Origin of the sequence: Vibrio sp. 1CM24A, from assembly GCF_023161725.1 — a bacterium.
Lineage (GTDB): Bacteria > Pseudomonadota > Gammaproteobacteria > Enterobacterales > Vibrionaceae > Vibrio > Vibrio coralliirubri.
Map to the genome: position 1 here is coordinate 1 of NZ_JALNTS010000008.1, position 230686 is coordinate 230686.

Below are 230686 nucleotides of genomic sequence, written 5' to 3' on the forward strand. Positions count from 1 at the left end.
TGATCAAACTCTTCAATTTAAAGTTTTGATTACCTAAATTAATAGGTGTGACTCAACGAATACTGACTTCAAAACTACTATGTAATTTTAAAGTTATTACCATTCCAACAGAATGGTAATGAATTGACTGTGCCGATTAACTACAAGTAGTTAAACGTATTGGTCACTCAGTTCATTGAAATCAAGTTTGTTACCGAAGTAACTGTCATTACCTAAGTAATAACGTTTTGATATTCATCAACGAGTGCCCACACAGATTGATAGGTTTAAATTGTTAAAGAGCTTTACTTGTTGAGCGTTCCTTTTAGTAAGGAGCCTCTCGAAGTGGACGGCCATTCTAGCGGATTGGATTCCAGTGTCAAACACTTTTTCCAGCTAATTTTTCAAAGCATCTTAAATGCTTATCACCGTCTTGTTACTCAGTTCAAACCGCTTGGTTATCCTTGGCAACGGAGGCACATTATAGAGAGAACAATCCTTTGCACAAGGCCAAAAACAAAAAAAAACCGCCACCGGCGACCGTTCGAACACTATTCACACAAAGCGTTCAAAATAGGTACGATTAAGCCTTAATTTCGGCCAATCGTACCTACAGTTCTTACTTCAACTATTGGTGAGCAATAATGCGGTCGTTGTTTACTAATAGCTGTACTTTCTTATCTGGATTAATTTTTCCTGCCAATATCGCTTTCGCTAACGGGTTCTCGACACTTTGTTGAATCGCTCTTTTCAAAGGTCTCGCGCCATATACTGGATCAAAACCAACTTGAGAAATTAACTTGAGTGCTTTATCCGAGACTTCAAGCTCATAACCATTGTCTTCCATGCGCTTCTTAAGGTGCTCAAGCTGAATAGCGGCTATCGACTGAATGTGCTCTTGACCCAATGGATGGAACACCACGCTTTCATCAACTCGGTTCAAAAACTCAGGACGGAAATGTTTACCTACCACTTCCATCACTTCATTCTTTATTCCTTGGTAGTCGAGCGTATTGAAGTTCTCTTGAATTCTCGAAGAGCCAAGGTTGGATGTCATGATCACTACCGTGTTTCTAAAATCGACTGTACGACCTTGTCCATCGGTTAAGCGTCCATCATCAAGCACCTGCAATAAGATATTGAAAACATCCGGATGCGCTTTCTCTACTTCATCGAGCAAAATCACTGAGTAAGGCTTGCGACGTACCGCTTCTGTTAAGTAGCCACCTTCTTCATATCCAACGTAACCCGGAGGAGCACCAACCAAACGAGCAACAGAGTGTTTCTCCATAAACTCAGACATGTCGATACGCACCATTGCATCGTCACTATCAAACATGAAGTTCGCGAGTGTTTTACACAACTCAGTTTTACCAACGCCAGTTGGGCCAAGGAATAAAAAAGAGCCAATCGGCTTGTTAGGATCAGATAAACCAGCACGGCTACGACGAATCGCGTTCGATACCACTTCGACTGCTTCCGCTTGGCCAATCACACGGTTATGCAGAACACCTTCCATTTTAAGAAGCTTCTCTTTCTCAGCTTCTAGCATTTTAGAAACAGGGATACCTGTTTGCTTCGATAGCACATCTGCAATTTCCGCATCGGTGACCTTATTACGCAACAGCGTCATTTCTTGCATTTCAGCTTGAGTCGCAAGATCTAACTGCTTCTCTAATTCTGGGATTCGACCGTATTGCAATTCAGACATTCGATTAAGATCACCAGCACGTCTCGCAAAATCCATATCCATACGAGCTTGTTCTAGCTCTGACTTGATGTGTTGCGTGCCAGAAAGCGCGGCTTTCTCTGCATTCCACACTTCTTCAAGCTCTGCGAAATCGCGTTCTTTGTCAGAAAGCTCTTCTTGTAATGTTCGAAGGCGTTTTTCACTGGCTTCATCATTTTCATTGGTAAGAGCTTGCTGCTCGATCTTCAATTGAATGATTTTACGCTCGAGCTTATCTAGCGACTCAGGTTTTGAGTCGATCTGCATACGGATACTCGAAGCCGCTTCATCAATCAGATCAATCGCCTTATCCGGCAATTGGCGATCAGAAACGTATCGATGGGATAAGGTTGCCGCCGCGACAATCGCAGGGTCGGTAATTTCTACATGATGGTGAAGTTCATAGCGCTCTTTCAAACCACGAAGAATAGCAACCGTGTCTTCCACAGTTGGCTCATCGACTATCACTTTTTGGAATCGACGCTCTAACGCAGGATCTTTCTCTATATGCTGGCGGTATTCATCGAGTGTGGTTGCACCTACACAGTGAAGTTCACCACGAGCCAACGCTGGTTTCAGCATATTACCCGCATCCATAGAGCCTTCACCTTTGCCCGCACCAACCATGGTGTGAATTTCATCGATGAAGAGAATGATGTTGCCCTCTTCTTTCGACAATTCGTTAAGAACTGATTTTAAACGTTCTTCAAATTCACCACGATATTTAGCGCCGGCAATCAAAGAGCCCATATCTAACGAAAGTACACGTCGGCCTCTCAAGCCTTCAGGTACTTCATTATTGATAATACGCTGTGCTAAACCTTCGACTATCGCTGTTTTACCGACACCTGGTTCACCGATAATGACGGGGTTGTTCTTAGTGCGGCGTTGAAGTACTTGGATCGTGCGACGGATTTCGTCGTCTCGGCCAATTACCGGATCCAGCTTGCCTTGCTCTGCTCTTTCGGTCAGATCAATGGTGAACTTCTCTAGTGCTTGGCGTCTGTCTTCCGCATTCGGGTCATCGACCTTCTGACCACCGCGAACTTGTTCAATAGCTTGAGATAATTTTTGCTCGGTGAGACCTAGTTCTTTAAGTAGGTTTCCTAAAGGACCTTTGTCTTCAATAGCAGCCAGTAGGAATACTTCTGAAGATATGTAACTGTCTTGACGCTTTTGCGCGACCTTATCACATAGGTTAAACAGCGTTCCCATCGCATTCGATAGCTGAACGTCACCACCGATACCACTTACTTTAGGCACTCGGTCTAATATTTCGCTCAATTTAGAACGCAATTGAACCACATCAATATTCAGCATGGTGAGCAATGGACGAATTGCACTACCATCTTGATTAAGCAAAGACACCATTAGATGCACAGGTTCTATATATTGGTGATCACGACCTAATGCGAGCGACTGAGCATCAGATATCGCAATTTGGAATTTACTAGTGAATCGATCGAGACGCATGCCAACCTTCCTACTCTTAGATATGTTTATCTTATGGTTAGAAGATGGATACGGTAACGCGGATTTTCAAGGGATAAGAATGAAGAATAGAGCTGATATAAAAATATAAACTAACTGGATAACTAGTTGCACTAGCTAAAGGTTACTCTAACCAAATAAAAGTAGCTTGGCGCCCAGTAATACCATCACGACGATAAGAATAGAACGCATCCGCATCAGCGAAGGTACATAGATTGGAGTCTGTAACAGAAGTGACACCAACTTTGTTCAGTCGTTGCGTTGCAAGCTGAGACATATTCGCTAGCCATTTGCCTGGTTCAGCTTTGGCTTCAAATGCGAGCTTAGCTTGAGGGTCAAAACTAACGAAAGCTTCCAACACATCATCGCCTACTTCAAAGGCTTGATTGCCTATTGCCGGACCAAGCCAAGCAATGATCTTATTCTCTGAATCTAGGTTTGAAAACTTTGCGACGGCATTTTCAAGAATGCCACCAGCAAGACCACGCCAACCAGCATGAACTGCAGCAACTTGAGTGCCTTTGGTATCAGTAAGAATTACAGGTAAGCAATCGGCTGTCATCGCAGAACAAACAACACCTTTAGCTGCGGTAAATGCACCGTCAGCATCAAGAATATCTGCCGTAGGTTGTAAAACCGTAACGACATCTGTTGAGTGAGTTTGATTTAGCCATACCGGATCTGCAGGCATATTAGCGTGTTGCTTGAGCCATGCTCTGTTGTTTTCAACAAGCGAAGCATCATCCCCAACATGCGTACCTAGGTTTAATCCTTGATACGCACCAGTAGAAAAGCCACCTACACGTGTCGACGCAAATGCCTTCACGTTATTGGGTGCATTCCAGTTAGGGATGATCAACGACATATTAAATGTCTTCTTCTTTATTTTCGCGAGCATCAACACGTAACGCTTCAGCCATCACAACCATGTCATTTGGCACAGGAGCGTGGAACTCAACTTCTTCACCTGTAATTGGGTGAACAAATTTAAGCATGACTGCGTGCAGTGCTTGGCGGTCAAAAGAACGAATCATTGTTGTTAGTTCTTCAGATGCACCTTTTGGAATACGAGCACGGCCACCGTATGCAACGTCACCTAGCAGCGGGTGCTGAAGGTATGACATGTGAACACGGATTTGGTGAGTACGACCTGTTTCTAGACGTAGACGAATACGAGTATGTTCGCGGAAGTGCTCAGCAACACGGTAGTGAGTTACCGCTGGCTTTCCTAATTCATTTACGTCCATCAAGGTACGCTTAGTTGCATGACGGCTAATGCCTTTCTCTACCACACCACCAGCGGTCATTTTGCCAATTGCAATTGCTTCATATTCACGAGTAATACGACGCTTAGCAAGAGCACGCACAAGACGAGTTTGAGCTGGAACCGTTTTAGCCACAACCATAAGGCCTGTTGTGTCTTTATCAAGACGGTGCACAATACCTGCACGAGGCACTTCTGCAATCTGTGGGTAATGGAAAAGCAATGCGTTTAGTATGGTTCCATCCGGTGTGCCTGCGCCTGGGTGTACAACCAGATCGCGAGGCTTATTGATAACCAATAAGTCATCATCTTCGTAGACAATGTCTAGAGGAATATCTTGTGCTTCCCAGCGCTCTTCATCTGCAAGTTCAGCTTGCAAGATGATCTCTTCACCGCCCAAAACCTTAACGCGCGGCTTAGTAATAACTTCGCCATCCACTTGGATTTTGCCGTCAAGAAGCCACTCTTTAATGCGAGAGCGAGAAAAATCGGTAAATAGTTCAGCGACAGCTTGGTCTAAACGTTGACCTAACTGGCTGCTTTTTACTGTGTCTGTTAATGTGATCTGCTGAGCCATATCGAACTTTTTTAAAAACCGTGAGACTAATACCCATTAGTATGGATAAAATAGAATAATTGCATCATTGTATCTGTTACTGGTTAGAAAGTAACGGAAGCTTACGAAATATTTAATTCAAGGAATCGACGCCTGACATGAAACACCTTACTTTATCGGGTCTATTAGCCGTATCACTCTTGGTTGGTTGTTCAAGTAGTGAAGAGATAGTGCCAGATGTACCACCATCGGTTCTCTACTCTGACGCGCAAGAATCACTGCAGAGCGGTAGCTGGCTTTCAGCAATTGAAAAGCTAGAAGCCCTAGACTCACGTTACCCATTCGGCGCCTATTCTGAGCAAGTACAGCTCGATCTGATTTACGCTTACTACAAAAATGATGACTTGGCACTTGGCCTTGCTACCATTTCACGTTTCCTACGTTTGAACCCAACTCATGAGAAACAAGACTGGGTTCTTTACATGCGCGGCTTAACGCACATGGCGCAAGACCGAAACTTCATGCACGATATTTTTAATATCGACCGTAGTGACCGAGATCCAGAACCAGTAAAACTCGCTTTTGCTGATTTCAAACGACTGTTAGAACGTTTCCCTGCAAGCCCATACGCTGAAGATGCACAAAAACGCATGTTCGCACTTAAGAACCGCCTAGCAGAGTATGACTTAGCAACTGCTGATTTCTACCTACGCCGCGAAGCTTGGATTGCCGCGATCAACAGAACGCAAGAGCTGCAAAAAACTTACCCAGACACCATTGCTGCGCGTAAGTCTTTAGATATCCAGCTAAAAGCTTATCAACAACTCGGCCTAGATGACGCTGTTTTAAGAACAGAAAAGTTGATTGAATTAAACCCACTACCTTAATCAACTTCCGACATCTCAACCTAAAAAGCGCGCTAATTTACTAGCGCGCTTTTTTTATCCGCATATCGCAAACTTGATGAATCGCATATTACACGGTATCTTCAGAAGATAACTTTTAACAAAACATCAACATGGAGTGTGGATGTGAGTAGGTTGTTATTATTTATCTGGATATCGCTATTTAGCCAATTATCCTACGCATTAGAACTGTCCCCATTAAGCAATAAGCCTTACATGGGCGACTTGGATGTGCTCAAAACAAAAGGAACGGTTAGAGTTTTAGTTTCTGCCGATCTTGGTTTCTATTACATCGAGGATGGTAAGCCAAAAGGCATCGTGGCAGAAATGCTCTACCACTTTGAGAAAAGCCTTCGTAAAAAACATCCCTATCTCAATGTTCAAATCATCCCCGTGCAACGAGATGATCTACTTCCGTCTTTAGAATCTGGCTATGGTGATGTCGCTGTCGCTAACCTAACGATCACCGACAAACGACTACGAACCATCGATTTTTCAGATCCGATGATTAAAGATGGTAAAGAACTCATTATCACAGGGAAAAAGGCCGAACCTATCACCGAAATCAAGCAATTGAGCGGCAAAGAGGTGTGGATCCGAGCAAGCTCGAGTTACTTCGAGAGTGTACAAAGAGTCAATAAAGAGCTTAACGAACTGGGTTTACCCCCACTGCATGTCCACTTCATTGAAGAATCACTGCAAGACTACGAGCTGATCGAGCTGGTTAACCAAGGTTATATACAGGGCACAATTCTGGACAGCCATAAAGCAAAGCTGTGGACTGACGTAATGGAAAACATACAAGTACATCATGATTTGCCGTTACGTGAAAATGGCCAAATAGCGTGGGCATTGAGAAAAAACAGCCCTCAGTTAAAAAAAGAGATAAACAAATACGTCAAGACTGCACGAACAGGTACCCTACTTGGAAATGTTATCTATCAGAAATACATCGACAACACTCGCTGGTTAGGTAGAGCACTCAACCCAAATAAAATAGACCGAGTGGCCAAGCTGTCAGATGTTTTTGAAAAGTATTCGAGCCAATACGAATTCGACCCTTTGATGATGTCTGCACAAGGATTCCAAGAGTCTGGACTGGATCAAAGCAGAGTTTCTCATCGTGGAGCTATTGGTGTGATGCAGGTGTTGCCAAGTACCGCCAAAGACAAAAACGTCAACATCAAAAACATACATAAGGTGGATAACAACATTCATGCAGGTGTGAAATACATGCGTTTCATTAAGGACAGGTATTTTGACGACCCTGCCATTACGCCAGATAACCAAATCTACTTCACTTTGGCTTCTTACAACGCTGGTCCTGCTAAGATCAGAAAGATGAGGCGCATTGCCAAGCAGAAAGGTTACAACCCAAATATCTGGTTTAAAAACGTAGAAATCATCACTCGCAAATACGTGAGCAAAGAACCGGTGACCTATGTCGCCAACATCAACCGTTACTTTGTAATCTATAAGCAGTTACAAGCTATCAATGCTATCCGAGAAAATGGGACAGCCAGACTACTAAAAACCAACGATTAGTTTGTCTTCAACCCTAAGAGCCAGGGGAGCTAAGGCACTAAGGCACTAAGGCACTAAGGCACTAAGGCAAATTAAAAACACAAAAGCCGCATAAGAAAACTTATGCGGCTTTTGCTTATCAAATTCAGAGAAAGCTTATATATCACGAGATCTACATCACAAAACACTATTGAGTAAATTTCAATCAAACACTTTCAATAAGCTGTAAGACGCCCCTAAAAACTGGTTTAATTTTTAGCGAAGCCTTGCCTCCAAGTTATCGTTTTTCATAGAGATAACAAGCATTTTTCGCCAAAAAGATACTAAGACTTGCGTGAGATCACATTTGATTTTAATGCTTATCCCACCCAATCAAAACAAGATCTAGATCACATTCTTTATTCCTAAAAGTCGTAATCTGAAGTTAACCCATGAGGGATACAACAGAGGAAAACTTCTATGAAAATGAACATCACTGGTAAAAACATCGACATTACCTCTGCAATCCGTGATCACATAGAAAGCAAATTTAAAAAGCTGGATAAATGGCAAGTAGACATCATTGGCTGCCAAGCGAGCTTTAGCGAAGAACCAAACAAGAAGAAAAAATTTGAAGCGGTTCTAACCGTACCAAAAGGCCAACTTGTTGCTTCATCAATCCATGACGACCTCTACGTAGCTATCAACGAAGTAGAACAAAAACTAGAGCGTCAACTCAACAAGCTACGCCATAAACCTGAAGCGCGCCGCGCTGAAAAGCCTGAAATCGAAGAGCTAGAAGCTGAAGTAGAATAAGGAAAGAGAACAGATTAAAAAATAGCGCCTCAGGGCGCTATTTTTTTGCTTGACGCTCGTAGCTCGCTTGCTTATTGTGTTTAAACATTCATAAAACAAACACTTTTTATGCACACTCAATCTTTGTTTATTTTTGACTTCTTTTTTCTTCCGTAAATCGGAGGCTAAGTCGTTTTAGAAAAACAAGTCAAAAACGAACAAGAAGCCTCCCACACTAGGGAGGCTTTTTTATAAGGACACATTTATGACTGACCGCTCAATTTCACTGGATGATATCCGCCTTCGTCTTAATGATTTAGACGACGAACTCCTGAAGTTACTTTCGGAGCGTCGCAAGCTAAGTATCGAAGTCGCTAAAAGCAAAGTAGAGACATCAAAACCAGTTCGTGATGCAGTACGAGAGCAACAACTATTAGTTAAGCTGATCAACAATGGCAAAGATAAATACGAACTTGATGCGCAGTACATTACCAAGCTGTTTCACACCATCATCGAAGATTCCGTTTTACTACAGCAGTCATATTTACAAAACCTAGCGAACCCGCAAAGCCGCAAACCATTGGCTCGCGTTGCATTCTTAGGTTCTAAGGGATCATACTCTCACCTTGCGAGTCGCGAATACTTCAGCCGTAAGAATATGGAGTTAATTGAGTTAAACTGTAATCACTTCAAAGAAGTAGCCTCTACGGTAGAATCTGGCCATGCCGACTACGGTGTACTACCTATTGAGAACACCAGCTCAGGTTCGATTAACGAAGTGTATGACCTACTTCAACACACAACGCTTTACATCGTTGGTGAGCTTTCTCAACCAATCGAACACTGCCTAGTAGCGAAAAGTGATATCCGATTAGAAGACATCAAAACGCTCTATTCCCATCCACAACCGCATCAGCAATGCAGTGAGTTCTTGAGCCGCCTTAAGGGCGTCAGCCTTGAGTCTTGCGCAAGCACCGCTGATGCAATGAAAAAGGTTAAAGAACTGGGTGGTAATGACGTAGCTGCTATTGGTAATGCATCGAGCGGCAAACTTTATGGGCTTCAGCCAATTCAGGGCAACATTGCTAACCAAACAGAGAACCACACTCGTTTCATCGTGGTGGCGCGTAAGCCTGTTGAAGTATCGACTCAAATACCAGCGAAAACGACGCTCATCATGTCGACATCTCAAGAGGCGGGTTCTTTGGTAGAAACACTACTGATCCTGCAACGCTTGGGCATCAACATGACCAAGCTGGAATCTCGTCCTATCATGGGTAACCCTTGGGAAGAGATGTTCTATGTCGATTTAGAGGCGCATCTGGATTCAGATAATATGCAGCAGGCGATAACGGAACTAACGGCTATTACTCGTCACCTGAAGGTGTTGGGTTGCTACCCTAGTGAGAACATCAAAGCGACTCAAGTTAAGTTGTCATAGCTAAAAGCGAGTACCAGCTTTTAGCTAACATAAGTATTTGGCCTACAGTAGGCCAAATACTTAAATCACCCTCTAGTCGAGCACCATTCGAGCTAAGAACACGTCCCCTAGCAAGCCTGAAACACAATTCACTTGTTTCGCACATTCGGCACGCTTACTCCCTCCACTGCTTGAGCCTTTCTAACAAAAACTCATTAGTGGCTTTTTTTATCAATAAAGACAAAACCTTACCCCCTTCACAGGAAATCATCGAACTACGTGTAATTAATAGCGAGTAAGCATTAAGTAACATAAACTTATGCGCTTAATTTATAAATAGTGTTGTTATTAACTATGAAGCTAAGTACTAAAATCTTACTACTGATAGCCCCTGTGATACTGATCAGTACCGCGGCTTCTAGCTATATTATTTATTCGACGCAAAAAAGCAGTTTCATCAAACGCGAAGACAACGCACTTCAGCTGAACATGGAAAAACTAGCCGGATACTTTCGCCAATCTCGTTCGTTCCTCAATAGCTACTCTTACACCTTGACCCAGAGTGATATGGTGAAGCGTTATTTTCTCACTGACCAAAATCTATCTCGCGATCTTGAACTGGTCAGTAACCTTCGAGAAGCTATACATTTTCTGCAAGATGACGATGAAAGCTATACAGGTTTAGCACTTCTTAATGGTGATCGAAAACTGCGTTACTACGCGGATAATAGCAACGACTCACGCACTCAGATTGACAGTAAGATATTGGAGTACGTTGACCAGCACTATCAAGACACCCTAACAACATCGAGTACCAACTATATTCAAAACTCCCAAGGCGAAGGGATGTTGGTTCACTATGACAAGGTAGATAGAAAAGCGATTTTCCCAACCGTTAACAATCAACCCGACGATGTGTTCTTTGTTGTTGTCTCTGTCTCTCTCGACAAGTTTAATGCACTGAGAAAACAAATAGAGTTCGACTACCAAACCAGTTTGTTCTTCACATCCATAGCGGTTTCTTTGGAAAATGATGTTACTCACTCAGTCAAGCTTGCACCAGAACTGTACGCCACGGTCGACCCGGCGCAATTCCTGTTGGAAAACAAGCTCGATTCGATTTGGAACAAGCTGAGTTTGTCATTTGCACTGTCTGCGTTTGTGACTGTCGCTCTGCTACTCATGCTTCTGTCTCGCACTGTGATTACTCCAATAACACGGCTCGATCGACAGCTACAGCAAGTCGAAAAAAAACAACGTAAGAACATTGAACGCTTAGGTACTCGTGACGAGCTTGGCCGCCTATCACAGCGTTTTTATGACATGTACCAAGAGCTAGACAACACCTACCAGCAAACCAAACTCTTGGCCGAAAATGATCAGTTAACCCAGATAGCCAATCGGCATCAGTTTCAAACCTTCGTTCAGCAATCGTTGCCAAAACCGAGTTCGAATACCGAAACCTGGGTTCTCTATTTTGACTTGGACAACTTCAAGTTTGTGAACGACAAATACGGACATCAAATCGGCGACTCGATTCTGGTCTCTTTTGCTCAGCGTATTTCAGATATTTGTCGTCACTATAAAGCGGAGTTCGACGCTCATTGTATGCCAGCCCGACTTTCTGGAGACGAGTTCGTTGTCTACATTAACGCTCCTAGTCACCGAGGAAATGTCGCGCATCGATTCTCGAACGATTTGCTCACTCCACTGCAAAAAGGCTTTGTCACCGAATCAGGCAGCTTTCCGATCACGGTCAGTATTGGTATTGCGACCTACCCTAATGATGGCAACTCAATCGAGAAGCTTCTGTCCAACGCGGATACCGCGATGTACCAAGCCAAGCGTGCCGGTAAAAACCAATTTGCTGACTATTCACGGGATTTAGACAAAGCCATTCAGCGCCAAGCAGACATTGAACGTGCGCTTAGAGGTAAGAATTTTGATGATGAATTTAGGCTCGTTTACATGCCCTACATGGATTCCACCGGGACTGATGTTATTGGCGTTGAGGTGTTATTGCGTTGGAATTCAAAGCAACTTGGTTTGGTTCCACCAGATGAGTTCATTCCAATAGCCGAACAAACCGGGCTATTTGAACATGTCGACCGCTGGGTAATACAGAATGCGTTTGCTTCATTCCATCGACTTCAGGCTCAATTTGATCACTCAATTCAATTGTCGATCAACCTATCTTCTGCTGGCATTGAAACCACTCATCTTGCGGGTTTCATTAAAGAACACGCGGAGTTAAATCGAATTCCACCAAGCCTAATCGATTTTGAAATCACTGAAACCTTTTACTCAAATTCAGAAGGTTTTCCATTGCTGAACGAACTGTCATGCATGGGCTATCGACTGGCGATTGATGATTTTGGTTCCGGTTATACCTCTATCACTCAACTGGTGCAGTATCCAACTCAGAAAATCAAATTGGATAAAGCGTTTTTGGATACCTTAATTGAGACCGATAACCAGAACATCGTAAAACCGGTTATCGGGTTGTGTCATGCTCAGGGGAAAAAGGTCACTGCCGAAGGGATTGAAACTCAAGGCATGCACCAGTGGTTACAGGATGCACAGTGCGATATGCTGCAAGGCTATTACTTTGGTAAACCCATGCCACTAGAAGAGTTGAGTGAATGGTACCGACAACATCAACTCAATCTAATCGACAACAAAAAGAATCCGACACATGAAATCTGTAATCATCGCATCGCTGAACCCAGCTAAAATAAACGCCGTTAAAAGCGCGTTCTTATCTGCTTTTCCTGATACTGAATTTGATTTCAAAGGCATCAGCGTCCCTAGTGGTGTCGCCGATCAACCGATGAGCAATGATGAAACCTATCAAGGTGCCGTGAATCGTGTTCACAATGCAACTCAAGCTCAGCCTGATGCAGACTTCTATGTTGGTCTAGAAGCGGGAATAGAAACCAACGTTACCTTTGCCTGGATGGTGATCGAAGCGAATGGTCAACGTGGAGAGTCTCGTTCAGCAAGCCTGATGCTGCCACCAGCCGTGCTTGAGAAACTAGAGCATGCAAACGAGTTAGGGGATGTGATGGATGAAGTGTTTGGTACCGACAATATCAAACAGAAAGGTGGCGCAATTGGCCTACTGACACATAATCAACTATCGCGCAGTTCTGTCTACCACCAGGCTTTAATTTTAGCTCTGATCCCATTTGTGAATCCTGAGCACTTTCCTATTTAGTTCTTCGTTAAACTTAGAAAGGTTCTGAGAACAATCTTCAGAAACAAAAAACGCTAACATTCAGTTAGCGTTTTTTATCGAATTCGTATTCTCACTATTTAGTGAATGCTTAATTCCATTATTACTTTAGCAATAGGTCGGCGATCACGGCTTTCTCTTGTTCAGATTTGGCCTTTAGCTCATTTGAGCCTCTGGTGATCGTCGCTACGCCTACGCCCAGCATTTGACTCACCTGACGTTGAGACATATCGCCTTTCATCAGCTCACAGAAGATATTAATTCGAGCAACCAGAGCATCTCGCTCGTCTGGTGTCATCATCATGGTCAACAACAGCTCGTGCTGATCTTTTTCGACAGCCGTCTTTACCAAGTCCATCAGTTGTTGCCAATTATCATATTCAGGTTGTGATGCCATATCTCTACACTTACTTTTAAATTCTGACTTTAAAGAGTCGCTTAACGATTGAAAGCGTTTAACACTTTATACCGAAACACTTGATGCGATCCAATGTAAAAAGGCAGTAAGTGGAAATGGTTCGCACTCACTGCCTTTATTCTTACTCAGTTTCGGGCAAAATGCCGAAGGCTTAGTATTTCGTTTTTGCCTCATGGGGCGCTAAAAACGTCCCTTTCTCACCCAAGATATCTCGATAGTAGGTCTCAAACATCAAGATATTCTGAACGTAACCGCGAGTCTCTTTGAATGGAATCATCTCAATAAAAGCGAAGGCATCAAGTTTTTCATCGCTACGTGAACGCCACTGTTTGACACGGCTAGGTCCAGCATTATAAGCCGCAAACGCAAAGATACGGTTGTCATCATATTGAGCGAGTAAACCATCTAAGTAGTGACTGCCAATCTCAATGTTTTTGCCAACATCATAAAGGTCATCGCTGCCCTGATACCTAATCTTATGTTTGTTCGCCGTGTATTGCGCCGTCTTTGGCATAATTTGCATGATGCCTCGCGCGCCAACAGGAGAGCGAGCTTCTGAGTCCATCGCACTCTCTTGTCTTGCTAAAGACATCAAGGTGATCGGGTCGAGATCGTGCTTTTCAGCGTAGAAGTTAAACCACCACTTATGAGCAACAGGGAAGCGCAGCGCAATGTTATCCCACATCTTCGCAGAGATACTCGCTGTTACGGTAAAGTGATTCCATCGCTGTGTCGCAGCATGAGCGGCAAGCATCGCTTTTTGCTCTTTATCTGCATTAGTTAATAACCAACGCCACTCACTCTTCGCTGCCGCAATTTTATCTCGGTCAATTAGCTCACCAATACGCACCAAAGAGGTGCCGAATGGCTTCACTGTTTCAGCATTGTATTTAAGTGTCGATGTTGGGTATTCGACAGGCTTACCTAACTGCTTAGCCGCAGCCACACTGTAAAAATTACGCTGACCCAAGATATCTGATAATCGCTTATTGCCTTTGTCAGTATCGCCGGTCGCGATTTCAGCTCGGCCTTGCCAATATTGCCAACGAAGCGAAGCTTGATGTTTATCATCTAAGCGTGCAATCCACTCTTTCAAGCCAGTCCAATCGGCATGCTGAATCGCTAAACGAGCACGTCGCTCAAGCAGAACTTGCTTTGATGAGCTCGCGAGCATTTTGTCTCGCCACGCCATTAGCTCTTCAGAATCAGTATTGATCAAACGGAACGTGAGGTAATCCGCTAACTCTTGAGATTTTTCTTTCGATAACTTTTGAGCTTTCACAACATCATCAAAAATCTCTTGAGCGCTGCTTGCTGACTTCCTTGCCAGTTTCTCAAAACCAAACTCGGTTTGAGCTTGATAAAATTCATTCGCAGGGTGCTTCTTAGCAAACGCGAGTACATTTTCAGGCTTGTTATAAAGCGCCTTCATCTGCTTTGCTTGAGCAATTGACTCATCATGATCCAATTGCTTAATCAGATAGCTCATTAACTTACCGTTACGGCCCTCGAACGCTAGCAGCATTCTATCCAGAATCAGCTCATCAGCTCTTAGCCCAGCTTGATCCCAGCTTTTAAATAAAGGGTCACAAGCGTCATCAACACCACTACCACTCAACCAAAGTTGTTTAGCTCCTTTAAAGGCAAGCTCTTGGTTACCTTGCTCGTAATGCGCTCGGTAATAGATACATTGGTATTTTTCACCGACAGGCTCTTTGGTTTGAAACTCAAGGATCGTCTTCCACTGTTTTTGAGAAGCCAATGAGTCCAAATAAGGTGCGCGCATTCGATTGGAGAAAGGCAATGCCTTGTTCTCTTCAATGAAAGCATCGACCTCAGCAGGAGTACGCTCTCCTAAACCTAATAAGAAGGCACGATAATCGGTGTAAGGTGTTAAAGGGTATGTTTGAATTTTGTTACGTAACGCGAAGTAAGCTTTTAGGTCACGGTTATCTAAAACCTCTTGCGCTCTATCATAAACGTCACGCTGCATTTCAAGCTCGGAGGCATTGCTAGCCATAGCGACCGGAGCCAGTGAAACCGAAGACAAAATTGCCGATGCAGCCACAGCAATTTTCGTATTACCAATGCGGAAAAACATTCGCTCTTTCCTTAGTGCGTGTATGAATACGTGAAGTCTATTTACGCCCGACATCACATCAAATGTAAAGGATTTGAGTGTAAATATTATTAATATTTAACACTTCGCCTCAGAAGCCCATTAAATATAGTTTTAATGACCAATGTGACAATAATAGGTAAGGATTGGTTCAAGAGTGGCTTTTCTGTCCTAGGAGTAACATCTTTGAGGATATTGGTATAAAATAGCAGACAATTTTGAACAATAATTAGGATCGATCGGCAATGGCTGAATACGTATATACCATGTCTCGGGTGAGCAAAACTGTTCCACCTAAGCGTCAAATTCTTAAAGACATTTCTCTTAGCTTTTTTCCTGGCGCTAAAATCGGTGTTTTGGGTCTAAATGGTTCAGGTAAATCTACCCTACTACGTATCATGGCTGGTATTGATACTGATATTGATGGTGAAGCACGTGCACAACAAGGTCTTAAAGTAGGTTACCTACCGCAAGAACCAGTACTAGACGAATCAAAAACTGTTCGTGAAATCGTAGAAGAAGCGGTTTCTGACGTTGCTGACGCACTTAAGCGTATCGATGCAGTTTACGCAGCTTACGCAGAACCAGACGCAGATTTCGATGCACTGGCAAAAGAGCAAGGCGAACTAGAAGCACTGATTCAAGCAAAAGACGGTCACAACCTAGAAACAGCTCTAGAGCGTGCTGCTGACGCACTTCGTCTTCCTGAGTGGGATGCGAAAATTGAATTCCTATCAGGTGGTGAGCGTCGTCGTGTTGCTATCTGTCGTCTACTTCTTGAAAAGCCAGACATGCTGCTTCTTGATGAACCAACCAACCACTTGGATGCAGAATCAGTAGCATGGCTTGAGCACTTCCTAGTCGATTACAGCGGTACTGTTGTGGCGATTACCCACGACCGTTACTTCCTAGACAACGCAGCTGGCTGGATTCTAGAACTTGACCGTGGTGAAGGTATCCCATGGGAAGGTAACTACACGTCTTGGCTAGAGCAAAAAGACGAGCGTCTTAAGCAAGAAAAAGCGGGCGAAAGCGCACGTCAAAAGACAATCGAAAAAGAACTTGAATGGGTTCGTCAAAACCCTAAAGGCCGTCAAGCTAAGTCTAAAGCTCGTATGGCTCGTTTTGAAGAACTGACGACTGGCCAATACCAGAAGCGTAACGAAACTAACGAACTGTTCATCCCACCAGGTGAGCGTCTAGGTGACAAAGTTCTTGAAGTGAACAACCTGACTAAATCGTTTGGTGATCGCGTTCTTATCGACGACCTATCGTTCAGCATGCCTAAGGGTGCTATCGTCGGTATCGTTGGTGCCAACGGTGCAGGTAAATCAACACTATTCAAGATGTTAAGCGGCGCAGAACAGCCAGATTCAGGTACAGTTGAACTAGGCGAAACCGTTAAACTTGCTTCTGTTGATCAGTTCCGTGACAGCATGGACGACACTAAGACAGTATTCCAAGAGATCTCTGAAGGCGCTGATATCATTAAGATCAACAACTTCGAAATCCCTGCGCGTGCTTACTGTTCTCGTTTCAACTTTAAAGGCAACGACCAACAGAAGATCATCGGTGAGCTTTCTGGTGGTGAACGTAACCGTGTCCACTTAGCGAAACTGCTAAAAGCGGGCGGTAACGTACTGCTACTCGATGAGCCTACCAACGACCTTGACGTTGAAACGCTACGTGCTCTTGAAGAAGCACTGCTTGAATTCCCTGGCTGTGCAATGGTTATCTCGCATGACCGTTGGTTCCTTGACCGTATTGCGACCCATATCTTAGACTACCGTGATGAAGGTCAAGTTAACTTCTACGAAGGTAACTATACTGAGTACACTGAGTGGCTTAAGCAGACTCTAGGCGCACAAGCGGCAGAACCGCACCGTATCAAGTACAAGCGTATAGCTAAGTAAATAAGCTTGTATTTTGAACAAAGGCCGCGATAATAGCGGCCTTTAATATATCTGGCTTACGTGTAATGCATCGATATTGAGAGATTACTTATGGTTGAAAGACGTCAATTTTCACGAGTTATTTATCAAGTCCCGACTGAGATCTCACAAGGACACGTAAATGTATCAGGCTCAGTGCAAGACTTATCACTCCATGGTTTACTCATTCAATGCAATGAATCAAAACAACTTAGCCATGATGTCCCTGTTCAAGTGAGCTTTAAACTCGAAAACAGTGATATCAATATTCAGTTAGAAGCAACGATAGTCTCTACCATCAATACCTCAATGCGTTTACGCATAGAGCATTTAGATATTGATAGTATCAGCCACCTTAAGCGTCTTGTAGAGCTTAATGTTGGCGACGATGAACTGCTTTATAGAGAGATTGAACACCTTACCGATTTAGGTAGTGAGTGACATCTCCATTACCCTTTTTCTATTAGAAGCATTTAGTTAATACAGAACCATGTCTAAAAAACTATCCATTACTATTCCCTCTAGTCAGGGGGAACAGACGTTTTACTTCGGCCGTAAGGCTGTGCTCATTTGCACTACTGCCATTTTTTCAGTACCGCTATTAATTGGCGGAGCGGCGTACATGCACTTCGAGAGTAAACAAGAACTCGCGCTACAAGCGGGTGATGCCCAACAGTTGATTGAAACGCTGATTGTTGAAAAAGAACAAACTGAGTTTCTTTATGCTGAGCAAGTTGAAACCAACCATTCGCTATCGCAAACACTGACCGAGAAAGAAGGCACGATTCAGCTGCTTGGTAAGCGTGTATTCGATGTTGAATCAGTACTGGGTCTTGCTGATGAAGAACTGCTTACCGATGATATTTCTTTGGAAGATCGCATTGATGCGGCTGCAGTCGATTCAGCAGTAAGAGCCACGATGTTCCGTTTGATTCCAAACGACAGCCCAATGGCTTATCAACGTATCTCTTCTTCTTATGGTAGCCGCACTAACCCTATTTCAGGGAAACGCCATGTACATACTGGTATCGATTTAACGTGTAAGCGTGGTGAAGATATTGTCGCGCCCGCAGATGGAGTCATTGAAACGGTACGCCCAAGTAAAAAAGGCTTCGGCAACTTTATTACTATGCGTCACTCGTTTGGTTTCATGAGTTCTTATGCGCACCTACAGAAGTTCAAGGTACGTAGCGGTCAGTTTGTGAGTAAAGGCGATGTCATCGCGAGCTGTGGTAATTCAGGTAACTCAACCGGCCCACACTTGCATTATGAAGTACGCTTCCTTGGTCGTTCACTGAACCCTCAATACTTAATGGATTGGACACCGGAAAACTTCAACTACGTGTTCGAGAAAGAGAAAAAGGTTAAGTGGGGCCCACTGGTTCAACTGATTGATAATGTGGTTCGCTTGCAGATCAACCTGACTAACGTGCCTTACATTAGCTCGACCATCGACACCGTATCGAGTGAAGAGAGCAAAAAACCTATCACGACTAACTAGTTGTTAATGGCTAACTAGTTGTTATTAGATAAGACCTGTTGGTTTAGCCTATGATGATCTAATTGCTTTTAGCCTACTGTAGGCCAAATGCTTTCATAGCGTTCAGCACAAACAAAAAGAGCGACCAGATGGTCGCTCTTTTTTATGATTTCAAATCAGTATTAACCACGATGAATCGAGTCATGTGCTTGTTTTAGAAGACTTTGGCTCTCTTGCAAGAATTGTTGTGAGTAGTCACCAAACCAATCACTCACTTGGTTGAAGCTCTCAACAAACTTAGCCTTATCTTTGCCATCTAGGATTTCTAACGCTTCTCCGAAACAACTATGGAAGCGTCGAATCATCTCAATATTCTCATCTGAAGAAAGAATGATATCACCGTACAAGTTCGGGTCTTGAGCAAACAGACGACCAACCATCGCAATCTCAAGTCGGTAGATTGGCGAGCTTAGCTTCAGAAGTTGATCAATGTTCGGGTTCTCTTTACTCAGGTGTAAGCCGTAAGCAAAAGAGGTAAAGTGACGAAGTGCTTGAATCAAGGTCATGCCGTGATCGTGTTCAGCTGCATCCATCTGGCAAAGGCTCGCGCCCCAAATACCAAATTGATTCAGTAGCCATTGGTAGCTTTCAGCACCACGGCCATCACTGTAAACAATCACCTGCTTAGCAAGACTAGGAACATCAGGGCCAAACATTGGGTGCAATCCAACCACTGGGCCTTGGTGCATGTTCATCATTGCTTGCAGAGGTTTAGATTTAATTGACGTCAAATCACATAGAATACAATCGCTTGGTAGATTACCTAGTTTCGCAATCACACCTTCTGTTAGGTGAATTGGAACCGTAACAACCACAAGGCCAGCATTATCTAAGATTTCGTCGGCCTTATCCCAATCTTGGCTGCCGAGGATCTTCACTTCGTAGCCAGACAGTTTGAACATACGACCAAACAAGCCACCAAGTTGACCATTACCACCAACGATAACCACTGAACGTAACTCTGGGTTAAGACACTTAAAGCCAGAATCTTTCTCACTGGCATAAGACTCACGCATAGTACGACGCAAAATATCTTCGATTAACTGTGGTGGAACCCCTATTTTCTCGGCTTCTTGACGACGAGATGCCAGCATCGCAGCTTCACGTTCTGGTACATAAATAGGTAAACCATGTTCACTTTTTACTTCGCCTACTTTCTCTATTAGAGCAAGGCGTTGAGCCAGTAAATCCAACATTTGTTTATCGACAGCATCGATTTGGTCGCGTAATTCGTTCAGTTCAACGGCCATTTTATTCCTTACTAATCTATAAGCCCGTGCCAATCTATCAGCCCACAATCACGTAGGTTCGCTAGCAACAGATCTTAAAATGCCCCATTAGATGAGGCACTTAAATTTAAAACTCTGACTAACCTTTCAAGCGGTTCTCTAAGAACGGGACTAATTCCGTATGTGCATGTTTCAATAGTGCCTCAGTTGAATCCCAATTGATACACGCGTCGGTAATAGAAACGCCGTATTTCATCTCATTGAGAGGTATATCCGAAGATTGATTTCCTTCGTTAATATGGCTTTCAATCATCAGGCCGATGATCGATTTGTTGCCTTCACGAATTTGGTGAATCACATCTTCTGCAACTAAAGGTTGGCGACGGAAATCTTTACGAGAGTTCGCGTGGCTACAGTCGACCATTAGCGCTGCCTCTAAGCCAGATTTACCCAGCTCTTGCTCACATTCGTGTACCGATACTGAATCGTAGTTCGTCTGCTTACCGCCACGTAAAATCACGTGACCATTTGGGTTACCTTGCGTAGTTAGCAGTGCAACTTGACCTTCGCGGCTGATACCCATGAAACGGTGGCTAGAAGAAGCCGCCTGCATTGCATTGATTGCAGTGCCTAGGTTGCCATCGGTACCGTTTTTAAAACCGATTGGCATTGAAAGACCACTTGCCATCTCACGGTGAGTTTGAGATTCAGTCGTACGTGCGCCAATCGCCGCCCAGCTGAAGGTATCTGCTAGGTATTGCGGGCTGATTGGATCTAGTGCTTCAGTCGCTAGTGGGATTTCCATCTCAGCGAGTTCAACAAGTAGCTCACGGCCAACATGCAGACCATGCTCAATATCGAAAGTGCCGTCTAGATGCGGGTCATTGATCAAGCCTTTCCAACCGACAGTGGTACGAGGCTTCTCAAAGTAAACACGCATAACAATATACAGTTGATCGCTAAGTTGCTCAGATAAGGCTTTTAGGCGTTTCGCGTACTCTTTCGCAGCTTCAATGTCATGGATAGAACATGGGCCACATACAACAAGCATGCGATGATCTTTCTTATGAATAATGTTTGCGATAGTTTGACGAGACTCTTGAATGAAACGACGAGCATTATCACTCAAAGGCAGTTTTGCTTTTAACTCCTCAGGAGTAATCAGTACCTGTTCGTCGATGATATTGACATTGCTTAATTCACTTTTCTGCATAACTCAACCTGTATATTTATTTTTACACCCAACATTTCCATTTGGGCTAACAATCTTTAAAAACACAATAACAGCTAAAAAAACGATTGCAAGTGTAAACAATAAAAAACATTCAATGTAAATTAATATTTACATGCCAACTTTAACTCACTCTAAGAGATAAATAGGTTTAAACCATGGATCGCACATACAAAAAAGGCGATATTTATCATATCGCCTTATCTAAAATTATAATGTGTTTATTTATCACTCACTGCCTAGCATTCGCTTAATCGTCTCTGAGGTCTCTTTCCACCTAGCATCCGAGTGAAGTGTTGACAAATCAAAGCTGTGTTTTTTAAGCAATGAGTTGGCTAAAGACACCTCTTGAATCGCTAAGTGATCCAGAGCTTCAATTTGCGCATCTCGTTTATTACACATCAACACCATGTCACAACCTGCATTCAAAGCCGCTTTCGCTCTGTCGGCTGGTCCGCCCATTATGGCAGCGCCTTCCATTGTTAAATCGTCAGAGAATACCAAGCCTTTAAACCCAAGCTGCTGCTTCAATACTTTCTGCAGCCAATACTGTGAACCGCTCGCAGGTTGATCATCATAGTGAGAGAAAACTACGTGAGCTGGCATCATGGCATCCAATATTCCAGCTTCAATTTGCGCCTTGAAGATTGCCATGTCGGTTTCAAAGATGTCGTCTCTAGGGTCATATGGCGTCTCTAAGTGTGAGTCAGCAATCACGCCACCATGTCCAGGGAAGTGTTTGCCTGTTGTCGCCATGCCAACCGACTTCATGCCCTTAATAAAAGCGCTGCTATGGCGAACGATGGTATCAATATCTTCACCAAACGCTCGGCTACCAATCGCTTTACAGTCATGGCCTTTGTCTAATACTGGCGCAAAGCTCAGATCGATATCATGGGCAATCAATTCTGCCGCCATCAACCAACCCGCTTGTTCTGCTAACTGTTCGCCATTATTCTTAGTCGCGAACTCTTGAGCAGCAGGAATAATTGAAAAGCCATCTCGGAAGCGCTGAACTCGGCCACCTTCTTGGTCAACACCAATCAAAATAGGACGTTTCGCTACCTTACGAATTTCTTTGTTTAACGCCGATAACTGTTTGCTATCGTGGTAGTTTCGAGCAAATAAGATGAGACCACCAACAGTTGGGTGCTCCAAAATTTCTCTGTCTTCAGCTGTCAGCTCGTAGCCTGCAACATCAACCCACAACGGTCCCATATTTATCCCTTATTAAACCTAATTTCATAAACTTCCCGAGATTATTCTCTTTAAATTTGCTTTACAATGTTTTTAAACCAATCTGTGGAAGACTTTAAGAATGCAGTGCAAGAGCTTAGAAATGGATTATAAAGAACTGTATATCGGTGTGATGTCAGGGACGAGTATGGACGGCGTTGATACGGCCTTAGTGTCGATTGAAGATACGCATATCACATTGCTTGCTCATGATGAGTTTCCAATGCCCGATGACCTCAAAGCACGTCTGCTTGAAGTTTGTATTGGTCAGAAAACCGATTTGATTGCCATTGGAGAACTCGACCACCAGCTTGGCCATCTGTTTGCTGATGCGGTTTTGCAACTTCTCGAAAAGTCAGGTACACCTGCATCTTCTGTGACTGCGATTGGTAATCATGGTCAAACGGTATTCCACCAGCCAAGCGGCGAATCTCCATTTACCATGCAGTTGGGTGATGCCAACATCATTGCCGCTAAAACACAGATTCAAACGGTTGCCGATTTCAGACGTAAAGACATGGCATTAGGCGGACAAGGTGCGCCACTCGTACCCGCTTTTCACCATACGATTTTTCACCCGCAAGACAGCTCAGTTGTAGTGTTGAATATTGGTGGTATCTCGAATATTTCAGTGCTGCGCCCTAATCAGCCAACGCTTGGTTATGATACAGGTCCGGGCAATATGTTGATGGACGCTTGGGTTGATAAACACACGGGTGAGAAGTTTGACCGTGATGCGCAATTTGCGCTTAAAGGTCAACTCAATCAAGCTTTACTCGAACAGTTGTTAAATGAATCTTATCTATCTCAAATGCCGCCGAAAAGTACTGGCAGAGAACTATTCAACCTACCTTGGCTAGAGCAACAATTAACAGAATTTAAAGATCTTGCAGTAGAAGATGTTCAGCGCACGCTTTGTGAATACACCGCATTGACGATAGTCAATGAAGTGGAGACTTATCGCTTGGGTAACCAGCCTGCACTGTATGTGTGTGGCGGTGGTACACAAAATCCATTGTTGATGAAGAGACTGTCTGTACTGCTTCCAAGTTGGGATGTTGATTCAACCACCAGTAAAGGCGTGGATGCCGATTACATGGAAGCGATGGCTTTTGCGTGGCTTGCTCAACGTCATATTCATCAACTGCCAAGCAATTTACCAGAAGTGACTGGCGCAAGCAGAGCTGCCTCTCTAGGCGTTCTCTATCGTGCTGACTAAACAACTTTAGAACCATCATTTTAGAATCACCATTTAAGGATCATTATGAGTAACGACGCTCTCATATCAGCGCTCTCGCACCTCGTTTCGGAGGGGAGAAACCCTGACACTATGGATATTGATCTGCTCACCTCTCTCGAAGTGGTTGAAAAGATTAACCAACAAGACAAGCAAGTCCCACTGGCGATTGAAGCTGAACTGCCACAGATCGCGAAAGCGGTAGATAAAATTGCTCATGCATTTCAAAACGGTGGTCGACTGATTTATATGGGCGCAGGCACCAGTGGTCGATTAGGTGTGTTAGACGCCTCAGAATGCCCACCGACTTTCGGCGTCTCAGACAAGATGGTTATCGGCCTAATTGCTGGCGGACCAGAGGCGATTTTAAAAGCCAAAGAAGGTGCAGAAGACTCGCTGACTCTCGGTATTGAAGATCTGAAAGCGATTCAGTTTTCAGAAAATGATGTCGTGGTGGGCATTGCTGCGAGCGGTCGTACACCTTACGTGATTGGTGCACTCAACTATGCCAATCAGCTTGGCGCAGTAACGGTTGCATTGTCTTGTAACCCTGACTCTCCAATTGCTGAAGTCGCTCAAATCGCAATTAGCCCGGTGGTTGGCCCAGAAGCATTAACAGGTTCAACACGACTCAAATCAGGTACGGCGCAAAAGTTGGTGCTTAATATGCTGACCACAGCCAGCATGATTCGTATCGGTAAGAGCTACCAAAATCTGATGGTCGACGTAAAAGCGACCAATGAAAAGTTGGTTGCCCGCGCTGCTCGTATCGTTATCCAAGCAACGGAGTGCGACAAAGCACTGGCAGTGTCGACACTTAAAACGACTGATTACGATGTGAAGTTATCTATTTTGATGATTCTAACAGGGCTAGATTTAGAGTTAGCCAAGGCACAACTTGATAAGCAAAATGGCTTCTTGAGAAAAGCAGTCGAGAATAATCAGTAATCTTAATTTGGCTTGTAGCTTCTCATTTAGACAGCTACTTCAACGACATACAAAAAGACCAGCACACACGCGGTACTGGTCTTTTTTTAGTTTTAATTTTTTATGGCTAGCTTGGGCTTAATAGTCGTTTGAGAACTCGTCCCAGCCGCGTTGCCATTCCATACGGAAACGTTGAGCGTCTTCCGTACCAGAACACACGCCTTCATACACCTGACCAGACAAACCAATCTGATAAGCATGGTTCGGATTACAATATTCAGTCACACCTTGGTGATAACCTTCTGTGTAACTCGCTTGATCGACTGCGCCAAGCTCAGTCATCTCTGAATACGAACGCTGAGTGTGACCTTTAATACCATCACGATAGCCAATCTCTTGCCAATTGCCTTCAGCTGCTAAATCTTGAACATTGGCGCTGCATCCTGCAAGGCTAAATGCCACGGCGAATAGTGCGATTATTTTTTTCATTTCAGTCCTTTATATTTACCTAGCCACTTCCTGACGAAGCGTTGCCTTTGTGGTGATTCTCCGCTGAACACTGGCTGATGTCCACTTATGTCTGTTATCTGCCACTGATATCTATTGGTTACCACTTAAAGCAGATAAGTCACCACTTATTAGAAACAAGACACTTCTCAACACGAATAACCAACCGCTCTACAAACGTAGCAAACCACTCAATCAGTTATAACACCACTTAATTGACTATTCGACCACTCACTCTCATAGCGGAAGTTTCTTCTCATACTCTTCTTTAATATACACCCTGACTTAATTAATACATTCAGGGATAACAAATTATGATGTGGTTTCTTACCTGTGTTGCAGCACTCATTGGTGGCTACTTTATTTACGGTGCCTTTATCGAGAAGATTTTCGGTATCAATGAAAAGCGTCAAACACCTGCTCACACCAAACAAGATGGCGTGGACTACGTTCCAATGTCGACTCCAAAGGTTTACCTAGTTCAGCTGCTTAACATTGCAGGTGTAGGTCCAATCTTCGGCCCTATCATGGGTGCCCTTTACGGCCCAGCAGCGATGCTTTGGATCGTGCTAGGTTGTATCTTCGCAGGTGCAGTACACGACTACTTCTCAGGTATGTTATCTATCCGTAATGGTGGTGCTTCAGTTCCAACTATCACTGGACGTTACCTAGGCAATGGCGCAAAACACTTTATGAACATCTTTGCCATTGTTCTACTGCTTCTAGTTGGTGTTGTATTCGTATCTGCTCCTGCAGGCATGATCACTAACCTTGTGAACGACCAAACTGATTTCGCGATGTCTGCAACAACCATGGTTGTTATCATCTTTGCTTACTACATCATCGCAACGATTGTCCCTGTCGATAAAATCATTGGTCGCTTCTACCCACTGTTCGGTGCACTGCTTATCTTCATGTCTGTCGGCCTAATCACTGCGATTGGTCTATCTGACGAGCACCAAATCATGGGTGGCTTCGAGATGAAAGACATGTTCACCAACATGAACCCGAATGACCTACCACTTTGGCCTGCTCTATTCATCACTATCGCTTGTGGTGCAATCTCTGGCTTCCACGCAACTCAGTCTCCACTGATGGCGCGTTGTATGGAAAACGAGAAAAACGGTCGCTTCGTATTCTACGGTGCAATGATTGGTGAAGGCATCATCGCTCTAATCTGGTGTGCACTTGCTCTGTCATTCTTCGGTTCAGTTGAGTCTCTATCTGACGCAATTGCAAACGGCGGTCCTGGTAACGTGGTATACAGCGCTTCATTTGGTCTACTGGGTGTATTCGGCGGTATCCTTGCTTTCCTTGGCGTGGTTATCCTACCAATCACTTCTGGTGACACAGCATTCCGTTCAAGCCGTCTTATCCTTGCTGAATACTTCAACATGGAACAGAAAACACTGCGTAACCGCCTGCTGATGGCTCTACCACTGTTCGTTATCGGTGGCATCTTGACTCAAGTTGATTTCGGTATCATCTGGCGCTACTTCGGTTTTGCTAACCAATCAACAGCAGTAATGATGCTATGGACAGCTTCGGCTTACCTACTTCGTCACAACAAACTGCACTGGGTAACTACGGTTCCAGCTATCTTCATGACGTCTGTATGTATCACATTCATCCTGAACAACAGCCAACTAGGCTTTGGTCTACCAATGCAGCTTTCAACCATCATCGGTGTGGTGAGTGCGCTTGGTGTTGCGGCTTACGTTATCAAAATTTCAAAAGGCAAAGGCGATATCGACCTTGCTGATGAAGAAGAAGAGAAAGAAGCAAAAGGCGTAACCAAAACTGCCTAGTTCTTTTAGACTCTTGATAAAAGAGACACGTCTTCATAGAGAGACAAAAGAGCAGCCAAACACACTTCGCTTGCTCCCGTAATCACCCAGTGATTCGTGGATATTAAGACTAAAGCCCGTCCTCAGTGATGGGCTTTACTGTATCTCAGCATTGAGAAGCAATCGTCGCTCGATATAACCAACGAAAACACAAGCAAAGCTACCGTTACCACGCAATGAGCTTTACACTTAACAAGCGTCTCAATAGGTGAAAATATGGAACTCATTCTCTCTCTGCTGCAACAAACCTGTGTCTACTTGGTGATTGCTTACATGCTAAGTAAAACGCCATTGATTCTCCCTTTGTTGAGCATCTCTTCACGCTTAAGTCATAAGGTCAGCTGTTATGTTCTGTTTTCTCTGTTCTGTATTATGGGCACCTATTTTGGACTGCAGATCAATGACGCGATAGCCAACACGCGCGCGATGGGGGCGGTCATGGGTGGTCTGTTTGGTGGCCCTGTCGTTGGCTTTGCCGTCGGCTTTACTGGTGGTATTCACCGTTACTCATTAGGCGGCTTTACGGACTTGGCTTGTGCTATTTCCACCACAGCAGAAGGCTTAATTGGCGGCCTGTTACACGTTTACTTAGTTAGAAAGAACAAAGCCAGCCAACTGTTTAATCCGTTAGTGGTTTTCTCGGTGACCCTGTTTGCAGAGATCATTCAAATGCTGATTCTACTGGCGGTCGCAAAACCATTTGAGCAATCCTACGCTCTGGTTTCCGATATTGCGGCGCCAATGATCATCGCTAACTCAGTCGGAGCAGCGCTGTTCATGAGCATCATCCAAGACAGGAAAACCATCTTCGAAAAGTACTCGGCTACCTTCTCACGCCGCGCATTAACCATCGCCGAGCGTTCGGTGGGTATTTTGCATGGCGGGTTCAATTCGGATAACGCGCAAAAAATTGTGCGAATCGTTTACGAAGAGACCAACGTTGGGGCGGTAGCGATTACCGACCGAGAAAAAATTCTTGCGTTCGTCGGCATTGGCGATGAACACCATATTCCAAATACCCCGATTTCATCGCAAAGCACGCTCACTTCGATGGAACAGAACGACATCATCTACCTTGATGGCAAAGAGAACCCATACCAATGCTCCTTGTCGCAGGATTGTAAATTGGGCTCGGCTCTGATTATTCCACTCCGCGCGGGTAACGAAGTGGTCGGTACCATCAAATTGTATGAGCCAAAACTGAAACTATTCTCGACCATCAACATGTCGATGGGTGAGGGTATCGCTCAGCTATTGTCGAGCCAGATCCTATTTAGCAACTATCAGCAGCAGCAAACGCTACTGACACAAGCAGAAATCAAACTGCTGCACGCTCAAGTGAACCCACACTTCTTGTTCAATGCGCTTAATACTATCAGCGCAGTAACACGTCGTGACCCAGATAAAGCTCGAGAGTTGATTCAGCACCTATCTCACTTCTTTAGAAGCAACCTAAAGCAGAACATCAACACCGTGAAGCTCAAAGACGAACTGGCACACGTCAACGCTTACCTGACCATAGAGAAAGCACGCTTTACCGATCGACTAGAAGTGGAATGGGATATCGACCCGCAGTTATATGAATCTCAATTGCCGAGCTTTACCCTGCAACCGCTGGTAGAAAACGCCATCAAGCATGGGATTTCAAACATGTTGGAGGGCGGTAAAGTGAAGATCTCTAGCGAGGCTTTCGAGGGTGGATTCAAGTTAACCGTTGAAGACAATGCAGGTAATTATCAGAAGCCATCTCAAGATCATGTAGGATTAGGGATGGAAATTGTTGACAAACGACTCACTAATTTCTTTGGACAAGATTCAGCACTAAAAATAGAATCTCAACCACAGCAATTTACTCGAATGAGCTTTATCATACCTATACTCAAATAATGGTATTTTCGGGGACGGATCGCTCCGAGTTGAAACATTTAGAAGCAGACATTTAAAAGATAAGCGTGAACCAAGCAGGGATAGAACCAAGATGAAGATTGTAGGATGTTAAAGGCATTAGTTGTCGATGATGAGCTTTTTGCTCGCGAAGAGCTGATTGAGCTGCTGACCGAAACCGGAGAAGTGGAAATCATTGGCCAAGCAAGTAACGCGATCGAAGGACTGAAACAGATCAACCTACTCAAGCCTGATGTCGTGTATTTGGATATCCAAATGCCGCAGGTTACCGGGATTGAACTGTTAAGCATGCTTGACCCTGACACCATGCCTTACGTGGTATTCGTCACCGCCTACGACCAATATGCGATTCAAGCCTTTGAAGATAACGCTTTTGATTACCTACTTAAGCCAGTCGAGCCTTGTCGATTAAACAAGAGCGTTTGTCGCCTGAACAAGGTCATCAAACAAAATCAGAAAGCACCCGAACAGAACATCTCAGCGATTGCTCCCTGTCACTTAGAGCAGATCCCGTGTATCGGTCATAACCGCATTGTGATCATGGCAAGCCAAACGGTCGAGTGCGCATATTCCGATATCAGTGGTGTGCATGTTCGTAGCTCATCGCAAACCGCGACCTCACAGTTAACGCTAAAGATCTTGGAAGAAAAAACCGATTTGATCCGCTGTCATCGACAGTATTTGATCAACATAAAATCGATCCAAGAGATCAAACTGCTAGAGAATGGATTAGCGGAGATCATTACCCTGACTGGCTTTGAAGTGCCTGTTAGCCGTCGCTATCTAAAGACTTTAAAAGAGCAACTCGGTCTCCAGTAACGCGTTAGAAGTTCGACGCCTAGTTCCAAAGCACGATCAAAAAAGCCAACGTATCAACGTTGGCTTCCTGCTGTTTACAAATCAATAGTGTTTACAAATCGATAGTGTTTACGAATCGCTAGTATCACGCATCGATGGTGTCACTAATCAATAGAGATTAGTCGACTTGCTTAATCTGCAGCTCTTTCGGCACTTCGAAGAACATATTCTCTTCACGACCTTGAATCTCTTCAACGTCAGTCGCACCCAGCTCACGGATACGATCTAAGATTTGGTTTACCAACTCTTCAGGAGCAGAAGCACCTGCCGTTACACCGATTTTCTTTTTCCCTTCAACCCACTCGGTTTGAATGTCTTCAGGGCAATCCGTTAGGTAGCCTGGCGTACCTAACTTCTCAGCCAGCTCTTTTAGGCGAGTTGAGTTAGATGAGTTCTTAGAACCGACAACAATTACCACATCAACGTCATTCGCCATCTCACGCACTGCGTCTTGACGGTTTTGAGTCGCGTAACAGATGTCGTCTTTACGTGGGCCTTGAATCTCAGGGAACACTCGACGCAGCTCTTCAATCACGTCTGCAGTTTCATCAACTGACAACGTGGTTTGGCTCACGTAGTGCAGGTTAGTTGGATCATTCACCACGAGGTTCTGTACATCCTCTGGTCTTTCAACCAAGTACATACCACCAGTTTGGCTCGCGTACTGACCCATAGTGCCTTCCACTTCAGGATGGCCGGCGTGACCAATCAGTACTACTTCCATATGTTTGCGGCTCGCACGAGCAACCTCCATATGAACTTTAGTCACCAAAGGACACGTTGCATCAAATACAGTCAGTTCGCGCTCTTTTGCTTCTTTACGAACCGCTTGAGAAACACCGTGAGCTGAGAAGATCACGATGTTATCGTCTGGCACTTCACTCAGCTCTTCGACAAAAATAGCACCACGCTGCTTGAGCCCCTCAACGACAAAGCGGTTGTGTACCACTTCATGGCGAACATAGATCGGTGGCTGATACATTTCGAGTGCGCGCTCTACGATGCTGATCGCACGATCGACACCGGCACAAAAGCCACGAGGGTTAGCTAACATTATTTTCATTTCATTGCTCATCATTTACCGCGGTACTAAGGTTGTTTCTATAGAGTTCGCCGTCAGCGAGGTTCGCATTCTACAGTGAAGCGTCTAGACAGTGAAGCTCTGGGTTGTGTGTCACAGCTGTAAGGCAGTGCTATTCTAACGTTAAGAGAGTTATTCTACCGTTAAGATGTTGACGTCAAAGGTAACGTCTTGACCAGCGAGTGGGTGATTAAAATCAACCGTCACTGAATCACCTGCGATTTCAGTAATAATACCTGGAATTTCCATACCGTCAGGACCTGAGAATGCCATGATAGTGCCCACTTCAACTTCAGAGTCGCCAACAAACTTAGCTCGATCCATATAGTGAATATGATCTGGGTTTGGCATACCAAACGCGTCTTGCGCCTTCAGTTCGATAGACTTTTCAGTGCCAGCTTCAAGTCCAAGTAAGCACGCTTCAAAGTTCTCACTTAGGCTGCCATCGCCCATGACGAACTTCGCTGGCTTGCCCATATTTTCCGTACTATCGGCAACTGAACCATCCTTCATTTTAATCGTAAAATGTAGAGTTACTGCTGAATCATTTTTAATTGCTGCCACGTTACTTTCCTTAGATTTCTTTATTATTTGAGAACGCAATTTGCTTCGCTCTCATATCATATCAATCACAGTAAGTAAGTACTCAGACATAGTTCAGGGAAAAGGCTTGAGAACAAGGCAGAGTTTTTCGATAAGTAGTTATTCTACAATCAAAAATTCTAACGAAGTTATCGAGGCTTTTAGCCAACTAGGGAGAGTAGTTATTTACTACGATTGATATTAATTGCAGCATAAAAAAAAGCGCCGTCGGAATCAACCGACAGCGCTTAGGGCTATTCTATTCTGTGAGTCATAGACTGACTTTGAGGCAAGCTATTTGCTTTCGTCTTTCTTACGGAAACCATCTAAGATGATCATCGCAGCACCGATACAGATTCCCATATCCGCTAAGTTAAATGCAGGCCAGTGGTAAGTGCCCCAGTAGAAGTCTAAGTAATCGACAACAAAGCCGTGTACGACTCGGTCAAACACATTACCTACTGCACCACCAATGATGATCGCATAAGCAATGTTATTCCACTTCTCTGCTGCTGGCAGTTTGCTCATCCAGTACGTCAGCATACCTGTTACCGCAAATGCGATACCCGTAAACAACCAACGCTGCCAACCGCTCTGATCGCTCAGAAAGCTAAATGCCGCACCGTAGTTATGAACATACAAAAAGTTAAAGAATGGCAGCACCTCAATACGATTTGCCCAGCCGTAACCCATATTGTCCATGACAAAGAGTTTAATGCCGATATCAGCTAAGAAGACCAATAGAGCCAGCCATAACCAACGTACACCAGATTGTTTTAACGAAACTTCACTCATTTCTATTCCTAGTATCTACTCAGTCAAATCATCTCATTATCCACTCTCAAGAATGAACACGAGAAGTCAGCTTGGTTAAACACATTTCCCATAATTAAAAATAACCCCAGTTGATACTGGGGCTATGATTTTTACAAAAAGTTCAGTCTTTCTCTGAGTCGTTAGGCGAACTTACGCACTTCGCCTTCACCGTCGATGTTCGACACACAACGACCACAAACTTTCTCGTGACCTTCGATAGTGCCTACATCTGGAGTGTGGTGCCAGCAACGGTCACACTTCTCAGCTTCAGTAGCCGCAACTTCAACGAATAGACCAGCAACGTCTGTCGCTTGCGCTGCATCAGACTTCTCGCTCAGTGGCTTAACAACAGCTGCAGAAGTGATAAGTACGAAACGTAGCTCATCTTCTAGCTTGTTGATTTTAGCCGCTAGTGCATCATCAGCGTATAGAGTAACTTCAGCTTGCAGTGCGCCACCGATCGTTTTCTCTTTACGAGCATCTTCAAGAAGCTTGTTCACTGCGCCACGAACAGACTGGATTTCAGTCCAGAATTCGTTGCTTAGCTCTTCGCCTTCAGCAAGACCAAATAGACCTTCGAACCATTCACCTGTGAATACGAACGTGTCGCGCTCACCTGGCATTTCATTCCAGATTTCATCTGCAGTGAACGACATGATAGGCGCCATCCAACGAACTAGAGCTTCTACGATGTAGTAAAGCGCCGTTTGACAGCTACGTTGAGCATGGCTGCCCTGCTTCGCCGTGTACTGACGGTCTTTGATTACGTCTAGGTAGAAAGAACCCATTTCGATAGAACAGAACTGCATTAGACGTTGAGTCACACCGTGAGTGTTGTACTCGCCGTATGCTTTAACAATCTCTTCTTGTGCAGCTTGAGCACGGCCAACAGCCCAGCGATCAAGTGCAACCATCTCTTCAGCAGGTACGAGGTCAGTTTCAGGGTTGAAACCGTTCAAGTTCGCTAGGAAGAAACGAGCTGTGTTACGAATACGACGGTAAGCATCCGCTGAACGCTTCAGGATTTCATCAGAAACCGCAACTTCACCTGTGTAGTCTGTAGAAGCAACCCATAGACGCAGGATATCTGCACCTAGCTTGTTGGTTACGTCTTTAGGAGCAACAACGTTACCGATAGATTTAGACATCTTACGGCCGTTACCATCAACCACGAAACCGTGAGTTAGTACTTGCTTGTACGGTGCTTCGTCTTTCATCGCGATAGATGAAATTAGAGAAGACTGGAACCAGCCACGGTGTTGGTCTGAACCTTCAAGGTAAAGATCAGCACTGTGAGTGCGCTCTTCGTTCGGGAAGTTGTACTCTTCACGAGAATCAACAACAGAGAAGTGCGTAACACCTGAGTCGAACCATACGTCTAGCGTATCCATTACTTTTTCGTACTTATCAGCGTCTTCTGCGCCCATAAGTTCAGCAGCGTCTACATCCCACCAAGCTTGAATGCCTTTCTCTTCAACTAGCTTCGCTACTTTTTCAATAAGCGCTGGGCTTTCTGGGTGAAGTTCTGCTGTTTCTTTATGAACGAACAGAGCAATTGGCACACCCCAAGTACGTTGACGAGAGATACACCACTCAGGGCGACCTTCAACCATACCTTCGATACGGCTTTGACCCCATTCAGGCAACCACTCAACACTCTTGATTGACTCTAGTGCTTTAGCTCGTAGGCCAGCTTGATCCATAGAGATGAACCATTGTGGTGTTGCGCGGAAGATGATTGGAGTTTTGTGTCTCCAACAATGTGGGTAGCTGTGCTCGTAAGCGTGGTGATGCAGAAGTGCACCTTTCTCTTTTAAAACTTCTAAAACAGAGTCGTTCGCTTTGAATACGTGCTGACCAGCAAATAGCTCAGTATCTGGCAGGTAAACGCCGTTTGAACCAACTGGGTTAGCGATTTCTAGGTTGTACTTCTTACCAACCACGAAATCTTCTTGACCGTGGCCAGGCGCAGTGTGAACCACACCAGTACCTGAATCCGTTGTAACGTGGTCACCAAGAACAGCAGGAACAGTAAAGTCGTAGAACGGGTGGTTGAACTGAGAAAGCTCAAGATCAGCACCAGTAGCAAAACCAAGGTTATGGAAGTGCTCGATACCTGCACGGTCCATTACGTCTTTTGCTAGTTCAGAAGCAACAACGATACGTTGAGCAGGCTGGTCGCCATTCGCTTCAACTTGGATAAGCACGTATTCAAGATCATCACGTAGACATACTGCGCGGTTAGCTGGCAGAGTCCATGGTGTTGTTGTCCAGATAACGATAGAGATTTCGCCCTGACCCGCGTGGCCTTCAGCTAGAGTAAATTTCTCTAGAAGCGCCGCTTCGTCAGCTGCTGTAAATTTCACATCGATAGATGGAGAAACTTTATCTTTGTATTCAACTTCAGCTTCAGCCAGAGCAGAACCACAGTCAGTACACCAGTGAACAGGCTTGAAACCTTTAAGAAGGTGACCTTTATCTGCGATTTTGCCAAGAGAACGAATGATGTTCGCTTCAGTGCCGAAATCCATAGTGCGGTAAGGTTTGTCCCACTCGCCCATGATGCCAAGACGTTTGAAGCTCTCTTTCTGACCTTCAACTTGACCCGCAGCGTACTTACGACACTCTTCGCGGAATTCAGCAGCCGAAATCTTCTGACCAGGCTTACCTTTCTTCTTCTCAACCATTAGCTCGATTGGAAGACCGTGACAGTCCCAACCAGGGATGTACGGTGCATCAAAACCAGAAAGGGTCTTAGATTTGATAATAATGTCTTTAAGAATCTTATTCAGCGCGTGGCCAATGTGAATGTCGCCGTTCGCGTATGGAGGGCCATCATGCAGTACGAAAGATTTTTTACCTTTCTTTGCCTTACGGATTTCGCCGTAAAGATCTTCTTTGTACCAACGCTTCAGCATTTCTGGCTCACGATTTGCCAGATTGCCGCGCATTGGGAACCCTGTTTCTGGTAAGTTCAGGGTATCTTTATAATCACTCATCGATTCTTAATTCCGTTATATTGGGCGAAGTTAGACATTATGTTAATCGGTGGAATCATCCGATTAATTCTTTAGCTGAAGCAGCCACACCCTTGCGGCTTCAGCATCCAATTCTATTTGATTCTTTAGTGCGTCGAACGATTCAAATTTTATCTCGTCGCGCAGTTTGTGCAAAAGTCGTACTTCTAACTGTTTACCATATAAATTGGCTTTAAAGTCAAAAAAATGCACTTCTAATTGCTGCCTTACCCCATTAACTGTTGGTCGTTGTCCAATATTAGCAACGCCACCGACAGGAACACCGTCGATATCCAAAGCTTCAACAACATACACTCCCGATACAGGAGAAACACAACGCTTTAATGGAATATTAGCGGTAGGGAAACCGATAGTTCTCCCTAGTTTTCGACCATGGGACACTCGACCACTAATACTGTAATCACGTCCTAACATGGTAGCACTTGCAGCCAAGTCATCGACCGCTAATGCATTTCGTATCTCAGTACTGCTTACTCGTAATTGGTTTAAGCAATAGCTTTGGGTGCTTACCACCTCAAAACCGTACTTCTCGCCCGCCTCTTTGAGCATAGCGAAATTGCCAGTGCGACCTTTACCAAAGCAAAAATCGTCACCAACCACCAAGAACTTCACACCAAGCTTATCAACCAAAAGATCCTTAATGAACGCTTCCGCGGATAAACTTGCAAAATACTGATTAAAATTAACACACAATAGGCGACTGATATCTAGCTTGCTCAGTTGCACGTATTTATCTCGTAAGCGAGTTAAACGTGCTGGCGCTTTATCTCGGGCAAACAGCTCCATAGGCTGCGGCTCAAACGTCATAACAACAGAAGGTAGCCCTAATGCTGCAGCTTGTTTAGAAACCTGACTCAGAACCTCTTGATGTCCTAAATGAACACCATCGAAGTTACCTATGGTTAATACACAGCCATGATGCTGCGCTTTAATATTGTGTATACCTCGGATCAGTTCCATTATGATCAGCTAAAACCTATTATTTGCATCATTTATTGTGTGAAACCGACGGATTATATACTAATCAGTATTAATCTGTCGCTGCTTTTAAATGTTTTACTCGGATACCTAAAATCAGTACCGAAACAATATAAACAAAGCCACCAAGTCCAATCAAGCCTGTTAATGTCAGCGCTCTCTGGCTGAAGCTCCATTCAAGCCAATGTTGCATATTATCCAGCTGCCATAAAATAGCCGCTACCATCACCACACCTGAGATAATCAATTTGGCACTAAACAACAAGGTTGTCTTAGTTAATTGATACACACCCGCAAGGTGTAATCCACGATATAACAATGCCATATTCACAAAAGCAGACAGTGCCGTCGCAATCGCTAAACCCACATAACCATAGAAATAAGCAAAGATCGCGTTAAACACCATATTAGTCACCATAGCGATAATGCCGTACTTAACCGGTGTTTTGGTATCTTGGCGAGAGTAGTAACCCGGAGCTAAAACTTTAATCAACATGAAGTTAAGCAAGCCTGATGCGTAAGCTACCAATGACATCGATGCCTGCTGTACATCGTGTGGAGAGAACTCACCACGCATAAAAAGCACCATCAGCATTGGTTTAGCTAAAACGATTAGACCTAACATCGCAGGAATACCAAGCAGCAAAACCATGCGCACGCCCCAATCCATGGTATGCGCGAACCCTTCCCCTTGAGCATCTACGTGTTTACGAGATAAAGCAGGAAGAATCACAGTCGCAATCGCGATACCGAATAAACCGAGAGGAAATTCAAGCAGTCGGTCTGAGTAGTACAACCAACTGATAGAACCTGTTGCGAGGAAGCTGGCAATAAAGGTATCAAACAATAAGTTGATTTGACTGACCGATACCCCGAACAAAGCAGGGATCATTAATGTGCGGATCTTAACCACACCCGGATCTCTCCAGCCCCACTTCGGCTTAACCAACACACCCGCTTTGATCAAGAAAGGCATTTGGAAAAGGAATTGGACTAAGCCACCAAGAAACACACCAATGGCTAAACCAATTTCTGGTTGTTCTAAATTAGGAGAGATAAACCACGCAGCGCCTATGATCATCACGTTCAAGAACACAGGGGTAAAAGAAGAGACCGCAAATTTACCTAATGTATTAAGAATGGCACCAGATAAAGCAACGAAGGTAATAAACCATAAATAAGGAAAGGTAATCTTGAGCATAAAGCTCGCCAACTCAAACTTTGGCGCTGATGGACCATCATTTAGCCAGTCGATAAACCAACCCGCACCAAACATCGCGGTGATCACGCCAGAGCCCAATACCCCGATAACGGTGACAATAGAAACTAAAACCCCGAGCGTACCCGACACCTTAGCAATTAAATCTCGTGTCTTATCTTTATCACCTGCGGCGTGATATTCCGTTAATACAGGAACAAACGCTTGAGAAAACGCACCTTCTGCAAAAAGTCGACGTAAGAAATTAGGAATTTTATTAGCGAAGAAAAATACATCGGCACTCGCTCCTGCCCCCATCAAATTTGCTACTACTACATCACGTACTAGCCCCAATACACGGGAAACAAAAGTCATTGCGCTGACAATCAGGCCTGACTTTAATAGTCGTTTACTCACAGAAACCTCTGACACTGGTTGATTACTTTCAAGCGAGGATAAATACTATCCTGTCCTAAGAAGCATATTTATTAGCATTGGTCTAAAAATGCTGTTAGAATCCCCGCCATCTTAACCGCGATGACCTTTCCATACCAAAGTTTGTTTGGCTACGATTGGTTTTTGCACAAATCATTTGACAATTAAGCGCTAATGAGGGATAGTCCTCGCCCTTAAATTGTCACCGAACTAAGTTTTTGGGAGTTAGACCCTTGGCAAACAGTAAATCTGCTAAGAAGCGCGCTATCCAAGCTGAGAAACGTCGCCAGCACAATGCTAGCCGTCGTTCTATGATGCGCACTTACATGAAAAAGACTATCGCAGCTATCGCAGCTGGTGATAAAGAAGCTGCAACTGCTGCTCTTGTAGAAGTTACACCACTTCTTGACCGTATGGCGACTAAAGGCCTTATTCATAAGAATAAAGCTGCACGTCATAAGTCTCGTTTCGCTGCTGCAATCAAAGCTCTTTAATAGAAATTTGATTACAACGCAAAACGAAAAAAACCGGCCTAGGCCGGTTTTTTTATATCTAAATTTTGAGTAACGCTTTTATTTTACGTGCTAACAGCCGCTTTTCTGACCGATAAACAATTTAAGCAGATAGATAAAACAAACAATCAGAAAAATAAATAGAGAAGCAAATTGGTACGTAGATAGGTAGATAGGTAGATAGGTAGATAGGTAAACACTAACGTTCAATGTGAAATACTAACACTTCCTTGTGTCATTCTATCGCTGATAAGAAATCCCCCTCCCACCAGCAATAAGCTACTTGCAGTAAATACCATGCAGTAGGTTAATCATCGCTTTTACTTCTTCACTACTCAATGTGTAATACACAGTTTGAGCTTCTTTGCGAGTTTCGACCAAACCATCTCTTCTCAACCAAGCAAGATGCTGAGATAAAGCAGACTGACTCAGTTCCAACTTGCCACACAGCTCCCCAACCGACAGTTCAGTACCATGTAATAGGCACAAAATCTGTAAGCGACGCTCGTTAGCCATGGCTTTGAGTAGAATCACAGCTTGTGCTGAGTTCTTCTCCATCTCTTTTAAGTTCATAGTTTGGCTCCCTACAACCTTTACGCCAACTACGGGCTATCAGTATTTCCGGCATATGGTGGAGCTATGATAATCGATATCAATTCATTAACAAACTAACTCATTCGAACAATTTGCTAAAATCTGCGTCACATACGTTTTTTACTGCTGGATGTTGGATCATCCTCTCAGCAAATATGACGTAGTACTCCTCTTTTAACTCTTCAATACCGCCTAATAGTTGCAGTGATGTGTCGTCTTCCACTTCAGACATGTAAAGCGTCGGTGCCAAGAATATTGCGTCATGATGATAACGAGCAAAAGCCTTCATCAATGCGGCATCATCAAACTCACCTAAAATATCTGGCTTAAGTCCTTGTCTATCAAACCATTGCAGCACTTTACGCCCCATTGAGGTTCGGCTACCAGGGATCAAAAGCTTTCTTTGCTCCAATACAGCAGGGAAATTAACCCCTTCAACCTGACCTGAACTAAAAAAGCTCATTCCACTCTCACCCAACTTTTTACTGAACAGGCCCGGGCTTTGACTAGAGTCCACCGGACAGTCAGACAAAATCATATCGAGCTTATGTTGAGATAGTTGCTCAAGTAGCATTTCATGGGTCGATTCAAAACAGCGTAAATGAATGCTGTTATCTGGAGGAATGGTCGACATCAGTATCTTACTGACGAGTCTTTTAGAGAGCGCATCCGCGACGCCAACATCAAACAGAATATTGGAGTGCTGGCTGTAATTCACGATATCCAGCATCTCGTAACTCAGACCAAACATACGATCGGCATATTTAAAGACCAGCTGCCCAAGCTCTGTAGGCTCCACACTTCGGCCATTACGCTTGGTCAACTTGCCATCCATGCGCTCTTCCAAGGCTTTTATCTGCCCCGTTACCGTTTGTGGTGTTAGAAATAGGGCTTCTGCAGCTTTAGTAACAGAGCCTTGCTTGCAAACCATCCAGAAGTAATACAGATGGTTGTAGTTGAGATGCGACATAGATGTGCCGTAATAAAAGAGTAGATACCCTTTTATATCAAATATGACACCGCCACTCAACAAACTCGGAAAAACCTAAACAAACATAGATTTACCACTTATTTTTTCGAAGTGTCTGATTTCATAATGTAATATTTCAGCGATTATTTACAATTTTTCTCTAACTTTTAAGATCTATATCACCTATAGGATTTCCATTAAAAACCGAATAAAAACAAAAACTTAAAAAAACCACATTAGCTCTAGGAATATTTAAAGAGTAAATCATCACAAAAAAGTCCGACCTAAACCAAAATGTAATATTACTGAAATATTTCCCCTCTAACATCACGCTCAGATTAAACAAACAGACCAAACACAGACTTAAACGGTCCAATGGAGAAAACATTATGAACCAAGCTACTACTGCAGCAGCGCCTATCTCGAGCACTACTCGTTGGCTACGCTGGGCTAACTTGGCATTCATGCTTTACCTACTATTACTTTCAGTTTCAATGGTTGGTACAGGCTTCAAATGGGCAACAGGCGAGCAAGCAAAGGTTCTTTTCGAATTTGCTTCACACCCAGTTGCAGGCTTAATGATTGGTTTAGTAGCAACAGCGCTTATTCAATCATCAAGTACAGTTACTTCAATTATCGTTGGCCTTGTGGCAGGTGGTTTACCTGTTGAGCTAGCTATTCCTATGATCATGGGTGCTAACATTGGTACTACGGTAACCAATACGCTAGTTAGCCTTGGTCACGTTCGTTGTAAAGAAGAGTTCAAACGTGCATTCGCAAGTGCGACAATCCACGACTTCTTTAACCTATTAGCCGTTGCTATCTTCCTACCACTAGAGATGGCGTTTGGTATTCTAGAGAAGATTTCTCACTGGTTGGTATCTCCGATGCTAGCAACAGGTGATATGAGCATGGGTGGTCTTAACTTCATCAAGCCAATCACTAAACCAGTAGTAAGTGCGATTAAAGAGCCTCTATCAACATTTGGCGACACTGTTGGCGGCATCATGCTTATCGCTCTAGGTATCGCAACTATCTTCGTAGCTATCACTGTAATGGGTAAGCTGATGAAGAGCCTAATGGTTGGTCGTGCTCGTGAGATTCTAAAGAACGCAATCGGTCGTGGTCCAATCCACGGTATCGCTTCTGGCTCTATCGTGACTATCCTTGTTCAGTCTTCTTCTACGACAACAAGCTTGATGGTTCCACTAGTAGGTTCAGGTGTTCTTAAAGTACGTGACGTTTACCCATTCACTCTAGGTGCAAACATTGGTACATGTATTACAGCTCTACTTGCAGCGACAGCAGTATCTGGTGAGTTCGCAGTATTTGCACTACAAATTGCTCTAGTACACTTGGTGTTCAACATCATGGCAACGGTATTCATCTTCGGTATTCCGTTCCTACGTGAACTACCTGTTAAAGCCGCTGACTTGATTTCAGACATGGCTGTGAAGAACAAAGCTGTAGTGGCTGGTTACCTTGTTGCGGTATTCCTTGTACTGCCTGGTAGCGTGTTAGCTCTTACCGCTTAATAGCAAAATAAACATCGCTTATAGCAAAGCCCGCAACCTCCTAGGTTGCGGGCTTTTTCTTTTTAAGAGCAGATACGGAATTCGGGTAAACGAGTAACGAAGAGCTAAAAGCAGATACGGGATTCGGGTAGCGAGTAACGAAAAGCGACGGCCTCTCATTATCTGCGTTTGATATTCAGTATCTCACTGACTCAAATCTAAACACGCTCTTCGTATCCCGCATCTCGTTTACTCGCATCTAGCTACCCTACTTACCTTGCTCATTACGCAGGTACATAATCGCAACCATGCCAAAGCCGATAAATTGCCATAGATACTGCCCATCGCTTGCGCCAGTGATGGTTTGAGTGAAAGCCATACAAGCCGTCACAAACAGAGAAGCAAAGGCGGCATAGAGTAACCACGGACGCTCTTTGCCCGCCATGAACTCACCTGCAAGTACTGAACGAAGAACCAATAAAAACGGCACACATTGCAAAGCAATCAGAATAGGGAACATAAAATCGAACGTTGGGCTCAGCAGAGCATGACCGATTTGGCTCTTGTCCCAAGTGCCAACAATGTAGCCTTTCCAGCCAGTCCAAGTGTCTCCCGCATAAGCAGTATCGGGTGTAACGAAGCCAAGTAGCACGCCCATCACTTTATCGATAAAGCCATTTTTGAACCAAAAGACGAATAAGAAGATCTGAATTGGAATGATCTGAAAAGCAAACTTCTTCAACATGTGTGTACCCCAAATAATGAATGATTTGGTGACCAGTATGTGGAAGTCGATGTTTTTACGCTTGATGCAAGGCAATCGAGCCTGAGTCCAAACAATAATCAAACATGTTGAGAAGCCTGTTGGCACAAGGACACCTTGCGAAAGTACCGTTGCCATCAGCGCTCACAAAACACCCTCGCTTGAAAACGTATTTGGTGGTTTAGGAAAGGTTTATTTTTTATAAAGATTCAACAAGATCAAACAGTTGACCGTCATGCTCTTTTTGCAGTTCGATATAGCGTTGATAGTTGTATTGCGAACCTTTTGGGTTATCCGACAGCTTGTCAGCCACACTGAGCAGATAAAAACTGATAGGGCTCGGTGTACTTTCGGCCGCATAAAAAAGGTAAGGGAAAGCTTGATTGGCATGTTGGTTGATTAACAGTGCAAGACCCAAGGTAAGGTTAGCGATGTCACAACGTGGGTTCATCTCGAAGGCTTGCTTTGCCAATTGCAGTGCATGTTCGCGATCTTCTTGCTCATGAGTTTGTAAATAAGCCAAAGATTCCGAATACGACAGTAACGCATTGACCAGATAATTATCTCGCCCTTGTTGTTGAATCGAATCCAACTGAAGTGCTATTTCCTCAAATGGCTGACCACCTTTACCTTGGTAGAACAACGATATCCCCTCAGAGATAACACTCCAATCATCGTAGTTATCAATAGAAGTCACTCGATGACTTGCCACGCCGTATTCTGAGCTCGTTGGAGCAATAATAGCTTTGATCTCGAGAATCACATCCCCAATGGCATCGAAGAAATTACCTTGGCTAAAGGTCTTTTCCACTTTCTGACTTTGATTCGGTTGGCGGTTGTTTTGTACAAGCACGCTCAACACATAGTCACCATCCTTTTGCTTAAGCCAACCTTTGAGCTCGACACCATTGTTGGCCAGTGATTGCTTGCCCTGCTTCGATAGCTGAGAAAAGTGGTAACCCGATAAGTTTTTTGCCGAGTTCAGCCCGTAGAAAAGATAGTTATAAACGCTTTCTGACATCTCATAATCGTTCGCAGAATCGAGTGTTATGTCATGGATATAAACAGGAATCACATCACTTTGATGAGCAGAAGTAACAGCTGTGTCATTGGTTGGAACATCAGGCTGCCATGCCCTGGTTGCTATTAAGCCAACCGAGAATACTGCGGTTGTAATCAAGGCGATAGTTTTCTTTTTCGACTTAACAACAAAAGGTTTAGATTTAGGTTCAGATTTAGGTTGAGAGACGTCCTCAACGGAAATTGGTTCGACGCTCGGCTTGGTCACCTCAACATCGAACAAATAGCCTTGCTTAGGAATGGTCTGAATAATCCGATACGGACGTGATTTATCCTGAAGCTGACTGCGCAACAAGCTGATGACCTGTCTGACCAAGTTGTCAGACACTTGAGTTCTTTGCCATACATCCGCGGCTATCTGCTGAGTACTAACCACTTGCCCGCGATTTTCGATGAAATAGCTGAGCAACTTTGCTTGCAATGGCTCTAAATGAATCGCTTCGCTATCCACCAGCAACTGATTTTTCTCAGGGTAGAAAGCAATCGGAAAATCGTGTTGCAATACAAAGCAATGCGAGCGAGTCATAGTAGTTCTGTAGTTAGAAAAGACCACTCAAGATTATTGGTTTTACAAATAGTAAGCAAGCCAAGCATAACAAATAAAAAAGGCTGCACAGAGGCAGCCTTTCAATCAAACAAAGCGAGTGAGATTAAACCGAGAATGGGTACTTAATCGCTTCGTGGCATTCGTAACCTTCAACCCAGAAGTCATCCATCGTTACCCACGTTTCCAAATCTTCTAGAGACTTAATCTCAGGATTGATGTGGAATGTTGGGCCAGCTAACGGCTCACGCTTTAACTGGATATCACGCATGGGTGCGAGTTGATCTTCGTAAATATGAGCATTCACAAGCTTATGGTAAGCCACGCCAGCTTTCTTACCCGTAATTTGCGCCATGATAGCTAGGAATACATACACTTGAACCATGTTGAAGTTCAGGCCTAGTGGTACATCGCAAGAGCGCTGAGTGCTGTTTAGGTACAGCGTATCACCAAGTAGAGAGAAGTGATGGCTGTACATACACGGACGCAAACAACCCATGTGGAACTCACCTGGGTTATAGAAGTTTAAGATCTCGCCGCGGTCATCAATACCGTTTGTTAGATCATCAACAATCTTCTTCAGTTGATCTATATGACCGCCGTCAGGTTTTGCCCATGCACGTCCTTGAACGCCATAAACACGGCCCATGTCATCTTCACCCTTGCGGTAAGGATTATTCAGCCATGCTTCGTTCAGGTTCGAGTTCGCATCCCAAGTTTTAGTCCCTAGCTTACGAAAATCTTCAGCATTGTCGTAACCACGGATATAGCCAAGCAGCTCAGCAACTGCGGCTTTCCAAAAGCTCTTACGCGTTGTTACCAGTGGGAATTGGTTATTACCAACATCATATTCAAGGTCAGCATTGATCACGGTTAGGCAGCGCTTGCCCGTGCGTTCATTTTCAATCCAAGTACCGTCATCAACGATACGCTGACAGAGATCTAAATACTGTTTCACACCAATTCCTTACTTCGTTTGTTGTGGTAATTCGTCTTTGTAGTGACCACGCTTGTATGCCCACACCATCATCAGCACACCAATGATAACCATTGGCAGTGACAAAATTTGTCCCATAGAGATAAATCCACCGAACAAACCTAGGTGAGCATCAGGTTCACGTACGTATTCTACTAAGAAGCGGAATGTACCATATCCTGCTAGGAATAACCCTGATACAGAACCAAGAGGACGCGGCTTTTTGATAAACCAGTTCAAGATGAAGAACAGCACAATACCTTCAAGCGCCATCTCGTAAAGTTGAGATGGGTGACGAGGAAGTGGACCACCGTTAGGGAACACAATCGCCCATGGCACATCAGTCACACGGCCCCAAAGCTCGCTGTTCATGAAGTTGCCTAAACGTCCCATACCTAAACCAAATGGCACCAATGGTGCAATCATGTCTGCCACACCAAAGAAGGTTCGACCGTTCTTTTTGGCATACCAAAACATGGCAGTAATAACACCAAGCAAGCCACCGTGGAAAGACATACCGCCAGTCCATACCTTAAATAGGTACAGTGGGTCTGCTAGGAAAAGGTCAAAGTTATAGAAAAGTACATAGCCAATACGACCACCCAGCACCACACCTAGAAAGCCAGCAAACAGTAAGTCTGATACTTGCTCTCGAGTCCAACCGCTACCCGGTTGATCAGCTCGGCGATTTGCTAACCAAAGAGCAAACATAAAACCGACAAGGTACATTAGGCCGTACCAACGAACTGAGATTGGTCCTAATTCAATAAGAACAGGATCGATATTTGGGAATTCGATAAAACCCTGAGACATACTTGGCTCTCTATCTAAATTGATTAACGGTTAGCTCAATGGCTAACAGAAAAGACACTACAGCAGCATTGTGGCTGCTATAAACATTAAAAATACCGCAAAAAATTTCTTCAGCACAGGGGTTGGCAATTGAGTGGCCAGTTTCGCCCCCACTCGGGTGGTCAAAACTGAGGTACAAGATATCGCGATCAAAGCCGGCAGATAAACATAACCCAAGCTATACGCAGGAAGATCATCGACAGAAGAACCATGCCAAATGAAACCTAGCATTCCCGAAATCGCGATAACACAACCGCATATCGAAGATGAGCCGACGGCTTTACGCATTTCCACACCGTGATGGTTAAGGAAAGGTACCGATAAAGACCCACCGCCAATGCCCGCTAAGCTTGATACCAAACCAATCCCGCCACCACACAGCACGGTTTTAGCTGAACCCGGCATCGATTTTTGGCTCTTAGAGCGAATCGACAACAGCATTTGCAACGCCAATACCAAGACAATCACACCAAAGACTTTTGGTAGGTATTGAGCTGGAATCACATCGGCCACGAAAGAGCCGAGGAAACCACCTATCACAACACCTGGCATCAACCACTTAACGACAAACATCTCTACGTTACCCAACTTTAGATGGTTAATCGCAGACGATCCCGACGTAACTATGATGGTTGATAGCGAAGTAGCCAATGCCATTTGCATCGCAAACTCTTGGGGGATACCCGCTTTAGGAAGCAAAAACAGTAAGGCAGGAACCACCAGCAAACCACCACCAATGCCTAGCAAGCCAGCTAAAACACCAACAATAGCACCAAGGCCTGCTAACAAGCCTATCAGTTCATATGACACGTTAAATCCTATTTTTTACCTGCTCGAATGAAGCCTGTAAATTCACGCTCTTCGAAATAGTTCAGCATCATACTATAGATGTCACTACCATACGGTTTTGAAAGTGCCTTATTTGCCAAATCCTGTAATTCAGCCAAATTTGATTGACGAATCAAATATTTGGTTCTTGCGACATTCGAGGTATTCATACTTAACGTCTCATACCCCAATCCAATCAATAGCAGCGCGCCCATCGGGTCACCGGCTAACTCGCCACAAATACACACAGGTAATTGATATTGCTTACAAGTATCATGAATTTGTTTTAATGCCATGATCACCGCAGGGTGCATTGATTCATAGACATCGGATACTCGTGAATTGTTCCGATCAACCGCTAATAAATATTGGGTTAAGTCGTTGGTACCCACTGAAACGAAGTCGACCTTATGCGCAATCAGCGGCAGTATGTACAGCATGGATGGCACTTCAATCATGATACCAACGCGAGGCATACGCACTCGGTTATCAAGCTCATGCACTTCATCATACGCTTGTTCAATCAGCTGTAGCGCGTCATCCAATTCCTGAGCACCTGAGATCATCGGCAGCAAAATACTCAAGTTATGGCTTTCACAACTCGCACGTAGCATGGCTCGTAACTGAATAATAAAGATGTCAGGATGATCGAGCGTAAAACGAATACCACGCCAACCAAGGAATGGATTGTCCTCTTCGATAGGAAAATACGGTAAGGCCTTATCACCACCGATATCGAGTGTACGCATCACCACTTGTTTCTCTGGGTAGCTTGCCAGCACAGAACGATACTGCTTGAATTGTTCATCCTCTGACGGGAATCTTTGCTGCAACAAGAAAGAGATTTCAGTTCGATACAGCCCTACTCCATCAACGCCTTGATTGATAGCGATATTGGTGTCGGCACTCAAGCCCGCATTAAGCAGAATCTCGACTTGCTTGTCGTCTTGAGTTTTTGCCGGAAGGTACAGCTCGCGATTGACCATAGATGAGAGCTCACTCTCTTCTAGAATCAGCCCTCGATACTCTTTGAGCAGGCTTTTAGTCGGCTCAATAAAGATCTCACCGCTATACCCATCAACAATCGCTCGCTTACCATTAGCTTGAGCTAAGTTAAGATTTACCCCCATGACTGAAGGTATGCCAAGCGCTCGAGATAAAATCGCTGCGTGCGAGTTCGCCGCCCCTTCCAAAGAAATAACCGCCAAGAGCTTTTCTTTTGGAATAGACGCTAATACCGAAGCGGTTAACTCACGAACCACTAGGATAATCGGCTTATCTAACGTGCGAAGTTCATGTTCAGAGTTGTGGAGGAAATAGAGCAGCCTTTGTCCGAGCTCTCGGATGTCTTGTGCTCTCTCACGAAGATACACATCGGACATACGAGCAAAGCGATTCGAATAGCTTTCAACAACCTGTCTTAATGCCCAATCGGCTTTATCGCCTTTCTGAATTTGGCTTTTTAGATCCTTACGCAACATAGGATCGTTGAGTAAGTGAGTAAACAGGTCAAAGATCGCCAGCGCGTCTTTATTGATTTCGCTATCTAAGCGCTTTCGCATGCGCTTAAAGTCATTGAGGGCATTTTCAACCGCTACCGCCAACAACTCATGCTCTCTTTCAACATTGAGCGTCGAAGCAGGATAAACATCAGTGAGTTCAGGCTGAGTGTTGTCCCACCATAAATCACCAATCGCCACGCCCGATGAAGCGGCAATACCTTTAGTCGCAGGTAGCTTCTGTTGCTCTAACAGCCAATGGCCTTGAGTTTGGGCGTGCGCCACAATAACGGCAAGTTGTGCAGAGAGCGTGACAAGGAAGGATTCTTCCATCTCACTAAATAAACGCGGGGTCTTCTGTTGAATGACCAATACACCGAGCACTTGCTTGCGGTGGATAATCGGAGTACCGAGAAAAGAGTGATAGACGTTTTCTCCAAGCTCTGGAAAAAACTTATAAGCAGGGTGAGCAGACGCTTGTGCAAGGTTGATAGGTTCAGCACTTCTTTTAACAAGGCCAACCAGACCTTCGTCAAAACCAATGTGAATGCTATTGCCTTTGAAGATCAGGCCTTGAGTTGCCATCAACTCAAGGCGCTGCATATCATTATTTGCCAAATACACGGTGCAACATTCCGTCTGCATCGCACTGCATGTCTCTTTAACCAAAATATCAAGAGCCGTCGACACATCTTCAACTCTTGATACGTGTTCAACTATTTCCCTTAGTTGACTGAGCATGCTTAACCTCTACGCAATTTGCGCTTTCCTTTTATTTTTCGCTCTTTAAACGGCATTGCTAAAGATGCGAACTCTTTCATCGCTCGACGGTAAACATCTCGCTTGAAAGAAACAACTTGTCGAACTGGGTACCAATAACTCACCCAACGCCAACCATCAAACTCAGGTGTACTTCCACGCTGCATATTGATATGCGACTCATCGCAATCTAAGCGCAAAAGGAACCACTTCTGTTTTTGTCCAATACAGACAGGTTTAGAATCCCACCGAACCAGTCGTTTGGGTAGCTTGTAGCGTAACCAATGACGACTTGTCGCGACGATCTTTACATCCTTTTTAGTAAGGCCAACCTCTTCATACAACTCGCGGTACATTGCCTGTTCCGGAGTCTCACCTTCATCTATTCCCCCTTGAGGGAATTGCCATGAATGTTGCCCGTATCGTTTAGCCCAGAAGACCTGACCATGGTTGTTACAGATTACAATACCAACATTTAATCGGTAACCATCGCCATCTATCACTGGCCAACCTCTATCTAAATTTTTAATTACTCTGATTTTTCCACATATCCCCAATCGGAGCAAACTTAGTGACGTGATAAGCGCTATATTTATGAATAATAACTAGGAATATGGATAAGTTTTGCTCAAATTCTAGTTACCCACACAATAGTGAGACATAGACCACATTTATTCACCTTTTCTGTGAATAACTATGTGAAGAATTACCCGCAATCGTTTTTTTTAATCCATAGATTCATCAACACCAAAAATAGCAAATCAACAAATCCCGATTTATTTGCATATAAATCAATAGATTAAAATAATATTTTGGTTTTAAAAAACATTAGAAATGTAAAAGATCTTTCAGAAATCCGACATGGTTAAAGATCAACCACTCAGATGTTTATCCACACTACCAAGTAAAGGATTCATTTTGAACCCCATTTGGCAAGCATTTTATCCACCATAAACCCCTGTTTATTTATCCACTAAATTAATATTTCAATTAATTACCTTTATGTCCTGTGGATAACCCTGAGTTTGATCCCTTTTATCGCAAGGAGATCATTTCTTAACCAGTCGTCATTTGGTGATAACTTCTGATAAAATCGTTTTTTTGATCATGCCTTTTATTATGAAACCAGAACCACAAACACAACAAGAGCTGTTAGAGCGCGCGTATGCCATCGCCGGAATGACCTTTAAAGAGCTCGCCGACGAAGCCGAGATGGTGATGCCAAACGACCTTAAGCGTGATAAAGGCTGGGTTGGGCAGCTATTGGAATGGCACTTGGGTGCGCCTGCAGGCAGTAAGCCAGAACAAGATTTTGCCAAGCTCGGGATAGAACTAAAAAGCATTCCGATTGGTTACTCTGGCAAGCCACTCGAAACCACCTTTGTGTGTGTTGCGCCTTTGATGGGCGTGCAAGGTATAACTTGGGAAACCAGCCACGTTCGAAACAAGCTGTCTAAGGTGTTGTGGATCCCTGTCGAGGGAGAAAGAGAGATCCCGCTAGCAGAGAGGCATGTAGGATCCCCATTATTATGGACACCTAGCCAAGCTGAAGACGAACTCTTGAAAAGAGATTGGGAAGAGCTGATGGAGTTGATCGTGTTAGGCAATGTTGAACAGATAACAGCAAGACACGGTGAAGCACTGCATTTACGCCCGAAGGCTGCCAACAGCCGTGTGTTAACGGAAGCTTACGGTGCAAGTGGAAAACCTATCAAAACCAAACCACGCGGTTTCTATCTACGAACTCAATTCACCCATAAATTACTGACAACACATTACGCATAGATCGTTTAAACGAGCCTCGATAGCCAAAACTATCAGTGCGTTACAAAACAGTCTGTAATTAGAATCAATATCTCGCTACAAATACTCTCTTAATGAGGTTTAAGCGCCAGTTCAATATCACAGTAGCTTTGGCTTGGCTCATTACCAAACTCATCATAGGCGTTGTGTAAGCGAAGATACGCCTTTTCAAAGCCGAGCCGGAGTAACTCCTCTTTCACTTGATCCAAGGATCCAAAGTGAAGCGGCTCGCCGTCTTGCTTTACGGGTTCTAGCTTGTGTTTGTACTCCACCGCCAGTAGATATTCTGAGATATCAGAACAGCCAATAACGTACACTTTGGGTGTTTGATAAGAGTCTTTGTGCTCTCCATGTAACCACATGTCTAATTGATGCTTTTGCATAGCCGGCCTCCCTCGCTCTATAAAGCTTAGTAGAACTCTTTTCCTTTACTAGATAACGACTTAAAAAAGCACAGATCTCGGCTTAAAAAAGCAAAAAAGAGAAGCAAGCGCTTCTCTTTTTTGGCCAGTTCTAGTTCAAAAGTTTGCACTTTCGACGCCATAACTATCACTGTTAATTATCTTAGGGGTTGAAAGGTGCTATCAACCCCGCAGATTACGTCGGTATTCGCGCACTTAAGACACGACGAAGGTGACGTACTCGACGTTCAATCGTGACGACTTCTGGTTCAGAAAAACCAATCGGTCGACCGTCAGCTTCAAGACCAATATCTCTTAATAAGTGAGTATTGTTCCATGGCAGATCATATGAACTACGACGAACTTTTCGTTGCCATTCACGCTCTTCACGACGAAGATCGGCACGGATAAGGACTGTTGCTAATTTTAAATATACTGAGTGACGCATAATAACTCTCCAGTTGTTGAATCAACTGAGGAAAAATAGCGTGTTAGATAGTATGAGGGCTTCTCACTTAGCTGCTATTTTTCCGCAGCCAAATAAGGGTACGGATCTATTAGTTAGGTTTATCTTGGGTGTTTCGATCGGCCATGGCTGATGTGTGTGACATATCAGTCACCATGTCAGTACACGGATCAAACGACGCGCAAATATGCTGTATAAAATCGAAATGTTTCATTTGCGCCTCCAAGCTAACTAAAAAATCCAAAAAGAAATGGGGTGGTAAAAGCAGACAAGTCTTTGTTAAATCGTTGCTTTCACGGTTAAAGTCTAACCAAGTGAGTATATTATTCAACCGATAATTGGTTAACATTTTTAAAACAATGCATTCGCCTGAAATATCAGTTGCATATTCATTTACATATAACATATTCACTATGATTATATAAAATCACAGCATATCTCTCTTAGGGTCGAACTAGAAAACAACGGACTATCCTTCAGAAACAAAAAAGCCACGTAGATACGCGGCCTTTAATTGACAGTGACTGAATAAAGTCATGTAGAAAAGAGTCTAAACAACCCCTTCAGAGATTAGGCTGTGTTTATTCAGCAAGCGGTACATCGTCGCTCGTGATACACCGAGCTCCTTAGCTGCCAACGAAACCTGACCACCGTAAGATTCCAAAACAATTAACAACGCATCGCGCTCTGAGCGCTCTCGAATACTCTTCAAGCTTCGGCGTTCATCATTCTGTTTCGGTAAATCCAGTTGGTGATCCTCAATGATCACAGCATCAGACATCAACACGACACGCTTAATCTGATTCATCAGTTCACGCACGTTTCCAGGCCAATGGTAGCGATTCATCGAACGGATAGCATCGTCTGAGAAGCTCTTCGCTTGGGCATTAAACTCTTTCGAGTACTCACGCAGAAAATGATTAGCCAGTACTGAAATATCACTCACACGTTCTTTTAAGCTCGGAACATGAATACGCAGAACATTGATGTAGTGATAAAGCTCTTCATTGAAGTCGCCCTCGATCAACGCCTTCTCGATATCAGAGGAGTTCGCGGCCAGAATTCGTACATCGACAGATTTAGGTCCATTCGCGGTTTCAATCTTACCTTCTTGTAGAAAGCGCAACAGATTCAGTTGTTGATTGCGGGGCATCGCTAAAACATCATTAAGCAAGATGGTTCCGCCATCAGCTTCTTCCAACATACAAGGCGCGGTCGCTGGCTGTGCTGAGATACCAAACACCTCGGCCTCTATTCTCATTTCAGACAAGGCACGACAGTTAACCGTTAAAAATGGTTTCTGTGCTCGCGACGAGTTTTGGTGAATAGAGCGTGCAATCGTCTCTTTACCAGCCCCGCTCTCGCCATAAATCAAGATACTGACATCCGTCGGCCCAATACGCTTCACTTGGTCTCTCAAGCGCTTCACGGCCACAGAATCGCCTAGCAGTCCCATGTTGTTATTGATGCCGTAGTTTGGCCATACCTTCTGCTCAAGCTTAAGCATACCCAGTTGGTGACCAATGGTACTCAGCAACTGAGCATCTGGGATTGGCGCCGTGAAAAAGTCGATACAGAAGTTAACGATAAACTGGCAGATCGTATCAGAGCTTAATTGAGATTCACGGATAAAGGCGAGCCATCTCACCTGCTTGTTATTGCTCACAAGGTTAGCAATACCGTTGAGACTGAACTCATCATGACTAAGATCGACAATACCAATACATGGGCCAATATCAGCAATCAAGGCATCGGCTTTTCGTAAATCTGCACACTGGGTACACTGCCAACCCACTTGTTCTAACACTGATAACCAGGGTTCGTACGCACCACCAACGACGATAAGAGAACCTGGTAAGGAATCCATCTTAAATTGAGTTCCCATCCTTCTTCCTTATTCTATTTTTATTTAAATCAGACTAATACGAGTCACCGCTTCATCGTTCGACAAAATGCCGCGAGATCGTATTCAGCGCAGAGACGTATAGTAGTGAGACTATCTTAGATTTTATGTCTCAATAGTAAGACTATGTCAGAAATAACGATTTTTCGAATCAAGAGTGCGGTACAGACTAGGTTTTAAAGCCCAAAAACAGAAAAAGCCACCCGAAGGTGGCTTTTTAATTACATAGGCTGTTACGCCCTATAAGCGAGAATTACGCTTGTGGACGCATAGCCGGGAACAAGATCACGTCACGGATTGTGTGCGTGTTTGTAAATAGCATTGCTAGACGGTCGATACCGATACCTTGACCCGCTGTTGGCGGTAGGCCGTGCTCTAGTGCAGTAATGTAGTCTGCATCGTAGTACATCGCTTCGTCATCACCCGCGTCTTTCGCGTTAACTTGCGCTTTGAAACGCTCGTCTTGGTCTTGTGCATCGTTAAGCTCAGAGAAACCATTCGCTACTTCACGGCCACCGATGAAGAACTCAAAACGGTCTGTGAAGAATGGGTTGTCATCGCTACGACGTGCTAGAGGAGAAATGTCCGCTGGGTAGCCAGTGATGAACGTTGGTTGAATTAGCTGAGGCTCAGCCGTTTCACCAAAGATCTCTTCTAGAAGCTGACCACATGTCCAGAACGTTTCTACGTCTACGTGTACAGATTTTGCGATAGCAACCATCTTCTCACGGTCTTGTAGGTCTGCTTCTGTTAGCGCTTGAATCTCAGCGTGCTCAGGGTTGTAGTGTTTGATTGCATCGAACATGCTCATGCGAGCGTAAGTGCCACCGAACTCAACCGTTTCGTCACCGTAAGGCATAGAAGTAGAACCAAGAACGTCCATTGCTGCCGTGCTTAGCATCTCTTCTGTCAGATCCATAAGGTCTTTGTAGTCAGAGTACGCTTGGTAGAATTCCATCATTGTGAATTCTGGGTTGTGACGTGGAGATAGACCTTCGTTACGGAAGTTACGGTTGATCTCGAATACACGGTCAAAACCACCAACCACTAGACGCTTAAGGTAAAGCTCTGGTGCAACACGTAGGTACATGTCGATGTCTAGTGCATTGTGGTGAGTGATGAATGGGCGTGCAGTTGCACCACCCGGGATCACGTGCATCATTGGCGTTTCAACTTCTAGGTAGCCTTTCGCGCTCATGAAGTTACGGATTGAAGATACAAGCTTAGAACGCACGATGAATGCATTGCGAGAATCTTCGTTCACGATTAGGTCAACGTAACGCTGACGGTAACGCATCTCTTGGTCAGTTAGACCGTGGAACTTCTCTGGTAGAGGGCGAAGTGCTTTAGTCAGCAATTCAAACTCTTCCATGTTCACGTAAAGGTCACCTTTACCCGATTTGTGAAGCGCACCTTTAACACCGATGATGTCACCGATATCTAGGCCTTGGTACTTCTCTTTCAGTACTTTTTGTACGTCTTTCGCTGCGTATGCTTGGATACGACCAGAAGTTTCTTGAATCGCAAGGAATGGACCACGCTTCGCCATAACACGACCAGCGATCGCAACGATGTGGTTAAGCTCTTCTAGCTCTTCCTTAGTCTTCTCACCGAATTCCGCTTGAAGATCGCCAGCTAGGTGCTCACGACGGAAGTCATTTGGGTGACCGTTAGCTTTGCAGTTTTGGCGGATGTGATCCAGCTTGCTGCGGCGCTCAGCGATTAGTTTGTTCTCTTCAGGTGAAGAAGCTTCTTGTGCGTTTTCGTTTTGAACAGCATCAGTCATTAGAGATGTACCCTGCTTTTAAAATTTGGACCGCTATATTTTTGCAAATATAGGCATTTTTACCAATATTATTGGTAAAGCTTAATAGTTGATAAAGCTTACAGACCTGATTTCAGGCTAGCTTCAATAAACTTGTCTAAGTCACCGTCAAGAACCGCTTGAGTATTACGGTTTTCGATGCCGGTGCGTAAATCTTTGATACGAGAATCATCCAGTACGTAAGAGCGGATTTGACTGCCCCAACCAATGTCTGATTTCGTCTCTTCGCTCGCTTGTTTTTCAGCATTTTGTTTTTGAATCTCAAGTTCAAAAAGCTTAGCACGTAGCTGCTTCATCGCTTGATCTTTGTTCTTATGCTGCGAACGGTCATTCTGACACTGAACCACGGTGTTGGTCGGAACGTGAGTAATACGTACCGCCGATTCCGTGGTGTTTACGTGCTGACCACCAGCGCCAGAGGCACGGTATACGTCAATACGTAAGTCAGAAGGATTAATGTCGATCGTAATGTTGTCATCAATCTCAGGATAGATAAACGCAGATGCAAATGAAGTATGACGACGACCACTTGAATCAAATGGTGACTTACGAACTAGACGGTGAACACCAGTCTCTGTGCGTAACCAACCATAAGCATACTCACCAGAAATACGTACCGTTGCGCCTTTAAGGCCAGCAACATCACCATCCGACACTTCGATAACTTCAGTCTTGAAGCCTTTCGAATCTGCCCAACGTAAGTACATGCGCAACATCATTGAAGTCCAGTCTTGAGCTTCTGTACCGCCCGAACCTGACTGTAAATCGATGTAGCAATCTGATGCATCGTGATCACCAGAGAACATACGACGGAATTCCAGTTTCTCTAGCTTAGCTTCAAGCTCGGCCAGTTCTGGTTCAATTTCATCGAACGTTTCTTGATCTTCTTCTTCAACCGCAAGCTCTAATAGGCCATCAACATCCTCAACACCTTGGTCAAGTTGGTCGATGGTTTCTACTACCGCTTCCAATGCAGAACGTTCTTTACCTAACGCTTGAGCACGCTCAGGTTCGTTCCATACATCCGGTTGTTCTAATTCTGCGTTTACTTCTTCTAGACGCTCTTTCTTAGCGTCATAGTCAAAGATACCCCCTCAGGATATTTGTGCGCTCAGACACATCCTGCAGACGGTTTTTTATAGGATTGATTTCAAACATTTTAGCTCATCATTTATGAGTAGAATTTAACCGAAGAATTGTACTCAAAAGTGTGACGGAGATACAGAATTTTTTAGAGTGGTGAACCAAGATTCAACAACTTAATGGGATATAAAATTGACAGGCAGAAAAAACACGTAAAATTTGTAAGGGCAGGAAGGAAAACAAGCCCTGTTTTTGAACAGAGCTTGTTGAATTTGGTGCTATACGATGAGCATTAATGAGCCCAAAATAACTATTTGGCTTCGATATGATCAATCATCAACTGCAACGATTGGTTACCGCGAAATTCGTTGATATCGAGCTTAAACGCAAGATGAACGGTTTTCACCGAGGCATCAGGCCAGCGACGTAGGTCGACGTTAAAGGCAATACCGTCAATCATCACATTGGTAGGGTGACCTTTGTAGAGCGGCTCGAGCATCAGCTTAAGGTGTTTTTCACCCACCAGCTTTTGGTGCAGCACTTTAAACTCACCATCGAAAATTGGCTCAGGGAAAGCTTGTCCCCACGGGCCACCTGAACGCAGTGTTTCAGCGGTGTGCATCGAAAACTCTTCAGGTAACAGCTCACCATCAGACAAAATAATGCCCTTCAGTGCTGTTTCTCCAAGTTCATTCTTCACGACATCATTGAACAGCTTACTGAAGCGTTCAAAGTCCTTTTCCATGATGGTTAAGCCAGCCGCCATTGCGTGGCCACCAAACTTAAGAATCAAGCCTGGGTTTTGAGTGTCGATTCGGTCCAAAGCATCACGCATGTGCAAACCTGGAATTGAGCGACATGAACCTTTGATACTGCCTTCGCCGCCATCTGCAAACGCAATCACTGGGCGATGGTATTTGTCTTTGATACGCGAAGCCAAAATACCAATCACACCTTGGTGCCAATCACGTTGGAACAGGGCTAAGCCAGAAGGTAGGTCGTCTTTACCAAATTCAAGGCGCTCACAAAAAGCCATCGCTTCTTGCTTCATGCCCTCTTCGATCTCTTTACGTGTTTGGTTCAAACCATCCAGTTCACTCGCCATTCGACGCGCCGCATGGATGTTGTTACTCATTAGCAGCTCAACACCAAAAGACATGTCATCCAATCGGCCGGCTGCATTGATACGAGGGCCAAGAGCAAAGCCAAAATCAGACGCCACCAAACGTTTAGCGTCTCGCTTAGCAATTTCGATCAAGGCTTGAATACCCGGGCGAGCTTTACCAGCACGAATGCGTTGCAAACCTTGATGCACTAAAATTCGGTTGTTTTCATCGAGTGGAACCACGTCGGCAACCGTACCCAGCGCCACAAGGTCAATCAGTTCCATCAACTTAGGTTCTGTCATGCCGCGTTCTGCAAACCAATTCAGTTTACGCATGTGAACACACAGTGCCATCATCAGATAGAAAGCCACACCTACACCCGCTAAGGCTTTAGAAGGAAAAGCACAACTCTCAAGGTTTGGGTTAACCATCGCATCGACCATTGGCAGTTCATTGCCCGGCAAGTGATGATCGGTAACCAGAACCTCTAGCCCCTTCTCTTTAGCAAAGCGAACACCTTCAATTGAAGAGACACCGTTGTCGACCGTCATGATCACTTCAGCACCAAGCTCGATTGCCTGTTCGACAACCTCCGGGCTCAAGCCATAGCCATCTTCAAAACGGTTTGGTACTAGATAATCGACGTTAGAGCTGCCGAGCATACGTAACGCTAAAACAGACAACGCCGAGCTAGTCGCGCCATCGGCATCAAAATCACCAACAATGATGATGCGTTTTTGCTGTTGAATCGCTTTGAACAACAGCTCAACCGCAGCATCAATGCCGCCCAGTTTTTGATAAGAGTGCAAGCCTTTTGCTGCTGTCTCTAGTTGGTCGGCACTGTCGATTCCGCGACTCACATAAATGCGCTTTAACAAGTCAGGTAAGTGAGCAGGTAAGACTGAAATGTCGACCTCAGGACGGCGTTGGATCTCTATCATATAAAAATGGGCCCGATATCAATCAGGCCACTCCTTAAATCAAAAACATGGGGGATAAATTGGCAATACAGAAAACGAGATTATTGCTCTAAACGTTGAAGAAGTTGTGCTGGCGGTAAGTAACCACTCACCAACTCACCACTTGCTAGCACGATAGCCGGCGTGCCATTGATGCCAAGCTCACGACCCAGTTGGTACTGTTTAGCAATGATCTGCTTTTGCTCTGCTAGGTCTTTACCAGACGCTGGCATTTGACGGTTTACTTTAGCGTCATGCATCGCTGTTTTGGGATCATCTGAAGCCCAGATTGCTGCCATTTGATCGGCAACTTGCCCTGTCGCACCTTGGCGTGGGTAAGCCATGTAACGAACGGTGATACCCAGATCGTTGTAACCCTGCATTTGGCTGTGCAGACGAACACAGTAGCCACACGTAATGTCAGTAAATACCGTCACAACATACTTTTCGTTATCGGCTTTGTATTCAATAACCGTATCCGACATCGCCGCGACTTTTTCAGCATTCAGCGGAGCTTGACGCTCAGCCAAAACATCACTGAACTTACCGTTTTCATCCAAAGAGTAAAGTGTACCGGCTAGAAAGTGATCGCCCTCTGGAGAAGAAAAGATAATGCCGCTGTTGGTTTGAACTTCTAACAGACCATCGATATCCGAAGGGACAATCTTATCGACCTTAATACCGATTTTTTCAAAACGCTTAGTTAACGCAGCTGTATCAATAGCTTGAGCTGGAGCAGCTTCTACGGCTGTTGATGTTGTTTCTACTTTCGCTTCTGATGCATTACATGCAGTAATCATAAGAGGAAGCGCTAGTAGAGGAAGACGGCGTAATACGCTCATTAAGTTCACCTTAAAAATAAATGGATTTAAGCACGTGGGTGATGCTGCGCGTGAATTTGCTTCAGCCTTTCAGTCGCCACGTGAGTATAAATTTGGGTTGTCGATAAGTCACTATGCCCAAGCAACATCTGTACGACCCTGAGATCTGCGCCATAGTTCAGTAAATGCGTCGCAAAAGCGTGTCTCAATACGTGTGGTGACAACAATTCTGTGTCGATCCCAGCGACGACCGAGTAGTGCTTAATACGATACCAGAACGTCTGACGGGTCATTTGCTTGGCGCGTTTACTCGGAAAAACCACATCAGAACTGTTTTCGCCAAGTAGATGTGGACGACCTTGTTCAATAAAAGTCTCTATCCAATCCACCGCATTTTCGCCCATTGGTACTAAGCGCTCTTTGCCACCCTTACCAATAACACGCACCACGCCCTGTCTTAGGCTGATATTTTCCATCGTCAAGCTAACCAGTTCTGTCACACGCAAACCGGTTGCATAGAGTAACTCAAGCATCGCCTTATCGCGAAGCTCAATCGGATCGTTCGGATCTGGCGCATCAAGCAAAGCATCAACCTGCTCTTCGCTCAAATCTTTCGGCAAGCGTTGCGGCAATTTCGGGCTGATCAACAAAGCACTTGGATCATCACCTCTGATTTTCTCGCGGTGTAAGTATTGGAACAAGCGACGAATTGCCGACAACATACGAGCACGAGAAGTCTGCTTAAAATCGGCGTCGGCTAACCAGCCTTGATAATCCTGTAAACCCGAAAGGCTAATGAAGTCGAGGCGGTAATTGTTCTTTTCCATCCACGCTAATAACTTGGACAAATCGGTGCGGTACGAGACAAGCGTATTCTCCGATAATCCTCGCTCCATCCACATAGCATCTAAAAACTGCTCAACGAGACCGTGGTCTGCGCTCTGCCCTTGAGGCGACTGCATAGTGTTACTCACAATATTGGAAACTGTTTTGAGAGTATGCCAGAGCAAATATGAATGCCATAAAAATTACGACTTGAGCGGATAATCGCTGCAATCGAAGTCGATTTATGGTTAGAATTCGCCATCTGAAATTAAAATCGAACGTTTGCTATGAAAATTGGATTATTTTACGGCTCAACCACCTGCTACACAGAAATGGCAGCAGAGAAAATTCGCGGCATTATTGGTGAAGACCTAGTTGATATCCATAACGTGAAAGAAACCCCTCTTTCATTGATGGCGGACTACGACCTTTTATTGCTGGGCATCTCGACTTGGGACTTCGGTGAAATCCAAGAAGATTGGAATGAACTGTGGGAAGATATCGCAACCACGCCAATGAAAGGCAAGGTTGTGGCTCTGTTTGGTTTAGGTGACCAAGAAGGCTACGGTGAATGGTTCCTAGATGCGATGGGTCTATTGCATGATGAACTGAAAACCGCGGGTGCAGAGTTTGTTGGCTTCTGGCCAAACGATGATAGCTACGAGTTCGAAGCGTCTAAAGCGTTAACGGAAGACAAATCTCAATTCGTTGGTTTGGCGCTTGATGAAGATTCACAATACGAGCTTAGCGACGACCGTATCGCAAGCTGGGTTGAACAAGTACTGGTTGAGTACAGCGAAAAGCTATAACCAAACAGAAATGCCCCCGGTTAAGCAGCTAACCAAGTAACTAGCTGAATATAAAAAGACCACCGAATACAAAAAGGCCTCATTACTGCGAAGTAATGAGGCCTTTTCTATTTCATCTCGAAGGACAATCTAATCTCAACGGAAGATTAAACAGTCTCTTCAGCCATCTCTTGTTCTGTTGACTTGCCAACAAAGAACATACAGATGATTGCAGCCGTTGTTGGAAGCAACCAACCCATACCGATCTCAAACAGTGGCAGCATCTTAAGTGCAGACACGTCTACACCCGCTACTTTAGCGCCATCAATAAGAGCAAACAGCAGTGACACTAATACCACTACGCGGTAAGCCGCTTTTGGATTAGGGAAACGGCTACGCAAGAATGTCAGAGCAACCAACGCGATAGCGACTGGGTACAGTGCAAACAGTACTGGAACAGACAAAGAAATCAGTTGAGAAAGACCAACGTTCGCAACGGTTGCACAAGCTACACCATTGATGATTACCCAAGTCTTGTAAGACAGAGGCGTTAGCGAACTGAAGTAATCAGAACACGCTGACACAAGGCCAATCGCCGTAGTTAGACACGCTAATAGTACGATCACAGAAAGCACTAGCTGACCAGAAGGACCAAACAACGATTGAACGTATAGGCTTAAGATAGCGCCACCATTGTCTGCGCCGGCTGCGACTGTTGCACTGGTTGCGCCTAGGAAGAATAGAGAGATGTAAACAAACGCTAGACCCGCTGCGGCAATACAACCCGCGCTAATTAGGTACTTAGTCGTCGCTGCACGGTCAGTTATGCCCTTGCTACGAATCGCATCAACAATCAGCATACCAAACATCAAAGAAGCAAAAGTATCCATGGTGTTGTAGCCTTCAAGGAAACCTTTGGTCAGTGGTTGAGTGATGTACTCACCGTGAGCCGCAAGAATATCGCCTTGAGGGTTAACGAATACAGCAATCGCCAGTACAACCAAACCAACGAACAGTGCAGGTGTTAGTACCTTACCAATGACGTCAATAAGCTTACCTTGCGACCATGAGAAGAACATCGCTACTACAAAAAATGCAATTGAAAAGAGAGTTAGGTGAGCTTGAGAGGCATCGATGAAGAACGGTTTCACCGCCATCTCATAGGCAACAAGGCCAGTACGCGGTGCAGCAAATGCAGGACCGATAATGATAAAGATCAGCACAGCCATGATGGTTGCAGCTTTCTTAGGAAGATCTTTAGTTAAGTGACCCCAAGAGCCACCAGCCACTGCGACCGCGACGATAGTGATTAACGGCAGACCAACGGCAGTCAGCAGAAAACCAGACATCGCTGGAAGGAAGTGATCACCGGCTAATTGGCCAGCTAGAGGTGGGAAGATGATGTTACCTGCACCCAAGAAAAACGCAAAAAGCATAAAGCCCAATGCCATTATATCTGTTAGTTTTAGACTCTGTTTCACAGATAATCCTTAATTATATTTATGAGTTTATGTTGTGCTTACATGAATGTTACAGCTCAAAGCTGCCAATCAATCTATAAAATAGTCGCGCATAATGACGAAACAACTGGCTAGCTGCAAGTCACCACACAAAAACACCATATAAATTTGCATATGAGAACAAAAAGCAGTGGATTCCACTAGCTATAGAAAAATAGCCACAATTATAAACTAACCATAATTCACAACAATAGTTTCTCAAGCAGAACATTGATTCATACAAGCGGTTAACATTAGAGCTAATCACTTAAAATATCTCGATACTCAGAACATTAATGAAAGACAAAACAGTGCAAACTAAAAGCTTCAATTTTAAGCAATTCTCAATTTACGGCGGACAAAGCGGTATGCCAGTCAGTACCGATGGCGTATTACTTGGCGCATGGGTAAGCCTGCCACAAAGATCATGTGTACTCGATATTGGAACCGGAACAGGTCTGCTGGCCTTAATGGCTGCGCAGCGTTTTGAGGATGCTTCAATCTCTGCGATAGATATTGATCAACACGCCATTGATGCTGCCACAGTCAATATTGAGCAGTCGCCTTGGCAAGATCGTATCTCTCTTCATCACGGCAGCGTGTTAACGACCGACTTTCCACAAAAGTTTGATGCGGTCATCTGTAACCCGCCCTACTTCAACTCTGGAGAACAGGCGCAGCAAAGCCAAAGAGCCACCGCCAGGCACACCGACAGCTTGGATCATTTAGCGCTTGCCCAGCGTTGTTTCGAGATAACCACTGAAACCGCGACTGCCAGTTTCATCCTACCGACGCCTGAGGGGGAAGGTTTTATCAAGCTTGCCGAGCAATGTGGTTGGTATCTAGCAAAACGTCTTGATGTGAAAACAACAGATAAAAAGCCGGCTAGCCGAATTCTATTTGAGTTATCTAAAGATCCTGCTTGCGAGCAAGATTTGCAGCGCGAATCGCTTACAATTCACCATCAAGGTGGTTATAGCGAAGCATTTATTGCGCTCACTAAAGATTTTTATCTCAAGATGTAGCAAATACCATGTGATCCTAATCACTAATGCTTCTATAATGTCCGACTACTCTTTTTTATCGTCTGCTTTTTGAGGCAGAAACATTTATTGCTTGTGGAGAAACAACAGTGATCAGAACCTTTGCAGAACTCGATCTAAACCAAGAGCTGCTTAAAGCAATTGACGAAATGGGCTACGAACGTCCAACACAGATACAAGCTGAAGCAATCCCACAAGCGTTAGATGGAAGAGACGTTTTGGCTTCTGCGCCAACAGGTACTGGTAAAACAGCATCATTTGTATTGCCAGCACTGCAATACCTACTGGATTTCCCACGTAAGAAATCTGGCCCTGCACGTATGCTTATCCTGACGCCAACGCGTGAGCTAGCAATGCAGATCACCGAACAAGCACGTGAGCTTGCTAAATACACCAGCCTAAATATCTTCACGATCACGGGCGGTGTGATGTACCAAGAGCACGCAGATATCTTAAGTACAACTCAAGATATCGTAGTAGCAACACCTGGCCGTTTGATGGAATACATCGAAGGCGAGCGTTTTGACTGTCGTGCGATTGAATGGCTGGTTCTAGATGAAGCCGACCGCATGCTAGACATGGGCTTTGGTCCTGTTGTTGACCGTCTGTCTGCAGAGTGTCGCTGGCGTAAACAAACTTTACTGTTCTCAGCAACGCTAGAAGGTAAAGGCATTGAAGGCTTCACTGAAGATCTACTTAAAAACCCAGCGGAGATCGATGCGAAATCATCACTTCGTGAGCGTAAGAAGATCACTCAGTGGTACCACCGTGCAGACACAGCAGAGCACAAGCTGAACATCCTAAAGCACGTCATCACAGAGCAAGCTGAGCGCAGCATCGTGTTCTTGAAGACGCGCGATCGTCTCGGTGATCTACGAGCTCAACTTGAAAGCGCGCAAATCCCATGTGCGTGGATCCAAGGTGAAATGCCTCAAGATCGTCGTAACAACGCAATTGCTCGTTTCCGTGACGGCTCTGTAAACGTACTGCTAGCGACTGATGTTGCTGCTCGTGGTATCGACCTTCCAGACGTAAGCCACGTAATCAACTACGACATGCCGCGTACGGCTGACGTATACCTACACCGCATCGGCCGTACTGCTCGTGCTGGTAAAAAAGGTAACGCGGTTTCTATCATTGAAGCGCACGATCAACTGATGATTGAGCGTGTGGCTCGTTACACAGACGAACCAATCAAAGAACGCTTCATCGAAGGCATGCGCCCTACGCATAAGAAAGCGGCCGTGACTAAGAAGAAGAAGCCAAAGAAAGAAGATAAGAAAGCGGTAGAGAAACAAAAAATCGCGAAGAAGAAAAAAATCGCGAAGAAAAAGAAAGCAGCAAAGAAGAAGTAATCTACCAGCTTTAACGATTCAATAAAAAAGCCCCATGCAGTTCGCTGCATGGGGCTTTCTCTATTTGGCCGGTTATCAGGCTAAAACCGAGAGTAACTCATTAGCCAAGGGCTACTAGTTTTGCTCTTCACGCTTGAAGACAAGCTCTTTCGCGTTCGACTCTTCTTCAACGAAGTAGTAACCCGCCGTATCAAACTGGGTCAGCGCCTCAACCGAGTCGATCTTGTTCTCGATAATGTAGCGAGCCATCATGCCACGTGCTTTCTTCGCGTAGAAACTGATCACCTTGTACTGACCGTTCTTACAGTCTTTGAATACAGGGGTAATCACTTGGCCATCCAAGTTCTTCGGCTTCACGGCTTTAAAATATTCGTTAGACGCTAGGTTGATCAACACATTGTCGCCTTGAGCATTTAACGCTTCATTCAACTTGTCTGTGATGATGTTGCCCCAGAACTGGTACAAGTTAGTACCACGAGCATTGGCTAAGCGTGTACCCATCTCTAGGCGGTATGGCTGCATCAAATCTAACGGCTTAAGCAAGCCATATAACCCAGAAAGCATGCGCAGGTGGTTTTGTGCGTAATCAAAATCTTCATCCGATAGCGTTTCAGCGTCTAGGCCAGTGTATACATCGCCCTTAAAGGCTAGGATTGCTTGGCGTGCGTTGTCTTGGGTAAAGGTCTCGCTCCACTGCTCAAAGCGCGCTACGTTCAACCCTGCGATTTTATCGCTGACTTTCATCAGTGCAGAAATATCTACTGGCGTCAGCTTGCGGCACTCTTCAATCAGCTCAGCGGAGTGTTCAACAAACTCAGGCTGACTAAAGCGTTCCGTCGCTAATGGTGATTCGTAATCAAGTGTTTTGGCTGGAGAAACGACAACTAACATAACTTTACCCTAATCGGTTATCTAACTGGATGCTGCTAGAGTATAGAAAAAACATCAACTTGTCTTTATGACTCTTCCTATTACTTCGATAGGGAGAATGAGCTTCGATAGACAGAATGAGACAAATGACAGGCAAAGAAAAAGGCTAAGGTCGAAACCTTAGCCTTTCTAATCACTTTAGGATGAGCCGTTTATCGCTCCAACAAGATTACTTCTTGTTGTTATCCCAAATACCGTCTTCCAGCTGAGACTTAAGCTCTGGGAAGTCATTCGAATCGAATGTTGGTACTTTACCCGCGTCTAGTTGGCGGTTGTAGTCTTTCGCTAGCTTAATCACGATACCTGATAGCAGGATAATCGCCACCAAGTTAACAATCGCCATTAGACCCATTGATACGTCAGCCAGTGCCCATACCGTTGGCAATGTCGCTAGAGAGCCGAACATAACCATACCCAGAACAACAATACGGAACAGCACTAGGCCTTTCTTGTTGTTGTGCTCAAGGAAGATAAGGTTCGTTTCAGCGTACGAGTAGTTTGCAATGATTGAAGTGAAAGCGAAGAAGAAAATCGCTACCGCTACAAAGATGCCGCCCCATTCGCCAACTTGTGCTGTTAGTGCACGTTGCGTTAGTTCGATACCCGTAACTTCACCGTGTGGTACATACTCACCAGACATCAGGATGATTGCTACTGTTGCTGAACAGATAACAATGGTATCCATGAACACGCCTAGCATTTGCACGTAACCTTGTGATGCTGGGTGTGGTGGGTAAGGCGTAGCAGAAGCTGCTGCGTTTGGCGCAGAACCCATACCCGCTTCGTTCGAGAACAAACCACGTTTGATGCCGTTAATCATCGCTTGTGCGATTGCGTAACCTAGGCCACCCGCCGCTGCTTCTTGCAGACCGAATGCACTCTTGAAGATAAGAGCCAATACTTCAGGCACTTTCTCGATGTTCGCGAACATCACGTACATAGCGATCGCTAGGTAAGCCAATGCCATGATTGGAACGATGATTTCTGCAGTACGTGCAATCTTACGGATACCACCGAAGATAACGAATGCAGAGATAATTACGATACCAACACCAACGTAGCTACGCTCAAGGTCAAATGCAGTGTTCATTGCGCTTGCAATCGCGTTTGCTTGAACCGCGTTGAATACAAGACCGAATGCAATGATTAGGAAGATAGAGAATAGAACCCCCATCCAACGCATGCCTAGGCCTTTCTCCATGTAGTATGCAGGGCCGCCGCGGTAGTTACCGTCGTTATCACGCGTTTTGTATAGCTGTGCCAGTGTACTTTCAGCAAACGATGTTGCCATACCTAGCATGGCGATTAGCCACATCCAGAAGATAGCACCAGGGCCACCTGCGGTTAGAGCTACAGCAACACCTGCCATGTTACCCGTACCTACACGAGCAGCGAGACTAGTACAAAGAGCTTGGAAAGAAGAGATACCAGCACTGTCTGCTTTACGGCTGTTTCTAAGAACAGAGAACATGTGGCCGAAATGGCGGAATTGAATGAAGCCTAGTCGTACAGTGAAGTAGATACCCACACCAACCAGTAAGTAAACTAAGATAGATCCCCAAAGGAGATCGTTCATCAAATTGATTAAGTCTGTCACGTGAACCTCGTAATTGAGTTTAAGCACCGATCATGCTTCCTAGCCTTCCTCTAAATCGCCTATGCCAGTGTCAATGTTGTGTCGGCATTCGTTTTATATTTATTTGCTGCGATCTAGATTGTAAATGTCGCTTCATGCATCCATTTTACGTATCAGTGTATTTTTTGACGGGCGGATAATGCAGCGAGACGACTTAAAAATCAATATGCAAATGCACTCATATTGAAATGACATTTCACTAATAACACACCTTTTGTTAACACAACTTTCAACAATACAGCCCAATAAAAGTCACATTATCGGGACATAATATCAACAACAGCCACGGCTCCGCCCTAACGAGAACATCATCCTATAAAAATGACGTCAGCCTAGGTTTTACAAGGTATAGTGAAGATCTTCGTTTTTTTCTAGGCCAATGAGATCCCTATACCGCATAGCACCATGTGCACTTCAATGCATTGTAGGCAAAACACTATTCCATTCGCACAATGAATTAACATTCAATAACCCCTAATTTAATCGTTTACTTAGGTTTGTTTGCTTGTTTTTTATACATAAAAAGTCCCTTAATGTGTGAGCATGCATAAAAAAACAGAACAAAAACTTCATGGATTTGAAACAAATGAGAAACAAATCAAGGTTATGGTGAACCTAAATATGATATTTAATGGTTCGTAAGAACTAGTCCCACGGAAGGAGATATGGCTTATGGATAGCTTTCAATTCGATGAAGTATCAGAACTAGAAATGCCTCGTGCAACTCAAAAAACACGCTCGAAACCACTGAAGCGTAAGTGGCGTGAAATCGAGGCCATCAACGATCGCAGGCAGCTTGAGAAAGAGCTAAGAGAGATGAATCTCGGTCTCGATTTTAGCCTTGACGATATAAAGCTTTAATCAGCACGATAAGAAATCAGATAGCAAAAGGCACCTATAAAGGTGCCTTTTTTATTGTTTAGACTATCGCATCCGTTCAAAGCGCCGCACTAAGAACCAATCAACTAATATAGAGGGAGTCTCAAACAGTCACCTTTTAATATAGAAGGCACTTCGAAATAGGAGTGACTCCCCCTTAATATTAACTAAACGCACTCTTGCTCATTTTGTCGAACGCGAGCTGCGAGCTGGCGATATTGGTCAGCAATCGTGTCCCCAAAAACAGGGTCGTCTTCTGGTTGAAGCCATTGTGACTCAACCTCTTGCCAATCCTTAACCGTGAACGCCTCAACAATCATTGGTAACACATGCTTCTCTTCATATTCCATGTGCTTTCTCTGAGCCTTAACAAACGCTTCAAGCTGCTCTATAAAGACTTGCTGAGGAACCACCGCATCTTGAAGGATCATATCGACCACGCCTAAAAAGTCCGCCGTTTTCTCAGAAAGCAATTGGTGCTCTAACTCCAAGTCTTCAATCGCTTGCTCACTGCCATATTGCTTAAGGTAGTAGCGATAAATGACGTCTTCTTTAGGGTGATGCACTTTGTCTGAATGGTTCATCAAGTAATCAACCACCTCAGCAACCAAGCTATAGTTTATTTCTCGCTCTTGTTTTAGAAGCTCTAACTTATTGTTGAGTATCGCGAGCAAACGAGCCATATAGCCATGCTCTCGTCTTATCCTTTCAATCATCATAGTATTGCACTCCATTACACCTACTGTTTATAAGTGTATACGAAGATACTGATTTATGATTTGACCCTGCTCAGAAAACCACCAACCTACACTTCTGTTGGTAAACACCAGTCAATAGGTTGTTGATCCATAGAAGAAAGTAACTTGTTGGTTGTTGAGAAATGCTGACAACCGAAGAAGCCACGACGTGCCGATAATGGCGATGGGTGAGGTGCAACCAACACATGATGTTTGCCTTCATCAATCGCTTGGCCTTTCTTCTGGGCGTGTGCGCCCCACAACAAAAAGATGATTGGTTCAGAACGCTGATTGAGCTCAGCAATCATGGCATCAGTAAAAGTTTCCCAACCACATTTAGCATGTGAGTGTGCTTTTGCCTCTTCTACTGTAAGAACGGTGTTCAACATCAACACCCCTTGCGATGCCCAAGAATCGAGATAACCATGACTAGGAGTCTCAAAGCCCTCTATATCTTGTGCAAGCTCCTTGTACATATTACGTAGAGAAGGTGGGATTTTTACGCCAGGAAGGACTGAGAATGCTAAACCATGAGCTTGGTTAGCACCGTGATAAGGATCTTGCCCTAAGATAACTACTCGCACGGATTCGAAAGGCGTCATATCAAAGGCACTGAACACCTGATCTTGTGGCGGGTAGACGGTTTTCCCGTTATTACGTTGCTGCTCAACAAACGCGAGGACACTCTGAAAGTACTCCTTGTCACGTTCATCATTAATAATGGATTCCCAAGTTTTTGGTGCGCTCATCGTTTTACTTCCCAATCATCAAGGTTTCTAGCGGCTTTCGCCAGACAAAAAAATAGCTGTATCGGCTAACTCTCCTAAATAAGGATCTAGTTATACCTCATACAGCTATCAATAAACATGATGTGTAGGGTTCACTTGTTGATGAATCATAATAATCAGTTCAAGTTGTGTTTATCTCGATTAACCACTTTTCTGTTGTGTACGATGGTGGCCATGGTTATGCACGTGACGGTTTGGTGTTGGTAAACGACTTGCGACAGCAACAGTTGAAGTTTGGGTGATTGAATACATAAAGGCACCTCCTCTAAGACATCGTGAACTACATATTCACTTTAATGTTATGAAAGAAAGGTGCCAATTTTTAGAAATAGACGGAAATAAATTTTCCCTTCTATTATTACGCTTCTTCGCTGACTACCGTTGCTGAGCGATGAAACATTCTAAGTTTTTGAATTTCCTCTTTCCAAATCGTCGAATCAATCGTTTCCAAGATAAGAGGGATACCATTAAAGCGAGAATCAGAAGCAATATACTCAAAACAATCCCAGCCAATTTCACCTTTTCCTAAAGAATGGTGTCGATCAACTCGACTCGCGAACTCAGCTTTTGAATCATTGATGTGCATTGCTCTTAGGTAGTGCATACCCACAATGCGGTCGAACTCAGCAAAAGTATGCTCACACGCCTCTTTTGTACGTAAGTCATAGCCAGCAGTAAACGTATGGCAGGTGTCTAAGCACACGCCAACACGTGACTTATCTTCTACCTGCTCGATAATCTCAGCTAGATGTTCAAACTTCCAACCAAGGTTAGTGCCCTGCCCTGACGTATTCTCGATCACCGCGATTACGTCAGGTACAGCTTGATGAGCTAGGTTGATCGACTCGGCGATCTTAGCCAAACATTCGCTTTCTGAGATTTTCTTCAAGTGGCTCCCAGGATGAAAATTCAAAAGCGTTAACCCAAGTTGATTACAACGCTCCATCTCATCAATAAAAGCCGCGCGTGATTTCTCTAGCTTCTCTTCCTCTGGTGCTCCTAGGTTAATAAGGTAGGAGTCATGAGGAAGAATGTGCTCAGCACCGAAGCCCAACATTTTGCAATTGGCTTTGAAGGCACTAATGGTTTTCGCTTCTAGCGGTTTTGCCGCCCACTGTCTCTGATTCTTGGTAAACAGTGCAAACGCATTGGCACCTATTTCACGTGCACGCATAGGCGCCTGATCAACACCACCAGCAGCCGACACATGAGCGCCAATAAACTTCATATTTGTTTCCGGTTTTGAGGATGAATTATTGTTTGTCATTAAATCACTTTACACTTTCATAATGCTTAATAAATAAAGGGTTGTATCGGTTGCTGTTCAATAAAAACACAACAAATGTAGTAAACTTACAACAAATACAACTGTTAAATATTTTTTATACTTTAAAATATTTTGTAATTACTTTGTTTTCAAAGGTTTTATTGATTTACCTCAAGATAATCACCTTTGTGAAAATATGGTTTTTGGTTGTTTTTTGACTTAAATCAATGTTAACCTTACTAATATTAGGTATATATTACTCAGCTCAATAAAAAATCGAAAGTTAACACCATAATCAAACCACATTCAGTGGACTAGGAGATAGTTATGATCCAAGGTATTCAAATTACTAAAGCAGCAAACGATGACCTACTAAACTCAATCTGGCTACTAGATAGCGAGAAGAATGAAGCTCGTTGTGTTGTTGCTACTGCAGGTTTCGAAGCTGACCAAGTTATCTCAGCTGCAGACCTAGGCGAGTACGAAAGCCGTGAAGTTGCAATCGAAGCAGCACCACGCATCGAAGGTGGCCAACACCTAAACGTTAACGTTCTTAAGCGTGAAACGCTAGAAGACGCAGTTGCTCACCCAGAGAACTACCCACAGCTAACTATCCGTGTATCGGGTTACGCTGTACGTTTCAACTCTCTAACAACTGAACAGCAACGTGACGTTATCGCACGTACGTTCACTGAGTCTCTATAATTTTTAGAGCTTAAATTAGAATACAAAAACGGCGCTCATTGAGCGCCGTTTTTATTTGTTCGAAAAACAAATGGACGTTACGGTTGAACTCGACGAAGCACTGCTTTTAGCGCTTCAAAATCGTTATCAAGATCTTCAGACAACAACTCCATTGCCGCGTGTTTTGCTAGCGGGCCAGGCAGTTCGATATCAGAACCTAGGATGTCATCAACCACTTCTTTGAATTTCGCTGGGTGTGCTGTACACAGGAACAAGCCAGTTTCATTCTCTTGCAATTGCTCTTCCAATAGACGGTAAGCAATCGCACCATGTGGTTCACATAGGTAACCTTGTGCTTTTAGGTCGCGAACTGACTCAGCGCTCTGCTCGTCAGATACTTTACCTTTGCCTAGTGTATCTAAGCCCCAACCTTTCAGTTGGCAAAGCTCTTCAATACGAGGCCAGTTATTTGGTTGGCTTACGTCCATCGCGTTCGACGTTGTCGCAATGGTCGGTTTTGGATCCCATTGACCTGTTTCTAGGTAGCGAGGAACCGTGTCATTTTCATTGGTTGCTGCGATGAAACGCTTAACAGGTAAACCTAGTGCTTTAGCCAATAGACCCGCCGTTAGGTTACCAAAGTTACCACTTGGTACAGAAATAACTAGGTTTTCACGTTGCTCTTTAGTCAGCTGAGAAGCCGCTTCAAAGTAATAACAGATCTGAGCCATTAAACGGCTGATGTTGATAGAGTTTGCCGAGTTAAGACCAATCTCTTTACGCAGTTCAGCATCATCAAATGATTCTTTAACCAGAGCCTGACACGCATCAAAGTCACCATCGATAGCGACAGTGTGAATGTTCTTACCCAGCGTACAGAAAAGCTTCTCTTGCAATGGGCTGATCTTGCCTTTCGGGTAAAGAATCACAACATTGATGTCTTCCATGCCGTAGAAAGCATGTGCAACCGCCGCACCAGTATCACCTGATGTTGCTGTTAAGATCGTGATTTGACCACCATCTGAAACGGCTGCTAAAGACTGAGCCATAAAGCGGCCACCGAAATCTTTAAACGCCAGTGTAGGGCCGTGGAAAAGCTCAAGCGCGTAAACGCCGTCTTTTACTTGGTTGATTGGTGCAGGGAATTGGAACGCTGCATCCACCATTTGGTCGATCTGTTCTTTTGGTAATTCATCGCGAATCAATGCTGACAGAATTTTTGAGCTACGAGGGACAAAGTCCTCTGCTAGCAGCGCATCGATATCATCAAACTTTGGTAGCTCAGATGGAAAAAATAGACCTTGATTACGACCTAAACCTTGACGAACGGCTTGGCCAAAAGAGACTTGCTCGTCATTTTCTTTGATGTTGTACAGCTTCATAACTCACTTCCTGTAACGATCGAACCTTGCTTATCTAGACGACAAACGTGAACGAATCCTTCTTCATTTTGTACGTAATTTTGTTCTAACCAGCGTGCAACACGCTCGGCGACATCTTGTTCTTTGCAAATGCTAAATAGAGTTGGACCGCTACCGGAGATCCCAGTAGCCAGTGCTCCAGCTGAAGTGGCGTATTTACGCGCATCAGCAAACCCTGGAAGCAGTTTCTCACGATATGGTTCAGCAATCACGTCTTTGATCATCTTCGCTGCTAGCTCTGGCTGACCAGAGTGGCACGCGTGGATAAAACCCGCTAGATGACGGCCATGGGCAATCACATCCTGACGACGATATTGAGAAGGAAGAATTTCGCGAGCTTCAGCCGTTGAAACCTTAATACCCGGATACGCCATTACCCAATACCAGTCATCAAAACACGGTACTTCTTGGCTAATGATACCTAACTCTTCAAGCATTAACTGCACACCACCAAGGTAACATGGAGCAACGTTATCATAATGGATACCGCCTGAAATCTTACCTTCCATTTCGCCCATTAGAGCAAGCAGTTCAGTCTCATTCAGTGGCTGGCCATGAAAACGATTTAGCGCATCCAGTGCCGCGACAATTGAACATGCACTTGAACCTAGACCAGAACCAATAGGCATGTTCTTTTCGAGTGTCATTTCTAAAGGCTTTAGCGCAACGCCTTTTTTATCAAGCTCTCTAGAGAACACCACCCAGCAGTCGTAGACGATGTTTTCTTTGGCTTCAGTCGGCAGCTTAGAAACAAAGCTGCCTGCTGTTTTTAGCGAGAATGATTCATCGCCTGCTTTAACCATTACTCGGTCACCCAGCAGTGTGCCATCCACTGGAGACACAGCGGCCCCCAGCACATCAAACCCTACACTGACATTACCGATTGATGCAGGAGCATAAACGACAACATCCATATCACTTGAACTCATTCCTAAACTCCTAATTTCCAACCAAGAGTACGCATCACATCAGAGAATACGCCAGCTGCTGTTACTTCAGTACCCGCGCCGTAGCCACGTAGTACTAGAGGGATTGGTTGGTAGTAACGGCTGTAGAATGCTAATGCGTTCTCGCCATCTTTAATCTTGAACATTGGGTCGTCGCCATCAACAGCAGCGATACGAACCTTACACTTACCTTCAGCGATTTCGCCAACATAACGAAGTACTTTGCCTTCTTCTGCTGCGATAGCCGATTGCTCTTGGAAGTAAGCATCCGCTTCTGGCAGACGAGCCATAAACTCTTCAACCGTGCCTGAGTCATCAAAACCTGGTGGCAGAGCTTGGTCAACTTCAACGTCTTCAAGTTCAAGCGCCATGCCTGCTTCACGAGCAAGAATAAGCAGCTTACGCGCCACATCCATACCAGATAAATCGTCACGAGGATCCGGTTCAGTAAAGCCGTTATCTTTAGCAATATTGGTTGCTTGGCTTAGTGTCATACCTTCATCAAGTTTACCGAAGATGTAAGACAGTGAACCTGAAAGAATGCCGTTGAACTTCTCAAGTTCATCACCTGCAGAGATAAGGTTCTGAAGGTTTTCGATTACTGGTAGACCTGCACCTACGGTTGTTTCGTACATCAGCTTACGACGTGAGTTACGTGCAACTTCACGAAGCTGATGGTAGTAAGCCATGCTTGCTGTGTTTGCTTTCTTGTTTGGTGTTACCACGTGGAAACCAGCCGCTAGGAAATCAGCGTACTGCGCCGCAATACCTTCGCTAGACGTACAATCAACCAAGACAGGGTTGATGATGTGGTTACGTTGAACAAGAGCGGCTAAGCGAGCTAGGCTGAATTCTTCAGTCGCACTCGACATACGGTCACGCCACTGCTCTAACGGTAGACCATCGCTGTCTAGCAACAAACCTTTACTGTTTGCTAAACCACATACGCGAATCACGATGCCTTTTTCAGCCAATTTACCTTGCTGACGTTGGATCTGATCAACAAGTTCGCCACCAACGCCGCCAACACCCACAACGAATACGTCAAGGAAGTGCTTAGAGTTGAATAGGTTCTCGTGACACGCTTTGATTGCTTCAGAGATTTTATCTTCAGGGATAACAGCTGAGATAGCACGCTCAGATGACCCTTGAGCAATCGCAACGATGTTAACGTTCACTTCAGCTAAAGAGGAGAAGAACTGAGATGCTACGCCACGTGAAGTGCGCATACCGTCACCCACCAGCGTTACAATCGCAACATCATCCATGAACTCAACTGGCTCTAACAGACCATCTTTAAGTTCAAGTTCAAACGCGTCTGACAACACTTGTTTCGCTTTCACTTTGTCAGCCGATTCAATACAGAAGCTGATGCTGTACTCAGAAGACGATTGAGTAATAAGGACAATAGAAACGCCAGCCGAAGACATCGCGCCGAATACGCGACTTGCCATGCCAACCATGCCTTTCATACCAGGGCCTGATACGTTAACCATTGTTAGGTCACTTAGCGTAGTAATACCTTTGATTGCTAGGTTATCTTCGCCAGTGTCTTGACCGATCAAAGTACCCGCACCCTGTGGGTTAAAGCTGTTTTTGATCAGACAAGGAATATGGAATTGCGCGATAGGCGCGATAGTCTTCGGGTGTAGAACCGAAGCACCGAAGTAAGAAAGCTCCATCGCTTCTTGGTAGCTTAATGACTTAAGAAGACGAGCATCATCAACCAAGCGCGGGTCACAGTTGTAAACGCCGTCTACATCAGTCCAGATTTCACAGCAATCAGCACGTAGACATGCCGCTAGAACTGCCGCTGAGTAGTCAGAGCCATTACGGCCAAGTGTTACTAACTCGCCTTTATCATTACCAGCAGTGAAACCCGGCATGATGTTTACGTGACCTTTAGGAAGTGGCGATTGACGGAAGTTCTGAGTTGAAACATCCACATCGACCATAGCTTCAAGGTGATCACCTTTAGCGTATAAGTATTGAACTGGGTCAATCAGGCTTGCTGGTTGGCCTTTCGCTTCAAGTACTGCTTTCATCAACTGGATTGAGATTCGCTCACCTTTACTGATGATGCGAGCATTAACATGATTCGGGCACATGCCCAGTAGGTTAATGCCGTTTACGAACTGTTTTAGCTGAGCAAGAGAAGTATCCACCTGCTCTTGGAACGCAGAACCGTCAATAGAAGGAACAACGGCTTGAATATCTGCAAACAGTGCAGCGAATGAGGATTCGATCTCTGTAATCTGTGCGTCTGCTTCACCATTTTTAAGTGCAGCTTCGATAACAGCGACCAACTTATTGGTTGTTTTTCCTGGAGCCGATAGTACAACGGCTAGCTCTTCTTGCTGGGCATTATTAGCAATGATATCAGCCGCTCGTAAAAAACGATCTGCATCAGCTAATGATGAACCTCCAAACTTTAAAACGCGCATCCCTTTCTCCATAAGTCATAAAAATGGTACAAAAAAAGGCCTGTATCTTGTTGGATACAGGCCTTTTTTTTAAAATCCGTTACTTAGCAGCCTGCCCCAACAATGTTAATGTCGGTAATAATAATGGTTGTGGTCATTACTAGGTGGCTTACGTGCTGCATATCAAATTCTCTGCTTGTGCTTTACTCTACGTGTATCAATTTTTACCACTGGACGTCAATGAAAAGTTGCGTTTTTTTTACATTCGCACCGTTTTTCAGAGCAAACCGTCATTTAAGGGATAAAACACCCTGTATAAACCTTCACTTAAGATACTGGATTTACTCATTGAACAAGCAAGAGTGATCAATTGCATATATAGTCATAACAAAATGCTATATCGATTGTGCAGCGAACGCACAAGTTCTGTGCTTTAATTGAACGATAACGTTCGAAGAACAATAATAATGACATCAGGAGTGGGAAATGAAGAGATTACTTATTCTTTTGGCTTTTGCTATGCCTGTTGTTTGTTCAGCGAATAGTTTGCCTCTACTTCCTTCTCAAATAGATCGTTCTTCTCATAAATTTTTTATCTCCACACAAAACGCGTCAAGTGAAAGCTTCGATACTTGGAAAATAGACAGTGGCTATTCTTATAGCTTGTTTTCAGATGTGGATCTTTACGTGGGTACACGTATCAATAGTGCGGCACTGAAACAGGAAAGTGGATTCTTAAGTGGTGTCAGTTATCAGTTTTCAGAAAGAGTCTCTTTCAACAGTTCTTTACACACCTATAAAGATGAAACCGAAGACAATGAGAAATCGGTAGCCGCAGAGGTTTCCAGCCGAGTGCAACTGACTGATAATCTAGATTTGCATGCCACCCTTGACTATGAAGAGTGGCAGCAAGGTGTTGAAGTGGGATTAGGGTTTCGCTTTTAATCTCTTTCGCTTGTTCTTTATTTACTGATTAGTCCGAATTGAGCCCCAAGCTTTCAGCACATCACAAACCATTCCCCAATCTAATCTAACAACGGAATTAAATTTGAGTTAGTTACGACTCAATTAACAACTCAGATGAAATTAATACGCCATTCCAATCGGCATAAATATAGTCACCAGGCTGAATCAGTTGATTATGTATAGAGAGCGTAACATTCACTTGTCCGACGCCGCGTTTCTCGGTCTTGAATGGCGATGCACCCAGCGCCTGAACACCAAGGTCCATTTGCGACATCATGCCAACATCACGCACCGCACCGTTTACAATCACGCCTTCCCAACCGTTTTCTATCGCGAGAATAGCGAGTTGATCGCCAAGCAGCGCCTTCTGGCATGAGCCATTTCCGTCAACGACAAGCACTTTGCCGCAGCCGTCGGTCTCTAAAACCTCGCGAACCTTGGAATTATCGTGATAACAACGAACTGTTACAATTTTTCCAAAGAACGCACCACGTTGGCCGAAGTTCTGCAATGGCATGTTCAGTAGGGTGACTTCGCTTTCAAACTCATCACACAAGTCGGGTGTTATATCGTGCATATATCCTCCGTGAGTAAGGCGTTACCGGTTATGTCAGGCTAGCCTCTATGCTTTTATATGTTATTAAAATTAATCCTTTGTTTTCATTGTTCTATGCTCAATTTATTACTCAATAAAAGTTGATTGAGCATATTTATCTACTAGACTCTTAAGACAGCTTTCAGCTTCCTTGGTTCATAATCCGGTCTTTAGCAGGCAAGATGTGCGAAGCATCTCGAATAATCATTCTTGTTTTGGTGCTAAATAGTCACCATAACATTGGTTAAGTTGTAGCCATACTATTAAAGTTTGTTGCGATACGGCAATTGATGTAAATCAACAAAGTGAATGGAATTAACATTCTCGCGTTGTTAGCATGCTGTTAACATTATAGAATCCACTCCAATCACTAAAAGAATGATTGAAAGGCGTACTGGATCTACGTTATTGGGCAATACTTCAAGGAAGGCAGATAGCTGGAAGTAAGTGTTTTTTTGAAAACTTTAAGTTATCATCAAAAATACATTACCTGTATGTTATGTTTTTGCCTAGAATTTATTCTATTAGCACAGTTTCGTCACAAATTTAGGTACCGCCAAATGCAAACCCCGCAGATTCTTATCGTTGAAGATGAGCAAGTAACTCGTAACACTCTAAAGAGTATTTTTGAAGCAGAGGGATATGCTGTTTTTGAGGCTAGCGACGGTGAAGAGATGCACCAAGTGCTATCTGACAACCAAGTTAACCTTGTAATTATGGACATCAACCTTCCAGGTAAGAATGGCCTACTACTTGCGCGTGAACTACGTGAGCAAGCAAACGTAGCGCTTATGTTCTTAACTGGTCGTGATAATGAAGTTGATAAGATCCTTGGCCTAGAGATCGGCGCTGATGACTACATCACTAAGCCTTTCAACCCTCGTGAATTGACTATCCGTGCACGCAACCTTCTGAACCGTTCAATGAGCACAAGCTCTGTTCAAGAAGAGAAGCGTAGCGTTGAGAAGTACGAGTTCAACGGTTGGGTACTAGATATCAACAGTCGTTCTCTGGTTAGCCCAGATGGCGAAGGCTACAAGCTACCTCGTTCAGAGTTCCGTGCTCTACTTCACTTCTGTGAGAACCCAGGTAAGATCCAAACACGTGCTGACCTTCTTAAGAAGATGACTGGCCGTGAGCTTAAGCCACACGATCGTACTGTAGACGTAACAATCCGTCGTATTCGTAAGCACTTTGAATCTGTTTCTGGTACGCCAGAAATCATTGCAACGATTCACGGTGAAGGCTACCGCTTTTGTGGTGACCTAGAAGACTAATTCGATTCGCGCTTCTTACCGTTAAGCACTGCTCACCAGTAAGTGTTATTAACAATAGAAGCGTCATCAATAGTTATTAAAAAGGGAGAATGCCAACGCATTCTCCCTTTTTTATTGTTCTTAATTGGATAAGGTTTTAGTAAACCGTATCCACCTTAACGTCTTTCTCTACTAGCCACTTCACGGTTTCGCCATCTTTAAGTTCCACCGCCACATCAACAGGCTTGTCACTGTCGATCTCTAGCTGCCATACAAACGCGACTTCCCATTGAGTTTCACTGTGTGTTCTTAAATCAAGATCGTCAGCCGTTACCAACAAGGTGTCTGCACCCTGTTTAACCGTAACACTTTCAACCGCAAGCGTTGCTGGCAGTTGTGAGTCTGACTCTAGGTAGATAGCACCATGCAGGGTCTTATCTTGAGTCTCGCCAATCGTTGGCATCTTGTTGTGCCAAAGGTTGCTTTTCATGGTAACTGTTGCTGCAGATACTTCGACTTGATTATCTTGCTGCCATTCTACTTGTGGCGCAGAACAACCCGCTAATGCCACTACACATGCGGCGAATGCTAATTTTTTCATTATTCTTCTACCTTTGATTTAACCAACTCTTTAAGACTTCAATGTCATTCTGGTATTCGTTATTTATCTCATCAACCCAATCTGAAATGTTCTCCCACCACGCAGGCATATCTGGAGATTGAGCTTTCTGGGCAACTTGTTGGATGCGTTTCAGGCCAATAGAACCTGCTGCACCTTTAATCTTATGTGCTTCAGAAACGATATTGGCTTTATCTTTCGCGACCATGTTGGAGTTCAATATTTCCATATACTCCGGCATCATATCTTCGAACATCGCGATGCTATCCAAAACCGGTTTCGGTCCAACAATATCAACATAAGACTCTAGCATATCAATATCAAGCAAAGTGGTATCAATTGCTGAAAGAACAGGCTTACTCGCATCGACTTTATCAATGCTCTCAACCTTATCCGTGCCCGCTACCTTCTCAATAACCTCTGGTGCATCTTCAATAAGTTCGCTTATGACATCTTGGATAGCTCGAACCGACAAAGGTTTACTGATCGCTTCGTCCATGCCTTTCTGGAAGTACTCTTGCTTGTTGTTTAGCACGTTCGCAGTTAATGCCACCAAAGGCGGTAGCTGGCTGTATTTCTCGCGGTAGTATTGAGCAATATCGAAACCCGTCATATCTGGCAGTTGGATATCCAACAACACCAAATCATAGTCTTCAGGATTGAAAGCAATTTGCGCCTCTTTACCCGTCATCACGACTGTCACTTCATGGCCAAGGCTTTCAAGTAGAGAGCGAGCCACTGTGATATTGAGTTCAATATCTTCGACCATAAAGATCTTAAGGTTCGACTGCTTTCTTGGTGTTTTGATCAGAGCCTGAGTATCGTGATTCACTGGAACTCGAATCGAAACTGTAAAGGTACTACCAAAACCCTCTTCACTGGTGACTTCAATGTGGCCATCCATCATATTGATTAGCTGTTGAGAGACCGCAAGACCAATACCTGTGCCGACAGCGTGCAAGTTGTCCGTGCCCGATTTCACCTGATAGTACATCGCGAAGATCTTCTCGATTTCACTTTCAGGGATACCAATACCAGTATCTTCCACTTCCATCGTAATGTTGGCAAAGTCACCATCAATGTCGGCGCTGACTGTCATCACCACTCCACCATCTTTGGTGAACTTCATTGCGTTACTCACAAGGTTCCACAGTACCTGCCTCAAACGAGTACCATCCACCTCAACAGCAGCAGGAAGATCAGACAATCTTTCTAGATCGAACCTTAACCCTTTCTGCTCGGCCATCAATGCTGAGATACTTTCGATCTCGACAACGAAATCTTCAAAGTTGATAGGCGTTGGGAATAGCTCAAGCTTACGACGGTCGAACTTATCCATGTCGATAATATCGTTAAAGATATTACCCAGTGTCACCGCGCTCACCTTGATGGTTTGCATCTGTTTACGCTGCTCGGTGGTCAGTTGGCTATCAAGCAGCATGCGGCTCAAGCCAATGATACCGTTGAGCGGCGTTCTTAACTCGTGGCTAATGGTAGAGATAAAGGTGGTCTTATCACGGCTGGCTTTTTCTAGTGACTCTTGATGCTCTTTGCGCTCAGTGATATCGCGGCCAAAACCAACCAAGCCCAAGTGACGGCCATCTTTGCTGTAGAAAGGGACTTTACGCAGTTCGAAGTAACTCTTACGTCCGTCAGGGTATTCAAGCCATTGGTCATAAGTTAGAGCTTGGTTGTCAGCAAATACTTTCTTATCGGTTTCAACAACTTGCTGAGCGACCTCTTTGCTGTAGACATCCCAAGGCGTTAAACCAACTAGCTCTTTTTCTGTTTTGCCAGTGAGCTCTTCAACCGCACGGTTACAACCAGAGAACACACCATCTTCATTACGGTAGTAAATAAGGTCAGGCGAGGCATCGATAAACGAGCGTAACAGTGCGGTACGTTCTGCGAGTTCAAGCTGAGTACGCTCGCGCTGGAACACCTCGTTTTCGAGATCTTGCATTGCTTCTGCGCGCGCTTCTTCCGCTTTTTCACGCTCTTCAATTTCTTGATTAAGCTTCTCGATATTGAGCTGCATTTTATTGTTGAGTTCTTGGTCTCGCTCACGCATGTCGCCAAGCTTAGAGACCAATTTCGCCAATCTTTGACGAGACTCTTCCAGCTGGTCCACGACCACTGACAGGAAATAAACCGCCCAAGGCGTGATCACTAAACCGAAGAAAACTGAACGGACAATGTCGATGTCATCAACATTGCCTTTGAGTGCGAGGGTGATACCAACTTGCACAACAACAGCGAGGGCAACAAGCGCTAGGGCGAGTAAGATAGAAAAGCGGACAATCCCCAGTTTTACGAGTAGATCCACGTAATACTGGGCAAGATTTTTCATGGGTTTCATTTAGCGCTCCATGCGATAAGACTAGCAACATTCTACCCTGTTTGAAGATAGGAGGTAAGCTAGCTACATCACACGCAGCAAGTGTTCAGCGGTAATTTCGAAGGTTAATTAACCAATACAAATACTAACTAAGCAAAAATAACCGGGGATAATCAAATTGCCAATTTTATAGCGTTAGCGAATTGAGTATGGATGCACCATTGAACGGTTGCGACCGTCTGATTTCGCTTGATACAGCGCACTGTCAGCCAAGGCAACAGCCGATTCCATTTCATCATCAGGTGTAGGAATGTAAGAGATAATACCAATACTCACCGTGATGAATTCAGACACTGTCGACTTCTCATGCGCAAGTTCCAATTTTAGGACTTCGTCATGAATACGCTGCGCCACCAGCTGAGCACCTTCGGTCGTTGTATTTGGCAGAATAAAGCCGAACTCTTCACCACCATAACGAGCCACACAATCAGATGAACGATTCAACACCTGCTTAAATGCCTGCGAAACCTGAATCAAAGCATCATCACCTTGTTGGTGTCCGTAAAAATCGTTGTAGCCTTTAAAGAAGTCGATATCACACAGCATGATCGTCAGCGGCAACTTCTCACGCACATGATAATGCCACAGTGTAGAGAGCTGTTCGTCGAAACGACGTCGGTTAGAAACCTGGGTCAGGCTATCCATAAAGCTGAGACGTTCAAGCTCAAGGTTGGCTTCTTCAAGTTTCTGTTCTGCAAGGTAACGCTCGGTGATATCACGCGCCATGATCAACACACCATTAGTACTGGATGCTGGATCTCTAAACGGTGATTTCACGACATCGTACCAAGTGTATTCGCCATCACTGGAAACGACCTTATCGATATAGCGTAACGATTTACCATGATGAAGCACTTGATGGTCGGTGTCTGAGATACGCATATACATACTATTCGGCACGACATCTTGCAGGCGCTTACCCACGAGGTCACTGACCTCAGAGATACCAAGCGCCGCCACAAACGGCTTATTACACGCTTGATAAACCATGTTTTCGTTGAAGATACCAATCGAGTCTGGGCTCGCTTCCAAGATGTTTTGTAAGATGGTGTCACGCTGCGCAAGTGCCACTTCGGTATCTTTACGCTTCTCCATTTCGCCACGCAGTTTCTGTTGCATGTCATGCCAATCGGTCACATCATGACTAATAGAGAGCGTGCCGATGGTTTCTCCATCTTGGGAAAGCAGCACACTTTGATAGGTTTCAAGCAAACACCCTTTGCCGTCCTGATCGGTTGTCCACGAACGTTCACTAACACGGCCTTTCAATGCGCCACCAGAAACACTCAAGGTGCCCTCTTCTGGGCGACCGTGCCAAAACTTTTTAAACGAACGATTGCTCGCGACCAACTCACCCTTTTGATCTTTCACGTAGATCAGCTCAGACAAAGAATCCAACGCGGTACGAGCAACATTCAGTTCTCGAACTTCTTGGGACAGTTCTTCGTTGGTGTTTTTATAAGGTGAGGCGTGAATCATCCAAGTCTGTTTATTTCTAAAATGGATCTTACGACCGACCAAGTTGATCTTGAACGACTCAAATTCAGAAAGCGCCCACAGGGAGACCTGCTCGAAGGCTCGAGAGTTAATGTGATTGGTTAAGTAGTGACGAAAGCTGTTCTCGCTTTCCACAGTAGGAAAGCGAAAATTAACACCGATTTGGCGGATACCGAGCAACTGCATGGCTTGGCGATTGGCATAAAGTATTTCGCCACTTCGAACATCAACAAAGTAGAGTGGCGACGGGGTAGCAAGTAGAAGCGTTTCGATATGCGACTGATAACGAGAATAGAGATGCCAGCAGATGAGAGCAATCAGCAATACAACAACGATATAAATACCGTAGCCATACGCCCTGTCCCACAACCAAGTCATTACCAGTTCCATTTACTCTCAATCTATACCATAAAATCTGTGAGGGAAATGTTACCACTATTTGTTGGTTTTATCTGCTGTTACCTACAGTCACCGATTTCTATTAATTGGCTGCGTTTAAAACAGGCAACGTGTACTCGAATACAGAGCCAGTTTTGATGCCTTGAGCACCGGTTTTATCGAGCGAACGGCCTATTTCAGTCATCGCTAACCAGCGGTTCTCACACCATAAAGGAGAAAGCAACGTTGGGCGTCTCGCCGCTGAAGAAACACGGTGATAAACCACGTCCGCAGGCGTGCGTTGAATGATCTCACTCGCGATATCAATGTACTCTTCAAGGCTTGGGGCTTCTAGCTTTCCTGCCTTCCACGCCTTGGCCATGGTACTGCCCTCTACTATATGAAGGCCGTGCAGCTTAATACCATCGGTGCCAACGGCTAATACCTTGTCTAAGGTTTCAAGGGTATCCGCTTTGGTTTCTTTTGGTAGGCCAACAATCAGGTGAGTACACACCTTGATACCTAAAGCGCGTGCGCGTTGGGTGATCGTTTCATACACTGCAAAATCGTGGCCGCGGTTAATTCGCTTGAGGGTTTTATCATTGGCGGTTTGCAGGCCGAGCTCGAGCCAAATCTCATAGCCTTGTTTAACGTAGCCCGCTAACAGATCCAACACCGCTTCAGGCACACAGTCTGGTCGCGTGCCAACACAAAGACCAACGATCTCTGCACCGGGTGCTTTTAGCGCCTCTTCATACATATTCTTAAGCACTTGTACCTCAGCATAAGTGCTGGTGTACGCCTGAAAGTAAGCCAGATACTTCTTGGCACGAGCAATCTCACCCGCACGATCTTTTAGCTGGTCAGCAATACTTTGAATTTGAGTTTGTTCATCAGCAAAGGAAGCCACGTTACAAAACGTGCAACCTCCACGGCCAATTGTCCCGTCTCGGTTTGGGCAGCTGAAACCACCATGAAGCGTCAGCTTGTGAACCTTCTCGCCGTAACGGCGTTGAAGGTCTTGGCCGATAGTATTGACCAACTCGTGTAATTGCATATTTTCAAAGCACTCAAGTAAATAAGAATGAATATCAGTCTTTTTTTGAAAAAAAATTACATCCCTGCAAAATTCGACCAATTAGTTTACTCAAGGCTTTTTGCGAGCAACCTAACAAATATCAATAAACATGCAAAAAATCGGCTCTATTTGCCTAATGTTGCACATTTGTTAGGCATTAAATTCAAAATAAAACGAAAAAAATGGTCTACATGGGTCAACTTTCATTGCAATTCGCCTAGACAAAATTGTAGGATACTTACACATATTGGCTATTTTTGAGTATTTACTTACAACGAAAACTTGCTAATAAGTCGGTGATATCTAACTCCCACCTATATAAACCACTAGTTTGTGGTTAAAAATAAACAGATATCACTAAGGATTGTTTTTCTCGCAATACTTTTCCTGCGAGATACGGAAAGGATTCAAACCGCCAGCATAGGCAGGTTTAGACCCATAAATATAAAAGGACAAGGCTGACTTTATACAAATAAGTTGCGCCTAGATTTAACTGGAAGGATGTATCTATGGTAGATCAAGAGCAGAACTCACAGGGTCTGTATACTCCTGAATTGGAGCATGACGCTTGTGGTATCGGTTTTGTTGCGCATCTAAAGAATCGCAAATCTCATGATGTAGTAACTCAAGCACTCGATATGCTTGCACGTATGGAACACCGTGGCGGCCAAGGCTGCGATCCGTGTTCTGGTGATGGTGCAGGTATCCTGCTACAGAAGCCGCACGAATTCTTACTAGAAGAAGCCGTAAAGCTTGGAATTAAGCTGCCATCTTTTGAAAAATATGGTGTTGGTGTTGTACTTTTCCCTAAAGATGAACACAAACGTGCACAGTGTCGTGACATTCTAGAACGCAATGCACAACGCCTTGAGTTAGAAGTTATCGGTTACCGTGAACTTCCAACTGACAATTCAATGATTGGTGCTGACCCACTAAGCACTGAGCCTCAATTTGAACACGTATTTATTTCTGGCGGCCCTGGTATCACACCAGAAGAGCTTGAGCGTAAACTGTATGTTCTACGTAACTACACGGTTCGTGTATGCCTAGAAAGCGTTTCAAATATCGGTGATGACTTCTACATCAACTCTATGTCTTACAAGACATTGGTGTACAAAGGTCAGCTAACAACTGAACAAGTTCCTCAGTACTTCCTAGACCTGCAAAACCCAACCATGGTGACGGCTCTAGCACTGGTACACTCTCGCTTCTCTACCAATACATTCCCACGTTGGCGTCTAGCTCAGCCTTTCCGTTACATCGCGCATAATGGCGAAATCAATACGGTTCGCGGCAACCTGAACTGGATGAAAGCACGTGAAGCAATCCTAGAATCGGATCTGTTTACACAAGCTGAAATCGACATGCTGCTTCCTATCTGTCAGGAAGGTAGTTCGGATTCATCAAACTTCGATATGGCACTTGAGCTACTTGTTCTTTCAGGTCGTACTCTGCCACACGCGTTGATGATGATGATCCCGGAAGCATGGCAAGAAAACAAAAACATGGATCCAACTCGTCGTGCGTTCTACCAGTACCACGCGAACGTAATGGAACCATGGGATGGCCCAGCATCTGTATGTTTCACCGATGGTGTTCAAGTAGGTGCAACACTAGACCGTAACGGTCTGCGTCCTTCTCGCTACACAGTAACTAAAGACGACTTCCTAGTAATGGCGTCTGAGTCTGGTGTTGTTGAGATTGCACCTGAAAACGTTGAGTACCGTGGTCGTCTACAACCAGGTCGTATCTTCGTTGCTGACCTTGAGCAAGGCCGCATCATTTCTGATGAAGAAGTGAAAGACAGCATTGCTAAAGCACAACCTTACGAAAAGTGGGTTGAAGAGAACCTTCTGAGCTTGAAAAAGCTACCAGATGCGAGCAACGAATTTAGCCAACCTTCTCCAGAGAAACTACTACACAAACAACAATCGTTTGGCGTGAGCTCTGAAGAAGTAAACGAAATCATTCTACCTCTTGCGAAAACAGGCTACGAGCCACTTTCTGCAATGGGTGCTGACTGGCCGCTAGCGATTCTTTCTCACCAATCGCAGCACCTTTCAAACTACTTCAAACAGTTGTTTGCACAAGTAACCAACCCGCCGATCGACCCGATTCGTGAGCGCATGGTTATGTCTCTGAACACTTACCTAGGTAAGGATCAGAACCTACTTGCTGAAACACCTGAGCACTGTCAAAAAGTAGAGCTTGAGTCTCCAGTACTGTCTAACTCTGAGTTAGAAAAACTGCGTGCAATCGATAACGAGCACCTTCAAGCGAAGACGCTGGACATCGTATTCCAAGCAAATGGCGACCAAGGTAAGTTAGAGCGCGCACTTAAGCGTATCTGCCAATACGCAGAAGACGCAGTGATTGATGGTTACTCTATCATCCTACTGACAGACCGTGCGGTTAACTCTAACCACGCTGCTATTCCAGCAATGCTGGCGGTTGGCGCGGTTCACCACCACTTAATCCGTAAAGGTTTACGTGCTAAGTGTGACATCGTGGTTGAAACGGGTGACGCGCGTGAAACGCACCACTTCGCAACCTTAATCGGTTACGGTGCAAACGCAGTTAACCCATACCTAGTTATCGAAACGATTGTTGAACTGCAACGTACTAAGAAGCTAGATCCAAACGTTCACCCACGTGAGTTATTCGATAACTACCGTAAAGGTGTTAACGGCGGTCTACTGAAGATCTTCTCGAAGATGGGGATCTCTACGCTGCAGTCTTACCACGGTGCACAAATCTTTGAAGCACTTGGTGTTAGCAAATCAGTGGTTGAAAAATACTTCACAGGTACTGTTTCTCGTATCCAAGGTCTAACGATCGACGATATCGCGCGAGAAGTACTGGTTCGTCACCGTGTTGGTTACCCAGCTCGTGAAATCCCAGCTCAGATCCTTGATGTTGGTGGTGTTTACCAGTGGAAACAACGTGGCGAGAAGCACCTATTCAACCCTGAAACGATTTCTCTACTTCAAGAATCGACGCGTAACAAAGATTACGGTCAGTTCAAGAAGTACGCAAAAGCAGTTGATGACCAAGGCGACAACGCAGCAACGCTACGTAGCCAACTGGACTTTATCAAGAACCCTGCAGGCTCTATTCCTCTAGCAGAAGTAGAACCAATCGAGAACATCCTTAAGCGTTTCGCAACCGGCGCAATGAGCTTTGGTTCAATCTCGCATGAGGCTCACTCAACACTGGCTGTTGCGATGAACCGCATTGGTGCGAAATCAAACTCAGGTGAAGGTGGTGAAGATCCAGCACGTTTCGAACGCAAAGAAAACGGCGACTGGGAACGTTCAGCAATCAAACAGGTGGCTTCTGGTCGCTTTGGTGTAACGTCTTACTACCTATCTAACGCTGATGAGCTGCAAATCAAGATGGCTCAAGGTGCGAAACCGGGCGAAGGTGGTCAACTACCTGGTGATAAGGTTGATGACTGGATCGGCGCAACGCGTCACTCGACTCCGGGCGTAGGTCTTATCTCTCCACCGCCACACCACGATATCTACTCAATCGAAGATTTGGCTCAGCTGATCTACGATCTGAAAAACGCGAACCGTAATGGCCGTGTCAACGTGAAGCTAGTATCAGAAGCTGGCGTAGGTACGATTGCATCGGGTGTAGCGAAAGCAAAAGCTGACGTGGTACTTATCGCAGGTTTTGATGGTGGTACGGGTGCATCTCCGATGTCTTCTATCCGTCACACGGGTCTGCCTTGGGAACTAGGTCTAGCGGAAACGCACCAAACACTACTGAAAAACGGCCTACGTAACCGTATCGTTGTTCAGTCTGATGGTCAGATGAAAACACCACGTGACCTTGCAGTCGCAACGTTACTTGGCGCTGAAGAATGGGGCGTAGCAACAGCAGCATTGGTTGTTGAAGGCTGTATCATGATGCGTAAGTGTCACAAGAATACATGTCCTGTTGGTATCGCAACACAGAACAAGACTCTGCGTGAACGTTTCGACGGCCGCGTAGAAGACGTAGTCACTTTCTTCCAATACATGGCTGAAGGTCTGCGTGAAGTAATGGCTGAACTTGGCTTCCGCTCTATCGATGAGATGGTTGGTCAATCGCACAAACTTAAAGTTCGTGATGACATCGGTCACTGGAAGTACAAGAACCTAGATCTAACACCTGTACTGCACATCGAGCAGGCACGTGAAGAAGATGGTATCTACAACCAGACACAACAAAACCACAACCTAGAAGACGTTCTAGACCGCAAGTTGATTCAAGCTGCGATTCCAGCTCTTGAGAAAGGCGAAGCCGTGAATGCGAGCTTCCCTATCATCAACACGGACCGCTCTGCAGGTACCATGCTGTCGAACGAAATCTCGAAGGTTTACAAAGACCAAGGTTTACCACAACCAATGAACGTTAAGTTCCACGGTAGTGCTGGCCAATCTTTCGGTGCGTTCCTTGCGAAAGGCGTTAAGTTCGAAGTAGAAGGCGACGCGAACGATTACTGGGGTAAAGGTTTGTCTGGCGGTACGTTGGTACTGTACCCAGATGCGAAATCGACTATCGTTGCTGAAGACAACATCGTAGTAGGTAACGTATGTTTCTACGGTGCGACTTCAGGTGAATCTTTCATTCGCGGTATGGCTGGCGAACGTTTCTGTGTTCGTAACTCTGGCGCGAAGGTTGTTGTTGAAGGCGTTGGTGACCACGGTTGTGAATACATGACTGGCGGTGTCGCGATTATCCTTGGCTCAACAGGTCGTAACTTTGCTGCTGGTATGAGTGGCGGTGTGGCTTATGTATGGGATAAAGCGGGTGACTTCGAAACCAAACTTAACTCTGAACTTGTAGACCTAGATCCAATTGAACAAGAAGATAAAGTTCTTCTACTAGATATGCTAACTAAGCATGTTGAATTCACAGGAAGTGAAGTTGCTCAGTCTTTCCTAGACAACTTTGAAGCAAGTGTTGCATCGCTAGTTAAAGTAATGCCACGCGACTACAAAGCGGTTCTTGAAAAGCGTAAAGCTGAAGCACAACAGGCACAAACGGAAGAAGTGGAGGCAGTATAATGGGTAAGCCTACTGGATTTTTAGAACACGGTCGTGAGCTTCCAAAGAAGCTCGACCCGTCAGTTCGAATTGAAGACAACAAAGAGTTCGTACTTAACGAAGAGTTTGGTGAAAAGATCAATACTCAAGCCTCTCGTTGTATGGACTGTGGCGTACCTTTCTGTCACAACGGCTGTCCGATTGGTAACATCATCCCAGAATTCAATGATGCGGTTTACCGTGACAGCTGGGAAGAGGCTTGGAACATTCTAAGCTCTACCAACAACTTCCCTGAATTTACAGGTCGTGTTTGTCCTGCTCCTTGTGAAAGTGCCTGTGTTCTTGGTATCAACCAAGACCCAATCACTATCTGTAATATCGAGAAAACGATTGTAGAAACTGCGTACCGTGAAGGGTACGCAAAACCTAAAACACCACGCTCTCGCACAGGTAAAACTGTCGCAGTTATCGGTTCAGGTCCTGCTGGCCTAGCCGCAGCGGAGCAGCTAAACAGCGCTGGTCACTCGGTAACGGTATTTGAACGTGACGAGAAAGTCGGTGGTCTACTTCGCTTCGGTATCCCAGACTTCAAACTGGGTATGGACGTGATTGATCGTAAGATCAACCTAATGGCTGAAGCGGGCGTTGAGTTTAAAGTTAACCAACACATCGGTGTTGATGTTAATGCTCAACAGTTACGCCAAGAATTTGATGTGGTATTGCTAACAGGTGGTTCTACGGTTCCACGTGATTTACCAATCCCAGGTCGTGAGCTGAAAGGCGTTCACTTTGCCATGGAATTCCTTGGTCAAAACAACCGCCGTGCTAACGACTTAGACCTTAAAACAGAAGAGCTTCACGCTAAAGATAAACACATTGTGGTTATCGGTGGTGGTGATACGGGTTCTGACTGTGTGGGCACATCAAACCGTCATAAAGCAGCAAGCATTACTCAGGTTGAGATCATGCCGATCCCACCAGAGAAGCGCCCTGCAAACATGCCTTGGCCTCAATACCCAATGATCATGAAAACCACTACTTCTCACGAAGAAGGTTGTGAGCGTCACTGGAACATCTTAACCAAAGAGTTCATCGGTAACGAGCAAGGTCAAGTGACGGGTCTACGTATTGCTGACATCGTTTGGCAAGATGCGAAACCAGGTGAGCGTCCAGGCTTTGATGAAGTAGCGAACTCTGAACGTGTTATTCCTTGTGACATGGCATTCCTAGCAATGGGCTTCTTACACCCGGAGCCAACTGGCGTGCTTGCTCAACTAGACATTAAACTGGACGAGCGCGGTAACGTCGCTTCTGAAGGTTTTGCAACGAACCAGAAAGGCGTTTTCGCTGCTGGTGATATGCGTACTGGTCAATCTCTAGTTGTACGTTGTATTAATGAAGGTCGTGAATGTGCAATTGCCATTGATGACTTCTTAATGGGTAACTCAAACTTAGAAGCGAAAGCTGATTCACTCATGCTTTCCGCATAATATTTCTCGTGCTAACGTCGATGACGTTAGCCTAGAGGAAAAGCAACACCCTTCCTAACTTTTATATTTGGCTAGCACTCGATGCTAGCCTTTTTTCTATCTGGCATTTGTCATTTTAAAAATCATCCTGTTGTATATGTTAAATCTCGTTAACACCCACCTTATATATCCCATTGATATCCATCGACTATTTTAGATTATTAAGTGGTTAATCGCGTTTATGCATGATAATTAACCATGAACTTGACCTTAAACACAATTAGCTATACGTTGTAAAGCTGGTGAAAATAAAACCAATCGGTTTTGTTAACACAACCAATAACGTTTTAACTGGCTAAAGCAAACTATCAGTTTATAAAAAACAACAAGTATATGAATAGTTAGTCATTTACTGTCTGGATGACAGAGAAGCAAAAGGGAGAATTGCAATGGCTCTATATGATCCTAGTCTTGAAAAAGACAACTGTGGATTTGGTTTAATAGCGCAAATGGAAGGCCAACCTAGTCATAAGTTGGTAAGAACTGCTATTTCAGCCCTAGATCGCATGACACACCGTGGTGGTATCGCTGCGGATGGTAAAACCGGGGATGGCTGTGGCTTATTACTACAGAAGCCAGACTCTTATCTTAGAATTATTGCAGAAGAGAATAACTTCAAGCTCGGTAAGCAATACGCTGTCGGCATGATTTTCTTCAGCCAAGATCCAATCAAAGCGCAATCCGCGCAAGACATCGTCAATAAAGAGCTCGCTCAAGAGACCTTAACGGTTGCAGGTTGGCGCGTAGTGCCGACCAACACCGACGTATTAGGCCCGATTGCCAAAGATTCGGTTCCCAATATTCAGCAAGTCTTTATCTCAGCTCCCGCTGGCTGGCGTGAACGGGATATTGAACGACGCCTTTATATCGCTCGTCGTAGAATTGAAAAACAGATCACCGAAGACAAAGATTTCTATATTTGTAGCCTTTCGACACAAGTCATGGTTTACAAAGGTCTATGTATGCCGGCCGATCTTCCGCGATTTTACCTCGATCTTGCTGACTTACGCATGGAATCTGCGATATGTCTGTTCCACCAGCGTTTCTCAACCAATACTCAGCCACGTTGGCCACTGGCTCAACCATTCCGATATTTAGCGCACAATGGTGAGATCAATACTATTGAAGGTAACCGTCAGTGGGCTAAGGCTCGTGCCTATAAATTCTCTTCGCCGTTGCTGCCAGATTTACAAACCGCAGCACCCTTTGTGAATGAAACAGGTTCAGACTCTTCAAGCCTAGATAACATGCTCGACCTGTTCCTTGCCGGTGGTATGGATGTGTTCCGAGCGATGCGTATGCTTGTTCCGCCTGCTTGGCAAAATCACCCAGACATGGACCCAGATCTGCGTGCCTTTTACGACTTCAATTCCAAGCACATGGAACCGTGGGATGGTCCTGCTGGTATCGTACTTTCAGATGGTCGTTACGCTGCGTGTAACCTAGATAGAAATGGCCTGCGTCCTGCGCGTTATGTGATTACCAAAGACAACTTAATCACGCTAGCATCTGAGGTCGGTATCTGGAATTACGCACCGGATGAAGTTGCAGAAAAAGGTCGTGTCGGCCCTGGTGAATTGCTCGTCATAGATACGCGCCGCGGTAAATTGTGGCAATCTAACGAGATCGACAATGACCTTAAAGGTCGCCACCCTTATAAAGAGTGGATGGAAAAGAACGTTCACAAACTCACACCGTTTTCCGATCTGCCCGATGAGCAAGTCGGTAAGCGCAGCTTTGATGATGACACGCTCAAGACCTACCAAAAACAGTTTGCGATGAGCAACGAAGAATCAGACCAAGTACTACGTGTGCTCGGTGATATGGGACAAGAAGCGGTTGGATCGATGGGTGATGATACGCCAATGGCCGTACTCTCTTCTAAAGAGCGTCTCATCACTGATTATTTCCGTCAGAAATTTGCACAGGTCACCAACCCGCCGATCGACCCATTGCGTGAAAAACACGTGATGTCTTTAGCGACCAGTATCGGTAAAGAGATGAATGTGTTCTGCGAAACAGATGGTCACGCCTATCGTGTGACATTTAATTCGCCCGTTCTTCTCTACTCTGACATGCAGCAACTTCTGCAGTTAAATCAAAAACACTATGGTCACACGATTCTAAGCCTACACTACGATCCGGCTCAGCAAGATCTCGAACAAGCCATCAATGACTTGTGTGATCGTGCGGTTCAAGAAGTGCGTGATGGTACTGTGCTAATTGTGCTTTCAGACAAAGGTTTAGAAAAAGGGAAACTGCCAGTTCCAGCAGCGATGGCTGTCGGTGCAGTGCAAACCAGACTTGCTGACAACAACCTACGATGTGATGCCAACATAGTGGTTGAAACCGCAACTGCGCGCGACCCACACCAATTTGCTGTGCTGCTTGGCTTCGGTGCAACCGCGGTTTACCCATACCTCGCTTATGAAGCGTTAGGTAAAATGTTGGATGATGGCTCTTTAGATAAAGACTATCGTGCCGCAATGCAAAATTACCAAAACGGCATCAACAAAGGTCTGTACAAGATCATGTCGAAGATGGGTATTTCAACCATTGCCTCTTATCGCTGTTCACAGCTTTTCGAAGCCGTTGGCCTTCATTCCGATGTTGTTGAGCTCTGTTTCCGCGGAGTTACCACTCGAATCCAAGGCGCAAGCTTTAGCGATTTCCAGCAAGATATCTATAATTTATCTCGTAAAGCCTGGACTAAGCGTAAGCCAATCGAGCACGGTGGTTTACTCAAATACGTACACGGCGGCGAATATCACGCCTATAACCCTGATGTGGTTGGCACTCTGCAAACTGCAGTAAAAACAGGTGAGACATCGGATTATCTCTCTTTTGCTAAGCAAGTAAATGCTCGTCCAGCCGCGATGTTACGCGACTTAATGAGCCTCAAAAAAGCCGATAAGCCTCTACCACTAGAGAAAGTCGAGCCTAACAGCGATCTGTTTAAACGCTTTGACTCGGCAGCGATGTCGATTGGTGCTCTAAGCCCAGAGGCGCATGAAGCACTGGCTATGGCGATGAACCGTTTGGGTGGTTACTCAAACTCTGGTGAAGGTGGTGAAGATCCACGACGCTTTGGTACCGATCGTAACTCACGCATCAAACAGATAGCGTCTGGTCGATTTGGCGTAACTCCACATTACTTGACCAATGCAGATGTTCTGCAAATCAAGGTCGCGCAAGGTGCGAAGCCCGGAGAAGGTGGTCAACTGCCAGGTCATAAGGTGACGGCAGAAATCGCTAAGCTGAGATACTCAGTTCAAGGCGTCACTCTGATCTCCCCTCCTCCGCACCACGATATCTACTCAATCGAAGATTTGGCTCAGCTGATTTTCGACCTTAAGCAAGTGAATCCTAACGCCTTGGTTTCAGTGAAGTTAGTATCTGAACCGGGTGTCGGTACTATCGCGACAGGTGTAGCAAAAGCTTATGCCGATCTGATTACCATTTCTGGCTACGATGGTGGTACCGCGGCAAGCCCACTAACTTCGGTGAAATACGCAGGTTGCCCTTGGGAACTAGGCTTAGCCGAAACTCAACAAGCACTGGTTGCTAACGGCCTTCGTCATAAGATCCGTCTACAAGTCGACGGTGGTCTGAAAACCGGTCTTGATGTGATTAAAGGGGCGATTTTAGGTGCTGAAAGCTTTGGCTTTGGTACCGCACCAATGGTCGCAATGGGTTGTAAGTTCCTACGCATTTGTCACCTCAACAACTGTGCAACGGGTGTGGCGACTCAAGATGAAACGCTGCGCCGCGAATACTTCAAAGGTCTGCCGGATATGGTGGTGAACTACTTTACTGGCCTAGCCGATGAAGTTCGCCAATACCTTGCAGAGCTTGGTGTAGAAAAACTTACAGACCTGATTGGTCGTACTGATTTGCTTGAAGCCGTTCAAGGCCTCACTGCGAAACAGAGCAAACTCGATCTATCTTCAATACTCGAAGCTCCAGTTTCTCCAGAGGGTCACCCACTATTTTGGACCGAGCCAAACGCACCATTTGATAAGGCGCAACTCAACCAACAGATCCTTGATGATGCACTCGATGCAATTGAGAAACGTCAATCCACCAGCCTTTACTACAACGTGATCAACACAGACCGCTCGATTGGCGCTCGTATCTCTGGTGAAATTGCTAAGCGATACGGCAACCAAGGGATGGCAGGTTCACCAATCAAGTTATATCTCGACGGTACCGCAGGTCAGTCTTTTGCGGTTTGGAACGCAGGCGGCGTTGAGCTTTACCTAACGGGTGATGCCAATGACTATGTAGGCAAAGGCATGGCTGGCGGCAAGGTGGTTATCAAGCCTCACCAAGGCACCGCCTTTACTTGTAACGAAGCGACCATCATAGGCAACACTTGTCTGTATGGCGCAACCGGAGGCAAGCTATTTGCTGCCGGTACTGCAGGCGAACGATTTGGTGTACGTAACTCAGGTACGGTTGCGGTGATTGAGGGTGCGGGTGACAACGCCTGTGAATACATGACGGGCGGTATTGTTGCCATTCTTGGCGCAACCGGAGTGAACTTCGGTGCCGGTATGACGGGTGGTTTTGCTTATGTGATGGATAAGAACGAGGACTTCCAAGGCCGAGTGAACAACGAATCGGTCGAAGCTCTTTCTCTGTCTGATCTATTTATCCACCAAGAACATCTACGCGGCCTGATTGCAGAGCACTTAGAAGAGACTGGCTCAGTACACGCAGAAGCTATTCTGGCGAACTTTGATGAATGGATTCCGAAGTTCTACCTAGTGAAGCCAAAGACGGCGGATCTTAACACCTTGCTCGGTCACCAAAGCCGTAGCTCTGCTGAACTTCGTGTTCAAGCGCAATAATTGGAAGGAGCCAATAATGAGCCAGAATGTATACCAATTTATTGATGTGAATCGCGTAGACCCAGCGAAGAAACCAATCAAGATACGTAAGATTGAGTTTGTAGAGATCTACGAACCTTTCACTAAACAGCAAGCCAAGGCGCAAGCTGATCGCTGTTTAGACTGTGGTAACCCTTACTGTGAATGGAAGTGTCCAGTCCACAACTACATCCCTCAGTGGCTCAAGCTTGCCAATGAAGGGCGCATTATCGAAGCGGCTGAACTGTCTCACCAGACCAACAGCTTGCCTGAGGTTTGCGGACGAGTTTGTCCTCAAGACCGTTTGTGTGAAGGCTCTTGTACCCTCAACGACGATTTCGGCGCAGTAACCATCGGCAACATTGAAAAATACATCAATGACAAAGCGTTCGAGATGGGTTGGAAACCAGACATGTCGCATGTCGAGTGGACCGACAAAAAGGTCGCAATCATTGGCGCAGGCCCTGCCGGTCTTGCTGCTGCTGACATCTTAGTTCGAAACGGTGTGAAGGCCGTAGTATTTGATCGCTACCCGGAGATCGGTGGCCTGCTCACATTTGGTATCCCATCGTTCAAACTAGAGAAAGGCATCATGGAAAACCGTCGCCGTATCTTTAGCGGTATGGGGGTCGAATTTAAGATGAATACCGAAGTCGGTAAAGACGTTCAACTACAACAACTGGTCGATGACTATGATGCTGTTTTCTTGGGTGTCGGCACCTATAAAAACATGCGTGCTGGGTTAGATAACGAAGACGCACCGGGCGTTTATGATGCACTGCCATTCCTTGTTTCCAATACCTACAAGGTCATGGAACTGGATAACCCAACACCATTCATCGACATGAAAGGCAAAAAAGTGGTTGTGCTCGGTGGTGGTGATACCGCGATGGACTGTGTCCGAACCTCGATTCGCCAACATGCAGCTAATGTTGTCTGTGCTTACCGCCGAGATGAAGCCAATATGCCGGGCTCTCGCCGTGAGGTGAAGAATGCGCGTGAAGAGGGTGTGAAGTTCAAGTTCAACCTCCAACCTATTGGCTTAGAGCTTAACAACGCTGGTCATGTGGTTGGCGTTAAATTCGTGAAAACCGCTTTGGGTGAACCTGATGAAGCAGGTCGCCGTCGTCCGGAACCTGTAGAAGGTAGTGAGCATGTTCTTGAAGCAGATGCCGTTATCATGGCATTTGGTTTCCAACCTCATGCGATGGAATGGCTAGAACCTTTCGGTGTGGAGCTCGATCAGTGGGGTCGCATCAAGGCTCCTAACAAACAAGAGTTTCAATACCAAACCACCAACAGCAAGATCTTTGCAGGTGGTGATGCGGTTCGAGGATCTGACTTAGTGGTGACCGCTATCGATGAAGGCCGTAAAGCCGCAGAAGGGATATTGGATTACCTAGAAGTGTGATTAATCTAAGGTTTCCTTTATTACTCAGTTCGTTACTATAAAAAAAGGATCCAATGATGGATCCTTTTTTGAATTAGATACGTTTATCACAAGCATAACGAAAATACGTAAAACAATCGCAAACAAGCCAACACCTATAACTACAATTAAAATTAAAACAACGCCATAGGAAACACTATGAAAAAAGCCGCTCTCCTTTCTCTATCTCTTTTGACTTTAACCGCTTGCAGCCAAGGAATCACGGACATGAAAGACAGAACTTCATCACCTTGTGGAGACAAACCAAACTGCGTATCAACTCAAGATGACCGTGAGCAGCACGCATTGGCCGCGTTTGAGTTGTCAGGTTCAGCGAACTTGGATGCGATTGAGCAGGTTGCGCTAACCTTACCAGGGTCGAAAACCGCGAGTAAAACAGAAGATTATCTGCGTGTTGAATGTACCTCTCGCGTCATGCGCTTTGTCGATGACTTAGAGCTTAAGATCACGGATGGCAAACTGATCGTGCGTTCAGAGTCTCGTACTGGCCATTCTGATTTTGGCGTAAACCGAAAACGAGCTGAACAACTTCGTGCTAGCTTGAAAAGCGAAGGCCTAATCAAATAGATAAAAGAATACGCAGATAAATCGCTGCTATTCGGATGAGAAGTGCCTCAGGGCAGTCGCTCGACACTTCTTATCCATGCTACAATTTCGCTCTACTGTTTAAATATTATTTATTAAGAGACTACACATGAAAATCGGCATCATTGGCGCAATGGAGCAAGAAGTTGCGATCCTAAAAGCAGCAATTTCAGACATTACTGAAGTTAATAAAGGCGGTTGTACCTTTTTCTCTGGTCAGCTAAATGGTGTTGACGTTGTTTTGCTTCAATCTGGCATTGGTAAAGTAGCAGCGGCTGTTGGTACTTCAATCCTACTAAGCGAATACCAACCAGATGTCGTTCTTAACACGGGCTCTGCTGGCGGTTTTGATTCAACACTGAACCTTGGCGATGTGGTTATCTCAACTGAAGTTCGTCACCACGATGCAGACGTTACAGCTTTCGGTTACGAAATCGGCCAAATGGCAGGCCAACCTGCAGCGTTCAAAGCTGACGACAAACTGATGGCTGTTGCTGAACAAGCTCTAGCACAAATGGAAGATAAGCATGCCGTTCGCGGTCTTATCTGTACTGGCGACGCATTTGTTTGCACAGCTGAACGCCAAGAGTTCATCCGCAAACACTTCCCATCTGTTGTTGCTGTAGAGATGGAAGCGTCGGCTATCGCTCAAGCTTGTCACCAATTCCAAGTACCATTCGTGGTTGTTCGTGCAATCTCTGATGTTGCAGACAAAGAATCACCAATGAGCTTCGAAGAGTTCCTGCCACTAGCAGCACAAAGCTCTTCTGAAATGGTTATCAAGATGGTTGCTCTACTAAAGTAAGCGACTAGACATGCAAACACTGTTTGATCAGGTATTTGCAAATGGCGTGCTCCTTGTGATGTGGGGAGCACTGCTTTTTCATTTGGTTTTACCTATCCCCCATGCCGCACACCCCACAACCTTATGGCATAAGTTTGCTGAGCTTTTAGCAAGCAAGGTTAATAACAACCACAACTATTCCCAAAGTTTAATCTCAGGCACATTAGCCTGGGGGTTAATGGTACTGCCAACTCTGGTTATTCTATTAGCACTGCAACCATTGGTTTGGCAATCTCAACTGTTTGAATTGGCACTGTTATTACTCGCGATTGATTGGCGCAATAATGAAAAGCTGGCTAACCAACTGATCAAAGCACTTGGCCGAGAAGATAAAGCGGCCGCTCGTCAGTTATTGGCTCCTATTGTTAATCGTCAAACTGAATCACTGTCATCACTTGGCCTAGGTAAAGCCGCTGCTGAAACCATCATCATGGGTTACGCTCGTAATGTGGTTTGTGTGTTGTTTTGGTACGCCATTGGTGGTGGAATAGCCGCTTTAATGTATCGCCTGATTGTTGAGTTAGCGCGTGCGTGGTCACCAAGTCGTAAACGATTTTCTCCATTCGGCTCAACGGCAATCAAGATTGTCGCTATCCTAGAATTCATACCCATGCGCTTATTTGCTTTGATGATCGTATGTGGTGATAAAGCAACGCACACATTTAAAATGATGATAGTTCAGAGTCGTTCTTGGCCATTACCCGGCCCAGCATGGTTAGTTACCGCTGTTGGCAACAAGCTTGAGCTATCATTGGGCGGACCTGCAATTTACGACAATACCAAAGCCATTCGTGCAAAATTAGGCGGCAGAATCGCTCCATCAGCCCTGCATTTGTCTCAGGTTCAAAAGCTGGTTTTTGGCCGCATCGCTATCTGGATATTCTTACAAAGCCTAGTCTTACTCATTATTCACCAAGGGATTTAGAGTGAAACCTTCAGCACTTGTTACAAGCCTTACTATTTTGTCTTCCAGCTTATGGCTGCCTTTATCATTTGCAGAAGAAGCACCACTGACTCCAGAAAAAGTACAGCCGGCTCAACGCGTGGTCAGCCTTGCTCCTCATGCCACTGAACTCGCGTACAGCGCTGGTTTAGGTAATAACCTTGTAGCCGTAAGTGAACGAAGTGATTACCCACCACAAGCCGACAAGCTCGAAAAAGTAGCAAACTATCAAGGCATCAAGGTTGAAAAGATCATCGCACTTCAGCCTGATTTGATTCTTGCGTGGCCAGCCGGAAACCCGCCCAGAGAGCTCGCGAAACTAGAGCAATTTGGTTTTAATATTTACTACTCCAAAACCAAAAGCCTAGACAGTATCGCAACTAATATTGAACAACTCAGCCAATACGCTAGCGATCCAAGTATTGGCAAAAATAACGCTCAGCAATACAGAGAGCAGCTCAACGCGTTGAGACTAAAATACAAAGATGCCGAGCCAGTAAACTACTTCTACCAACTCAGTGAAAAGCCGATCATCACTGTTGCTCAAGGACACTGGCCAAGTGAGGTGTTTGAGTTTTGTGGTGGACACAATATTTTTGAAGACAGCGCCTCCCCTTATCCGCAAGTTGGTATTGAACAAGTTGTATTAAGAAAACCGCAAGTGATCTTCACTTCTCAGCACGCGATTGAGAATGGAACCATGTGGCAAACATGGGAAGATGAAATCCCAGCAGTCGCTCAAAATCAGATTTGGTCGCTCAATTCAGACTGGATTAATCGCCCGACAACAAGAACTTTGAAAGCGATCCAACAAGTGTGCGATTTCTTCGATAGAGCTAGGCAAAATCACTAACTATTTGCTGCGTTTTTTCGTACAATTCGCCACCGACCTGTCCCTACAATTTTAACTATAAGAGCACCAGTATCATGGACTCCATGCTGCTTTATATTATCGATTTATTTGGCACTGCCATCTTTGCCGTCTCAGGCGTATTTGTCGCTGGCCGTCTTAAGATGGATCCCTTTGGCGTCGCCGTTCTAGGTAGTGTTACCGCAATTGGTGGCGGTACAATTCGAGACATGGCATTGGGTGCAACTCCCGTGTTTTGGATCACCGATACCACCTACCTTTGGGTTATCATCATCACCTGTTTGCTGACCATGATTATTGTAAGACGCCCGAAACGTCTTGCTTGGTGGATATTGCCGGTATGTGATGCGATTGGCCTAGCGGTGTTTGTTGGCATTGGTGTAGAAAAAGCGCTTATCTATCAAGATTCAGCATTAGTGGCCATCATCATGGGTGTCATCACCGGTTGCGGTGGCGGTATTATCCGTGACGTACTTGCTCGTGAAGTGCCCATGATCTTAAGAAGTGAAGTCTACGCGACCGCTTGTATTATTGGTGGCGCTTTCCATACCATGGCGATCAGCATGGGGCACGACTCAGAAACTGCATTTCTGGCCGGCATATTCTCAACGCTATTGATCAGGCTTGGCGCTATTCGTTGGCATTTATCATTGCCGACCTTCGCCATCAAATAAGCTATCGTTACAAAGTGAAAGGCTCCGCAAAGGGGCCTTTTTTAATCCGGTTTCAAATCACTGATACCCTCTATTTCCACTCTTCAAAGATCCCTTCTTTTCCTAACATTCAATTTAGTAAGGTCGTTAGCCAACACCTTAGTAATGTTTTTTGTTTACTTATCTAATTCGCAGGCTATATTAATAAACTAATAGCTTTATAAATAAATGTATTTACTAACATTGGCAAAAGGGAGTTCAAGATGAGTATTGGTAAAGTGGGCATTGTTTTCTTCTCTAAGAATGGAGCAACTAAGCAAGTTGCTGAAACAATTGCTGAAGGCATTAACACTCAACAACCTAACTCAGTGCTCCTTGTCGAAGTGCTATCTTCTGAAGTGGTCGAAGGAAGGTATGACAATGATGATAAGCTCAAGTCATTAGACAGCTGTGACGCCATTATCTTTGGCTCCCCGACTTATATGGGTTCACCAGCCGCGCAGTTTAAGAGCTTTATGGATGCAAGCAGTGATACCTATTGTAAGAAAGCATGGCGAAATAAACTCGCAGCAGGCTTTACCACTGGCGGCAGCCTTAACGGTGAGCAGCAGCAAACCTTGTTGAGCTTTTTCACTCTGGCTTGTCAGCATGGCATGATTTGGGCCGGGCTTGATATCTCAAAGCACATTGATGACTTAGGTCTGAATCGCACAGGATCAAGCATTGGTTTGGTCGCCAGTGAAGGTGAGACTGCGGAAAGCACCAACAATCACATCAACAGTAACGATCTTCAGACTGCTTTCTATTTTGGTCAGCGCATCGCAAACCTAGTAAAAGCCTAATTAATTAACTAACGGGCAAGCTTCAAAACTCCTAGCTTGTTTGATATCTATGAGCCCAAGACTAGGGCGTGTTGACCTTTCGTGGTTAAATTTTGTTCGAGATAAAAGCGTTTTAATCGCGGCGAGGGGGAAGTAGCCTAGTCACTCTAAGTAAATCTCCCTAAACAAAGAGTAAAACGCTTTTAGCCGACCCCTTCGGGCAGCGTTTGCTGGTCATTTCTACTACGTTATCGGCTTCTCATGTAGGCTAGCTACACATCAAAGCCTCTGCCTTGTATAAATACCCAGCAACTCGCTGCAAAAACCAGCTCGAAAGATCAACACGCCCTAGAGAATGAATGTTGTTTGAGGTAAGTTGAAACAATCATTCCCAACTTTCATGAATATAACCAATGCTACTCGAAGGAATCGAAACTCTACTGGTATTGAGTAAAGCAAAGACCATGAGCCGCACAGGCAGTTTGCTTTATATCAGCCAATCAGCGGTCAGCAAACGAATTGCGAATTTAGAAAAGAAGCTAGGTAAAAAGCTCATTGAACCGAGTGGCCGACAGATAAAACTCACGCCAGATGCGATAGCATTAATCGAGAGTATCGGCCCTACATTCAACGAACTTCGCGGGCTTATTTATGAACAGCAAGAGTTGGAAGATACCACTCTTATCACCCTAGATAGCTCTAAGTCTCTGATAGCTGGTTATTTAGGTGAGATGATGGGCCAATTTATCCAGCAAGATAAATACATCACCATAACCACCAACCACACACCGAGAATCATAGAGCGAGTGCAATCTGGCAAGGCGACTTTGGGGTTGTGTGCTGGCTTACTGCCACCGCATCATGGGTTGATGACCTTCCATCTGTTTGATGAACCGTTTTACATAGTGAGCAAGTCGCCGCTAACGGAGCTTCCTCCAATGGTCATCACTAACGACATGACCAATCCTGCCAATTCTTATCAACTTTCTGTATTAGAGAAGTTTGGTATCAAACCCTTGATGGAGATGGATGCCTACACCGCAGCAGCTCAACTTGCATTGGGCGGGACTGGGCCAGCGTTAATACCGCTCTCTATCGTAAAAACACTCAATATTGAGCCTCAATATCTGTATAGTTTCACCGAATTAGCAGGCTTGATTCGGCCGATTCATATCTGTGTCAGACCAAATAGTTACCAGTCTCCACGAGTTAAAACACTGATAGAATCCATTGTTGATGCTGTTCCCAAAGCAGTTTAGACGCCATTAGCATCGACATCACGATCACAAGGGGGCGAATCCATTTCTGCCCTTTTGTCACCACCACTTTAGCGCCAAGCTGAGCGCCCATAAATCCACCGACCGCCATCACTAATCCCAACTCCCAAATAGGCAAACCAGCCAAAATAAAGAAGATTAAAGCTGCGATATTCGAAGTGAAATTAAGAACCTTAGTACGTGCCGTTGCATCGACTAACGAGAAGTGACCAATCGCAACAAAGCAGACGGTAAAGATAGAACCTGTTCCCGGGCCGAAAAAGCCATCATAAAAACCCACGCCGCCGCCAATACACAGAGCAAACATCGCCTCAGAGATCTTCTGTTTTCCTTCAGATATTCTAGTTTGCGGTGCCAACAGAAAATAGAGAGAGATAGCGATAAGCAGCAGTGGGATAACACTGGTCAGTAGGCTCGCATCAATGTGCTGAACTAACTCGGCACCAATAGCAGAGCCGATAAAGGTACAAAAGATAGCAAGGCGCATCTCTTTGATACTGACAATACCGTTGCGCACGAAATACCAACTCGCAGAGAAGCTGCCAAATGAGCTTTGGAGTTTGTTGGTTGCCAATGCTTGCGTTGGTGGAACTCCAGCCGCTAGCAATGCAGGTAGAGTCAGTAACCCACCGCCGCCAGCCATTGCATCAATAAAGCCTGCTGCCGTTGCAACAACAAACAAGATAGCTAATATTTCTAGAGTGATTTCCATATACCCAACGCCTTAAAGTCCTGTGTAGCGACAAGTTACCACTCACGGCAGACGAGCAATAACGAAACACAAGATTCTAACCTATTCCAAATATTCATCATTAAGTTACCGCGGAATAACAGACATAAAAAAGCCCACTCCGAAGAGTGGGCTTTGAGCATTTATATCCGCTTATCAGCGATACACTTTAGGCGATTAAGCTTGAGAAGCTTTAACCTGAGCGTGTAGCTCTTGAACTGAAGTTACTGACGTTTTCGCGTCTGCAGTGTGCGCCATACAAGTCGCGAATGCAGCGTTTAGCGTAGTCGTGTAGTTAACTTTCTCAGCAAGTGCACCACGACGAAGAACTTTAGAATCTTCAATCGCTTGACGGCCAGCTGCAGTGTTCACGATGTACGTGTACTCGTTGTTCTTGATACGGTCAAGAATGTGAGGACGACCTTCGTGTACCTTGTTTACTAGACGTGGGTTGATGCCCGCTTCGCCAAGGATAACCGCAGTACCGTGAGTTGCGTCTAGCTGGTAACCAAGCTTAGATAGTTTAGATGCTAGGTCAACAACACGCTCTTTGTCGCCTTCGCGAACAGAAAGAAGTGCACGACCGCCTTCTGGGTAGATGTTGCCACAACCCAATTCAGCTTTAGAGTATGCTTCAGCAAACGTTGGACCAACACCCATAACTTCACCAGTAGAGCGCATTTCTGGGCCTAACAGTGGGTCAACACCAGGGAACTTGTTGAATGGAAGTACAACTTCTTTCACTGAGTAGTAAGGTGGGATGATTTCTTTCGTAAAGCCTTGAGACTCTAGAGATTGACCCGCCATTACACGAGCGGCAATCTTAGCGATTGGCGCACCAGTTGCTTTAGATACGAATGGAACCGTACGTGCTGCGCGAGGGTTAACCTCGATTAGGTACACTTCATTGTTCTTAACAGCAAACTGCGTGTTCATCAGACCACGAACACCCAACTCAAACGCCAGCTTTTCAACTTGCTCGCGCATTACGTCTTGGATTTCTTGGCTTAGCGTGTATGCAGGAAGAGAACATGCTGAGTCACCTGAGTGAACACCTGCTTGCTCGATGTGCTCCATGATACCGCCGATTACAACGCGCTCACCGTCACAAATCGCATCAACGTCTACTTCAACAGCGTCATCTAGGAAGCTATCAAGTAGTACTGGAGATTCGTTTGATACGCTAACTGCTTCGTTGAAGTAGCGACGTAGGTCTTGCTCGTCGTATACGATTTCCATCGCACGACCACCAAGTACGTAAGAAGGACGTACAACCAGTGGGAAGCCGATTTCGCGAGATTTCTCTACCGCTTGCTCCATTGTTGTTACTGTCGCGTTTTCTGGCTGAAGTAGGCCTAGACGGTCTACAGCAACTTGGAAACGCTCACGGTCTTCTGCACGGTCGATCGCGTCAGGGCTAGTACCGATGATTGGTACGCCAGCAGCTTCAAGAGCACGTGCCAGTTTAAGTGGCGTTTGACCACCGTACTGAACGATAACGCCTTTTGGCTTCTCAACGCGAGCGATTGCTAGTACATCTTCTAGAGTTACTGGTTCGAAGTACAGACGGTCAGACGTATCGTAGTCTGTAGAAACTGTCTCAGGGTTACAGTTAACCATGATAGTTTCGTAGCCATCTTCACGTAGCGCTAGTGATGCGTGTACACAACAGTAGTCAAATTCAATACCTTGGCCGATACGGTTTGGACCGCCGCCTAGAATCATGATTTTTTCTTTGTCTGTTGGGTTTGCTTCACACTCGTCATCGTAAGATGAGTACATGTAAGCCGTATCTGAAGAGAACTCAGCTGCACACGTATCTACACGCTTGTATACCGGGTGGATATCGTATTGGTCACGTAGACGACGGATTTCGCTTTCCGCTACACCTAGAATCTTAGATAGGCGCGCATCAGCAAAACCTTTACGCTTAAGCTTGTTTAGCTCGTCTTTGTTCAGACCAGCAAAGCCTTTCGCTTTAAGTTCTTGCTCTAGTTTAACGATGTCTTCGATTTGAACTAGGAACCAACGGTCGATTTGCGTTAGGTTGAATACACCGTCTACCGACATACCAGCACGGAATGCGTCAGCGATGTACCAAATACGCTCTGCGCCAGCTTCTTTAAGTTCGTGACGGATAGTCGTTAGAGCATCTGGTGCATCTAAGTCTACCATTTCGTCAAAACCAGTCGCGCCAACTTCTAGGCCGCGAAGTGCTTTTTGTAGAGATTCTTGTTGGTTACGGCCGATAGCCATAACTTCACCAACAGACTTCATTTGCGTCGTTAGACGGTCGTTAGCACCTGCAAATTTCTCGAAGTTAAAACGAGGAATCTTAGTTACTACGTAGTCGATTGTTGGTTCGAATGATGCTGGAGTTGCGCCGCCAGTGATGTCATTCATCAGCTCGTCTAGCGTGAAGCCAACAGCCAGTTTCGCTGCAATCTTAGCGATTGGGAAGCCTGTTGCTTTAGATGCTAGAGCTGAAGAGCGAGATACACGTGGGTTCATCTCGATGATAACCATACGGCCATCTTTCGGGTTGATACCAAACTGTACGTTTGAACCACCTGTTTCAACACCAATCTCACGCAGTACTGCTAGAGATGCGTTACGCATTAGTTGGTATTCTTTGTCTGTCAGCGTTTGAGCTGGAGCCACGGTGATTGAGTCACCTGTGTGAATACCCATTGGGTCGAAGTTTTCAATCGCACATACGATGATGCAGTTGTCGTTTTTGTCACGAACCACTTCCATCTCGTACTCTTTCCAACCGATAAGTGATTCATCGATAAGAAGTTCGTTTGTTGGAGATAAGTCCAAACCACGACGACAGATTTCTTCAAATTCTTCTTTGTTGTAAGCGATACCGCCACCCGTACCACCCATCGTGAACGATGGACGAATGATACAAGGGAAGCCAACCATGTCTAAAACTTTGTAAGCTTCTTCCATCGTTTTCGCTGTATCAGCAGTTGGACACTCAAGGCCAATTGCTTTCATTGCTTTATCGAAGCGTGAACGGTCTTCTGCTTTATCGATAGCGTCAGCCGTTGCACCAATCATTTCAACACCGAACTCTTCAAGAACGCCGTGCTTTTCTAGGTCTAGAGCACAGTTCAATGCAGTTTGGCCACCCATAGTAGGTAGAACTGCATCAGGCTTCTCTTTAGCGATGATGTTACGCACAACTTCCCATTGGATAGGCTCGATGTAAGTTGCATCTGCCATATCTGGGTCAGTCATGATTGTCGCTGGGTTCGAGTTTACAAGAATAACTCGGTAACCTTCTTCGCGAAGCGCTTTACAAGCTTGAGCACCAGAGTAATCGAACTCACATGCTTGGCCGATAACGATCGGGCCAGCACCTAGAATAAGAATACTTTTAATGTCAGTACGTTTTGGCATTGTCTACTACTCCGAATTACGCTGTGTGCTGTTTGATTAGTTCAATAAAGTGGTCGAATAACGGCGCTGCGTCTTCTGGACCTGGGCTTGCTTCAGGGTGACCTTGGAAGCTGAATGCTGGTTTGTCTGTACGATGAATACCTTGTAGAGAACCATCAAAAAGTGATTTGTGCGTTGCACGTAGTGTCTCTGGAAGGGTTTCTTCGTCAGCAGCAAAGCCGTGGTTTTGCGAAGTAATCATCACAACATCACGATCTAAATCTTTAACCGGGTGGTTTGCACCGTGGTGACCAAACTTCATCTTCACTGTCTTAGCGCCTGACGCAAGAGCAAGAATCTGGTGACCTAGACAGATACCGAAGATTGGTAAGCCTTTTTCTAGAAACACTTTTGTCGCTTCAATTGCGTAAGTACATGGTTCTGGGTCACCAGGGCCATTTGAAAGGAAAACACCGTCTGGGTTCAGAGCAAGTACTTCTTCAGCTGAAGTCTCAGCAGGAACAACCGTTAGGCGGCAGCCGCGGTCAACAAGCATTCGTAGGATGTTTCGTTTTGCACCGAAGTCATAAGCAACAACGTGGTATGGCAATTCTGAGTCTGCTTTCGCTTCAGGAAGTCCACCCGTAAGCGTCCACGAACCTTGTTTCCATTGATACGCTTCTTTTGTTGTAACTTCTTTCGCAAGGTCCATACCTTTCAGGCCAGGGAATTCTTTTGCTTTAGCTAGAGCCAAAGCTTCGTCTAGGTTGTTACCCGCTACGATACAACCGTTCTGTGCGCCTTTTTCACGAAGAATACGCGTCAGCTTACGAGTATCGATATCAGCGATACCAACAACGTTTTGCGACTTAAGGTAATCAGAAAGGGATTGTTCATTACGGAAGTTAGAAGCGATTAGAGGGAGATCGCGAATCACAAGGCCTTGAGCGTGGATTGAAGAAGATTCTTCGTCTTCGGAATTGGTTCCGGTATTGCCAATGTGAGGGTAAGTAAGGGTAACGATTTGTTGAGAATAGGAAGGATCAGTGAGGATTTCTTGGTACCCCGTCATCGAGGTATTAAAAACGACTTCACCAACTGCAGAACCTACAGCGCCAATGGCTTCACCGTGAAATACTGTCCCATCTTCTAGGACGAGTAGTGCTGACTTCTTCAAGACAACCTCCAGAAATAAAAATGCATTAAAATTGATTTAATTTGCAAATCTACCTTCCTGCAACACCAAAAACTGCGTGTTTATGGAAATTAGACAAATTGGCGGTATTTTAGTGATCTGCGTGATACGTGTCAACATTTAACTCAAAAGAAATTAAACATTTGTAAGGACTAATTCAATTTACCCCCTCAAAGCTCCAAAAGTTCAAGTTTCATACGCATTTAGCTCGAATATTACGATTTTCTAATTTTCACCCCTCATTTTAGCCAATCATAGAGTGACAAAAATATCAGCAACAAAACGCAATCGATAAATACCAAGAGAAAACATGATAATTTAGAGAACTAAAGCAAAAAGCACACTAAACCCCACATAAACAGCATAGAAATAGAGTCAAAAAGGCGATAATAAGAAAGTAGAAGGAAGATCGTAGAAGTGAGATTACTAAGGAAAAGGCACCAAATAAAGAAAGCGCCGGCAATTGCCAGCGCATAAATATCTATTTACAGGTCATTCAAACCAAGCACATCCGTCATGGTATAAAAGCCTGCTGGTTTATCATTTAACCAAACCGCGGCCTTGATTGCGCCATTAGCAAAGGTCATTCTATCAGTGGCTTTATGAGTAATTTCCACTCGTTCACCGATATCAGCAAACATAGCGGTGTGCTCACCAATAATGTCACCGGCACGAATCGTCGCGAAACCAATCTCATCTTTAGTACGCTCACCAGTAATACCTTCGCGTGACCATACAGCTACATCGTTCAGCTCGTTGCCCATCGCACCCGCAATAGCTTCGCCCATACCAATCGCAGTGCCTGACGGTGCATCGACTTTATGACGGTGATGAGCCTCAACGATCTCGACATCACAATAGTCACCCATCACTTTAGCGGCCTTCTCTAGCAACTTAAAGACCAGGTTCACACCAACGCTGTAGTTAGGTGCCATTACGATCGCCATCTCTTTTGAAGCATCATCAATCGCCTGCTTCTCTTCTTCAGAGAAACCCGTCGTACCGATAATCAGTTTTTTACCGTGACGTTTACAAAGTTCAATATTCGCTAATGTGCTAACAGGGGCAGTAAAATCGACAATCACATCAAACTCTTCGATGGCTTTAGACAAATCATCGACTAAAGCAACATCAAAACGACCTTCACCGCATAACTCGCCGACATCTACGCCGACTAAAGATGACTCTGGACGCTCTGAACCAGCTCCAACACTTGCTTCTGAATTATGATGAGCGGCTTTCACCAAGTTGCGACCCATGCGGCCCGCTGCTCCTGCAATTGCAATTCTTACCACTGCGAATATCTCCATTGTTTTGGTTACCGTTGCCACTTATCTCTTGCAGCAACGTTCAATCGACTAATCTCTTTAAACTAACAACAATCTCAAACTCAGGCTAGCAATTACGAAAACTCTTTTATTACTCGCTCTAAAATTGGCACATTTGCCTCTGGGAAGGCGTATTGATTCAATGATTCTAGGCTTACCCATTCACCTTGTTGACCTTCTTTGCCATAAGGTTGTTCCTCAAAGTCAGTCACAAGGATGAAGTCGAACTTAAGCGACTTATCGGTGTAATCAAACTCAAGGTGCTCAAACAGAGACTGTTCTGTCACCTTGATGCCAATCTCCTCATCAAGCTCACGAGTCATCGCTTGTTCAATGGTTTCGCCCACTTCAACCTTGCCACCAGGGAACTCCCAAAAACCGCCCTTGTGTTTGTCGTCCGGACGTTTAGTGATAAATACCTGTGACTTATCTTGGCTAAAGATAATGCCAGCTACAATATGGATTCTTTTCATGTGTTGGTGTTCCTTCTATGTCCCTAGCGTCATTCCCTACAATGAGGAACGAATTAGATAGGGAATCTGCTCTTTTGTTAGTTCGAAAGATCCCCGACTCGCTCGTCCCTCACTCTCGAGGATGACGCTATCGAAACCTTATTATTTTCACATACAAAAAGAGCCGCCTAAGCGACTCTTTTTATCAATAAGTTTGTGTGAAGCTAAGCTGTGACGTGGTGAGTGCAAGGAGGAGGCACAGAGCTTACGTTAGTAAGTGAGTACCTCCGACACTGCAATCATCCGTTACAGCAACGATTCACCAGACTTAGTCTATTTTACCGTGACACTGTTTGTACTTCTTGCCGCTTCCACATGGACATGGTTCATTACGACCCACTTTACGCTCATCACGCACTACCGTTTGTGGAGATGCCGCTTCAGCTTCATCGTCAGCTAGCTGGTTTTCAGCCGTTGCATGTTGTGCTTGTGCACGACGCGCCGCTTCTTCAGCTTGAGCTTGACGTTGAGCTTCCATCTTTTCAACTTCTTCTTGTTGCTGAACGCGAACTTTAGAAAGGATGGTAACAACATCTGTTTTTAGTACATCTAGTAGGCCTTCAAACAGTTCAAACGACTCGCGCTTGTACTCTTGTTTCGGGTTCTTCTGAGCGTAACCACGTAAGTGGATACCTTGACGAAGGTGATCCATCGCAGCCAAGTGCTCTTTCCAAAGACCGTCTAGCGTTTGTAGCATCACAGATTTCTCGAAGTTACGCAGTACTTGAGCACCAACCACTTCTTCTTTCTGTTTGTACGAATCAACCGCCATACCAAGAATACGCTCACGCAATGCTTCTTCATAAAGCTTGTCGTCTTCGTCTAACCAACCTTGAATATCAAAGTCTAGATCGAAGTCATTCTTCAGACGATCTTGTAGACCCGCGATATCCCACATGTCTTCAAGAGACTGAGGTGCGATGTATTCATCAATCACTGATGCCAATACATCTTCACGGTTGTGTTCGATCATCTCGCTGATGTCATCTGAGCTCATCAGTTCATCACGAAGCTCATAAACCACTTTACGTTGGTCATTGGCTACATCATCGTACTCAAGAAGCTGCTTACGAATATCGAAGTTACGACCTTCAACTTTACGTTGTGCTTTTTCAATTGAGCGAGAAAGCATCTTAGATTCGATCGCTTCGCCTTCGTCCATACCACTTTGGATAAGACCAGCCATACGATCCGATGTGAAGATACGTAGCAGAGAATCTTCCATTGATAGGTAGAAACGAGAAGAACCCGCATCACCTTGACGACCAGAACGACCACGTAGCTGGTTATCGATACGGCGAGATTCATGACGCTCAGTACCAATGATGTGCAGACCACCTGACTCAAGCACTTTATCGTGGATTACTCTCCAGTCAGCTTTGATCTTCTCGATCTGCTCTTTGGTTGGATTATCTAGCTTCTCAACTTGTGCTTGCCAGCTACCACCTAATACGATATCGGTACCACGACCAGCCATGTTAGTTGCGATCGTTACCGCGCTCGGCATACCAGCTTGTGCAACGATCTCTGCTTCCATTTCGTGGAATTTAGCATTTAGAACGCTGTGCTTAATTTTTGCTTTTTTCAGTGCGTTAGACAGTAGCTCAGACTTCTCGATAGAAACCGTACCAACCAATGATGGTTGACCAGCTGCTACACGGTCTTTGATGTCTTCAATGATCGCATTGAACTTATCTTCTTCTGTACGATAAACCACATCTGGCATATCGTTACGAACCATAGGCTTGTTGGTTGGGATAACCACTGTTTCTAGGCCGTAGATAGACTGGAATTCGAAAGCTTCTGTATCGGCTGTACCTGTCATACCTGACAGTTTTTCGTATAGACGGAAGAAGTTCTGGAATGTAATCGATGCTAGCGTCTGGTTTTCATTCTGAATCTTCACACCTTCTTTAGCTTCAACAGCTTGGTGTAAACCTTCAGACCAACGACGACCTGGCATAGTACGACCAGTATGTTCATCAACGATAACCACTTCGCCTTCTTCAGTAACGATGTAGTCGACGTCTTTCTCAAACAGTACGTGTGCACGCAGCGCTGCATTAACATGGTGCAATAGGCTGATGTTTGTCGGAGAGTAAAGCGTATCACCCTCTTCCATCAGGCCGTTTTTGACCATTAGCTCTTCTACAAATTCTTGACCGTTTTCAGTCAGGTGAACTTGTTTCGATTTCTCGTCCATGGTGTAGTGACCTTCACCACGGTACTCTTCAGAATCTTCTTTATCTTGGCGCTCAAGGTTAGGGATCAACGTGTTAATACGCGTGTAAAGATCTGAACTATCTTCAGCTGGGCCAGAGATAATAAGTGGAGTACGAGCTTCATCGATTAAGATTGAGTCAACCTCATCGACAACAGCAAAGAAGCGCTCACGTTGAACACGATCTTCAGCACGGAAAGCCATGTTGTCACGTAGGTAATCGAAGCCAAACTCGTTGTTTGTTCCGTATAGGATATCCGCTTGGTACGCTTCTTTCTTCTCTGGTGGAGCCATGTTTGGCACGTTCACGCCAACAGTCATACCAAGGAATTCAAATAATGGTCGGTTTGTTTCCGCATCACGCTTCGCTAGGTAGTCGTTCACCGTTACTACGTGAACACCTTTGCTAGGTAGGGCGTTAAGATAAGCTGGTAGGGTTGCTGTAAGAGTCTTACCTTCACCAGTACGCATTTCTGCAATTTGGCCAGCATTTAGAACCATGCCACCAATCATTTGCACGTCAAAGTGACGCATGCCGTAAACACGCTTAGACGCTTCACGTACCGTAGCAAATGCTTCAGGTAGAAGTTGGTCTAGCGATTCACCTTTATCTAAGCGCTCACGAAACTCAACCGTTTTTGCTTTTAGTTCTTCGTCTGAAAGTGCTTCAAACGTTGGTTCGAAGTTATTAATTTCTTTTACAATTTTTCTAAGGCGGCGCAGTGTTCTGTCATTGCGACTGCCAATTACCTTTGTCAGCAGCTTAGTAATCATGTGCTTGGAATCTCTTCGTTCTCAGATCGTCCGCGATCTATTTTAAATGCCGTCAGTGTCTCTACTAGCTATGAACTAGTCTTCAGTTACTAACCAAGGATACTGAGATAAATCTAGTATCTTTGATATTGTACTTGAGAGTAGAGTTTTCAAGGCTTGAGTTAAAATTAATGCCCTTTAGTGTAAGTAATTTTCACACCAACGACCATTTATAACCCCATTTGTTTGATGTGCTTGGAACTTTTCTTTCTAATTGCTGATGGATTAGCCAGACTGCAGCTCATTGGGAGACAACTTTCGGATGTTGACGACACTGTATCTGGAAAATAGATACAAAAAAACCAGGTCAATGACCTGGTTTTCGAAATCTTATATTGTTGTAAACAACAATTACGCTAGAACTATTCCTGGCTCAGCAAATGCAACAGGAGAGCCTACCTCTTCCTCGAATGTTGCCCATTCCCAAGCTTCTGCGTCAGCAAGTACTGCACGTAGTAGTTGGTTGTTTAGGCCGTGACCTGATTTGTATGCACGGAACTCACCAATAATAGCGTGTCCACACATGTACAAGTCACCAATCGCATCTAGTACTTTATGAGTTACGAACTCATTGTCAAAACGTAGACCTTCTTCATTAAGAATTCGGTACTCGTCAAGTACGATAGCATTATCAAAGCTACCACCAAGTACTAGGTTTTGAGATTGTAGATACTCAATGTCGCGCATGAAGCCGAAAGTACGAGCGCGAGAAATTTCTTTCACAAAACCTTGTGAAGAGAAATCAAACAACAAACGTTGCTCATCAGATTCAATTGCTGGGTGGTTAAAGTCGATCTCAAAGTCCATACGGAAGCCGTTAAATGGAACAAATTCTGCCCACTTATCGCCATCTTCAAAACGGATAGGCTTTTTGATACGAATAAAACGCTTCGCTGCATTCAGTGTTTCTACACCCGCTTGCTGTAGCAAGTATACGAATGGGCTTGCGCTACCATCCATAATTGGGATCTCAGGAGCATCTACTTCAACAATAATGTTGTCGATGCCCATACCCGCTAAAGCTGCGTTAAGGTGTTCCACTGTAGAGATACGTACGCCTTCGTCATTAACAAGAGCTGTACATAGCATAGTGTCACGAACTGACGCTGGATCAGCTGGGAAATCTACAGGTGGATTTACATCTGTACGACGATAAACAATACCTGTATTTGCAGCTGCCGGGCGAAGAGTAAGTGTGACTTTACGACCAGAGTGGAGACCCACACCAGTTGTTTTCACAATTTCTTTCAGAGTACGTTGTCTGATCATCTGCTTGCCTCGTTATCAGTGCTACAAATCACGGTCAGTATTTACCGACCGCGAATTTTACCATTAATTCGACGATAGTCAAATTTTGGGTATTTGTTAATCAGCCTGACGTCGTAAGAATGCTGGAATATCTAAGTATCCACTCTCTTTCTCAGCCTTAGGTGCTGCACTTTGGCTAGCGCCTGTACCTGAAGAAACAGGTGACGTTGTTGGCTGCGGCTTAACTTGAGGTTTAACCTCAGTTTTTTCTTGCAATGGTTGTGCCACTTTCTCTTCCACTTTTGGTGCAGTTTGAGCCGCTACCTGTGGTTGAGGAGTTGGTGCAACCTTAGCTTTACCACCAGCAACTAATGTAATGTCTGGTTTTTTCTCTGTGCCGATACCTGTTGCTACAACAGTTACACGGATTTCATCCGTCATATCAGGGTCTAGAGAAGTACCAATCACAACTGTTGCGTTATCAGATGCGAATGCCTTAACTGTATTACCTACTGTTTCGAATTCATCTAGACGCATATCTAGGCCTGCTGTGATGTTCACAAGAACGCCACGCGCGCCAGCTAGGTCGATGTCTTCTAGTAGTGGGCTAGAAATTGCCGTTTCAGCAGCTTCTTCAGCACGGTCTTCACCTTTTGCGATACCGCTACCCATCATTGCATGACCCATCTCAGACATTACGGTGCGAACATCCGCGAAATCGACGTTAATCATACCAGGGCGAGTAATTAGCTCAGCGATACCTTGTACAGCGTTTTTAAGTACATCATTAGCACTTGCGAAAGCTTCTAGCAGAGTTACGCCGCGGCCAAGTACTTTAAGTAGCTTCTCATTTGGAATCGTAATTAAAGAATCCACATGTTTAGAAAGCTCTTCAATACCTTGCTCAGCAAACGCTAAACGCTTTTTGCCTTCAAAGCTAAATGGCTTAGTTACAACAGCAACCGTTAGCACACCCAACTCTTTCGCAACTTCAGCAATAACTGGAGCAGCACCTGTACCAGTACCACCGCCCATACCAGCTGCGATAAATACCATATCGGCGCCAGTTAGAACTTCTTTAATTCTTTCTCGATCTTCGAGAGCTGCATCACGGCCTACTTGTGGGTTTGCACCAGCGCCCAAACCTTTAGTGATATCACCACCAATTTGGATCACGCTGCTCACGCTCGTTTTACGAAGTGCTTGTGCATCAGTGTTAACACTGATGAATTCTACGCCTTCGATTGATTCACGTACCATGTGCTCAACAGCGTTACCGCCACCGCCACCAACTCCAACGACTTTAATTACTGCATCGTCAGACATTTCCATCATCGGTTCAAACATGTGTTATCTCCGTTTTTTCCTGCAACTCAGGTTAAAACTCTTTTTGTATCCAATTACGCAATTTGCCAAATAAACCAGACATAGAAGGTGCTGAACGCTTAGGTTCGCTGTAATCACCTTCATCACTGATCTGACAATCTCTTGCGTAATGAAGTAAACCAACCGCCGTAGAATGATACGGCTCTTTAACATAGTCAGTTAAGCCACTAACTTCTAACGGCTTACCAACTCGAACTTGATTGCGGAAAACACGTTCCGCACACTCTACCAATCCGTCAATTTGTGCCGCTCCACCAGTGAGAACGACGCCAGCTGCAAGGTGGTGTTTAATACCTTCATCTCGTAGCTGTAATTGAACCGTATCAATAGTTTGGTTAACGAGACCCATAAGTTCAGTGTAACGTGGTTCAATCACTTCCGACAAAGTTTGTCGTTGCAAACTTCTCGATGGGCGACCACCAACACTTGGGACGTTAACAGAATCATCCTTGCTTACGAGTTCACTCAGAGCGCAACCATGGTTTACTTTTATCTCTTCAGCATCGCTCACTGGCGTGCCGAAAGCGAAGGCAATATCACTGGTTACTGCATTTCCTGCGTAGGAAAAGACTTCTGTGTGTCGAAGTGCACCGCCAGTCCAAATGGAAATATCCATTGTACCCGCACCGATATCGACCACACACACTCCAAGCTCTCTCTCGTCTTCAGTAATTACCGCATTGCTTGAGGCAAGTCCTGAAAACACGATTTGTTCTACTGTGAGACCACATCGTTCAACAGCTTTAATAATGTTTCTCGCCATGTCGCTATGGCAAGAAATTAGGTGAACACTGACTTCCATTCGAACACCAGATAAGCCAAGTGGGTTCTTAATCCCTTCTTGATAATCAATGGTAAATTCTTGTGGGATCACGTGCAGAATTCTCTGCTCATCACCTATTTTAATTGATTTCGCGGTATGGATCGCTCGATCCATATCGTCTTGAGACACCTCTTCATCGGAGATAGTGCCCATGCCTTTTTCAATTCGGCTTGCGATATGTTTACCCGATAGCGAGATAAATACATTGCTGATTTGGCATTCCGCCATCAACTCTGCTTGATCAATAGCTCGCTGAACCGACTTAACTACCGACTCTAGGTCGTTTACACCACCTTTATCCATACCTCTGGATGGGCTTTGCCCAGAACCAATGATATTGATTTGACCATCAGGCAATATTTCACCAACCAGAGCTGATATGGTCGCAGTGCCTATATCAAGACCAACGATTATGTTGTCATCTGCGGTCTTAGTCATCTGTGCTCTCTTCTAACTCTTGCTCTGGAAACCAGCCTACAGCGGCTCCCGTATCATACCTGAGGTCGATGTAGCTCACTTGATTCGCTTTACTACCAAGTTCGTTGTAAAGCGAAATGAAGCGTTCAACACGCTCATCTAAAGAATCTTTACCTAGTTCTAAACGGATACCGTTATCTAGGATTATTTGCCAAGCGCGACGCTCATTGAGAACGAGAGAGGTAACGGTTAACCCTAGACTGTTAATCAAAGGGGTTATCTGTCGCCACTTTTCTATCACTTCTTGGCTGGTGCCGTCTGGGCCGTAAAGCTTAACTCTATCACCCTTCAACAGGCCGATATCACCATTAAACACCTGACCATCGTCATTCAGCAGCATGTTACCGTTCCAGATTGCTGCTGCATGGTACTCAGTCAAAAATACTTTTATTGTGTCTGGCCACTGCTTACGAATGGAGACCACTGAAACCCAAGGTAACGCTTCTAAACTGTCTTGCAACACACCTATGTCTTGCGACATGAAGGTTCCAATATGCTCTAGCTCGCTAAAGGCATGTTGAACATCACCAGCGGTTACGTAAGTTAAGTCGCCTTGAAGTACTATTTTGGAGAGAGGCAATCGCTGATCGTCCCACATCCAAGTCAGTGTGGTATAGAAAAGAAACCCAATGAATAGCAATACCATGACAAAAAAAGACCCGCCTAAGGCGTGTTTCTTGAGCGACGGTAAACTGAATAGGTGGCGGTTTTCGCTAAAAGTACTTTCTACCAAAGCCCGCATTCCCTGTCGTTGGTTCGCAATTCTATTCCCTATCTTCGTAATAGAGGTAAAAGCACTTACTTTAACCTATGAATTATACTGAGCAAAATCAAACTATCAAACGTTGATAATAAGATTTTTGGTCAATTTTAGGTCAATCGCAAGAAGTGAGCGATTGACCACAGTCTGTAGACAGTATTCTGTTACGCGTTCTGCATTTTATTAATGTCTAACTGTAACGATTCCAACTGCTTCGCTACTCGACCAACATCGCCTGCACCCTGCGTTAAAACAAGGTCACCGCCTTGAATTACGTTAGCTAAAGCCGATGGCAGTGCGTTGATATCGGCAACAAAGATTGGATCTATCTTACCACGCCCACGAATAGTTCGACTTAATGAACGTCCGTCCGCCCCTGCAATAGGTTTCTCACCTGCAGAATAAACATCTAACAAAATTAAGACATCAACCTGTTCAAGAACGTTCGCAAAATCATCATACAGATCGCGAGTACGGCTATAACGGTGCGGTTGGAAGATCATAACAAGACGTTTATCAGTCCAGCCACTACGAGCAGCTTGAATCGTCACATCAACTTCGGTTGGGTGATGACCGTAATCATCGACCAACATTGCCACGCCTTTACCTGTTTCGTACTCACCTAGGTGATCGAAACGACGACCCGTGCCTTCGGTTCCCGCCATCGCTTTTAGAATCGCTTCATCGCTGATGTCATCTTCTGTTGCAACAGCAATCGCCGCGGATGCATTCAATGCATTGTGACGACCCGGAATGTTTAACGTGATATCAAGGTTAGCTTTACCTTCACGTACCACCGTGAATTTGCCTTGCTGGCCTTCTTGTACGTAGTTCTCAATACGAATATCCGCATCTTCAGAGAAACCGTAAGTAATCACTTGGCGACTTACCTGAGGGATAAGCTCACGTACTACTGGATCATCAACACACATCACAGCCTGACCGTAGAATGGTAGGTTGTGTAAAAAATCAATAAACGTCTGCTTTAGCGTTTCAAAATCGCCGCCGTAGGTATCCATATGATCCGCTTCAATGTTAGTTACGATACTAACCATTGGTTGCAGATGTAAGAATGACGCATCACTCTCATCGGCTTCAGCGATAAGAATACGGCTTGAACCTAAACGTGCGTTAGTGCCTGCACTTTTCACCAAACCACCGTTTACGAAGGTTGGATCTAGACCTGCTTCAGAATAAATCTGTGTCACTAGCGCAGTCGTGGTTGTCTTACCGTGCGTACCTGCCACAGCAATACCGTGACGAAAACGCATTAGCTCAGCCAGCATTTCTGCACGACGAACGATCGGTGTGCGCGCTTCACGAGCTGCAATAATTTCTGGGTTTTCTTCGTTGATAGCGGTTGAAACCACCACCACACTTGCGTCGGCAACGTTACTTGCTTGGTGGCCGATATAAACGGTCGCACCCTTGCTAACTAAACGATCAGTCACTGGATTTTGAGCAATATCAGAACCCGTGATCTGGTAGCCTTCATTTAGCAAGACTTCAGCAATCCCGCTCATTCCGGCACCACCAATACCAATGAAGTGGATAGATTTAACACGGCGCATCTCTGGCACCATTGCACGGATTTGCGCTAAGTCTTGGGTATGTTCAATCGTCATCAATTCAATCTCATTATTTTGCTAAAGCTTTAATCGCTTCAGCGACGGTCACATCAGCATCAAGCTTGGCGGCTTGACGAGCTTTTGTAGCCATCATTTTTAATTCATTTCTATCAAGCTGCGCGATAGTGTTCGCTAGCTTATCAGCCGTTAGTTGAGGCTGTTCAATCATTAACGCTGCACCACATTCAACTAAATGATCGGCATTCAACGCTTGCTGTCTGTCTTTGTGCATAAACGGAACGAAGATAGAACCGACACCTGCCGCAGACACTTCTGATACGGTTAATGCACCTGAGCGACACACTAATAGATCTGCCCACTCATAAGCTTGCGCCACATCATCAATAAATTCAGTCACTTGAACATTATCAACAGAATGTGATTTGTATTGCTCAATAACTTGCTGTTGATTATTCTTACCCGCTTGGTGCATCACAGTGAAGCCTTCACCAAGCTGCGCCATCGTTACTGGCATGGTATCGTTCAGGATTTTGGCGCCCTGACTACCGCCCATAACCAAGATGCGGATGTCACCATCACGCTCAGCCATGCGTTGCTCGGGTTCAGCTAAGGCAACCACATCTTCGCGTACAGGGTTACCCACCACTTGTGCGGTAGGAAACGCACCAGGGAAAGCCTGGAAAACCTTTTTAGCAATCTTAGACAGCCATTGGTTGGTTAAACCTGCCACTGCATTTTGTTCATGCAGAACCACTGGAATGCCAGACAACCATGCCGCGATACCACCCGGGCCACTCACGTAACCACCCATGCCAAGCACCACATCAGGTTGCCATGCTTTAATGTGTTGTCTTGCTTGAAGTATGGCATTAATAATCTGGAACGGCGCTTTAATTAACTTGCTAATGCCTTGACCACGCAGGCCTTTCACCTTGATGAAGTCGATCTCAATACCATGCTTTGGTACCAAATCCGCTTCCATTCTGTCTGCCGTTCCTAACCAGCGAATTTCCCAGCCTTGTTGCTGAAGCTTTTTAGCTACCGCTAACCCTGGAAAAACGTGACCGCCAGTACCACCAGCCATCACTAAAAGTTTTTTGTTTTGTTTCATCACGTTATATTCTTATTCTACTAATTCGTTTTGATTATCGGCTTGTTCTTTTTGTTGCATTCGGCATTCGTGATCGATACGCAGCAGCATAGAAACCGCCACTGACATCACGATAAGACTTGAACCACCATAACTGATCAGCGGCAAGGTTAGACCTTTGGTTGGGACGATGCCTGAAGCTGCACCCACGTTAACAAGCGTCTGAAATGCAAACCAAATACCGATGCCAAATGCCAGGTAACCACTGAATACTTGGTCATTTTCAAAGGCCTTTTTGCCAATAAAAATGGCTTTAAAAACCAAGCTAAAGATGAGTATCAACACCAAGGTCACGCCAACAAAACCCAATTCTTCTGCCAACACAGCAAATACAAAATCGGTGTGTGCTTCGGGTAGGTATTCGAGTTTCTGAATTGAGTTACCTAGCCCTTGCCCCATCCAATCACCACGGCCAAACGCCATCAATGACTGAGTTAACTGGTAACCACTGCCGAACGGGTCGTTCCAAGGTTCCCAGAATGAGGTAACACGTCGAACACGATAAGGTTCTATAACAATCAAACCGACGACCGCGGCAATACCTGCCACCATCAAGGCGATAAACTGTGAAAGCTTGGCACCGGCAATGAATAGCATGCCGAACAGAGTCACTAGCATTACGACCACAGTACCTAAATCGGGCTGGCCCAGTAGCAACACGGCAAAGGCGCCGAACACCATGATCGGTTTACCAAAACCACCGAAGAAGGTTTTTCTCACTTCGTCTTGTTTACGAACCAAGTAGCCCGCCATAAAGATAAACAGCGATAACTTGGCGACTTCTGCAGGTTGTAAGTTAAATAGCCCTAATGGGATCCAACGCGATGCGCCGTTAACCGACTTACCGACGGCTAATACCACAATCAGCAAGAAGAAGGACAAGCCCAGTAGATACATACTGTATTGAAACCAGCGCTGCATCGGGATTTGCAATATGACGCTGGAGACACCTAACGCCAACACAAGGAAGATGGCATGACGGAACATAAAGTGAAACGGCTGATCGGTTAAACGAGCACTGATAGGAAACGAAGCCGACGTTACCATCACTAAGCCCGTCAGCATCAGTCCAAGAGCAATCCATACCAGTTGACGATCGTAAAGCGCCTCTGGTGTGGCACGGTTAAGCCATTGCCAAATAGATTGATTGATCTCTTTCACTCTTTGCACTGAATGTTAGTCCTTCAACACGTTAGGCATACTCATGAGCAAGTTCAGTGAACGCATCACCTCTTGCCATGAAGTTATTAAATTGATCGAAGCTGGCACACGCCGGAGACAACATCACCATATCACCGGCAACTAACTGCTTCGAGATACTCTCGATAATGTCACCCATAGTTTCAAACGTCTTAGACGATAGGTGTAACGGCATAAATTGCGCGGCATCTTCACCAAAACAACACAGTTGAACGCGCTCTAGTTGCGACAACACGGGCTTAAGCTCGCTAAAGTCGGCACCTTTACCAACCCCACCAACCAGAAGATACAAAGTACCTTGGCACTCTAAGCCCGACAGAGCCGCTAATGTACTGGCTACGTTGGTCGCTTTTGAGTCGTTAACCCATTTTATTTCGCGTTTGTCAGCCACTACTTGGCAGCGATGCGTCAAACCATTGTAGGCTTTCAAAGCTTCAAGGCTTTTGCTGTAACCGATGCCAACTTGTTTAAGCAGTGCAAGCGAGACTAACGCATTTGCTACATTGTGACGTCCAACCAATGTTAAATCTTGAGTCGCAAGTACAGGTTTACCGTTATCCATTAGCCATTCAATGCCGTCAACTGTCGCGACACCAAACTCCTGGTCGTCGAGCCCGAATGTTACTAATGACATGTTGTGGTCTGGATACGTCTCTTTGTCGTCGCGGTTTACAATCGCATATTGAGCATTGTTAAAGATTCTTAGTTTGGCATCGCGATAATCGGCCATGCCTTGGTAGCGATCCATATGGTCTTCTGACAGATTCAGAAATGCTGCTGCTGCTAAGTTTAGGCTTGATGTTGTTTCTAACTGAAAACTTGAAAGCTCAAGAACATATAAATCGGCATCAAGCTCTAGAAGGTCTAAGGCAGGGATACCGATGTTGCCACCGACACCGACATTCAAACCCGCCGCCTTTGCAAGTACGCCAGTAAGATCGGTCACGGTGCTCTTGCCGTTAGAACCCGTGATAGCCACAACGGGTTTGTCTACCGCCCAGCCAAACAGTTCAATATCGCCAACAACCGGAGTTCCCGCTTGAATAACATCTTGTATTTCAGGGGTTGCTAAGGCGATACCTGGGTTAGCAACCACTAAATCAGCCTCAGCCAACCATTGGCTATTCCAACTTCCAGAATGTAGCTCTACCGACTCAGGTAAAGATTCCTTTCCTGGCGGCAGCTCTCGCGTATCAATCACCTTCACATGCGTATGAGGTTGATATTTTACGAGATGTTTAACGACAGAGAGCCCGGTAATACCGAGCCCCACAACCACTACATTTTGAATATTTTGCCAACGTTCCATTTAAACAAGATGCTCTTAATAGTTTTAAAGAGCCCCTACTCAGAGGCTCACACAGGATTAACGAACTTTCAGTGTCGCTAGGCCAACCAGTACTAATACCATTGAGATGATCCAAAAACGCACGATAACACGCGGCTCTGGCCAACCTTTCAGTTCATAGTGGTGGTGAATCGGTGCCATGCGGAAAATACGCTGACCACGCAATTTGTAAGAGCCCACCTGCAGAATCACTGACAGAGTCTCCATTACAAACACACCGCCCATGATAACCAGTACCAACTCTTGGCGAACTAACACAGCAATCACACCCAATGCACCGCCCAGTGCTAGCGAACCAACATCGCCCATGAATACTTGAGCTGGGTAGGTGTTGAACCATAGGAAACCAAGTCCGGCACCGACGATAGCAGTACATACAACCACAAGCTCAGAAGTGTACGGGATGTATGGAATGTGTAGATATGCCGCGAAGTTAACGTTACCTGTCGCCCAAGCAATCACAGCAAAACCAGCAGCAACCATCACTGTTGGCATAATCGCCAAGCCATCTAGGCCGTCTGTTAGGTTCACCGCGTTACTGGTACCCACAATAACAAAATAAGTCAGTACGATGTACAATAAACCTAATTGTGGCATTACATCTTTAAAGAAAGGCACCACCAGTTGGGTTGCAGCGGTATCGTGTCCGTGAGCATACAGAGCAAACGCCACAACCAATGCAATAGCCGATTGCCAGAAGTACTTCCAACGAGCAATCAAGCCATCTGTGTTTTTACGAACCACTTTACGGTAGTCATCAACAAAGCCAACCGCACCGTAACCGCCAAGGACAACCAATACAGCCCAAACGTAAGGATTAGAAAGATCAGCCCACATTAATACCGTAATAATAATGGCAGCTAGGATCATCACGCCGCCCATGGTTGGTGTACCACGTTTGCTAAAGTGAGATTCAGGGCCGTCGTTACGAACAACTTGGCCAATTTGTAGCATTTGCAGACGCTCAATTAAACGAGGTCCCATCCACAGCGACAGACATAAAGCCGTCAAAATACTCGCGATTGCACGAAACGATAGGTATTCGAACAAACGGAAAAAAGAAAGGTGTGGCTGTAGTAGCTCTGCAAGCCAAATTATCATGAAAAGTTCTCCTTTAAAGCAGCGGCTATTTTACTCATTCCTGCACTATTCGCGCCTTTTACCAACAAGGTATGTGACGCGTTTTCTGGCAAGCATAAGTGCTGCTCTATGTGCGCGATCATCGCTTGATGCGTTGCAAAGTGGGTACCATTACAGACCTCACTAATCACCTTGGTATCATCACCGTAAGTGAGTACATGCTCAAAAGCGAATGGGGCAGCATATTCACCGACTTGACGGTGAAGTGCAAGGCTTTCGTCGCCTAATTCAGCCATATTGCCTAAAATCAACCAACGCTGACCTTTGAAGCTCGACAGCAGTTTGGCTGCCGCCTTCATCGCCGGTACGCTGGCGTTGTAACTGTCATCTATCAGTTTGATATTCTGACTTAATTGTTGAACCTCAACTCGCCCTTTGACAGAGATAAGATTCGCTAAACCATTTTTTACTTCTTCAAGCGTGGCACCAAACTGAATGCTCAACGCTGCCGCCGCCAACGCATTTGCTACGTTATGCTGACCAATAATGCCAAGCTCAACCGGCATAGCGCCTTGCGGTGTTTGCATCTCAAAGCACGCTTCGCCCTGCTCATTAATGCGAATATGCTTAGCAAAGTAATCTGCCGTGCTGTCGCTTTCTGAAAATGTCAGCACCGTTTTATCTGCGAGTACTTCATTCCAGAAGTCACCACCGTTGCTTTCTAGATTAACAATAGCAGTATCTCCAGCAGCAAGCCCCTGAAAGATTTCACCTTTCGCTTGTTTAACACCATCAATTGAGCCAAAGCCCTCTAGATGCGCGGCAGCTACGTTATTCACCAACGCCACCTGCGGTTTCACAAGCTGCGTGGTATAGGCGATTTCACCAATGTGGTTCGCGCCCAGCTCTATCACGGCATAGTCGTCATTGGGCTCACTGCGCAGTAAGGTTAGTGGTACACCAATATCATTATTGAAGTTACCCGCCGTAAACAGCACCTTGCCACGTTGCTGCAGAATGCTCGCCACCATCTCTTTGACGGTCGTTTTGCCACAGCTTCCTGTAATCGCCATGGTTGGCACGTCACATTGTTTGTGGATCCAAGCACTTAGCTGACCTAAAGCAAGTTTAGTGTCTTCAACAACAACTTGAGTAATATTTAGGTCAAGTTTTCGTTCGACTAACAACGCACTCGCATTTGCCTCAACCGCTTGATGACAAAAGTCATGCGCATCGAAACGTTCTCCGACAATAGCAACAAACAATGCGCCTTCTTCAACGGTGCGAGTGTCGGTAGAAACGGCATTAATTACGGCATTGTTTGAGTTACCAGCCTCAATCAACTCACCGCCGATCGCTGAACAAATCTGTTCGAGTGATACATCAATCATTATGAAATACCTAAAAGTTGAAGCGCAGACTCTCGATCTGAGTAATGGATCGTTTCGTCTTTTAATACTTGGTAATCCTCATGGCCTTTACCAGCCAAAAGAATAATGTCATTGCTGTCTGCCTGTTCAAGCGCGAACTTAACCGCTTGGTAGCGATCGTGTTCCACAAATGCAGATTCAGGTTTATTTAAGCCTGCCAGCATGTCTTTGACAATCAAGGCAGGATCTTCGCTACGAGGGTTGTCATCTGAAATAATCATTTTATCGGCGAACTGCTCTGCGGTCGCTGCCATCATAGGGCGCTTACCCGTGTCACGGTCACCGCCGCAGCCAAAGATAGCCCACAATTTTCCAGAACAATGGACTCGCAGTGCTGCTAATGCTTTTTCTAAAGCGTCTGGCGTATGCGCGTAATCGACAACCACTTTTGCTTTGTTCGGCACTTGGAACAGTTCCATACGACCAATCACAGGCTGCAACTGAGGCGCAGTGTCGACCAAGATTTGCTTATCGATACCTAATGACAGCAAGGTCGCAAAGGCAACCAGTACGTTTGATGCGTTGAACTGACCAATCAATGGAACCGAAAGATCGCCTTGCCCCCAACTACCATCGAAAGAGAGCTTAATCCCAGTTTCTGCATAGGCAACATCAGATGCCCATACCGACTGTTGGTAGCCCGTTAATGGAAGTAATGAAACAGCAATCGCATTCGATAAATCTGTCATCCAAGCTTTGCCCACTTCATCATCAACATTTATCACAGCGTGCTTGCATTGGTGTTCGGTAAACAGACTCTTCTTAGCCAAAGCGTACTCTTCCATCGTGCCATGGTAATCAAGATGATCACGGCTCAAATTAGTGAATACACCGACTTCGAAGTCCAAGGCTTTAACGCGACCTTGCACCAAACCATGAGAAGATATTTCCATCGCTGTGTAAGCCGCGTTTTCTTCCGCTAACTCACTCAGTGTGCGTTGTATTTCAATCGCACTGCCTGTGGTATTCGCCGCGGTTTTTAGACTGTCTAAAAAGCCATTACCCGTGGTGCCCATTACCGCAGAGCGTTGACCAACAAGATCAAGCCATTGAACTATCAATTGGGTGATGGTGGTTTTGCCATTGGTGCCGGTAACACCAATCAGCTTAGTAGCCTGAGACGAGTAAACACGACCGGCCAACTCAGATAACACCAAGTTAAGGTCTTTAATGTAAACAACCGGAACAGCATCCAACCACTCAATCAGACCATGGGCCTTTTCAGCATCAGCTTGTGCGATAACGGCATTGGCTCCCTGTGCGACCGCTTTGTCGATGAAACGACGGCCATCAACAGCATGCCCAACTACAGCAACAAAAATATCGCCGTCTTTGATGGCACGACTATCCAACTCCAACTGTTCAACGGCAATCGCATCCAGCTCAGGTGAACTAAAGTCACCCCAAGGAGAAAGTAAAGATGACAGCGTGAGGCTATTACTCATATTGAATCCTGATTGGCTCTATTCTTGAAACTTGTTTTCATCAGCAGGGACATTCAGTATTTGCAGTGCACCCTTCATGATTTCAGAAAAAACGGGGGCAGCAACTGAACCGCCATAGTAAAGGTCACCTTGAGGCTCATTGACCACAACAACCAGCGCGACTCTTGGGTCACTAACCGGGGCAAAACCTGCAGTAATCGCAATGTATTCGTCGCTGTATCCGCCAGCTTCAGCCTTACGAGATGTACCCGTTTTTGCTGCAACTCGGTAACCAGGAACGGCCGCTCTTGTTGCTGTGCCGCCTTTTTGAGTCACCCCTTCGAGCATATTCAAAACCAGTTCAGCGTTCTCGCGCTTGATGATCTGCTTAGAAAAGTCTTGGTCGTTACTCTTAATAATATGAATCGGTTCATACATGCCTTTGTTGGCTAGCGTCGCATACGCATGGGCCAACTGCATCGGTGTAACAGACAAACCGTAACCGAATGATAGTGTTGCAATTTCAAACTTAGACCAGCGACGACGATTCGGGAAAATACCGCTCGTTTCACCGATTAAGTTCAGCCCTGACATTTCGCCCAGACCAACAGAACTGTACATCCCAAGCAGAGCTTCTAAAGGCATGTTAAGTGCCAGCTTCGCCACACCGATGTTACTCGACTTCTTAAGGATCAGCGCTAAATCAGCCTTACCGACTTTAGAAGAGTCTCGCACACGACTGCCACCGATCTGCATGATGCCGTTGCCAGTATCAATAACGATATCTGGATCAGCCGTACCGTTCTCTAGCGCCGCCAAAACCACAAAAGGTTTCACGGTAGAACCGGGCTCCATCGCATCGGTAAGTACGCGGTTACGCATCTTAAAACTTTGTAAGTCAGCACGATTGTTCGGGTTATAAGAAGGGGCATTAACCATCGCCAACACAGCGCCGGTTTTTACATCCAACAAAATAGCAGAGCCAGAAGTTGCCTTATGATCAGCCACCGCCTGTTTAATCGCTCGGTAGGCGATCGCTTGTAATCGTTGATCGATCGTTAGCTCGAGTGGTTTGCCTTCTTCACGCTCTTCTAAAGCAATGTTTTCAACAACGCGTCCGTAGCGGTCTTTACGAATCGTTCGCTTACCCGCCTCGCCTGTGAGCCATTTATCATAGCTGCGCTCAACGCCTTCTAGGCCATGTCCATCAATGCCGGTAACACCGATAAGGTGCGCACTGACTTCGCCTGCAGGATAGTAACGTCGAGATTCCGCTTTCAGACCAACACCCACCAGCTTAAGCTCACGGATATACTTAGCCATTGCAGGGCTAACTTGTCTTTGCAGGTAAATAAATCGGCGGGATTTGTTGCTAGAGATCTTGTCGATCATCGATTGTCGCTCTAAGCCAAGTACATCGGCTAACGCGTACCAACGATCAATTTGGGCCATGCCGTTTTTATCGAAAATCGTTTTAGGATCGGCCCATACCGCTTCAACTGGAACACTCACAGCAAGCGGCTCGCCATTGCGGTCTGAAATAATACCGCGAGCAGAAGGAATGGCCTTAACACGTACTGAGCGAAGGTCGCCCTGACGAATTAAGTTATCTGGTTCAATGATTTGGATGTAAGCCACACGACCAACCAGTGCAGCAAAGGCAAGAAACACGAAAGCAATAACGACGTTGAAACGCCATTTAATAAGAATTGGATCCGAATCCTTTTCGCTCGTCACACGCTCTTTCGTTGATTTCTTAACGGTTTTTGCGGGTGCTTTTTCCTTTTTACCGGTCATTTCAGTGTGATCACAACTTCTTTTTCAGAGTCTGGACGTTTCATGTCTAGCTCTCTTTTTGCCGATGCTTGAACGCGACTATGTTCAGCCAGAGCCGTCTCTTCAAGCATTAAATTTCGCCACTCATCATCAAGCTGTTCTCGCTCCACCAACGCCGTGTCTTTTTGCGTGATCGCCTGACGTGACATATGTGTCGTGAGAACGACCCCCATCGCACTCGCAAAGATACAGATCAGAAGCATCAATGGGACCTTGCCCACTGAGATCAAATCAAAAAATATTATCTTGGCTAAGTTAGGTTTGGAGGTCTTCATTGACTATAGCTTTTCTGCGATTCGTAATACTGAGCTACGTGAACGAGTATTCTCATCCACTTCGCCTTTCGATGGTTTGATCGCTTTACCAACCGGCTTAAGATCAGCACTGCCTAGCGCTTTGATCTGCTCTTCTGTCAGTGGCAGGCCATGTGGTACTTGCGGGCCTTGGCTCTCTTTACGAATAAAGCGCTTCACCATGCGGTCTTCAAGTGAATGGAAGCTGATAACAGACAAACGGCCTTCAGGAGCAAGAATGCTTGCTGCGCCTTTCAGGGCTGTATCGATCTCTTCAAGTTCACTGTTGATGTAGATACGGAATGCTTGGAAGGCACGTGTTGCTGGGTGCTTTTTCTCTTTGAAGCTTTTTGGAGCCACATCCGAGATAAGCTTAGCCAACTGACCAGTACGCGTTAGTGGTTCGTTCTCTTCATTCTCTTGATAAGCAATGATGCCTTTCGCGATACGACGAGCGTGTTTGTCTTCACCGAACTCACGAATAACCCATGTGATGTCATCAAGATCGGCTTCAACTAACCACTGAGAGACAGGAATACCAGTTGTTGGGTCCATACGCATATCAAGCGGGCCGTCTTTCATGAAGCTAAAGCCACGCTCAGCATCATCTAGCTGTGGTGAAGAAACACCTAGATCCAGTAAAACGCCATCCACTTGACCGACTAAGTCATAACGCTCTGCATATTCAGCCATACCTGAGAACGGGCCGTGAATAATCGTAAAACGAGGATCATCAATCTTTTGAGCTTCTGCAATCGCTTGTGGATCGCGGTCAATACTAAAGAGTCGTCCATTCTCGCCCAGTTTAGACAGGATTGTACGGCTGTGACCACCACGGCCAAAAGTACCATCGATGTAGGTACCGTCAGGTTTGATCGCAAGTCCGTCAATAGATTCGTTAAGCAATACTGAAATATGTTTGAATGCTTCTGTCATAGTCTTCTCAGTGAGTGGATTGAGCCATTAGTTCGGCAATAATTTGTTCTATTAACGTTTTAGTGTACTGATTTCACGCCGTATCTCCACCATATTGTGTATAGGCTTTGGGAATTTTTGACCCAAGCTCATATCAGGGTGAAGGATTCTAAGGAAATCTAAATAATTTACGTCAATATAAAGCAAAAAACCCATCACTACCGTTAAGTAATGATGGGTTCTTTATATAGGTGGAGTTGACACATACGCCGGGTTCTGTTCCGCTTGCGCGGCGGTAACCATTCGTCTAGGCCTGCAATCGCTCACAGGCTCAAGCAATCTACCCGCCCCCATACGCGAGCAACGCAATGTGAGGGCCTATTTGATCTTGCTCCGGGTGGAGTTTACCTTGCTACGAACTGTTGCCAGTCGCACGGTGCGCTCTTACCGCACCCTTTCAGCCTTACCTGTGCCCCTTCCGAAGAAATGAGGCCATCGGCGGTCTTCTCTCTGCTGCACTTGTCGTGGGCTCGCGCCCCCCAGACGTTATCTGGCACCCTGCTCTATGGAGCCCGGACGTTCCTCCCCTCTACCAGTCTCCCGAAGGACTTCAACGTCAGTTTCCCGAAGGACCTCAACGTCAGTCTCCCGAAGGACATCAGCAAAGCAGCGATTACCCGTTCAACTCCGAGGGCGGATTGTATAGAGATTAGGGTGCAGTGTCTAGCGAGATCACAAATATGGTGCAAACCTCTAAGCAACTGCGTGATTTTTACACAATTAAGACAAAAAAAGAGGAATGACGGCAATACCATCATTCCTCACAAGCTTTTCAATACAGGTTAGCTACTCTATAAAGAGGTTTCTAGTTGTCTAGGTGCTCTAGGCCCCATTTGTATAAAGCGTTCTTTTTCAGATTGTAGATTTCTGCTGTCATCGCCGCCGCTTTTTTAAGAGGCAGCTCTTTGGTTAGAATGCCTAGTGTGCGAGTCGCTTCGTCTGGCAGTTCTGTGCTCGCTTCTTCACGGTGGCCGTGAATCAGTAACACCATCTCACCGCGTTTACGGTTCGCGTCTTCTTCAATCCACTCAATAAGTTCACCAAGTGGCAGCCCTTGGATGGTTTCGAAGGTTTTGGTTAGCTCACGCGCCAATACAACCTCACGGTCAGGGCCAAGAATCTCGAGCATATCTTGTAGAGAATCTGAAATACGGTGTGGTGATTCATAGAAGATGCATGTGCGCTCTGCCTTTGCGATCTCTAAGAACTTGTCTTTACGACCTTTGCTCTTTGGTGGCAAGAAGCCTTCAAAACTGAAACGATCTGACGGTAAACCAGAAGCACTCAACGCGGTAATCACAGCACAAGCACCAGGAAGTGGCACAACTCTCACACCCGCTTGACGACATTGTGAGACAAGATGGTAACCTGGGTCACTAATTAAAGGAGTACCCGCATCAGAGACTAATGCGATAGACTGACCTTCTAATAACCTTTCGACTAGAACTTGTGCTTTAGTTTGTTCATTATGATCATGTAAAGCGAACGTTCTGGTTGATATATTGAAGTGAGCAAGCAGCTTACCCGTGTGGCGTGTGTCTTCGGCTGCAATAACATCGACACTTGATAAAATTTCAATTGCTCTTTGAGTGATATCTCCCAAATTTCCGATTGGGGTTGGCACAATGTAGAGAGTTGGGCTCTCTGTGAGCAAGGTTTTGTTATCTGTCATTTGTTTACCATCACTTCAACGATTAATATAGATACAAATTTATACGGAATTTAAAGAACTCATGGCAACGATGAACCATAAGAGACTCAGTGTACCACGCTTACTAACTCCAATTGCATTAGCAATTACATTGGCGGCTTGTTCTTCAGGTCCTCAAGCACCAACGAGCGTTGATATTACACTAGATCCAGCGCAATCAACTGAAAGTTACATGATGCAGGCGGATAGTAGCAAAGGAAGTCTACAAAACGACTGGTTAATCATGGCACTTAAGGCTTCTGTGCAAGCTGGAAAAACCGATCAAGCAACTCTGCTTATCAAACGCTTAGCAAAACAAGAGTTGAGCGAGACGCAACAAGCGGAATGGCAATTAGCACGCGCTCAACTGTTGGTGAATAACTCGCAGCCTGAACAAGCTTATAGCCAACTGAACTTCCAGCCTTGGTGGAAACTTCCGAACGAGCAGTGGAAAGATTATCACGAGATACGCGCGAACATTTCTGAAATGCAAAGCGAGTATTTTGAAGCAAGCCGTGAGTTAGTTCTTTATTCAGAATATCTAGACGCTGACGACGAGCTCCAACAACAAGCTGCTGACCGTATTTGGCAAAACCTAAATAGCTACTCTCAATATGAGATTCTAGAGCTTAAGACGTCGCCTACAGAAGACGTTCTTGCAGGTTGGTTACAGCTGGCGATTTACATGAAGACGCTGAACTCAAACCTTCCAAACCTGCAGGAAACCCTGTCTGATTGGCTAGCAGAGAATCCTCAACACCCAGCAGCGACATACACACCTCAGGCGATCACTGACATCTTAGCGCTAGAGATCAGCAAGCCAACCAGCACTGCACTATTACTGCCTCTAACCGGTAAGTACGGCAAGCAAGCACAACTTGTGCGTGACGGTTTCATCTTTGCGATGATGAATGACAAAGAGCGTGAAGAAGATGCAACGCTGACGGTAATGGATACCAACGTGCAAAGTGCAGCTGAGATTAAAGCGACACTGGAAGAGAACAACGTTGATTTCATCGTTGGCCCGCTGATCAAGAGCAACATCACTAAGCTTCAGCAAGCGCAGAAAAACCACGAAAACTCGATTCCAGCTTTAGCTCTGAACATTCCAACGCAACTAGAACCTGATACTAACATTTGTTATCTCGCTCTATCGCCAGAACAAGAAGTTGCTCAGGCAGCGAAACACCTATTTGCTCAAGGCTACAAGTATCCGCTTATCCTTGCGCCAAGAGGACGTTTAGGTGAGCGTGTTGAGCAAGCGTTTAAAGAAGAGTGGAAAAAATACAGCAGCAACGATGTGGCTATCAGCTTGTTCTCTGACAAACGCCAACTGCAACGTAATGTGAATCAGGTATTTGGCTTGCAAGAGAGCCAACAACGTATCGCTCAAATGGATGGGTTACTGAACCTAGACCTAGAAACAGAGCCACGCAGCCGTCGTGATATCGATTCTGTCTACATTGTGGCTAAGAACTCAGAGCTAACGCTAATCAAACCCTTCATTGAAGTTGCAATTAACCCAGATGCGAGCCAACCCGCTCTGTTCTCAAATTCACGCAGCAACAGCGGTGATAAGCAGTATGAAGACCTAACCGGCGTGTTCTACAGCGACATCCCACTATTGGTTGAGAACAAAAACGAGCTTAATAAAGAGCTCAACGACCTATGGCCTGCACACTCAAACGGCCAAAAGCGTCTGCAAGCACTGGGAATGGATGCATACTACCTAATGGATGCACTGCCACAGATGAAAGCCGTACAGGGTTACAGCATTCCAGGTGAAACGGGTGTGCTAACCATCGATAACAACTGTGTGGTTCAACGTGAAATAAGCTGGGCAGAGCATGGGGCTTTTTAGCCGAAAGTTCCTATCCAAACCAAGCATCACCCACAAACAAGTGGGTGATAAATACGAGACCGTGGCAAAATCTTATCTGATTAACCACGGTTTATCGTTAATAGAACAAAACTTCATAGCAAAATGTGGCGAGATTGATCTTATAATGCGCCATAACAATACGGTTGTGTTTGCTGAGGTAAAATACCGCAAGCAAACCCGCTACGGACATGCCGCCGAAATGGTGACTGCCAAGAAGTCACAGAAACTGCTCAAAACAGCCAATGTTTGGCTTATGCAGCAAGGCTTGTCGGTGCACTCTACAGATTTCAGGTTTGATATTGTTGCCATTGAAGGGCCGAATAACACTATCGACTGGATTCAAAACGCGATTACCCAAGGATAAACATGCTAGACAGCATTAAAGAAAGTTTCACAGAAAGTATTCAAATCCAAATTGCTGCTGCAGAAGCTCTGCCTGACGCAATCACGCATGCCGCTCAAGCCATGGTTGCGACCTTGCTTAACGGAAACAAAATTCTTTGTTGTGGTAATGGTGGTTCGGCGTCGAATGCTCAGCAATTTGTATCGTGCCTACTGAACCGATTTGAAACAGAGCGCCCTAGCCTTCCAGCAATGGCACTCACAGCAGACAACACCACGCTAACGGCTGTGGCTAACGACTACCACTATGAAGAGATCTTCTCTAAGCAGGTGCGTGCGTTTGGCCAAACTGGTGATATCCTGTTGGCGATCTCGACTAGCGGTAACAGCAAGAACATCATCAAGGCAATGGAAGCGGCGGTAACTCGCGACATGACCATCATCGCCTTTACCGGTAAAGATGGTGGTGAGATGGCAGGTTTGCTTGGTGAACACGATGTAGAGATTCGTATCCCTTCACACCGTACAGCGCGCATTCATGAAGTACACATGGTGACACTACACTGCCTATGTGACCTAATCGATCAAGTACTCTTCCCTGCTCACGAAGAGTGATATACGGAGCATCACAATGAAATCATTAACCTCTATGAGGCTGTTTAAGCTGATTAGTGTTTCGCTACTTACACTGTCTCTGTCTGGTTGTGCTGGCATTTTCATTGCTGGTGCTGCAACCACTGCAAACCTAGTCACAGATACACGAACCACCAAAGAGATTTGGAACGACAACAACATCGAATTTGAAGTTGCAGCGATTACCAATAAACAACCATTCCGTGGCAACGTGCGTGTCACCGCAAGCTCATACCGAGGTTCGGTGGTACTGATGGGGCAAGCGACAACAGATTCAGAACGTCGCGCTTTTGAAAACCAAGCCAAAGAAGTGGCTGGCGTTGAGAGCATCCACAATCAAGTTCGAGTGAAAGAGCCATTGTCTGTGAGTGCGATCAGTAAAGACAGCTGGATTACCACTAAGGTGAAATCAGCTCTACTTGCGAATGCTGAGCTTAACGGCATCAAAGTAAAAGTGATTACTGAGGATTCAGAAGTATTCCTGCTTGGACTCGTGACTCGAGAGCATGCCGATATCGCGACAGAAGTTGCACGTAATATCTCTGGCGTAAAACAGGTCATTCGAGCGTTTGAATATGGTGAAGAAGAGACGGCTGTTAACTAGCCTAAAGCCAGTCAATTGAATGCTATAAAGCAGAAAAGAAAAAGCAGCGACGAGTCGCTGCTTTTTTATTTGGTTCGTTATTTAACTAACGTTATTTGATAACACGAAGGCTTGGGCGACCTTTCGCTGGACGAGGTGGCTCAGGATCTGAGTCAGGCTCTTCTGCATCTACGTCTGCCGTTGCTACGCTCAAAGATGGGCCTTTTTCTGGTTCTTCAAAAGGACTTTCTTCAATCCCTTCTTCAAACGCTTCCATGTAAGCCTCTTCAGGTTCAAACATGGTACCAGCACCATTTTCACGAGCATAAATCGCTTGTACTGCGTAAAGCGGAACGATCACAGAGTGTGGACGACCACTAAAGCGAGCACTAAACGTCACAGCTTCGTTACCCAGTTCAAGTTGTCCAACCGCACGAGGCGCGATGTTCAGAATGATCTGACCATCTTGAACAAACTCTTCTGGAACTCGCACACCCGGTAATGTTGCTTCAACAACAAGGTGCGGAGTTAGTTCGTTATCAACCAGCCACTCATAAAATGCACGAAGCATGTATGGTCGGCGTGGAGTCATATTAGAAATATCCATAAACGCTTAGCGAACGAGTCGCATCTCACGCTCAGCTTCAGTTAGAGAAGCTAGGAATGAATCACGTTCGAATACGCGGTTCATGTAAATCTTAAGCTCTTTAGAACCAGGACCAATTAGTTCGATACCAAGCTCAGGTAAACGCCATAGTAGCGGAGCTAGGTAGCAGTCAATTAGGCTAAACTCTTCGCTCATGAAGTATTCATACTCAGCGAAGATAGGAGCAAGAGTCAGTAGGTCGTTGCGCAGTTTAACGCGAGCTGCTTCAGATTCTTCAGCGTTGCCTTTAACGATCTTCTCTGCAACTGAATACCAGTTACGCTCAATGCGGTACATCATTAGACGGCTGTTACCACGAGCAACCGGGTATACAGGCATCAACGGTGGATGAGGGAAACGCTCATCTAGGTATTCCATGATGATCTTTGAGTCATATAGAGCAAGCTCACGATCAACAAGAGTAGGTACTGATTTGTACGGGTTCAGTTCAACAAGCTCTGCTGGTAGATTTTTTTCATCAACCAACTCAACTTCAACACTTACGCCTTTTTCAGCAAGAACGATGCGCACCTGATGGCTATACATATCAGAAGCACTTGAGAAAAGAGTCATTACAGAACGTTTATTGGCAGCTACAGCCATGGAGCCCTCCAGTACACTTTAAATAAAAACAATGGAGGCCTAAAGCCTCCATTGAACATTAACATAATTTGGGAATTAGCACGGTATTATAGCACAATTAGTGCACATCACGCCAATACTCTTTCTTCAGCAAAATCACGATGATAGTGAAGATTACTAAGAAGGCCATTACCCACCAACCCATAGCGTGACGCTCAAGTTGAACTGGGTCGCCCGAGTAAACCAAAAAGTTAACAAGGTCACGAACTGCTTCGTCGTATTCACCAGCACTTAATTCGCCAGAGCCATCAGTCTCAGTGCCAACAACCACCGTCACTTCCTCGCCATCTACCATATGAGTATCGTAGATTGGTGTTGGGATACCTTGCAGTTCTTCAAGAACGTGCGGCATACCAACGCTTGGGAAAACAATGTTGTTCACGCCAAATGGACGAGACGGATCTTCATAGAAAGTACGAAGGTAAGTGTACAGCCAGTCTGCGCCACGAACACGAGCAACCAATGTTAGGTCTGGTGGCGGAGCACCAAACCAACTTGCCGCTTGATCAGAAGGCATAGCATTAACCATCAGGTCACCAATTTTCGCTTCAGGGTCGAAAATCAGATTTTCCTTCATAAGATCAACTGGGATCTCTAAATCATTCGCAACACGTTCATAGCGCTGGTACTGCGTTGAGTGACAAGCAAAACAGTAGTTCATGAACATCTTAGCGCCATTTTGCAATGAAGCTTTGTCTGTTAAATCATTGTTCGCTTTGTCTAATGGTACGTTTGCACCCGCTGCCATCGCCAGTGACGGCAACATAGCAAATAAAATTACAATCCACTTTTTCATTTGAATGTCACCCTTTCTGGTAATGGTTTCGTCGCTTCATTTTTACTGTAGAACCACAGTAGAACGAAGAACATGAAGTAACCTAAGCTAAAGATTTGAGCCAGTAGTGTGTATGTTGGCGTTGCTGGAAGCGCACCAAGTACACCAAGCGCAATAAAGCTTATTGTGAATTGGATGATGTTAATCAAATGAAGTTTGCTACGGTAACGGTAAGAACGCACTTTACAACGGTCGAACCATGGTAGTAGGAATAGCACAACAATAGATGCGCCCATTGCTACAACACCTAGCAACTTATCAGGAACAGCACGCAGAATTGCGTAAAACGGCGTGAAGTACCATACCGGAGCGATGTGCTCTGGTGTTTTCAGTGGGTTAGCAGCTTCAAAGTTTGGCGGCTCAAGGAAGAACCCACCCATCTCTGGGTTAAAGAACAGCACATAACAGAAGAAGAATAGGAAACCGGCCACACCAACCATATCTTTCACGGTCCCGTATGGGTGGAAAGGAATAGAGTCAATGATGTCGTATTTCTTAGTGTAATCCTTGTGGAATGGGAACTGCGTTTTGTAGTCGTCGCCCATTGTGCCTTTAGGAAGTTTCGTCTCGATACCGTCTGGGTTGTTCGAACCCACTTCGTGCAGTGCTAGTACGTGAAGTACGATAAGCAGCAGAAGTACGATTGGTAGAGCGATAACGTGCAGTGCGAAGAAACGGTTCAGCGTTGCACCAGAGATGATGTAGTCACCACGGATCCAAAGCGTTAGGTCATCACCGATAACAGGGATCGCACCAAACAGAGAAATGATTACCTGAGCACCCCAGTAAGACATTTGACCCCATGGTAGTAGATAACCCATGAAAGCCTCAGCCATAAGCACTAAGAAGATCAACATACCGAAGATCCAAAGTAGCTCACGAGGTTTTTGGTAAGAACCGTAAATTAGGCCACGGAACATATGCAGGTAGATAACAACGAAGAATGCCGAAGCACCTGTTGAGTGCATGTAACGTAGTAGCCAACCGTATTCCACATCACGCATGATGTATTCAACAGAAGCAAATGCACCCTCACCTGACGGTACGTAGTTCATTGTTAGCCAAATACCCGTAAGGATTTGGTTAACCAGTACCAACATTGCCAAAGAACCGAAAAGGTACCAAAAGTTAAAGTTCTTAGGCATTGGGTATTCAGATAAATGCTTTTTATAAGCATTCATCGCGGGTAGACGTTTCTCTACCCAATCAAGCAATCCTTGCATTACGCGTCTCCCTCGTCCACACCGATCATGATCTTAGTGTCACTCAAATACATATGCTTTGGTACAACAAGATTCAATGGAGCTGGTACGCCTTGGAATACTCGACCTGCCATATCAAACTTTGAACCATGACAAGGACAGAAGAAACCAGACTTAACACCCTGAACTTGTTCTGCAAAAGAATCCGGCAGGTAAGTTGGAGAACAACCTAAGTGCGTACAGAAACCAACAGCAACGAAGAATTCCGGCTTAATTGAACGGAACTCGTTCTGTGCGTATTCTGGTTGTTGTTCAGCTTCAGATTGAGGGTCACGAAGTTGACCACCGATCGATTTTAGGTTTTCTAGTACCGACTCAGCACGGCGTACAACCCATACAGGTTTACCTTGCCACTCGACACGAACCATTTGTCCCGGTTCTAACTTACTGACTTCCACTTCCACCGGCGCGCCCGCAGCTTTCGCCTTGGCACTCGGATTCCATGATTTAATAAAAGGCACGGCTACAGCAGCTGCTCCTAAACCACCAACAACGGCTGTTGTTGCGGTTAAGAAACGCCTGCGACCGTTATTTAAAGGCGCGTTGCTCATCCAAACATTCTCCCATTTGCTCCTTGTGGATTGAAATAATTCCGATTAAAGAGCATGGCTAACAAAATATGTATTTAGTTCTATTTATTGACGGCAAATGATAAATAAAACCCTACTTTTTGACAAGATAAAGCTACCTTTTTGTAACAATCATGAGGCAAAGCGCACATTGGGTTACAAAAGCTTTCTAAATATAAGAATTTGGAAATAAAACGAGGGAGGGAAAGCGTTTAGAGGGGGTATAAAAACAAAAAGCCCGGCATATAGCCGAGCTTTGAACCACAATTCCAGTCGTAAAACTGGGAGCGTGTACTTTTTCGTAAAGAAAAATTAACGCTTAGAGAATTGAGGTTTACGACGTGCTTTACGTAGACCAACTTTCTTACGTTCAACGCAACGAGCGTCACGAGTAACGTAGCCAGCTGCACGTAGAGCAGGACGTAGAGTTTCATCGTACTCCATAAGAGCGCGAGTGATACCGTGGCGGATTGCGCCAGCTTGACCAGAAATACCACCACCAGAAACAGTGATGTAAAGGTCAAGTTTCTCAGTTAGTTCAACTAGCTCAAGAGGTTGCTTAACAACCATACGAGAAGTTGGACGACCGAAGTAAACATCAAGGCTACGCTTGTTGATTACGATCTCACCAGAGCCTGGTTTGATGAAAACACGAGCTGCTGAGCTTTTGCGACGACCAGTGCCGTAGTATTGATTCTCTGCCATTTTCATAATCCCCTTAGATGTCTAGTACTTGTGGCTGTTGAGCAACATGGTTGTGCTCAGTACCAGCGTACACTTTAAGCTTACGGTACATCGCGCGGCCTAGAGGACCACGTGGAAGCATACCTTTAACTGCTAGTTCTAGAACCATTTCTGGTTTCTTAGCAATTAGCTTTTCAAAAGTGATAGTTTTAAGACCACCTGGGAACTCAGAGTGACGGTAGTAAACCTTACCCTTAGCTTTGTTACCAGTTACAGCAACTTTCTCAGCGTTAACAACGATGATGTAATCACCAGTGTCTACGTGAGGAGTGTATTCTGCTTTGTGCTTGCCGCGTAGGCGAGAAGCGATTTCACTTGCTAGACGGCCAAGAGTTTTGCCTTCAGCGTCTACAACATACCAGTCGCGTTTTACAGTTTCTGGTTTAGCAACGAAAGTTTTCATGCTAATAATTACCTATTTAAAAAATTTACACTTAAGGAATACTCGCGTATTCCCACTGTCTAAGAGTTACCATTCATCACCCCTTCGAGTGTTGGAAAACTCTTGGCATAACGTGATTTTACTCATCGCTAGAGGCCCGCAGTAACGGTAGGTCGCAGGATTATAGAGAAGAGCGAAGAAAAAATCACCTCTTTTTGAACAAAATCACGATTTTTTTAATTCTATTTCTTATTCGAGATAATCAAAGCTAACTTAAGTGTTCTTTTGCCAAATATTCATGACTCTGCATTTCAATTAAACGCGACTGACAACGTTTAAATTCAAACTCTAGCTGACCATGGGTGTATAGCTCTTCTAGCTCCACTTCCGCTGAAATAATCAGTTTCACATTGCGCTCGTAGAACTCATCAACTAATGCAATGAAGCGCCTCGCAGCGTCATCTGAAGTCGCGCCCATTTGCAACACATCCGCCAATAGAACCGTGTGATAAACCCGAGACAACTCAATATAGTCGTTCTGGCTACGAGCCGACTGACAAAGCTGAGCAAAAGTACCATGCAGTACGCCATCACTCGCTTCGACTACATCTAATTGACGGTGATTAACCTCTATCTGCTTAAGCTTCTCTTTATCTTCGCCAACCAGCTGAGCGTAATACTTTTCGAGATTGATATTCGCTTGGCTATCTAGCGGGTAATGGTAAATCTCAGCCTGTTCTAAGGTGCGTAGACGATAATCAATGCCACTATCGACATTAAGGATATAACAGTTGTCTTGAATGAGCTTAATGGCCGGTAAGAAACGCGCTCGCTGTAACCCGTTGCGATACAGATCCGCAGGTGGGATATTAGAGGTCGCAACCAAGATAACGTTTCGAGCAAATAACTCTTGGAACAAGGTTCCTAGGATCATCGCATCGGTGATGTCTGAAACAAAGAATTCGTCGAAACAGATAATGTCCGCTTCTTCCTTCAACTTGTCTGCGACTAAAGGCAATGGATCACTCACATTACCTAGCGCCTTTAGCTCATCATGAACTCGATACATAAAGCGGTGAAAGTGAACACGCATTTTTTTAGTGGTCGGTAAGGCATCGTAGAACGTATCCATTAAGTACGTTTTTCCTCGCCCTACGCCCCCCCAAAAATAGAGACCTTTCGGTGGCTGTGGCAGTTCTGGCTTTTTGCCCAGTAATTTCTGGAAGCGAGTCAGTTGAGGAATGGGCGTATTCATGTAATCTTGAAATTGATGAAAGAGTTCATCTAAAGATTTAACGGCTTGCTCTTGTGCTGGATCTCTTTGAAATCCATGTTCTTTTATATCTTGTTCGTATTTTTTAATGGGATTCATGACGACATTTCCACAATGAAAGCAATATCAGACAACAACTAAAAATGAGCCCAAACAGTACGAGGAATAACGTGATGTGGTGAATAATGCAGCATCAAACTGCTAACTAGCGCACACGCATTTCTCTTTATACTGCGGCTTTCTCATAGTACCATGGAGCCGTATCACGTGTAACTAAGCAGTAACAAACATGTTAAAAAACAATAATAAGGAGCTGTTATGCCTTGGATGTATGCCGTTGCCGGTTTACTAGTCGGAGTTATTTTAGGGGTCGCTATCTCTCGTCTCATGACACCTGAATACAAAAAACAAAAGAACGTACAGAAAGAATTAGATAGCGCAAAGTTTGCCCTTGAGCAGCAGCGACAAGAGCTGGCTGATCACTTTGCGAAATCCGCAGAAATGTTGGACACCTTAGGTAAAGACTACACAAAACTGTACCAACACATGGAAAAAACAAGCTCAGAGCTGATTCCTAACCTGCCAGAGCAAGATAACCCGTTTGTGAAAACAGCCGCTGCCCATTCGGACAAACCACAAGAGAAGTCTTCAGCAAAAGAGGCGACACTTGAGGAACAACCGAAAGATTACGCTAATGGCGCAACCGGTTTATTTACAGAGCAGAAGAAAGAAATCATGGATGCTCCCGATGTTGTAACAGCAAAAGCATCGTAAACATTTAACACTTCTGTGAACTTTACAAAGGTTTTTGAGTCATAACTTTCACTCAGGTCATTTGAAACTTCTCATACTTATTAAACGTATAAGAGGGTTAAGACCTTAACTAGAGAGGAGTTTATGATGAAAAAACCTTTGCTTGCTTTATCAGTACTGACTTTAAGCTTAAGTTCAATCATCACCCCCATTCAAGCAACAGCCGCACTGCCATTAAGTGTGGGTAATGAACAATTACCGAGCCTTGCTCCTATGCTTGAACAAGTGACCCCCGCTGTGGTTAGTATTGCCGTAGAAGGCAAACAGGTACAACGTCAGCAAATCCCTGAACAATTTCAATTCTTTTTTGGTCCCGAACAAACACGAGAGCGTCCATTCCGCGGATTAGGCTCTGGAGTCATCATTGACGCCAAGAAAGGTCATATCGTGACCAATTACCATGTCATTAATGGCGCGGACGATATAAAAGTAAAACTGCATGATGGTCGAGAGTACGATGCTGAGCTTATCGGCGGCGACCAGATGTCTGATATCGCACTGCTAAAATTAGAAGAAGCCAAGAACCTTACCCAGATAAAAGTCGCAGACTCAGACAAACTAAGAGTTGGTGATTTTAGTGTCGCGATCGGTAACCCATTCGGACTTGGGCAAACCGTAACATCCGGTATTGTTTCTGCGCTCGGTCGTAGCGGCCTGAATCTAGAAAACTTTGAAAACTTCATTCAAACCGATGCAGCAATCAACAGCGGCAACTCTGGTGGCGCGCTAGTGAACCTCAACGGTGAGCTAATTGGTATCAACACCGCCATTCTTGGCCCTAACGGAGGTAATGTCGGTATCGGCTTTGCAATCCCTTCTAATATGATGACAAACCTGACAGAACAAATTCTCGATTTCGGTGAAGTAAAACGCGGCATGCTTGGCGTTCAAGGCGGAGAAGTGACCTCCGAATTGGCAGAAGCACTCGGTTATGAATCAAGTAAGGGCGCCTTTGTTAGCCAAATCGTCCCTGACAGCGCAGCAGATAAAGCAGGACTGAAAGCGGGCGATATCATTGTCTCTATTAATGGCAAACGCATTGATACCTTCAGCGAGTTAAGAGCTAAGGTCGCAACACTCGGCGCTGGTAAGCAGATTGAGCTAGGTGTGGTTCGTGACGGTAAGAGCAAAACCTTTGATGTGACGCTTGGTGAATCCACCAATAATAAAACACAGGCTGAGAAGCTCCATGAAGGACTGGCCGGTGCTGAGTTAACCAACACAACAGAGAGTGACTCGGCAACGGGCGTCAAGGTATCGAATGTTGCTCAAGGCTCACCAGCCGAAGCCTATCAACTTCTGAAAGATGACATCATCATCGGAGTAAACCGTCAAACGGTTAAGAACCTTGCTGAGTTTAGAGAGATTCTTGAAAAACAACCTGGTGTACTGGCGCTTAATATCCAGCGAGGCGACCGAACTATCTATCTTGTAATTCGATAGTCTTACGTCAGCGCAATTACAGGGAGGCTCAGTAAGTTTGCTTTAAACTTACTCAGTCTCCCTTTTCTTTAGATCAATCAAAATGCTATGCTTCACTTGTAATCAAGTCAGTCATCCATTGATGGAGGCTTCACACCTTACTTGTTGAAGAGGGAAACATGCTGTCCTTTCTATTTCGTTCTATTTCCCTTGGACTCGTTTCAGCGGCGCTTATTCTTCTCGCATTCCCGAGCTTAAGACCAGCGATTGTTGCTGACGTCACTAGCCCTAAAGTCGATAATATTGGCTCTCTTCAGATTTCATTTAATCAAGCAGTTCGCCGTGCGGCACCTGCAGTGGTTAACATTTATAGCCGTAAATACGCTGAAAGCGATCGCAACAAACTGCTCACTCAAGGTTTGGGCTCTGGGGTGATTGTTAGCGAAAAAGGCTACATCATTACCAACTTCCATGTAGTGGCTCAAGCAGACCAAATAGTTGTGGCACTTCAAGATGGCCGAGTTGCCGCTGCACAATTGGTTGGCTCAGACAAGCGCACCGATATCGCGATACTTAGAGTCAGCGGTGACAACCTACCAGTGATCCCACTCAATCCTAATTACAAAGCCAACGTCGGTGATGTAGTACTGGCTATCGGTAACCCATACAACCTAGGTCAAACAACAACCTTCGGTATCATCTCTGCAACCGGCCGCTCTTCGATCAGTGCTGATGGCCATCAAGCCTTTATCCAGACCGATGCGGCAATCAATGAAGGTAACTCAGGTGGCGCGCTGGTGAACTCACAAGGTGAGCTAGTCGGTATCAATACCGCTTCTTTCCAACAAGCTACCGACATGGAAACCTATGGGATCTCATTTGCTATCCCCTATCCGCTTGCTAATAAAATCATGGAAAAAATCATCGCCGATGGTCGTGTGATTCGTGGCTATATTGGTATCGATGGACAAGACATCAACTCAGTCACCTCACGCATGTTGGGTACTAAGAATATCGGCGGGATCGTTGTGTTGGGGATAGACCCTAATGGTCCGGCTGCCGATGCGGGTTTTGAAGCTCAAGACATTATTGTCAGTATCAACGATAACCAAGTAAATGGTCGCCAGAGTGTAATGGATATCGTTACCGACCTGCGACCGGGTACAGTTATCGATGTGGGTATATTGCGCCAAGGTGAAAGCAAAACCTTAAAGGTGACCATCGCCGAAGATACTCGCCTGTAGAGCAAACTCTGTAAGCAGTGATTCAAGCTGCTAATACACAAGTACAAAAAACCCAGCTCATAGGCTGGGTTTTCTTTTATCTAAAGATTGTTTCAAGTATCTCTACGATTCACTTTGCTCTTCGATATCGATGCGAGTCACTCGCTGTAGTCCTCTAGGCAGTAGACCACCACGACGACCACGTTCACCACGGAAGTTTTCAAGATCCGCAGGTTTCAAACCAAGCTTACGTTTACCGGCGTAGATAGTCAGCGTCGCATTCTCTGGGATAGCCATAAGATGCGAGACAAACTCTTCACGCTCTTTTGCTTTCGCAGAAGGAATGTTGATGATCTTGTTACCCTTACCTTTACTCAACTGAGGTAGGTCTTTAATCGGGAACAACAACATGCGGCCTTGATTAGTAATCGCCAGAATCTGGTTACTGTCCAAGTCAGCAATCGGGCTTGGCAACATCACTTCAGAAGCTTGTGGCAAGTTAACTAACGCTTTACCACTCTTGTTCTTAGACAATAAATCACTGCCTTTACAAACAAAACCGTACCCAGCATCAGAACCCACTAACCATAGCTGCTCATTCTCTCCCATCACCACTTGGCGAATCGAAGTGCCAGGGCTGACGTTCAGGCGGCCTGTAATAGGCTCACCTTGGCTTCGAGCCGACGGTAATGAATGAGACTCAAGGGAGTAACTTCGACCATCACTGCCCAGGAATACCGCTTGTTGGTTACTCTTACCCTTAGCGCTCGCCAAGAATTTATCACCAGATTTGTAGTTCAAGCCTTCAGCATCAACCTCATGCCCTTTAGCATGACGAATCCAACCTTTCTCAGACAACACAACCGTGATTGGTTCGCTTGGTACTAAGTCGCGCTCTGTTAGCGCTTTCGCTTCAGCACGCTCAATCAGAGGCGAACGACGATCATCGCCATATTTATCCGCATCTGCTTGGATTTCTTTCTTGATCAGCGTATTCAAGCGACGCTCTGAACCGAGTAGCTTTTCAAGCTTTTCACGTTCAGCTTCAAGCTCTTCTTGCTCAGCTCGAATCTTAAACTCTTCTAACTTAGCTAAGTTACGAAGTTTAATATCAAGAATCGCATTGGCTTGAATTTCAGAAATGTTGAAACGGCTCATTAGCACAGGACATGGTTCGTCTTCTGTACGAATGATCTCAATCACTTCATCGATATTAAGATAAGCGGCAAGCAAACCTTCTAAGATGTGCAAACGTGCTAGTACTTTATCTAAACGGTACTGCAAACGACGGCGAACCGTTGTGCGACGGAACTCAATCCACTCTTTCAGGATTTGAACTAAGCCTTTCACTTGAGGACGGTTATCTAAACCAATCATGTTCAAGTTAACGCGGAAGTTTTTCTCTAGATCTGTAGACGCGAACAAGTGACTCATCAATTGGTCACAGTCGATACGATTTGAACGAGGAACGACAACAATACGCGTTGGGTTCTCGTGATCCGATTCATCACGCAAGTCGTCAACCATTGGCAGCTTCTTAGCGCGCATCTGGTTGGCGATTTGTTCTAGTAACTTCGCACCTGACACTTGATGAGGTAAAGCCGTGATAACAATATCAGAGCCTTCCTTGTGCCAAACCGCGCGCATCTTGATGCTGCCACGTCCAGTACGGTAGATCTTTTCGATGTCCGATTTCGGAGAGATAATCTCAGCTTCTGTCGGGTAATCTGGACCTTGAATGAAACCCATCACATCTGAAAGCTCAGACTTAGGCGTATCAATTAGGTGAATGGCTGCATTAGCGACTTCACGCACGTTGTGTGGTGGAATATCGGTCGCCATACCTACCGCGATACCAGTGATACCGTTAAGCAGGATATGAGGCAGACGGGCAGGCAACATTTGAGGCTCTTTCATGGTGCCATCAAAGTTTGGTTGCCAATCAACAGTACCTTGACCTAGTTCACCTAGAAGAACCTCAGCAAACTTAGATAATTTCGCTTCGGTATAACGCATCGCAGCGAACGATTTCGGGTCATCCGGAGCACCCCAGTTACCTTGACCATCGACCAATGGGTAGCGGTAAGAGAAAGGCTGCGCCATCAATACCATCGCTTCGTAACAAGCAGAGTCACCGTGTGGGTGATACTTACCTAATACGTCACCAACGGTACGTGCTGATTTTTTGTATTTCGATGCAGCCGACAAGCCTAGCTCAGACATCGCGTAGATAATACGACGCTGTACTGGCTTCAAGCCATCACCGATATACGGCAATGCACGATCCATAATCACGTACATTGAGTAATTTAAGTAGGCATCTTCGGTGAACTTGCGCATTGGCAGCTGTTCAACGCCATCATATGTAATTTCGTTAGACATCCATTATACCTCGGCCATATCACCGTTAGTCTGTAGCCATGTACGGCGATCATCTGCACGTTTCTTACCAAGCAGCATGTCCATCATCTCGTTGGTCGCTTCGCTGTCATCAATCGTTAACTGAACAAGGCGACGAGTGTTTGGATCCATGGTGGTTTCACGCAACTGAAGTGGGTTCATTTCACCCAGACCTTTGAATCGTTGCACGTTGATCTTGGCTTTCTTCTGCGATAATCGCTCAAGCACACCGTCTTTCTCTGCGTCATCAAGTGCGTAGAACACTTCTTTACCGCAATCGATACGATACAGAGGAGGCATTGCCACATAGATATGACCCGCTTCAACCAATGCATGGAAATGGCGGGTAAACAATGCACAAAGCAGTGTCGCGATATGAAGACCATCCGAGTCCGCATCGGCAAGGATACAGATCTTACCGTAACGCAGGCCTGATAAATCATCGTTGTCCGGGTCGATACCCAGAGCCACCGAAATGTCGTGCACTTCTTGCGAGGCCAATACTTGGTCTGCTGACACTTCCCATGTATTTAGGATCTTACCGCGAAGTGGCATCACCGCTTGGAACTCACGGTCACGAGCTTGTTTAGCAGAACCACCCGCCGAGTCCCCTTCCACGAAGAAGATTTCGGTACGGCTTAAATCTTGAACTGAACAGTCAGTTAGCTTACCCGGCAGTGCTGGGCCTGAAGCGATTTTCTTACGCACTACCTTTTTGCTTGCGCGCATACGGCGATGGGCATTCGCAATACAAGCTTCTGCTAGCTGTTCTGCCAGTTGTGGCTTTTCGTTCAACCACAGGCTAAACGCATCTTTTACCACACCAGACACAAACGCAGCAGTTTGACGGGAAGACAAGCGCTCTTTTGTTTGACCAGCAAACTGCGGATCTTGCATCTTCACCGAGAGTACGTACGAACAGCGATCGAAGATATCGTCGCCCGTTAACTTAACGCCACGCGGCAGCAAATTACGGAATTCACAGAACTCACGCATTGCATCAAGAAGACCTTGGCGAAGACCGTTTACGTGTGTACCACCTTGTTTAGTCGGTACTAAGTTCACGTAACTTTCGGTGATCATGTCGCCGCCTTCTGGCTGCCAGATGATCGCCCAGTTTGCCATTTCTGTTTCAGCAACGAATTCGCCAACATACGGTTCTTCAGGCAGCAAGGTGTAACCTTTCACGCCTTCGGCAAGATAGTCTTTTAGGCCATCTTCATAGAACCATTTATGCTCTTCACCACCGACTTTGTCGATAAAGGTAATTTCTAAACCTGGGCAAAGCACTGCTTTTGCACGTAGGTTGTTAATCAGACGAAGTGTCGAAAATTTAGGGCTATCGAAGTACTTAGGATCAGGCCAGAAATGTACTGATGTACCGCTGTTACGATGACCACAAGTGCCCGTTACAGTAAGCTCTGTTACTGCATGACCGCCTTCAAGTGCGATCTCGTGAACCTGACCTTCTCGGCGTACGGTCACTTCAACACGTTTTGACAGCGCGTTTACAACCGAGATACCTACACCGTGCAGACCACCAGAGAACTTGTAGTTGTTGTTTGAGAATTTACCGCCAGAGTGGAGCTTAGTTAAAATCAGCTCAACACCTGAGATCCCTTTTTCAGGGTGAATATCGACAGGCATACCACGGCCGTCATCGGTAACTTCTAACGATTGGTCTGCATGAAGTACCACTTTGATCTTCTTAGCGTGTCCCGCTAGTGCTTCATCGACCGAGTTATCAATGACTTCTTGGGCAAGGTGGTTAGGTCTTTCTGTCTCGGTATACATTCCCGGGCGGTGTCGCACAGGATCGAGACCTTCAAGTACCTCGAGGTCTTTTGCATTATATTGTTCAGTCATAATACGGAGTTTACTCAAAAAGTTTGCGTCAGTTCGCTAGCTCCAGTTTCACTAAAGCAGAATCATTACTATGAACCGTCATAGTAGAGCGAACGAGCGAAGTATTGGGGAATATAGTCTGGAAGCTGAGTAATGATGTCAAGCTAGTTCAAAAACTAAGACATCAAACTATGATATTTCACCATTGATAGATGAAATAACAGGCAAACAAGAGAAAATCACTTGGTTGGTGGAACAGATTAAAGATTTAGAAAGGTGATGATTTGTTGTGGGTAGCGTTCAAAATCAACAAAGCTATGATCCCCGCCCTCTTCTACTGTCTGTGTTGCACCTTGGTACTTCTCTACCGCTTGTCGGTAATCCAGAACTTCGTCTTCCGTTTGCTGAAGTAACCAGAAGTCGCTCGGCTTAGCGATAGCCGAAACCTCTAACGCCTTCAGTTCATCAATATGCTTTGTTTCCAGTACATATCGTTCATCTGTGTATGGGTTTACTTGTTCACCTAAATAGTCAGCAAGAAGTTCATACGGCTTCACTGCTGGGTTTACAACCACCGCCTTAAAACCATAGTGACTATTCAGCCATGTTGAAAGATAGCCACCCAGCGAGCTACCGACCAACGCTATTTGATATTGCTCTTTGTATTGCTTCACCAGCTGCTGCAAATGAAGTGCCGCTTGCTGAGGGAAACTCGGCAGTTGAGGAGTTACAACTTTAATATCAGCGCGATGCTCCGCACAGTAATCTGCCATCACATTCGCTTTATGAGAACGTGATGAGCTGTTAAACCCATGAATATAGAGAAGCAGTGATGGCTTAGCGGTTTGCTGATTAGAGCCTGTCATCAATAACCACCTTCATTAGTAACCAGCAGCCTTAAAATCAGGCAAGAACTGCCCATGAGGCAGACGACGAACTTGCGTGCTCACTGTTCCGTCTTGATGTAATTCAATCTCTCTCCAACCCGGAGACAAAGTATCGACCGCGAAGTCATCTGAGTTAGGTTTGAATTGCACACAAGTCGATGGGGTTGCCATGACTTGTACACCATGATGATCTCGGTTCATGTCTTGATGAACATGACCACAAAGTACCGCTTTAACATTGGTGTGCTGTTGAACCACATCCCAAAATTGATCGGCGTCTTTTAGGTTATGTTGATCCAACCATGCGCTGCCAACCAACAATGGATGGTGGTGCAATAGAACCAAGGTATTACGTTCAGGGAACTCCGTCAGCTTCTGTTCTAACAGGTCAAGCTGTTGATCGCTGAGGCGACCATGAGGCACACCAACCACCTGCGAGTCTAGCATCACCATCTGCCAGTTATCGCCTAGCAAGACATGCTCAACACACTGTATTTGTGGTGATGGTAAAACACTGCCCATATTAGGCTTAAAGTCATGGTTCCCTGGCAGCCAATAGCATGGCTTTTCCAAAGGTTGAATCCCTGACTCAAATTTCTGGTACGACTCAGCACTGTGATCTTGAGAGATATCACCGGTTGCTAAAATCGCTTGATAGTCAAAACCCTGACTAACAATGCCATCGACTACAGCACGAAAGCTATCTTGAGTGTTGATGCTTAATAAGCTGCCATTGCTCGGCGCAAATAAATGCGTGTCCGTTAGCTGCACCAGCTTAATAGTGCTCTCATCAAATTTTGAAGTGTGTGATAATTCCAAAATAACAAATCCAGATACGTTACTGTTTAGACTTTAAAAGTGTTGATAAATCGGCTCAATTAAAAGGCAATTGGGGTTCGGCTGATACCAGTTTTTAAACAAAACGTTAACCATTCCCCAAGAAATTTATTCAATTGAAATTTCTCGTCCTTTTGCAGAAGCTTAGTGTTGGGATAGTCATATTTCGCTTTGACTCGCGAAAAATCCCCGCTAGCGCACACTTCTGCAACTCGAGCGTCGTGATATAGCCTGACAGACATTTTTGGCAAAGGAAACACTGGCATCGCGTCACTCTGACATATATCTATTAATGTGGTGTATTTTGTGACCTCATTCACTGTCAATTGATACACCATATTAACGGCTTGGTAACAGCGAACGTCACCAACCTCATGCCCAACAGGTAACAAAGCGTTCAGTTTGGCATAGTTAGTCTCGTAAACTCGCATCAATTCAGCAAGATCAACATGATACGGTTTTTTGACCGCGATATTTGGCATGACGTTAATCTATCCACTCTGACTGTAATTCTTGGTAGTTCAATTGTAGCCACTGTAGCGCAATGATCGTGGCTCCATTTTCAAATACACCATCTTTTACCAACTGATAAGCTGCTTCGCGACTCATCACTTGTACACGAATGTCTTCACCTTCGTAGTCCAATCCGTGTACCCCTTTGGCTGTCGTTGCATCAACACAGCCAACAAAGACGTCGAGCTTTTCAGAGCAACCACCAGATGAAGGGTAATACGAAGTAATAGGCAACACAGACCCGACTTCGACTCCGGCTTCTTCCATCGCCTCACGACGAGCGACATCTTGTGGTGATTCATCGGTATCAATGATCCCAGCAACAATTTCGTATTGCCATGGGTTCTCATGCTCTAGGGCACCGACACGGATCTGTTCAACGATCACCACTTCATCTCGCACAGGGTCATAAGGTAGCAAAGCGGCAGCGTGTCCACGCTCAAACATCTCACGCTCTATTGGTTGGCTCCAGCCGCCCTCAAACAGTCTATGTTTAAATGTGTACTTAACCATTTTGAAAAAACCACGAAACAGCGTCTCTTTTGAGACTATTTCCACATCTTGCGGAGTAAACTCATGTCGTTGATTGTCATACTGTTGCATTTGGTACCTCACTAAGTGATCTTTATAGTTTACTCATTGTCCGAGTTAACTACCAAGGATAAGGTTCAACTTTTTATATAAAATTTATAATTAAAGTTAAGTTTTAAAAAATAAATATTGCACAAGTGGACAGTTAACTGTAAAAAAGTGCAAAGTTTCGAGTAAATTACCACCAAACTGGGTTAAACTCTTCTAAAGAAAATTCCATAAAAGGCAGGAATAGGAAAATGAAAAAACTGCTTCCACTATTTATCAGTGCAGCAATTGGCAGCCTGAGTTCGTCAGCTTTTGCTGATACGCTAGCTGAAGTTTACGACCAAGCAAAACAGAACGATCCACAACTTCTTCGTTCAGCAGCGCAGCGCGATGCCGCTTTTGAAGCAGTAACGTCAAGCCGTAGCTCTTTGTTACCGCAAATTAATCTAACAGCTAACTACGATATTAATCGTGGTGACCGAAGCGATATGAGCAATGATAACAACCAATGGGGTGTTGGCATTGGTTTCAGTCAGGAGCTTTACCAGCGTTCTTCTTGGATCACTCTAGACACGGCAGAGAAAACTGCTCGTCAATCTGATTCAGCTTACGCGGCAGAACAACAAGCCTTGATCCTTCGTGTTGCGACAGCATACTTCGAAGTGCTTCGAGCTCAAGATAACCTAGAGTTTGTTCGTGCAGAGAAAGCAGCGGTTGCTCGTCAACTAGAGCAAACTAAACAGCGTTTTGAAGTAGGTCTTTCAGCAATCACCGATGTGCACGATGCGCAAGCTCAGTACGATGGCGTTTTGGCTGATGAAGTTCTTGCAGAGAACGACCTAACGAATAGCTACGAAGGTCTTCGTGAGATTACAGGTCAGGAACACTCTAACCTAAGCATCCTAGATACTGATCGTTTCTCAGCAAGCAAATCTTCTGAGTCTGCAGTTGCACTTGTTGAACAAGCAGAACAAAAGAACCTTAGCTTATTGGCTGCACGTATCTCTCAAGATGTAGCGAAAGATAATATCTCTCTAGCAAGCTCTGGTCACCTACCAAGCTTAACGTTAGATGGTAGCTACGGTCTTGCAGAACAGACTGACAGCTCTAACAGCTTAAATGACTACGACTCTGACAACCTAAACATCGGTTTGAACTTAGTTGTACCTTTATACACGGGTGGTAGCACAACTTCTTTGACTAAACAGGCTGAATACAACTACGTTGCAGCAAGTGAAGACCTAGAAGCGACTTACCGTAGCGTTGTAAAAGACGTACGTGCATTCAACAACAACATCAGTGCTTCGATCGGTGCTCTACGCGCTTACGAACAGTCTGTAGTGTCTGCTCAGTCTGCTTTAGAAGCAACAGAAGCTGGTTTTGATGTAGGTACTCGTACTATCGTTGACGTACTAGATTCGACTCGTCGTCTATACGATGCGAACAAAAATCTTTCAGATGCTCGTTACAACTACATCCTAAGTGTACTTCAGCTTCGTCAAGCGGTTGGTACGCTAAGCGAACAAGACATTGTTGATGTAAACGCAGGTCTAAAAGTAGCAAGTAAGTAACTCTTAATTACTCAAGTTACCGTTACAAAAATGCCGCTCATTGAGCGGCATTTTTATTATCTATTGAAAGCTAATTCTCAACCTAACTCAAAGTTAAGCCTTGAGACTAGAAAACGAGAAGGCTAACAGTTAGCCTCGACCACCTTTAATCGCTTTAATGATTTCAGTGGTAGAGCAACCATCTTCAAAGTTAAGTACTTTCACTTCACCACCAGCTGCAATCACTTCCGCACCACCAGCGATCTCTTCAGGTTTGTAATCACCACCTTTCACAAGAATGCTTGGCAGTACCTCAGAGATTAAACGTTGAGGGGTATCTTCAGAGAATGGTACAACCCAATCAACTGCACCTAAGCCAGCCAATACCGCCATACGACGATCAGTTGGGTTCACAGGGCGACCTGGGCCTTTCAAGCGTTTCACTGATTCGTCCGTATTCACCGCAACGATCAAACGGTCACCCAGCTCAGCCGCGTGATTCATGTAAGAAACATGACCAGCATGCAGAATATCAAAGCAGCCATTGGTCATCACCACTTTCTCGCCTTTCGCACGAGCACGTTTCACCGCTTCAACCAGTGCCGCTTCAGAGATAACGCCGTAGTCTGTGTCTTGGCTACCGTGAATCGCTTCCGCTAACTCAATCGTAGATAGAGTAGATGTACCAAGCTTACCCACTACCACACCTGCAGCAGCGTTCGCCAGTGCACACGCCTCGTCCAGTGGCTTGCCAGCAGCAACGGAAGCCGCCAGTACCGAGATAACCGTATCGCCCGCACCCGTCACGTCATACACTTCTTTCGCTTGAGTCGGCAAATGGAATGGAGCCTGACCTTTACGAAGCAGCGTCATACCATGTTCACTGCGAGTCACCAGCAATGCTTCAAAGTCGTATTTTTCGATCAAGGCAATGCCCTTCTCGATAAGGTCTTCTTCTGATTTAACTTTACCTGCAACTAGCTCGAACTCCGCCATATTTGGCGTAAGCAAAGTCGCACCACGGTAGCGCTCTAAATCCGCGCCTTTTGGATCGATGAATACTGGAACATTCGCTGCGCGTGCTTTTTGAATGAAGCTCTGTACATGCTCTAATGCACCCTTCGCATAATCTGACAAGATAACCGAACGGACATTTGGCAGTGCTTGCTCCATGCGAGACAGAATAAGCTCTGGATTAGTGTTTTCAAATTTGTCTTCAAAATCAAGACGAATCAACTGCTGACCACGGCTCATCACTCGTAGTTTTGTGATGGTTGGATAGTCTTCTAACTCAACGAAATCACACTTAACCTTTAGTGCGCCCAAAGTGTTTTTTAACACCTCGGCGGGTTCATCTTTACCAGTTAAACCAACAACATGAGCATGACCACCAAGAGAGGCAATGTTCATTGCAACGTTGGCAGCACCACCTGGACGCTCTTCGTTATTTTCTACTTTTACAACGGGTACAGGTGCTTCTGGTGAAATACGGCCAGTTGGACCATACCAGTAACGATCAAGCATGACGTCACCGACAATAAGAACACCTGATTGGCTGTAGTCAGGTAGAATTGGTTTCATTGTTGAGCTCCAAAAATCGAATCTGGCTAGAGTCTAGCACACTGATTACAGTGGCTAAACCTTAGAAAAATGAGTAAAGCCTACCTCGATAGGCACTGTGATAGCTAAGCAAAAGACAAGCTACGCTTCCATCCACTGCTTCCATGCTCGTACCACGTGTTCTCTTTCCATTTCAAACTTATTAATTGCCACATCCGCATCAAGATTGAGTAGATTGCGGTGGTGGATTTCATCTCTTAACGTTGTATAAGCATGGGTTAATGCCATGCCTTGTTGCTCGTCCATAATCCCTTGTGACAGCAGGCTTTCAAAGATTCGTACATTATCACACCAACGAGTAAGCTTTGGCTTCTCATTGCTGTACCGAAGGACTAAATATTGCGCCAAAAATTCGATATCGGTAATACCACCCGCATCTTGTTTGAGCATGAATCGATCGGTTTTTTTGCCGCCTAAATGGCCGCGCATCTTTTCACGCATATCTACAACTGACTTTTTGAGTGTCGCCTCATCACGCGCCAAGCACAGAACCTCATGACGCGTTTTGTTAAATGCCGCAGCCAATAAGTCATCGCCATAAATCATGCGAGCGCGAGTCAAAGCTTGATGCTCCCACGTCCACGCATCATTGTGCTGATACTCATCAAAGGCATCAGTTGGACTAACCAACAAACCAGATGCACCAGAAGGGCGTAGACGAGTGTCGACTTCGTACAGAATGCCAGAAGCGGTTCTGGTCGAGAAAATATGAATAATACGCTGTGCCAACCTCAGATAAAATTGGCGTCCATCGATCTCTTTCTTACCATCAGTATAGATGTGTACCGGGCAGTCCTGCATAAACACAATGTCTAAGTCTGAGTTGTAGCCAAGCTCCCAACCACCGACCTTACCGTAACCAACAACCGCAAAACCGCGACCTTCGCGATCTTTAACATGAGTCGGCTCACCAAACTTGGCCGATACTTGTAACCAAGCTTGATTGACCCCCGCCTCAACAATCGCTTCGGCTAAGTAGGTCAAGTGATCACTGACCTTCATGACAGGTAGAGCACCCGCTATATCCGCGGCTGCAATTCTCAGGATACAGGTCTGCTTAAACTGGCGCAGGCCTTCCATCTGTTGCTCCATATCATCTTCAGGGATACGGGCTAGGTAATCACGCAGCTCTGTTTTATACGACTCCAAAGGCACTGGGTTGTAGAGTTGCTGAGGGTCGATAAGTTCATCTAACAGAATTGGGTAACGACCCAATTGCTCGGAGATCATCGGGCTAGCGGTACATAGGCGTACAAGCTGAGTCAACGCGGCAGGGTGCTCATCTAGTAGTTCAAGGTAAGTGGTACGGGTAACGATTTTATGCAGTAGATGCAGTACTCGAGACAAACCAAACTCGGCATCCTTAGCAGTGTACAGTGCTTGAAACACTTTCGGCATCAATCGATTGAGGACTTCACGACCGCGTGGGCCAAGGGTCTTCTTAGCCAAATCGGCTTTAAATTGAATAATCGTTTTCGCGGCTTCCGGTGGGTTAGCAATCGCAATATCATGCTCCAGAACATGTTCAATCACATCTGGCTTATGGGCCATATCCCACAGTTCACTAAAGTGACTCGCGATCGGGTTGGCGTCATCTTCATCAACCCCAATCAGATCTTCGAACACGGTATGTACATTGGCCATATGAGCACGAGTTGCCTCAATCAAACTATCCCAATCAGTGAATTGCATTGCGACAGCGAGTTGCAACTGTTCGAATTCACCGTCAGGTAAGGTTTGAGTTTGCTTGTCGGCCATTGCTTGCAACAGGTTCTCAAGGCGACGCAAAAACAGATAAGCCTCACGTAAGTGCCCTACCTCTTCTGCCTCTAACAGATGAAGTGATTCAATCGCGCTTAAGGTTTCCAGTAACCCTCGACCACGAAGGCTCGGTTCACGGCCACCACGAATCAATTGGAATACTTGTGCAATGAATTCCACTTCGCGAATCCCACCAGACCCCAGCTTGATGTTGTTTGATAATCCACGACGACGTACTTCGCTGCTTATCATCGACTTCATACGACGCAAAGATTGAATCGCACTGAAATCGATATAACGACGGAATACAAATGGGCGCAGCATCTGGCGGAGCTCTTGGTATTCAGGGTACATTTCGCTGCCCATCACTCGCGCTTTCACCATCGCGTAGCGTTCCCAATCGCGACCTTGCTCTTGGTAGTAATCTTCCAGTGCCGCATAGCTCATCACAAGTGGACCACTCTCACCGAATGGACGTAAACGCATGTCGACTCGATAGCAGAATCCATCGAAGGTTTGCTGATCAAGCGCCTTAATAATACGTTGCCCTAGACGGGTAAAGAACTGCGCATTGGCAATGCTGCGTCTTGCACCTTGGGTTTCGCCATTCTCTGGGTAGGTGAAGATCAGGTCGATGTCAGAAGAGAAGTTAAGCTCTCCGCCCCCTAGTTTGCCCATACCAATGATCAGCATCGGTTGTGCTTCACCTTGCTCATTACAAGGTGTGCCCCACTCTTTACAACAAATATCGTACTGCCATTGATAGGTCTCGAAAATCATTGCCTCAGCCAACATCGATAGATGATTTAGGCTCTGCTCTAGTTCCCACGAACCCATGAAATCACGCCAAGCAATGTAGGTCATTTCTCGATTGCGGAATTGACGCAGCACGCACTGACCGCTCATTTCATCGGTGCAACCAGAAAGTAATTCAGCCAGTCGTTCTCGGTACTCTTCAGCGCGTTCTTCGCATGCCAACATATCAGGTAAGTCACCACATAAAACCGTATCACGCTGCAGGCAATCACCAATAAAACAGCTTAAACCGAGTACACGTTTAAGATCTTCAGTCAGTGGCTCAGACCAAGTATTGATAGCTTCACTTTGATGCTCTAATAATTGCTCAAAAGCAGACTGGGAGTGAGTGATGAGTTGAGAAGGCAATGGCATGTTTCTTCCTTGTATAAGCTGCGCGCCGAACAATCGGTTTATCGATTCAGTTCTTCAATAACGAGTTTTCATAACTAAAGATAAGTTATACCAAAGTTACGCCAATAAAAAACGCCCACATTAGCAATGTGGGCGTTTTATCGATTAACTTATCTGGTTGAGCTTACAACTGAGAAACAGTCTCTAGGAATAAGCCTTTGACGGATGAAGACTAGGTGCTGAGGACTAAACCTTAAATTGCTTAATCTTACCGTCGAGTTCTTGCGCGTTGCTTTCCATAAGCTGAGAGGTCTCTAGCAGCTCACTAACAACAACCACTGAAGCTTCAACAAGCTCGCGTACATTGGTCAGGTTGACGCTCATCTCTTCAGCAACACTGCTCTGTTGGCCTGCAGCTGTCGCGATCTGGAAGTTCATATCATTGATTTGATTGACTTGGCTTACGATGCCGTCAAGCTCAGAACCAGCATTGGTTACCAGATCAACGCCTTCAGCCGCTTCTACAACACTCTTCTCCATCAGCTCTACCGCAGAGTTAGCGCTGCTTTGTAGATGACTGATCATGTCTTGAATCTCTACCGTCGCTTGCTGAGTACGCTGCGCAAGGTTACGAACCTCGTCGGCAACAACCGCAAAACCACGCCCCGCTTCACCGGCACGTGCCGCTTCAATCGCAGCGTTCAATGCTAATAGGTTTGTCTGTTCTGAAATGCCTTGGATAGTACCAACCACACTGCCAATTGAGTCAACGCGTTCTTCTACTTGGTTTACCGCGGCTGCAGATGCTGCGATATCTGAAGATAGCTCACTCATCTTAGACACTGACCCTTGAACGAACTTCTGACCAGTAAGAGCTTGGCCTGATGCCTGTTCAGTCAATGACGAAGCGCTTTGCGCATGCTCAGCGACAGTTTGCACCGTCGACGTCATCTCACTCATTGCTGTTGCCAGCTGATCGATCTCGTTGAACTCTTCTTGCGCTGACTCTTTGGTTTCAGACATGCTGATGGTCATCACTTCCGTCAGAGCAAACAGCTCATCAGAAGAGGCCACCTGAGTTTTGATCATGTCGTTCAGTTGAACGCGAGTTTTTTCAAGTTCGCGTGCCACATCGCCGTATTCATCTTTACAGTCCATTTGAATCGGCACTGATAAGTTCTTATCTGCCATGGTTTTAATGGCGTCATTAAGGTATTGAGTCTGGCGCAGCATAACGCGCGCCGCTGCTAACAGAAGAACCACAAACACAATGATCATCAAGGCTGTTTGCCAAGCCACTTGAACTAGGTAAGTCTCGTAATGCTGTTGTGCGACTTGCGCATTGTTCGTTACAGCAAGCAATGAATCGTAAAACGTACTTGCGTCCCATAGCTGCTTCGAAATGATCAAGATAGTGCTGAATATCATCAACATGACCATTTTTGGAACGAGACGAACGTCAGAGATTACCCTTTCCCACGGCTTGAATGACAGTTTAGTCATTGTCAGTTCTCCATTAATTCTTATATATTGATGGCTTCTATATCCGCGAGGTGGCTATGTCAGTCAAAGTTCGCGATTTATTTTGAGCCTCGTATGAATGTTGAATAATACCAAAGACGCCACCAAGCCGATGAGCTTATTGTCACTGATTCTCTCTTTCTTAGCGTTATTTGTGATCTCAGGCTTATTGTTCGTACCGATCGATAAAGAATCGAAACAAGTCCTTATCGGCCTCGATTTTATAATCTGTAGTGTTTTTCTTTTTCAGCTCACAATTGATCTATTCAGATCACAAAACAAAAAAGAATTTCTAAAAGTACACTGGATCGATTTCTTAGCAAGCATCCCAATGATCGAGCCTCTTCGTTTCGCTCGCATTTTTCAGATCCTGCGTGTGATTCTTGTGCTTCGCTCGGGTAAACGCGTTTTCAGAGAGCTATTCCGCAATCGCAAAGAAACCACCCTCGCCTCAATTATATTGTTGCTGGTCATTCTCCTGACCATAGGAGCGGGAACAATACTGCTGTTAGAACACAAAGATCCCACTGCTAACATCACCACTGGGCAAGATGCTTTATGGTGGGCATTTGTGACCATCAGTACGGTGGGATATGGCGATCATTATCCAGTCACGAGTTCCGGAAAATTAGTCGCCTCTCTGGTGATCATTTGCGGAGTGGGTGTATTTGGTATGATTTCAGGCTTGATTACTTCTTTGATCACCTCTCCAACTCATCATGAGAATCAACGAGCGGAAAACAAAGAGAAGCACCTTGAGAAGATCATCGAGCAACAACAGAAGATCTTAGAACGACTCGAAAAGCTTGAGCAACAAACAAAAAAATAGGGCCGGAGCCCTATTTTCAAATTCATACTTATATTGATATAGATATTGAATCTAGTCTTGCCAGTATGGCTCAACCTCAACACTGATTTGGCGTGTCTGTTCCATCGCATGCAGAATGGACACTTCTTGACGAGCCAGCCAACGCTCTAGCTGAACCTTCTCATCGCCTTCCAACTTCTCAGTCAAAGGCTCTAATGTTTTAAGTGCCAGCAAGTCATCAATGCCTTGCACCATATCGGCCCAAGGTAAACGGAAACTGTTTCGCTCAGCGTCATCATACAAACTCGCGAAACCAACACCAGAATATAGGTTTCGCATCAAACGGTATTGCTGCTCAATATACGCTTGGCTAGTCATCACTCGCTCTGGTGGGAAAGCTTCCATCAAGTCTGCCCATGTGCGATCGAGTTGCTGCACGGAAAACCATTCAATACCACGACCCATTTGCTCACGCGCTTTCTCATCTAAGAAAGGCTGCCAGCCACGAGACAAGATCCAACGGCTCAAATCTAACAATAAACCGGTGTAACGAGCAGAGCTCAGCAAGGTAAGCAGATCTTCACGATCTGGCAGTTGCTCTTGCATCTCTTTAAGCTCAGCGACTAAGAACTTACGCGCATCGAGTTTACGTAGTACATGGCCTTTATCTTCCAGCAAGTCTTCGAAGTGATCATAGCTTTTCAGCCAGTCGAGCTCTTGCTCAAGCCACTTCAACTCTTGACGTAAAATAGCACTCGCGCGTCTTGGGACAATGCCACCATAGATAGTGAAGGTTTGACGAATAAAACTCAGCGAGTGGCTGATCTCATGTAGCGCTTCAATCGATTGGCGCTCAGTGAAAATCTGCTCGTGATAGTGCCAATGAGCGAGAGCATGCTCTAAAGATTGAATGAAACACGATTCAACGGTATCACTTTTGTCAGTATCAACTAAGGTCAAAGGAGTGGCTTCATCTCCTTGATAACCTTGAGCAAGGCGGTAACCCTTAGCTGCTTTGCTTAGGTTACCCAAACGCATGCCACCTTGTTCGCAGAATTGGCGAGACAATGTAAATAGCGCATCCGTCTGACCGGATTTAAGTTCCAATTCAACTTCGCAAATCGGTTCTTGCAGGTCGCCTGATTCAACAAAGCCTTGATCGAATGCGACCTCGACTTGGCTACCATCAGGCATACCAATCAACCACTGCTCACGCGTGAAGTTAGTAGAGAACAGAGGAGTCAGCTCAGCTTGCAGCGTTTCGATGTCTTTACCTGCTGGCCAGATATCCTCTGGGTGCAAGGCTAGCTTAGGTTCGTTGCTGTCGTGCTCTGCATTGTATTCAGGCCTTTGGTGCAGGCCAGCAACCACACGACCAGCAGTCTTTACGGTTTGTACAAATACGTCATCAAAGCGTCGAATGCGTAAGCCTGTATCGTGCTTACGTAGCCAGTTGTCAGCGGTGTCAAAGTAGATGTTACCTAGCTCACGACAACTGTGCTGAAGTACTTTAGTTTCAGCAATTTTATTGCGTAAAGTCTCTGAAAATTCAGGAGAAACAAAAAACTTCAGTTCTATCTCGGTTTCCATAGTTATACCTTTCTGTGAAGATAGGGACAGGATATTGCCAATTTGAAAAGTCGGCAAGTCAGAAATATCGCCCTTATGATGATCTAAAACAGTTTTAATGAGAGATTGATTAGGTTAACATGCGCGACTTTGTAGCCATCGCTTAACATTTCACCATGAATATGGTGTATGTTGTTTTAAGGTTATTATTTATTAGGTTGGATGACCATGCCAGTAAATACAATTATGGGGTTATTTGCAAAGTCCCCAATTAAACCTTTGCAGCGTCACGTAGTATGCGTGAACGAATGTTGTTCTCACCTAGTTAATTTCTTTGAAGTTTCTTCAAAAGGTGACTGGGAAAAAGCATCAGAAATTCGAGCTCAAATTTCTCACCTTGAGAAAGAAGCTGACGTACTAAAACGTGAAATTCGCCTTAAACTTCCTCGTGGTTTGTTTATGCCAGTTGATCGCACCGATATGTTGGAGCTATTAACGCAACAAGACAAACTCGCAAACCTAGCGAAAGACATTGCTGGCCGTGTATATGGTCGTCAACTTGTCATTCCTGCTCCAATGCAAGAAAACTTCATCGCTTACGTTAAACGTTGTCTAGATGCAGCGAACCAAGCACAAAACGTAATCAATGAATTAGACGAATTACTTGAAACTGGCTTTAAAGGCCGTGAAGTAACACTCGTTGCCGAAATGATTCATCAATTAGATGTAATTGAAGATGACACGGATGCGATGCAGATCGAACTACGCCAACAACTAATGGCAATTGAAGGCGATCTGAATCCAGTTGATATCATGTTCTTATACAAAATTCTTGAATGGGTTGGTGGTATTGCAGATCAAGCACAGCGTGTAGGCGCTCGTCTTGAAGTAATGCTTTCTCGATCTTAAATCATACGTTAACCATATAACGAAGAGCATTTTTTGAACAAACCACTTATGCGCTGAGTATTTCTCTCGCTGAGCGGTTTTTTGCGTCTAAATTTGTTCCGCTTGTTATCAAACAACTAGGTATTACGATGGATATCCTTGCTAACTACGGCACTGTCCTGATTATTGTTGCAGCAGCTTTCGGTTTCTTGATGGCTATTGGTATTGGTGCAAATGACGTTGCGAACGCAATGGGCACCTCAGTAGGCTCTAAAGCTCTAACCGTTAAACAAGCGATCATTATCGCAATGATCTTTGAATTCGCAGGTGCTTACCTTGCGGGCGGCGAAGTAACAGACACGATCCGTAAAGGTGTTATCGAAACGTCTCTATTCGCTCATCAACCTGATGTACTTGTGTACGGCATGATGTCAGCACTTCTTGCTGCTGGTACATGGCTACTTCTCGCTTCTTACATGGGCTGGCCTGTTTCTACGACTCACTCAATCATCGGTGCAATCATCGGTTTTGCGTGTATTTCTGTAGGTACTGAAGCTGTAGACTGGAACAGTGTTCAAGGTATTGTGGGCAGTTGGATTATCACACCCGTTATTTCCGGCTTCTTCGCTTACGTGATATTTGTAAGTGCTCAACGACTGATTTTTGATACAGAGAACCCGCTATTCAACGCGAAACGCTTTGTACCGGTATACATGTTCATCACAACGATGGTGATTGCACTTGTAACCATCAAGAAAGGTCTTAAGCACGTTGGTCTTCACCTAAGCAACACTGAAGCATGGGTTTGGGCTGCTGCCGTTTCTGCGCTTGTTATGGTCGGCGGTTACCTATACATCCAGAAGAAATTTGCTAATCGTGAAGAAGACCACGGCTTTGCCGGTGTTGAAGGCATCTTCTCTGTACTAATGGTTATCACAGCTTGTGCGATGGCATTTGCACACGGTTCAAACGACGTTGCGAACGCGATTGGTCCACTGTCTGCTGTTGTATCAACCGTTGAGCACATGGGTGAAATCACAGGTAAGAGTACTATCGCATGGTGGATTCTTCCTCTAGGTGGTTTCGGTATCGTTGTTGGTCTTGCAACAATGGGTCATAAAGTAATGGCAACCGTTGGTACTGGTATTACAGAACTAACACCAAGCCGTGGCTTTGCTGCACAACTTGCAACTGCATGTACAGTTGTACTAGCTTCAGGTACTGGCCTTCCAATCTCTACTACACAAACACTCGTTGGTGCTGTTTTAGGTGTTGGTTTTGCTCGTGGTATCGCAGCACTAAACTTAGGCGTTGTACGTAATATCGTGGCTTCTTGGATTGTGACACTGCCTGCAGGTGCTCTACTTGCTGTTGTGTTCTTCTACGGAATTCAAGCTGCGTTTACTATGTAATCGCGACTGCGCTAGTGAATACTAGCGTCAGAACAGTGTGAGCTTCAGTAGCGATATGTAAATGCCATGTCATTATTGACTCAAACGCACAGAAAGGGAGGCTTTGCCTCCCTTCTTTGTTGCACCGCATAAAGAAACTAAATATTATTTGCTGATTGAGGCTGACTCATACGCCTACCCAATTTGAATCGTTAAGGGATTTACTGTGAAAAAACTGATTAGCTTAGTTTTGTTCGCAATGCTTGCGGCTCCAGCTGCCTTTGCACAAGACCGTTATATTGCTGACAAACTATTTACTTATATGCATTCTGGCCCAAACAACACATTCCGTATCATCGGTAGTGTTGATGCTGGTGAAAAGATTACATTCCTACAAACTAACAAGAGTACGGGTTACACCCAAATTCAAGACAACCGTGGTCGTAAAGGTTGGGTTGAAAGTAAGTTTGTGAGCACTCAAGAAAGCATGGCACTGCGTATGCCTAAGCTAGAGAAAGAGCTGACGGAAGTTAAAGGTAAGCTAGCGAATGCTCGTCAGAGTGCTGACAGCGAAAAAGCTGGCCTAGCAAGCTCTCTAGATTCTCGTAACAAGCAGATTGCTGAACTAGAACAGAACTACAGTGAAATTAGCCAACAGCTAACGAGCTCTCAAACAGAGAACCGTGAACTGCGCGCTAAGCTAGACACTCAAAAAGACGACCTGCTATTGAAGTACTTCATGTACGGTGGTGGTGTTGCGGGTATTGGTCTACTTCTAGGCCTTGTTCTGCCACACATCATGCCTCGTCGCAGAAAATCACCAAACGGTTGGGCGTAGACGTAACGCTTGTATCAGGTACAGTAAATTCAGTATCGAATATCAAAAAGGAGCACCGAGGTGCTCCTTTTTATTTGTCTGTTATCTAGATACCTTTAGAGCTCGCTAGCCTTTCCACTCGTAAAGAGCTGGGATTTCTATCTTCTGCTGATTGAACTCTATGATCACCGATTGTGGCTTAATCTCCAGTAATTGAATGTCTTGTCCAATCCAATCTCCTTGCGCCACTTCTTGACCGTTCACTTTTACCCAACGCTTAGTTTCGCTACTCGAGTACATATGAGTTTGTAGGTCTAACTTAGGAAGGACTCCTGATAAGCTATTGGTGTGCGTTTCCAACTCAATAACCTGAGAGCCTCTTTGCCCTGCGGGTCTAGAGTCCATCGGCTCAGGAGCGCTTTGTTGCTCACCCATAATGGATTCAAGCTTCAATGCTAAATCAGGTGGCAACTCACTGAGGTCTAGCCCTTGCAGCAGATCGCTGTCTGATTGCTGATAATTGCCTTTATCGCTTACACCAGGTCCAACTTCAGGCTCAGCTAATGACAGCTCTGAATCATCTATCGTTCGCGTACTGCTCTCGGCTATGACTACCGGCACAGTAACTCCACTAGAGAGGTTAGTGCTGTCAAAATAAACCTGAGCATAAACCTCTTGCCGAGGTAACGACTTTAACGCCTTACTTGTCGGAGCTGAACGCACCACAAACAGAGGCCCATCTTCCATTTCTTCTTCCGCATTCAAGTCAGCCGTTTCGACATCCTTGAATTGAGCTGGCTGTGGTTCTGTGTTCGAAGTGGTGACAGCTTGGCTAGCCGTTTGCTGTTGATGGTAAGATTGATAAGCCAGAACGCCACCTACCAACAAAGAAGGAACCAAGATTAAGAGTAGCCCCATCGCTAACGATGAACCTCGCTTGTTGCTCATCCCTTTTGCAGAATTAGGAACATGATGATTCTGGTAGCCTTTGAAGTTTAGTTTGCTAAGAGAGTGCTGATTAATAGAAGACGGCTTGTGAGACGACTGTTTAAGTTCGTGCATAATACGTGACATTAACTTTCGTCCCCTTCTAGTGACATCAGCTTAGGCGAATCGAGTTGAGCTAATCTCTGCAACCTTGCCAAGGTGCGCTTACCTGCAATGCCATCAACAGACATACCCTGCCACGTTTGAAATGCTTCGATTTTCATTTTTAACTCATAGTCAAATACATCACTACCGGAAACAACCTCTCCTAATACTTCAGAAAGCAGTAGATCAAGTAAAGCAACCGCTTCACCTTGATAGCCCTCTTTGAGGGTCTCTCGCAGCGGCTGTTTCCAAATAGCGACATAATCGCCTTGCCAGATTTTCTCTAAGGATTGCTTCGGCATCACCAACAACTTTTCATTCACCAGTAACTCGACAGAATCCTCAGACACACCATACAGCACAGCAAACACTGGCTTTTGGTCTATGTCGAGATTAAGTACCACAGGCACACCTAGTTCTAACAATGTATCCAAATTGGCCTGTTGCAGCTCGCATACAAAGACACTTTGTGGCTCACTTAAGCACAAGCCATCACGCAGTGAAGATTGATACCCCCACAGCGTATACAAGTCTTTGATAGCAAGAGAACGATTGGTCCCCTGCATCAAATGTTGTTGAATGTGTTGTGGCAATTCAAACTTGGCAGGTTTTGGCTCAGCTACCAACTTAGGAACATCTGATACCAAAGAACGCTGAGTACGTGCTAACACTTCCGTCTTCGCTTCATCTGAAGCATCCGTAGGCAACCAAGCATTGATATAGCCTGGAGCGAAGTTAAAGGTAGCTATTGCAAGACCAACGCTTAACGTCGCAATCTCTGCGTATTGGAATAACTTGGGCGCAGCACGAGAAGTTCGAGGTTTCTCGACATGATAGACATCGGCCTGAAAGGACATAACCTGCTGACATGCTCGGTTAACCGTTTCATTGCTCGGTAGCTGCTCACCATCATGAAAAGCCAACTGCAGTGCTTTATCACACACCAAGTTAATGAGCCTTGGAATACCATGCGTATATTGAGCAATCAGCTTGATAGAACGGTTCGAAAACAACATCTGATCGCCACCCGCCGTCTCCAAACGAAACGCGATGTACTTACCCGTTTCTTCAGTATTAAGAGGCAGTAAGTGATAACGACCAGTAATGCGCTGTGCTAGCTGACGTAGCTGCGTAGTTTGTAAGTGCTGTTGTAATTCCGGCTGGCCGACCAACAGTACTTTTAACAGCTTGCGACTGTCGGTTTCCAAGTTTGTTAGCAGGCGTAACTGCTCCAACACATCGGCAGCGAGGTGTTGGGCTTCATCGATCACCAATAGGGTTTGAATGCCTTCGGCATGGCTATCAAGTAGAAAATAATGAATAGCCTGACTGAGCTGTTTCAACGATGCCTGTTCTGGGTACTCGACCTCAAACTCATCGCAGATAGCTTCAAGTAAATCCGTATTGGAAAACGTAGGGTTAAGTATAAGGCCAGCCTGAGTATGACTATCCAATGAAGACAACATCGCCTTAGCGACCGTTGTTTTCCCAGTACCAACCTCACCAGTAAGCATCGCAAAGCCCCCACCCTCGCCTAAACCGGCTTGTAGGTTCTGCATAGCTTCTTGATGGCGCTGACTCAAAAACAAGTAGCGAGAATTTGGTACAATCGAAAATGGCATCTCAACGAAGCCAAAATATTCCTTATACATGTGCTGCCCTATAATTACGATTAATGGAAAGTACCATTGCTTGCAGTAAAGTCCAGCAGTGATAAAACATTTCGAGGTGATAAGTTGCAAATTTACGATAGCCTACCAAAAGACAACGGGCTACAACGCTATCTAGTCGGTGGAGCAGTGCGCGATAAGCTGCTCAATATTGATAGTTATGATAGAGACTGGGTCGTGGTAGGGAGTACCCCTCAACAGATGGAAAACCTTGGCTTTACTGCTGTGGGAAAAGATTTCCCCGTATTCTTGCACCCAAAAACCAAAGAAGAGCACGCACTGGCTCGCACTGAGAGAAAATCCGGTTCCGGTTACACTGGCTTTGAGTGCTACTTCGCTCCAGACGTGAGTTTGGAAGAAGATCTGATGCGTCGAGATCTGACCATCAACGCTATAGCTCAAGATGATAAAGGCCAACTTCACGATCCTTACCATGGTCAGAAAGATCTCTCAGATCGTATCTTAAGACACGTTTCAGACGCTTTTGTTGAAGACCCTCTTCGTGTACTGCGTGTGGCTCGCTTCGCCGCCAAGCTTCACCATCTTAACTTTACGGTTGCCCCTGAAACCATGGATATGATGAGTGAGATCGTCCAATCTGGTGAGCTGGCACATCTTACTGCAGAACGAGTTTGGCAAGAGTGGCATAAGTCTCTTAGTACGCCGCACCCTGAAGTGTTCCTCTCTGTATTGAAAGAGTGTGGTGCATTGGCAGTCGTATTACCTGAGATTGACGCTCTATTTGGCGTCCCTCAACCTGAAAAATGGCACCCTGAAATAGACACGGGTATTCACACTCTGATGGTTGCTCAGCAAGCCGCACTATTAAGCCCATCGCTACCGGTACGCTTTGCTGCTCAAGTGCATGACTTAGGTAAAGGCGTCACGCCAGAAAGCGAATGGCCAAGCCACAAAATGCATTGCCACACAGGTTTGAAGATCATTAAGAAGCTGTGTGAGAGAGTCAGAGTGCCCAATGAGTTCAGAGATCTTGCGTTGTTAGTGTGCGAGCAGCATTCTAATATCCACCGCGCAGGTGAACTAAAGCCAACCACCTTTCTCAAGGTTCTCAACAAGTTTGATGTTTGGCGTAAGCCAGATAGACTCGACGATATACTGCTTTGCTGCCAAGCCGATCACGCAGGCCGAAAAGGATTAGAAGATCAGCCGTATCCTCAAAAAGCGCGTTTTGAAGTAGCTTACCAAGCGGCGCTTCAAGTCGAAGTCAAAGCGATCATTGCCGATGGTTTTAAAGGTAAAGATATTCGAGAAGAACAAGAGAAACGTAGAGCCATCGCAATTGAAAGTGCCCTATCAGAACTCGCTGCCAGTTAATCGTCACCGCTCTAACTAAAACGCATTAAAAAGCCCGCTGTTAAGCGGGCTTTTTGTTTCAATCTTTACAGCGAGACCGTTGTCCGCGTCTGTTACTGCATCATTAAGAAAGCAAACAGACCACAACCTAGAATCAGGCGGTAGATAACGAACGGTGTCATGCCCATACGAGAGATAAGCTTCAAGAAGAAGTGGATACAGATGTAAGCACTGATGAAAGACACCGCAACGCCCGTTAGCAAAGTGCCAACATGGATTGGGTCACCGCTTGTCACCAACTTAAGACCTAAATAACCACCAGCCAGAGTGATGATTGGGATAGACATTAGGAAAGAGAATCGAGCTGCCGCTTCACGTGTGAAACCAAGGTAAAGCGCCGCGGTAATGGTTGCGCCAGAACGAGACGTGCCCGGAATGATCGCCATTGCTTGAGCAAGACCAATAAACAGCGCCTTTTTCCAACCCGCTTGGTATTCGTCATCGCGCAGGCTTGAGTTCTTGTCCACCCACCATAGCAATAGACCAAAGATAATCGTTGTCGTCGCGATCACCCACGCACTGCGCAAGTAAAGCTCAACAATATCTTTCATCAACAAGCCAAAGATACACGCAGGAATCGTTGCGAGAATGATCATCCACGCTAGCTTCGCTTCTTTACTGCGATCACCTTTAAACACTGAACCAAAGAATGCGCTCAACAGAGAGACCACTTCTTTACGGAAATAGATAACCACGGCTGCCAAAGTACCAACGTGGACAGCAACATCAAAAGCCAAGCCTTGATCTTCCCAACCTAAAACAGCAGAAGGAAGGATTAAATGTGCAGAACTGGAAATAGGTAAAAACTCAGTAAAGCCTTGCACCAACGCCAACATAAACGCTTCAAAATAACTCATTACTTACCTTAAAAATTATAGTTTTATATCTACGACAGAGAGCGAGTCTAATTGCTGCATCTTCTGCCATATTTCACTGACGGTTCTTCCGTCTTGCGGGATCACTCTCGCAGGACAAAGATCATAAAGCGGTTGTGTTACAAAAGGATATTTGTAGATATCACTGCGTGGTAATTCTGGTTCGCGCTCAGAAACCACCTCTCCAAACAGCACAATATCAAGATCGAGTTTTCGATCTTGAAGTTTGTGCGCATCTTGAGAGCGACCCCATTTAAACTCAATTTTACGCAGCTGCTGTGAAAATTCAGTCAATGAGAGTGACGTGTCGAGCTCTATCACAAAGTTATAAAACGGATGGCTATTAAAACCCACGGGCTCACAGTGATAGACTTTAGAGCATTTAAGGTTAGTCCCTAACGATTGAAGCTCTGTCCATGCCACCCTTGCATGCTTATCGCGGTCTATGTTCGTGCCAACACCAACATAGGCTACTGTCATGCTTGACCTCGTTCGATGATCACGCCAACGGCTTTTGCTTGTGGCACTGCGCCAGGTTTCGCTAAGCGGATTTTAATCCACGGCACAGAGAATTGAGCCATGATCAATTCAGCGACTTCTTCTGCCACACGTTCAACCAATAGGAATCGGCCATTCGCAATGTGATCAAGCACAGCTGTACTCACAGTCGAGTAGTCCAAAGCATCGACTACATCATCACTCTTACCCGCTGGGCGGTTGTCATGAGCCATTTCAATATCAAGCACAAGTTTTTGTTTAATCTCTTGTTCCCAATCGTAAACACCGATCGTTGTAATTACTTCTAGCTGTTCAATGAAAACTTTATCCAGTGCCATGACTTGTCCTTTTAGAGGTCGGATACCCATATGGGGGAAAAAAACGTATTATTTGCGTAATTCGAGATATGATATCAATTACTCTTGGATTGAGCATTATTTTCCCATCGTTAGGCTTATAACCGTTTAAGGAAAGACATGACCCCATTGGCACTAATCATGATCATTGCAGCCTATTTGCTAGGTTCAATCTCTAGTGCGGTCTTGATATGCCGAGTCTTAAGACTTCCTGATCCAAGAACGGTAGGCTCCAATAACCCGGGAGCCACCAATGTCCTGCGCGTTGGCGGTAAAGGCGCCGCTGCTGCCGTCCTCCTGTGTGACATGCTGAAAGGCACTATCCCTGTCTGGCTTGGCTACTACCTCAAGATCGACCCAATCATTCTTGGGGTTGTCGCAATTGCGGCGTGTCTAGGTCATATGTATCCGATCTTCTTCCACTTCAAAGGTGGTAAAGGCGTGGCAACTGCACTCGGAGCTATCGCCCCAATAGGATTCGATCTAACCGGAATGATCATGGCAACTTGGTTAGTGGTCGCGTTTTTGTTTCGTTACTCTTCTTTAGCTGCACTGGTTACTGTGCTACTTGCCCCTTTCTACGCTTGGTTAGTCAAACCTCAATACACACTGCCTGTAGCCATGTTGTGTTGTTTGATCGTGTTGCGTCACCATCAGAATATCCGCCGCCTACTCGATGGCAGCGAACCAAAACTCGGACAAAAAAAATCGGCTTAAACTGTCACGTCTAAGCCGAACCATAATATTCAGTATTTAAAGCTTACAGCAGATGTTTATCTAAAAACGTCTTCAGCATTGTGTTCACAAACTCTGGTTGCTCTAACGAGCTAATATGACCTGCGCCAGGAATCACCACTAATTCACTGCCCGTAATGCAATCGTGCATTAGGTATGACTCAAGTACCGGACGTGGTTTATCTTCTTGTCCTACAGCAATCAAAACAGGCAGAGCAAAGTTCTCTACCGATTCAATCATATCGCGACGTCCAAACACCATTCGACCAATTCGTGCCACTTCTTCAGCGTTGTCGCCCTCAAGAGCTGATAACTGCTGAGTAAAACCTTCAACTAAAGCTGGCGTGTTGGTTTGAGCATCATTAGCGAAGAACAGTGGCACAACCGCTTCAACAATTGGCTGAGGAACCGTCTTGGTTTGAGTGATGGTATCTAACATGCTGAAGTACTTAGCGTGAGCAACTTCTGGCTCTAAACCCACAAAAGTATCCATTAGAACCAAAGACTTAATACGTGAAGGTGCAAGTTCCGCTAACTCAGTACCCCACATACCGCCAACCGATAAGCCAACCACTGAGAATTCTTCGATCTCTAAATGATCAAGCAGAGCCAAAACGTGCTGAGCGTAATCTTTCAAGTTACGCATCGAAGTGGGTGCTGCTTGAGATTCACCATGAGACCAAAGCTCTGGAACAATACAGCGATACTGAGTTTTTAACGCTTCGATCTGCGGCTTCCACATTGCACTATCCCAAAGGTAGCTGTGGCCGAGTACAACAACAGGGCCTTGACCTTCATCTAGGTACGCCATCGATTGATTGTCTACTGTGAACTTGTTCATTTTCTTCCCTAATCTCTATCAGCAATTATTTATCGACATACAGTCGGTAAGCTAGGATATAAAAACGGCCGCACAAGGCGACCGTTTATCGAAACACTATAGTCAATTACGCAATTGGCTCTAGCTGGTCAATAGGCCAACGCGGTGTGGCATGAACAGACAAATCAGCCGTTTCGCCATTCTTCAGGCGCTGCATGCCCGCATAAGCGATCATCGCACCGTTATCTGTACAGAACTCAGTGCGTGGGTAGTACACCTCACCACCGATTTTCTTAGCAAGAGCTTCAAGCTCAACACGCAGTTGCTTGTTGGCACTTACACCGCCAGCAATCACTATACGTTTCATGCCTGTTTCTACCAAGGCGCGCTTACACTTGATTACTAAGGTTGCACAAACAGCTTCTTGGAATGCGTAAGCAATATCAGCACGAGTCTGGTCATCATTATCGTTATCACGAATGGTATTCGCTGCGAACGTCTTTAGACCAGAAAAGCTCATATCTAAACCCGGACGATCGGTCATTGGACGCGGGAACTTAAAACGACCCGGAGTGCCTTTTTCTGCCAAACGAGATAGCAGTGGACCACCAGGGTAATCTAAGCCCATCAGTTTCGCGGTTTTATCAAACGCTTCACCCGCTGCATCATCAATCGATTCACCAAGGATTCGGTATTCACCAATACCTTTCACTTCTACCATCATGGTATGGCCGCCAGAAACCAGCAGAGCCACAAATGGGAATGGAGGTGGGTTGTCTTCTAACATTGGCGCAAGAAGGTGACCTTCCATATGGTGAACAGGCACAGCAGGCACGCCCCACGCATAAGCAATACTGCGACCAATCGTTGCACCTACAAGCAAAGCACCCACTAAACCAGGGCCAGCTGTGTAAGCCACACCATCAATGTCTTTCGACGTTAGGTTCGCTTCAGCTAATGCCGCTTTAATAAGAGGAATTGTTTTTTTCACGTGGTCACGCGAAGCTAGCTCAGGCACCACACCACCGTAATCGGCGTGCAGCTTTACTTGGCTATATAATTGATGAGAAAGCAGCCCTTGCTCATCATCATAAATCGCGATTCCTGTTTCATCACAAGAGGTTTCAATACCAATAATGCGCATAATTTTCTCGGCACGCTTTCGTCTAAAATGGGAAATTAGCGCAATATTACCCTGCCTAAGCTCTTCAAACAAATATTGTACAGACTATAATCGACAAAGTGCTTTACAAAGCCACTGTGATCGGATTAAAATTCCGCACCATTTTTGATCAAGCTGGTTAATGGCCAAACGCGAATAGAGAGTTAGCTCGATGGGTAACTTCTCTGATTTGGTACTGAGTGGCCAGCGATAATGAATAACCCCTGAGGTGAAAGGCATATGCCAATAGTTAAAGTACGTGAAAACGAACCGTTCGACGTTGCACTACGTCGTTTCAAGCGCTCTTGTGAAAAAGCAGGTATCCTTTCTGAAGTTCGCCGTCGCGAGCACTACGAAAAGCCAACTACAGTTCGCAAACGCGCTAAAGCAGCAGCTCAAAAGCGTCACGCTAAGAAGCTAGCTCGCGAAAACGCACGTCGCGTTCGCCTGTACTAATAACTTAATCCATAAGGACTGAGTTATGGCTCTTATTGAACAACTCAAAGAAGAGCAAAAATTAGCGATGAAAGCCAAGGACAAACCGCGCCTTGGCACTATCCGCTTAGCTCTTTCAGCAATTAAGCAACGTGAAGTTGACGAACGGATCACTCTGAACGACGACGACATTCTTGCTGTATTAGTTAAAATGGTTAAGCAACGTCGCGATTCTGTTGCTCAATATGAATCGGCAAATCGTCAAGATCTTGCTGACGTGGAAAAAGCAGAAATTACGGTACTTGAAGGCTTTATGCCTCAACCGCTAACTGATGAAGAAGTTATTGCACTACTTGATAGCGCAATCGCCGAAGCTCAACCAGCGGGCATGCAAGACATGGGTAAAGTAATGGCTATCTTGAAACCACAAATTCAAGGGCGTGCAGATATGGGTAAAGTTAGTGGTTTAGTTCGTTCTAAACTCGCTTAATCCCAAATCAAATTGCAACAAGCCGTGCAATCCTTCGGAACGCACGGCTTGTTTGTATCTGTAACCTATTCAAACTATTATTATCCACACTCTCAGTTAGTGCATTTTTCTAAGGTTTTATGGCAGGACACATCCCGCGTAGTTTCATCGATGATCTCCTAGCGCGTCTCGACATTGTCGACATTGTGGACGCACGCGTGAAACTTAAGAAAAAAGGCAAAAACTATGGTGCTTGTTGCCCATTCCACAACGAAAAGACCCCTTCTTTTAGCGTAAGCCAAGAAAAACAGTTTTACCACTGCTTTGGTTGTGGCGTACACGGTAATGCTATCGACTTCATTATGGAGTTCGAACGTCTCGATTTTGTTGAAGCTATTGAAGAGCTAGCCTCTTTCTTAGGCCTCGATGTTCCTAGAGAACAGCGCAGCGGCGAGATATCAACAGCACCAAGAGCCAACAGCGAACAAAAACGTAACCTCTACGATTTGATGGGCGGCATCAGTAATTTTTACCGCTCTCAACTGAAAATATCAGCCAACAAACCTGCGATAGATTACCTAAAGAATCGTGGCCTTTCGGGCGAGATCGTCCAGAAGTTTGGTATTGGTTATGTGGCCGATGAGTGGGACTTAGTTCGTAAGAACTTTGGCCAACAGAAAGAAGCCCAAGACATGCTCGTGACTGGCGGCATGCTAATTGAGAACGATAAAGGTAACCGATACGACCGATTCCGTGGACGCGTAATGTTCCCGATTCGTGATCGTCGTGGCCGTGTGATTGGTTTTGGTGGTCGTGTATTAGAAGACGGCACACCAAAATACCTCAACTCACCAGAAACACCTATATTCCATAAAGGTAAAGAGCTTTACGGCCTTTATGAAGTGCTGCAAGCCTACCGTGAACCGCCGCAAATACTTGTGGTTGAAGGTTACATGGATGTAGTGGCACTCGCGCAATATGGTGTCGATTACTCAGTAGCATCACTGGGCACCTCGACAACTGGCGACCATGTTCAAATGTTGTTCCGTCAAACCAGCACTGTGGTTTGTTGTTACGATGGTGACCGAGCAGGTAAAGAGGCCGCATGGCGCGCACTAGAAAACGCACTTGAGTATCTGAAAACGGGCAACACGCTTAAGTTTCTGTTCTTGCCCGACGGTGAAGACCCAGACAGCTATATTAGAGAGCATGGCAAAGCCGCTTTTGAACAGCTAGTCCACAATGCGACGCCGCTTTCGACCTATTTGTTCGATAACCTGATTGAAATACACAAGTTGAACTTGGGAACAACCGAAGGGAAATCAGCACTGCGTGCACACGCCAGCGCCTTGATTAACAAAATTCCTGACAGTTACTTCCAAGAATTGCTCGAAAAACTGCTCGATGAGCGAACTGGATTTGATAACCAATTGCGACGTGCGCGTGTTCATACACAGAACCCGACACCTCAACCGCATAAAGAGCTGAAGCGCACTCCAATGCGTGAAGTTATCGCTTTGCTTATCCAAAATCCGAGCTATGCTGATATGGTACCGGATTTATCAAGTGTCAAAGGCTTACAGTTGCCTGGACTAAGTTTATTCGTCGAAGTACTTGATAAATGCCACGCGCATCCCCATATCAACACAGGCCAATTATTAGAGCATTGGCGACACAATAAACATGAGGCTCTTCTGTCTCGTCTCGCGAGCTGGGAAATCCCCCTCGACGAAGACAATCAAGAAGACATATTTTTAGACTCATTGGACAACATACTTGCCCAGTGCGTTGAAAAACAAATTGAAAACCTGCAGGCCAAAGCAAGAAGCGTCGGTTTATCAGCCGAAGAAAAAAGGGAGCTACTAGCTTTAATGCTAGATCTAAAAGCGTAACCCTGTTTGATTAGTCAGCATTTAATAAATTTGTTAACATAATTGGTTTGCATTTGAGAATGCAACGTCCTTCACCAGACCTGAAGTTGGATATCATCTATGGATCAAAATCCGCAGTCACAGCTTAAATTACTTGTTATTAAAGGCAAGGAACAAGGCTATCTGACCTACGCCGAAGTAAACGACCACCTACCTGCAGAAATCGTGGATTCTGAACAGGTAGAAGACATCATTCAAATGATCAACGACATGGGTATCAAGGTAGTTGAAACTGCACCTGATGCTGATGATCTAGCACTTAATGATGACGATGCCAATATAGATGAAGATGCAGCCGAAGCTGCAGCTGCTGCGCTTTCAAGCGTAGAAAGCGAGATTGGCCGTACTACTGACCCAGTTCGCATGTACATGCGTGAAATGGGTACGGTTGAACTACTGACTCGTGAAGGCGAAATCGACATTGCGAAACGTATTGAAGATGGTATCAATACAGTTCAACTATCGGTTGCTGAGTACCCTGGCACTATTCCATACATCTTGGAACAGTTTGACCGCGTACAAGCAGAAGAGATTCGCTTAACAGACCTAATCAATGGCTTTGTTGACCCTGACGACGATGGCACAGCTGCGCCAACGGCGACTCACATCGGTTCAGAACTTGCTGAAACTGATCTGGAAGACGAAGACAAAGAAGACGCTGAAGACGACGAGGAAGAGGAAGAAGAAGATACAGGTATCGATCCTGAACTTGCTCTTGAGAAGTTCACAGCGCTTCGTACTAGCTACCAGAACCGTCAGCTAGCGATCAACGAGTACGGCCATGAAAGCCCGAAAGCAATGCTTGCAACAACAATGATGCAAGACGTATTCAAAGAGTTCCGTCTAACACCAAAACAGTTTGATTACCTAGTAAACGAACTGCGTAACTCAATGGATCGCGTACGTACTCAAGAACGCCTAATCATGCGTCAAACGGTTGAGTACGGCAAAATGCCGAAGAAATCTTTCATTGCTCTATTTACTGGCAACGAATCTAGCGAAGCATGGTTGGATGAAGTTCTTGCTTCAGACAAGCCATACGCAGAAAAGATCAAACGTAACGAGCACGACATCCGTCGCTCTATCCAAAAACTGGATATGATCGAACGTGAAACGTCTCTTACTGTTCAAAGCATCAAAGATATCAGCCGTCGTATGTCTATCGGTGAAGCGAAAGCTCGTCGTGCGAAGAAAGAGATGGTTGAAGCGAACTTACGTCTAGTAATCTCGATTGCTAAGAAGTACACAAACCGTGGTCTACAATTCCTGGATCTAATCCAAGAAGGTAACATCGGTCTGATGAAAGCGGTAGATAAGTTTGAATACCGTCGTGGTTACAAGTTCTCTACTTACGCTACGTGGTGGATCCGTCAAGCAATCACTCGTTCGATTGCCGACCAAGCTCGTACTATCCGTATTCCGGTTCACATGATCGAAACGATCAACAAACTAAACCGTATCTCTCGTCAAATGCTACAAGAGATGGGTCGTGAACCACTTCCGGAAGAACTGGCTGAACGCATGCAAATGCCTGAAGACAAGATCCGTAAAGTACTGAAAATTGCTAAAGAGCCAATCTCAATGGAGACACCAATCGGTGACGACGAAGATTCGCACCTAGGTGATTTCATCGAGGATACAACGCTAGAACTACCTTTAGACTCTGCAACGGCAACAAGCCTACGCGGCGCAACTAAAGACGTTCTTGCTGGCCTAACACCTCGTGAAGCTAAAGTACTGCGTATGCGTTTCGGTATCGATATGAACACTGACCACACTCTTGAAGAAGTGGGCAAGCAGTTCGACGTAACTCGTGAACGTATCCGTCAGATCGAAGCAAAAGCACTGCGTAAACTTCGTCACCCAAGCCGCTCAGAAACTCTGCGTAGCTTCCTAGACGAGTAATCACACGCTTTAGTGCGGTTAGCTTTTAAGCATAAATAAGAAAAGGTGAGCGTTGGCTCACCTTTTTTTTATCCGCATGATTTAAGTGGCTAAGATGTAAGCGGAATTGCCCCTTATAGTGTCTAGACACCACTGAATGCTTCCCCTATAATCTATGCCCTACGGCCCCTTAGCTCAGTGGTTAGAGCGCACGACTCATAATCGTTCGGTCCCCAGTTCAAATCTGGGAGGGGCCACCAAATTAGAAAAGCCAGAACAGTTCACACTGCTCTGGCTTTTTGCTTTTCTGATTCAGTACCAATCACGCCCTGCACTTCCTAACCAGAAACGAATCGTCCCGCACACAATTCCAATTGCCTCTCTGTGACTAAACATACTTTTCTTTTATAAAAAAATCGGCAATATGAGAGTACATAAATCGCTCAATAGTTCAGGGAAGACTCATGAAAGACGAAACACTCTCGATTCACTTCGGTTACGACACTGATCCAACAACCAAATCCGTTGCCACACCTATCTACCAAACCGTCGCTTACGAATTCGATGACGCACAACACGGCGCCGACCTCTTCAACCTTGCGGTACCAGGTAATATCTACACTCGCATAATGAACCCAACCAATGATGTGCTAGAAAAGCGCATGGCAGCCTTAGAAGGGGGTATTGCAGGGTTAGTGGTAAGTGCGGGCAGTGCTGCGATCAACTATGCGATTCAGACGTTGGCGAAAATCGGTGACAACATTGTTTCAACGCCTCAGCTTTACGGTGGTACTTACACCCTGTTTGCTCATATGCTGCCAAACCAAGGGATCGAAGTTCGTTTTGCTAAAGACGATAAACCAGAAAGCTTAGCGGCACTGATTGATGAAAAAACCAAGGCGGTTTACTGCGAAAGTATCGGCAACCCAGCAGGTAATATCATCGACTTAGAACGTGTTGCAGAACTTGCTCACGCTCAAGGCGTGCCTGTGATTGTTGATAACACGGTGGCGACGCCTGTGCTGTGTAAACCTATCGATTTTGGAGCCGACATCGTGGTGCATTCACTAACCAAATACGTGGGTGGTCACGGTACAACGTTAGGTGGCGTGATTGTCGATTCAGGCAAATTCCCGTGGGCAGAACACAAAGACCGCTTCCCTGTGTTTAATCAGCCAGAGCCCTCTTACCATGGTGTGGTTTATACCGAGGCCTTTGGTGAGGCTGCGTTTATTGGTCGTGCTAGAACGGTTCCCCTACGTAATACAGGTGCGGCACTGTCACCAATGAATGCTTTCATGTTGATGCAAGGTTTGGAGACCTTGTCGCTACGCATGGAGCGACACACAGAGAATGCCTTGAAAGTAGCGGAATACCTCAAGCAACACGAGAAAGTCAGCTGGGTAAGTTACGCTGGCCTGCCTGATTCAGAATTCTATCCACTCGCTGAAAAGTACATGCAAGGTAAGCCATCGGCCATTCTATCTTTTGGTTTAAAAGACGGTTATGAAGCCGGCGTTCGCTTCTATGATGCACTGCAAATCTTCAAGCGCCTGGTTAACATTGGCGATGCGAAATCTCTCGCTTGTCACCCAGCTTCGACGACACACCGTCAACTAAGCGAAGCTGAACAGAAACAAGCCGGTGTATCACCGGAGATGATTCGCCTCTCAGTAGGTATCGAGCACATTGACGATATCTTGGCTGACCTAGAGCAAGCACTGAGCGCTTAATGACGCTACAGCTAGCTCTAACACTGCTCGTTAACTAACAGACATAAAAAAGCCCATCACAGGATGGGCTTCTTATTATCTATGTCTTAGATAAGCTGTGGATTACTCAACTGTTACCGCTTTCGCTAGGTTACGAGGTTGGTCAACGTCGGTACCTTTGATTAGTGCGACATGGTAAGACAACAGCTGCATCGGTACTGTGTAGTAGATAGGCGCTGTTACTTCACTTACGTGAGGCATCTTGATGATCTTCATGTTCTCATCGCTTTCAAAGCCAGCGTCTTGGTCTGCGAATACATAAAGTAGACCGCCACGAGCACGAACTTCTTCAACGTTCGATTTCAGCTTCTCTAGCAAGTCGTTGCTTGGTGCAATAACGACTACAGGCATATCTGCATCGATAAGAGCCAAAGGACCGTGCTTAAGCTCACCAGCAGCGTATGCTTCTGCGTGGATGTAAGAGATCTCTTTCAGTTTAAGAGACGCTTCCATCGCGATTGGGTAGAACTCACCACGACCCAAGAACAGTGTGTGGTGCTTATCAGCAAAATCAGGTGCCAGTGCTTCAATTTCTTTATCAAACGCTAATGCTTTCTCGATATCAGCAGGCAGTTGGTGAAGTGCTTGAACGATTTCCGCTTCTTTCTCTTCATTGATACGACCCTGTAGGCGACCAATTGACGTTACCATCATCAGCATCGCGGCTAGTTGAGTTGTGAAAGCTTTAGTAGAAGCAACACCGATCTCTGTTCCTGCGCGAGTCATGAAGGCAAAATCAGATTCACGAACCAGCGAAGAACCTGCAACGTTACAGATGGTCATTGCTGACATGTAACCCTTCTCTTTTGCAAGACGAAGTGCAGCAAGCGTATCCGCCGTTTCACCAGACTGAGACAGAGTCACCAATAGGCTGTTCGGGCGAACAACGAAATCACGGTAACGGAACTCAGAGGCGATCTCTACGTCACAGCTTACGCCAGCTAAAGATTCAAACCAGTAACGCGCTGCCATGCCTGAGTTGTAAGACGTACCACATGCGATGATCTGCACGTGTTCAACCTTGCTTAAGATCTCTTCAGCTTTAACACCGATTGCATTAGTGATTACAGAAGTGTCAGAGATGCGACCTTCCATTGTGTTGATCAGCGCTATTGGCTGTTCGAAGATCTCTTTCTGCATGAAGTGACGGTATTGACCTTTGTCACCAGCGTCATGTTCAGCGTTTGATTCAACGATTTCACGCTCAACACGCTCACCCGCGACATCAAATACAGTTACATCACGACGAGTTACCTCAGCAACATCACCTTCTTCTAGGTACATGAAGCGACGAGTTACGCTCAGTAGCGCCAGTTGGTCAGAAGCAAGGAAGTTCTCACCGACACCAAAACCGATAACGATCGGGCTACCAGAACGAGCCACAACAATGCGGCTAGGATCTTTACGATCAACCGCAACCGTGCCGTACGCGCCGTCTAATTGTTTTGCTGTTTTCTGTAGCGCTTCAACCAAAGAAGCTGAAGTGCGAAGTTCCCACTCAACTAAGTGAGCAATAACTTCTGTATCCGTTTGTGAAGTAAATACGTAGCCACGCTCTTGCAGCATAGCGCGCAGTGCTTCGTGGTTTTCGATAATACCATTGTGTACAACGGCAATATCACCAGACATGTGTGGGTGTGCGTTCGCTTCAGATGGCTCACCGTGTGTCGCCCAACGTGTATGAGCGATACCTGTACCGCCAACCACTTGTTGCTCTTCTACCGCGTCCGCTAGCTCTTGTACTTTACCTAGGCGGCGCACACGAGTTAGGTTAGATTCAGTATCGACTACAGCGACACCTGCTGAATCGTAGCCACGGTATTCTAGACGACGAAGGCCTTCTACTAAAATTTCAGCTACATCACGCTGTGCTACTGCACCAACAATTCCACACATAGTTTCACTCCATCAATTTTGTTTTATTCCTATTGGCAGCAAGCAAAGGCCAGATCTTTATTAAGATCAATTATAGGAAGGTAAATGCATAATACTTAAATTTGTTTTTACGCTGGATCGGTCAGGATCACTCGAACATCATGTGATTCGATACTTGCTTTGGATTCTTCGCCTAAGTCTGTATCGGTAATTAAGATGTCAATGTGTTCCCATGCCAGCTCTAAGTTCGGGATCTTTCGTCCCACTTTTTCCGACTCAACCATCACGATCACTTCTCGTGACACTTCAGCCATTACTTTGCTCAGGCCAACCAGTTCATTAAACGTGGTTGTGCCTCTATCAAGGTCGATACCATCAGCCCCAATAAATAGTTGGTCAAAATCGTAAGCACGAAGCACCGACTCTGCGACTTTGCCTTGGAAAGAGTCCGAATGGGTATCCCAAGTGCCGCCAGTCATTAATAACGTCGGCTCGCTTTCAAGCTCATTAAGCGCATTAGCAACGTGCAATGAGTTGGTCATCACAACCAAGCCACGTTTAGCATTAAGCTGCTGAATTAGGGCACCGGTCGTACTGCCACTATCGATCACGATACGGTTATGGTCGCGAATTAAATCTGCAGCGGCTTTTGCCAATGAAACCTTTCGAGTCGAAACTTGTTGACCCAGTTCTTCGTTGACAACCTCTTTCGGTAACGAAATCGCACCACCATAACGGCGTAAAAGCTGACCGTTTTTCTCTAAAGACGCCAAGTCCTTTCTAATAGTGACCTCTGAGGTTTCAAACTTAGCGGATAATTCATCAACACTAACCTCCCCTTTTTCATTCACTAGGTTAGAAATTGCATGTCTTCTGAGCTGGGTGTTTCGTTTCGACATTTAAAAAAGGCCATTAAGTTTCGATATGAAACATATTATAGTTACAACGAAACTATTTAGTCCATTTATTTTGATCCAAAAAATTAATAAATAGCGATAAAACCTTGTCCTAAGACAATTGTTAAGCAGTGATATTGAACTCATTAGGTGGTAGAATCCGCACCCGAAAAGAAAAAAAATTACAAAACTGACTGTTATTTTTTTGCAACTTACCCCCTATACAGTGGGGTAAGTCACAGAAAACCGATGTTGAATCAAAATCTTTTAGTCATAAAATGACTAAAATTGATGAAAGACTTACAACTCTGAAGGACATATTGGAAGTCCCGCGCTTTTACACAACAGGCACAAAATGTTGATGTAGCGGACCAATCTTCAGAACTTAAATAAATTTCAAATTGTAACAATACTTACCGGAGAGTACCTTCCATGAAAAAGACCAAAATCGTATGTACGATTGGCCCTAAAACTGAATCTGTAGAGAAGCTAACTGAACTAGTAGATGCTGGCATGAACGTTATGCGTCTTAACTTCTCTCACGGTGATTTCGCAGAGCACGGCACTCGTATCGCGAACTTCCGTAAAGTAATGGAAAACAAAGGTGAGCAACTTGCTATCCTTCTAGATACTAAAGGTCCAGAAATCCGTACTATCAAACTTGAAGATGGTAACGACGTAGATCTAGTAGCTGGTCAAGAGTTCACTTTCACAACTGACGCAACAGTTGTTGGTAACAAAGACGTAGTAGCAGTAACTTACCTAGGTTTCGCTAAAGACCTAACAGCGGGTAACACTATCCTTGTTGATGACGGCCTAATCGAAATGGAAGTTATCGCAACAACAGAAACTGAAGTTAAGTGTAAAGTTCTTAACAACGGTGCTCTAGGCGAAAACAAAGGTGTTAACCTTCCTGGCGTTTCTGTTCAACTTCCAGCTCTTTCTGAGAAAGACAAAGCTGACCTTAAGTTTGGTTGTGAGCAAGGCGTTGATTTCGTTGCTGCTTCTTTCATCCGTAAAGAAGAAGACGTTAAAGAAATCCGTGAGCTTCTAAACGCTAACGGCGGCGAGAACATCCACATCATTTCTAAGATTGAAAACCAAGAAGGTGTAGATAACTTCGATTCAATCCTTGAAGCTTCTGACGGCATCATGGTTGCTCGTGGTGACCTAGGTGTTGAAATCCCAGCTGAAGAAGTAATCTTCGCTCAGAAGATGATGATCGAGAAGTGTAACCGCGCACGTAAGATGGTTATCACTGCAACTCAAATGCTTGACTCTATGATCAGCAACCCACGTCCAACTCGTGCTGAAGCGGGTGACGTTGCGAACGCAATCATGGATGGTACTGATGCAGTAATGCTTTCTGGTGAAACTGCTAAAGGTAAGTACCCAGTTGAAGCTGTTACTATCATGGCTCAAATCGCGAACCGTACTGATTCAGCTCTTAAAGCTGAGCTAGGTTCTCGTCTAGACAGCCCACGTCTACGCATCACTGAAGCAGTATGTAAAGGCGCTGTAGACACAGCAGAGAAGCTAGCTGCTCCTCTAATCGTTGTTGCAACTGAAGGCGGTAAGTCTGCACGTTCAGTACGTAAGTACTTCCCAACTGCAAACATCCTTGCTCTAACAACTAACGAAAAGACAGCTGCACAGCTAGTTCTTACTAAAGGTGTTAAGCCAGTTCTTGTTGACTCTATCGAGAACACAGACGCGTTCTACATCAACGGTAAGGAAATCGCTCTACAATCTGGCCTAGGTAACAAAGGCGATATCGTAGTTATGGTTTCTGGTGCTCTAGTAGCTTCTGGTACTACAAACACGGCATCTGTTCACGTTCTATAAGAATGAACCGATTCGCATAAAATATAAAAGAGGGCTTCGGCCCTCTTTTTTTATGAAACAAAATCTTGCCTAACTTTTCAGTACGCTGTATTATCAATCACAATAGAACTACGTACTGTTAACTTCCAATTGGCTCTTTCTAAGAGACGGATTAGCAGACTAGAAATCAAATATAGATGAGGTTTGTAATGTCTAGTCCTACGCTCACTGACAAAGTATCAAAGATGATTCGCCAAGATATTCTTAATGGTGAGTTAACCCCAGGCCAAAAGCTCGTTGTTGCTGATCTAAAAGCACGCTACAACGTTGGCGCATCCCCTATTCGCGAAGCCTTGGTACAGTTATCTTGGAGCAAATACGTAAAGCTAGAGCCACAAAAAGGCTGCTGGGTATCTCCTGTATCAAAGAAAGAGCTGAATGACCTATACGAAAGCCTTCGTGTTGTATCATCGGTTCTGCTTAAAAAAGCGATTTCAGCAGGTGATGAGAGCTGGGAACTGGATGTACTAACGTCTTACCATAAGCTATCGCGAGTACAGTACGTATCTGAAGAGTTTGATTGTGTAGAATGGGAAGAGCGCCACCAGCAATTCCATGTCGCACTGCTTGAAGGGGCAGATTCAGAGAACATGTTTAAGTTCTTTGATGACCTAATCAACCAAGTGAAACGCTACCGCTTCCTCGCTATGTCTGCAGAAAGCGCATCTGATGATCTGTTCAATATTGATGAACACGAAATGATCATGAAACTAGTACTCTCTAAGAATGTAGAACAAGCGACAGAACTGCTTGATCAACACTTACTAGGCTCAATGAAACGAATTGAAGAAGTTATCGAAGCGGCATAATGCCAAGATAGATTCTAACCAAATAAAAACGGAGCCCAACGGCTCCGTTTTTTTGTTTCCAGTACCACGACTGAACTACCACCCAAAAAACTCTTTGTGATGAGTATTGAGCAGCACAACCATAGGTAAAAAATACAATGCACTAAGCTGAAAGCCAAGAATGGCTAATGTGCCTATGGTTAACCTCACTAAAAAATCGACAAACATACCACGCCTCTTTTAACCAGACTGTATGATCCCCAAACTCTTGCTCCAGCTAACCTAATTCTACTGCTGCCTTTCAAGTTATTGATAAGGCTAGCTAACCAGCTGAATTAAGTTAACGGTGTCATCCTTTTACATCTGGTAAACACTCTATTTATTACATCGTTTAACACGATGTAATCTGAAGCAAAGTAGTTTACTTATTGTTCATTTTAGCTCAAATTCTCACCAGCATTAGACTTTAGTCTAACTGTATAGATTTTGTGACACAGGTCGCTCAAAAGTGAGATTCCTAATAAAAAGAGGGAAAGGAAAAAGGAGTCGGGGCGCGACTTGAAGAGGTGAAGCAAATAGAAGACAGGACTAGATAGAAGCGAACCTAAGCGACATCATCATAGCTAGGACACATAGAGACCGTATTACGACCAGACGATTTAGATTCGTAAAGCGCAACATCCGCACACTTGTACGAGCGAGTACTGTTACTGGTTAAATCCGTAAAGCCAACACTCACTGTTACCTTAGTTCCGGCGGCTAGCTCAATCTCGATTCGTAAGCGATCCAATACGCGCTTTGCTTCTGGCAATGAGGTGTGTGGCATCAAGAGTGCAAACTCTTCTCCTCCGACACGTGCAACAAAGTCCGTCCCACGAAGGCTATCTTGCAGAAGCTTAGCAACACCAGCAATCACACGGTCACCTTCGTCGTGGCCAAGTTCGTCATTGATTCGTTTGAAGTTATCGATGTCGACTAAGGCTAAGCAAGTGGTCGCTTCGTTCGGGTAACGCTCAACCAAGCGAGAATAGTAAGCCAGCTGCTCTTCGAATTTTCGTCGGTTCCAAAGATTACTCAAAGAGTCACGTTCACTTAAGATCCTCAAACGTACCTCAAGCTCCTTCCTTACGGAAATATCAACCAACGAGGTGATGTAGTAACTGACTTTGCCTGAATTGTTTTTGACCGCATGCACTCGCATGATCGCAGTAAAAGGAATACGCAGCTTGTTCTTACACTGAACCTCCCCTTCCCATACTTCTTCTTGCTCTAAATGACTCCAGATAGCTGAGCTTGAGAGTACTTGGTCGGTATTCTCAAGCAACAGTTGCAATGCATTTTGACCGATCACTTGTTTTTTGCAGTACCCAGTCATGTTCTCAAATTCGTTGTTGATCATCATTGTGCGGTGCTGCTTATCAGAGATCATCACTGCCGACATGCCATTCAATGCGGCGCGTGCCAATTTACTCTCCAGGCTTCGGCGTCGGTAGTGCGTCACCAGGTAAGCAAACGGGAAAGCGAAAATCAGCACCGTAATCAAAACAACGATCTCTTCATGGGCCAAATCATCTAGATCACGCTCAGCCCGATCCATCAGTTGCTTCTGATTAAGTTGAATCAGTAAATGGACCTTTTGACTGTTCGCGAGCATAACCGTGTTAAAGGCAAACAAATTACCATCTTCAAAAACGTATCCCACCTGATCATTGGAGATCGCATCCCACGTCTTCGGCGCGATATTTTTCAGATTGTAGCCTTTTCTTTCAGGAATAGAATCTCCGAACAACTTACCGCTGTTGTTACTCGCGATGAAGTAACCCGCGTCATTGAGCACTTCTGCTCTAAGATCGTTATCTGGTGAAAAGCTCAGACGCGACGATAGGCCCCATACATCGAGATTGATGACGAGGTAGCCTACTCTTTCGTCAGGGGTTTCTACGGGGGTAAAGACACGGATTACCGGCGAATAAGGGAAGGTGACTTCACCATGCTCCGTTTCAAGCTCAATACCCCAACCGCCAATCTGTTCGGCTTCTAGTTTTTGAGCGTATTGGAAGTAGTTAGAATCCGACCTATCTTGCAGTTGTTGAGGAAACATCACTCTACCGGTATCAGAGGAGTAGTTAACACGCACCAATTCTTTGCCAGTGACACCTAACAGATGGATTTGTGTGTACCACTTCTGATTCACCAGAACAGATTGCCAGACCTCTTCAAGTAGATGTTTGGTTTGGTCTGAGGGAGAGGAAGCAAAGTTAACCAAGCTCTGGCTATGACTGAGTAGCTCCATTACCGAGACTAACTGAGTCTTGAGAAGATCGTAATCTCGCTTGGCATACACTAACTGATGAACGGCTTGCTTAGCTGAGTAGTCAAAGCTCTGCTGTTTTACTTCTTTGTAACGCTGCAAATAATACAGACATACTGCAGAAGACAATATGATAGAGATAATCAGCAATGTAATTATTGATTTTTTATTTCGCATTGCTAACTCAGATGAATGGAAGTGCAGCGCGGGATTATAGCACTCTAAAAAATTAACAAAATAAAAGCCGCTTAAAAAAGCGGCTTTAAAGTTATTTTTTAAAGACTTATCGTCTAGGCTTTCAACGCACGTTCGCCTCGTGCGATGCCAACAACACCACTTCGAGCCACTTCAAGCACTTCCGTCACTTCAGACAGCGCCTGAATGAAGGCATCCAGTTTCTCGCTCGTACCCGCCATTTGAACCGTATATTGAGAAGCCGTGACATCAACGATCTGACCACGGAAGATATCTGCTGTGCGCTTCACTTCCGCACGAGCAAAGCCGCTCGCACGTACTTTTACCATCAATAGCTCACGTTCAATATGCTCAAGCTCAGACACTTCTTGTACTTTAAGTACGTCGATTAGCTTATGTAGCTGTTTCTGGATCTGCTCAAGCTGCATTTCGCTAGAGTTAGTGGTTACATTAAGACGAGACAGCGTCGGATCATCGGTTGGAGATACGTTCAAAGACTCGATGTTGTAGCCACGCTGAGAAAACAAGCCAACTACACGAGAAAGCGCACCAGGTTGGTTTTCCATTAGTAGTGAAATAATGTGTCTCATATTATGTTCTCTCCGTTTTGCTTAGCCACATGTTATCCATACCCTCGCCTTTGATCTGCATTGGGTATACGTGCTCGGTGTCATCCACACTAATATCGACAAATACCAAACGGTCTTTCATCGCCAGTGCTTTTTCCAAACCTGATTCCAGTTCATCCGGAGATGAAATACGCATACCAACGTGGCCATAAGCCTCAGCGATAGCAGCAAAATCAGGAACAGAGTCCATATATGAGTTAGAGTAACGACCTTGATAAACAATGTCTTGCCACTGTTTTACCATGCCTAGGAAACGGTTGTTAAGGTTAATAATCTTAACCGGGATATTGTATTGCAGCGCTGTCGACAGCTCTTGGATATTCATTTGAATACTGCCGTCACCGGTTACCACAACCACTTCTTCATCTGGCTTAGCAAACTTAACGCCCATACCAGCAGGCAGGCCAAAGCCCATTGTGCCTAGACCACCAGAGTTAATCCAACGACGTGGCTTGTTAAACGGGTAGTACAAAGCAGCAAACATTTGGTGTTGACCTACATCAGAAGCAACATAGGCATCGCCATTGGTTACTTTATGCAGTGTTTCAATTACTTGCTGTGGTTTGATGCGCTCAGACGATTTCTCGTAAGCTAGGCAGTCACGCTCTTGCCACTGCTTAATTTCACTCCACCAACTTTCAATCGCTTCTGCATCGTTAGTGCCGCCTTGCTCAACGAGCAAGTTGACCATGCTCTCTAGAACCTTTTCAGCTGAACCTACAATCGGCAGATCCACTTTTACGTTCTTAGAGATTGAAGATGGGTCGATATCAATGTGCATGATCTTCGCATCAGGGCAGTACTTATCTAGGTTATTGGTCGTTCGATCATCGAAACGTACGCCAATACCAAAGATCAAATCCGCATTGTGCATCGCCATGTTGGCTTCATACAAACCATGCATGCCCAACATACCCAAAGAGTTCTTATGAGTGCCAGGGAAAGCGCCAAGTCCCATTAGGGTGCTTACCACAGGTAAATTCAGTGCCTCTGCTAATTTTAACAGCGGCTTATCTGCCTCAGAAATAACCGCACCACCACCGACATAAAGTACCGGCTTCTTCGCTTCAAGAAGGGCTTTTAGCGCCTTTTTGATCTGACCTTTATGACCCGTAACCGTTGGGTTATACGAACGCATTTTGATCGTTTCTGGGTATTCATAAGGAAGCTTGATTTGTGGATTTAAGATGTCTTTTGGCAGATCAATAACCACAGGACCTGGACGTCCTGTCGTTGAAATATAGAATGCTTTTTTAACGACTTCTGGGATATCTTCCGCTTTCTTAACTAAGAAGCTGTGTTTAACGATCGGGCGTGATACACCCACGATGTCACACTCTTGGAAGGCGTCATTACCAATAAGGTTATTTGGTACGTTACCAGAAATAACAATCATTGGGATTGAGTCCATGTAGGCTGTTGCAATACCAGTAACGGTATTGGTCGCACCTGGACCAGAACACACAAGTACTACACCCGGTTTACCGGTAGAACGAGTATAGCCATCTGCCATGTGGGTAGCGGCTTGTTCGTGTCGTACTAATACGTGTTTAATTTCAGCAGTTTTAGCATGCAGCGCATCGTAGATATCAAGTACAGAACCACCTGGGTAACCAAAGATTTGTTCTACACCCTCTTCAATTAGAGACTGCACCACCATCTCAGCGCCGGATAACATTTCAGCGCCGGATGACATGGCTGTTTCAGGTTTTGTTGTCATATTGCTCTCCTCACCAGTTTCCAATCATATTTGGTGAACATGTTGGGCTGGTTTTTCATAGTCTAGGGCTTATTCGTAGCCTAATTCGAAATACTTCCACTTTTTCGGCTATGGCTGTCTGTCGTGATAACAACAAACAGTAATACGAAACAACTTTAACGCTTTATTATCATCTGGTCTAACGCCTGTTATTCGGCAACTGTGCCAAAAAACCAACTATTAGCTAAAAGCATTAAATAAAACCCAACCCAGACCCTAAGGCTAGGTTTAAAAACTAGTTACCGAACAAAAAAAAGCACTTAATATTTCAATAGATCGCTATTTATCGATAAACCGCGAGCTTGCTGGTGTGCGCTTTCGCACATTGTGCTGTGTCATTAGATACAAAAAATCCCCCTAAAAATGCAATCACATTCGTAGGGGGATTTTTAAACAACTGAAAATTTATCTAAGCAGAAAACTACTTATCTTTAGGCTTTTCGTTGTACATTTCTTCGATTTCGTCTTGATACTTATCGTTGATAACTTTACGACGCAATTTCTGAGTTGGTGTCAGCTCACCATCATCCATAGAAAATGCTTTTGGTAGCAGTTTGAATTTCTTCACTTGCTCAAACTTAGCCAGTTCTTGCTGTAGGTCATTCACACGCTTTTCTAGCATCTCGACGATTTGGTGATGCTTAACCAGCTCAACGCGATCGTGATACTTGATATTAAGCTCTTTGGCGTACTCTTCTAGCGAGTCATAACAAGGAACAATCAGCGCAGAAACGAATTTGCGTGTATCAGCGATAACAGCAATCTGTTCGATAAAGTGATCTTTACCAATCGCGCCTTCAACCACTTGCGGTGCAATGTACTTACCGCCAGAGGTTTTCATCAGCTCTTTGATACGATCGGTAATGAACAGGTTACCATTTTCATCAAAATGACCCGCATCACCGGTTTTCAAGAAACCGTGCTCATCGAATGTCTTAGCTGTCTCTTCTGGCATCTTGTAGTAGCCACGCATCACCATTGGGCCACGAACAAGAATCTCGTCCTTCGCACCAATTTTTACTTCTGCGCCCGGCATCGACATACCAATCGAATCAGGGTTAAAACAGCGGTCATCCCAACAAGATACTGTTGCTGTGGTTTCTGTCATGCCGTAGCCAAGTTTTACGTTGATGCCGATAGCATGGAAGAAGCGACCAATCGTCTCATCAAGCTTCGCGCCACCACATGGCATGAAGTTGATGTTACCGCCTAGTAGAGCTCGTAGTTTAGATAGCACAAGCTTATCAGCTAGCGCATGGCTCTTCTTCAGCATCAACGATGGAGTACGACCTTCTTGGTGACAAACTGAAAGCTTTGCTCCCATGTTCACCGCCCAAGTAAATAGCACTTTACGAATAAATGGCGCTTTAGAAACCTTCTCGTGAATCGCAGAGAAGATCTTCTCGTAGAAACGTGGAACCGCACACATTACGGTCGGTTTCACATCACTTAGCGCATCACGTACTTGCATCGTATCTTGCAGGTAGCAGTTAGTTGCGCCTTTATAGAGAACGTAGAACGTCCAAGCACGCTCAAATACGTGTGATAACGGTAGGAAACACAATGAGACATCATCTTTGCTTAGGCTAAGGCGCTCATCGTGGCCTTCTAACTGGTAACCAATATTGGTGTAATCAAGCATTACGCCTTTTGGCTGACCTGTGGTACCAGAGGTATAGATAAGAGTCAGCAGGTCGTCCATGCTTGCGTCAGCAAGACGCACGTCAAGTTCAGCTTGTTGTGCTTCAATGCCACGCGCCATGAAGTCATTCCAAGATACGGCAAAGCTGTGTCCTTGCAGGTCGATGTCATTAGACATAGCCACAACAACTTCTAGCTGCTCGCACTCTTCAAACAGGCTAACCGCCGCATCGAATTGAACTTGCTCACCAACGAATAAGATCTTCACATCTGCATTTTGGATGATGTAAGAAGACTGTGCTGCTGTGTTCGTTGGATAAATCGGCACAGTCACAAGGCGTGCTTGTAACGATGCAAAATCTGCCACGGTCCATTGAGGCATATTGTTCGAATAGATACCGATCTTATCCTGAACTCTCAGTCCTTGAGCCAACAGTGCTAATGAAAGCGTATCGATTTGTTGTCCAAACTGTTCCCAGCTAATGCCTTGCCATACATTGTCTACTTTGTGCTTCAAAGCTGTACGGTTGCCGCCTTGGGCAATTTGGTCACGAAGTCTTTTTACGATATGAAAATCTAAATTGGCCATCTCTTTACCTTTAGGCTTACACCTGTAAGCTTTTTTGAGCGCACAAGTGTACCTCTGATCATGGAAAAGGCAACTGATGAAGCTCAAAGTTATCAGTAATAGTACGTCTAACGCTAAGTTTTCTACCCACTAAAATAGCGCGCATAAAAAAGCCCCAAGCCAGACTCCTAGCTTAGGGCTTATAAATCATAGGGATTAGTGTCTAGTTAAGTGCCACTACTTCGCCACAGATCATCATTAACTGATCTCGTAACCAAATGTGTCCTTTATCCTTTTCACTTGATTCGTGCCAGCTTAGGAAGCCAGAAATCGCCGCATTATCGAATGGGAAATCTAGAATCTGAAGCTGCTCTTTGTTTGCTGCATGTTCTACCATCCAACGAGGAGCAATTGTTACTAGTTCAGATTGGCCTACAACGTAAAGAACGTTGCTCAAGCTCGTACCTTCGTAGAAAGGCGTGCAATCTAGGTCACGGTAAGCTTGCTCAGAGAAGCTACGTTGACCGTGGATGCGAGACAGTTTCGCGTGCTTTTCGTTAAGCAGCTCTGCCGCAGAAACTTCACCGTTGATACGTGGGTGAGAAGCAGAAGCAACCACAACTAATTCGTCTTGGAAGATTTCAGTGCTTGAGAAGCCTTGCTCATCAAAACGAGCGTAATCAATAACGAAGTCGATTTCTTGGTAGCGCATACGCTCAGAAAGTTGACGATCGAATTCAGCATCCATGTGCAGTTTAACGCTCGGTGCTTGGTCGTTGATTGTCGACATAATCTTAGGAGCAAAACGCATGTCACAAGGGCTGCAAATCGCAAGTTTGAACAGGCGAGAAGACGACTCTGGAGAGAACACAGAACTTGGTAGTTCGTTGCGTACTAATTGTAGCGCTTGGCGGATTGGACCAAACAACTGACGAGCACGTTGAGTCGGTTGAATACCACGACCTTGACGCATGAATAGTTCGTCGTTAAACATCACTTTTAGACGAGCAACAGCGTTACTTACAGCAGGCTGAGACATACCCAGATTGTGAGCTGCACGTGTAATGTTTTGCTCTTGCATAACTGCATCAAATACAGTCAAAAGATTTAAGTCGACTCCACGAAGTGTGCTTTCCATTCTGTAGCTTGCAATAGCACTCATTGCGTCTTTTTTATCTAACATTCAAGTTGCCTCTTGTCGGTTCGACAGCGTTTAATTGGTAATGGTATGAGAATAGATAACCACTAATTCTTATATTTATCAGACCGATGTTTTTCGGATTGACATTACTATTAACCAATACATCTCGAGCTACCAACAAGATTGATAAAGAATAATTTTATTTTATCTTAATGATTAAATAACATCTAAAAATCAGTAATTTATAGAGTTATAAAAAAATATAAAAAGCTTAACTTATGAGTTTGATTTCGACTTATTTAGCTGTTCTATCTTTTGGTTACAATTGTTACAATTTATTGAACCGATGAATTAGTTGACCAGCTAATTCAGAAATAACACTTATGAGTTAGGTGAGCGATGCATAACTTGGAAAGTCTACCTTGTCCCAAAGTTGCTTTCTTAAGTCATCTTGACTAGACCAATTCCCCGCTAATACCCACTCAACGAGTGCACTTGCCACGTCTGGATAGGTGACCACTTCAGCCTGTTTTTCACTGAGCCAAGTACGCAAGATAGCCGCATCTAAAAAGGTCATGGTTTGAGCTAACCCAAGAGCCTCTAGCGTCGCTACATTGCTCTGTTGTTCGAACTGCCCTTCAAGTGGTTTGAGAAGCAATTTCTTCCCCAAAGTGAGGGCTTCAGATGGCAATTCAAAGCCACCATTTGCGACCACACCAGAGCACTGATTGAGGTCGAATTGGAAGCCAGCATGACTGAGTGGTTTGAACTCAATATTTTCAACTCGACTGTGCTCAATAACATCCGGGTGGTAACAGACAAAGTTGTGCGAAATAAACTTCATCAGCAGTTCTGAGATCGACTCAAGATCCTCAAATGGCAAATAGACCAACGTAAAGTCTTGTGTTGTTTTAGTTTGTTGATCACCAACCAGCGTGTGAACGATAGGCGGTAATATAGGCTGTTCAAAGTGATACCAGTGCAAGCCAATAGAGTGCTCGGTTGGGGCGAAATGTTGAATCACTGAATGTTCAATCCAGTTGCCCCCTTCTTTGGGTACATCGTAACGAAACGCATTCTGATGGCTTATCCCAATACATGGCACACCTTGTCTCTTAGCTGCCCATGCAGTGACAGGCTCAAAATCATTAATCACTAAGTCATAAGGCGTAAGATCGATCTGGTTAATCTCACGGAGAAATCGCCAGATGTTGTTCTTCATGAATGTTTTGCCGTATTTAACCTGCCCCTGCTCGCTGTAAAAAGTTAAGCCGCTGCGGGTCTGATAGTTGCCAAACGCTTCCATCGAAAAGTATTTGCTCTCATCTCGCCCAGAGAACAGAAAATCGACATCAATATTTTGCTGACGAAAAGCGACGGCCATTGCTCTCGCTCGAGCAATGTGCCCATTCCCTGTGCCTTGTACGCCATATAAAATTTTCATGCATGTTCCTTTAAATTTACCACTTAAGCTCGGCAGTGGTTACCAACAAAATGATTACAGGATGAAACTGATAGCGAGGCTGGTACAAGCGATGCCCAAGGCTGCGCCAATCAGTACGTCCGTTAAAAAGTGCACACCGAGCAAGATTCGAGAGCCTGCAATCGCAGTTGCCCACACCAAGCTAAAGAGGTACAAGTTCGGATAGAAATGCCCGATTAGGGTCGCCATAACAAAAGCAGCAGCGGAATGCCCTGAAGGCAGGCTGTATTTATCGGATGGCACAATATGAGAGTGAAGTAGTGAAGAGAATTCAGCTGGTCGACGGCGCTTGAGGGTATTTTTGGCAAACCAGTAAATAGGCAATTCGATTGCGAAGGCGGTTAAGCCCACCAATAGAAAGTCTCGACCGGTGTTGCTATCGGCCAGCAGTGCAATCAAGGCAATCAAAATATAAAGGTGTCCATCTCCAGTATGAGACACCGCTTTACTGAGCGTTGCATGTTGCCCGCCATAGCGGTTGTTTAAACAGAAAACAGAAAATGCCACATCCCAGCGGACAATAGGTTCGATAGTACGCATACGATCTCCTTAACAATCCTTATTCAGTTAAGGCTCAAGTTATGCTCAACAAATGACAGTTAAGTGACGTTTTGAATGAACTAAAATGAAATTTCCCATGCTTGATAGGCTGGTCAATGGATCAAGTCAGGATAGCGATAGAAGCAGCCGATAAAAATAAAGCGACCCAAGGCCGCTTTATTCTTCTATGATTTCACTTCTTTATATAAGCAAGCAAACGCTACTTCTATCCTGCTAATGGCTATAGCGTTCGCTAACGATAATGGAGCTCACTAATAATAGTAGTACTCGCAAATGATAATAGCGCTAAAGGCTATAGGGCTAATGGCTCGTGCTTTTTCACCAAACCGAAATCCGCCAATATCGCGTAAGCAGCAGGGATCATAAACAGTACCAGTAAGGTCGAGGCAAATATACCGAACACGATCGAAATAACCAGTGGCTGGATAACCTGAGCCTGTAAGCTGGTTTCCGTCAACAGCGGTAGCAAACCTGCCGCAGTCGTCATTGAGGTCAAGAATACCGCACGGAAACGCTCACGACTGGCTTTCACCACCGAGTCATGCACGCTATCTCCCTCATCGACATGGTGACGAATGTACTGCACCAACAAGATGGAATCATTAACCACAATACCGGCAAGCGACACAAACCCCATCATGCTTGGCATACTCAAAGAGTGGCCAAGTATCCAGTGACCAACGACCACCCCAATAAAGGCGAGTGGAATCGCTAACATCACGACCACAGGCTCTAAGTAGCTTCGGAATTGATAACTAAGAATCGCAAACACGCCGAATAAGCCAAGCAAGAACCCTTTGCCCATCGAAGCGCCCGTCTTGGCTGCATCCTTGGCCTCCCCTTCGAAATCAAAGCGTAAACCCGGGTACTTCTGAATAAGTTTGGCGGCTTCATCTTTTTGGAACTGAGCCAAAATCGCGGATGAACTCGCTTTCTTATTATCAATATCACCAAAGATACTGATGGTTCTCAGCCCATCAATACGCTGAATGCGCACGTAGTTACGCTGGAAATCTAATGTCGCCAACGTTGCTAGCGGGATCTGACTGCCATCAGCGGTAATGATTGGGAAGTTAGCTAGCTGTTGTATGTCGCCCGCTTGCTCCTTATTAAGACGCACTTCAATCGAGATATTCTCAACGCCGATTTGAATTTCGTCCGCCGTTTGCCCAAAGAAAGCCGCTCGTAACTGAGATGCAATCATCTGCCCATTCACATTATAAGTTTCGGCTCCAGGGCGCAGCTTCACTAAGATCTCTTCTTTCCCCATGCGCATATCATCAAGCACGCCATGCACCCCATCAAACTGATTAAGGTACTCCTGAATATCCAAAGAAGCAGATTTCAACGCGCTCAGGTCATCGTGTTTGGCGCGGATTTCAATAGCACGACCGCCCGGGCCCATAGTTGGCTGCTTGAACACCAATGAAATAGGATCTGCTAAGTCGCCAATATCCTCTCGCCATGCATCAATGAAGTCATCGATAATCGTATTACGGCTCTCTGCTCCGCGTAAATCTAAGCGCACTGTGGCTAAGTGTGGGCCAGATTCATTGGCATCGGCGTTAGCATTGAATTGGCTAGTGATATGCTCGACCAGTGTATTGCCTTCTTCAACCTCTTCGCTCCATTGCTTGTTTAAACGCTCAGCAGACGCGACAATTTTGTCGACCACTTTCTCGGTTTGAGACAGTGATGCGCCCGGCGGAAGAATGATACGCGCCTCGGCAATATCGCCATCCAGCTCCGGGAAAGGTTGAAACTTAACAACGCCACCCGCAATCAAGGCCACCGAAAGCAATAACAGCGTAACCACTCCGCCCATAAAGGCGTAACGGAAGGTCACGACTTTCTCAACCATGTTCATCAAAGTGGTATTACGGAAATTCTCAAACTTCTCAAGCAACACAACCTTAAAACGCAGCGCTGGTTTGTCATTCTTTTCTTTGTGTAATGAATGAGATAGGTGATTAGGTAAAATCAAGAAGGCTTCAATCAAGCTCAACGACAGCACTAAGATAAGTACCTGAGGCACAGCTTTAAGCACCGCGCCCATTTCCCCATCAAGGAACAGTAAACTACCGAAAATACACACTGTGGTCAGGAAAGAAGATAGAACTCCGGGAAGCACTTTCTTGACGCCGTTGTATACCGCGTCATCTACGTTCTGCCCCCGGTCTAAGTGGGAGGCTATCGATTCGGCGATCACGATGGCGTCATCCATCATGATACCAATCGCCATCAATAATCCGACCAACGACATAATGTTGATCGACAAACCCAGGTTGGCCATTAAGAACAGACCACCAAGAAAGGCCACCGGCAACCCCGCCGCTACCCAAAATGAATAACGTAAGCTAAAGAACAGCCACATGGTTGCAAACACCAGCACAATACCTTGCCAGCCATTGCTCACCATCATGGTTAGACGATCCCAAAGTACAGAAGAGAGATCATTGGTCATTTGTAGTGTCACGCCATCAGGAGCAATCGCGCTTTGATCTTCAACGAATCGTGTTACGTTCTCTTTGATTCGCAGCGCATCGTCTTCTTTGTTCTTACTGATCTTAAGCAGCGCCGAAGGCTTGCCATCAAATAACACCTTCTGTTCATCAAGCTCAAAGCGGTCGGTTATTTTGGCGATGTCTCTCAAACGGATCACCGAGCCATTAGGCGCGGATCCAACCACGATGCTTTCCAGCTCAACAGGCGTAATTCGTCTCTCGTCGAAACGAATCAGAAAGTTTTTGTCTGGTGTTTCAACGTTACCACTCGGCAGTTTTACATTCTGTCGACCGATTTGGTCTGCGATATCACCGACACTCAAACCCAACTGACGAATAGCTTGGGTATCCAGTTCCACTCGATATTGATGATCAGAGAAGCCGCTGACCTCGACCAAAGAGACATCGTAATCAAGCTTCATGGTACGCTTAAGATCTTCCGCGTAGGCCTTAAGTTCCGGCCACGACGTTTCGGCTGTTATAGCGATATCAACAACCGGTTCATTCCAATCTAGCTCTTGAACAACAGGCGATTCAATCTCAGTCGGGAAATCATTGATCGAGTTAATCTGGGTTTGCACATCCACCAGCATTCGGCCGATGTCCGCTTTTTCATTTAACTTTAGAATTAAACGAGCGCTGCCTTCGATCGCTTCACACTGAGTCTCTTCAATGTTGGCTAAGCCGTCTACTGCATCTTCCATTCGCACACATAAGCTCTCTTCCACTTCTTGTGGAGAGGCGCCGGGATAGACAATCGCAGCCATAATGTAAGGCGGATCGTAAGCAGGGAAGGTTTCACGTTTGATGGTTGATAGTGAGCTTATACCCAAGATCAACAACCCGAGCATCAACAAGTTTGCTGCTGTTGGGTGCCGAGAGAAAAACTTGATCATGACGCACTCTCCTGAGTATCTGACTCAAGCTCAGCCTCTTCAGAGTTCGATTCTCTCAGTAACATGCCTTCAATTGCTGGCAGGACATCATTGAGAACCAGTTTATCTCCCGTTTGTAGCTCGCCACTCACAACCACTTGATTGTCTCTGCGATAAAGCACTTCAACATTGACTACTTGCAAACGCTGATTTTCATCCATCAGGTAAACCTTATCACCATGCAGTGCTCGCTCTGGAACCACCCAACTCAGATTGGCTACACCCTCAATCTCGGCTTTGACAAACATACCGTTGACCAAAGGCGTTGCACTGTCTGGTTGCAATTGCGAGTAATCTTGAGCGATCTCGAGAATAATCCCCGCCGTCGCTTGGTTTTCATCAACCGTTTCGCTGATTCTTGCCACCTTCGCTGGCCAGCTGAGGTTCAGGTTGCCGCTGTTAAGTTGAATGCTTGCTTTGATCGGCGCTTCATAAGGATTAGGGATCCCTGCAGCATCGCGAGGAAACTGGTTAAAGCTGGAGGCTAAAGTTTGCATATCGTGAATAGAAAGTTGCGCCTCCACTTCCATGACATTAATCCCGTGAGCAATAAACATCTCTTGTTGAAGATTAACCACTTGATTTTGTTCGATATCAACCTGAGCAATTCGCATCGCTCTTGGCAAAGTGATGGTGGTCTTATCGAGAGAGCGTTGCGCCTCTTTCACTTTAGATACGTTGACCTTGATCACCGCTTCCGCGACGCGTTTTTCATCTGGCATTAACGCGATTTGGTTCGCAATATCCAACACCAGTTTCTGCTGAGACAATGCGCTTTGTTGTTGCAGGTCGACATCCGATTGAGAAGTCAGTCCTTTCTTACGCAGATCCTGTTTCCGCTGTAGCTCTTTATTGCTGATCACCAAGCGATTCTTTTCGATCTCAAGAGTCTGATTAAGGTTGTCTTCTTCTTGATTCAATTTCGCTAATGAGGTTTGGCTTGATTTTAGATCCGCCTCTGCTTGTATCAGCTTCAATTCGTAATCCAATGGATCAACCTTGAGCACGACCGTTCCTGCCGGGATCACCTGGCCTTTTTCAAGATCTGGATGTCGATAGACTATTTGTCCTGTTACCTCAGCAATCGCTTTCCATTCAACTTTCGGCACCACTTTGCCAAAGCCAACCGCTAACGGTGCTATCAGTTGTTCTTCTAGGCTCACTGTATCAACTAAGCGAGCCCTATCACCCGCAGGTTTGGTGGGAAGATCCGGCTTCAAGTTAATCGCGGCGACAAGGCCAATCACACCAACCGCAAGTGCTGGAAAGAAGAGTAGTTTTTTATTTATTTTCATTATCATTGGTCCTGCACGGAAGAAGGGCTCGGTGCGTTAATAAAGCCTTCAGTCATCAATTGAATGTTGTGTTCGATTAAACGATTAAGAAATTCTTCATTAATCTCAATCCCATGAATTGCCAATAAAGGCGGCGGAGCGATGAAAGGAAACACCATCAAGCTTACATACGAAACACGGCACAATTTTGGATCCATGTTCTGTTTTAAGATGCCTTGTTCAACCAACTTTTCAAAAATGACATCTTGGGCTGGCTTTGCAACATCGAGGAAAACCTTTTCGAGCAACTCTCTTTGCACTTCAGAGGGAGGCATATTCATCACTTGGGCTATCAAGCGAGGAAACTTCGGCACCTTGACCATCTCTTTGTAGTAAGTCCGCATTAAATCAAGAAAGTTCTCATGACTGCTTTCTTCAACCAATCTCTGCATCTGCAATTGCATCGGTCGTAGCGTTTCACGCAGCATCGCTTCAAACAACCCGGCCTTACTGCCAAAGTAATAACGGATCATCGCAATGTTGACACCCGCACGCTCAGCAATCAGGCGCGTCGAGACCTTGTCGTATGGCTGAACGACAAACAGATCACGAGCATGCTCAATCAATAACTGTCGAACATCTAAGTTCTTTTGAGGTCGCCCCGCTTTTCGTGCCGTCATGGTAAAAATCCATCTCTATAATTAATCATCTGATTAATTATAGAGATAAACAGGTGTAACAGTAGAAGATTAATTACTCACTATTTAATCAAGTGATTAATTAGTTTGGTCACGCTTGTGATTTTTTTGGTGAATCGTTCCATCAAAAAGATTTACTACAAAGTTTTAACCTACACATAAGCCAAACGATAAACTAACCCCCCAATACAAAACCACCAATCAGATGATTTACCCAATAACGCCATACAAAACAGCACAAACCAAACCAAAACGTCGCCAATGCACGCTGATATTGGATTTTCTTGTTTGACGCTCAGAATAAATTGCGGTAAATATGGTGTTAACAGTTTATTTACGGATATTTGTGTAATGATTTTTTCTTCTTCTCGACTGCTGAAACTTCTCCTTATCGTGAACCAATCGCGCGGGTAAGTTGTGGGTCAAGAACTACACAAATATTAAAACCCGCGCTGAGCGGGTTTTTTTGTAACTGGCACTTTTAAAAGAACATCATTCTTAATAATAATTTGGATAGCAATCGATTCATTATCGATATAAGGAAGCACCCATGAACGATCAAGTGATAATTTTTGACACGACCTTACGTGATGGCGAGCAAGCGTTGGCAGCAAGCCTTACGGTAAAAGAGAAATTACAGATCGCTTATGCACTTGAACGACTGGGTGTAGATGTTATTGAAGCGGGTTTCCCTGTGTCATCGCCAGGCGATTTCGAATCAGTACAAACCATCGCAAAAAATATTAAAGATAGCCGCATCTGTGCGCTTTCTCGTGCCGTTGCAAAAGATATCGACGCCGCTGCCGAAGCACTAAAAGTGGCTGACCAGTTCCGTATTCATACCTTCATCTCAACATCAACAGTTCACGTACAAGACAAATTACGCCGCAGCTACGACGATGTTGTCGAGATGGCAGTGAAAGCAGTAAAACATGCGCGTAACTATACCGATGATGTTGAGTTCTCTTGTGAAGATGCCGGTCGTACACCTATCGACAACCTATGTCGTATGGTTGAAGCCGCTATCAACGCTGGCGCAAAAACCATCAACATTCCAGACACCGTAGGCTACACAGTACCGAATGAATTTGGTGGCATTATCCAAACGCTATTTGATCGCGTACCAAACATCGATCAAGCGATCATCTCTGTTCACTGTCACGATGACTTAGGCATGTCGGTTGCTAACTCAATTGCTGCCGTTCAAGCAGGTGCTCGACAAATTGAAGGCACAATCAATGGTATTGGTGAGCGTGCGGGTAACTGTTCTTTAGAAGAAATTGCAATGATCATCAAAACTCGTCAAGAGCTATTAGGTGTTCATACCGGTTTGGACCACAAAGAGATTCACCGTACCAGTAAGTTGGTTAGCCAGCTTTGCCATATGCCAATTCAAGACAACAAGGCAATCGTAGGTGCTAACGCATTCAGCCACTCTTCAGGTATCCACCAAGACGGCATGCTTAAGAACAAGAACACTTACGAGATCATGACACCTGAGTCTATTGGCTTGAAAAACAAAGCATTGAACCTAACCAGCCGCAGTGGTCGTGCCGCAGTTAAAAGCCACATGGACGCAATGGGCTACAAAGACAATGAGTACAACCTAGATTCATTGTATGAAGACTTCTTGAAACTGGCTGACCGTAAAGGCCAAGTGTTCGATTACGATCTAGAAGCACTAATGCACTTCGCAAACCTACGTGACGAAGATGACTTCTATAAACTTAACTACCTAAGCGTACAATCTGGTAGTGTAATGTCTACCACCAGCATCAAGCTGCAATGTGGTGACGAAGAGAAATGCGAAGCGGCTGTCGGTAACGGCCCGGTTGATGCTTTATACCAATGTATCTACCGCTTAACGGGTTACGAAATTGCATTGGATAAATTCGACCTTACCGCGAAAGGTGAAGGCGAAGATGGCTTAGGCCAAGCTGATATTATTGCTAACTATAAAGGCCGCAAGTACCACGGTACGGGCGTTTCAACGGATATCGTTGAAGCCTCTGGTCAAGCGCTACTGCACGTTATTAATAGCATTCAACGCGCAGACACCATTGCTGAAATGAAGCAGCAAAGAATCGCAACAGTTTAAACACCCAATAACAGAGCCCTAGAGCCGATGTTGTTGGCTTTAGGGACAAAATTTAAAACGAGCGAAAGAGCTCAGTAACAAGAATTAAAGGATTAACATGACTGATAAATCATACAAGATTGCCGTACTACCTGGTGATGGCATTGGCCCAGAAGTAATGCAGCAAGCACACAAAGTGCTAGACGCGATTGAAAAGAAGCACGCGATTAGCTTCTCTCGTGAAGAGTATGATGTTGGTGGTATCGCAATTGATAACCACGGCTGTCCACTCCCAGAAGCGACAGTAACAGGCTGTGAAGAATCTGACGCAGTACTATTTGGCTCGGTTGGCGGACCTAAGTGGGAACACCTTCCACCAAACGATCAACCAGAGCGTGGTGCCCTACTTCCTCTACGTAAACACTTCCAATTGTTCTGTAACCTACGCCCTGCACAAATCCACAAAGGTCTAGAGTCTTTCTCTCCTTTGCGTGCTGACATCTCAGGTAACGGCTTCGACATCGTTGTAGTTCGTGAACTAACAGGCGGCATCTACTTCGGCCAACCTAAAGGCCGTGAAGGCGAAGGCGCAACTGAGAAAGCTTTTGATACAGAGGTTTACCACCGTTACGAGATCGAACGTATTGCAAAGATTGCGTTTGAATCTGCACGTCTACGCAACAAAAACGTTTACTCAATCGACAAAGCAAACGTTCTGCAGAGCTCTATCTTATGGCGTGAAGTGGTTGAAGAGATCGCAAAAGATTACCCAGATGTCACGCTAAACCATATGTACATAGACAACGCGACCATGCAGTTAATCAAAGACCCATCTCAGTTTGACGTAATGCTATGTTCAAACATCTTTGGTGACATCATCTCTGATGAATGTGCAATGATCACAGGCTCTATGGGTATGCTTCCTTCTGCAAGCTTAAATGAAAGCAACTTCGGCCTATACGAACCAGCAGGTGGCAGCGCACCAGATATCGCAGGTAAGAACATTGCGAACCCAGTCGCGCAAATCCTTTCTGCAGCGCTAATGCTTCGTTACAGCCTAGGCGAAGAAGCGGCAGCACAAGACATCGAAGCAGCGGTTTCTAAAGCACTTTCTGCAGGCGAACTAACGGCAGACCTTGCAGGCAAGAACCAAGCACTGACTACCTCTGAAATGGGTGACAAGATCGCCGAGTACATCTTAGCTTCATAAGCTAAATGCTCCGATTAGAAGCAAGTACATAAGAATAATATCAAGCCAAGTCAGCGTAAACCGCATGACTTGGCTCGAAACAAACACTGGGACTGATGCTCCCAAGGAAGAAAAGCTATGTCGACAAACCAGCAAGCAAAAACCTTATACGAAAAAGTTTATGACGCTCACGTTGCGGTTGCAGCGAAAGGCGAAACGCCAATTCTTTATATCGATCGTCACTTAGTCCACGAAGTAACGTCGCCACAAGCCTTTGATGGTCTGCGTGAAAAAGGCCGTAAAGTTCGCCAAGTAGGCAAAACTTTTGCGACCATGGATCACAACGTATCGACACAAACTAAAGACATCAACGCTTCTGGTGAGATGGCTCGTATCCAAATGGAAACGCTATCGAAGAACTGTGAAGAGTTTGGTGTCACGCTTTACGATCTAAACCACAAATACCAAGGTATTGTGCACGTAATGGGCCCTGAGCTGGGTATTACACTACCGGGCATGACCATCGTATGTGGTGACTCGCACACGGCTACACACGGTGCATTTGGCTCACTAGCATTCGGTATCGGTACTTCAGAAGTGGAACACGTTCTAGCCACTCAAACGCTAAAACAAGCTCGCGCTAAAACCATGAAGATCGAAGTAAAAGGCAAGGTTGCTCCGGGAATCACAGCAAAAGACATCGTGCTAGCGATCATCGGTAAGACAACGGCAGCTGGCGGTACTGGCTACGTGGTTGAATTCTGTGGTGAGGCAATTACCGACCTTACGATGGAAGGCCGTATGACGGTATGTAACATGGCAATCGAGCTTGGCGCTAAAGCAGGCTTAATCGCTCCAGATGCAACGACATACGAATACATCAAAGGTCGCAAGTTCTCTCCACAAGGTGAAGACTTAGAAGCGGCAATCGAATACTGGGACACATTGAAAACCGATGCTGACGCTGAATTCGATGCAGTTGTTACACTAGAAGCGGCAGACATCAAACCACAAGTCACTTGGGGTACCAACCCAGGCCAGGTTATCTCAGTAGACACACCAATCCCTGCACCAGAAAGCTTCGCAGACCCTGTAGAAAAAGCGTCGGCTGAAAAAGCGCTGGCTTACATGGGCCTTGAAGCAGGTAAATCTCTATCTGATTACAACGTAGATAAAGTGTTCGTGGGTTCTTGTACTAACTCTCGTATCGAAGACATGCGTGCAGCAGCAGCGGTTGCGAAAGGCCGTCAAGTAGCGAAACATGTTCAAGCGCTTATCGTTCCGGGTTCAGAGCAAGTTAAAGCACAAGCTGAAGCTGAAGGCCTAGATAAGATCTTCATCGAAGCCGGCTTTGAATGGCGCTTACCAGGCTGTTCTATGTGTCTTGCAATGAACAACGACCGTCTAGGTCCACAAGAGCGCTGTGCTTCTACATCAAACCGTAACTTTGAAGGTCGCCAAGGCCGTGATGGTCGTACGCACCTAGTTAGCCCAGCAATGGCAGCCGCAGCGGCTATCGCTGGTCACTTTGTCGATATTCGTGAACTTTAATTAGAGGATCTAACATGTCAGGTTTTCAACAACACACCGGATTAGTCGTTCCTCTAGATACGGCCAACATCGATACTGATGCGATCATTCCAAAGCAGTTTCTACAGAAAGTAAACCGCATCGGTTTTGGTAAGCACTTGTTCCATGATTGGCGCTTCCTAGATGACGCAGGCCAACAACCAAACCCTGAGTTTGTAATGAACGAAGCTCGCTACCAAGGCGCTTCAATTCTTCTAGCTCGTGAAAACTTCGGTTGTGGTTCATCTCGTGAACACGCACCGTGGGCGCTTGCCGATTACGGTATTCAAGTGATGATAGCGCCAAGCTTTGCCGACATTTTCTACGGCAACTCGATCAACAACCAAATGGTGCCCGTTCGATTGACTGAGCAAGAGGTGGATGAACTGTTCCAATTCGTTGAAGCGAATGAAGGTGCAGAAATCACGGTTGATCTAGAAGCAATGAAAGTTAGCGCGAACGGCAAAGAGTACTCGTTTGAAATTGATGAGTTCCGTCGTCACTGCTTACTGAATGGTTTAGATAATATCGGCCTTACACTTCAACATGCCGATAAGATCTCAGAGTTTGAAGCTAAGATTCCTAGCTTCCTAAAATAATGAGACGTTTCTGAATAAATCTAAAGGTTGGCCAAGTGCCAACCTTTTTTATTTGGCTAAGCTCTTAACTTAACTTCATATGTTTATTTAAATGAAGGGCAATGAAAGAAAATGGTAAGCCTTAAGGTCTTAGTAGTCAGTCATCAGGAGAATGCCATGAAACAACTACTTTTTATTGTCAGCCTACTTTTCTCAACCTTAGCTTGGTCGGCGCCGAAATCTGAACTTTGGCCATACTGGAATCAAAGCGACGAAACCAATCTAGAACAGGTATCTCACCAAAATTGGCAGCAATTTCTCGATAACTACTTAGTTAAACAAGGGCAAAATACCCTAGTGCGCTATCAAGCAGTGAACACTGCCGATAAGACAAAGCTCAAGCAGTACATCAAGAGACTAGAACAGGTGAATCCGCTCGACTATTCAAAAGCGGAGCAGTATGCCTATTGGGTTAACCTATACAACGCCGTGACTGTTGATTTGATTCTTAATGCATACCCAATTAAATCTATCACTAAGCTCGGCGGACTATTTAGTTTCGGGCCGTGGGGAGATGATGTGGTAGTCATTAACGGGAAATCACTGACACTCAACGACATTGAACACCGAATCCTAAGACCGATTTGGCAAGATCCTCGTACACATTATGCAGTGAACTGTGCCAGCCTAGGTTGCCCTAACTTACAACCTGACGCTTTTACCTCTGACAATACTGAAGCCTTGCTAGAGCAAGCTGCAACTGAGTTTGTAAGCAGTAACAAAGGCGTGCTGGTTACAAACGATAAGCTTCAACTATCATCGATTTACGAATGGTTTGCAGTGGATTTTGGTACAGAGAAACAACTTATTCAGCACTTAGAACAATATCGAACTGAAGCAGTAACCAATACTCAAAACATCAGTTATGAATACGATTGGTCGCTTAACCAAGCAAACTAGCTCTAAGGCTAAAGTTGATCACTAAAGCAAAAAAATAGGCTATAGGTTTTTATTAACCGCTAGGGCGTGTTGACCTTTCGCGGTTAAATTTTGTTCGAGATAAAAGCGTTTTAATCGCGGCGAGGGGGAAGTAGCCTAGTCATTCTAAGCCAATCCCCCTCAACAAAGAGTAAAACGCTTTTAGCCGAACCCTTTGGGCAGCGTTTGCTGGCCATTTCTACTACGTTATCGGCTTCTCATGTAGGCTAGCTACACATCAAAGCCTCTGCCTTGTATAAATACCCAGCAACTCGCTGCAAAAATCAGCTCGAAAGGTCAACACGCCCTTGCCTCTTTTTTATCTATTGAACTGTGTTTCTACTATTAAAAACTTGAGCCCGGTTGCTGCAAGAATTCAATTTCTTCGGGAGTCGAATCTCGCCCTAACACTTCATTACGGTGCGGATAGCGACCAAATCGCTCAATGATAACCTTATGCTTGAACTCAAAATCCAGATTATGTTCCAATCCCGTTTGAGAAAAGAGCTCCACAGCTTGTTCATGGACTAACAAAGATTCACTGTGCATATAAGGCATGTACAGGAAGCTTTTTTGTTGCTCGTTAAGCTGGTGATCAAAACCACCCGCTACCGCTTCTTGGGCTAGAGCCAACGCCATCGGATCAGCCGAAAAAGCTGCCGGACTGTTTCTACCAATATTTCGAGAAAACTGATCAAGCACGATAATCTCAGCCAATCGCCCTTGTGCGTTTTGTCGCCATTCAAATAGCTCGCCTTGAATGGCTGCTTTATGCAATTCAGAAAATCGAGACTCTATCAAAGTGTCAATCTCGGCGCCGCCAGTAAACCAATCTTTAGGCGTCAACTCATCGAACCAAAACTCTAGAACATCCTGATACGTTACCGTCATATAATTCCCTTTAATAAAAAACCGAGTAACGTTGTTATTACTCGGTTTAGTGTTCGATTACTTAAAACCTTTGACCTTCTTTATCAGGTCATAAGCATTTTGAATTTCTTGCGATTTTTCTTTCGCGACATTCATCATCTCAGGCGGTAAGCCCTTCGCCATCAGTTTATCTGGGTGATGTTCATTCATCAGCTTGCGGTAGGCTTTCTTCACCTCTTTACCGTCAGCACTTTCACTCACACCAAGAACCTTATATGCGTCGCCAAGCTGGTTCTGTTGCGAAGCCTGTTGCCAACCTGATGATTGCCCATGACCCTGATGGCCACCAAAGCTTCCACCTTGTTGTTGGAAACGGAACGCAGCTTCTTGCATCTGCAAGCGGCGTTCTAGTTGTTCTGCCGAAAACCCAAGCCCTTGCGCTATTTTATGCAGAACTTGACGTTCACTCGGGTGCAAACTTCCATCCGCAAATGCGGCAGATACCTGAAGCTCTAGAAAAAACTGCAGAAGATCAAAACGACCACCCGATGAGATTTTCACTCGCTCAAGTACGTCGCTCAGTGGGAAGTCGCTCTCTTTGCCGTCACGGAATGCATCTTGCGCAGCTTTGCGCTGTTCGCCATGCAGGTTCATACGCTCCATCATGGTAGAAGCGAGTTGAATCTCTTCTGGCGTTACCTGCCCTTTCGCTTTAGCAACGTGCCCCATAACCGCAAAAGCGGATTTAAAAAACTCGTTCTGTCTTTCTGCTTGGCTTGGACCTCGACCAAAACCAGAGCTATTGAAGCCTGATTGGTTCAATCGGCGAGCTTTATCGAATTGGTGTCCTAAAAACAGACCAAAAACTAAACCGAGCGGCCCTCCAAATAAAAAGCCAAAAAACGCGCCCAAAATTTTGCCAAATATTTGCATTATGTGTTCTCTATCTATGAATTTTATCTGAGTAATGCTGTCTGATGATGCTGAATGCTATTATTTCCTTTATCATAAGGAAAATGCTTTATTAATTGGATTGATACTAGATCAACCCTTCATCTAGTGACACAGGATAGTTCAACTTCATGCAATCTTTTTCCCGCACCTTGTTAGCCGCGTCTATAAGTACGGCGTTATACGTGTCGACAACTCAAGCTGAAACAATCACCGATAGTAGTGTGCAGGAAATGCCCTCTATAGATCAATGCTTGATCGAGCCCGCTGCAGAAAACGAGACACAGCTACCCGCTCACGTTGAGTCAGATCGCTTAGAAGCTATCAATGGTGACAAGGCAATATATTCAGGTGACGTAGTCGTTACGCAAGGGAACAAGACCATCCTTGCCGATAACGTAACCCTGCACCAACAAGAAAATATCGTTGTAGCTGAAGGCAACGTAAACTTTAGTGATGGTCAAATCAAATCTATCTCAGACAGAGCGACCAATAATCTGACTACAGATGAAATGACGCTTGAGAACACCGATTACGAATTCCTTTGCGAGCCCGGTCGTGGAGATGCTGTTTATATCGCAAAAACAGGTAAAGCGGTTTATGAGATTGAAGATGGCTCCATTACGTCTTGCCCTATCGGCGATAATGCTTGGCGCCTAAGAGCATCAAGTATCAGTGTCGACCAAGACGAGGAACAAGCCACCTTTTATAATCCACGTTTTGAAATTCAAAGTGTTCCTGTCTTTTACTTACCTTACTTAACGGTACCGGTGGGTGATACACGTAAAACCGGTTTCTTGTATCCAACAGTTTCGTATGGTTCAAGCGATGGTTTTGAAGCTGAAATCCCTGTTTATTGGAACTTAGCGCCAAACTACGACTTGGAAACCACCTTCAAGTACATGCAAGAGCGAGGTACACAACTTAACAGTAAATTCAGATATTTGAGCGATTTTGGTTCGGGTAGTATCAAATCTGAATACTTACCTGATGATAAAAAGTTCGAAGAGAAAGGTGACCGCTGGGGTGCTCAACTAGAACACTCAGGAATATTCCAGCAATCTTGGTTATTTGAGATTGATTACTCAAAAGTTAGTGACATCGATTACTTCACTGATGTGAGCTCAAGCAGCATTGGTAACCGTGAAGATGGCCAACTACTTCAGGAAGGCCGAGCGACATACCGCTCCCAAAACTGGGATGCATCGGTACTTGTTCGAGATTTCCAAGTTCTGACTACAAGCAATAACCTACCTTACCGCCTAATGCCACAGCTAGAGTACAATTATTATGCTCCTGAGGTGATGGAGTACTTAGACTTCGACATGATTAGCCATGTATCTCTGTTTGATACAGATGCTTCAGGTAAGCCTTCTGCGACTCGTGTTCACGTTGAGCCAGGGATCACGATCCCTGTCGGAAATACCTGGGGCACATGGACAACAGAAGCTCGACTACTTGGTACTTACTATCAACAAGACCTTGACGGCGTTGATACAGGTGCGGGTTCTGATTATGAAGGCTTAGAAGAATCGGTAAGCCGAGTTATTCCAGAGTTTAGAAGCCACGCCGGTATCGTCCTAGAACGCGACACCACTATTGTTGGCAACTATACTCAAACACTCGAACCGCAAGTCCAGTATCTTTACGTGCCAGAAGAAGATCAAAGCGATATTGGTCTTTATGATACTACGCTGTTACAAACCGATTACTACGGCCTATTTAGAAGCCGTAAATACAGTGGTGTAGACCGTATCGCATCTGCGAATCAAATTAGTTATGGTGCATCGTCTCGTTTCTTCGATGATGAGTATAAAGAGCGTTTGAATATTTCTTTTGGTCAGATTTTTTATATCGATAAAGATACAAAACAGACTTTAGACAACGACGACTCTGATAAGAAAACTAATTATTCGTCTTGGGCTATTGAAATGGATTTCAACTATGATGACTATCTGTTCTACCATGGTGGCGTGCAATACGACATCGATACCACTGCGATGCAACTTGCAAACAGCACATTAGAATATCGCTTCGCAGGCGGTTACATACAAACCAACTACCGCTATGTAACAGAAGAGTACATAAATGAAACTGTAGATTTTGACGTATCATCAATTACGAGGGATGGTATCTCACAAGCAGGTCTACTCGGAGCCTACCAAATTTCGCCAAAGTGGAATACCAGTGCTCAATATTTCTATGACTTAACCACACAAGAAGATCTAGAGTGGTTGGCTCGTTTAAACTACAAATCGGATTGTTGGTACATCGGCTTTACTTATAGTAACCGTTTAACAAACAACATTAGTAATCCAAATACTACGCCTGAATATGAAAATAACTTCAGCGTTAACTTCGGTATTGTAGGCTTTGGTACCAACATTGGTTCTGACTCAGGAGCCGTTGGGGATAGCAGCTCTGACAACTCTCTAAGCTATGGTCGCCCATTCTTCTTAAACAACTAATTTTCTTTACTGATAAAACATCAGTAAATTTAAAGGATTACACATGACATTGTGGAAACGCACATTAATTGCTATCGCAGCGACTTGTACTTTATCAACAAGCTTTGCAGCGCCGGTCGAGCTAGACAGCGTAAAAGTTATCGTTAACGAAGGCGTTATCTTACAAAGCGACATCGATGCCTCGATGAAGACGCTGCGCGCAAACGCTAAGAAAAGCGGGCAAACATTGCCATCGCAAGACGTGCTTAATGAGCAAGTGCTCGAAAAACTGATCATCGATACTATTCAAACTCAAGAAGCGGAACGTATTGGTGTACGTATCGATGATGCTCGACTTGATCAAGCAATCGAAGGCATCGCGAAAGACAACAACCAAACCGTTGAACAGCTTACCGCATCGGTTGCGGAAGAAGGCCTTAGCTACAATGCATTTCGTGAGCAAGTAAGAAAAGAGATTGCAGCAAGTGAAGCTCGCAACGCCTTAGTTCGTCGTCGTATCAATATTCTACCTGCAGAAGTCGATAACCTAGCGGATATCTTAGCGCAAGAGACTAACGCGACCGTTCAATATAAAATTGGTCACATTCAGCTGCGCTTTAATGATGACCAAACCAAAGAAGAGTTAGAAGCTCAAGCGACTGAACTAGTCGAGGAACTGAACTCTGGCAAAGATTTCAGCACCATGGCTTATACTTACTCTAAGGGTCCTAAAGCGCTGCAAGGTGGTGATTGGGGTTGGATGCGTAAAGAAGAGATGCCAACCATTTTTGCTGACCAGATCAAAATGCAAAATAAAGGCAGCATCATCGGTCCTTTCCGTAGCGGTGTAGGTTTCCACATTCTAAAAATTGAAGATGTGAAAGGCTTAGAAACCGTAGCAGTGACTGAAGTGAATGCTCGTCATATCTTGATTAAGCCAACTGTCATCTTGAGTGACGATGGCGCAAAAGAACAACTTGAAGAGATCACGCGCCGCGTAAACGCAGGTGAAGCGAGCTTTGGTGACCTTGCGCAGCAATACAGCCAAGATCCAGGTTCTGCCGTACAAGATGGTGAGCTAGGCTACCAAACACCAGATTTGTATGTACCAGAGTTCAAGCACCAAGTAGAAACCCTGCCTGAAGGCAAGATCAGTGCGCCATTCAAAACCGTACACGGTTGGCACATTGTTGAAGTACTAGATCGTCGCGAAGTAGACCGTACCGATTCGGCTTTGAAAAACAAAGCTTACCAAATTCTATTTAACCGTAAATTCAACGAAGAAGCGGGAGCTTGGCTGCAAGAAGTCAGAGCAAGTGCCTTTGTTGAAATGGTTGAGGACGACCAAGATGACAACAACTAAACGTATTGTCATAACCGCAGGTGAACCTGCTGGGATAGGTCCAGATTTAACTTTGGCTCTATCTCAAGAAAGCTGGCCTCATCAACTCGTGGTTTGTGCTGATAAAACACTGCTATCCGAGCGAGCCAAAATTCTTGGTATCGAAGTCGATCTGCTAGATTATGACGCAAACGCAGCTAAGCAACCGCAACGTGCTGGCACACTGGTAGTGAAACACGTTCCACTTGCTGAAACGGCAGTTGCAGGCCAACTCAACGAGGCTAATGGTCATTACGTATTAAATACTTTAGAAACCGCAGCAATTGGCTGTATGAATGATGAATTTGATGCTATTGTCACCGGCCCCGTTCACAAGGGTGTAATTAACCGAGCTGGCGTTGCTTTTAGTGGCCATACCGAGTTCTTTGCAGAGAAGTCCAACACACCACTGGTGGTGATGATGTTGGCAACTGAAGGGCTGCGTGTTGCGCTAGTAACAACGCACATCCCACTAGCTTATGTATCTCAAGCTGTGACCGAAGACAGATTAGAGCAAATTATTGCTATTCTGAATAAAGATTTGGTTGAGAAATTTGCGATTGAGAAACCAACTATCTACGTATGTGGCTTGAATCCACATGCTGGTGAAGATGGTTGTTTAGGGCGTGAAGAGATTGAAACCATCACCCCGACGCTAGAAAAAATTCGCCAAAAAGATGGCATAAATTTAGTTGGCCCATTGCCAGCAGATACCATCTTTAATGAAAAATATTTGCAAGATGCAGATGCTGTTTTAGGTATGTATCACGACCAAGTACTCCCGGTATTGAAATACAAAGGGTTTGGTCGCTCAGTGAACATCACACTTGGCTTACCGTTTATTCGTACATCAGTCGACCACGGTACCGCCTTAGACTTGGCAGGGAAAGGCCAAGCCGATACAGGGAGCTTTAGAACAGCGCTCACGCACGCCATTGAATTAGTAGAGAAAAAGCAATGAGAAATGATGTCCACTTAGGGCACAAAGCGCGTAAACGTTTTGGTCAAAACTTCCTTAACGATCCATACATTATTGATGGCATCGTATCGAGCATTAACCCACTACCCGGTCAAAACTTGGTAGAGATCGGTCCTGGTCTAGGCGCAATTACTGAGCCTGTAGGTAAGCTTGTCGATAAATTTACCGTTATCGAATTGGATAGAGACCTTGCAGAACGTCTTCGTAACCACCCAGATCTGGCTGATAAGCTAACGATCCGTGAAGGTGATGCGATGAAGTTCGACTTCCAAGAACTGGTTAAGCCAAACAATAAGCTACGTATCTTCGGTAACTTGCCATACAACATCTCTACACCATTGATGTTCCACCTTTTTGAATTCCATAAAGACGTACAAGATATGCACTTTATGCTTCAAAAAGAAGTGGTTAACCGTTTGGCGGCAGGCCCTGGCAGCAAAGCTTACGGTCGCCTTACTGTAATGGCTCAATACTACTGTAAAGTGACACCTGTGCTAGAAGTGCCACCAACGGCCTTCGTTCCGCCACCGAAAGTAGACTCAGCAGTCGTTCGCTTACAGCCATACGAAGTGCTACCTTACCCGGCAAAAGATCTGAAATGGCTTGATCGCGTATGTCGTGAAGGCTTTAACCAGCGTCGGAAAACGGTTCGTAACTGCTACAAGAGCTTGATCGATAAAGAAGTACTGGAAGAGCTAGGTATCAACCCAAGCATGCGTCCTGAGAACTTAACGCTTGAGCAGTTTGTCGACATGGCAAACTGGTTGTACGACAGCCACAACGCTGACAAATAAATAAAAAAGGCTCCTACACTTCGGTTAGGAGCCTTTTTTATGTAATACTTTAATTACATTAAGTATATCAACAACAAAAGGTGCGAATATGGATATATCTACGCCTTGTATCAAATGCCAGGTTCACTCTAAGTATATAGAAGAACAATCTGAGCCAACGAAGAATCGTTATGTCTTCGCCTACATTATTACCATCAAAAATCTAAGTAAAACAACGGTGCAACTTATGTCTCGCCGCTGGTTAATTACCGACTCTAACGGCAAGCAACTTACCATTGAGGGTGATGGTGTGGTAGGGCAGCAACCCGTGATTGAAGCCAACGACGAATACACTTACACAAGTGGCACTGTCATCGAAACCCCTGTTGGCGTAATGCAAGGTCACTATGTGATGACCGATAACAAGGGCATTGATTTTATTACTGAAGTTGACCCATTCAGACTCGCAATCCCTAATATTCTTAATTAGTCGTACATACGTATCTACAGGAAATTATTGTGTCGAATTATATTGTCGGAGACATCCAAGGGTGCTTCGACGAACTTCAATTACTGCTTGAAACTATCAGCTTTGATAAACACCAAGATACGTTATGGGTCGCCGGAGACTTAGTTGCTCGAGGCCCTAAATCATTGGAGACGCTACGCTTTATTCGTAGCCTTGGTGACGCAGCTAAGGTTGTATTAGGCAACCACGACTTACACCTTCTGGCGGTGTCCTTAGGGCTATTTCCAGCGAAACCAAAAGATAAGACTCAAGCGATTCTTGATGCTGAAGATCGAGAACTGTTACTCGAATGGTTAAGACAACAGCCTTTGCTTCAGGAACATCCAGAGTTCGTGATGTGCCACGCAGGTATCTCACCGCAATGGGGCCTAGAAAGAGCACGTGTTGAAAATCGAGAGATCGTATCCTTGTTAAAGTCCGATAAATGGCAATGGCTAATCGAAAACATGTACAGCAACGCACCTGATTTATGGCATCAGGATTTACATGATATTGAGCGCTATCGCTATGCGATCAATAGCCTGACAAGAATGCGTTTCTGTTTTGAAGATTGCCGACTCGACATGGCATGTAAGCTACCACCGAATGAAATTACCGATGAACCATTAGTGCCGTGGTTTGACCTTCCTCAACGCATAAAGCTCGATAAAACCGTTGTTTTTGGACACTGGGCTGCACTTGAAGGCTATAACGGAAAAGACGTGATTGGACTTGATACTGGGTGCGTCTGGGGAGGAGAGTTGACGATTCTTCGCTGGGAAGACAAACAGTTTTTCACTCAGAAAGCGCTATAAAGATACGAGAAGCTTGCGCTACCTTGGTAGAGTAACGCAAGCATTTTTCAGAGACTAGCTATTGATAACCACAGTTAACGTTCGAGAATTACAAACTCCATGTTGTGTTTGTTTTTCTCGTCAGCTTTATAGGTTTCGCTAAAGCTCTGCTTCCAACCCGCTCCCCAACTTGGGAATTGTGTATCGCCATCGACGTCGAAATCGATGTAAGTCAGATACAACTTGTCCGCTTTAGGTAAGCAGCTCTCATAAATAGAGCCGCCACCAATGATCATCACTTCTTCAACATCACTGAGCAGCTCTAATGCCTGTTCAATCGAAGTAACCGTCGTTACACCTTCAATCTTTAAACTCTCATCACGGCTGATTACGACATTCAACCGCCCCGGCAAAGGGCGACCAATTGAGTCATAGGTCTTACGTCCCATCACTACGGGTTTCCCCATAGTCGAGCGTTTAAACCATACGAAATCCGCAGGCAAATGCCAAGGCATCTGATTGTCTTTACCAATTACACGGTTGTTCGCCATTGCCGCTATCATGCTGATGATCATAAATCGAAAGTCCTGTCCCTAAAAAGAAAATTAACGCTAGACGATAGGTCTACGGCGATAGAATAACAGTCCAGGCACCGCCAAGCCAATCGCTAGCCCCGCGATAATGAACATCGATTTTAAAAAGTTCTCCATCAACATTGCCAACAACTCAGGCGTATAGCCTGCCCTGTTAATCTCCACCATCGCAATCATCGCCTTAAAGGCAAACACACCTGGCACCATAGGAATTAGAGCTGCAACCGTAAACACCTTCGGATGTGCTAACAGTTTATGTGACCAATGAACCCCTATCATACCAACCACGGTTGCGGCGAAGAACGTCGCCCATTCGATTGGAATACCAAAGTGCATCATCAGATAACGGCTACCATGACCGATAGAACCACCGAGTGCACAGTAAATTAAAGCACGTTGCGGAACGTTAAACACCAATGCAAACCCAACCGCAGGGATCGCTGCGAAAAACATATCGTTGAGCAGACCTAAAAACAGTTCGAAAATACTCATTAACTCGCCCACCCCCAAACATCCGACAGACTCATCGCCGCGACAATGCCCAAGCTCGTCGCCAGAGTTAATAAGCTGGCCATGGTAAAGCGCGCTAACCCCATATTAATATGGCCTTTAAGCATATCAGCGACGGAGTTAATCAGAGGAAAACCAGGTACTAACATTAATACTGATGAAGCCATCACGATCGTGGGCTGACCGCCAATATTGTAAAGTACGGCTTGAGCAGAAATGGTAGTGGTAACGAATGCTGTGATAGCAAAGTTTAATAGCGGATTGAAATGGCGATGCCCAATTTCTTGTCTGACGATCATACCGCAAGCTGAAGCAATAAAAGTCATCATGAAGACTTGCCAGTCTCCGCCCGCAAGGTGGCTAAAAGAGGCGCACGACAACCCTATCATCACAACCACTAACCAACGGTTGTAGCGCTCGGGGCTGATGTTTTGAATCTTTTTATACGCCAAATCATAATCGAGAATTCCCTTCTCCATCATGATGCAAATGCGTTGAATGTCGGTGATAACCTGCATGTTAATGCCACGATCAGCACAACTTCGAGTAGTGGTAATACAGTGATCATCCATTACGGTAGTTACAACAAGCGCATTGGCTGACAGTGCGACTTCAACCTCATTCACCCCACAAGCAATACCGATGCGACGCATGATATCGCCGACCAGTGTGCTCTCGGCGCCGTGCGCCAATAACATTTGTCCTGATTGAGCGACGAGTCTTGAGATCGCTCTTTGCTTTGATGCCATGATTTCCTTCCCATAGGCGTTAATTATCTAAAGATAAATTTTGCATAAAAAACAACAAGACGTCATGATTTAGATACAAAAAAACCGCAATTTTCATTGCGGTTTAATAAAACTATCAGTGAACTTGGAAGAAGCGACCGATGCGTTATCTGAAACTAAGAAAGATTAGTCACGAACATAGATAACATGGCCGTCATCTTCTTCGTCATCCCAATCGTCCCAATCGTCGTCATCTTCAGTAACGACATTCTTACCGCTCATCGCATCTTTATGGTAGTCATCCCACATAAAGTCTACTTTTTCTTCTTCTTCAACTTCTACAACTTCGCGAGGCAGGTTTTCCATAAACTCACCTAGTTTGAAGCAAAGATCTTTGGTGCCGATTTTATTCACAGCAGAGATCTTGAAGTACTCGCCTTCCCAGCCCAAAGCATCGATGATTTCTTGAATCTTTTCGTCTGCTTCGTCTTCTGGCATTAGGTCAACTTTGTTGAACACTAACCAACGAGGTTTCTGTGAAACTTTTTCACTGTATTGCTCAAGCTCATCGATGATCGTCAGTGCATTCTGAATAGGATCAGATTGATCGATCGGCATAATGTCGATCATATGCAGAAGAACACGACAACGCTCAAGGTGCTTAAGGAAACGAATACCAAGGCCAGCGCCATCAGCAGCGCCTTCGATTAGACCTGGGATATCGGCAACAACGAAGCTCTTTTCAGGGACAACACTTACCACACCCAAGCTTGGGATCAAGGTAGTGAACGGGTAATCAGCCACTTTTGGTTTCGCAGCAGATACTGAACGAATAAAAGTAGATTTACCTGCGTTTGGTAGGCCAAGCATACCAACGTCAGCTAATAGAAGAAGCTCTAAACGCAGTTCACGAACTTCACCTTTAGTACCCATTGTCTTTTGACGAGGAGCGCGGTTAACAGACGATTTAAAACGCGTGTTACCAAGACCGTGCCAACCACCTTTACCAACCATTACTTTCTTGCCGTGCTCAGCAACTTCAGCAACGATTTCATTGGTGTGGATATCAACTGCACGCGTACCAACTGGTACTTTCAGCGTAATGTCTTTACCACGTTTACCAGTACAGTTACCGCCGCGACCATTCTCGCCACGCTCTGCATTGTAAAAACGTTGGAAACGGTAATCGATCAGTGTGTTTAAGTTCTCATCCGCTTGGATGTAAACATCACCGCCGTCACCACCGTCGCCGCCATCAGGGCCACCTTTAGCGACGAATTTTTCGCGCCAAAAGCTTACTGTACCATTACCGCCATCACCGGCTTCTATTTTTACTACCGCTTCATCAACGAATTTCATTTTTTAACTCCGCACTTACGTTGCGTTACCACTCATCAAGGAGTGATATAAATTCTAGCAGATCCGTGTTTAGATCGATCACCTAAGATCTAGGCCGACCTGCAACCAAGGAACAAATAAGGAGAGGTTCTTTGCTTCTTATTTTTTACAAAACAAACGGCTTCTTAAAAACCAAACTGTTTCTCAAAAATAAAACGGCTTCTCAAAACCAAAACAAGAGCGTCTGCTTTTTTATTCTTGCTATAAATAAAAAACCCTGCCGAATCGGCAGGGCTTTTGAATTCAGCTTGAAAGCTAATAACATAATCTAGTTAAAGATTAAATTACTCAGCTTCGATGCTTACAAACTTACGGTTTTTAGGACCTTTAACAGCAAATTTCACTTTACCTTCAGTAAGAGCGAAAAGAGTGTGGTCTTTACCGATGCCAACGTTTGTGCCAGCGTGGAACTTAGTACCACGTTGACGAACGATGATGTTACCTGCAAGAACAGATTCACCACCAAAACGCTTAACACCAAGACGTTTGCTTTCTGAATCGCGGCCGTTATTAGTAGAACCGCCAGCTTTTTTATGTGCCATTGTTAAACTCTCCTAATACTTAAGCGTTAATGCCAGTGATTTTCACTTCAGTGAACCACTGACGGTGACCAGCTTGCTTACGCGAGTGCTTACGACGACGGAACTTAACGATTTTTACTTTATCGCCACGACCGTGTTGTACTACTTCTGCAGTAACCTTGCCACCTTCAACAAGAGGTGCACCAACAGCGATTTCTTCGCCGTTAGCAACAAGAAGAACTTTATCAAATTCAACAGTTGCACCAGTTTCAACGTCTAATTTCTCTAAACGAAGTGTTTGACCTTCGCTTACTCGGTGTTGTTTGCCACCAGATTGGAAAACAGCGTACATATTTTACTCCGCTTTTTCCGCACAGCCTATGGTTGTTAATTGTACAACTCGGGTGTGCGCTAAACTAATCAATAGGGCGCAGATTCTACGGGAATCATGGCGCTATGACAAGCCATATTTTTAAAAAATTGGCGAAAACCTGTTCGCCAAAGAAAAGTGCGGCAATCATGCCCTTTAGCGATGTATTAATCAACGTTTTTTAGTGTATTATTCAACAATTAAATACAACGTATAAGCCTTACAGGGTCTAACTTCAGCCGGATGAACAATGGATTTTAAAGCTATCCAAACGCTTACTGCCAATGATATGGCAAAAGTGAATGAAACAATTCAAGCCCAACTTAATTCTGACGTAAGTTTAATCAACCAGCTTGGTTTTTATATCGTTAGCGGCGGTGGCAAACGCCTACGCCCTTTGCTTGCTCTTTTATCTGCTCGCGCACTTGGTTATCAAGGTGAAGCTCATATCACCTCTGCAGCCTTTATCGAGTTTATTCACACCGCAACCCTGCTTCACGACGATGTTGTCGATGAATCGGACATGAGACGCGGTAAAGCGACGGCCAATGCCGCTTTTGGTAATGCCGCTAGCGTTTTGGTGGGTGACTTTATCTACACACGCTCATTCCAAATGATGACAACGCTAGGATCCTTAAAGATCCTTGAGCTAATGAGTGAAGCGGTAAACGTGATTGCCGAGGGTGAAGTTCAACAATTAATGAACTGTAATAACCCGGACACCACAGAAGAAAGCTACATGCAGGTCATCTACTCGAAGACCGCTCGTTTGTTTGAAGCTGCAACGCAAATCGGTGCAATTCTTAGCGAATCATCACCAGAAATCGAAACGGCGATGCAAAACTACGGTAAATACCTCGGTACTGCATTCCAATTGATTGATGATGTGATGGATTACACTGCAGATGGTAAAGAGATGGGTAAAAACGTTGGTGACGACCTAGCCGAAGGCAAACCAACACTGCCTCTGCTTTACGCAATGCATAATGGCTCTCCTGAACAAGCAAGCATGATTCGTGAAGCGATTGAGAAAGCGAACGGCATGGAACGTCTTGACGACATTATGGCTGTGATGAAAGAGACAGGCTCTTTAGAGTACACAACAAATAAAGCCTACGAAGAGGCCGATAAAGCTATCGCTGAGCTTTCTGTACTTCCTGACTCTGAATATAAGCAAGCGTTAACCACGCTCGCACACTTGGCTGTTAAACGCAGCAAGTAAGCAGGTTAATAGACAACTCGCTTCTAGCTTCTATATAAATAACAAAAAAGAGCCTCAGGGCTCTTTTTTTTGGTTTTGAACAAATATTTGTAAGAGAGCCAAGGTTCAATATCGGCTCGCTTCTAATGATAGTGGCAGTTGAGCTTCAATTTCTTCAAGCTCTTCCATTGGCACTGCGTATTGCTCATGCCCGTTGTAAGTCTCTACCAAGGCATACTGCTCTTGCTCATCAATTACCAATACTTTTCCTAAGTGCCCCAAATATTCGACATTCATACCCTTCTGAACAGTAGCCATAACATTTACCTTCACCTTGGTTGTGGGGGTGTATACGAGTAGCTTGAACTTCAGGATCAAAAAAGCCGATCATAATGACCGGCCCTTATTAATTAGCTTTAGGCTGAGTTAAATAGCGTCTCGCTTATTTAGCGAATTCAACACCAATCTCGATGTCGCCATTTAGCGTCTCAAGCATGCTATCTAAAGCGTTACGTTCGAAGTCACTCAGCTCACCGTAGCTAAGGATCGCTTCAGCGCCCTCTTTGCCTAGTTTAACTGGCTGTGCGAAGAATGGAGCGTGTTCGCCTTCACCTTCAACGTATGCACATTCAATCACGTTCTCTTCACCTTGAAGCGCTTTCACTAGAGCAAGACCGAAACGACAAGCCGCTTGACCCATAGACAGTGTCGCACTGCCGCCGCCAGCTTTAGCTTCTACTACTTCTGTACCTGCATTTTGGATACGAGTCGTTAGTGCTGCGATTTCTTCGTCAGTGAACTCTACACCTTCAACTTGAGAAAGTAGAGGAAGAATCGTTACGCCTGAGTGGCCACCGATAACAGGAACACGGATGTCGCCTGGATCTTTGTCTTTTAATTCAGCAACGAACGTTTCAGAACGAATCACATCAAGAGTCGTAATACCAAATAGACGACGCTTGTCGTAAACGCCCGCCTTCTTCAGTACTTCAGCCGCGATTGGCACTGTTGTGTTGACTGGGTTCGTGATGATACCAACACAAGCAGTAGGACAAGTAACTGCGATTTTCTCTGCAAGAGACTTAACAATGCCAGCGTTCACATTGAAAAGATCCGCACGATCCATACCAGGCTTACGAGCAACACCCGCTGAAATAAGTACAACATCCGCACCTTCTAGTGCTGGGGTTGGATCTTCACCCGCGTAACCTTTGATCGAAACAGGCGTTGGGATATGGCTAAGATCGGCAGCAACACCCGGTGTTACCGGAGCGATGTCGTAAAGTGCAAGATCTGAACCAGCAGGTAGGCGGTTCTTAAGTAGTAGGGCTAGGGCTTGACCGATGCCACCAGCGGCACCAATAACAGCTACTTTCATTGTTATTCTCCTTGAGAGCTTTCTCTTATAGATTCTTTGTAGGGTAATTCTTGAGCTAAATCTAAGTTAAAAAACTATATTAATCACAAAGTGATTACAATCAATTAACGCTAGCTTTGCGACTTCGCGCAAGTCAATAAAACCGTGCTACACAGCAAGTTCGCATTATGGCGATAATCGACTGAAATAACAAAATAAGTCGTCGCAAATAACACATTATTCTATTAAATATTTACAGTGATATGACTAACAAATTACAGGGATGTTTTGGCTAAAATTGAATATGTATGCGAGAATATGCAAACATCTTTGTTAATGAATAAGAATGACATATGCGCAATACAGAAAAGCAAGACAACTTAGTTCGTGCATTTAAAGCCTTACTAAAAGAAGAACGTTTTGGCTCACAAGGCGAAATTGTGGATGCCCTAAAACACGAAGGTTTTGAAAGCATCAACCAGTCTAAAGTCTCGCGTATGTTAACCAAGTTTGGTGCCGTTCGAACTCGTAACGCAAAAATGGAGATGGTTTACTGTCTTCCTGCTGAGCTTGGTGTTCCGACCGTTTCTAGCTCTCTAAGAGAATTAGTACTAGATATTGACCACAACAATGCATTGGTGGTGATACACACAGGTCCTGGTGCGGCGCAGCTGATTGCTCGTTTATTAGACTCACTAGGTAAGTCGGAAGGTATACTGGGCGTAGTCGCAGGTGATGACACTATCTTCATTACCCCAACGTTATCGGTTACCACTAAGCAACTGTTTGATTCAGTGTGCGAACTGTTTGAATACGCTGGATAATTGATCGCTGTTTCATAACTATCAACCTTATTAATGGATCACGAGTATCTATTTGCTTCGTGATCCAAATCACATCCTAGAATATCCATACCTCTCTTCCAAAATCACACTAAACCATTGATTTTAAAAAACTCAGTAGCAAATCAAACACGAGATCCAGACATCATTTGTTAGATTTTTTAGCTATATCTTTTAACATTCGAGTAATTTTCTGCCAATTTTTGATATTATTCAGCCACTTTTTCATCACATGGATTGAAAAAGGTGCCGTTTCCAAATAGGAAACTCCAGAAGCAACTACACTTGTTTCAGGGTTAATAATGAATAAAGGAAGGGAAATTCATGGCATTTACCAAACTTATTAAAGTTGGTGCTATTGCAGCTGCTGTAATGGGCGCTGGCGCTGTTAACGCTCAAGAGTTCATCACGATTGGTACTGGTTCAGTTACGGGTGTTTACTACCCAACTGGTGGTGCGATTTGTAAACTAGTGAACAAGGGCCGCAAAGACCACAACATTCGTTGTTCTGTAGAGTCTACTGGTGGTTCAATCTACAACGTTAACACCATCCGTGCTGGTGAACTAGATTTCGGTGTTGTTCAATCGGACTGGCAATACCACGGCTACAACGGTACAAGTAAGTTCAAAGACCAGGGCGAATACAAGAAACTTCGCGCTATGTTCTCTCTACATACAGAACCGTTCAACATCATCGCTCGTACTGATGCTGGCATCAACAATGTGTCTGACCTAGCAGGTAAGCGTGTAAACATTGGGAACCCAGGTTCTGGTGACCGTGCAACGATGGGTGTTGTAATGGACGCTATGGGCTGGACTAACGACAGCTTCAAGCTTGCTTCTGAGCTTAAAGGTTCTGAGCGTTCACAAGCACTTTGTGATAACAAGATTGATGCATTCATCTACATGGTTGGTCACCCGAACGGATCAATCAAAGAAGCAACAACTTCTTGTGATGCAAAACTGGTTTCAGCAACAGGTCCACAGATCGACAAGATCGTAGCTGAAAACCCATACTACGCTTACAGCACAGTTCCTGCTGGCATGTACCGTGGTACTGACGCTGACGTAAACAGCTTCGGTGTTGCAGCAACTATGGTAACAACTTCAGACGTTTCTGAAGAAGTTGCATACAACGTTGCTAAGGCAGTATTTGAAAACTTTGACACTTTCAAACGCCTACACCCAGCATTTGCTAACCTGAAAAAAGAAGACATGGTTAAAGCGGGTATCTCTATCCCTCTTCACCCAGGCGCAGCAAAATACTACAAAGAAGTGGGCCTTCTAAAGTAACTCTACTTTAAGCCTACTACACCAATAAGGAGGCTAGCCCTCCTTATTGGCTTTTCACGTTTTATAAAAATAATTTAAGTGAAAAGAACAGCCCTTTAAGTTTCTCCAATTTGGAGGACTTACCTTCGTATCAAGCCTAAGACAAAGACGAACAAAAAACGCATTTCCCTATCCATTCACTACACTAGATAGGAAATAAATAACGTTTGGTTGTTCGTAAGAAAAGGCAGACCATCAATAATAAGGATAAAGTACATGACGCAGACAACATCACCGTCTCCAGATGTGCAAGAAATGGTGGCACAATCAGATACTGGTGCGCGTAGCCCTCGTGGTATCCAAGGCCGTATTTTATGGTTTGTGCCTCTATGTTGGTCACTGTTCCAACTTTGGTATGCATCTCCGCTGCCGTTCATTTTTAACTTCGCAATTTTAAACGACACTGAAGCTCGAGCAATTCACCTTACGTTTGCTATTTTCCTAGCCTTTACCGCTTATCCAGCTATGAAGAACTCGCCTCGGGATCGCATCCCCGCTGTCGATTGGATATTAGCGCTTGTAGGTAGCTTTTCAGCTTCTTATATCTATATTTTCTATACTGAACTCGCTGAGCGCTCAGGCGCGCCAACAACATTCGATATTGTTGCGGCTGTATTCGGTATGGTTTTACTGCTTGAAGCAACACGACGCGCTTTGGGTCCACCTCTTATGGTTGTGGCGGCAGTATTCCTACTTTACACCTTTGGCGGCCCTCACATGCCAGACGTTATTGCCCACAAAGGTGCGAGCCTAAACAAGGCAATGTCGCATCTGTGGCTAACGACTGAAGGTGTATTCGGTGTGGCACTTGGCGTATCAACGTCATTCGTATTCTTGTTTGTACTGTTTGGTGCAATGCTAGAACGTGCCGGTGCCGGTGCTTACTTTATCAAAGTGGCATTCTCACTGCTTGGTCACATGAAAGGCGGCCCAGCAAAAGCAGCCGTTGTAGCGTCTGGTTTATCAGGTCTGGTGTCAGGTTCTTCGATTGCTAACGTAGTAACCACAGGTACCTTTACGATTCCGCTAATGAAGCGGGTTGGTTTCCCAGGCACTAAAGCAGGTGCGGTAGAAGTGGCGGCTTCAACCAACGGTCAGCTAACGCCACCTATCATGGGTGCAGCAGCCTTCTTGATGGTTGAGTATGTGGGCATTTCGTATGTAGAAGTTATCAAAGCCGCGCTACTGCCCGCTCTGATCTCTTACATCGCTCTGATTTACATTGTTCACCTAGAAGCATGTAAAGCAGGTATGACTGGCCTACCTCGTCGCCACACACCAACTATCGTACAAAGCTTACTGTCTTTCACAGGTACCATTTTAGGTCTGTGTGTTATCAGTGCCGCGGTTTACTACGGTGTCGGTTGGACGAAAGATGTCTTTGGCGATGCTGCAACACCAATCGTAACGGTGGCTCTATTAGTAGCTTATGTCGCTCTGGTTCGTGTATCAGCAAAATACGCATCTGAAGGTGGCATGGAAATCGATGCGGATCTCAAAGAAGTTCCGGACCCAGGTCCAACGATTAAATCTGGTTTGCACTTCCTACTGCCTATCGTAGTGCTTGTTTGGTGTCTGACTGTCGAGCGTTTCTCTCCAGGTCTGTCGGCATTCTGGGCGACTGTGTTCATGATCTTCATTCTGATCACTCAGCGTCCTTTAATGACTCTGATGAACAAATCAGACGATCTTGCAGAGCAAACTAAAGCTGGCTTCGTTGATCTAGCAGAGAGCTTGGTATCAGGCGCACGTAACATGATTGGTATCGGTGTCGCGACAGCGGCTGCAGGTACGGTTGTAGGCGTGGTGACTCTAACGGGTATCGGCCTTGTAATGACTGATTTCGTTGAGTTCATCTCAGGCGGTAGCATCATTCTTATGTTGCTATTCACCGCGGTAATCAGCTTGATCCTAGGCATGGGCTTACCAACCACAGCAAACTACATCGTTGTATCAACGCTAATGGCTCCGGTAATTGTTACTCTGGGCGCTGCGCACGGTCTTATCATCCCACTGATTGCGGTGCACTTATTCGTGTTCTACTTCGGTATTCTTGCGGATGACACACCTCCGGTAGGTCTGGCAGCATTTGCCGCAGCAGCTATTGCGAAATCAGACCCGATTCGTACAGGTATTCAAGGTTTTACCTACGATATCCGGACCGCAATCTTACCATTCATGTTCATATTCAATACCCAACTACTGTTGATGGGCATTGATTCTTGGTGGCACTTAGCGCTAACGATTTTCTCTTCGGTTACTGCGGTACTTATCTTTGCAGCAGCAACTCAAGGTTGGTGGTTCACTAAGAACAAGTGGTGGGAAACCATACTGCTTATCGTTCTGACTTTCTCTTTCTTCCGCCCAGGTTTCTGGTGGGACATGATTTATCCAGAGAAAGTTCTTTCGCCAGGAGTTGAGATCGCTCAAATCACAGAAAATTTATCTGTGGGACAATCACTTGAATTGAGAGTAGGTGGCGAAAACTTAGAAGGTAACTATTCTGAGAAGACAGTCCGCCTTCCATTTGAAGATTCTGCGACAACAAGTGAAGACCGCATTGCTTCAATGGGCCTAATGCTGACACAAGCTGACAACAAGATGATTGTTGATATGGTTGAGTTTGGTAGCCCTGCAGAAGCCGCTGGCATTGACTTTGATTGGGAAATTAAATCCGTTATCCAAGATGCAGATCGACCAATGAAAGAGTGGGTATTCTTACCTGCCCTACTGATTTTGATTGGTTTAGCGATGAACCAAAGAAGGCGTGCTCGTAAGGATGAGATTAGCGCGTAATGGATAGAGCCAAGTAGCGCTCTACTCTATTTGGCTTTTTTACTACATGGAAAAGATAATTACAGCGTTTGGTATGTGCTAAGCGCTGCTCAAAAAGAGACGAATACATGTATAGACAAATCCTTGTTCCCGTTGATCTTAACGACAAAGGCTTTTCTGATAAAGCAGTCGAGCTAGCGGTATGGCACGCAAAACACAGCAATGCTGAAGTCCACATTCTGAACGTACTACCGGGCATTCACATGTCGATGGTTGCGTCTTACTTCCCGAAAGATGCAGCGAACCAAATGAAGCTTGATGTGAAAAATCAGCTGAAAGAGTTTGCTGACAAGCACATTGACGATGAAGTGGTGTATAAAGTTCACGTTGCCGAAGGCAAGACTTACACAACGATTCTAGACTACGCAGAAAAACTGGGCGCTGACCTTATCGTGATGCCTAGCCATAAGCGTTCGAAAATCGACAAAGTTGTGCTTGGTTCTGTTGCAAGCAAAGTGGTACAGAACTCACCTATCAATGTATTGGTAGTTAAGCCGCAAGGCTAAATCACTTAATCGACACAACGATCTAAAAAGGTTGGCCTAAAAGCCAACCTTTTTTGTTTTGTGTTCGCACCGTTTAATTCTGCAATCAACTCACTAAATTCTGCGGATTACCCGCGACAAACCCATCAATATTATCGATTAAGATATCAGACAGCTTTTGAATTGAACTGTCACTGCCCCACGCCACATGAGGTGTCAGCAGTAAGTTAGGTAGGTGACTGTTGGCCAATAGTGGGTTCGAGTTGTCAGGTGGCTCTTGTGTAAACACGTCCATGCCAGCACCTGCGATCTCATTACTTTTCAAAGCTTCAACCAAGGCCTGTTCATCGACAAGTCCACCACGGCCAGCATTAATTAACACCGCACTTGGTTTCATCATTGCTAGCTCTCGCTCGGAAATCAGGTTTCGAGTAGCTTTGGTAAGCGGACAATGTAAGCTGATCGCATCCGCTTGCTGCAACACTGTATCAAAAGGCAGATACCCCTCTCGACAAGACTCCGCGCCTTTTCGCTCAGCAAAAATCACCTTCATACCAATCGCTTTAGCTAATATCCCGGTGGCTTGGCCTAAGCTGCCGCTACCCATTAAACCTAATGTGCTGCCTGCAACATCTTGGATTGGATGAGTAAAGAAGCAGAACTGTTTATCCTTTTGCCACTCGCCGGCTTCAATGTCGTGATGGTAGCCAACAAGGTTTCGTTTTAACGTAAACAGCATAGCAATCACATGTTCAGGTACCGACTGAGTCGCATAGCCTTGCACATT

The 230686-nt window shown here is 45.1% G+C and carries 187 protein-coding genes, 1 tRNA gene, 1 other RNA gene, 1 pseudogene and 2 other annotated features (1 of these 192 cut by a window edge); of the genes and pseudogenes, 74 read left to right on the forward strand and 116 right to left on the reverse strand.

From position 1 onward, the window contains the following. Window positions 1–607: 607 nt before the first annotated feature. The 3 genes from clpB to rluD all read right to left on the reverse strand — a co-directional run bounded on the left by clpB (window position 608) and on the right by rluD (window position 5040). Window positions 608–3181 (reverse strand): ATP-dependent chaperone ClpB, encoded by a 2574-nt coding sequence (gene clpB / locus MSG38_RS17725; RefSeq protein ID WP_248402325.1) that lies wholly within the window; start codon window positions 3179–3181, stop codon window positions 608–610. Window positions 3182–3323: 142 nt separating this feature from the next. Beyond that, window positions 3324–4064 (reverse strand): peptidoglycan editing factor PgeF, encoded by a 741-nt coding sequence (pgeF, locus tag MSG38_RS17730; RefSeq protein ID WP_248402327.1) that lies wholly within the window; start codon window positions 4062–4064, stop codon window positions 3324–3326. Window position 4065: 1 nt separating this feature from the next. After that, window positions 4066–5040 (reverse strand): 23S rRNA pseudouridine(1911/1915/1917) synthase RluD, encoded by a 975-nt coding sequence (gene rluD / locus MSG38_RS17735; protein WP_019820953.1) that lies wholly within the window; start codon window positions 5038–5040, stop codon window positions 4066–4068. A gap of 137 nt (window positions 5041–5177) precedes the next feature. Here rluD and MSG38_RS17740 point away from each other — a divergent pair, with 137 nt between their 5' ends. From MSG38_RS17740 to yjjX, 6 genes are all read left to right on the forward strand, one after another. Continuing rightward, a complete protein-coding gene (locus MSG38_RS17740; RefSeq protein ID WP_048606835.1) occupies window positions 5178–5906 on the forward strand; it encodes an outer membrane protein assembly factor BamD in 729 nt (242 codons plus the stop codon). 138 nt (window positions 5907–6044) lie between these two features. Further along, entirely contained in the window at window positions 6045–7469 is a 1425-nt protein-coding gene (locus MSG38_RS17745; protein WP_348983506.1) for a lytic transglycosylase F, read from the forward strand. A gap of 438 nt (window positions 7470–7907) precedes the next feature. Further along, window positions 7908–8243, forward strand: a complete 336-nt coding sequence (gene raiA / locus MSG38_RS17750) for a ribosome-associated translation inhibitor RaiA (RefSeq protein WP_004735034.1) — start codon at window positions 7908–7910, stop codon at window positions 8241–8243. 110 nt (window positions 8244–8353) lie between these two features. Further along, window positions 8354–8475: a sequence feature (Phe leader region), on the forward strand. Between the two features lie 12 nt (window positions 8476–8487). Next, the gene (gene pheA, locus MSG38_RS17755) at window positions 8488–9663 is read left to right on the forward strand and encodes a prephenate dehydratase (protein WP_061019012.1); all 1176 of its coding nucleotides are present in this window, start codon (window positions 8488–8490) and stop codon (window positions 9661–9663) included. Window positions 9664–9996: 333 nt separating this feature from the next. Next, on the forward strand, window positions 9997–12375 hold the full coding sequence (locus MSG38_RS17760; protein WP_248402329.1) for an EAL domain-containing protein: 2379 nt from the start codon (window positions 9997–9999) through the stop codon (window positions 12373–12375). Continuing rightward, window positions 12338–12859 (forward strand): inosine/xanthosine triphosphatase, encoded by a 522-nt coding sequence (yjjX, locus tag MSG38_RS17765; RefSeq protein WP_048606829.1) that lies wholly within the window; start codon window positions 12338–12340, stop codon window positions 12857–12859. The genes MSG38_RS17760 and yjjX overlap by 38 nt, the downstream gene beginning before the upstream one ends. A gap of 121 nt (window positions 12860–12980) precedes the next feature. On the opposite strand, the gene trpR is transcribed toward yjjX, so the two are convergent. Continuing rightward, on the reverse strand, window positions 12981–13274 hold the full coding sequence (trpR, locus tag MSG38_RS17770; protein ID WP_048615039.1) for a trp operon repressor: 294 nt from the start codon (window positions 13272–13274) through the stop codon (window positions 12981–12983). 172 nt (window positions 13275–13446) lie between these two features. Beyond that, window positions 13447–15396 (reverse strand): murein transglycosylase, encoded by a 1950-nt coding sequence (sltY, locus tag MSG38_RS17775; RefSeq protein ID WP_248402331.1) that lies wholly within the window; start codon window positions 15394–15396, stop codon window positions 13447–13449. A gap of 263 nt (window positions 15397–15659) precedes the next feature. Here sltY and ettA point away from each other — a divergent pair, with 263 nt between their 5' ends. The 3 genes from ettA (at window position 15660) to MSG38_RS17790 (ending at window position 18846) form a co-directional block, all read left to right on the forward strand. Continuing rightward, on the forward strand, window positions 15660–17327 hold the full coding sequence (ettA, locus tag MSG38_RS17780) for an energy-dependent translational throttle protein EttA (RefSeq protein WP_017056147.1): 1668 nt from the start codon (window positions 15660–15662) through the stop codon (window positions 17325–17327). Window positions 17328–17417: 90 nt separating this feature from the next. Continuing rightward, complete coding sequence (locus MSG38_RS17785; RefSeq protein WP_048615035.1) at window positions 17418–17786, forward strand: PilZ domain-containing protein; 369 nt, start codon at window positions 17418–17420, stop codon at window positions 17784–17786. A gap of 49 nt (window positions 17787–17835) precedes the next feature. Beyond that, complete coding sequence (locus tag MSG38_RS17790) at window positions 17836–18846, forward strand: M23 family metallopeptidase (protein ID WP_048606822.1); 1011 nt, start codon at window positions 17836–17838, stop codon at window positions 18844–18846. Between the two features lie 161 nt (window positions 18847–19007). Here the strand turns inward: MSG38_RS17790 and tyrA are convergent, their stop codons facing one another. The 3 genes from tyrA to nagZ form a co-directional block, all read right to left on the reverse strand. Beyond that, on the reverse strand, window positions 19008–20135 hold the full coding sequence (gene tyrA, locus MSG38_RS17795; RefSeq protein WP_248402333.1) for a bifunctional chorismate mutase/prephenate dehydrogenase: 1128 nt from the start codon (window positions 20133–20135) through the stop codon (window positions 19008–19010). A gap of 118 nt (window positions 20136–20253) precedes the next feature. After that, the gene (locus MSG38_RS17800) at window positions 20254–21327 is read right to left on the reverse strand and encodes a 3-deoxy-7-phosphoheptulonate synthase (protein ID WP_017059354.1); all 1074 of its coding nucleotides are present in this window, start codon (window positions 21325–21327) and stop codon (window positions 20254–20256) included. 246 nt (window positions 21328–21573) lie between these two features. Continuing rightward, window positions 21574–22563, reverse strand: coding sequence for a beta-N-acetylhexosaminidase (gene nagZ / locus MSG38_RS17805; protein WP_248402335.1), 990 nt, complete (start codon window positions 22561–22563; stop codon window positions 21574–21576). Between the two features lie 121 nt (window positions 22564–22684). Between nagZ and MSG38_RS17810 the strand changes: the two genes are divergently transcribed. Then, window positions 22685–23800, forward strand: a complete 1116-nt coding sequence (locus MSG38_RS17810; RefSeq protein ID WP_248402337.1) for an anhydro-N-acetylmuramic acid kinase — start codon at window positions 22685–22687, stop codon at window positions 23798–23800. A gap of 45 nt (window positions 23801–23845) precedes the next feature. Continuing rightward, the gene (murQ, locus tag MSG38_RS17815; RefSeq protein WP_048606806.1) at window positions 23846–24766 is read left to right on the forward strand and encodes an N-acetylmuramic acid 6-phosphate etherase; all 921 of its coding nucleotides are present in this window, start codon (window positions 23846–23848) and stop codon (window positions 24764–24766) included. Between the two features lie 117 nt (window positions 24767–24883). On the opposite strand, the gene MSG38_RS17820 is transcribed toward murQ, so the two are convergent. Further along, complete coding sequence (locus MSG38_RS17820) at window positions 24884–25234, reverse strand: DUF2799 domain-containing protein (protein WP_248402339.1); 351 nt, start codon at window positions 25232–25234, stop codon at window positions 24884–24886. 332 nt (window positions 25235–25566) lie between these two features. On the opposite strand from MSG38_RS17820, the gene MSG38_RS17825 reads away from it, so the two are divergent. The 3 genes from MSG38_RS17825 (at window position 25567) to btsR (ending at window position 29823) form a co-directional block, all read left to right on the forward strand. Next, entirely contained in the window at window positions 25567–27060 is a 1494-nt protein-coding gene (locus MSG38_RS17825; RefSeq protein ID WP_048606802.1) for a carbon starvation protein A, read from the forward strand. Between the two features lie 255 nt (window positions 27061–27315). Beyond that, window positions 27316–28986 carry a sensor histidine kinase gene (locus tag MSG38_RS17830; RefSeq protein ID WP_048606801.1) on the forward strand — a complete coding sequence of 557 codons (1671 nt, stop codon included), beginning with the start codon at window positions 27316–27318 and terminating at the stop codon, window positions 28984–28986. A gap of 105 nt (window positions 28987–29091) precedes the next feature. Then, window positions 29092–29823 carry a two-component system response regulator BtsR gene (gene btsR / locus MSG38_RS17835; RefSeq protein WP_017106772.1) on the forward strand — a complete coding sequence of 244 codons (732 nt, stop codon included), beginning with the start codon at window positions 29092–29094 and terminating at the stop codon, window positions 29821–29823. 157 nt (window positions 29824–29980) lie between these two features. Here the strand turns inward: btsR and ispH are convergent, their stop codons facing one another. The 6 genes from ispH to murJ all read right to left on the reverse strand — a co-directional run bounded on the left by ispH (window position 29981) and on the right by murJ (window position 37972). Beyond that, window positions 29981–30937, reverse strand: a complete 957-nt coding sequence (ispH, locus tag MSG38_RS17840) for a 4-hydroxy-3-methylbut-2-enyl diphosphate reductase (RefSeq protein ID WP_171731860.1) — start codon at window positions 30935–30937, stop codon at window positions 29981–29983. Between the two features lie 138 nt (window positions 30938–31075). Next, window positions 31076–31507: an FKBP-type peptidyl-prolyl cis-trans isomerase gene (gene fkpB / locus MSG38_RS17845; protein WP_102507234.1), complete on the reverse strand. Its 432-nt coding sequence runs from the start codon at window positions 31505–31507 to the stop codon at window positions 31076–31078. A 312-nt stretch (window positions 31508–31819) separates the two neighbouring features. Continuing rightward, window positions 31820–32320, reverse strand: coding sequence for a signal peptidase II (gene lspA / locus MSG38_RS17850; RefSeq protein WP_004735054.1), 501 nt, complete (start codon window positions 32318–32320; stop codon window positions 31820–31822). A 161-nt stretch (window positions 32321–32481) separates the two neighbouring features. Beyond that, window positions 32482–35340 carry an isoleucine--tRNA ligase gene (ileS, locus tag MSG38_RS17855; protein ID WP_019820547.1) on the reverse strand — a complete coding sequence of 953 codons (2859 nt, stop codon included), beginning with the start codon at window positions 35338–35340 and terminating at the stop codon, window positions 32482–32484. Between the two features lie 63 nt (window positions 35341–35403). Continuing rightward, on the reverse strand, window positions 35404–36339 hold the full coding sequence (ribF, locus tag MSG38_RS17860; RefSeq protein ID WP_017088634.1) for a bifunctional riboflavin kinase/FAD synthetase: 936 nt from the start codon (window positions 36337–36339) through the stop codon (window positions 35404–35406). 70 nt (window positions 36340–36409) lie between these two features. Beyond that, the gene (gene murJ / locus MSG38_RS17865) at window positions 36410–37972 is read right to left on the reverse strand and encodes a murein biosynthesis integral membrane protein MurJ (protein ID WP_032545655.1); all 1563 of its coding nucleotides are present in this window, start codon (window positions 37970–37972) and stop codon (window positions 36410–36412) included. Between the two features lie 251 nt (window positions 37973–38223). Here murJ and rpsT point away from each other — a divergent pair, with 251 nt between their 5' ends. Continuing rightward, window positions 38224–38484, forward strand: a complete 261-nt coding sequence (rpsT, locus tag MSG38_RS17870; RefSeq protein WP_004739529.1) for a 30S ribosomal protein S20 — start codon at window positions 38224–38226, stop codon at window positions 38482–38484. Window positions 38485–38781: 297 nt separating this feature from the next. On the opposite strand, the gene MSG38_RS17875 is transcribed toward rpsT, so the two are convergent. Then, the gene (locus MSG38_RS17875) at window positions 38782–39075 is read right to left on the reverse strand and encodes a metalloregulator ArsR/SmtB family transcription factor (protein WP_004735028.1); all 294 of its coding nucleotides are present in this window, start codon (window positions 39073–39075) and stop codon (window positions 38782–38784) included. Window positions 39076–39175: 100 nt separating this feature from the next. Then, window positions 39176–40066: a transcriptional activator NhaR gene (nhaR, locus tag MSG38_RS17880; RefSeq protein WP_017062869.1), complete on the reverse strand. Its 891-nt coding sequence runs from the start codon at window positions 40064–40066 to the stop codon at window positions 39176–39178. Between the two features lie 389 nt (window positions 40067–40455). On the opposite strand from nhaR, the gene MSG38_RS17885 reads away from it, so the two are divergent. Continuing rightward, window positions 40456–41601, forward strand: a complete 1146-nt coding sequence (locus MSG38_RS17885) for a Na/Pi symporter (RefSeq protein ID WP_048606795.1) — start codon at window positions 40456–40458, stop codon at window positions 41599–41601. A gap of 247 nt (window positions 41602–41848) precedes the next feature. Here MSG38_RS17885 and MSG38_RS17890 read toward each other — a convergent pair whose 3' ends face one another. The 7 genes from MSG38_RS17890 to rppH form a co-directional block, all read right to left on the reverse strand. Continuing rightward, the gene (locus tag MSG38_RS17890; RefSeq protein ID WP_248402402.1) at window positions 41849–42325 is read right to left on the reverse strand and encodes a hypothetical protein; all 477 of its coding nucleotides are present in this window, start codon (window positions 42323–42325) and stop codon (window positions 41849–41851) included. Window positions 42326–42542: 217 nt separating this feature from the next. After that, a complete protein-coding gene (locus MSG38_RS17895; RefSeq protein WP_248402341.1) occupies window positions 42543–43949 on the reverse strand; it encodes a winged helix-turn-helix domain-containing protein in 1407 nt (468 codons plus the stop codon). Window positions 43950–44073: 124 nt separating this feature from the next. Continuing rightward, window positions 44074–44925 (reverse strand): thymidylate synthase, encoded by an 852-nt coding sequence (locus tag MSG38_RS17900; RefSeq protein ID WP_017056122.1) that lies wholly within the window; start codon window positions 44923–44925, stop codon window positions 44074–44076. Between the two features lie 9 nt (window positions 44926–44934). After that, a complete protein-coding gene (gene lgt / locus MSG38_RS17905) occupies window positions 44935–45756 on the reverse strand; it encodes a prolipoprotein diacylglyceryl transferase (RefSeq protein WP_017059338.1) in 822 nt (273 codons plus the stop codon). 57 nt (window positions 45757–45813) lie between these two features. Then, a complete protein-coding gene (locus tag MSG38_RS17910; RefSeq protein WP_248402343.1) occupies window positions 45814–46605 on the reverse strand; it encodes a sulfite exporter TauE/SafE family protein in 792 nt (263 codons plus the stop codon). 8 nt (window positions 46606–46613) lie between these two features. After that, window positions 46614–48863: a phosphoenolpyruvate--protein phosphotransferase gene (gene ptsP, locus MSG38_RS17915; RefSeq protein ID WP_048615014.1), complete on the reverse strand. Its 2250-nt coding sequence runs from the start codon at window positions 48861–48863 to the stop codon at window positions 46614–46616. 2 nt (window positions 48864–48865) lie between these two features. Beyond that, a complete protein-coding gene (gene rppH, locus MSG38_RS17920) occupies window positions 48866–49384 on the reverse strand; it encodes an RNA pyrophosphohydrolase (RefSeq protein WP_017059335.1) in 519 nt (172 codons plus the stop codon). Window positions 49385–50000: 616 nt separating this feature from the next. Here rppH and mutH point away from each other — a divergent pair. Beyond that, on the forward strand, window positions 50001–50666 hold the full coding sequence (mutH, locus tag MSG38_RS17925) for a DNA mismatch repair endonuclease MutH (RefSeq protein ID WP_048606845.1): 666 nt from the start codon (window positions 50001–50003) through the stop codon (window positions 50664–50666). Window positions 50667–50755: 89 nt separating this feature from the next. Here mutH and MSG38_RS17930 read toward each other — a convergent pair whose 3' ends face one another. The 8 genes from MSG38_RS17930 to xerD all read right to left on the reverse strand — a co-directional run bounded on the left by MSG38_RS17930 (window position 50756) and on the right by xerD (window position 60210). Next, window positions 50756–51067, reverse strand: a complete 312-nt coding sequence (locus tag MSG38_RS17930) for a DUF6482 family protein (protein WP_004735016.1) — start codon at window positions 51065–51067, stop codon at window positions 50756–50758. 214 nt (window positions 51068–51281) lie between these two features. Next, the gene (locus MSG38_RS17935) at window positions 51282–51533 is read right to left on the reverse strand and encodes a hypothetical protein (protein WP_004735015.1); all 252 of its coding nucleotides are present in this window, start codon (window positions 51531–51533) and stop codon (window positions 51282–51284) included. Between the two features lie 568 nt (window positions 51534–52101). Further along, a complete protein-coding gene (gene vpsR / locus MSG38_RS17940; RefSeq protein ID WP_050053118.1) occupies window positions 52102–53436 on the reverse strand; it encodes a cyclic-di-GMP-binding transcriptional regulator VpsR in 1335 nt (444 codons plus the stop codon). 271 nt (window positions 53437–53707) lie between these two features. Continuing rightward, window positions 53708–55240: a lysine--tRNA ligase gene (gene lysS, locus MSG38_RS17945; RefSeq protein ID WP_017059330.1), complete on the reverse strand. Its 1533-nt coding sequence runs from the start codon at window positions 55238–55240 to the stop codon at window positions 53708–53710. A gap of 98 nt (window positions 55241–55338) precedes the next feature. Beyond that, window positions 55339–56437 (reverse strand): peptide chain release factor 2 gene (gene prfB, locus MSG38_RS17950; RefSeq protein WP_100208942.1). Its coding sequence is split into 2 segments (ribosomal slippage): window positions 55339–56361 and window positions 56363–56437, totalling 1098 coding nucleotides; the frame shifts between segments, so codons are not numbered across the junction. Window positions 56438–56672: 235 nt separating this feature from the next. Beyond that, a complete protein-coding gene (gene recJ / locus MSG38_RS17955) occupies window positions 56673–58409 on the reverse strand; it encodes a single-stranded-DNA-specific exonuclease RecJ (RefSeq protein ID WP_050635059.1) in 1737 nt (578 codons plus the stop codon). A gap of 80 nt (window positions 58410–58489) precedes the next feature. Further along, window positions 58490–59269, reverse strand: coding sequence for a thioredoxin fold domain-containing protein (locus MSG38_RS17960; RefSeq protein ID WP_017062874.1), 780 nt, complete (start codon window positions 59267–59269; stop codon window positions 58490–58492). A gap of 26 nt (window positions 59270–59295) precedes the next feature. Next, window positions 59296–60210, reverse strand: coding sequence for a site-specific tyrosine recombinase XerD (xerD, locus tag MSG38_RS17965; RefSeq protein WP_017059327.1), 915 nt, complete (start codon window positions 60208–60210; stop codon window positions 59296–59298). A gap of 150 nt (window positions 60211–60360) precedes the next feature. Between xerD and fldB the strand changes: the two genes are divergently transcribed. Then, window positions 60361–60882, forward strand: coding sequence for a flavodoxin FldB (gene fldB, locus MSG38_RS17970; protein WP_048606779.1), 522 nt, complete (start codon window positions 60361–60363; stop codon window positions 60880–60882). Between the two features lie 146 nt (window positions 60883–61028). Here fldB and brnQ read toward each other — a convergent pair whose 3' ends face one another. Further along, window positions 61029–62342 (reverse strand): branched-chain amino acid transport system II carrier protein, encoded by a 1314-nt coding sequence (brnQ, locus tag MSG38_RS17975; RefSeq protein WP_019820574.1) that lies wholly within the window; start codon window positions 62340–62342, stop codon window positions 61029–61031. Window positions 62343–62656: 314 nt separating this feature from the next. Between brnQ and MSG38_RS17980 the strand changes: the two genes are divergently transcribed. Next, the gene (locus MSG38_RS17980) at window positions 62657–63385 is read left to right on the forward strand and encodes a methyltransferase (RefSeq protein WP_050651912.1); all 729 of its coding nucleotides are present in this window, start codon (window positions 62657–62659) and stop codon (window positions 63383–63385) included. A gap of 107 nt (window positions 63386–63492) precedes the next feature. After that, entirely contained in the window at window positions 63493–64758 is a 1266-nt protein-coding gene (gene srmB, locus MSG38_RS17985; protein ID WP_017059323.1) for an ATP-dependent RNA helicase SrmB, read from the forward strand. Window positions 64759–64872: 114 nt separating this feature from the next. Here srmB and yaaA read toward each other — a convergent pair whose 3' ends face one another. Further along, the gene (yaaA, locus tag MSG38_RS17990; RefSeq protein ID WP_048606773.1) at window positions 64873–65649 is read right to left on the reverse strand and encodes a peroxide stress protein YaaA; all 777 of its coding nucleotides are present in this window, start codon (window positions 65647–65649) and stop codon (window positions 64873–64875) included. 208 nt (window positions 65650–65857) lie between these two features. After that, on the reverse strand, window positions 65858–67285 hold the full coding sequence (locus MSG38_RS17995) for a sodium:alanine symporter family protein (protein WP_032545312.1): 1428 nt from the start codon (window positions 67283–67285) through the stop codon (window positions 65858–65860). 711 nt (window positions 67286–67996) lie between these two features. On the opposite strand from MSG38_RS17995, the gene MSG38_RS18000 reads away from it, so the two are divergent. Continuing rightward, window positions 67997–68185 (forward strand): DUF3545 family protein, encoded by a 189-nt coding sequence (locus tag MSG38_RS18000; protein ID WP_008224353.1) that lies wholly within the window; start codon window positions 67997–67999, stop codon window positions 68183–68185. A gap of 185 nt (window positions 68186–68370) precedes the next feature. Here MSG38_RS18000 and MSG38_RS18005 read toward each other — a convergent pair whose 3' ends face one another. The 3 genes from MSG38_RS18005 to nfo form a co-directional block, all read right to left on the reverse strand. Then, on the reverse strand, window positions 68371–68922 hold the full coding sequence (locus MSG38_RS18005) for a hemerythrin domain-containing protein (RefSeq protein WP_248402345.1): 552 nt from the start codon (window positions 68920–68922) through the stop codon (window positions 68371–68373). A gap of 86 nt (window positions 68923–69008) precedes the next feature. Then, window positions 69009–69689 (reverse strand): uracil-DNA glycosylase, encoded by a 681-nt coding sequence (gene ung, locus MSG38_RS18010; RefSeq protein ID WP_248402347.1) that lies wholly within the window; start codon window positions 69687–69689, stop codon window positions 69009–69011. Window positions 69690–70086: 397 nt separating this feature from the next. Continuing rightward, entirely contained in the window at window positions 70087–70995 is a 909-nt protein-coding gene (gene nfo / locus MSG38_RS18015) for a deoxyribonuclease IV (RefSeq protein WP_248402349.1), read from the reverse strand. Between the two features lie 327 nt (window positions 70996–71322). On the opposite strand from nfo, the gene grcA reads away from it, so the two are divergent. Next, window positions 71323–71700 carry an autonomous glycyl radical cofactor GrcA gene (grcA, locus tag MSG38_RS18020; RefSeq protein ID WP_017059315.1) on the forward strand — a complete coding sequence of 126 codons (378 nt, stop codon included), beginning with the start codon at window positions 71323–71325 and terminating at the stop codon, window positions 71698–71700. A gap of 77 nt (window positions 71701–71777) precedes the next feature. On the opposite strand, the gene thrC is transcribed toward grcA, so the two are convergent. From thrC to thrA, 3 genes are read right to left on the reverse strand one after another with little or no spacing between them, the layout of a single operon-like run. After that, window positions 71778–73061, reverse strand: a complete 1284-nt coding sequence (gene thrC, locus MSG38_RS18025) for a threonine synthase (protein ID WP_248402351.1) — start codon at window positions 73059–73061, stop codon at window positions 71778–71780. Beyond that, on the reverse strand, window positions 73058–74014 hold the full coding sequence (thrB, locus tag MSG38_RS18030) for a homoserine kinase (protein WP_048658085.1): 957 nt from the start codon (window positions 74012–74014) through the stop codon (window positions 73058–73060). The genes thrC and thrB overlap by 4 nt, the downstream gene beginning before the upstream one ends. A gap of 17 nt (window positions 74015–74031) precedes the next feature. Then, window positions 74032–76491, reverse strand: a complete 2460-nt coding sequence (thrA, locus tag MSG38_RS18035; protein WP_102432148.1) for a bifunctional aspartate kinase/homoserine dehydrogenase I — start codon at window positions 76489–76491, stop codon at window positions 74032–74034. 29 nt (window positions 76492–76520) lie between these two features. Further along, window positions 76521–76639 (reverse strand) — a sequence feature (Thr leader region). 317 nt (window positions 76640–76956) lie between these two features. Between thrA and MSG38_RS18040 the strand changes: the two genes are divergently transcribed. After that, window positions 76957–77415 (forward strand): hypothetical protein, encoded by a 459-nt coding sequence (locus MSG38_RS18040; protein ID WP_048662672.1) that lies wholly within the window; start codon window positions 76957–76959, stop codon window positions 77413–77415. A gap of 112 nt (window positions 77416–77527) precedes the next feature. Here the strand turns inward: MSG38_RS18040 and MSG38_RS18045 are convergent, their stop codons facing one another. After that, window positions 77528–78013, reverse strand: a complete 486-nt coding sequence (locus MSG38_RS18045; protein ID WP_017059310.1) for a putative 4-hydroxy-4-methyl-2-oxoglutarate aldolase — start codon at window positions 78011–78013, stop codon at window positions 77528–77530. 47 nt (window positions 78014–78060) lie between these two features. Here MSG38_RS18045 and MSG38_RS18050 point away from each other — a divergent pair. Then, a pseudogene (locus MSG38_RS18050) lies at window positions 78061–78162 on the forward strand (ribonuclease activity regulator protein RraA); the annotation flags it as partial. Window positions 78163–78591: 429 nt separating this feature from the next. Continuing rightward, a complete protein-coding gene (gene arcA / locus MSG38_RS18055; RefSeq protein ID WP_004741534.1) occupies window positions 78592–79308 on the forward strand; it encodes a two-component system response regulator ArcA in 717 nt (238 codons plus the stop codon). A 136-nt stretch (window positions 79309–79444) separates the two neighbouring features. On the opposite strand, the gene MSG38_RS18060 is transcribed toward arcA, so the two are convergent. From MSG38_RS18060 to MSG38_RS18075, 4 genes are all read right to left on the reverse strand, one after another. Further along, on the reverse strand, window positions 79445–79888 hold the full coding sequence (locus MSG38_RS18060; RefSeq protein ID WP_017062884.1) for a hypothetical protein: 444 nt from the start codon (window positions 79886–79888) through the stop codon (window positions 79445–79447). Between the two features lie 7 nt (window positions 79889–79895). Continuing rightward, complete coding sequence (arcB, locus tag MSG38_RS18065; protein ID WP_248402353.1) at window positions 79896–82265, reverse strand: aerobic respiration two-component sensor histidine kinase ArcB; 2370 nt, start codon at window positions 82263–82265, stop codon at window positions 79896–79898. Window positions 82266–82439: 174 nt separating this feature from the next. Beyond that, window positions 82440–84191 carry a diguanylate cyclase gene (locus MSG38_RS18070; RefSeq protein ID WP_248402354.1) on the reverse strand — a complete coding sequence of 584 codons (1752 nt, stop codon included), beginning with the start codon at window positions 84189–84191 and terminating at the stop codon, window positions 82440–82442. Window positions 84192–84282: 91 nt separating this feature from the next. Further along, window positions 84283–85236, reverse strand: a complete 954-nt coding sequence (locus tag MSG38_RS18075) for a TIGR01212 family radical SAM protein (protein WP_248402355.1) — start codon at window positions 85234–85236, stop codon at window positions 84283–84285. A 530-nt stretch (window positions 85237–85766) separates the two neighbouring features. On the opposite strand from MSG38_RS18075, the gene gltB (MSG38_RS18080) reads away from it, so the two are divergent. The 11 genes from gltB (MSG38_RS18080) to MSG38_RS18130 all read left to right on the forward strand — a co-directional run bounded on the left by gltB (MSG38_RS18080) (window position 85767) and on the right by MSG38_RS18130 (window position 104119). Next, window positions 85767–90314: a glutamate synthase large subunit gene (gene gltB / locus MSG38_RS18080; RefSeq protein ID WP_086971375.1), complete on the forward strand. Its 4548-nt coding sequence runs from the start codon at window positions 85767–85769 to the stop codon at window positions 90312–90314. Continuing rightward, window positions 90314–91783 carry a glutamate synthase subunit beta gene (locus MSG38_RS18085; RefSeq protein ID WP_248402356.1) on the forward strand — a complete coding sequence of 490 codons (1470 nt, stop codon included), beginning with the start codon at window positions 90314–90316 and terminating at the stop codon, window positions 91781–91783. Before gltB (MSG38_RS18080) ends, MSG38_RS18085 begins: the two co-directional genes overlap by 1 nt. A 428-nt stretch (window positions 91784–92211) precedes the next feature. After that, entirely contained in the window at window positions 92212–96675 is a 4464-nt protein-coding gene (gene gltB / locus MSG38_RS18090) for a glutamate synthase large subunit (RefSeq protein ID WP_248402357.1), read from the forward strand. A 16-nt stretch (window positions 96676–96691) separates the two neighbouring features. Then, window positions 96692–98104 (forward strand): FAD-dependent oxidoreductase, encoded by a 1413-nt coding sequence (locus MSG38_RS18095; protein ID WP_029405649.1) that lies wholly within the window; start codon window positions 96692–96694, stop codon window positions 98102–98104. Between the two features lie 177 nt (window positions 98105–98281). Beyond that, entirely contained in the window at window positions 98282–98710 is a 429-nt protein-coding gene (locus MSG38_RS18100) for a DUF1499 domain-containing protein (RefSeq protein WP_248402358.1), read from the forward strand. Between the two features lie 127 nt (window positions 98711–98837). Continuing rightward, window positions 98838–99533, forward strand: a complete 696-nt coding sequence (gene mtnN / locus MSG38_RS18105; RefSeq protein WP_012603226.1) for a 5'-methylthioadenosine/S-adenosylhomocysteine nucleosidase — start codon at window positions 98838–98840, stop codon at window positions 99531–99533. Window positions 99534–99543: 10 nt separating this feature from the next. Further along, window positions 99544–100497 carry a cobalamin biosynthesis family protein gene (locus MSG38_RS18110; protein WP_248402359.1) on the forward strand — a complete coding sequence of 318 codons (954 nt, stop codon included), beginning with the start codon at window positions 99544–99546 and terminating at the stop codon, window positions 100495–100497. A gap of 1 nt (window position 100498) precedes the next feature. After that, entirely contained in the window at window positions 100499–101368 is an 870-nt protein-coding gene (gene btuF, locus MSG38_RS18115) for a vitamin B12 ABC transporter substrate-binding protein BtuF (protein WP_081231285.1), read from the forward strand. A gap of 74 nt (window positions 101369–101442) precedes the next feature. Next, window positions 101443–102060 (forward strand): TRIC cation channel family protein, encoded by a 618-nt coding sequence (locus MSG38_RS18120; RefSeq protein ID WP_248402360.1) that lies wholly within the window; start codon window positions 101443–101445, stop codon window positions 102058–102060. A gap of 242 nt (window positions 102061–102302) precedes the next feature. After that, window positions 102303–102881 carry a flavodoxin family protein gene (locus MSG38_RS18125; RefSeq protein WP_172380461.1) on the forward strand — a complete coding sequence of 193 codons (579 nt, stop codon included), beginning with the start codon at window positions 102303–102305 and terminating at the stop codon, window positions 102879–102881. A 392-nt stretch (window positions 102882–103273) separates the two neighbouring features. Next, window positions 103274–104119 (forward strand): LysR family transcriptional regulator, encoded by an 846-nt coding sequence (locus tag MSG38_RS18130; protein ID WP_017059296.1) that lies wholly within the window; start codon window positions 103274–103276, stop codon window positions 104117–104119. Here the strand turns inward: MSG38_RS18130 and MSG38_RS18135 are convergent. The 22 genes from MSG38_RS18135 to rsmI form a co-directional block, all read right to left on the reverse strand. Beyond that, window positions 104070–104849, reverse strand: a complete 780-nt coding sequence (locus MSG38_RS18135) for a TSUP family transporter (RefSeq protein ID WP_065676112.1) — start codon at window positions 104847–104849, stop codon at window positions 104070–104072. The genes MSG38_RS18130 and MSG38_RS18135 overlap by 50 nt on opposite strands. 195 nt (window positions 104850–105044) lie before the next feature. Then, complete coding sequence (gene carB, locus MSG38_RS18140) at window positions 105045–108275, reverse strand: carbamoyl-phosphate synthase large subunit (protein WP_050622300.1); 3231 nt, start codon at window positions 108273–108275, stop codon at window positions 105045–105047. Window positions 108276–108291: 16 nt separating this feature from the next. Continuing rightward, window positions 108292–109431, reverse strand: coding sequence for a glutamine-hydrolyzing carbamoyl-phosphate synthase small subunit (gene carA, locus MSG38_RS18145; RefSeq protein ID WP_048609692.1), 1140 nt, complete (start codon window positions 109429–109431; stop codon window positions 108292–108294). A gap of 503 nt (window positions 109432–109934) precedes the next feature. After that, on the reverse strand, window positions 109935–110759 hold the full coding sequence (dapB, locus tag MSG38_RS18150) for a 4-hydroxy-tetrahydrodipicolinate reductase (protein ID WP_248402403.1): 825 nt from the start codon (window positions 110757–110759) through the stop codon (window positions 109935–109937). 92 nt (window positions 110760–110851) lie between these two features. Continuing rightward, window positions 110852–111250, reverse strand: coding sequence for an 8-oxo-dGTP diphosphatase MutT (mutT, locus tag MSG38_RS18155; RefSeq protein WP_248402361.1), 399 nt, complete (start codon window positions 111248–111250; stop codon window positions 110852–110854). A gap of 307 nt (window positions 111251–111557) precedes the next feature. Then, window positions 111558–114284, reverse strand: coding sequence for a preprotein translocase subunit SecA (secA, locus tag MSG38_RS18160; protein ID WP_248402362.1), 2727 nt, complete (start codon window positions 114282–114284; stop codon window positions 111558–111560). Between the two features lie 390 nt (window positions 114285–114674). Beyond that, on the reverse strand, window positions 114675–115592 hold the full coding sequence (gene lpxC, locus MSG38_RS18165) for a UDP-3-O-acyl-N-acetylglucosamine deacetylase (protein WP_050651930.1): 918 nt from the start codon (window positions 115590–115592) through the stop codon (window positions 114675–114677). A gap of 96 nt (window positions 115593–115688) precedes the next feature. Beyond that, window positions 115689–116918, reverse strand: a complete 1230-nt coding sequence (gene ftsZ, locus MSG38_RS18170) for a cell division protein FtsZ (protein ID WP_017059291.1) — start codon at window positions 116916–116918, stop codon at window positions 115689–115691. Window positions 116919–116949: 31 nt separating this feature from the next. Beyond that, window positions 116950–118218: a cell division protein FtsA gene (ftsA, locus tag MSG38_RS18175; protein WP_010434747.1), complete on the reverse strand. Its 1269-nt coding sequence runs from the start codon at window positions 118216–118218 to the stop codon at window positions 116950–116952. Continuing rightward, window positions 118211–118990, reverse strand: coding sequence for a cell division protein FtsQ/DivIB (locus MSG38_RS18180; protein ID WP_029235089.1), 780 nt, complete (start codon window positions 118988–118990; stop codon window positions 118211–118213). The genes ftsA and MSG38_RS18180 overlap by 8 nt, the downstream gene beginning before the upstream one ends. A 191-nt stretch (window positions 118991–119181) precedes the next feature. Continuing rightward, on the reverse strand, window positions 119182–120642 hold the full coding sequence (gene murC, locus MSG38_RS18185; RefSeq protein ID WP_017059288.1) for a UDP-N-acetylmuramate--L-alanine ligase: 1461 nt from the start codon (window positions 120640–120642) through the stop codon (window positions 119182–119184). Window positions 120643–120655: 13 nt separating this feature from the next. After that, window positions 120656–121717, reverse strand: coding sequence for an undecaprenyldiphospho-muramoylpentapeptide beta-N-acetylglucosaminyltransferase (gene murG / locus MSG38_RS18190; RefSeq protein ID WP_248402404.1), 1062 nt, complete (start codon window positions 121715–121717; stop codon window positions 120656–120658). Window positions 121718–121729: 12 nt separating this feature from the next. Then, window positions 121730–122926, reverse strand: a complete 1197-nt coding sequence (ftsW, locus tag MSG38_RS18195; protein WP_048609688.1) for a cell division protein FtsW — start codon at window positions 122924–122926, stop codon at window positions 121730–121732. Between the two features lie 22 nt (window positions 122927–122948). Beyond that, window positions 122949–124265, reverse strand: a complete 1317-nt coding sequence (murD, locus tag MSG38_RS18200; protein ID WP_248402363.1) for a UDP-N-acetylmuramoyl-L-alanine--D-glutamate ligase — start codon at window positions 124263–124265, stop codon at window positions 122949–122951. A 57-nt stretch (window positions 124266–124322) separates the two neighbouring features. Next, window positions 124323–125405, reverse strand: coding sequence for a phospho-N-acetylmuramoyl-pentapeptide-transferase (mraY, locus tag MSG38_RS18205; protein WP_019824581.1), 1083 nt, complete (start codon window positions 125403–125405; stop codon window positions 124323–124325). After that, window positions 125402–126775: a UDP-N-acetylmuramoyl-tripeptide--D-alanyl-D-alanine ligase gene (gene murF / locus MSG38_RS18210; protein WP_059021517.1), complete on the reverse strand. Its 1374-nt coding sequence runs from the start codon at window positions 126773–126775 to the stop codon at window positions 125402–125404. Before murF ends, mraY begins: the two co-directional genes overlap by 4 nt. Continuing rightward, entirely contained in the window at window positions 126775–128259 is a 1485-nt protein-coding gene (gene murE, locus MSG38_RS18215) for a UDP-N-acetylmuramoyl-L-alanyl-D-glutamate--2,6-diaminopimelate ligase (protein WP_248402364.1), read from the reverse strand. The genes murF and murE overlap by 1 nt, the downstream gene beginning before the upstream one ends. Before the next feature lie 18 nt (window positions 128260–128277). Then, a complete protein-coding gene (locus tag MSG38_RS18220; RefSeq protein WP_048618225.1) occupies window positions 128278–130035 on the reverse strand; it encodes a penicillin-binding transpeptidase domain-containing protein in 1758 nt (585 codons plus the stop codon). Then, window positions 130032–130349: a cell division protein FtsL gene (ftsL, locus tag MSG38_RS18225; RefSeq protein ID WP_019824585.1), complete on the reverse strand. Its 318-nt coding sequence runs from the start codon at window positions 130347–130349 to the stop codon at window positions 130032–130034. Before ftsL ends, MSG38_RS18220 begins: the two co-directional genes overlap by 4 nt. 3 nt (window positions 130350–130352) lie before the next feature. Then, a complete protein-coding gene (gene rsmH / locus MSG38_RS18230; protein WP_017059280.1) occupies window positions 130353–131303 on the reverse strand; it encodes a 16S rRNA (cytosine(1402)-N(4))-methyltransferase RsmH in 951 nt (316 codons plus the stop codon). Between the two features lie 228 nt (window positions 131304–131531). Further along, window positions 131532–131971: RNase P RNA component class A (gene rnpB, locus MSG38_RS18235), an RNA gene on the reverse strand. A gap of 176 nt (window positions 131972–132147) precedes the next feature. Continuing rightward, complete coding sequence (gene rsmI / locus MSG38_RS18240; RefSeq protein WP_019824587.1) at window positions 132148–133014, reverse strand: 16S rRNA (cytidine(1402)-2'-O)-methyltransferase; 867 nt, start codon at window positions 133012–133014, stop codon at window positions 132148–132150. Window positions 133015–133075: 61 nt separating this feature from the next. Between rsmI and MSG38_RS18245 the strand changes: the two genes are divergently transcribed. From MSG38_RS18245 to MSG38_RS18260, 4 genes are read left to right on the forward strand one after another with little or no spacing between them, the layout of a single operon-like run. Further along, window positions 133076–134893 carry a penicillin-binding protein activator gene (locus tag MSG38_RS18245; RefSeq protein ID WP_048618224.1) on the forward strand — a complete coding sequence of 606 codons (1818 nt, stop codon included), beginning with the start codon at window positions 133076–133078 and terminating at the stop codon, window positions 134891–134893. Then, window positions 134880–135278, forward strand: coding sequence for a YraN family protein (locus tag MSG38_RS18250; RefSeq protein ID WP_248402365.1), 399 nt, complete (start codon window positions 134880–134882; stop codon window positions 135276–135278). Before MSG38_RS18245 ends, MSG38_RS18250 begins: the two co-directional genes overlap by 14 nt. Window positions 135279–135280: 2 nt before the next feature. After that, complete coding sequence (locus MSG38_RS18255) at window positions 135281–135871, forward strand: phosphoheptose isomerase (protein ID WP_004729817.1); 591 nt, start codon at window positions 135281–135283, stop codon at window positions 135869–135871. A 16-nt stretch (window positions 135872–135887) separates the two neighbouring features. Next, the gene (locus MSG38_RS18260; protein WP_017059276.1) at window positions 135888–136493 is read left to right on the forward strand and encodes a BON domain-containing protein; all 606 of its coding nucleotides are present in this window, start codon (window positions 135888–135890) and stop codon (window positions 136491–136493) included. Between the two features lie 91 nt (window positions 136494–136584). On the opposite strand, the gene sspB is transcribed toward MSG38_RS18260, so the two are convergent. The 8 genes from sspB to zapE all read right to left on the reverse strand — a co-directional run bounded on the left by sspB (window position 136585) and on the right by zapE (window position 142924). Then, window positions 136585–137079, reverse strand: a complete 495-nt coding sequence (gene sspB, locus MSG38_RS18265) for a ClpXP protease specificity-enhancing factor (RefSeq protein ID WP_017072808.1) — start codon at window positions 137077–137079, stop codon at window positions 136585–136587. Window positions 137080–137085: 6 nt separating this feature from the next. After that, window positions 137086–137721: a stringent starvation protein SspA gene (gene sspA, locus MSG38_RS18270; protein WP_009848943.1), complete on the reverse strand. Its 636-nt coding sequence runs from the start codon at window positions 137719–137721 to the stop codon at window positions 137086–137088. Between the two features lie 97 nt (window positions 137722–137818). Continuing rightward, on the reverse strand, window positions 137819–138556 hold the full coding sequence (locus MSG38_RS18275; protein WP_048614931.1) for a cytochrome c1: 738 nt from the start codon (window positions 138554–138556) through the stop codon (window positions 137819–137821). Beyond that, window positions 138553–139818 (reverse strand): cytochrome bc complex cytochrome b subunit, encoded by a 1266-nt coding sequence (locus tag MSG38_RS18280; protein ID WP_017061435.1) that lies wholly within the window; start codon window positions 139816–139818, stop codon window positions 138553–138555. Before MSG38_RS18280 ends, MSG38_RS18275 begins: the two co-directional genes overlap by 4 nt. Next, the gene (petA, locus tag MSG38_RS18285; RefSeq protein WP_017061434.1) at window positions 139818–140408 is read right to left on the reverse strand and encodes a ubiquinol-cytochrome c reductase iron-sulfur subunit; all 591 of its coding nucleotides are present in this window, start codon (window positions 140406–140408) and stop codon (window positions 139818–139820) included. The genes MSG38_RS18280 and petA overlap by 1 nt, the downstream gene beginning before the upstream one ends. A 330-nt stretch (window positions 140409–140738) precedes the next feature. Beyond that, a complete protein-coding gene (gene rpsI, locus MSG38_RS18290) occupies window positions 140739–141131 on the reverse strand; it encodes a 30S ribosomal protein S9 (RefSeq protein ID WP_004740758.1) in 393 nt (130 codons plus the stop codon). Between the two features lie 13 nt (window positions 141132–141144). Then, complete coding sequence (gene rplM, locus MSG38_RS18295; RefSeq protein ID WP_010434689.1) at window positions 141145–141573, reverse strand: 50S ribosomal protein L13; 429 nt, start codon at window positions 141571–141573, stop codon at window positions 141145–141147. A 247-nt stretch (window positions 141574–141820) separates the two neighbouring features. Next, a complete protein-coding gene (gene zapE, locus MSG38_RS18300) occupies window positions 141821–142924 on the reverse strand; it encodes a cell division protein ZapE (RefSeq protein WP_248368435.1) in 1104 nt (367 codons plus the stop codon). 219 nt (window positions 142925–143143) lie between these two features. Here zapE and zapG point away from each other — a divergent pair, with 219 nt between their 5' ends. The 3 genes from zapG (at window position 143144) to degS (ending at window position 146304) form a co-directional block, all read left to right on the forward strand. After that, a complete protein-coding gene (zapG, locus tag MSG38_RS18305; protein ID WP_019824592.1) occupies window positions 143144–143599 on the forward strand; it encodes a Z-ring associated protein ZapG in 456 nt (151 codons plus the stop codon). A gap of 126 nt (window positions 143600–143725) precedes the next feature. Next, window positions 143726–145081: a Do family serine endopeptidase gene (locus tag MSG38_RS18310; protein WP_048609680.1), complete on the forward strand. Its 1356-nt coding sequence runs from the start codon at window positions 143726–143728 to the stop codon at window positions 145079–145081. A 158-nt stretch (window positions 145082–145239) separates the two neighbouring features. Then, complete coding sequence (gene degS, locus MSG38_RS18315) at window positions 145240–146304, forward strand: outer membrane-stress sensor serine endopeptidase DegS (protein WP_017061430.1); 1065 nt, start codon at window positions 145240–145242, stop codon at window positions 146302–146304. Window positions 146305–146406: 102 nt separating this feature from the next. Here degS and parC read toward each other — a convergent pair whose 3' ends face one another. The 6 genes from parC to nudF all read right to left on the reverse strand — a co-directional run bounded on the left by parC (window position 146407) and on the right by nudF (window position 153368). Further along, window positions 146407–148665: a DNA topoisomerase IV subunit A gene (gene parC, locus MSG38_RS18320; protein ID WP_248368437.1), complete on the reverse strand. Its 2259-nt coding sequence runs from the start codon at window positions 148663–148665 to the stop codon at window positions 146407–146409. Between the two features lie 3 nt (window positions 148666–148668). Further along, complete coding sequence (gene parE, locus MSG38_RS18325) at window positions 148669–150549, reverse strand: DNA topoisomerase IV subunit B (RefSeq protein WP_017061428.1); 1881 nt, start codon at window positions 150547–150549, stop codon at window positions 148669–148671. Between the two features lie 239 nt (window positions 150550–150788). Continuing rightward, on the reverse strand, window positions 150789–151394 hold the full coding sequence (gene yqiA, locus MSG38_RS18330) for an esterase YqiA (protein WP_048614924.1): 606 nt from the start codon (window positions 151392–151394) through the stop codon (window positions 150789–150791). A gap of 15 nt (window positions 151395–151409) precedes the next feature. Next, window positions 151410–152234, reverse strand: a complete 825-nt coding sequence (gene cpdA, locus MSG38_RS18335; RefSeq protein ID WP_017061426.1) for a 3',5'-cyclic-AMP phosphodiesterase — start codon at window positions 152232–152234, stop codon at window positions 151410–151412. Window positions 152235–152293: 59 nt separating this feature from the next. Continuing rightward, a complete protein-coding gene (locus MSG38_RS18340; RefSeq protein WP_008222561.1) occupies window positions 152294–152734 on the reverse strand; it encodes a DUF1249 family protein in 441 nt (146 codons plus the stop codon). A gap of 4 nt (window positions 152735–152738) precedes the next feature. After that, window positions 152739–153368, reverse strand: a complete 630-nt coding sequence (nudF, locus tag MSG38_RS18345; RefSeq protein ID WP_017061425.1) for an ADP-ribose diphosphatase — start codon at window positions 153366–153368, stop codon at window positions 152739–152741. Window positions 153369–153595: 227 nt separating this feature from the next. On the opposite strand from nudF, the gene tolC reads away from it, so the two are divergent. Next, window positions 153596–154915, forward strand: coding sequence for an outer membrane channel protein TolC (gene tolC, locus MSG38_RS18350; RefSeq protein WP_050622282.1), 1320 nt, complete (start codon window positions 153596–153598; stop codon window positions 154913–154915). A 129-nt stretch (window positions 154916–155044) separates the two neighbouring features. Here the strand turns inward: tolC and hldE are convergent, their stop codons facing one another. From hldE to MSG38_RS18365, 3 genes are all read right to left on the reverse strand, one after another. Beyond that, window positions 155045–156475 carry a bifunctional D-glycero-beta-D-manno-heptose-7-phosphate kinase/D-glycero-beta-D-manno-heptose 1-phosphate adenylyltransferase HldE gene (hldE, locus tag MSG38_RS18355; RefSeq protein WP_248402366.1) on the reverse strand — a complete coding sequence of 477 codons (1431 nt, stop codon included), beginning with the start codon at window positions 156473–156475 and terminating at the stop codon, window positions 155045–155047. Window positions 156476–156595: 120 nt separating this feature from the next. Further along, window positions 156596–159445: a bifunctional [glutamate--ammonia ligase]-adenylyl-L-tyrosine phosphorylase/[glutamate--ammonia-ligase] adenylyltransferase gene (glnE, locus tag MSG38_RS18360; RefSeq protein ID WP_248402367.1), complete on the reverse strand. Its 2850-nt coding sequence runs from the start codon at window positions 159443–159445 to the stop codon at window positions 156596–156598. Window positions 159446–159670: 225 nt separating this feature from the next. After that, complete coding sequence (locus MSG38_RS18365; RefSeq protein ID WP_052880123.1) at window positions 159671–160927, reverse strand: methyl-accepting chemotaxis protein; 1257 nt, start codon at window positions 160925–160927, stop codon at window positions 159671–159673. 97 nt (window positions 160928–161024) lie between these two features. On the opposite strand from MSG38_RS18365, the gene MSG38_RS18370 reads away from it, so the two are divergent. Beyond that, window positions 161025–161774, forward strand: a complete 750-nt coding sequence (locus MSG38_RS18370) for a potassium channel family protein (RefSeq protein ID WP_248384566.1) — start codon at window positions 161025–161027, stop codon at window positions 161772–161774. A 51-nt stretch (window positions 161775–161825) separates the two neighbouring features. Here the strand turns inward: MSG38_RS18370 and MSG38_RS18375 are convergent, their stop codons facing one another. Continuing rightward, complete coding sequence (locus tag MSG38_RS18375; protein ID WP_248402368.1) at window positions 161826–163343, reverse strand: inorganic triphosphatase; 1518 nt, start codon at window positions 163341–163343, stop codon at window positions 161826–161828. A 207-nt stretch (window positions 163344–163550) separates the two neighbouring features. On the opposite strand from MSG38_RS18375, the gene MSG38_RS18380 reads away from it, so the two are divergent. The 3 genes from MSG38_RS18380 to MSG38_RS18390 all read left to right on the forward strand — a co-directional run bounded on the left by MSG38_RS18380 (window position 163551) and on the right by MSG38_RS18390 (window position 166439). Next, entirely contained in the window at window positions 163551–164231 is a 681-nt protein-coding gene (locus MSG38_RS18380; RefSeq protein WP_010434644.1) for a TIGR00153 family protein, read from the forward strand. 128 nt (window positions 164232–164359) lie between these two features. After that, window positions 164360–165622 carry an inorganic phosphate transporter gene (locus MSG38_RS18385; protein ID WP_048609672.1) on the forward strand — a complete coding sequence of 421 codons (1263 nt, stop codon included), beginning with the start codon at window positions 164360–164362 and terminating at the stop codon, window positions 165620–165622. Between the two features lie 205 nt (window positions 165623–165827). After that, window positions 165828–166439, forward strand: a complete 612-nt coding sequence (locus tag MSG38_RS18390; protein WP_017062917.1) for a TIGR04211 family SH3 domain-containing protein — start codon at window positions 165828–165830, stop codon at window positions 166437–166439. Between the two features lie 105 nt (window positions 166440–166544). On the opposite strand, the gene MSG38_RS18395 is transcribed toward MSG38_RS18390, so the two are convergent. Continuing rightward, window positions 166545–167492 (reverse strand): general secretion pathway protein GspB, encoded by a 948-nt coding sequence (locus MSG38_RS18395; protein WP_248402369.1) that lies wholly within the window; start codon window positions 167490–167492, stop codon window positions 166545–166547. After that, complete coding sequence (locus tag MSG38_RS18400; RefSeq protein ID WP_248402370.1) at window positions 167492–169162, reverse strand: ExeA family protein; 1671 nt, start codon at window positions 169160–169162, stop codon at window positions 167492–167494. The genes MSG38_RS18395 and MSG38_RS18400 overlap by 1 nt, the downstream gene beginning before the upstream one ends. 36 nt (window positions 169163–169198) lie before the next feature. Between MSG38_RS18400 and MSG38_RS18405 the strand changes: the two genes are divergently transcribed. Continuing rightward, window positions 169199–170515 carry a multifunctional CCA addition/repair protein gene (locus MSG38_RS18405; protein ID WP_248402371.1) on the forward strand — a complete coding sequence of 439 codons (1317 nt, stop codon included), beginning with the start codon at window positions 169199–169201 and terminating at the stop codon, window positions 170513–170515. A 92-nt stretch (window positions 170516–170607) separates the two neighbouring features. Here MSG38_RS18405 and MSG38_RS18410 read toward each other — a convergent pair whose 3' ends face one another. Genes MSG38_RS18410 through folB form a run of 3 tightly spaced genes read right to left on the reverse strand, consistent with a single transcriptional unit; the run spans window position 170608 to window position 172265 of the window. Further along, complete coding sequence (locus MSG38_RS18410) at window positions 170608–171411, reverse strand: undecaprenyl-diphosphate phosphatase (RefSeq protein ID WP_059021541.1); 804 nt, start codon at window positions 171409–171411, stop codon at window positions 170608–170610. Between the two features lie 15 nt (window positions 171412–171426). Next, window positions 171427–171909, reverse strand: a complete 483-nt coding sequence (folK, locus tag MSG38_RS18415) for a 2-amino-4-hydroxy-6-hydroxymethyldihydropteridine diphosphokinase (protein ID WP_059021543.1) — start codon at window positions 171907–171909, stop codon at window positions 171427–171429. Continuing rightward, window positions 171906–172265: a dihydroneopterin aldolase gene (gene folB, locus MSG38_RS18420; protein WP_059021545.1), complete on the reverse strand. Its 360-nt coding sequence runs from the start codon at window positions 172263–172265 to the stop codon at window positions 171906–171908. Before folB ends, folK begins: the two co-directional genes overlap by 4 nt. Window positions 172266–172403: 138 nt before the next feature. Between folB and plsY the strand changes: the two genes are divergently transcribed. Continuing rightward, on the forward strand, window positions 172404–173000 hold the full coding sequence (gene plsY / locus MSG38_RS18425; RefSeq protein ID WP_009847793.1) for a glycerol-3-phosphate 1-O-acyltransferase PlsY: 597 nt from the start codon (window positions 172404–172406) through the stop codon (window positions 172998–173000). Between the two features lie 43 nt (window positions 173001–173043). Here the strand turns inward: plsY and MSG38_RS18430 are convergent, their stop codons facing one another. Next, window positions 173044–173859 (reverse strand): alpha/beta hydrolase, encoded by an 816-nt coding sequence (locus MSG38_RS18430; protein WP_086971310.1) that lies wholly within the window; start codon window positions 173857–173859, stop codon window positions 173044–173046. A 106-nt stretch (window positions 173860–173965) separates the two neighbouring features. After that, a complete protein-coding gene (gene tsaD, locus MSG38_RS18435; protein ID WP_019826876.1) occupies window positions 173966–174982 on the reverse strand; it encodes a tRNA (adenosine(37)-N6)-threonylcarbamoyltransferase complex transferase subunit TsaD in 1017 nt (338 codons plus the stop codon). Window positions 174983–175240: 258 nt separating this feature from the next. Between tsaD and rpsU the strand changes: the two genes are divergently transcribed. The 6 genes from rpsU to MSG38_RS18465 all read left to right on the forward strand — a co-directional run bounded on the left by rpsU (window position 175241) and on the right by MSG38_RS18465 (window position 181452). Next, window positions 175241–175456: a 30S ribosomal protein S21 gene (rpsU, locus tag MSG38_RS18440; RefSeq protein WP_004396009.1), complete on the forward strand. Its 216-nt coding sequence runs from the start codon at window positions 175241–175243 to the stop codon at window positions 175454–175456. A gap of 25 nt (window positions 175457–175481) precedes the next feature. After that, complete coding sequence (locus tag MSG38_RS18445) at window positions 175482–175925, forward strand: GatB/YqeY domain-containing protein (protein WP_017069475.1); 444 nt, start codon at window positions 175482–175484, stop codon at window positions 175923–175925. 119 nt (window positions 175926–176044) lie between these two features. After that, a complete protein-coding gene (gene dnaG, locus MSG38_RS18450; RefSeq protein WP_017069474.1) occupies window positions 176045–177796 on the forward strand; it encodes a DNA primase in 1752 nt (583 codons plus the stop codon). A gap of 99 nt (window positions 177797–177895) precedes the next feature. Further along, entirely contained in the window at window positions 177896–179740 is a 1845-nt protein-coding gene (rpoD, locus tag MSG38_RS18455) for an RNA polymerase sigma factor RpoD (RefSeq protein ID WP_048614894.1), read from the forward strand. Window positions 179741–179903: 163 nt separating this feature from the next. Continuing rightward, window positions 179904–179979, forward strand: a tRNA-Ile gene (locus MSG38_RS18460). Between the two features lie 204 nt (window positions 179980–180183). After that, window positions 180184–181452, forward strand: coding sequence for an O-acetylhomoserine aminocarboxypropyltransferase/cysteine synthase (locus MSG38_RS18465; protein ID WP_050651947.1), 1269 nt, complete (start codon window positions 180184–180186; stop codon window positions 181450–181452). A gap of 102 nt (window positions 181453–181554) precedes the next feature. On the opposite strand, the gene glmS is transcribed toward MSG38_RS18465, so the two are convergent. Both glmS and MSG38_RS18475 read right to left on the reverse strand, forming a co-directional pair. Continuing rightward, window positions 181555–183387: a glutamine--fructose-6-phosphate transaminase (isomerizing) gene (gene glmS, locus MSG38_RS18470; RefSeq protein WP_059021554.1), complete on the reverse strand. Its 1833-nt coding sequence runs from the start codon at window positions 183385–183387 to the stop codon at window positions 181555–181557. Window positions 183388–183494: 107 nt separating this feature from the next. Then, window positions 183495–184265: a DeoR family transcriptional regulator gene (locus tag MSG38_RS18475; protein WP_048614888.1), complete on the reverse strand. Its 771-nt coding sequence runs from the start codon at window positions 184263–184265 to the stop codon at window positions 183495–183497. Window positions 184266–184694: 429 nt separating this feature from the next. On the opposite strand from MSG38_RS18475, the gene pykF reads away from it, so the two are divergent. Together pykF and MSG38_RS18485 are read left to right on the forward strand one after the other, a co-directional pair. After that, window positions 184695–186107, forward strand: a complete 1413-nt coding sequence (pykF, locus tag MSG38_RS18480; RefSeq protein WP_017061403.1) for a pyruvate kinase PykF — start codon at window positions 184695–184697, stop codon at window positions 186105–186107. A gap of 176 nt (window positions 186108–186283) precedes the next feature. Next, window positions 186284–186955 (forward strand): GntR family transcriptional regulator, encoded by a 672-nt coding sequence (locus tag MSG38_RS18485; protein WP_019826885.1) that lies wholly within the window; start codon window positions 186284–186286, stop codon window positions 186953–186955. Between the two features lie 583 nt (window positions 186956–187538). On the opposite strand, the gene MSG38_RS18490 is transcribed toward MSG38_RS18485, so the two are convergent. The 10 genes from MSG38_RS18490 to MSG38_RS18535 form a co-directional block, all read right to left on the reverse strand. After that, on the reverse strand, window positions 187539–189422 hold the full coding sequence (locus MSG38_RS18490) for a diguanylate cyclase (protein WP_248402372.1): 1884 nt from the start codon (window positions 189420–189422) through the stop codon (window positions 187539–187541). A gap of 113 nt (window positions 189423–189535) precedes the next feature. Continuing rightward, a complete protein-coding gene (gene ilvN / locus MSG38_RS18495) occupies window positions 189536–190030 on the reverse strand; it encodes an acetolactate synthase small subunit (RefSeq protein ID WP_008219984.1) in 495 nt (164 codons plus the stop codon). Window position 190031: 1 nt separating this feature from the next. Next, window positions 190032–191789, reverse strand: coding sequence for an acetolactate synthase 3 large subunit (locus tag MSG38_RS18500; protein WP_019826887.1), 1758 nt, complete (start codon window positions 191787–191789; stop codon window positions 190032–190034). A 460-nt stretch (window positions 191790–192249) separates the two neighbouring features. After that, the gene (locus MSG38_RS18505; RefSeq protein WP_248402373.1) at window positions 192250–194058 is read right to left on the reverse strand and encodes a long-chain fatty acid--CoA ligase; all 1809 of its coding nucleotides are present in this window, start codon (window positions 194056–194058) and stop codon (window positions 192250–192252) included. A gap of 202 nt (window positions 194059–194260) precedes the next feature. After that, window positions 194261–195220, reverse strand: coding sequence for a transcriptional regulator LeuO (leuO, locus tag MSG38_RS18510; RefSeq protein WP_019826889.1), 960 nt, complete (start codon window positions 195218–195220; stop codon window positions 194261–194263). A 346-nt stretch (window positions 195221–195566) separates the two neighbouring features. Further along, window positions 195567–196622 carry an MJ1255/VC2487 family glycosyltransferase gene (locus MSG38_RS18515; protein ID WP_248402374.1) on the reverse strand — a complete coding sequence of 352 codons (1056 nt, stop codon included), beginning with the start codon at window positions 196620–196622 and terminating at the stop codon, window positions 195567–195569. A gap of 54 nt (window positions 196623–196676) precedes the next feature. Beyond that, window positions 196677–197201, reverse strand: coding sequence for a phosphatase PAP2 family protein (locus MSG38_RS18520; RefSeq protein WP_248402375.1), 525 nt, complete (start codon window positions 197199–197201; stop codon window positions 196677–196679). 313 nt (window positions 197202–197514) lie between these two features. Next, window positions 197515–200622: an efflux RND transporter permease subunit gene (locus MSG38_RS18525; RefSeq protein WP_248402376.1), complete on the reverse strand. Its 3108-nt coding sequence runs from the start codon at window positions 200620–200622 to the stop codon at window positions 197515–197517. Beyond that, window positions 200619–201956: an HlyD family secretion protein gene (locus MSG38_RS18530; RefSeq protein WP_248402377.1), complete on the reverse strand. Its 1338-nt coding sequence runs from the start codon at window positions 201954–201956 to the stop codon at window positions 200619–200621. Before MSG38_RS18530 ends, MSG38_RS18525 begins: the two co-directional genes overlap by 4 nt. Window positions 201957–201958: 2 nt before the next feature. Beyond that, entirely contained in the window at window positions 201959–202615 is a 657-nt protein-coding gene (locus MSG38_RS18535; protein WP_248402378.1) for a TetR/AcrR family transcriptional regulator, read from the reverse strand. Window positions 202616–203183: 568 nt separating this feature from the next. Between MSG38_RS18535 and leuA the strand changes: the two genes are divergently transcribed. The 5 genes from leuA (at window position 203184) to MSG38_RS18560 (ending at window position 209006) form a co-directional block, all read left to right on the forward strand. After that, the gene (gene leuA, locus MSG38_RS18540) at window positions 203184–204731 is read left to right on the forward strand and encodes a 2-isopropylmalate synthase (protein WP_019826902.1); all 1548 of its coding nucleotides are present in this window, start codon (window positions 203184–203186) and stop codon (window positions 204729–204731) included. Between the two features lie 97 nt (window positions 204732–204828). Further along, window positions 204829–205920, forward strand: a complete 1092-nt coding sequence (gene leuB / locus MSG38_RS18545) for a 3-isopropylmalate dehydrogenase (protein ID WP_017061390.1) — start codon at window positions 204829–204831, stop codon at window positions 205918–205920. Between the two features lie 117 nt (window positions 205921–206037). After that, a complete protein-coding gene (leuC, locus tag MSG38_RS18550; RefSeq protein ID WP_059021564.1) occupies window positions 206038–207450 on the forward strand; it encodes a 3-isopropylmalate dehydratase large subunit in 1413 nt (470 codons plus the stop codon). Window positions 207451–207464: 14 nt separating this feature from the next. Further along, window positions 207465–208067, forward strand: coding sequence for a 3-isopropylmalate dehydratase small subunit (leuD, locus tag MSG38_RS18555; protein WP_017061388.1), 603 nt, complete (start codon window positions 207465–207467; stop codon window positions 208065–208067). Window positions 208068–208223: 156 nt separating this feature from the next. After that, the gene (locus tag MSG38_RS18560) at window positions 208224–209006 is read left to right on the forward strand and encodes a DUF547 domain-containing protein (protein ID WP_248402379.1); all 783 of its coding nucleotides are present in this window, start codon (window positions 208224–208226) and stop codon (window positions 209004–209006) included. A gap of 363 nt (window positions 209007–209369) precedes the next feature. Here MSG38_RS18560 and MSG38_RS18565 read toward each other — a convergent pair whose 3' ends face one another. Both MSG38_RS18565 and djlA read right to left on the reverse strand, forming a co-directional pair. Then, the gene (locus tag MSG38_RS18565) at window positions 209370–209915 is read right to left on the reverse strand and encodes a DUF924 family protein (RefSeq protein ID WP_059021567.1); all 546 of its coding nucleotides are present in this window, start codon (window positions 209913–209915) and stop codon (window positions 209370–209372) included. A gap of 57 nt (window positions 209916–209972) precedes the next feature. After that, window positions 209973–210827, reverse strand: a complete 855-nt coding sequence (djlA, locus tag MSG38_RS18570; protein WP_010434455.1) for a co-chaperone DjlA — start codon at window positions 210825–210827, stop codon at window positions 209973–209975. A gap of 149 nt (window positions 210828–210976) precedes the next feature. Here djlA and lptD point away from each other — a divergent pair, with 149 nt between their 5' ends. From lptD to apaH, 6 genes are all read left to right on the forward strand, one after another. Then, window positions 210977–213313 carry an LPS assembly protein LptD gene (lptD, locus tag MSG38_RS18575; RefSeq protein ID WP_248402380.1) on the forward strand — a complete coding sequence of 779 codons (2337 nt, stop codon included), beginning with the start codon at window positions 210977–210979 and terminating at the stop codon, window positions 213311–213313. A gap of 43 nt (window positions 213314–213356) precedes the next feature. Then, the gene (surA, locus tag MSG38_RS18580; RefSeq protein ID WP_048609649.1) at window positions 213357–214655 is read left to right on the forward strand and encodes a peptidylprolyl isomerase SurA; all 1299 of its coding nucleotides are present in this window, start codon (window positions 213357–213359) and stop codon (window positions 214653–214655) included. Next, entirely contained in the window at window positions 214642–215634 is a 993-nt protein-coding gene (gene pdxA, locus MSG38_RS18585) for a 4-hydroxythreonine-4-phosphate dehydrogenase PdxA (protein WP_017062941.1), read from the forward strand. The genes surA and pdxA overlap by 14 nt, the downstream gene beginning before the upstream one ends. Further along, window positions 215631–216446 (forward strand): 16S rRNA (adenine(1518)-N(6)/adenine(1519)-N(6))-dimethyltransferase RsmA, encoded by an 816-nt coding sequence (gene rsmA / locus MSG38_RS18590; RefSeq protein ID WP_017062942.1) that lies wholly within the window; start codon window positions 215631–215633, stop codon window positions 216444–216446. The genes pdxA and rsmA overlap by 4 nt, the downstream gene beginning before the upstream one ends. 88 nt (window positions 216447–216534) lie before the next feature. Then, complete coding sequence (gene apaG, locus MSG38_RS18595; RefSeq protein ID WP_004735899.1) at window positions 216535–216915, forward strand: Co2+/Mg2+ efflux protein ApaG; 381 nt, start codon at window positions 216535–216537, stop codon at window positions 216913–216915. Window positions 216916–216944: 29 nt separating this feature from the next. Next, the gene (apaH, locus tag MSG38_RS18600; protein ID WP_248402381.1) at window positions 216945–217748 is read left to right on the forward strand and encodes a bis(5'-nucleosyl)-tetraphosphatase (symmetrical) ApaH; all 804 of its coding nucleotides are present in this window, start codon (window positions 216945–216947) and stop codon (window positions 217746–217748) included. Between the two features lie 74 nt (window positions 217749–217822). On the opposite strand, the gene folA is transcribed toward apaH, so the two are convergent. The 6 genes from folA to rplU form a co-directional block, all read right to left on the reverse strand. Further along, a complete protein-coding gene (folA, locus tag MSG38_RS18605; RefSeq protein WP_059021581.1) occupies window positions 217823–218302 on the reverse strand; it encodes a type 3 dihydrofolate reductase in 480 nt (159 codons plus the stop codon). Between the two features lie 36 nt (window positions 218303–218338). After that, on the reverse strand, window positions 218339–218812 hold the full coding sequence (locus MSG38_RS18610) for a threonine/serine exporter family protein (protein ID WP_050651962.1): 474 nt from the start codon (window positions 218810–218812) through the stop codon (window positions 218339–218341). Beyond that, a complete protein-coding gene (locus MSG38_RS18615) occupies window positions 218812–219579 on the reverse strand; it encodes a threonine/serine exporter ThrE family protein (RefSeq protein WP_017061378.1) in 768 nt (255 codons plus the stop codon). The genes MSG38_RS18610 and MSG38_RS18615 overlap by 1 nt, the downstream gene beginning before the upstream one ends. 165 nt (window positions 219580–219744) lie before the next feature. Beyond that, on the reverse strand, window positions 219745–220917 hold the full coding sequence (gene cgtA / locus MSG38_RS18620; RefSeq protein WP_017061377.1) for an Obg family GTPase CgtA: 1173 nt from the start codon (window positions 220915–220917) through the stop codon (window positions 219745–219747). 323 nt (window positions 220918–221240) lie between these two features. Then, a complete protein-coding gene (gene rpmA / locus MSG38_RS18625; RefSeq protein ID WP_004735905.1) occupies window positions 221241–221498 on the reverse strand; it encodes a 50S ribosomal protein L27 in 258 nt (85 codons plus the stop codon). A gap of 19 nt (window positions 221499–221517) precedes the next feature. Next, window positions 221518–221829: a 50S ribosomal protein L21 gene (rplU, locus tag MSG38_RS18630; RefSeq protein WP_004740823.1), complete on the reverse strand. Its 312-nt coding sequence runs from the start codon at window positions 221827–221829 to the stop codon at window positions 221518–221520. A 268-nt stretch (window positions 221830–222097) separates the two neighbouring features. On the opposite strand from rplU, the gene ispB reads away from it, so the two are divergent. Next, entirely contained in the window at window positions 222098–223069 is a 972-nt protein-coding gene (gene ispB / locus MSG38_RS18635) for an octaprenyl diphosphate synthase (protein ID WP_050651963.1), read from the forward strand. A gap of 105 nt (window positions 223070–223174) precedes the next feature. On the opposite strand, the gene MSG38_RS18640 is transcribed toward ispB, so the two are convergent. Both MSG38_RS18640 and mdh read right to left on the reverse strand, forming a co-directional pair. Beyond that, complete coding sequence (locus MSG38_RS18640; RefSeq protein ID WP_017061375.1) at window positions 223175–223366, reverse strand: hypothetical protein; 192 nt, start codon at window positions 223364–223366, stop codon at window positions 223175–223177. A 124-nt stretch (window positions 223367–223490) separates the two neighbouring features. Beyond that, window positions 223491–224426 carry a malate dehydrogenase gene (gene mdh / locus MSG38_RS18645; RefSeq protein WP_009847834.1) on the reverse strand — a complete coding sequence of 312 codons (936 nt, stop codon included), beginning with the start codon at window positions 224424–224426 and terminating at the stop codon, window positions 223491–223493. Between the two features lie 332 nt (window positions 224427–224758). Between mdh and argR the strand changes: the two genes are divergently transcribed. The 4 genes from argR (at window position 224759) to MSG38_RS18665 (ending at window position 229920) form a co-directional block, all read left to right on the forward strand. Beyond that, on the forward strand, window positions 224759–225229 hold the full coding sequence (gene argR / locus MSG38_RS18650) for a transcriptional regulator ArgR (protein ID WP_004740827.1): 471 nt from the start codon (window positions 224759–224761) through the stop codon (window positions 225227–225229). A 342-nt stretch (window positions 225230–225571) separates the two neighbouring features. Then, entirely contained in the window at window positions 225572–226540 is a 969-nt protein-coding gene (locus MSG38_RS18655) for a TAXI family TRAP transporter solute-binding subunit (RefSeq protein ID WP_017061374.1), read from the forward strand. Window positions 226541–226795: 255 nt separating this feature from the next. Beyond that, window positions 226796–229375 carry a TRAP transporter permease gene (locus MSG38_RS18660; protein WP_248402382.1) on the forward strand — a complete coding sequence of 860 codons (2580 nt, stop codon included), beginning with the start codon at window positions 226796–226798 and terminating at the stop codon, window positions 229373–229375. A gap of 107 nt (window positions 229376–229482) precedes the next feature. Next, complete coding sequence (locus tag MSG38_RS18665) at window positions 229483–229920, forward strand: universal stress protein (protein ID WP_048609641.1); 438 nt, start codon at window positions 229483–229485, stop codon at window positions 229918–229920. 85 nt (window positions 229921–230005) lie between these two features. Here the strand turns inward: MSG38_RS18665 and MSG38_RS18670 are convergent, their stop codons facing one another. Next, window positions 230006–230686, reverse strand: partial view of a D-2-hydroxyacid dehydrogenase gene (locus tag MSG38_RS18670; protein WP_248402383.1) — the 3' portion only. Its footprint extends 282 nt past the window's final position; only the last 681 of its 963 coding nucleotides appear in the window; its start codon lies off the right edge, out of view; it ends in the stop codon at window positions 230006–230008.

Coding starts and splice junctions, on each gene's coding strand:
- clpB (WP_248402325.1), bottom strand. CDS start 3,181: ATGCGTCTCGATCGATTCACTAGTAAATTCCAAATTGCGATATCTGAT.
- pgeF (WP_248402327.1), bottom strand. CDS start 4,064: ATGTCGTTGATCATCCCTAACTGGAATGCACCCAATAACGTGAAGGCA.
- rluD (WP_019820953.1), bottom strand. CDS start 5,040: ATGGCTCAGCAGATCACATTAACAGACACAGTAAAAAGCAGCCAGTTA.
- MSG38_RS17740 (WP_048606835.1), top strand. CDS start 5,178: ATGAAACACCTTACTTTATCGGGTCTATTAGCCGTATCACTCTTGGTT.
- raiA (WP_004735034.1), top strand. CDS start 7,908: ATGAAAATGAACATCACTGGTAAAAACATCGACATTACCTCTGCAATC.
- pheA (WP_061019012.1), top strand. CDS start 8,488: ATGACTGACCGCTCAATTTCACTGGATGATATCCGCCTTCGTCTTAAT.
- MSG38_RS17760 (WP_248402329.1), top strand. CDS start 9,997: ATGAAGCTAAGTACTAAAATCTTACTACTGATAGCCCCTGTGATACTG.
- yjjX (WP_048606829.1), top strand. CDS start 12,338: ATGAAATCTGTAATCATCGCATCGCTGAACCCAGCTAAAATAAACGCC.
- trpR (WP_048615039.1), bottom strand. CDS start 13,274: ATGGCATCACAACCTGAATATGATAATTGGCAACAACTGATGGACTTG.
- sltY (WP_248402331.1), bottom strand. CDS start 15,396: ATGTTTTTCCGCATTGGTAATACGAAAATTGCTGTGGCTGCATCGGCA.
- ettA (WP_017056147.1), top strand. CDS start 15,660: ATGGCTGAATACGTATATACCATGTCTCGGGTGAGCAAAACTGTTCCA.
- MSG38_RS17785 (WP_048615035.1), top strand. CDS start 17,418: ATGGTTGAAAGACGTCAATTTTCACGAGTTATTTATCAAGTCCCGACT.
- MSG38_RS17790 (WP_048606822.1), top strand. CDS start 17,836: ATGTCTAAAAAACTATCCATTACTATTCCCTCTAGTCAGGGGGAACAG.
- tyrA (WP_248402333.1), bottom strand. CDS start 20,135: ATGGCCGTTGAACTGAACGAATTACGCGACCAAATCGATGCTGTCGAT.
- MSG38_RS17800 (WP_017059354.1), bottom strand. CDS start 21,327: ATGCAGAAAAGTGAATTAAGCAATGTCAATATCATCGACGAACAGGTA.
- nagZ (WP_248402335.1), bottom strand. CDS start 22,563: ATGGGACCGTTGTGGGTTGATGTTGCAGGCTACGAGCTGACAGCTGAA.
- MSG38_RS17810 (WP_248402337.1), top strand. CDS start 22,685: ATGGATTATAAAGAACTGTATATCGGTGTGATGTCAGGGACGAGTATG.
- murQ (WP_048606806.1), top strand. CDS start 23,846: ATGAGTAACGACGCTCTCATATCAGCGCTCTCGCACCTCGTTTCGGAG.
- MSG38_RS17820 (WP_248402339.1), bottom strand. CDS start 25,234: ATGAAAAAAATAATCGCACTATTCGCCGTGGCATTTAGCCTTGCAGGA.
- MSG38_RS17825 (WP_048606802.1), top strand. CDS start 25,567: ATGATGTGGTTTCTTACCTGTGTTGCAGCACTCATTGGTGGCTACTTT.
- MSG38_RS17830 (WP_048606801.1), top strand. CDS start 27,316: ATGGAACTCATTCTCTCTCTGCTGCAACAAACCTGTGTCTACTTGGTG.
- btsR (WP_017106772.1), top strand. CDS start 29,092: ATGTTAAAGGCATTAGTTGTCGATGATGAGCTTTTTGCTCGCGAAGAG.
- ispH (WP_171731860.1), bottom strand. CDS start 30,937: ATGAGCAATGAAATGAAAATAATGTTAGCTAACCCTCGTGGCTTTTGT.
- lspA (WP_004735054.1), bottom strand. CDS start 32,320: ATGAGTGAAGTTTCGTTAAAACAATCTGGTGTACGTTGGTTATGGCTG.
- ileS (WP_019820547.1), bottom strand. CDS start 35,340: ATGAGTGATTATAAAGATACCCTGAACTTACCAGAAACAGGGTTCCCA.
- ribF (WP_017088634.1), bottom strand. CDS start 36,339: ATGGAACTGATCCGAGGTATACACAATATTAAAGCGCAGCATCATGGC.
- MSG38_RS17875 (WP_004735028.1), bottom strand. CDS start 39,075: ATGAACTTAAAAGAGATGGAGAAGAACTCAGCACAAGCTGTGATTCTA.
- nhaR (WP_017062869.1), bottom strand. CDS start 40,066: ATGTCGCATCTCAACTACAACCATCTGTATTACTTCTGGATGGTTTGC.
- MSG38_RS17885 (WP_048606795.1), top strand. CDS start 40,456: ATGAACCAAGCTACTACTGCAGCAGCGCCTATCTCGAGCACTACTCGT.
- MSG38_RS17890 (WP_248402402.1), bottom strand. CDS start 42,325: ATGTTGAAGAAGTTTGCTTTTCAGATCATTCCAATTCAGATCTTCTTA.
- MSG38_RS17895 (WP_248402341.1), bottom strand. CDS start 43,949: ATGACTCGCTCGCATTGCTTTGTATTGCAACACGATTTTCCGATTGCT.
- lgt (WP_017059338.1), bottom strand. CDS start 45,756: ATGTCTCAGGGTTTTATCGAATTCCCAAATATCGATCCTGTTCTTATT.
- ptsP (WP_048615014.1), bottom strand. CDS start 48,863: ATGCTCAGTCAACTAAGGGAAATAGTTGAACACGTATCAAGAGTTGAA.
- mutH (WP_048606845.1), top strand. CDS start 50,001: ATGAAACCAGAACCACAAACACAACAAGAGCTGTTAGAGCGCGCGTAT.
- MSG38_RS17930 (WP_004735016.1), bottom strand. CDS start 51,067: ATGCAAAAGCATCAATTAGACATGTGGTTACATGGAGAGCACAAAGAC.
- MSG38_RS17935 (WP_004735015.1), bottom strand. CDS start 51,533: ATGCGTCACTCAGTATATTTAAAATTAGCAACAGTCCTTATCCGTGCC.
- vpsR (WP_050053118.1), bottom strand. CDS start 53,436: ATGGGAACTCAATTTAAGATGGATTCCTTACCAGGTTCTCTTATCGTC.
- lysS (WP_017059330.1), bottom strand. CDS start 55,240: ATGACTGATGCTGTTCAAAACGAAAACGCACAAGAAGCTTCTTCACCT.
- recJ (WP_050635059.1), bottom strand. CDS start 58,409: ATGATAGAGATCCAACGCCGTCCTGAGGTCGACATTTCAGTCTTACCT.
- MSG38_RS17960 (WP_017062874.1), bottom strand. CDS start 59,269: ATGAGCGTATTACGCCGTCTTCCTCTACTAGCGCTTCCTCTTATGATT.
- xerD (WP_017059327.1), bottom strand. CDS start 60,210: ATGCAGTCGCCTCAAGGGCAGAGCGCAGACCACGGTCTCGTTGAGCAG.
- fldB (WP_048606779.1), top strand. CDS start 60,361: ATGAAAATTGGATTATTTTACGGCTCAACCACCTGCTACACAGAAATG.
- MSG38_RS17980 (WP_050651912.1), top strand. CDS start 62,657: ATGAAAGACAAAACAGTGCAAACTAAAAGCTTCAATTTTAAGCAATTC.
- yaaA (WP_048606773.1), bottom strand. CDS start 65,649: ATGTTAGTTGTCGTTTCTCCAGCCAAAACACTTGATTACGAATCACCA.
- MSG38_RS18000 (WP_008224353.1), top strand. CDS start 67,997: ATGGATAGCTTTCAATTCGATGAAGTATCAGAACTAGAAATGCCTCGT.
- MSG38_RS18005 (WP_248402345.1), bottom strand. CDS start 68,922: ATGATGATTGAAAGGATAAGACGAGAGCATGGCTATATGGCTCGTTTG.
- ung (WP_248402347.1), bottom strand. CDS start 69,689: ATGAGCGCACCAAAAACTTGGGAATCCATTATTAATGATGAACGTGAC.
- nfo (WP_248402349.1), bottom strand. CDS start 70,995: ATGACAAACAATAATTCATCCTCAAAACCGGAAACAAATATGAAGTTT.
- grcA (WP_017059315.1), top strand. CDS start 71,323: ATGATCCAAGGTATTCAAATTACTAAAGCAGCAAACGATGACCTACTA.
- thrC (WP_248402351.1), bottom strand. CDS start 73,061: ATGAAGCTGTACAACATCAAAGAAAATGACGAGCAAGTCTCTTTTGGC.
- thrB (WP_048658085.1), bottom strand. CDS start 74,014: ATGGATGTTGTCGTTTATGCTCCTGCATCAATCGGTAATGTCAGTGTA.
- thrA (WP_102432148.1), bottom strand. CDS start 76,491: ATGCGCGTTTTAAAGTTTGGAGGTTCATCATTAGCTGATGCAGATCGT.
- MSG38_RS18040 (WP_048662672.1), top strand. CDS start 76,957: ATGAAGAGATTACTTATTCTTTTGGCTTTTGCTATGCCTGTTGTTTGT.
- MSG38_RS18045 (WP_017059310.1), bottom strand. CDS start 78,013: ATGCACGATATAACACCCGACTTGTGTGATGAGTTTGAAAGCGAAGTC.
- arcA (WP_004741534.1), top strand. CDS start 78,592: ATGCAAACCCCGCAGATTCTTATCGTTGAAGATGAGCAAGTAACTCGT.
- MSG38_RS18060 (WP_017062884.1), bottom strand. CDS start 79,888: ATGAAAAAATTAGCATTCGCCGCATGTGTAGTGGCATTAGCGGGTTGT.
- arcB (WP_248402353.1), bottom strand. CDS start 82,265: ATGAAACCCATGAAAAATCTTGCCCAGTATTACGTGGATCTACTCGTA.
- MSG38_RS18070 (WP_248402354.1), bottom strand. CDS start 84,191: ATGGAACTGGTAATGACTTGGTTGTGGGACAGGGCGTATGGCTACGGT.
- MSG38_RS18075 (WP_248402355.1), bottom strand. CDS start 85,236: ATGCAATTACACGAGTTGGTCAATACTATCGGCCAAGACCTTCAACGC.
- gltB (WP_086971375.1), top strand. CDS start 85,767: ATGGTAGATCAAGAGCAGAACTCACAGGGTCTGTATACTCCTGAATTG.
- MSG38_RS18085 (WP_248402356.1), top strand. CDS start 90,314: ATGGGTAAGCCTACTGGATTTTTAGAACACGGTCGTGAGCTTCCAAAG.
- gltB (WP_248402357.1), top strand. CDS start 92,212: ATGGCTCTATATGATCCTAGTCTTGAAAAAGACAACTGTGGATTTGGT.
- MSG38_RS18095 (WP_029405649.1), top strand. CDS start 96,692: ATGAGCCAGAATGTATACCAATTTATTGATGTGAATCGCGTAGACCCA.
- MSG38_RS18100 (WP_248402358.1), top strand. CDS start 98,282: ATGAAAAAAGCCGCTCTCCTTTCTCTATCTCTTTTGACTTTAACCGCT.
- mtnN (WP_012603226.1), top strand. CDS start 98,838: ATGAAAATCGGCATCATTGGCGCAATGGAGCAAGAAGTTGCGATCCTA.
- MSG38_RS18110 (WP_248402359.1), top strand. CDS start 99,544: ATGCAAACACTGTTTGATCAGGTATTTGCAAATGGCGTGCTCCTTGTG.
- MSG38_RS18120 (WP_248402360.1), top strand. CDS start 101,443: ATGGACTCCATGCTGCTTTATATTATCGATTTATTTGGCACTGCCATC.
- MSG38_RS18125 (WP_172380461.1), top strand. CDS start 102,303: ATGAGTATTGGTAAAGTGGGCATTGTTTTCTTCTCTAAGAATGGAGCA.
- MSG38_RS18130 (WP_017059296.1), top strand. CDS start 103,274: ATGCTACTCGAAGGAATCGAAACTCTACTGGTATTGAGTAAAGCAAAG.
- MSG38_RS18135 (WP_065676112.1), bottom strand. CDS start 104,849: ATGGAAATCACTCTAGAAATATTAGCTATCTTGTTTGTTGTTGCAACG.
- carB (WP_050622300.1), bottom strand. CDS start 108,275: ATGCCAAAACGTACTGACATTAAAAGTATTCTTATTCTAGGTGCTGGC.
- dapB (WP_248402403.1), bottom strand. CDS start 110,759: ATGGAGATATTCGCAGTGGTAAGAATTGCAATTGCAGGAGCAGCGGGC.
- mutT (WP_248402361.1), bottom strand. CDS start 111,250: ATGAAAAGAATCCATATTGTAGCTGGCATTATCTTTAGCCAAGATAAG.
- secA (WP_248402362.1), bottom strand. CDS start 114,284: ATGATTACTAAGCTGCTGACAAAGGTAATTGGCAGTCGCAATGACAGA.
- lpxC (WP_050651930.1), bottom strand. CDS start 115,592: ATGATCAGACAACGTACTCTGAAAGAAATTGTGAAAACAACTGGTGTG.
- ftsZ (WP_017059291.1), bottom strand. CDS start 116,918: ATGTTTGAACCGATGATGGAAATGTCTGACGATGCAGTAATTAAAGTC.
- ftsA (WP_010434747.1), bottom strand. CDS start 118,218: ATGACTAAGACCGCAGATGACAACATAATCGTTGGTCTTGATATAGGC.
- murC (WP_017059288.1), bottom strand. CDS start 120,642: ATGACGATTGAACATACCCAAGACTTAGCGCAAATCCGTGCAATGGTG.
- murG (WP_248402404.1), bottom strand. CDS start 121,717: ATGAAACAAAACAAAAAACTTTTAGTGATGGCTGGTGGTACTGGCGGT.
- murD (WP_248402363.1), bottom strand. CDS start 124,265: ATGGAACGTTGGCAAAATATTCAAAATGTAGTGGTTGTGGGGCTCGGT.
- mraY (WP_019824581.1), bottom strand. CDS start 125,405: ATGATAATTTGGCTTGCAGAGCTACTACAGCCACACCTTTCTTTTTTC.
- murF (WP_059021517.1), bottom strand. CDS start 126,775: ATGATTGATGTATCACTCGAACAGATTTGTTCAGCGATCGGCGGTGAG.
- murE (WP_248402364.1), bottom strand. CDS start 128,259: ATGAGTAATAGCCTCACGCTGTCATCTTTACTTTCTCCTTGGGGTGAC.
- MSG38_RS18220 (WP_048618225.1), bottom strand. CDS start 130,035: ATGACCGGTAAAAAGGAAAAAGCACCCGCAAAAACCGTTAAGAAATCA.
- ftsL (WP_019824585.1), bottom strand. CDS start 130,349: ATGAAGACCTCCAAACCTAACTTAGCCAAGATAATATTTTTTGATTTG.
- rsmH (WP_017059280.1), bottom strand. CDS start 131,303: ATGACAGAAGCATTCAAACATATTTCAGTATTGCTTAACGAATCTATT.
- rsmI (WP_019824587.1), bottom strand. CDS start 133,014: ATGACAGATAACAAAACCTTGCTCACAGAGAGCCCAACTCTCTACATT.
- MSG38_RS18245 (WP_048618224.1), top strand. CDS start 133,076: ATGGCAACGATGAACCATAAGAGACTCAGTGTACCACGCTTACTAACT.
- MSG38_RS18250 (WP_248402365.1), top strand. CDS start 134,880: ATGGGGCTTTTTAGCCGAAAGTTCCTATCCAAACCAAGCATCACCCAC.
- MSG38_RS18255 (WP_004729817.1), top strand. CDS start 135,281: ATGCTAGACAGCATTAAAGAAAGTTTCACAGAAAGTATTCAAATCCAA.
- MSG38_RS18260 (WP_017059276.1), top strand. CDS start 135,888: ATGAAATCATTAACCTCTATGAGGCTGTTTAAGCTGATTAGTGTTTCG.
- sspB (WP_017072808.1), bottom strand. CDS start 137,079: ATGGATATTTCTAATATGACTCCACGCCGACCATACATGCTTCGTGCA.
- sspA (WP_009848943.1), bottom strand. CDS start 137,721: ATGGCTGTAGCTGCCAATAAACGTTCTGTAATGACTCTTTTCTCAAGT.
- MSG38_RS18275 (WP_048614931.1), bottom strand. CDS start 138,556: ATGAAAAAGTGGATTGTAATTTTATTTGCTATGTTGCCGTCACTGGCG.
- MSG38_RS18280 (WP_017061435.1), bottom strand. CDS start 139,818: ATGCAAGGATTGCTTGATTGGGTAGAGAAACGTCTACCCGCGATGAAT.
- petA (WP_017061434.1), bottom strand. CDS start 140,408: ATGAGCAACGCGCCTTTAAATAACGGTCGCAGGCGTTTCTTAACCGCA.
- rpsI (WP_004740758.1), bottom strand. CDS start 141,131: ATGGCAGAGAATCAATACTACGGCACTGGTCGTCGCAAAAGCTCAGCA.
- rplM (WP_010434689.1), bottom strand. CDS start 141,573: ATGAAAACTTTCGTTGCTAAACCAGAAACTGTAAAACGCGACTGGTAT.
- zapE (WP_248368435.1), bottom strand. CDS start 142,924: ATGAATCCCATTAAAAAATACGAACAAGATATAAAAGAACATGGATTT.
- zapG (WP_019824592.1), top strand. CDS start 143,144: ATGCCTTGGATGTATGCCGTTGCCGGTTTACTAGTCGGAGTTATTTTA.
- MSG38_RS18310 (WP_048609680.1), top strand. CDS start 143,726: ATGAAAAAACCTTTGCTTGCTTTATCAGTACTGACTTTAAGCTTAAGT.
- degS (WP_017061430.1), top strand. CDS start 145,240: ATGCTGTCCTTTCTATTTCGTTCTATTTCCCTTGGACTCGTTTCAGCG.
- parC (WP_248368437.1), bottom strand. CDS start 148,665: ATGTCTAACGAAATTACATATGATGGCGTTGAACAGCTGCCAATGCGC.
- parE (WP_017061428.1), bottom strand. CDS start 150,549: ATGACTGAACAATATAATGCAAAAGACCTCGAGGTACTTGAAGGTCTC.
- yqiA (WP_048614924.1), bottom strand. CDS start 151,394: ATGACAGGCTCTAATCAGCAAACCGCTAAGCCATCACTGCTTCTCTAT.
- MSG38_RS18340 (WP_008222561.1), bottom strand. CDS start 152,734: ATGCCAAATATCGCGGTCAAAAAACCGTATCATGTTGATCTTGCTGAA.
- nudF (WP_017061425.1), bottom strand. CDS start 153,368: ATGCAACAGTATGACAATCAACGACATGAGTTTACTCCGCAAGATGTG.
- tolC (WP_050622282.1), top strand. CDS start 153,596: ATGAAAAAACTGCTTCCACTATTTATCAGTGCAGCAATTGGCAGCCTG.
- hldE (WP_248402366.1), bottom strand. CDS start 156,475: ATGAAACCAATTCTACCTGACTACAGCCAATCAGGTGTTCTTATTGTC.
- glnE (WP_248402367.1), bottom strand. CDS start 159,445: ATGCCATTGCCTTCTCAACTCATCACTCACTCCCAGTCTGCTTTTGAG.
- MSG38_RS18365 (WP_052880123.1), bottom strand. CDS start 160,927: ATGACTAAACTGTCATTCAAGCCGTGGGAAAGGGTAATCTCTGACGTT.
- MSG38_RS18370 (WP_248384566.1), top strand. CDS start 161,025: ATGTTGAATAATACCAAAGACGCCACCAAGCCGATGAGCTTATTGTCA.
- MSG38_RS18375 (WP_248402368.1), bottom strand. CDS start 163,343: ATGGAAACCGAGATAGAACTGAAGTTTTTTGTTTCTCCTGAATTTTCA.
- MSG38_RS18380 (WP_010434644.1), top strand. CDS start 163,551: ATGCCAGTAAATACAATTATGGGGTTATTTGCAAAGTCCCCAATTAAA.
- MSG38_RS18385 (WP_048609672.1), top strand. CDS start 164,360: ATGGATATCCTTGCTAACTACGGCACTGTCCTGATTATTGTTGCAGCA.
- MSG38_RS18395 (WP_248402369.1), bottom strand. CDS start 167,492: ATGTCACGTATTATGCACGAACTTAAACAGTCGTCTCACAAGCCGTCT.
- MSG38_RS18400 (WP_248402370.1), bottom strand. CDS start 169,162: ATGTATAAGGAATATTTTGGCTTCGTTGAGATGCCATTTTCGATTGTA.
- MSG38_RS18410 (WP_059021541.1), bottom strand. CDS start 171,411: ATGAGTTATTTTGAAGCGTTTATGTTGGCGTTGGTGCAAGGCTTTACT.
- folK (WP_059021543.1), bottom strand. CDS start 171,909: ATGACAGTAGCCTATGTTGGTGTTGGCACGAACATAGACCGCGATAAG.
- folB (WP_059021545.1), bottom strand. CDS start 172,265: ATGGCACTGGATAAAGTTTTCATTGAACAGCTAGAAGTAATTACAACG.
- plsY (WP_009847793.1), top strand. CDS start 172,404: ATGACCCCATTGGCACTAATCATGATCATTGCAGCCTATTTGCTAGGT.
- MSG38_RS18430 (WP_086971310.1), bottom strand. CDS start 173,859: ATGAACAAGTTCACAGTAGACAATCAATCGATGGCGTACCTAGATGAA.
- tsaD (WP_019826876.1), bottom strand. CDS start 174,982: ATGCGCATTATTGGTATTGAAACCTCTTGTGATGAAACAGGAATCGCG.
- rpsU (WP_004396009.1), top strand. CDS start 175,241: ATGCCAATAGTTAAAGTACGTGAAAACGAACCGTTCGACGTTGCACTA.
- MSG38_RS18445 (WP_017069475.1), top strand. CDS start 175,482: ATGGCTCTTATTGAACAACTCAAAGAAGAGCAAAAATTAGCGATGAAA.
- dnaG (WP_017069474.1), top strand. CDS start 176,045: ATGGCAGGACACATCCCGCGTAGTTTCATCGATGATCTCCTAGCGCGT.
- rpoD (WP_048614894.1), top strand. CDS start 177,896: ATGGATCAAAATCCGCAGTCACAGCTTAAATTACTTGTTATTAAAGGC.
- MSG38_RS18465 (WP_050651947.1), top strand. CDS start 180,184: ATGAAAGACGAAACACTCTCGATTCACTTCGGTTACGACACTGATCCA.
- glmS (WP_059021554.1), bottom strand. CDS start 183,387: ATGTGTGGAATTGTTGGTGCAGTAGCACAGCGTGATGTAGCTGAAATT.
- MSG38_RS18475 (WP_048614888.1), bottom strand. CDS start 184,265: ATGTCGAAACGAAACACCCAGCTCAGAAGACATGCAATTTCTAACCTA.
- pykF (WP_017061403.1), top strand. CDS start 184,695: ATGAAAAAGACCAAAATCGTATGTACGATTGGCCCTAAAACTGAATCT.
- MSG38_RS18485 (WP_019826885.1), top strand. CDS start 186,284: ATGAGGTTTGTAATGTCTAGTCCTACGCTCACTGACAAAGTATCAAAG.
- MSG38_RS18490 (WP_248402372.1), bottom strand. CDS start 189,422: ATGCGAAATAAAAAATCAATAATTACATTGCTGATTATCTCTATCATA.
- ilvN (WP_008219984.1), bottom strand. CDS start 190,030: ATGAGACACATTATTTCACTACTAATGGAAAACCAACCTGGTGCGCTT.
- MSG38_RS18500 (WP_019826887.1), bottom strand. CDS start 191,789: ATGACAACAAAACCTGAAACAGCCATGTCATCCGGCGCTGAAATGTTA.
- MSG38_RS18505 (WP_248402373.1), bottom strand. CDS start 194,058: ATGGCCAATTTAGATTTTCATATCGTAAAAAGACTTCGTGACCAAATT.
- leuO (WP_019826889.1), bottom strand. CDS start 195,220: ATGTTAGATAAAAAAGACGCAATGAGTGCTATTGCAAGCTACAGAATG.
- MSG38_RS18515 (WP_248402374.1), bottom strand. CDS start 196,622: ATGAAAATTTTATATGGCGTACAAGGCACAGGGAATGGGCACATTGCT.
- MSG38_RS18520 (WP_248402375.1), bottom strand. CDS start 197,201: ATGCGTACTATCGAACCTATTGTCCGCTGGGATGTGGCATTTTCTGTT.
- MSG38_RS18525 (WP_248402376.1), bottom strand. CDS start 200,622: ATGATCAAGTTTTTCTCTCGGCACCCAACAGCAGCAAACTTGTTGATG.
- MSG38_RS18530 (WP_248402377.1), bottom strand. CDS start 201,956: ATGAAAATAAATAAAAAACTACTCTTCTTTCCAGCACTTGCGGTTGGT.
- MSG38_RS18535 (WP_248402378.1), bottom strand. CDS start 202,615: ATGACGGCACGAAAAGCGGGGCGACCTCAAAAGAACTTAGATGTTCGA.
- leuA (WP_019826902.1), top strand. CDS start 203,184: ATGAACGATCAAGTGATAATTTTTGACACGACCTTACGTGATGGCGAG.
- leuB (WP_017061390.1), top strand. CDS start 204,829: ATGACTGATAAATCATACAAGATTGCCGTACTACCTGGTGATGGCATT.
- leuC (WP_059021564.1), top strand. CDS start 206,038: ATGTCGACAAACCAGCAAGCAAAAACCTTATACGAAAAAGTTTATGAC.
- leuD (WP_017061388.1), top strand. CDS start 207,465: ATGTCAGGTTTTCAACAACACACCGGATTAGTCGTTCCTCTAGATACG.
- MSG38_RS18560 (WP_248402379.1), top strand. CDS start 208,224: ATGAAACAACTACTTTTTATTGTCAGCCTACTTTTCTCAACCTTAGCT.
- MSG38_RS18565 (WP_059021567.1), bottom strand. CDS start 209,915: ATGACGGTAACGTATCAGGATGTTCTAGAGTTTTGGTTCGATGAGTTG.
- djlA (WP_010434455.1), bottom strand. CDS start 210,827: ATGCAAATATTTGGCAAAATTTTGGGCGCGTTTTTTGGCTTTTTATTT.
- lptD (WP_248402380.1), top strand. CDS start 210,977: ATGCAATCTTTTTCCCGCACCTTGTTAGCCGCGTCTATAAGTACGGCG.
- surA (WP_048609649.1), top strand. CDS start 213,357: ATGACATTGTGGAAACGCACATTAATTGCTATCGCAGCGACTTGTACT.
- pdxA (WP_017062941.1), top strand. CDS start 214,642: ATGACAACAACTAAACGTATTGTCATAACCGCAGGTGAACCTGCTGGG.
- rsmA (WP_017062942.1), top strand. CDS start 215,631: ATGAGAAATGATGTCCACTTAGGGCACAAAGCGCGTAAACGTTTTGGT.
- apaG (WP_004735899.1), top strand. CDS start 216,535: ATGGATATATCTACGCCTTGTATCAAATGCCAGGTTCACTCTAAGTAT.
- folA (WP_059021581.1), bottom strand. CDS start 218,302: ATGATCATCAGCATGATAGCGGCAATGGCGAACAACCGTGTAATTGGT.
- MSG38_RS18610 (WP_050651962.1), bottom strand. CDS start 218,812: ATGAGTATTTTCGAACTGTTTTTAGGTCTGCTCAACGATATGTTTTTC.
- MSG38_RS18615 (WP_017061378.1), bottom strand. CDS start 219,579: ATGGCATCAAAGCAAAGAGCGATCTCAAGACTCGTCGCTCAATCAGGA.
- cgtA (WP_017061377.1), bottom strand. CDS start 220,917: ATGAAATTCGTTGATGAAGCGGTAGTAAAAATAGAAGCCGGTGATGGC.
- rpmA (WP_004735905.1), bottom strand. CDS start 221,498: ATGGCACATAAAAAAGCTGGCGGTTCTACTAATAACGGCCGCGATTCA.
- rplU (WP_004740823.1), bottom strand. CDS start 221,829: ATGTACGCTGTTTTCCAATCTGGTGGCAAACAACACCGAGTAAGCGAA.
- ispB (WP_050651963.1), top strand. CDS start 222,098: ATGGATTTTAAAGCTATCCAAACGCTTACTGCCAATGATATGGCAAAA.
- MSG38_RS18640 (WP_017061375.1), bottom strand. CDS start 223,366: ATGGCTACTGTTCAGAAGGGTATGAATGTCGAATATTTGGGGCACTTA.
- mdh (WP_009847834.1), bottom strand. CDS start 224,426: ATGAAAGTAGCTGTTATTGGTGCCGCTGGTGGCATCGGTCAAGCCCTA.
- argR (WP_004740827.1), top strand. CDS start 224,759: ATGCGCAATACAGAAAAGCAAGACAACTTAGTTCGTGCATTTAAAGCC.
- MSG38_RS18655 (WP_017061374.1), top strand. CDS start 225,572: ATGGCATTTACCAAACTTATTAAAGTTGGTGCTATTGCAGCTGCTGTA.
- MSG38_RS18660 (WP_248402382.1), top strand. CDS start 226,796: ATGACGCAGACAACATCACCGTCTCCAGATGTGCAAGAAATGGTGGCA.
- MSG38_RS18665 (WP_048609641.1), top strand. CDS start 229,483: ATGTATAGACAAATCCTTGTTCCCGTTGATCTTAACGACAAAGGCTTT.